The sequence below is a fragment of the Enterobacter sp. PL1 genome (assembly GCF_945957325.1).
Classification (GTDB): Bacteria; Pseudomonadota; Gammaproteobacteria; order Enterobacterales; family Enterobacteriaceae; genus Enterobacter; species Enterobacter roggenkampii.
Genome location: NZ_CAMFKT010000001.1, coordinates 170,125 through 366,638, shown reverse-complemented (window position 1 = coordinate 366,638; position 196,514 = coordinate 170,125). Strand labels below are relative to the sequence as shown.

185 protein-coding genes and 1 pseudogene (1 of these 186 running past the window's edge) are annotated in these 196,514 nt (G+C 57.0%); 107 read left to right on the top strand and 79 right to left on the bottom strand.

Going from position 1 to position 196,514, the window contains the following annotated elements; genetic code table 11:
• The first annotated feature begins 45 nt into the window (after positions 1–45).
• Together N6P30_RS01825 and N6P30_RS01820 are read left to right on the top strand one after the other, a co-directional pair.
• Positions 46–306 carry a bacteriocin immunity protein gene (locus N6P30_RS01825; RefSeq protein ID WP_023292465.1) on the top strand — a complete coding sequence of 87 codons (261 nt, stop codon included), beginning with the start codon at positions 46–48 and terminating at the stop codon, positions 304–306.
• 70 nt (positions 307–376) lie between these two features.
• The gene (locus N6P30_RS01820) at positions 377–625 is read left to right on the top strand and encodes a hypothetical protein (RefSeq protein ID WP_032676797.1); all 249 of its coding nucleotides are present in this window, start codon (positions 377–379) and stop codon (positions 623–625) included.
• Between the two features lie 52 nt (positions 626–677).
• On the opposite strand, the gene N6P30_RS01815 is transcribed toward N6P30_RS01820, so the two are convergent.
• Complete coding sequence (locus N6P30_RS01815; RefSeq protein WP_023292463.1) at positions 678–1,172, bottom strand: surface-adhesin E family protein; 495 nt, start codon at positions 1,170–1,172, stop codon at positions 678–680.
• Positions 1,169–1,792, bottom strand: coding sequence for a hypothetical protein (locus N6P30_RS01810; RefSeq protein WP_023292462.1), 624 nt, complete (start codon positions 1,790–1,792; stop codon positions 1,169–1,171). The genes N6P30_RS01815 and N6P30_RS01810 overlap by 4 nt, the downstream gene beginning before the upstream one ends.
• Before the next feature lie 200 nt (positions 1,793–1,992).
• On the opposite strand from N6P30_RS01810, the gene N6P30_RS01805 reads away from it, so the two are divergent.
• The 3 genes from N6P30_RS01805 to N6P30_RS01795 all read left to right on the top strand — a co-directional run bounded on the left by N6P30_RS01805 (position 1,993) and on the right by N6P30_RS01795 (position 5,269).
• Positions 1,993–2,268 (top strand): metal/formaldehyde-sensitive transcriptional repressor, encoded by a 276-nt coding sequence (locus N6P30_RS01805; RefSeq protein WP_021242544.1) that lies wholly within the window; start codon positions 1,993–1,995, stop codon positions 2,266–2,268.
• Positions 2,269–2,298: 30 nt separating this feature from the next.
• On the top strand, positions 2,299–3,417 hold the full coding sequence (locus N6P30_RS01800) for an S-(hydroxymethyl)glutathione dehydrogenase/class III alcohol dehydrogenase (RefSeq protein WP_021242543.1): 1,119 nt from the start codon (positions 2,299–2,301) through the stop codon (positions 3,415–3,417).
• Between the two features lie 160 nt (positions 3,418–3,577).
• Positions 3,578–5,269 carry a methyl-accepting chemotaxis protein gene (locus tag N6P30_RS01795; RefSeq protein WP_023292461.1) on the top strand — a complete coding sequence of 564 codons (1,692 nt, stop codon included), beginning with the start codon at positions 3,578–3,580 and terminating at the stop codon, positions 5,267–5,269.
• 118 nt (positions 5,270–5,387) lie between these two features.
• Here N6P30_RS01795 and N6P30_RS01790 read toward each other — a convergent pair whose 3' ends face one another.
• From N6P30_RS01790 to N6P30_RS01775, 4 genes are all read right to left on the bottom strand, one after another.
• On the bottom strand, positions 5,388–7,769 hold the full coding sequence (locus N6P30_RS01790; protein WP_023292460.1) for a glucose/quinate/shikimate family membrane-bound PQQ-dependent dehydrogenase: 2,382 nt from the start codon (positions 7,767–7,769) through the stop codon (positions 5,388–5,390).
• 250 nt (positions 7,770–8,019) lie between these two features.
• On the bottom strand, positions 8,020–8,943 hold the full coding sequence (locus N6P30_RS01785) for a LysR substrate-binding domain-containing protein (RefSeq protein WP_023292459.1): 924 nt from the start codon (positions 8,941–8,943) through the stop codon (positions 8,020–8,022).
• A 180-nt stretch (positions 8,944–9,123) separates the two neighbouring features.
• Entirely contained in the window at positions 9,124–10,008 is an 885-nt protein-coding gene (locus tag N6P30_RS01780) for an SDR family oxidoreductase (RefSeq protein WP_021242539.1), read from the bottom strand.
• A gap of 64 nt (positions 10,009–10,072) precedes the next feature.
• Positions 10,073–10,462 (bottom strand): YdeI family stress tolerance OB fold protein, encoded by a 390-nt coding sequence (locus N6P30_RS01775; RefSeq protein WP_008502282.1) that lies wholly within the window; start codon positions 10,460–10,462, stop codon positions 10,073–10,075.
• A 138-nt stretch (positions 10,463–10,600) separates the two neighbouring features.
• Between N6P30_RS01775 and N6P30_RS01770 the strand changes: the two genes are divergently transcribed.
• Genes N6P30_RS01770 through N6P30_RS01755 form a run of 4 tightly spaced genes read left to right on the top strand, consistent with a single transcriptional unit; the run spans position 10,601 to position 13,094 of the window.
• Positions 10,601–11,104 (top strand): hypothetical protein, encoded by a 504-nt coding sequence (locus N6P30_RS01770; protein WP_032664116.1) that lies wholly within the window; start codon positions 10,601–10,603, stop codon positions 11,102–11,104.
• 9 nt (positions 11,105–11,113) lie between these two features.
• The gene (locus tag N6P30_RS01765) at positions 11,114–11,560 is read left to right on the top strand and encodes a DUF421 domain-containing protein (RefSeq protein WP_023292457.1); all 447 of its coding nucleotides are present in this window, start codon (positions 11,114–11,116) and stop codon (positions 11,558–11,560) included.
• A gap of 11 nt (positions 11,561–11,571) precedes the next feature.
• Positions 11,572–12,090: a 2-oxo-tetronate isomerase gene (locus tag N6P30_RS01760; RefSeq protein ID WP_023292456.1), complete on the top strand. Its 519-nt coding sequence runs from the start codon at positions 11,572–11,574 to the stop codon at positions 12,088–12,090.
• Positions 12,091–12,107: 17 nt separating this feature from the next.
• Positions 12,108–13,094, top strand: a complete 987-nt coding sequence (locus N6P30_RS01755) for an SDR family oxidoreductase (RefSeq protein ID WP_023292455.1) — start codon at positions 12,108–12,110, stop codon at positions 13,092–13,094.
• On the opposite strand, the gene N6P30_RS01750 is transcribed toward N6P30_RS01755, so the two are convergent.
• The 8 genes from N6P30_RS01750 to N6P30_RS01715 all read right to left on the bottom strand — a co-directional run bounded on the left by N6P30_RS01750 (position 13,095) and on the right by N6P30_RS01715 (position 19,632).
• Positions 13,095–14,720 (bottom strand): alpha-amylase family protein, encoded by a 1,626-nt coding sequence (locus N6P30_RS01750; protein WP_023292454.1) that lies wholly within the window; start codon positions 14,718–14,720, stop codon positions 13,095–13,097.
• Positions 14,721–14,728: 8 nt separating this feature from the next.
• On the bottom strand, positions 14,729–15,739 hold the full coding sequence (gene cydB, locus N6P30_RS01745) for a cytochrome d ubiquinol oxidase subunit II (protein WP_023292453.1): 1,011 nt from the start codon (positions 15,737–15,739) through the stop codon (positions 14,729–14,731).
• On the bottom strand, positions 15,739–17,142 hold the full coding sequence (locus N6P30_RS01740; RefSeq protein ID WP_021242535.1) for a cytochrome ubiquinol oxidase subunit I: 1,404 nt from the start codon (positions 17,140–17,142) through the stop codon (positions 15,739–15,741). The genes cydB and N6P30_RS01740 overlap by 1 nt, the downstream gene beginning before the upstream one ends.
• A gap of 67 nt (positions 17,143–17,209) precedes the next feature.
• Positions 17,210–18,082, bottom strand: coding sequence for a manganese catalase family protein (locus N6P30_RS01735; RefSeq protein WP_008502274.1), 873 nt, complete (start codon positions 18,080–18,082; stop codon positions 17,210–17,212).
• Between the two features lie 17 nt (positions 18,083–18,099).
• Entirely contained in the window at positions 18,100–18,606 is a 507-nt protein-coding gene (locus N6P30_RS01730) for a ferritin-like domain-containing protein (protein ID WP_014883791.1), read from the bottom strand.
• 24 nt (positions 18,607–18,630) lie between these two features.
• A complete protein-coding gene (locus N6P30_RS01725; RefSeq protein ID WP_008502273.1) occupies positions 18,631–18,834 on the bottom strand; it encodes a hypothetical protein in 204 nt (67 codons plus the stop codon).
• 23 nt (positions 18,835–18,857) lie between these two features.
• Positions 18,858–19,352: a ferritin-like domain-containing protein gene (locus tag N6P30_RS01720; RefSeq protein ID WP_008502272.1), complete on the bottom strand. Its 495-nt coding sequence runs from the start codon at positions 19,350–19,352 to the stop codon at positions 18,858–18,860.
• Positions 19,353–19,446: 94 nt separating this feature from the next.
• Positions 19,447–19,632 carry a general stress protein gene (locus N6P30_RS01715; protein ID WP_004150795.1) on the bottom strand — a complete coding sequence of 62 codons (186 nt, stop codon included), beginning with the start codon at positions 19,630–19,632 and terminating at the stop codon, positions 19,447–19,449.
• 528 nt (positions 19,633–20,160) lie between these two features.
• Here N6P30_RS01715 and N6P30_RS01710 point away from each other — a divergent pair.
• Entirely contained in the window at positions 20,161–21,504 is a 1,344-nt protein-coding gene (locus N6P30_RS01710) for a VOC family protein (protein WP_023292451.1), read from the top strand.
• Between the two features lie 43 nt (positions 21,505–21,547).
• The gene (locus N6P30_RS01705) at positions 21,548–23,053 is read left to right on the top strand and encodes a carboxylesterase/lipase family protein (protein WP_032663536.1); all 1,506 of its coding nucleotides are present in this window, start codon (positions 21,548–21,550) and stop codon (positions 23,051–23,053) included.
• Here N6P30_RS01705 and N6P30_RS01700 read toward each other — a convergent pair.
• The gene (locus N6P30_RS01700; RefSeq protein ID WP_023292449.1) at positions 23,040–23,882 is read right to left on the bottom strand and encodes a LysR family transcriptional regulator; all 843 of its coding nucleotides are present in this window, start codon (positions 23,880–23,882) and stop codon (positions 23,040–23,042) included. The genes N6P30_RS01705 and N6P30_RS01700 overlap by 14 nt on opposite strands.
• A gap of 114 nt (positions 23,883–23,996) precedes the next feature.
• On the opposite strand from N6P30_RS01700, the gene N6P30_RS01695 reads away from it, so the two are divergent.
• The 4 genes from N6P30_RS01695 to rimL all read left to right on the top strand — a co-directional run bounded on the left by N6P30_RS01695 (position 23,997) and on the right by rimL (position 28,491).
• A complete protein-coding gene (locus tag N6P30_RS01695; RefSeq protein WP_023292448.1) occupies positions 23,997–25,166 on the top strand; it encodes a pyridoxal phosphate-dependent aminotransferase in 1,170 nt (389 codons plus the stop codon).
• 10 nt (positions 25,167–25,176) lie between these two features.
• Complete coding sequence (locus N6P30_RS01690; RefSeq protein ID WP_023292447.1) at positions 25,177–25,950, top strand: transporter substrate-binding domain-containing protein; 774 nt, start codon at positions 25,177–25,179, stop codon at positions 25,948–25,950.
• Positions 25,951–26,192: 242 nt separating this feature from the next.
• Complete coding sequence (locus N6P30_RS01685; protein ID WP_023292446.1) at positions 26,193–27,848, top strand: glucan biosynthesis protein D; 1,656 nt, start codon at positions 26,193–26,195, stop codon at positions 27,846–27,848.
• A gap of 103 nt (positions 27,849–27,951) precedes the next feature.
• Positions 27,952–28,491, top strand: coding sequence for a 50S ribosomal protein L7/L12-serine acetyltransferase (gene rimL / locus N6P30_RS01680; RefSeq protein ID WP_023292445.1), 540 nt, complete (start codon positions 27,952–27,954; stop codon positions 28,489–28,491).
• Here rimL and ydcK read toward each other — a convergent pair.
• Positions 28,486–29,466 carry a YdcK family protein gene (ydcK, locus tag N6P30_RS01675; RefSeq protein ID WP_023292444.1) on the bottom strand — a complete coding sequence of 327 codons (981 nt, stop codon included), beginning with the start codon at positions 29,464–29,466 and terminating at the stop codon, positions 28,486–28,488. The two genes, rimL and ydcK, sit on opposite strands and share 6 nt — an antisense overlap.
• A 122-nt stretch (positions 29,467–29,588) precedes the next feature.
• Here ydcK and tehA point away from each other — a divergent pair, with 122 nt between their 5' ends.
• Both tehA and tehB read left to right on the top strand, forming a co-directional pair.
• Positions 29,589–30,590, top strand: a complete 1,002-nt coding sequence (tehA, locus tag N6P30_RS01670) for a dicarboxylate transporter/tellurite-resistance protein TehA (RefSeq protein WP_008502262.1) — start codon at positions 29,589–29,591, stop codon at positions 30,588–30,590.
• Entirely contained in the window at positions 30,590–31,183 is a 594-nt protein-coding gene (tehB, locus tag N6P30_RS01665; RefSeq protein ID WP_008502261.1) for a tellurite resistance methyltransferase TehB, read from the top strand. Before tehA ends, tehB begins: the two co-directional genes overlap by 1 nt.
• Here the strand turns inward: tehB and pepT are convergent.
• Positions 31,180–32,409: a peptidase T gene (pepT, locus tag N6P30_RS01660; RefSeq protein WP_008502260.1), complete on the bottom strand. Its 1,230-nt coding sequence runs from the start codon at positions 32,407–32,409 to the stop codon at positions 31,180–31,182. The genes tehB and pepT overlap by 4 nt on opposite strands.
• A gap of 111 nt (positions 32,410–32,520) precedes the next feature.
• Here pepT and N6P30_RS01655 point away from each other — a divergent pair, with 111 nt between their 5' ends.
• Both N6P30_RS01655 and N6P30_RS01650 read left to right on the top strand, forming a co-directional pair.
• Positions 32,521–34,116, top strand: coding sequence for an ABC transporter substrate-binding protein (locus N6P30_RS01655; protein WP_023292443.1), 1,596 nt, complete (start codon positions 32,521–32,523; stop codon positions 34,114–34,116).
• Between the two features lie 135 nt (positions 34,117–34,251).
• Positions 34,252–34,926, top strand: a complete 675-nt coding sequence (locus N6P30_RS01650) for a DUF3313 domain-containing protein (RefSeq protein WP_008502258.1) — start codon at positions 34,252–34,254, stop codon at positions 34,924–34,926.
• A gap of 34 nt (positions 34,927–34,960) precedes the next feature.
• Here N6P30_RS01650 and N6P30_RS01645 read toward each other — a convergent pair whose 3' ends face one another.
• A complete protein-coding gene (locus N6P30_RS01645; RefSeq protein WP_008502257.1) occupies positions 34,961–35,857 on the bottom strand; it encodes a DMT family transporter in 897 nt (298 codons plus the stop codon).
• A 173-nt stretch (positions 35,858–36,030) separates the two neighbouring features.
• Between N6P30_RS01645 and N6P30_RS01640 the strand changes: the two genes are divergently transcribed.
• A complete protein-coding gene (locus tag N6P30_RS01640) occupies positions 36,031–36,903 on the top strand; it encodes a helix-turn-helix transcriptional regulator (RefSeq protein WP_023292442.1) in 873 nt (290 codons plus the stop codon).
• Here the strand turns inward: N6P30_RS01640 and N6P30_RS01635 are convergent.
• Positions 36,883–38,049, bottom strand: a complete 1,167-nt coding sequence (locus tag N6P30_RS01635) for a benzoate/H(+) symporter BenE family transporter (RefSeq protein WP_023292441.1) — start codon at positions 38,047–38,049, stop codon at positions 36,883–36,885. The genes N6P30_RS01640 and N6P30_RS01635 overlap by 21 nt on opposite strands.
• An 89-nt stretch (positions 38,050–38,138) precedes the next feature.
• Here N6P30_RS01635 and N6P30_RS01630 point away from each other — a divergent pair, with 89 nt between their 5' ends.
• Entirely contained in the window at positions 38,139–38,666 is a 528-nt protein-coding gene (locus N6P30_RS01630; RefSeq protein ID WP_023292440.1) for a helix-turn-helix domain-containing protein, read from the top strand.
• Between the two features lie 80 nt (positions 38,667–38,746).
• Complete coding sequence (locus N6P30_RS01625) at positions 38,747–40,711, top strand: peptidase U32 family protein (RefSeq protein ID WP_021242519.1); 1,965 nt, start codon at positions 38,747–38,749, stop codon at positions 40,709–40,711.
• Here the strand turns inward: N6P30_RS01625 and N6P30_RS01620 are convergent, their stop codons facing one another.
• The 3 genes from N6P30_RS01620 to ftrA all read right to left on the bottom strand — a co-directional run bounded on the left by N6P30_RS01620 (position 40,712) and on the right by ftrA (position 42,850).
• Positions 40,712–40,942, bottom strand: a complete 231-nt coding sequence (locus tag N6P30_RS01620; protein ID WP_008502251.1) for a DUF2554 family protein — start codon at positions 40,940–40,942, stop codon at positions 40,712–40,714. It abuts the gene before it with no gap.
• A 323-nt stretch (positions 40,943–41,265) separates the two neighbouring features.
• Positions 41,266–41,802, bottom strand: a complete 537-nt coding sequence (locus N6P30_RS01615) for a dihydrofolate reductase family protein (RefSeq protein WP_023292438.1) — start codon at positions 41,800–41,802, stop codon at positions 41,266–41,268.
• A 40-nt stretch (positions 41,803–41,842) separates the two neighbouring features.
• On the bottom strand, positions 41,843–42,850 hold the full coding sequence (gene ftrA, locus N6P30_RS01610) for a transcriptional regulator FtrA (protein ID WP_023292437.1): 1,008 nt from the start codon (positions 42,848–42,850) through the stop codon (positions 41,843–41,845).
• A 73-nt stretch (positions 42,851–42,923) separates the two neighbouring features.
• On the opposite strand from ftrA, the gene N6P30_RS01605 reads away from it, so the two are divergent.
• The 8 genes from N6P30_RS01605 (at position 42,924) to zinT (ending at position 50,940) form a co-directional block, all read left to right on the top strand.
• Positions 42,924–43,337: a rhodanese-like domain-containing protein gene (locus N6P30_RS01605; protein ID WP_008502248.1), complete on the top strand. Its 414-nt coding sequence runs from the start codon at positions 42,924–42,926 to the stop codon at positions 43,335–43,337.
• A 156-nt stretch (positions 43,338–43,493) separates the two neighbouring features.
• Positions 43,494–44,597, top strand: coding sequence for a cobalamin-independent methionine synthase II family protein (locus N6P30_RS01600; protein ID WP_023292436.1), 1,104 nt, complete (start codon positions 43,494–43,496; stop codon positions 44,595–44,597).
• Between the two features lie 200 nt (positions 44,598–44,797).
• Complete coding sequence (gene urtA, locus N6P30_RS01595; protein ID WP_008502246.1) at positions 44,798–46,069, top strand: urea ABC transporter substrate-binding protein; 1,272 nt, start codon at positions 44,798–44,800, stop codon at positions 46,067–46,069.
• Between the two features lie 24 nt (positions 46,070–46,093).
• Complete coding sequence (gene urtB, locus N6P30_RS01590; protein ID WP_023292435.1) at positions 46,094–47,668, top strand: urea ABC transporter permease subunit UrtB; 1,575 nt, start codon at positions 46,094–46,096, stop codon at positions 47,666–47,668.
• On the top strand, positions 47,668–48,741 hold the full coding sequence (gene urtC, locus N6P30_RS01585) for an urea ABC transporter permease subunit UrtC (RefSeq protein WP_023292434.1): 1,074 nt from the start codon (positions 47,668–47,670) through the stop codon (positions 48,739–48,741). Before urtB ends, urtC begins: the two co-directional genes overlap by 1 nt.
• Positions 48,741–49,538 carry an urea ABC transporter ATP-binding protein UrtD gene (urtD, locus tag N6P30_RS01580; RefSeq protein WP_023292433.1) on the top strand — a complete coding sequence of 266 codons (798 nt, stop codon included), beginning with the start codon at positions 48,741–48,743 and terminating at the stop codon, positions 49,536–49,538. The genes urtC and urtD overlap by 1 nt, the downstream gene beginning before the upstream one ends.
• A 9-nt stretch (positions 49,539–49,547) precedes the next feature.
• Positions 49,548–50,246, top strand: coding sequence for an urea ABC transporter ATP-binding subunit UrtE (gene urtE, locus N6P30_RS01575; RefSeq protein WP_023292432.1), 699 nt, complete (start codon positions 49,548–49,550; stop codon positions 50,244–50,246).
• A 52-nt stretch (positions 50,247–50,298) separates the two neighbouring features.
• Positions 50,299–50,940 carry a metal-binding protein ZinT gene (gene zinT / locus N6P30_RS01570; RefSeq protein WP_023292431.1) on the top strand — a complete coding sequence of 214 codons (642 nt, stop codon included), beginning with the start codon at positions 50,299–50,301 and terminating at the stop codon, positions 50,938–50,940.
• Positions 50,941–50,989: 49 nt separating this feature from the next.
• Here zinT and ydeE read toward each other — a convergent pair whose 3' ends face one another.
• Positions 50,990–52,183 carry an efflux MFS transporter YdeE gene (gene ydeE / locus N6P30_RS01565; protein WP_023292430.1) on the bottom strand — a complete coding sequence of 398 codons (1,194 nt, stop codon included), beginning with the start codon at positions 52,181–52,183 and terminating at the stop codon, positions 50,990–50,992.
• Between the two features lie 194 nt (positions 52,184–52,377).
• Between ydeE and eamA the strand changes: the two genes are divergently transcribed.
• On the top strand, positions 52,378–53,283 hold the full coding sequence (eamA, locus tag N6P30_RS01560) for an O-acetylserine/cysteine exporter (protein WP_023292429.1): 906 nt from the start codon (positions 52,378–52,380) through the stop codon (positions 53,281–53,283).
• Positions 53,284–53,315: 32 nt separating this feature from the next.
• On the opposite strand, the gene marB is transcribed toward eamA, so the two are convergent.
• The 3 genes from marB to marR are packed head-to-tail and all read right to left on the bottom strand — an operon-like array spanning position 53,316 to position 54,404.
• Positions 53,316–53,534, bottom strand: coding sequence for a multiple antibiotic resistance protein MarB (marB, locus tag N6P30_RS01555; protein ID WP_008502238.1), 219 nt, complete (start codon positions 53,532–53,534; stop codon positions 53,316–53,318).
• Positions 53,535–53,567: 33 nt separating this feature from the next.
• Positions 53,568–53,948 carry an MDR efflux pump AcrAB transcriptional activator MarA gene (marA, locus tag N6P30_RS01550; protein WP_008502237.1) on the bottom strand — a complete coding sequence of 127 codons (381 nt, stop codon included), beginning with the start codon at positions 53,946–53,948 and terminating at the stop codon, positions 53,568–53,570.
• 21 nt (positions 53,949–53,969) lie between these two features.
• Positions 53,970–54,404: a multiple antibiotic resistance transcriptional regulator MarR gene (marR, locus tag N6P30_RS01545; protein WP_008502236.1), complete on the bottom strand. Its 435-nt coding sequence runs from the start codon at positions 54,402–54,404 to the stop codon at positions 53,970–53,972.
• A 255-nt stretch (positions 54,405–54,659) separates the two neighbouring features.
• Here marR and N6P30_RS01540 point away from each other — a divergent pair, with 255 nt between their 5' ends.
• Positions 54,660–55,325, top strand: coding sequence for a MarC family NAAT transporter (locus N6P30_RS01540; protein WP_008502235.1), 666 nt, complete (start codon positions 54,660–54,662; stop codon positions 55,323–55,325).
• Positions 55,326–55,369: 44 nt separating this feature from the next.
• On the opposite strand, the gene N6P30_RS01535 is transcribed toward N6P30_RS01540, so the two are convergent.
• Positions 55,370–56,566, bottom strand: a complete 1,197-nt coding sequence (locus N6P30_RS01535) for a sugar transporter (protein WP_008503194.1) — start codon at positions 56,564–56,566, stop codon at positions 55,370–55,372.
• A 177-nt stretch (positions 56,567–56,743) separates the two neighbouring features.
• Here N6P30_RS01535 and N6P30_RS01530 point away from each other — a divergent pair, with 177 nt between their 5' ends.
• From N6P30_RS01530 to N6P30_RS01520, 3 genes are all read left to right on the top strand, one after another.
• A complete protein-coding gene (locus tag N6P30_RS01530) occupies positions 56,744–57,532 on the top strand; it encodes a PhzF family phenazine biosynthesis protein (protein WP_023292428.1) in 789 nt (262 codons plus the stop codon).
• Positions 57,533–57,560: 28 nt separating this feature from the next.
• Positions 57,561–58,352: a PhzF family phenazine biosynthesis protein gene (locus N6P30_RS01525; RefSeq protein ID WP_021242504.1), complete on the top strand. Its 792-nt coding sequence runs from the start codon at positions 57,561–57,563 to the stop codon at positions 58,350–58,352.
• A 92-nt stretch (positions 58,353–58,444) separates the two neighbouring features.
• Positions 58,445–58,927 carry a GNAT family N-acetyltransferase gene (locus N6P30_RS01520; protein WP_023292427.1) on the top strand — a complete coding sequence of 161 codons (483 nt, stop codon included), beginning with the start codon at positions 58,445–58,447 and terminating at the stop codon, positions 58,925–58,927.
• On the opposite strand, the gene ptrR is transcribed toward N6P30_RS01520, so the two are convergent.
• A complete protein-coding gene (gene ptrR, locus N6P30_RS01515; RefSeq protein ID WP_023292426.1) occupies positions 58,881–59,759 on the bottom strand; it encodes a putrescine utilization regulator PtrR in 879 nt (292 codons plus the stop codon). The genes N6P30_RS01520 and ptrR overlap by 47 nt on opposite strands.
• A gap of 98 nt (positions 59,760–59,857) precedes the next feature.
• Here ptrR and sad point away from each other — a divergent pair, with 98 nt between their 5' ends.
• The 9 genes from sad (at position 59,858) to N6P30_RS01470 (ending at position 70,227) form a co-directional block, all read left to right on the top strand.
• The gene (sad, locus tag N6P30_RS01510) at positions 59,858–61,246 is read left to right on the top strand and encodes a succinate-semialdehyde dehydrogenase (protein WP_023292425.1); all 1,389 of its coding nucleotides are present in this window, start codon (positions 59,858–59,860) and stop codon (positions 61,244–61,246) included.
• Between the two features lie 112 nt (positions 61,247–61,358).
• Complete coding sequence (locus N6P30_RS01505; protein WP_032663528.1) at positions 61,359–62,948, top strand: methyl-accepting chemotaxis protein; 1,590 nt, start codon at positions 61,359–61,361, stop codon at positions 62,946–62,948.
• A gap of 62 nt (positions 62,949–63,010) precedes the next feature.
• Entirely contained in the window at positions 63,011–63,937 is a 927-nt protein-coding gene (gene glsB, locus N6P30_RS01500) for a glutaminase B (RefSeq protein ID WP_008503201.1), read from the top strand.
• A complete protein-coding gene (locus N6P30_RS01495) occupies positions 63,937–64,293 on the top strand; it encodes a DUF4186 domain-containing protein (RefSeq protein WP_021242499.1) in 357 nt (118 codons plus the stop codon). Before glsB ends, N6P30_RS01495 begins: the two co-directional genes overlap by 1 nt.
• A 113-nt stretch (positions 64,294–64,406) precedes the next feature.
• Positions 64,407–65,855, top strand: coding sequence for a GGDEF domain-containing protein (locus tag N6P30_RS01490; RefSeq protein WP_021242498.1), 1,449 nt, complete (start codon positions 64,407–64,409; stop codon positions 65,853–65,855).
• Between the two features lie 110 nt (positions 65,856–65,965).
• Entirely contained in the window at positions 65,966–66,931 is a 966-nt protein-coding gene (locus N6P30_RS01485) for a sensor domain-containing diguanylate cyclase (RefSeq protein WP_021242497.1), read from the top strand.
• Between the two features lie 82 nt (positions 66,932–67,013).
• The gene (locus tag N6P30_RS01480; RefSeq protein WP_023292422.1) at positions 67,014–67,541 is read left to right on the top strand and encodes a GNAT family N-acetyltransferase; all 528 of its coding nucleotides are present in this window, start codon (positions 67,014–67,016) and stop codon (positions 67,539–67,541) included.
• Between the two features lie 119 nt (positions 67,542–67,660).
• On the top strand, positions 67,661–69,112 hold the full coding sequence (locus tag N6P30_RS01475; RefSeq protein WP_023292421.1) for a tagaturonate reductase: 1,452 nt from the start codon (positions 67,661–67,663) through the stop codon (positions 69,110–69,112).
• Positions 69,113–69,312: 200 nt separating this feature from the next.
• On the top strand, positions 69,313–70,227 hold the full coding sequence (locus N6P30_RS01470) for a bestrophin family protein (protein ID WP_023292420.1): 915 nt from the start codon (positions 69,313–69,315) through the stop codon (positions 70,225–70,227).
• Here N6P30_RS01470 and N6P30_RS01465 read toward each other — a convergent pair.
• Entirely contained in the window at positions 70,215–70,763 is a 549-nt protein-coding gene (locus N6P30_RS01465) for a GNAT family N-acetyltransferase (RefSeq protein ID WP_023292419.1), read from the bottom strand. The genes N6P30_RS01470 and N6P30_RS01465 overlap by 13 nt on opposite strands.
• A 289-nt stretch (positions 70,764–71,052) precedes the next feature.
• Here N6P30_RS01465 and N6P30_RS01460 point away from each other — a divergent pair, with 289 nt between their 5' ends.
• From N6P30_RS01460 to N6P30_RS01430, 7 genes are all read left to right on the top strand, one after another.
• Positions 71,053–71,640 (top strand): hypothetical protein, encoded by a 588-nt coding sequence (locus tag N6P30_RS01460; RefSeq protein ID WP_023292418.1) that lies wholly within the window; start codon positions 71,053–71,055, stop codon positions 71,638–71,640.
• 11 nt (positions 71,641–71,651) lie between these two features.
• Entirely contained in the window at positions 71,652–72,122 is a 471-nt protein-coding gene (locus N6P30_RS01455; RefSeq protein WP_023292417.1) for a GNAT family N-acetyltransferase, read from the top strand.
• A 12-nt stretch (positions 72,123–72,134) separates the two neighbouring features.
• Positions 72,135–72,575 (top strand): GNAT family N-acetyltransferase, encoded by a 441-nt coding sequence (locus N6P30_RS01450; RefSeq protein WP_021242490.1) that lies wholly within the window; start codon positions 72,135–72,137, stop codon positions 72,573–72,575.
• Between the two features lie 145 nt (positions 72,576–72,720).
• On the top strand, positions 72,721–73,716 hold the full coding sequence (locus N6P30_RS01445) for an alpha/beta fold hydrolase (RefSeq protein WP_023292416.1): 996 nt from the start codon (positions 72,721–72,723) through the stop codon (positions 73,714–73,716).
• Between the two features lie 44 nt (positions 73,717–73,760).
• Positions 73,761–74,501 carry a response regulator gene (locus N6P30_RS01440; RefSeq protein WP_023292415.1) on the top strand — a complete coding sequence of 247 codons (741 nt, stop codon included), beginning with the start codon at positions 73,761–73,763 and terminating at the stop codon, positions 74,499–74,501.
• Positions 74,498–75,796: an ATP-binding protein gene (locus N6P30_RS01435; RefSeq protein ID WP_023292414.1), complete on the top strand. Its 1,299-nt coding sequence runs from the start codon at positions 74,498–74,500 to the stop codon at positions 75,794–75,796. The genes N6P30_RS01440 and N6P30_RS01435 overlap by 4 nt, the downstream gene beginning before the upstream one ends.
• 140 nt (positions 75,797–75,936) lie before the next feature.
• The gene (locus tag N6P30_RS01430; RefSeq protein WP_023292413.1) at positions 75,937–77,127 is read left to right on the top strand and encodes a cytochrome c biogenesis protein/redoxin; all 1,191 of its coding nucleotides are present in this window, start codon (positions 75,937–75,939) and stop codon (positions 77,125–77,127) included.
• A gap of 5 nt (positions 77,128–77,132) precedes the next feature.
• Here N6P30_RS01430 and tam read toward each other — a convergent pair whose 3' ends face one another.
• Positions 77,133–77,891: a trans-aconitate 2-methyltransferase gene (tam, locus tag N6P30_RS01425; RefSeq protein WP_023292412.1), complete on the bottom strand. Its 759-nt coding sequence runs from the start codon at positions 77,889–77,891 to the stop codon at positions 77,133–77,135.
• Between the two features lie 438 nt (positions 77,892–78,329).
• Between tam and N6P30_RS01420 the strand changes: the two genes are divergently transcribed.
• On the top strand, positions 78,330–78,968 hold the full coding sequence (locus N6P30_RS01420) for an acyl-homoserine-lactone synthase (protein ID WP_023292411.1): 639 nt from the start codon (positions 78,330–78,332) through the stop codon (positions 78,966–78,968).
• Positions 78,969–78,982: 14 nt separating this feature from the next.
• Here the strand turns inward: N6P30_RS01420 and N6P30_RS01415 are convergent, their stop codons facing one another.
• The gene (locus N6P30_RS01415; RefSeq protein WP_008503218.1) at positions 78,983–79,675 is read right to left on the bottom strand and encodes a helix-turn-helix transcriptional regulator; all 693 of its coding nucleotides are present in this window, start codon (positions 79,673–79,675) and stop codon (positions 78,983–78,985) included.
• Positions 79,676–79,960: 285 nt separating this feature from the next.
• Positions 79,961–80,545: an NUDIX domain-containing protein gene (locus tag N6P30_RS01410; RefSeq protein WP_023292410.1), complete on the bottom strand. Its 585-nt coding sequence runs from the start codon at positions 80,543–80,545 to the stop codon at positions 79,961–79,963.
• An 86-nt stretch (positions 80,546–80,631) separates the two neighbouring features.
• Between N6P30_RS01410 and N6P30_RS01405 the strand changes: the two genes are divergently transcribed.
• Positions 80,632–81,405 carry a DeoR/GlpR family DNA-binding transcription regulator gene (locus tag N6P30_RS01405; RefSeq protein WP_023292409.1) on the top strand — a complete coding sequence of 258 codons (774 nt, stop codon included), beginning with the start codon at positions 80,632–80,634 and terminating at the stop codon, positions 81,403–81,405.
• A 60-nt stretch (positions 81,406–81,465) separates the two neighbouring features.
• Here the strand turns inward: N6P30_RS01405 and N6P30_RS01400 are convergent, their stop codons facing one another.
• Together N6P30_RS01400 and N6P30_RS01395 are read right to left on the bottom strand one after the other, a co-directional pair.
• Positions 81,466–81,837: a VOC family protein gene (locus tag N6P30_RS01400; protein WP_023292408.1), complete on the bottom strand. Its 372-nt coding sequence runs from the start codon at positions 81,835–81,837 to the stop codon at positions 81,466–81,468.
• A gap of 94 nt (positions 81,838–81,931) precedes the next feature.
• On the bottom strand, positions 81,932–82,375 hold the full coding sequence (locus N6P30_RS01395; protein ID WP_023292407.1) for a PACE efflux transporter: 444 nt from the start codon (positions 82,373–82,375) through the stop codon (positions 81,932–81,934).
• A gap of 402 nt (positions 82,376–82,777) precedes the next feature.
• Here N6P30_RS01395 and N6P30_RS01390 point away from each other — a divergent pair, with 402 nt between their 5' ends.
• From N6P30_RS01390 to N6P30_RS01360, 7 genes are all read left to right on the top strand, one after another.
• Entirely contained in the window at positions 82,778–84,049 is a 1,272-nt protein-coding gene (locus N6P30_RS01390; RefSeq protein ID WP_023292406.1) for an aldo/keto reductase, read from the top strand.
• A gap of 141 nt (positions 84,050–84,190) precedes the next feature.
• A complete protein-coding gene (locus tag N6P30_RS01385) occupies positions 84,191–84,763 on the top strand; it encodes an NAD(P)H-dependent oxidoreductase (RefSeq protein ID WP_023292405.1) in 573 nt (190 codons plus the stop codon).
• Between the two features lie 2 nt (positions 84,764–84,765).
• A complete protein-coding gene (locus tag N6P30_RS01380) occupies positions 84,766–85,785 on the top strand; it encodes an aldo/keto reductase (protein WP_023292404.1) in 1,020 nt (339 codons plus the stop codon).
• 38 nt (positions 85,786–85,823) lie between these two features.
• On the top strand, positions 85,824–86,201 hold the full coding sequence (locus N6P30_RS01375) for a DUF1330 domain-containing protein (RefSeq protein ID WP_023292403.1): 378 nt from the start codon (positions 85,824–85,826) through the stop codon (positions 86,199–86,201).
• Positions 86,202–86,237: 36 nt separating this feature from the next.
• Positions 86,238–86,843 (top strand): NAD(P)H-dependent oxidoreductase, encoded by a 606-nt coding sequence (locus N6P30_RS01370; RefSeq protein ID WP_023292402.1) that lies wholly within the window; start codon positions 86,238–86,240, stop codon positions 86,841–86,843.
• A gap of 40 nt (positions 86,844–86,883) precedes the next feature.
• Complete coding sequence (locus tag N6P30_RS01365) at positions 86,884–87,579, top strand: putative quinol monooxygenase (RefSeq protein WP_050488755.1); 696 nt, start codon at positions 86,884–86,886, stop codon at positions 87,577–87,579.
• A 15-nt stretch (positions 87,580–87,594) separates the two neighbouring features.
• Complete coding sequence (locus tag N6P30_RS01360) at positions 87,595–88,398, top strand: carboxymuconolactone decarboxylase family protein (protein ID WP_023292400.1); 804 nt, start codon at positions 87,595–87,597, stop codon at positions 88,396–88,398.
• Between the two features lie 396 nt (positions 88,399–88,794).
• Here the strand turns inward: N6P30_RS01360 and N6P30_RS01355 are convergent, their stop codons facing one another.
• Positions 88,795–89,238, bottom strand: a complete 444-nt coding sequence (locus N6P30_RS01355) for a hypothetical protein (RefSeq protein ID WP_023292399.1) — start codon at positions 89,236–89,238, stop codon at positions 88,795–88,797.
• Positions 89,225–91,534 carry an N-acetylmuramidase family protein gene (locus N6P30_RS01350; RefSeq protein ID WP_023292398.1) on the bottom strand — a complete coding sequence of 770 codons (2,310 nt, stop codon included), beginning with the start codon at positions 91,532–91,534 and terminating at the stop codon, positions 89,225–89,227. Before N6P30_RS01350 ends, N6P30_RS01355 begins: the two co-directional genes overlap by 14 nt.
• Before the next feature lie 318 nt (positions 91,535–91,852).
• On the opposite strand from N6P30_RS01350, the gene N6P30_RS01345 reads away from it, so the two are divergent.
• Positions 91,853–92,284, top strand: a complete 432-nt coding sequence (locus N6P30_RS01345) for a hypothetical protein (RefSeq protein WP_023292397.1) — start codon at positions 91,853–91,855, stop codon at positions 92,282–92,284.
• A 28-nt stretch (positions 92,285–92,312) separates the two neighbouring features.
• Here N6P30_RS01345 and yjjJ read toward each other — a convergent pair whose 3' ends face one another.
• From yjjJ to N6P30_RS01320, 5 genes are read right to left on the bottom strand one after another with little or no spacing between them, the layout of a single operon-like run.
• Positions 92,313–93,617 carry a type II toxin-antitoxin system HipA family toxin YjjJ gene (gene yjjJ, locus N6P30_RS01340; protein ID WP_023292396.1) on the bottom strand — a complete coding sequence of 435 codons (1,305 nt, stop codon included), beginning with the start codon at positions 93,615–93,617 and terminating at the stop codon, positions 92,313–92,315.
• A gap of 44 nt (positions 93,618–93,661) precedes the next feature.
• Positions 93,662–96,838 carry a Cu(+)/Ag(+) efflux RND transporter permease subunit SilA gene (gene silA, locus N6P30_RS01335; protein WP_023292395.1) on the bottom strand — a complete coding sequence of 1,059 codons (3,177 nt, stop codon included), beginning with the start codon at positions 96,836–96,838 and terminating at the stop codon, positions 93,662–93,664.
• Positions 96,839–96,848: 10 nt separating this feature from the next.
• Positions 96,849–98,096 carry an efflux RND transporter periplasmic adaptor subunit gene (locus tag N6P30_RS01330; RefSeq protein ID WP_023292394.1) on the bottom strand — a complete coding sequence of 416 codons (1,248 nt, stop codon included), beginning with the start codon at positions 98,094–98,096 and terminating at the stop codon, positions 96,849–96,851.
• A gap of 11 nt (positions 98,097–98,107) precedes the next feature.
• Positions 98,108–98,446: a cation efflux system protein CusF gene (gene cusF, locus N6P30_RS01325; RefSeq protein WP_008503519.1), complete on the bottom strand. Its 339-nt coding sequence runs from the start codon at positions 98,444–98,446 to the stop codon at positions 98,108–98,110.
• Positions 98,447–98,474: 28 nt separating this feature from the next.
• Positions 98,475–99,860, bottom strand: coding sequence for an efflux transporter outer membrane subunit (locus N6P30_RS01320; protein WP_023292393.1), 1,386 nt, complete (start codon positions 99,858–99,860; stop codon positions 98,475–98,477).
• 162 nt (positions 99,861–100,022) lie between these two features.
• Here N6P30_RS01320 and N6P30_RS01315 point away from each other — a divergent pair, with 162 nt between their 5' ends.
• Both N6P30_RS01315 and N6P30_RS01310 read left to right on the top strand, forming a co-directional pair.
• The gene (locus N6P30_RS01315; RefSeq protein ID WP_008503517.1) at positions 100,023–100,706 is read left to right on the top strand and encodes a copper/silver response regulator transcription factor; all 684 of its coding nucleotides are present in this window, start codon (positions 100,023–100,025) and stop codon (positions 100,704–100,706) included.
• Entirely contained in the window at positions 100,696–102,150 is a 1,455-nt protein-coding gene (locus tag N6P30_RS01310; RefSeq protein WP_023292392.1) for a Cu(+)/Ag(+) sensor histidine kinase, read from the top strand. Before N6P30_RS01315 ends, N6P30_RS01310 begins: the two co-directional genes overlap by 11 nt.
• A 3-nt stretch (positions 102,151–102,153) precedes the next feature.
• On the opposite strand, the gene N6P30_RS01305 is transcribed toward N6P30_RS01310, so the two are convergent.
• Positions 102,154–103,059 (bottom strand): LysR family transcriptional regulator, encoded by a 906-nt coding sequence (locus tag N6P30_RS01305; RefSeq protein WP_023292391.1) that lies wholly within the window; start codon positions 103,057–103,059, stop codon positions 102,154–102,156.
• A 117-nt stretch (positions 103,060–103,176) separates the two neighbouring features.
• On the opposite strand from N6P30_RS01305, the gene N6P30_RS01300 reads away from it, so the two are divergent.
• Positions 103,177–104,592 (top strand): MFS transporter, encoded by a 1,416-nt coding sequence (locus tag N6P30_RS01300; protein WP_023292390.1) that lies wholly within the window; start codon positions 103,177–103,179, stop codon positions 104,590–104,592.
• A gap of 46 nt (positions 104,593–104,638) precedes the next feature.
• On the opposite strand, the gene N6P30_RS01295 is transcribed toward N6P30_RS01300, so the two are convergent.
• From N6P30_RS01295 to N6P30_RS01285, 3 genes are read right to left on the bottom strand one after another with little or no spacing between them, the layout of a single operon-like run.
• Positions 104,639–105,634 (bottom strand): DUF2891 domain-containing protein, encoded by a 996-nt coding sequence (locus N6P30_RS01295; protein WP_023292389.1) that lies wholly within the window; start codon positions 105,632–105,634, stop codon positions 104,639–104,641.
• A 9-nt stretch (positions 105,635–105,643) separates the two neighbouring features.
• Positions 105,644–106,630: a DUF979 domain-containing protein gene (locus N6P30_RS01290; RefSeq protein ID WP_021240144.1), complete on the bottom strand. Its 987-nt coding sequence runs from the start codon at positions 106,628–106,630 to the stop codon at positions 105,644–105,646.
• A complete protein-coding gene (locus N6P30_RS01285) occupies positions 106,627–107,349 on the bottom strand; it encodes a DUF969 domain-containing protein (protein WP_021240145.1) in 723 nt (240 codons plus the stop codon). Before N6P30_RS01285 ends, N6P30_RS01290 begins: the two co-directional genes overlap by 4 nt.
• A gap of 200 nt (positions 107,350–107,549) precedes the next feature.
• On the opposite strand from N6P30_RS01285, the gene N6P30_RS01280 reads away from it, so the two are divergent.
• Positions 107,550–108,095: a winged helix DNA-binding protein gene (locus N6P30_RS01280; protein ID WP_021240146.1), complete on the top strand. Its 546-nt coding sequence runs from the start codon at positions 107,550–107,552 to the stop codon at positions 108,093–108,095.
• Here the strand turns inward: N6P30_RS01280 and glgX are convergent, their stop codons facing one another.
• From glgX to treZ, 3 genes are read right to left on the bottom strand one after another with little or no spacing between them, the layout of a single operon-like run.
• Entirely contained in the window at positions 108,096–110,171 is a 2,076-nt protein-coding gene (gene glgX / locus N6P30_RS01275) for a glycogen debranching protein GlgX (protein WP_023292388.1), read from the bottom strand.
• 15 nt (positions 110,172–110,186) lie between these two features.
• Entirely contained in the window at positions 110,187–112,655 is a 2,469-nt protein-coding gene (treY, locus tag N6P30_RS01270; RefSeq protein WP_023292387.1) for a malto-oligosyltrehalose synthase, read from the bottom strand.
• Entirely contained in the window at positions 112,652–114,439 is a 1,788-nt protein-coding gene (treZ, locus tag N6P30_RS01265; RefSeq protein WP_023292386.1) for a malto-oligosyltrehalose trehalohydrolase, read from the bottom strand. Before treZ ends, treY begins: the two co-directional genes overlap by 4 nt.
• A 132-nt stretch (positions 114,440–114,571) precedes the next feature.
• Between treZ and N6P30_RS01260 the strand changes: the two genes are divergently transcribed.
• From N6P30_RS01260 to N6P30_RS01245, 4 genes are all read left to right on the top strand, one after another.
• Positions 114,572–115,099 (top strand): GNAT family N-acetyltransferase, encoded by a 528-nt coding sequence (locus tag N6P30_RS01260; RefSeq protein WP_021240150.1) that lies wholly within the window; start codon positions 114,572–114,574, stop codon positions 115,097–115,099.
• Between the two features lie 99 nt (positions 115,100–115,198).
• Complete coding sequence (locus tag N6P30_RS01255) at positions 115,199–115,948, top strand: 5'-nucleotidase, lipoprotein e(P4) family (RefSeq protein WP_247608348.1); 750 nt, start codon at positions 115,199–115,201, stop codon at positions 115,946–115,948.
• Between the two features lie 141 nt (positions 115,949–116,089).
• Entirely contained in the window at positions 116,090–117,076 is a 987-nt protein-coding gene (locus N6P30_RS01250; RefSeq protein ID WP_008501663.1) for an MBL fold metallo-hydrolase, read from the top strand.
• Position 117,077: 1 nt separating this feature from the next.
• Entirely contained in the window at positions 117,078–117,989 is a 912-nt protein-coding gene (locus tag N6P30_RS01245; protein ID WP_032663498.1) for a LysR family transcriptional regulator, read from the top strand.
• Here N6P30_RS01245 and N6P30_RS01240 read toward each other — a convergent pair.
• Entirely contained in the window at positions 117,980–118,864 is an 885-nt protein-coding gene (locus tag N6P30_RS01240) for a LysR substrate-binding domain-containing protein (protein ID WP_008501665.1), read from the bottom strand. The two genes, N6P30_RS01245 and N6P30_RS01240, sit on opposite strands and share 10 nt — an antisense overlap.
• Before the next feature lie 113 nt (positions 118,865–118,977).
• Here N6P30_RS01240 and N6P30_RS01235 point away from each other — a divergent pair, with 113 nt between their 5' ends.
• Positions 118,978–120,468 (top strand): UbiD family decarboxylase, encoded by a 1,491-nt coding sequence (locus N6P30_RS01235; protein ID WP_260629923.1) that lies wholly within the window; start codon positions 118,978–118,980, stop codon positions 120,466–120,468.
• Between the two features lie 25 nt (positions 120,469–120,493).
• Here the strand turns inward: N6P30_RS01235 and N6P30_RS01230 are convergent, their stop codons facing one another.
• Genes N6P30_RS01230 through opgC form a run of 5 tightly spaced genes read right to left on the bottom strand, consistent with a single transcriptional unit; the run spans position 120,494 to position 124,600 of the window.
• Positions 120,494–120,919, bottom strand: coding sequence for an ATP-binding protein (locus N6P30_RS01230; RefSeq protein WP_023292381.1), 426 nt, complete (start codon positions 120,917–120,919; stop codon positions 120,494–120,496).
• On the bottom strand, positions 120,920–121,258 hold the full coding sequence (locus N6P30_RS01225) for an STAS domain-containing protein (protein ID WP_023292380.1): 339 nt from the start codon (positions 121,256–121,258) through the stop codon (positions 120,920–120,922).
• Entirely contained in the window at positions 121,248–122,462 is a 1,215-nt protein-coding gene (locus tag N6P30_RS01220; RefSeq protein WP_032663496.1) for a PP2C family protein-serine/threonine phosphatase, read from the bottom strand. The genes N6P30_RS01225 and N6P30_RS01220 overlap by 11 nt, the downstream gene beginning before the upstream one ends.
• A gap of 9 nt (positions 122,463–122,471) precedes the next feature.
• A complete protein-coding gene (locus N6P30_RS01215; protein ID WP_008501670.1) occupies positions 122,472–123,371 on the bottom strand; it encodes a hypothetical protein in 900 nt (299 codons plus the stop codon).
• Positions 123,372–123,382: 11 nt separating this feature from the next.
• Positions 123,383–124,600 carry an OpgC domain-containing protein gene (gene opgC, locus N6P30_RS01210; RefSeq protein WP_023292378.1) on the bottom strand — a complete coding sequence of 406 codons (1,218 nt, stop codon included), beginning with the start codon at positions 124,598–124,600 and terminating at the stop codon, positions 123,383–123,385.
• A gap of 281 nt (positions 124,601–124,881) precedes the next feature.
• On the opposite strand from opgC, the pseudogene N6P30_RS01205 reads away from it, so the two are divergent.
• The 9 genes and pseudogenes from N6P30_RS01205 (at position 124,882) to N6P30_RS01165 (ending at position 137,871) form a co-directional block, all read left to right on the top strand.
• Positions 124,882–126,680: pseudogene (locus tag N6P30_RS01205) on the top strand (glycosyltransferase).
• Complete coding sequence (locus N6P30_RS01200) at positions 126,677–127,996, top strand: DUF3131 domain-containing protein (protein ID WP_023292377.1); 1,320 nt, start codon at positions 126,677–126,679, stop codon at positions 127,994–127,996. The pseudogene N6P30_RS01205 and the gene N6P30_RS01200 overlap by 4 nt, the downstream one beginning before the upstream one ends.
• On the top strand, positions 127,993–129,540 hold the full coding sequence (locus tag N6P30_RS01195; RefSeq protein ID WP_023292376.1) for a DUF3131 domain-containing protein: 1,548 nt from the start codon (positions 127,993–127,995) through the stop codon (positions 129,538–129,540). The genes N6P30_RS01200 and N6P30_RS01195 overlap by 4 nt, the downstream gene beginning before the upstream one ends.
• Positions 129,525–130,919, top strand: coding sequence for a DUF3131 domain-containing protein (locus N6P30_RS01190; RefSeq protein WP_023292375.1), 1,395 nt, complete (start codon positions 129,525–129,527; stop codon positions 130,917–130,919). The genes N6P30_RS01195 and N6P30_RS01190 overlap by 16 nt, the downstream gene beginning before the upstream one ends.
• Positions 130,916–131,341 carry a globin gene (locus N6P30_RS01185; RefSeq protein ID WP_008501676.1) on the top strand — a complete coding sequence of 142 codons (426 nt, stop codon included), beginning with the start codon at positions 130,916–130,918 and terminating at the stop codon, positions 131,339–131,341. The genes N6P30_RS01190 and N6P30_RS01185 overlap by 4 nt, the downstream gene beginning before the upstream one ends.
• 10 nt (positions 131,342–131,351) lie before the next feature.
• Entirely contained in the window at positions 131,352–134,018 is a 2,667-nt protein-coding gene (locus tag N6P30_RS01180; protein WP_023292374.1) for a response regulator, read from the top strand.
• On the top strand, positions 134,015–136,189 hold the full coding sequence (locus N6P30_RS01175; protein WP_023292373.1) for a glycoside hydrolase family 2 protein: 2,175 nt from the start codon (positions 134,015–134,017) through the stop codon (positions 136,187–136,189). The genes N6P30_RS01180 and N6P30_RS01175 overlap by 4 nt, the downstream gene beginning before the upstream one ends.
• Positions 136,190–136,283: 94 nt before the next feature.
• Entirely contained in the window at positions 136,284–136,571 is a 288-nt protein-coding gene (locus N6P30_RS01170) for a VF530 family DNA-binding protein (protein WP_023292372.1), read from the top strand.
• Positions 136,572–136,578: 7 nt separating this feature from the next.
• A complete protein-coding gene (locus N6P30_RS01165; protein ID WP_008501680.1) occupies positions 136,579–137,871 on the top strand; it encodes a glycoside hydrolase family 10 protein in 1,293 nt (430 codons plus the stop codon).
• A gap of 38 nt (positions 137,872–137,909) precedes the next feature.
• Here N6P30_RS01165 and dsbG read toward each other — a convergent pair whose 3' ends face one another.
• The 15 genes from dsbG to N6P30_RS01090 all read right to left on the bottom strand — a co-directional run bounded on the left by dsbG (position 137,910) and on the right by N6P30_RS01090 (position 155,663).
• Positions 137,910–138,668: a thiol:disulfide interchange protein DsbG gene (gene dsbG, locus N6P30_RS01160; protein ID WP_023292371.1), complete on the bottom strand. Its 759-nt coding sequence runs from the start codon at positions 138,666–138,668 to the stop codon at positions 137,910–137,912.
• Positions 138,669–138,709: 41 nt separating this feature from the next.
• Positions 138,710–139,321, bottom strand: coding sequence for a DsbA family protein (locus N6P30_RS01155; RefSeq protein WP_023292370.1), 612 nt, complete (start codon positions 139,319–139,321; stop codon positions 138,710–138,712).
• Positions 139,322–139,328: 7 nt separating this feature from the next.
• Entirely contained in the window at positions 139,329–141,353 is a 2,025-nt protein-coding gene (locus N6P30_RS01150) for a protein-disulfide reductase DsbD family protein (RefSeq protein ID WP_023292369.1), read from the bottom strand.
• Between the two features lie 48 nt (positions 141,354–141,401).
• Positions 141,402–141,773 carry a hypothetical protein gene (locus tag N6P30_RS01145; RefSeq protein WP_023292368.1) on the bottom strand — a complete coding sequence of 124 codons (372 nt, stop codon included), beginning with the start codon at positions 141,771–141,773 and terminating at the stop codon, positions 141,402–141,404.
• 87 nt (positions 141,774–141,860) lie between these two features.
• Positions 141,861–142,418: an RNA polymerase sigma factor gene (locus tag N6P30_RS01140; RefSeq protein WP_023292367.1), complete on the bottom strand. Its 558-nt coding sequence runs from the start codon at positions 142,416–142,418 to the stop codon at positions 141,861–141,863.
• A 5-nt stretch (positions 142,419–142,423) separates the two neighbouring features.
• Complete coding sequence (locus N6P30_RS01135; RefSeq protein ID WP_023292366.1) at positions 142,424–142,843, bottom strand: hypothetical protein; 420 nt, start codon at positions 142,841–142,843, stop codon at positions 142,424–142,426.
• Between the two features lie 234 nt (positions 142,844–143,077).
• Entirely contained in the window at positions 143,078–144,475 is a 1,398-nt protein-coding gene (locus N6P30_RS01130; RefSeq protein WP_154827328.1) for a hypothetical protein, read from the bottom strand.
• A gap of 202 nt (positions 144,476–144,677) precedes the next feature.
• Positions 144,678–146,228 carry a methyl-accepting chemotaxis protein gene (locus N6P30_RS01125; protein WP_023292362.1) on the bottom strand — a complete coding sequence of 517 codons (1,551 nt, stop codon included), beginning with the start codon at positions 146,226–146,228 and terminating at the stop codon, positions 144,678–144,680.
• A 98-nt stretch (positions 146,229–146,326) separates the two neighbouring features.
• Entirely contained in the window at positions 146,327–147,334 is a 1,008-nt protein-coding gene (locus N6P30_RS01120) for a LacI family DNA-binding transcriptional regulator (protein ID WP_023292361.1), read from the bottom strand.
• Positions 147,335–147,362: 28 nt separating this feature from the next.
• Positions 147,363–148,769 carry a sucrose-6-phosphate hydrolase gene (locus N6P30_RS01115; RefSeq protein ID WP_023292360.1) on the bottom strand — a complete coding sequence of 469 codons (1,407 nt, stop codon included), beginning with the start codon at positions 148,767–148,769 and terminating at the stop codon, positions 147,363–147,365.
• On the bottom strand, positions 148,769–150,139 hold the full coding sequence (locus N6P30_RS01110; RefSeq protein WP_008501693.1) for a sucrose-specific PTS transporter subunit IIBC: 1,371 nt from the start codon (positions 150,137–150,139) through the stop codon (positions 148,769–148,771). The genes N6P30_RS01115 and N6P30_RS01110 overlap by 1 nt, the downstream gene beginning before the upstream one ends.
• 66 nt (positions 150,140–150,205) lie before the next feature.
• A complete protein-coding gene (locus tag N6P30_RS01105; RefSeq protein WP_021240175.1) occupies positions 150,206–151,723 on the bottom strand; it encodes a carbohydrate porin in 1,518 nt (505 codons plus the stop codon).
• A 172-nt stretch (positions 151,724–151,895) separates the two neighbouring features.
• Positions 151,896–152,786: an aminoimidazole riboside kinase gene (locus N6P30_RS01100; protein ID WP_023292359.1), complete on the bottom strand. Its 891-nt coding sequence runs from the start codon at positions 152,784–152,786 to the stop codon at positions 151,896–151,898.
• An 88-nt stretch (positions 152,787–152,874) separates the two neighbouring features.
• Positions 152,875–154,086, bottom strand: coding sequence for a diguanylate phosphodiesterase (locus tag N6P30_RS01095; RefSeq protein ID WP_023292358.1), 1,212 nt, complete (start codon positions 154,084–154,086; stop codon positions 152,875–152,877).
• Between the two features lie 95 nt (positions 154,087–154,181).
• Positions 154,182–155,663: an alpha/beta hydrolase gene (locus tag N6P30_RS01090; RefSeq protein WP_023292357.1), complete on the bottom strand. Its 1,482-nt coding sequence runs from the start codon at positions 155,661–155,663 to the stop codon at positions 154,182–154,184.
• Between the two features lie 266 nt (positions 155,664–155,929).
• Here N6P30_RS01090 and N6P30_RS01085 point away from each other — a divergent pair, with 266 nt between their 5' ends.
• The 7 genes from N6P30_RS01085 to N6P30_RS01055 are packed head-to-tail and all read left to right on the top strand — an operon-like array spanning position 155,930 to position 162,763.
• Positions 155,930–156,784 carry a MurR/RpiR family transcriptional regulator gene (locus N6P30_RS01085; protein ID WP_023292356.1) on the top strand — a complete coding sequence of 285 codons (855 nt, stop codon included), beginning with the start codon at positions 155,930–155,932 and terminating at the stop codon, positions 156,782–156,784.
• A gap of 12 nt (positions 156,785–156,796) precedes the next feature.
• The gene (ddpX, locus tag N6P30_RS01080) at positions 156,797–157,372 is read left to right on the top strand and encodes a D-alanyl-D-alanine dipeptidase (protein ID WP_023292355.1); all 576 of its coding nucleotides are present in this window, start codon (positions 156,797–156,799) and stop codon (positions 157,370–157,372) included.
• Between the two features lie 15 nt (positions 157,373–157,387).
• Positions 157,388–158,920 (top strand): ABC transporter substrate-binding protein, encoded by a 1,533-nt coding sequence (locus tag N6P30_RS01075; RefSeq protein WP_023344193.1) that lies wholly within the window; start codon positions 157,388–157,390, stop codon positions 158,918–158,920.
• Positions 158,921–158,942: 22 nt separating this feature from the next.
• Entirely contained in the window at positions 158,943–159,965 is a 1,023-nt protein-coding gene (locus N6P30_RS01070) for an ABC transporter permease (RefSeq protein ID WP_008501701.1), read from the top strand.
• Positions 159,962–160,855: a D,D-dipeptide ABC transporter permease gene (gene ddpC / locus N6P30_RS01065; protein WP_008501703.1), complete on the top strand. Its 894-nt coding sequence runs from the start codon at positions 159,962–159,964 to the stop codon at positions 160,853–160,855. Before N6P30_RS01070 ends, ddpC begins: the two co-directional genes overlap by 4 nt.
• Positions 160,855–161,841, top strand: coding sequence for an ABC transporter ATP-binding protein (locus tag N6P30_RS01060; RefSeq protein WP_023292353.1), 987 nt, complete (start codon positions 160,855–160,857; stop codon positions 161,839–161,841). The genes ddpC and N6P30_RS01060 overlap by 1 nt, the downstream gene beginning before the upstream one ends.
• On the top strand, positions 161,834–162,763 hold the full coding sequence (locus tag N6P30_RS01055; RefSeq protein WP_023292352.1) for an ABC transporter ATP-binding protein: 930 nt from the start codon (positions 161,834–161,836) through the stop codon (positions 162,761–162,763). Before N6P30_RS01060 ends, N6P30_RS01055 begins: the two co-directional genes overlap by 8 nt.
• Here N6P30_RS01055 and N6P30_RS01050 read toward each other — a convergent pair.
• Entirely contained in the window at positions 162,760–163,509 is a 750-nt protein-coding gene (locus N6P30_RS01050) for an SDR family NAD(P)-dependent oxidoreductase (RefSeq protein WP_023292351.1), read from the bottom strand. The two genes, N6P30_RS01055 and N6P30_RS01050, sit on opposite strands and share 4 nt — an antisense overlap.
• 116 nt (positions 163,510–163,625) lie before the next feature.
• Between N6P30_RS01050 and N6P30_RS01045 the strand changes: the two genes are divergently transcribed.
• Positions 163,626–164,531 carry a LysR family transcriptional regulator gene (locus tag N6P30_RS01045; RefSeq protein WP_023292350.1) on the top strand — a complete coding sequence of 302 codons (906 nt, stop codon included), beginning with the start codon at positions 163,626–163,628 and terminating at the stop codon, positions 164,529–164,531.
• A gap of 23 nt (positions 164,532–164,554) precedes the next feature.
• On the opposite strand, the gene N6P30_RS01040 is transcribed toward N6P30_RS01045, so the two are convergent.
• Entirely contained in the window at positions 164,555–164,983 is a 429-nt protein-coding gene (locus N6P30_RS01040) for an OsmC family protein (RefSeq protein ID WP_008501708.1), read from the bottom strand.
• A gap of 115 nt (positions 164,984–165,098) precedes the next feature.
• Between N6P30_RS01040 and N6P30_RS01035 the strand changes: the two genes are divergently transcribed.
• Positions 165,099–166,058 carry a hypothetical protein gene (locus N6P30_RS01035; protein ID WP_023292349.1) on the top strand — a complete coding sequence of 320 codons (960 nt, stop codon included), beginning with the start codon at positions 165,099–165,101 and terminating at the stop codon, positions 166,056–166,058.
• Between the two features lie 19 nt (positions 166,059–166,077).
• Here the strand turns inward: N6P30_RS01035 and N6P30_RS01030 are convergent, their stop codons facing one another.
• Positions 166,078–166,953, bottom strand: coding sequence for a LysR family transcriptional regulator (locus tag N6P30_RS01030; protein WP_021240185.1), 876 nt, complete (start codon positions 166,951–166,953; stop codon positions 166,078–166,080).
• Between the two features lie 110 nt (positions 166,954–167,063).
• Here N6P30_RS01030 and N6P30_RS01025 point away from each other — a divergent pair, with 110 nt between their 5' ends.
• The 12 genes from N6P30_RS01025 to N6P30_RS00970 all read left to right on the top strand — a co-directional run bounded on the left by N6P30_RS01025 (position 167,064) and on the right by N6P30_RS00970 (position 181,421).
• A complete protein-coding gene (locus N6P30_RS01025; RefSeq protein ID WP_023292348.1) occupies positions 167,064–167,915 on the top strand; it encodes a Vmh family MBL fold metallo-hydrolase in 852 nt (283 codons plus the stop codon).
• Between the two features lie 232 nt (positions 167,916–168,147).
• On the top strand, positions 168,148–168,363 hold the full coding sequence (bdm, locus tag N6P30_RS01020; RefSeq protein ID WP_008501713.1) for a biofilm-dependent modulation protein: 216 nt from the start codon (positions 168,148–168,150) through the stop codon (positions 168,361–168,363).
• Positions 168,364–168,458: 95 nt separating this feature from the next.
• The gene (gene sra, locus N6P30_RS01015; RefSeq protein ID WP_008501714.1) at positions 168,459–168,596 is read left to right on the top strand and encodes a stationary-phase-induced ribosome-associated protein; all 138 of its coding nucleotides are present in this window, start codon (positions 168,459–168,461) and stop codon (positions 168,594–168,596) included.
• A 176-nt stretch (positions 168,597–168,772) separates the two neighbouring features.
• Entirely contained in the window at positions 168,773–170,470 is a 1,698-nt protein-coding gene (locus N6P30_RS01010; RefSeq protein ID WP_008501715.1) for an NAD-dependent malic enzyme, read from the top strand.
• A gap of 769 nt (positions 170,471–171,239) precedes the next feature.
• Positions 171,240–172,949, top strand: a complete 1,710-nt coding sequence (locus N6P30_RS01005; protein ID WP_023292347.1) for an ABC-F family ATP-binding cassette domain-containing protein — start codon at positions 171,240–171,242, stop codon at positions 172,947–172,949.
• A gap of 197 nt (positions 172,950–173,146) precedes the next feature.
• Positions 173,147–174,157 (top strand): alcohol dehydrogenase AdhP, encoded by a 1,011-nt coding sequence (gene adhP / locus N6P30_RS01000; protein WP_008501719.1) that lies wholly within the window; start codon positions 173,147–173,149, stop codon positions 174,155–174,157.
• Between the two features lie 149 nt (positions 174,158–174,306).
• On the top strand, positions 174,307–175,926 hold the full coding sequence (locus tag N6P30_RS00995; protein ID WP_023292346.1) for a TIGR04028 family ABC transporter substrate-binding protein: 1,620 nt from the start codon (positions 174,307–174,309) through the stop codon (positions 175,924–175,926).
• A gap of 10 nt (positions 175,927–175,936) precedes the next feature.
• Complete coding sequence (locus N6P30_RS00990; RefSeq protein ID WP_023292345.1) at positions 175,937–176,881, top strand: ABC transporter permease; 945 nt, start codon at positions 175,937–175,939, stop codon at positions 176,879–176,881.
• The gene (locus tag N6P30_RS00985; RefSeq protein ID WP_023292344.1) at positions 176,878–177,729 is read left to right on the top strand and encodes an ABC transporter permease; all 852 of its coding nucleotides are present in this window, start codon (positions 176,878–176,880) and stop codon (positions 177,727–177,729) included. Before N6P30_RS00990 ends, N6P30_RS00985 begins: the two co-directional genes overlap by 4 nt.
• Positions 177,726–179,333: a dipeptide ABC transporter ATP-binding protein gene (locus tag N6P30_RS00980; protein WP_023292343.1), complete on the top strand. Its 1,608-nt coding sequence runs from the start codon at positions 177,726–177,728 to the stop codon at positions 179,331–179,333. Before N6P30_RS00985 ends, N6P30_RS00980 begins: the two co-directional genes overlap by 4 nt.
• Positions 179,330–180,319 carry a putative FMN-dependent luciferase-like monooxygenase gene (locus N6P30_RS00975; protein ID WP_023292342.1) on the top strand — a complete coding sequence of 330 codons (990 nt, stop codon included), beginning with the start codon at positions 179,330–179,332 and terminating at the stop codon, positions 180,317–180,319. The genes N6P30_RS00980 and N6P30_RS00975 overlap by 4 nt, the downstream gene beginning before the upstream one ends.
• 10 nt (positions 180,320–180,329) lie before the next feature.
• Positions 180,330–181,421, top strand: coding sequence for an alkylhydroperoxidase domain protein (locus N6P30_RS00970; RefSeq protein ID WP_023292341.1), 1,092 nt, complete (start codon positions 180,330–180,332; stop codon positions 181,419–181,421).
• Positions 181,422–181,427: 6 nt separating this feature from the next.
• Here N6P30_RS00970 and araJ read toward each other — a convergent pair whose 3' ends face one another.
• The 3 genes from araJ to N6P30_RS00955 form a co-directional block, all read right to left on the bottom strand.
• The gene (gene araJ, locus N6P30_RS00965) at positions 181,428–182,603 is read right to left on the bottom strand and encodes an MFS transporter AraJ (protein WP_023292340.1); all 1,176 of its coding nucleotides are present in this window, start codon (positions 182,601–182,603) and stop codon (positions 181,428–181,430) included.
• 189 nt (positions 182,604–182,792) lie between these two features.
• A complete protein-coding gene (locus N6P30_RS00960; RefSeq protein WP_023292339.1) occupies positions 182,793–183,299 on the bottom strand; it encodes a YbjP/YqhG family protein in 507 nt (168 codons plus the stop codon).
• Positions 183,299–183,667, bottom strand: coding sequence for a hypothetical protein (locus N6P30_RS00955; protein ID WP_021240196.1), 369 nt, complete (start codon positions 183,665–183,667; stop codon positions 183,299–183,301). The genes N6P30_RS00960 and N6P30_RS00955 overlap by 1 nt, the downstream gene beginning before the upstream one ends.
• A 252-nt stretch (positions 183,668–183,919) precedes the next feature.
• Here N6P30_RS00955 and ppk2 point away from each other — a divergent pair, with 252 nt between their 5' ends.
• The gene (gene ppk2 / locus N6P30_RS00950; RefSeq protein WP_008501727.1) at positions 183,920–184,738 is read left to right on the top strand and encodes a polyphosphate kinase 2; all 819 of its coding nucleotides are present in this window, start codon (positions 183,920–183,922) and stop codon (positions 184,736–184,738) included.
• 58 nt (positions 184,739–184,796) lie between these two features.
• Here ppk2 and fdnI read toward each other — a convergent pair whose 3' ends face one another.
• The 3 genes from fdnI to fdnG are packed head-to-tail and all read right to left on the bottom strand — an operon-like array spanning position 184,797 to position 189,389.
• Positions 184,797–185,453, bottom strand: a complete 657-nt coding sequence (gene fdnI / locus N6P30_RS00945) for a formate dehydrogenase-N subunit gamma (RefSeq protein WP_023292338.1) — start codon at positions 185,451–185,453, stop codon at positions 184,797–184,799.
• Positions 185,446–186,330: a formate dehydrogenase subunit beta gene (gene fdxH, locus N6P30_RS00940; protein WP_023292337.1), complete on the bottom strand. Its 885-nt coding sequence runs from the start codon at positions 186,328–186,330 to the stop codon at positions 185,446–185,448. Before fdxH ends, fdnI begins: the two co-directional genes overlap by 8 nt.
• An 11-nt stretch (positions 186,331–186,341) precedes the next feature.
• Positions 186,342–189,389, bottom strand: coding sequence for a formate dehydrogenase-N subunit alpha (gene fdnG, locus N6P30_RS00935; protein ID WP_154827327.1), 3,048 nt, complete (start codon positions 189,387–189,389; stop codon positions 186,342–186,344).
• A 220-nt stretch (positions 189,390–189,609) separates the two neighbouring features.
• On the opposite strand from fdnG, the gene yddG reads away from it, so the two are divergent.
• Complete coding sequence (yddG, locus tag N6P30_RS00930; RefSeq protein ID WP_023292335.1) at positions 189,610–190,488, top strand: aromatic amino acid DMT transporter YddG; 879 nt, start codon at positions 189,610–189,612, stop codon at positions 190,486–190,488.
• Positions 190,489–191,117: 629 nt separating this feature from the next.
• On the top strand, positions 191,118–192,191 hold the full coding sequence (gene ompC, locus N6P30_RS00925) for a porin OmpC (RefSeq protein WP_023292334.1): 1,074 nt from the start codon (positions 191,118–191,120) through the stop codon (positions 192,189–192,191).
• Between the two features lie 56 nt (positions 192,192–192,247).
• Here ompC and N6P30_RS00920 read toward each other — a convergent pair whose 3' ends face one another.
• Positions 192,248–193,180: a LysR substrate-binding domain-containing protein gene (locus N6P30_RS00920; protein WP_023292333.1), complete on the bottom strand. Its 933-nt coding sequence runs from the start codon at positions 193,178–193,180 to the stop codon at positions 192,248–192,250.
• Positions 193,181–193,350: 170 nt separating this feature from the next.
• On the opposite strand from N6P30_RS00920, the gene N6P30_RS00915 reads away from it, so the two are divergent.
• The 4 genes in view from N6P30_RS00915 to N6P30_RS00900 are tightly spaced (at most 8 nt apart) and all read left to right on the top strand, a layout consistent with a single transcriptional unit that may run on beyond the window.
• On the top strand, positions 193,351–194,301 hold the full coding sequence (locus N6P30_RS00915) for a branched-chain amino acid ABC transporter permease (RefSeq protein WP_032663474.1): 951 nt from the start codon (positions 193,351–193,353) through the stop codon (positions 194,299–194,301).
• 8 nt (positions 194,302–194,309) lie between these two features.
• Complete coding sequence (locus tag N6P30_RS00910; protein ID WP_023292331.1) at positions 194,310–195,416, top strand: branched-chain amino acid ABC transporter permease; 1,107 nt, start codon at positions 194,310–194,312, stop codon at positions 195,414–195,416.
• Positions 195,413–196,180 carry an ABC transporter ATP-binding protein gene (locus tag N6P30_RS00905; RefSeq protein WP_023292330.1) on the top strand — a complete coding sequence of 256 codons (768 nt, stop codon included), beginning with the start codon at positions 195,413–195,415 and terminating at the stop codon, positions 196,178–196,180. The genes N6P30_RS00910 and N6P30_RS00905 overlap by 4 nt, the downstream gene beginning before the upstream one ends.
• Positions 196,173–196,514: the 5' end (the start) of an ABC transporter ATP-binding protein gene (locus N6P30_RS00900; RefSeq protein ID WP_023292329.1), read on the top strand. The gene runs 378 nt beyond the window's last position; the window shows 342 of its 720 coding nt (coding positions 1–342); it begins with the start codon at positions 196,173–196,175; its stop codon lies beyond the right edge, outside the window. Before N6P30_RS00905 ends, N6P30_RS00900 begins: the two co-directional genes overlap by 8 nt.

The window sequence follows — 196,514 nt, the reverse complement described above, 5'->3', positions numbered from 1 at the left end:
CTAAGCGCCATGTTGAAATTCATAAAAAGGAGTGAGGTACCAGGTATGGACCATAAAAAAAGAATCACTGATTATTCTGAAACTGAGTTTTTAGAGTTTGTTCGCGGAATTTTTAATCCAGCAAACTCTTCTGAAAGTAAAGACGTTGAGAATGTGCTTTATTTTGAGGAGATAACAGAATATCCAGAGGGTTCTGACCTTATTTTTTACCCTTCAAAAACTCGTGAAGATACCCCTGAGGGGGTTGTAAAAGAAATCAAAGAATGGCGAGCAGCAAATGGTAAACCCGGGTTTAGACCGGAATAATAGCTAACTCATAATTTACAATAATTCCTCAGGCGCAATGTATATGCATTGCGCAGGGGTAAGCGCATCCATGAAAAAGGAGCTATTTTATGGCTTTGACAAGAAATTCATTAGCTATGCTGCTGTAGGGGCTGCCACGCCGTTTTCGACGCCTGATGATGCTTTTTTTGTCCGCTTTTCCCAAACCCTTTCGACCGGCGCGGATACCCAGATGCTGACCAAAGGTACCAGTAAACCTTCTGTGTATATGGGTTACGGTTGGCGTGACTGGTACAGTCGGGAACTGAAATTGGTCCAGCAATTTAATACTGTATTGTGAACCGTAACATAGAGATGCAGAGCGTATGCTCTGCGTCTCTGCCTTGCCTGTATTAATCTAATAATGGTTTTCTATTATCTTTCGCTGGCTCTGGCTTGAGTTTTTCAACGGGAATACTGCACATGCTTTCCGCTATTATCCCAAAAAGAGAGTCTTTCGGGTAACTTTCCCATTGTCCCACATCCTGTGTCACATGTACGACATCACCTTCCGCGAACGGTTTGGAAAAATAGGTTCGCGCCATAATAGCACGCTGGTTTTTGTCGCAATTAATCACGTCGATTGCCCGGGAACTCGCTATGTAGACGGGAGGATTTTTTATAATGAGTGTCTTCTCGGCGTAGTTATTGATGAAATAAAAGCGGCGTAAGCGGTCGTTACCCTGATAAGTTGAAATCACCCGAAGATCGATATACGAAGCAATTTTCTTATCTTCAAGGATTTTTATGACGCCTGCCGGTGGCTTGGGGGTAGACTGGGGCTGGGGTTTACTTGTCCCGGTACAACCTGTCAGCATAAGTAATACCAGCCATGTTAGCTTTTTCATTTCGCATCCCCTGCGGATAAATCAGGTCGTAATGTCGTCAGCATGTCAGGCGTTACATTTCCCTGAACGGTACAGAGCAATAATGTCCCGTCTTTGCTTTTGCTGAGCATTAACAGCTTTTCGGTACTTTCTTTTGCCGGAGCAATACCTGACACCGCCTGCGCGTTGTCTTCCCACTCACTCGTTGGGTTGATTTTAATCATCGTCTGAGAAACATAATCATCTCCCGCCTTTTTCCAGGACAAATGATCAAGTCTGGACATCACTTCTTCTTGTGACTCTTTGAAAATGAGTCCCCAGTAATAGTACTTACCGTAATTGATTTCATCGAGATTGCTGGTTTGCAGGTAATATCCCGATACCGTCAGATTTAATTCATGCAGCGGTTGAGCAAACCAGATGGTGCGATTGCCGTCTTCAGGGGCTTTGAACCAGGCCTGCGAATGCTTGTTAAGCGTTAAGGGGGCTACGCGGCTGAGTTTGGCTCGCTGATGATAAATCTCGTTGAAAAAGGTTGAGTCGCAGCGGGTCAACGTTTGTGTCAACGTGCTGGCGTGAACCGCGGGTGTGGCTACAGCCATACCTGCTATGAGCCCAATGGAGGAGATGAGTTTACGCATGTAATATCCCTATATTAAAAAAAGACCCTGTTTTTATCGGCTTATCAGGATGAGACTTTACGCTTTTTTATTTTGCTTCGTTATCTGGCGTATTTAATGCCTCCCCCGAGTTTTGTACAAAACCTCAACCCTCTCATCTTTAGGTTTACACAGCGGTAACAAAATAGGTACCATACCCCCCTATAGTATCAGGAGGGCGTATGCCGCATTCACCCGAAGATAAAAAACGTATTCTTACCCGCGTCCGTCGCATTCGGGGTCAGGTTGATGCCCTTGAACGCGCGCTGGAGTCGGGCGACCCCTGTCTGGCCATCCTGCAGCAAATTGCCGCCGTGCGCGGGGCTGCCAATGGCCTGATGGGCGAAATGGTTGAAATTCACCTCAAAGATGAGCTGGTAGCGGGGGAAACCACGCCGGATCAGCGTGCCGTTCGCATGGCGGAAGTCGGCCATTTACTGCGCTCTTATCTAAAATAAATCCACATACCTGACAAGAAGGGAAGACATATGAAATCTCGCGCTGCAGTTGCATTTGGCCCCGGCCAGCCGCTCAAAATCGTTGAAATTGACGTGGCACCGCCGAAGAAAGGCGAAGTGCTGATCAAAATCACCCATACCGGCGTATGTCATACCGATGCGTTTACGCTCTCGGGCGACGACCCGGAAGGCGTCTTCCCGGCGGTGCTCGGCCATGAAGGCGGCGGGATTGTAGTAGAAGTGGGCGAGGGCGTGACCAGCCTGAAGCCGGGCGATCACGTGATCCCGCTGTACACTGCGGAATGCGGCGAGTGTAAGTTCTGTAAATCCGGCAAAACTAACCTCTGCCAGGCGGTGCGCGCCACTCAGGGGAAAGGGCTGATGCCCGACGGGACGACCCGTTTCTCCTACAACGGCGAGCCGGTTTATCACTACATGGGCACCAGCACCTTCAGCGAATACACCGTTTGCGCGGAGATCTCGCTGGCGAAGGTGAACCCGCAGGCGCCGCTGGATAAAGTCTGCCTGCTGGGCTGCGGCGTGACCACCGGTATTGGCGCGGTGCATAACACCGCAAAAGTCAAAGAGGGCGATACCGTGGCGGTGTTCGGTCTCGGCGGCATTGGTCTGGCGGTGATCCAGGGCGCGGTGCAGGCGAAGGCCGGCCGTATCATCGCGGTCGATACCAACCCGGAGAAATTCAGGCTGGCCGGTGAAATGGGCGCGACCGATTTTGTGAACCCGAAAGATCACGAGAAGCCGATTCAGGACGTCATCGTTGAGATGACCGACGGCGGCGTGGACTTCAGCTTCGAGTGTATCGGCAACGTCAACGTGATGCGTTCCGCGCTGGAGTGCTGCCACAAAGGCTGGGGCGAGAGCATCATCATTGGCGTGGCCGGTGCGGGTCAGGAGATTAAAACCCGTCCATTCCAGCTGGTCACCGGGCGCGTATGGCGCGGTTCCGCGTTTGGCGGCGTGAAGGGCCGTACCCAGCTTCCGGGTATGGTTGAAGATGCGATGGTCGGCAAGATTCAGCTCGATCCGTTCATTACCCACCGCTTACCGCTGGAGCAGATCAACGAGGCGTTTGATCTGATGCACGAAGGAAAATCCATCCGTACCGTTATCCATTTCGGCGACAAGTAACTCTTCTGCCAGCGGTTTTTCGCCGCTGGCATTTCTTTAATAATCTTCTCTAAAGTGTGACCAGTGCGGCGTTTTTAGCCGTAATCTAAATCTCTGCCGTGCCGATGACTATTTAACAGGCGTGTTTTTACGCATCTTACCTACAAGAGAGTCGACGGTCATGGACAACACTACTTCGATGCTGGCGCAGCGCAAGCTGGGCTTCTTGCATCACATCAGGCTGGTTCCGCTGTTTTCCTCCATTCTCGGTGGCATTATTCTTCTGTTTGCCTTGAGCTCTGGTCTGGCAGGGTATTTCCTGCTGCAGGCCGATAACGATCAGCAGGATGTCACATCCGAAATTCAGGTGCGTATGGGGCTGTCGAACAGCTCAAACCATCTGCGAACCGCGCGTATCAATCTGATCCACGCCGGTGCGGCAAGCCGTATCGCAGAGATGGATGCGATGAAGCAGAACATCAGCGAGGCGGAAACGCGCATTAAGCAGTCCCAGGAGAGCTTTACCGCCTACATGAATCGCGCCGTGCGTACCGCCGAGGGCGCAGCGCTGGATGCGGAGCTTAAGACCCGGTATGACGCCTATATCGCGGGCATGCAGCCGATGGTCAAATTCGCCAAAAACGGCATGTTCGAGGCGATCATCAACCACGAAAACGAAACGGCGCGTCCGCTGGACGACGCGTACAACGCCGTACTGCTGAAGGCGATTAAGATCCGTACCGACCGTGCCAATGCGCTGACGGCGCAGGCGCACAGCCGCACGCAGCTGGGCCTGATGTTTATGGTGGGCGCGTTTGCGCTGGCGCTGGTGCTGACGGCGATGACCTTTGTCGTGCTGCGCCGCACGGTAATCAATCCGCTGCAGCGGGCAGCGAAACGTATCGAGAATATCGCTAAGGGCGACCTGACGATGCCGGACGACGTGGCCGGGCGCAGCGAAATTGGCCGCCTGACGCGGGATCTGCAAACCATGCAGCACTCGCTTGAAAAAACGGTCGGCACCGTGCGTCAGGGGGCGGAGGAGATTTACCGCGGCACCAGCGAGATCTCTGCCGGTAACACCGATCTCTCTTCCCGCACCGAGCAGCAGGCTGCCGCCATCGAGCAGACCGCCGCCAGCATGGAACAGCTTACTGCGACGGTGAAACAGAACGCCGATAACGCCCATCATGCCAGCAAGCTGGCGGAAGATGCCTCCGGGAAAGCCACCCGCGGCGGCCAGATGGTCTCCGGCGTGGTGAAAACCATGGGCAATATCTCCAGCAGCTCGAAGAAGATCTCTGAAATCACCGCCGTGATTAACAGCATTGCCTTCCAGACCAATATCCTGGCGCTTAACGCGGCGGTAGAAGCGGCGCGGGCGGGTGAACAGGGGCGCGGATTTGCCGTGGTGGCCAGTGAAGTGCGCACCCTGGCAAGCCGCAGTGCGAATGCCGCAAAAGAGATCGAAAGCCTGATCAACGAATCGGTTTCGCTGATCGATCAGGGGTCCGGTGAAGTTGTTGCCGCCGGTAACACCATGAATGAGATCGTCGAAGCGGTGAAGCGCGTCACCGACATCATGCTGGAGATTGCCGCGGCGTCCGATGAGCAGAGTCGCGGTATCGTCCAGGTGAGCCAGGCGATTTCGGAGATGGATAAAGTGACCCAGCAGAACGCCTCGCTGGTGGAAGAAGCCTCCGCGGCGGCGGCGTCTCTGGAAGAACAGGGCGCGCGTCTGACCGAGGCGGTTGGGGCGTTTCGTCTGAGCGGTGCGAAGCCGAACCGCGCGGTGACGGCTGCACCGGTGGCGCAGAACGTACCGTTGCGCCCGGCGGCGACGGTTTCCGGGGATAACTGGGAGACGTTCTGAGTCGCGTGTTTTGTCGGGTGGCGGCTTCGCCTTACCCGACCTACTTGTATTTGTAGGCCCGCGTAAGCGAAGCGCCACCGGGCAAAAAAAGGGACCAAAAGGTCCCTTTTTTCATCGGTTATTTCTTATCAGGTAACGCGTACGCGATAACGTAATCACCGCGATCCGGCGACTGGCGGGCACCACCGGCGTTAATGATGATGTACTGCTTACCGGTTTTCGGCGACACGTAGGTCATCGGGCCGGACTGGCTGCCGACCGGCAGGCGGTCTTTCCAGATCTCTTTCCCGGTGGCGGTATCAAACGCGCGCAGGTAGAAATCCTGGGTGCCGGCAAAGAACAGCAGGCCGGACTGGGTCGAGAGCGATGCCCCAAGCGTCGGCATGCCGATTGGGATTGGCATGTGCATGCGAATGCCCAGCGGGCCGGTATCTTCCACCGTACCAACAGGAACCTGCCACACCAGCTTGCCGGTTTTCAGGTCAACGGCCGACATGGTGCCAAACGGCGGCTTCTGGCACGGAATGCCCAGCGGCGACAGGAAGCGTTCACGCATCGCACCGAAGGGCGTGCCGTCCATCGGGACAATCCCCATCTCGATGCCGCTGGCATTTTTCGCCACGTTCGCGCGCGGCACCATATAGTTTGCCAGACCCAGGCGCATATCGTTGACGAACATCAGGCTGTTGTTCGGGTCAACGGAGACGCTGCCCCAGTTCATCCCGCCGAGTGAGCCCGGGAACTGCAGGGAACGATCGAGACCAGGCGGGGTAAAGACGCCCTGATGACGCATCTCTTTAAACTGAATGCGGCACAGCAGCAGGTCGACTGGCGTCGCGCCCCACATGTCGGACTCGGTCAGCGTCTGGTTGCCAATCATCGGCATGCCTACGGAGTACGGCTGGGTTGGGGAGTAGCGTTCACCTTCAACGTTACCCGCCGGGACAGGGCGTTCCTCGACCTTCGCCACCGGCTTGCCGGTTTCACGGTTAAGCATGAAGATCATGCCCTGCTTGCTGGTCTGCACCAGCACAGGCGTGGTGCCGCCCTTGCCGTCAGGCAGGTCGTACAGCAGCGGCTGGGAAGGCAGGTCAAAGTCCCACAGGTCATGGTGGGTGGTCTGGAAATGCCAGCGGACCTGGCCGGTGGCCGCGTCGACGGCGACGATGGAGGAACTGTACTTATCGTCCAGCGCGGTACGCTCGCCCGCCCAGAAGTCTGGCGTGGCGTTGCCGGTTGGCAGGTAGATCAGGTTAAGTTTGGCGTCGTAGGACATCGCAGACCAGACGTTCGGCGTACCGCGGGTGTAGGTCTGGCCTTCCGGCGGCAGGCCGGTCAGGTTCGGATTACCTGGATCCCACGCCCAGGCCAGCTTACCGGTGTGAACGTCGTAGGCGCGAACCACGCCCGGCGGCTCGCCGGTCGAGTAGTTATCCGCGACGCGACCGCCGACGACAACAACGTTCCCGGCCACCAGCGGCGTGGAGGTCTGCTGATAATATCCCGGCTTGATCTCACCCATGCCGACGCTCAGATCCACGGTGCCATGGTCGCCAAAGTCGTCGCAGACCTTGCCGTTATCCGCGTTAATGGCAATCAGACGGGCATCGGTGGTGGGCAGGAACAGGCGGCGAGGGCATGCCGCTGGCGATGTTCCGATCTGTGACGCTGTCACGTTTGCATGATCTTCAAAGTAGCCCAGACCGCGGCAGCGCTGCCAGTTCGGCGCGGTGGCTTTCGAATCATAACGCCATTTTTCTTTACCGGAATCCACGTCCAGCGCCAGCACTTTACTGTACGGCGTACAGACATACAGCGTGTCGCCAACCTGCAGCGGCGTGTTCTGATCTTCCGCACCCGAGCCGTTGCTCTGCGGAATATCGCCGGTGTGCGCAACCCACGCGACTTTCAGCGAGCTGACGTTTTGCTTGTTAATCTGGTCCAGCGCGGCGAAGCGGTCGCCGTGGGTGGTGTTGCCCCAGTGCTCCCAGTTCTTTTGCTGCTCGCCGGGTGCGACGGGTTTCACCGGCACGGGCTCGTTCGCTGCCACAAGGGTTTGCGGCTTAAACATCCAGCCGAGGCTGACCAGCATGGCCACCGCGAGCAGCGCCGCGACGCCAAAAGCGGGGGCTTTGTTCGGTGCAGTGTGGTTTGCCGCACGCAGGAAGGGCCAGACGATGGCGCACAGGAACGCCAGCACGGCAAAGGTAAACAGGCGGGAGAAGAGCGGCCAGAAATCCCAGCCCGCATCGCTTACCGCCCAGAACAGCGAGGCAATAAACGCGATGCCGTAAAGCAGGATCCCGCTGGTGCGGTTGAGGAAAATCAGGATCGCGGCAATCACCATTGCCACGCCCATTATCAGGAAGTAACTACTCCCGCCTACGGTGGCGAGCTTAAAGCCCAACCCGCCGACCGCCAGACCGATGAGCATCATCAGTCCGGCAAGAAGCCACTGCAGAATACGCGGTATTCCACGTGGCGCGCTGCCAAATGCCATTTCTCTCTCCTTTAGATCCCACCGCCGTGTCGGGTATGTACCAGTTGGGTAATAAATGCGGTGGGATTGATGATTAGTACGGGTGAATTCGTTTATATCAAACTGTTTGTGAACCATTTGGTGAATTCACGGCTATGATAAAACTGTTAAATTGTTTTACGCAATTGTTAATGAATCATTTCGCATTATTTGATTAACGCGCAGGTCTGTTCCCTCGCCCCTTTAGGGGAGAGGGTTAGGGTGAGGGGTATTAAACCGGCATCGATTTACGGATGGCGCTCAGCAGCGTCTGCGCGCCCGTGGAAAGCGGGGTATCTACCCGGGCCAAAATGCCGATAGGTTCACCGGCGCCGGGGGCCGTTACCGGGAGAGCGGTCAGCGTGCCCTGGCGCAAATCATCTTTTACCGCGCCGGAGGGAACGAACCAGACGTAGTCATAGTCGAGGGTGAGCTGGCGTGAAAGCGAGGCCGAAAGCGTTTCGATACACCCTGAGGGCAGCGTACACCCCTGCATTTGCAGCAAGGTTTCGGCGGTCTGACGTGGGACGGTCCCTTTCGGGCACACCACCACCGGCCACTCCATGACGCGGCTTAACGTCACCGTGTCCTGCAGCAGCGGATGATCGGGACGAACCACCAGCTTCAGGGACTCCAGGAACAGCAGCTCGTAATTGAGACCGCCCATCAGTTCAGGGTCGGACATGCGGCCAATCCCGATATCCAGCTCGCCCGATTTCAGCCCCGCGAGCAGCATGGTGTTATTCATGGTGGCAACCTGGATCGTGGTATGCCGTTGCTGCTTGTGGAACTGGCCAATCACCGGCGGAAGAATGCCCAGCGCGGCGGTGGGCAGTGCCCCGACGCGGACGACCTCGCTGGTGTGTTCTTCTTTTCGATGCAGCGACTGGCCTGCCGTATTGAGCGCATCCAGCACTTTGACGGCGTGCGTAAGGAACTGTTCGCCCACGATGGTAAGCTGCGCCCCCAGCCGACCCCGGTCAAAAAGACGGGCGCCGGTCAGCTGTTCAAGCTCGTTGAGGGTTTTCGAGAGCGCAGGCTGGCTCAGGTTAAGAGTTTCAGCCGCACGCCCCAGCGTTCCCTGTTGAGCGACGGCCACAAATGTATGCAAATGGCGCAAGCGTATGCGCTGACTGAACAGACCATTTTTTTCCATAGGCGATGTTAAAAACAGAGCGATGCGGTTGACAAGCTAAGTTGTTTAATTTTGATAACTTGATAGCAAAATATTTTTAACATTTGATCTGTTTGAGTTACAACATGTTTTTCGGCAGGGGAAGAAAAGTGAACATCCTTGTTCATTTATTGCTCACTGCAGAGAGGGAGGGTTAAGGGGTCAGATCACGCCGTCACCGCCGTCAGAACACCATACCTGGCCGGAGGTAAATGAACATTCATCCGAGGCCAGCGTGACGTACAGCGGGGCAATCTCGACGGGCTGACCCGGACGTCCCAGCGGGGTATCGCCGCCAAACTCCTTCACTTTTTCCATCGGCTGGCCACCGCTGGATTGCAGCACCGTCCAGTAAGGGCCAGGGGCGACCGCGTTGACGCGAATGCCTTTCGGACCCAGCTGCTTGGCTAAGGATTTGGTAAATACCGCCAGGCAGGCTTTGGTCTGGGCGTAGTCCAGCAGCACCGGGCTCGGCTTCACGGCCTGAACGGAGGAGGTATTAATGATAACGGACGAGGCTTTCAGGTGGCGCAGCGCCGCCTTCGTGATCCAGAAGGGGGCATAGACGTTGGTTTTAAACGTCGCGTCAAAATCTTCGGTGGTCAGCTCTTCAAGGGATTCACGGAACTGCTGACGACCGGCGTTATTGACCAGAATATCCAGCCCGCCCAGCTTCGAGACGGCTTCTTCGACCAGATTCTGGCAGAAGGTTTCGTCCCGAACGTCCCCCGGCAGCGCGACGGCGTTCCGGCCTTCGGCTTTGATCAGGTCGATGACCTCCGCGGCGTCTTTTTCCTCTTCAGGCAGGTAGTTAATGGCCACGTCTGCGCCTTCACGGGCATAGGCGATGGCCACTGCGCGACCGATACCCGAGTCACCGCCGGTGATCAGCGCTTTTTTACCGGCCAGGCGGCCATGCCCTTTGTAGCTAGTTTCCCCGTGGTCGGGTACAGGTTGCATTTCGGATGCCAGTCCCGGTGGCGTCTGTGGCTGTTCCGGGAACGGGGGTTGCGGGTAAGCGTTCGTACGTTGTTGGGTATCACTCATAGCTGACTCCTTAAGCCAAGGGGTGAGATTTGATGGATAACTGCAGCGTTAACGCTTCGCTGAATTATTTCTGCAAACGATCGACACGGACGACGGCAGGAGATGATTTTTTATCAAGCGAACCGTTGATGCTGATCATCTGGTCGGGTTTTACCGTTCTGCCATCGAAGACTGCCTGGGGAATAATAACGTCGATTTTTCCGGTTTTATCCTGAAATACAAACTTATCGCCGCTACCGTCAATAAGATTACCGCGTAATGAAATGGTCGCACCGTCGTGCAGTTGTTTTGCCTGATCGATGGTCATAATACGCGCGTCATCGGTTCCGCGATATCCGCTATCCAGCGCGTGGGGCGGCGGCGGGGCTTCACCTTTTTGTAACCCGCCGTTATTATCTGCCCATGCGGCCGGAACCAGAAATATCAAAAAAGCGGAAATAAGCGATAATTTCATCGGATATCCTTCATTTTGGGTGTCTTGACTTATTAAGTATTGTTGCTATTCCTTTATGTGGCAAATGTGATAAGTCCTAAAAACATTCGCGTTAGAAATCAAAATTATCGGATAATAAGCGAAACGGTGACGATGGCCATGAAGCGTGAAAATGAAAAGTTACCCGGGATTGAGGAAAGATATCGCTTGCTGACGTTTGAATACGCGTTTCGTCAGGTGGGGTTTATCGTTCTGTTAGGTATTATCGTTGCCGCCATTGCCGGTCTGTTTTCAAGCGGAATAGTCAGCGATACGGTAAAAACAAATTCCGCCAAGTCGCTGACCATAAACTATGAGCGCTTCGGGCGGCGGGAGACGGAGACACGGATGCAGCTTGCGTTTCCGGTGAAAACGGAGGGGGCCTATACCCTCAGCGTCACCAGCGAGAGTAGCGATGCGTATGATCCAGGCAGCGTCTGGCCCCAGCCGGACGCCATGTTCAGCCACGGAAAAAGCCTCTATTTTGTTTATCACAACCTGAAAAAGACGGACAACTTTTCGGTATTACTCTTTACCACACCGTCCCGGGCCGGTAAATGGAACTCGGTCATCCGCGTAAACAACGAGCCGGAGATCACCCTCTGGCAATTTATTTACCCGTAGGAGGCTGATATGGATATGGTCTTTCGTGCGCTGGCTATTTATTTGTTCCTCGTGGTGGTATTTAAAGTGGCCGGGCGACGCGCGCTGCTGCAGATGACCAGCTTTGATCTCATTCTTCTCCTGATAATTAGTGAAGCCACGCAGCAGGCGCTTCTGGGGCAGGATTTTTCCGTCACCGGCGCGATGATTACGATTACCACCCTGGTGGTAGTGGATATTATTTTTGGCCTTATGAAAAAGTATTTTTCCCCGGTAGAGAATATTCTGGACGGCACGCCCGTGATTCTGGTGGAAAACGGCGTTCCCCTGGCGGATAAACTCAAAAAGGTCGATGTCTCTTGCGATGATATTCTGGTTTTCGCGCGTCAGAATAATGGCATTACCGAAATAAGCCAAATTAAATATGCCATACTTGAGCGCAATGGACATATTTCAATCATTCCTTTCGAGAAATAAGAGGCGGCAAGATGAGCAATCTTTTGCACGATAACCATTACACCGTCGGTGAGCTGACAAAAAAACTGGCGAGCAAGTTAACCGATGCCGGTCTGCGCTTAACCACGGCGGAATCCTGCACCGGGGGAAAGCTCTCGGTGGCGCTCTGCGCTGAAGAGAACACGGCCGATTTTTATGATGTCGGGCTGGTAGTGTTCAGCGATGCCGCGAAAGCGCGGATCCTCGGCGTGCGTCCTGAAACGCTGGCGCGCTATACCGCCGTCAGCGAACAGACGGTGACCGAGATGGCCGCCAGCATCCGCGACATTGCCCAGGCGGATATCAGCATCGCCATCAGCGGATACGCTGGCCCGGAAGGGGGCGACGACGGCACGGCGGCGGGGACGGTCTGTTTTGCGTGGAACATACGTGGCGAGACGAAAACCCGTACCGTGCTTTTCTCCGGAGACTGTCAGGACGTGGTGGAAAAAGCGGTGCATTTTTCGCTGGCAGAGCTGGTAACAGCATTGTCGGACGGAAATAACGGTTGAGTTCACGTGGAGGTTCTATGGCTGTCATAGTGATTACCGGTGGGACGGCGGGCGTGGGAAAAGCCACGGCGCTGCGCTTCGCAAAAGCAGGTTACGATGTGGGCCTCATCGCCCGTGATGAAGCCAGCCTGCACTCCACCCAGGAAGAGTTGCGCCGCTTCGGCGTAAATGCGCACGCCATGCAGGCGGACGTCGCCGACAGTCAGGCGGTGGTGGATGCGGCTAACGAGATTGAGTATCGCCTCGGCGCGATTGATGTCTGGGTTAACAATGCCATGGGGGCCGTGCTGGCGCCGTTTCGCACCCTTACGCCGGACGAGTTTCGTCGCGTGACTGAGGTGACGTACCTCGGCTACGTGAACGGTACCCGCGCGGCGCTCGAGCTTATGGTTCCGCGCGACAGGGGGGTGATTATCCAGGTAGGGTCCGCGCTGGCCTACCGTTCCATTCCCCTGCAGTCCGCCTACTGCGGGGCCAAAGCGGCGATCCGCGGGTTTACCGACGCGGTACGTACCGAGTTGATGCATGAGAACAGCCGGGTTCAGCTTTCGATGGTGCAGATGCCGGGGCTCAACACGCCGCAGTTTGAATGGGCAAGGAACAAGTTCGCGTGGGCGATGCGTCCGGTACCGCCGGTGTTCGAGCCTGAAGTCGCCGCCAGCGCCATCTTCAGGGTGGCGCAAAAGCCGGTGCGCGAGCTGTGGGTAGGCAGCAGCACCATTCAGTCGATTGTCGGGCAGTTCCTCTTCCCGGGTTTTCTGGACAGGCTGATGGTGAAGAAAGCCTGGGAAGGTCAGATGACAGACGATCTGAACGCGCCGGACCGCCGGGATTATCTCGACCAGCCGGTTAACGACCTGCACAAAATCCATGGTCGCTTCACTGACGAAGCGAAAACCCGCGCGTCGTCCGTGACCTCCGGTATGCCGGGCAAAGTGGCGTTAGGGGCCCTTGCGGTGGCGGGTATTGTGTTGACGCGTTTGATAATCCGCCGGAAACCGTAATCAGCGCAGCGCGCTGCGGTGCGTCCAGAACCAGCGATAGCCGTAGCCGCCAAGGCTGAGCTCGACGGTTTTACCGCAAACCAGCGCGTCATCGTAGCGTTTGTCCGCGAGACAGGCGGTCCAGGTCGTGTTGCGGATCCCCTTCACGGTGAACTGCACCGGCTGCTCACTGAAGTTAACAAAGGTCAGGATGCTGCGTTCTTCGGTCTCGTAATAGATCCCCAGCACCGCGTCACTATCGATCGTAAGGAGCCGAAAGGGCGCAACGGCAATTTCGGGGAACTCCGAGCGGGTATTGGCGATATCAATGATGCGGTGCAGGAGCGAGTTGCGGTGGAGCAGCGAATCAGCGACGTTGATTTTTTGATAGCGGTATGGACCGCGGTCAATAATCGGCGCGATAAATTTTTCCGGGTCGGCTGCCGAAAAACCGCCGCCTTGCGATCCTGCCCACTGCATGGGGGTGCGCACGGCGTAGCGCTCTTCCAGATCGAGGTCATCCCCCATGCCGATCTCATCGCCATAGCGCATCACCGGAACGCCGGGCAGGGAAAAGAGTACCGCGTGGCAGAACGCCAGCCGCTTCAGATCGCCGTTCAACATCGGCGCCAGGCGGCGGCGGATCCCGCGCTGGTAGACGTTCATCTCGTCGTCAGGGGCGAAGGTATCGAGGACAAACTGTTTGTCTTTCTGGCTGATGCCCTCCAGATCCAGCTCGTCGTGATTGCGCAGCCAGTTGGCAAAACAGCATGAATCGGGCGGCACGATCATTTTCTTCACCGCGTTGCGCAGCGGACGGGCGCTTTTGCGGGCCAGGCTGACGTAAAAATACTTGTTGAGCCAGAAATTGAGCACCAGATTCAGGCGGTCATTATTGCCAAAGTAGTCCTGATAGGCCTCCACCTCGACGTCCACTTCACCCAGCAGGATCGCGTCCGGATTATGCTCCTCAATCAGACGGCGCATATGTTCGAGGATCCACAGGCCCTTTTTTTCATCACCGTTTCCCGCCTGCGTGGTCAGGTGGGAGGCGGCATCCAGGCGGAACCCCGACACGCCCAGCTTGAGCCAGAAGAGGATGATGTTCTCGATCTCTTTCAGCACCGCGGGCGAGGTCAGGTTCAGGTCCGGTTCGTGGCGATAGAACATGTGCCGGTAGTATTGTCCCGCTTCGTCGTCCCAGGTCCAGATGCTCTCCTCCACGCCGGGAAACATGGGGGGCGTATCGTCGTCGTCACTATCTGACCAGAGGTAGTAATCCCGATAGGGTGACGCCGGGTTACGGCGGGCCTGCTGGAACCAGGGATGCGCGTCAGAGGTGTGCTGGATCAGCAGTTCAATAATGACCTGCATGCCCAGCTCGCGGGCCTGTTCAATAAAGGCGATGATATCGGCCAGCTTTCCGAAGCGTGGATCCACCTGGAGATGGTCGCTGACGTCATAGCCTTCATCGAGAAAGGGCGTGAGGTAAAACGGGGTGATCCAGATAACCGTCGCCCCCATGCGGCGAATGTACCGCAGCTTGGCCGTTATCCCGGCGATGTCCCCGCAGCCATCGCCGTTCAAATCATAAAAGAGTGCGGTATCAATCTGGTAAATAATGGCCCGTGTATGCCAGTCCGTCATAGCGTGCCTCAGTGATAGCCTTCAGTATCCGAAACCTTGCCCCGGAACACGTAGTAGCTCCAGGCGGTGTACACTAGGATCACCGGAATAATCAGTAACGTCCCGACCAGCATAAACAGCTGGCTGGCAGGCGGGGCCGCGGCCTCCCACAGAGTGATACGCGGCGGAATAATGTTCGGCCAGAGGCTGATACCCAGACCGCTGAACCCGAGGAAGATCAGCCCCAGCGTCAGCAGGAAAGGGCGCGCGTGGCTGGCCGGGTTGCGCGTCAGGCGCCAGATCAGCACGCTGAAGATCCCGACCAGCAGCGGAACCGGCAGGAACCAGAAGAAGTTGGGCAGGGTAAACCAGCGGTCGGCGACGTACTGCCAGCCGAGCGGCGTCCAGACGCTGACTACCGCGATAACCACCATCAGCGCCAGCAGCACGTGGCGGGTCAGTTCGCGCATGCGTTGTTGCAGCGCGCCTTCGCTTTTCATAATGAGCCAGGTGGTGCCCAGCAGCGTATAGGCGACGACCAGACCGATGCCGCAGAAGAGGTTGAAGGGGGTGAGCCAGTCCAGCGCCGAGCCGACAAAACGTCGACCCTCCACGTCAAAGCCGTTGATCACGGCACCCACCACCACGCCCTGGCTAAAGGTGGCGAGCAGAGAGCCACCTGCAAAGGAGTAGTCCCAGAATTTGCGGTGTGAAGGGGTGGCTTTGAAGCGGAACTCAAAGGCAACGCCGCGAAAGATGAGGCCGATCAGCATCGCGGTGAGGGGGATGGTCAGCGCATCAATGATCACCGCATAGGCCAGCGGAAACGCGCCGAACAGCCCCGCGCCGCCGAGCACCAGCCAGGTCTCGTTGCCGTCCCAGACGGGCGCCACGCTGTTGACCATCACATCGCGCTCTTTGGCATCGCCCACGAAGTTAAACAGCAGGCCAATCCCCAGATCGAAGCCGTCCATAATGATATACATCAGCGTGGCAAACACGATGATGGCAAACCAAATCACTGAGATATCGACGCCCATCAGATTCTCTCCTCTTCCGGAACAGACTCCGCGGCTGACAGCGGACGGGCAGGCGTGCCCGAGGTGTTTGACGTCAGCGTATCAACGGGCTGAGGACCTTTCTTAATCAGCCGGATGAGATAAACATAGCCCACGCCAAATACGGATGAGTAGACGACGAAGAACGCCAGCAGGCTAATGCTCATCTGCAGGGTGCTGTGCAGCGATACCGCGTCGATGGTGCGCAGGTAGCCATAGACAACCCACGGCTGACGGCCTACTTCGGTGGTCACCCAGCCGGCAAGCAGCGCGACCAGCCCCGCAGGCCCCATGCAGAGGGCAAACCACTGGAACGGACGCGAGTGGTAAAGTCGATGGCGATAGCGTAGCCAGAGGCTGAGCAGACCGAGGGTAATCATCAGCAGACCCATCCCCACCATAATGCGGAACGACCAGAAAACGATGGTCGAGTTGGGTCGATCCTCTTTCGGGAAGTCTTTCAGGGCCGGGACCTGTTTATCCAGGCTGTGCGTCAGAATCAGGCTGCCGAGCGCGGGGATCTCCAGGCCGTATTTGGTGCGCTCTTCCTCCATATCCGGCAGGCCAAACAGCAGCAGCGGGGTGGCTTCGCCGGGCGGATTTTCCCAGTGACCCTCAATAGCGGCGATTTTGGCTGGCTGATGCTCAAGCGTGTTCAGGCCGTGCATATCGCCCACCACCGCCTGGATAGGGGCAACCAGCAGCGCCATCCACATCGCCATCGAAAACATGGTGCGAACGGCGGGCGTATCGTTACCGCGCAGCAGATGCCAGGCGGCCGACGCGCCGACAAACAGCGCGCTGCTCAGGAACGCGGCGATAGCCATATGAATAAGACGGTACGGGAAGGAGGGGTTAAAGACGATTGCCAGCCAGTCCTGCGGGATAACCTGCCCGTTTTCGATAGTGAAACCCTGCGGCGTATGCATCCAGCTGTTGGAGGCGAGGATCCAGAAGGTCGACATCAGCGTGCCGAGCGCCACCATGCAGGTCGAAAAGAAGTGCAGCCCCGGGCCGACCTTGTTCCAGCCGAACATCATGACGCCGAGGAATCCGGCCTCCAGGAAGAAGGCGGTTAATACCTCGTAGGTCAGAAGCGGGCCGGTAATGCTGCCCGCGAACTGGGAGAACCCGCTCCAGTTGGTGCCAAACTGGTACGCCATCACCAGCCCGGAAACGACGCCCATGCCGAAGTTAACGGCAAATATCTTTAGCCAGAAGTGGTACAACGATCGCCAGACGTCGTTTTTGGTGCGCAGCCACATGCCCTCCAGCACCACCAGGTAGCTGGCGAGACCGATGGTGATCGCAGGAAACAGGATGTGGAACGAGACGGTAAAAGCGAACTGAATTCTGGCCAGATGAAACGCATCGAGTTCGAACATGGTCCGTACCTCTGAGACGATGGGGCACGCGAATTGCCGGGCAGGTCAGGCCTGCCCGGCAAACCGATTACGGTTTAGTCTTACCGGCACCCAGCTCGGCACCGGTCAGCGGGTCGGAATGTGGATCGGACTTCGTGCGGGCAGACATCGCCTTAACCAGGGTTGCCTGCTCGGTTGTGAGCGTCACGCTGGCACTGCCATCGCCGCCATCCACCGCAGGCTGGGGGGACTCAACGTAATCGAAATGTTTATCGCTGTTCCAGCTTCCGCGAACCTCTCCACCTTCAGACATATTGTAGTACTTGTTGGTGAATTCCTCGATTGGCGGCAGTTTTCCCGGCGGGAAATTATTACGGATGGACTGCAGCGCCTTCTCAAAGGAGAGCTGATGCGCCGCCTCACGCGTCATCAGAAACGCCAGGGCATCTTTAACGCCGGGATCGTCAGTCACGTTGATCAGCCGTTCATAGATGATTTTGGCTCTGGCCTCGGCCGCCACGTTCGAACGCAGATCCGCCGTCGGCTCGCCAATGGTGTCGACGTAGGCCGCCGTCCAGGGTACGCCCGCTGAGTTAGTTAGCGGGGTTCCGCCGCCGTAGAGCAGGGAGGTGATGTGGCTGTCATTCCCGTTTTCGGTCATGGAGCGATACAGCTCGGCCTCATTTTCCACCCCTTCCGCCAGCGCGCCCTTGGCACCTTTATTCAGCATACCGACCAGGGTACCGATGATTTCGAGGTGGCTTAACTCCTCGGTCGCGATATCCATCAGCATGTCTTTACGGCCCGGATCGTCATCGCTCAACCCTTGCGTAAAGTAGCGGCAGGCGGCGGCCAGTTCACCCTGCGGTCCGCCAAATTGTTCCAGTAAAAGGTTGGCCAGGCCGGGATTCGGTTCGGCGACGCGAACCGTGTATTGCAGCTGTTTGACGTGTCGAAACATGCTCACTCTCCTGTGGGTTATTTTTTCGCTTCGACACCCGACGCGTCTGAACGCAGCAGGAACTGTTCCGTCGTTTGCGGGATATGACGAATCAGCCAGTCGGCCATTTCGCGCTCTTCGGCGAGGATCGTCTCAATAGCGGGTATCGAGGCGGTGTCACCCGCTTTTTTGGCCGCCGCCAGCAGGGAGGTATAGCAGGCGATTTCAAACTGTTCGAAAACATAGCCGCTGATCGAGCCCTTCACGATTTCGTCAGAAGGGAACATGCCGCCGATGGATTGTCCCAGCGCCGCCATTTTGCTCATCGAGTCTTTTAAGACCGAACGAGAAATATCATTACGGTCGAGGATTTCCTCCAGCAATGTGATTTGCCGTTTTGTCTCATTAATATGTTGCTCAATTCTGGCGCGAACATCAGGATAATTATCGATACGGCTGGCCATGGATTCCAGCATAGATTCGGCTTGCTTTTCCATTGCATGGGCATCGCGTAGCCAGTCATGGTAGTGTTCTACGTGATTCATCATTGTATCCTCATTAGGGTTCGCTTATTTGGTCTCACTTTCAGCAGCCTGATCGGCGCGTGCGGCACTGTAGCCAGATAAATGGCCGACAATATTGGCATAAATACTGATGATAATAACCCATAGCACGCTGTTCTTCCACCAGATGACGGAAGGGATGGCGAGAATGAACCATATTATCGCTGCCGCTAAATGGCACCGTTTAATAGTCCTGGGACTGATGCTCATTTTATTTAACCTGTATTATCGCGTCATTTCTGCGCTTTTTGGTTAATATTGCCAACGGCCAGGTCGGTGAGTTTAAGGTCGGTCTCTTTCTCTTCTTCCAGCGTTTCGGCAAGAAGCTTAACGGCTTTTTTATAGCCGAGCTGTTCTGCCAGAGTGGCAAGGGTACCGTAGCTGGCTATTTCGTAATGCTCCACTTTTTGCGCAGCGGCAATTAATGCGGCATCACGGACTTCATTTTTTTCCGTGCTTTCGATGACTTCATTAGCTTCTTCAATTAAGCCTTCCATTGCGACGCATTTCATGCGCTTGAGCTTGATGCCGTCTTCCTGTTCCACGATCTGGTCGATACGTTCGATCTGACCTTGCGTCTCTTCAAGGTGTGCGGTAAAGGCGGCGCTCAGTTTCTCGCTGGAGGCGGCGCGGGCAAGTTTGCTTAACGCTCGGGTAAGCTGCTTTTCTGCGCTGTAGGTATCCGACAGAAGATGAATAAATACATCCTCTACACTTTTCATATTCATAATTATTACGCTCCGGTAAAATAAAGAAAGGGTACTGCGAGCTTTTCAGCCCGCAGCATGCTCTCTGGTTTTATTAAAAGAGTACTAAATAAGATCAGGAGTTATCAGATTTACGGCCTCCGCCGTGACTGTTCTGTCCCCCTTTCTTACCCGCTTCAGATGCGCGTTGCGGATCGTTTTTAAAATTACCACCGCTGTGCTGGCCACCTTTACGTCCAGCTTCTGATGCTTTTTCACGGTCTTCAGCGAAATTACCGGAACCACCACGATGCTCTGCCATATTAAACCTCATAGTCATATATTGGTTATGTCAGTACGATACGAAAATATTCCGTATCACTCGTCGTTCGAGTAATAACTCTAGTCGCTGTGTGAGATCCGTCAAATGCGTTTTGCTATTTGCGGTTGCGTTATTTTTAAATATTTGTAAATTTGCGCTTCGCTTGCGTTGGAAATATGGATAGACAGGAAGGACTTGTAAACAACTGTTCAGATTATTCCTAACTTTGAGCTAAAAATTTGAAAGCTGAGGATAAAAATAATGACGCACTCAAATTGGTTGATTTGCAGCCAGGGGAAAATAAAAAATACTCCTTTATAGCTAGAAAGCGAAACCATAAATAATTATAAGGAAAATCCTGGATAAAAAGCGCCAGGCGCGAAAGGGCGGTTTCGTTAAGGCTTGTTCAGAGGCCAGTCGCACACGGTTTGACCACTGTCGTCTTAAGATCACAAATCAGAAATCTTTCCCCCCGGAAGGAACGGGTTTCTCTACACTCCAGGTAATATTCACTGGAGGCATGACATCATGGCGAACACCATCACGGCTGATGACATTCGGGAACACTTTTCGCAGGCTATGTCGGCGATGTACCAGCAGGAAGTTCCGCAGTACGGCACCTTGCTTGAACTGGTAGCGGACGTAAACCTGGCGGTGCTGGAAAATGATCCACTATTACATGAACAACTGGCAAACGCCGATGAGCTTGCGCGTCTGAACGTCGAGCGTCACGGGGCAATCCGCGTCGGCAGTGCGCAGGAACTTTCAACCCTGCGCCGTATGTTTGCCATTATGGGGATGTACCCGGTCAGCTATTACGATCTCTCCCAGGCGGGGGTGCCGGTCCACTCAACGGCATTTCGGCCGATTGATGATGCGGCGCTGTGCCGTAATCCGTTCCGCATCTTTACTTCGCTGCTGCGCCTTGAGCTGATTGAAAACGTCGCGCTGCGCGAACGTGCGGCGGAAATTCTGTCTCACCGAAACATCTTCACCCCGCGCTGTCTGGCGCTTCTCGATCTGTATGAATCGGAAGGGCAGTTTACCGTCGAGCAGGCGCAGGAGTTTGTGCAGGAAGCGCTGGAAACCTTCCGCTGGCACCGCCATGCGACGGTCGATCAGGAGACCTATCTCGCGCTGCATAACGAGCACCGGCTGATCGCCGATGTGGTCTGCTTCCCGGGCTGTCATATTAACCACCTGACGCCGCGCACGCTGGATATTGACCGGGTGCAGGAGCTGATGCCGAAGTACGGTATTGAGCCGAAAATTTTGATTGAAGGGCCGCCGCGTCGCGAGGTGCCCGTCCTGCTGCGTCAAACCAGTTTCAAGGCACTGGAAGAGCCGGTGCTGTTTGCCGGTGAACACAAAGGCACCCACACCGCGCGCTTCGGTGAGATTGAGCAGCGCGGCGTGGCGCTGACCCCGAAAGGCCGGGAACTGTACGATAGCCTCCTTGCCCAGGCCGGTACAGGCAAAGATAACCTGACGCACCAGCTGCATCTGCAGGAGATCTTTAGCGCCTTCCCTGACAGCGAACTGTTAATGCGCCGTCAGGAGCTGGCGTATTTCCGCTACCGTCTGACGCCAGCGGGTGAAGCGCATCGCCATGCGTTCCGGCCGGGCGACGATCCGCAGCCGCTGATCGAGCGCGGATGGGTCGTCGCACAGCCGATCACCTACGAAGATTTCCTCCCGGTCAGCGCCGCGGGGATTTTCCAGTCCAATCTCGGGAATGAAACCCAGGCCCGCAGCCACGGTAACCCCAGCCGCGATGCGTTTGAAGCGGCCCTCGGCTGCCCGGTGTATGACGAATTTACCCTCTATGAGGAGGCTGAAACGCGCAGCAAACAGCGTTGCGGTTTGCTCTGAAAGCGTTACTCTGCTGGGGTGTGATGGAAAAAATAAGGTCGTTATGCAAAATCCTTCCGCCCCTGTGGTTGAAACGCGCCAGGGCGCACTGTCTGGTTTAACCGATGAAAATGTCCACGTCTGGTGCGGTATTCCTTATGCCGCACCGCCCGTTGGCGAATGGCGCTGGCGCTCCCCGCGGCATCCTGAGCCGTGGGATGGCGTTCGCAAGGCTACCGCTTTTTCGGCCTCAAGCTGGCAAAGCAGCGAATATTGCCAGGAGCTGGGCGGGGGCGATCCCGGTCAGTTCTCGGAAGACTGCCTCTATCTGAACGTCTGGTCTCCCACAGAGCGCGCCGGGCCGCTTCCGGTTATGGTCTGGCTGCACGGCGGCGGCTTTACCATCGGTGCGGGTGGCTTACCGCCCTATAACGGCAAAGCGCTGGCCACGCGCGGCGTGGTTGTGGTGACGATCAACTACCGTCTCGGTCATCTTGGCTTTTTTGCCCATCCCGCGCTGGAAGGCGAGGAAGAACGCGTGGTGCATAATTTTGCCCTGCTGGATCAGATCGCCGCCCTCGAATGGGTAAGGGACAATATCGCCGCATTTGGTGGCGACCCCACTAACGTGACCCTGTTTGGCGAATCCGCGGGCGCGCGCAGCGTGCTCTCTCTGCTGGCCTCTCCGCTTGCAGAAGGATTGTTCCATAAGGCGATTGTGCAAAGCGGGTACACCTTGCCGGACACGCCGAGAGAGCAGGCGTTGCAAAAAGGGGAGGCGCTGGCCGCCCATTTTGGCCTGGAACAGGCGACAGCCGAACAACTGCGCGCCATTCCGCCGGAGGCGTTCTGGCCGCTCACCGCGCCGCTGAACATTGCTCCGGCCCCCATCGTCGGGGATTGCGTTCTGCCTGAAGCGATGCTGGACGTCTTTTTCGCCGCTCGCCAGCACCCCGTGCCGGTAATGATCGGCTCGAACAGCGATGAGGCCAGCGTGATGGCGGTGTTTGGCATCGATCTCGCCGGGCAAATCCAGAAGCTTCGCCGGGAGCGACGCTTCGGGCTGGGGCTGATTAAGCTGCTCTATCCGGGCGTCAAAGGCGATGAGGAGCTGGGCAGGCAGGTGTGCCGCGACATGGCGTTCACCACGATGGGCTACGTCGTGATGCAGGCGCAGCAGCGCGTCGGCGGATTGTGCTGGCGTTACTGGTTTGACTATGTCGCGGAAGCGGAACATGCCACCTATATCAACGGCGCGTGGCACGGCAATGAAGTGCCTTACGTCTTTGATACCCTCGGCCAGGTGGAGCCTTCACGCCAGTATGTCAACGAACGGGATGTGCAGTTTGCTGCTCAGGTGGCCGATTACTGGGTGAGCTTTGCGCGAGACGCAGGACCTCGCGAGATCCTGCCCGGGCCGACGCACTGGCCCGCATGCCGTAAAGGGCGGGACGTTTTATTACGCATCGGCGTGAATAAACATGCAGGTTTCAGGCTTGAAAACCGCTTTATGCGCGCCCGGATGAGCCTCTTCAAACGGGTGATGAAGCACCACGTCAGCCTCGATTAAGCAAACAGGCGCGAAACGCCGCCAGCCCATTTTCCTCCCCTGGCGTTTCGCGCAGCACCAGCCGGTAGCTCGCGCCGGTTTTTATGCTGGTTTCATAAGGCCGCATCAGTCTTCCCGCGCGGACATCTTCGGCCACCAGCGTTTCGTCGGCAATGGCGACGCCCAGCCCCTGAATGGCGGCCGTGATGGCGAGATCCATCGTGTCGAAGTGTTGATTTTTGTGCATGGCAAAGCCCGGACCTTCCTGTTTCGTCAGCCACAGCGACCAGTCTGTCTTATCCCTTGTCGGGTGCAGGAACGTCAGCGATCCCAGCGCTGCACCCGCCCGCACCGGGCTTATCACCGGGGTGAGCGCCTCTTCGAACAGCAGGTCGCCTGCGCTGATGTGCGTGCCGAACACGATGGCCGCGTCGTAAGATTCGGTTTTGAAATTGACGTTATGATCGGTGGTGGTGGTCAGGGCGATCTGCAGATCCGGCTGCTCACGCTCCACCTCCAGCAGGCGCGGCACCAGCCAGCGCATGGCGCAGGTGGGCGCCTTGAGCCTGATCACGGTTTGCTGGCTGCGGGCCTGGTCGGCCACGGTCAGCAAGTGTTCGAACGCAGACTGCAGTTCCGGGAGCAGGGCGCAGCCCTGTGAAGAGAGGCGCAGGCCGCGCGCGTGGCGTTCAAAAAGCGGAAAGCCAAACCAGGCCTCGAGGGAGGCTATCTTGCGGCTCACGGCCCCCTGCGTCAGACAAAGCTCTGCGGCAGCATGGGTGAGATTCAGGTGACGCGCGGTGACTAAAAATGCGTCGATGGCATTGAGCGGGAGCGAACGGCGCGACATGAAAACACCTCAGCTATGCGTTTTTCTCATGGCTATTATGACAACAATTCGATTGTCCCGACAACAGAGATGTTGTTTGAATAGTTATGCAATGTCCATGAGAAGGGAAAGAGGATGACTTTACAAACGCCTGTGCAAACGCGCTCCAAACTGCCCGATGTGGGCACCACGATCTTTACCGTTATCGGCCAGCTCTCGGCGCAGCATAACGCGATAAACCTTTCTCAGGGCGCACCGAATTTTTCCTGCGACCCGAAGCTTGTTGCGGGCGTCACCCGCGCGATGGAGGCAGGGCATAACCAGTACGCGTCGATGACCGGCCTGCAGACGCTCAAAGAGCGCATTGCCGATAAAATTGCCACGCTTTACGGCACGCAGTATGACCCGGGCCGCGAGGTGCTGGTGACCGCCAGCGCCAGCGAAGGGCTCTACTCGGCAATCAGCGGGCTGGTGCATCCGGGCGATGAGGTGATCTACTTTGAGCCCTCCTTTGACAGCTACGCGCCGATTGTCCGCCTGCAGGGGGCAACGCCGGTTGCCATCAGGCTCACCGTGCCGGATTTTGCCGTCAACTGGGACGAGGTTCGCGCCGCGATCACCCCGCGCACGCGCATGATTATCATCAATACGCCGCACAACCCGAGCGGTCAGGTCTTCTCCGCCGACGATCTGCAGCAGCTGGCGGCGCTGACCCGCAATACTGACATCATTATTTTGTCTGACGAAGTGTACGAACACGTGGTGTTTGACGGTGAGCCGCACCACGGGATGGCTACGCACCCGCAGCTGGCGGAGCGTAGCGTGATTATTTCTTCTTTCGGAAAAACCTATCACGTCACCGGCTGGCGCGTGGGTTACTGTGTTGCACCGGCGGTACTGATGGACGAGATTTGTAAAGTCCATCAATTTTTAATGTTCTCTGCCGATACGCCAATGCAGCACGCGTTTGCTGAACATATGGTCGACCCGCAAACCTGGCTGTCGCTGTCGGCGTTTTACCAGCGCAAGCGCGATCTGCTGCAGAGTCTGCTGTCCGATTCGCCGTTTACGCTGCTGCCAAGCGCCGGCTCGTTCTTCATGCTGGCGGACTACAGCCAGTTCAGCGACGAGCGCGACAGCGAGCTGGTGAAACGGCTGATCGTTGAGTACGGTGTTGCCACCATTCCGCTGTCGGCGTTTTATGCGGACGGCACGGATAATAAATTGATTCGTCTCTCTTTTGCGAAAGATGAGGCGACGTTACGGGCAGGTGCCCAGGCCCTGTGTCGGGTTAAACCACGCTAAGGAGTTTGAGATGAAATTACGCGCGCTAGTTGTCGGCATGGGATTGCTGTGTACCTTTTCCTCCTTCGCAGCGTCCGAGCTGCGTTACGGTCTGGAAGCCGAATATCCGCCGTTTGAAAGCCGCAATGCGGCAGGCGAACTGGAAGGGTTTGACGTTGAGCTGGGGAATGCCATCTGTAAAGCGGCAGCGCTGAAATGCAGCTGGGTGGAAACCTCGTTTGATGCGCTGATCCCGGGGCTGGTGGCGAAGAAATTCGACGCCATCAATTCGGCGATGAATATCACCGATCAGCGCCGCAAGAGCATTGATTTTACCCAGCCGATCTACCGTATTCCGTCGCAGCTGGTCGGCAAGGCCGGGACGGCGGTCGAGGCGACGCCTGAAGGGCTGAAGGGGAAAACCATCGGCGTGCTGCAGGGCTCCATTCAGGAAACCTATGCCAAAGAGCACTGGGAAAAGCAGGGTGTCACCGTGGTGTCGTATAAAGATCAGAATATGGCCTGGGGCGATCTGCTGAATGGCCGTATCGACGCCTCGCTGGTCATGTCCGCGGCCGGGCAGGCAGGTTTCCTCAGCAAGCCGCAGGGAAAAGGGTTTGGCTTCATCGGCAAACCGGTGTCTGACGACACCATCCTCGGCAGCGGGATCGGTTTTGGGTTGCGTAAAGGTGACGAGGCCACCAAAAAGCAGCTTGATGCCGCAATTGATAAGGTACGTGCCGACGGCACGATCGCCAAACTCGCTGATAAGTACTTCCCGGGTATCGATGTCAGCGTAAAATAACCGCCTCATTGGCCCCGTCAGCTGATGTCCTGACGGGGCATTTTTATACACATTTTCCAGGCTTTCTTTACACCACTTTCGGGCCGTTCTGGTCGACAGAAAATATTTCTCACTTTGTTCATATAATCACCGGCCAACAATTGGATTCTTAACCATTTTTGTTTAGGCTGTGCGTTCTTTCTTGCCGTCATTTCGCCGAGCGCGGAACACATTCACACGACCATAAGGACGTTTTTCCAGGCATGAATCGCAGACGTTTTCTAAAAGGCTCGCTGGCAGTGGCAGCCCTGAGCGGCACATCCGGCCTTGCTTCCCTGTTTTCCAAAGCGGCATACGCTGCCGACTCTGACATTGCTGACGGCCAGAGCCGTCGTTTTGACTTCTCCGTACTGCAATCCATGGCGCATGACCTGGCGAAAACCCCGTGGGGTGGCGCGCCGCGTCCGCTGCCGGAGACGCTGGCAACCATGACGCCGCAGGCGTACAACGCCATTCGCTACGACGAAAAGCAGTCTCTGTGGAACAACATTGAAGGACGTCAGCTGGACGTGCAGTTCTTCCACATGGGAATGGGGTTCCGCCGCCGCGTGCGGATGTTCTCGCTGGACCAGTCAACCGCTATGGCGCGCGAGATCCACTTCCGTCCTGAGCTGTTCAGCTACGGTGAAACGGGCGTGGATACCAAACAGCTGGAAGGGCAAAGCGATCTCGGCTTTGCGGGCTTCCGCGCGTTTAAGGCGCCGGAGCTGGCGCGTCGCGATATCGTCTCTTTCCTGGGGGCCAGCTATTTCCGCGCGGTGGACGACACCTACCAGTACGGCCTTTCCGCCCGCGGTCTGGCGGTAGACACCTTTACCGACACGCCGGAAGAGTTCCCGGACTTTACCGCCTTCTGGTTTGAAACCGTCAAGCCCGGCGACACCACCTTTACCGTCTATACGCTGCTGGATAGCCCGAGCATCACCGGCGCCTATAAGTTCGTGATCCACTGCGAGAAGAGCCAGGTGATCATGGAGGTGGAAAACCACCTCTATGCGCGTAAGGACATCAAGCAGCTCGGCATCGCGCCGATGACCAGCATGTTCAGCTGCGGCAATAACGAACGCCGCATGTGCGACACCATTCACCCGCAAATTCACGACTCCGACCGCCTGGCGATGTGGCGCGGCAACGGGGAGTGGATTTGTCGTCCGCTGAACAACCCGCAGAAGCTGCAGTTCAACGCCTATATGGATAAAAACCCGAAAGGGTTCGGGCTGCTGCAGCTCGATCGCGATTTCTCGCACTATCAGGACGTGATGGGGTGGTACAACAAGCGCCCAAGCCTGTGGGTGGAACCGCGTAACGACTGGGGTAAAGGCGCGGTTGGCCTGATGGAGATCCCGACCACCGGCGAAACGCTGGATAACGTGGTCTGCTTCTGGCAGCCGGAAAAAGCGGTAAAAGCGGGCGACGAGCTGGACTTCAAATATCGTCTCTACTGGAGCGCGATGCCGCCGGTGCGCTCCCCGCTGGCGAACGTTTATGCGACCCGCACCGGCATGGGCGGCTTCCCGGAAGGCTGGGCTCCAGGGGAAAACTACCCGAAAGTGTGGGCCCGTCGCTTTGCGATTGACTTCGTCGGTGGCGACCTGAAGGCCGCTGCGCCAAAAGGCATCGAGCCGGTGATTACGCTCTCCAGCGGTGAAGCGAAGCAGGTAGAGATCCTCTACGTTGAGCCGTTTGACGGCTATCGCATTCTGTTTGACTGGTACCCGACGTCGGATTCGACGGAGCCGGTGGATATGCGCCTGTTCCTGCGCTGTCAGGGCGACGCCATCAGTGAAACCTGGCTGTACCAGTATTTCCCACCGGCGCCGGATAAACGTCAGTACGTTGACGACAGGGTAATGCGTTAACCCTTGTGGGATTGTGCCGGGTGGCGGCTTCGCCTTACCCGGCCTACAGTTTCGAAACGTAGGCCGGGTAAGCGCTAGCGCCACCCGGCAATTGAGAGGCACCATGTCTTCAGAAATCATCCCCGTCACCCAGGATATCGAACTTCGCGCCGTCGAAGAGCGCTACACCGCCGACCTGCACAATCTCGTTGTTAAAAACAGAGCCTTTCTGCAAACCGCCTTTGACTGGGCGCAGCACGCGATCAGCGAAGAGGACACCCGCCGCAACGTGCAGAGCAACCAGATGCTGCATCAGCGCGGCTACGCTAAAATGTTTTTGATTTTCAAGGATGATGCGTTAGTTGGCGTCCTGTCGTTCAACACCATTGAACCGACCAACAAAGCCGGCTACATCGGCTACTGGCTGGATGAAGCCCACCAGGGGCAGGGCATCCTCTCTCAGTCACTGCAGGCGTTTATGCGCTACTACGCTGAACGCGGTGAGATCCGCCGTTTTGTGATCAAGTGTCGGGTGGCGAATCAGCACAGCAACAGCGTTGCCGTGCGCAACGGTTTTACGCTGGAAGGGTGCCTGCGGGAAGCGGAATACCTGAATGGCCGCTTTGACGACGTGAATATCTACGGCAGGATTTATACCCTATAACGCACCCAGCAGCGGCGTGCGGGTGATGCGCTGGTCGCCGTTTATCACTTTTTCGCCGCGCAGATGAATGCTCTCGCCAGCAAACGCTTCTATGACCGCATCGTCGGTGATTTCAACCCGATGCTCGATAAGCACATCCCCGCTGATTCGCGCGCGCCCCTGGATCACCACTTTATCATCCAGCATGATCGGCCCGCCGCGCAGCCATGCCTGACCGCCAATCAGGACGTGATGCTTGATGACGCAGTTGCCTTCAACCACGGCATTCTCCGCAATCTGCGAGCTGTAGCGCACCGTCGGGATGGCATCGTCGTCGAAACCGGCTATCACGCGGGCGTTGCCGTAGACTTTCGCGCAGTCGCACACCCAGACGTTGTTGAGTTCGTTACCCTCCAGGATCGCGTTGTCGAAGACTTCGGCCCGGTGTTCAACGAAGGCAAAATTAACCATCGCCTCGCCGTAGATTTGCGCCTGGTGCACAATGCGCGACTGGCTCACCGTCGCCTTATCGTAGATTTGGAGGATCTGTTCATGATCAGGCGTCAGCCCTTTGGCGGCAATGACCACGCTGTGATGCAGCACGCGCGCGTCGCCGTAGATATGGCACTCGCCCCGTACGCAGGATTGCTGAATAGTGACGTTGTCACTTATTCGCGCCCCGTGGCTGACCTCCGCGCCGTCCACCCAGCAGCTGTCGTTGATATGCGCGTCATGGCTAATGATGCATGGAAGGGTAAGACGCGCGTTGCCGGATACGGTTGCCCCGGCGAACACCACGCTGTTTTCATCGTAGATCCAGCAGTCGCCGTCCTGCGCGAGGGCGCGCTCATCGTCAATCCAGCCGCCTCTCGTGCCGACCGTCACGTCGTTAAAGTCCGCCGTGGCGATGATCTGCCGCAGCGTAGCGGCGTGGGTGGTTTCGCCGTTTTTCCATTGCCAGAGGCGGGTTTCATCGCTGAGCCGGTACTTTTTCATCGTTTGATCTCTGGTTAGCATCTCAACTAAACGTAGCAAATTTTCGGCTTTTCGTTTTGCTGGCATCCGCTGCAGAAACCGCTTAAAATGGCATTTAAAATACATTTTAAAAATTAAAATTAATGAATAAATTTAACAAACCCCAACAGGTACTTAACCTGCCCGCAGGGTATTTTGGCATGGTGCTTGGCATCATCGGGATGGGTTTCGCCTGGCGATACGCCAGCACCCTCTGGCCAGTGACGCGTTGGCCGGGTGAGGGCCTCGTAGCCCTTGCGGTGATATGCTGGTTTCTTTTAACGGTCGCGTTTGTGACGCGTGCGATCCGTTTCCCCCGCAGCGTGCTGGCAGAGATGCGACACCCGGTGATGAGCAGTTTTGTCAGCCTTTTCCCGGCCACCACGATGCTGGTCGCCATCGGCTTTGTCCCCTGGTTTCGCGCGGTGTCACTGGCATTGTTTGGCATTGGCGTGGTGGTGCAGCTTGCATACTCCGCCTGGCAAAGCGCCGGGTTATGGCGCGGGAAACATCCGCAAGAGGCGACCACGCCTGGATTATATCTGCCTACGGTGGCGAATAATTTTATTAGCGCGATGGCATGTGGTGCCCTGGGCTTCAACGATGCAGGGTTAGTCTTCCTTGGCGCGGGCGTCTTTTCCTGGCTCAGCCTGGAACCGGTTATTCTTCAGCGTCTTCGTAGTGCAGGAGAACTGCCCTCCGCACTGCGTACTTCATTGGGTATTCAACTGGCGCCCGCGCTGGTGGCATGTAGCGCCTGGTTCAGCGTAAATGGCGGTCAGGCGGATACGTTTGCGAAAATGCTGTTCGGCTATGGCCTGCTGCAGCTGCTATTTATGCTCCGCCTGATGCCATGGTATTTGTCCCAGCCGTTCAATGCCTCATTCTGGAGTTTTTCCTTTGGCGTATCGGCCCTGGCAACCACGGGTCTGCATCTGGGACAAAGCAGTCCGACGGGCTTTTTTCACGCCATTGCCGTGCCGCTGTTTATCTTCACCAACGCGATTATTGGGTGGCTGTTGGTGCGTACATTGATTCTGCTGCTTCAGGGCAAACTTCTGGTTCGTGCTGATAAAGCGCAGCTTATGCAATCCGAGGAACAATAATGACCGTCGATGAGAATTACTTCACTGAGAAATATGGCTTAACGCGTACCCATTCAGAAGTGCTGTACAGCGCGGAGATCGTGAAGCCCGGTAAAACGCTGGATCTGGGCTGCGGCAACGGCCGTAACAGCCTTTATCTTGCAGCCAACGGCTACGATGTCACCGCGTGGGACAAGAACCCGATGAGCATCGACAATATCGAGCGCATCAAGGCGGAAGAAGGGATCGCTAATCTGCATACCGCGATTAAGGATCTGAACAACCTGAGCTTTGACGGCCAGTACGATTTTATTCTCTCTACCGTGGTGCTGATGTTCCTGGAGGCAAAAACCATCCCGGGCCTTATCGCCAATATGCAGCGCTGCACGACGCCGGGCGGTTACAATCTGATCGTTGCCGCCATGGATACGGCAGACTACCCCTGCACGGTCGGCTTCCCGTTTGCGTTCAGGAGCGGTGAGCTGAGCAACTACTATGAAGGCTGGCAGTTGCTCAAATACAACGAAGACGTTGGCGAACTGCACCGCACCGATGAACACGGCAACCGCATTAAGCTGCGCTTTGCCACGATGCTGGCACGAAAGCCCGCTTAACGGGCGGCCAGCAGGCAGATCTGCAGGGCTGTCTTATAAGACGCCTCAAACGACGACAGCGGCAGGAATTCAAACTTCGAGTGGAAGTTATGCGCCCCGGTGAAGAAGTTCGGGGTGAGTAGCCCTTTAGCCGAGAGCGCCGCGCCGTCGGTGCCGCCGCGCATCGGCGTCGGTTTCGGCGTGATGCCGAGCGATTCCATCGCCTCGAACATCAGATCGATGGCGCGTCGGTCTTCGCCAATCGCATTGCTGATATTGCTGTAGGTATCTTCAATGCGATAGTCCACTTTGGCCGTCGGATATTGGGCGGCAATCAGCGCGGCCACGTCGGCAATCTGCTGCTTGCGCGCGGCAAAGCGCTCCTTGTCAAAGTCGCGGATATTGGCCTTAAGAACGGCCTCGTTCTGTCCGGCCTGAATGCCGTTAAACCAGATATAGCCTTCACGTCCCTCGGTGCACTCGGGCGTTTGCTGGCGGTCAAAATGGCTGATGTAATCAGTCGCCATCAGCAGGGGATTCACCAGCACGCCTTTGGCGGACATCGGGTGCGCCGTCACGCCGGTAAAACGGATTTCCGCGGCTGCCGCATTAAAGTTCTCGTAAACAATCTCACCCAGCTCGCAGCAGTCAATGGTCCAGGCAAAGTCGACGTCGAAGCGCTTAAGATCCAGCGCCTTGGCACCGTTCAGGCCGATCTCTTCGTCAGGCACAAACGCCACGACGATATCGCCATGCTGGTGTTCCGCCGTCAGGTTTTCCAGCACCGTCATGACCACCGTGACCGCCGATTTATTATCGGCGCCCAATACGCTGGTTCCGTCGCTGAAAATAATCTCCTCGTTCGGATAAGCCAGAATTTCAGGGTGCTCCTCTACCCGTAGCCAGATGTCTTTCTCTTTATTCAGACAGAGATCTTCACCGGTAAACGTTAATATTTGTGGATGAATATCCGGTGAAAGTCCCACGTCGACGGTATCAATATGGGTAATAAAGCCGATGCGCGGCGCACCGGGCACGTTGCCTTTTTTTACCGCCGTTACCGTGGCAAATTCATCAATCACAATATCGTCTAACCCCAGCTGTGCCAGCTCCTGCGCCAGCTCGCGCGCCATGTCGTGCTGGCCCGGCGTTGAGGGCAGAGTTTTGACTCTGGGATCGCTCTGGCTGGTGATCGCGAGATAGCGGAAAAAACGGTGCGTTAATTGTCTGGAAAGCGTCGAGCCCATAGTGATTTGTTCCTTATTTATTTTTCGGGTGTTTGCCACTTCACTTTAATGTTATTTATGAAATGGCAAAAGAATTAATTAGCCGTCGAATTAAAAAGACAGGAATAAATGATGACAAGCAAACTCACAACTATTGCGCTGGCGCTTGCGGCGCTCACGGTCAGTTCCGCCGTCGCCGCGAAAACGCTGGTGTATTGTTCCGAAGGATCGCCGGAAAACTTTAATCCTCAGCTTTACACCTCGGGAACCAGCGTCGACGCCAGCGCCGTGCCGGTCTATAACCGTCTGGTCGATTTCAAACCCGGCACCACGGAGCTGGTGCCGAGCCTGGCGGAGCGCTGGGAGGTGAGCGACGACGGCAAGGTTTACACCTTCCATCTGCGTCAGGGCGTGAAGTTCCAGAGCAATAAATCCTTCACGCCAACCCGCGACTTTAACGCCGACGACGTGATTTTCTCGTTTATGCGCCAGAAAGACGTGAATCATCCCTACCATAATGTCTCTAACGGCAGCTACTCCAACTTCGAAAGCCTGGAGTTCGGCAGCCTGATAACCGCCATTGATAAAGTCGATGACCACACCGTGCGCTTTACCCTGGCGCACCCGGAAGCGCCGTTTGTCGCCGATCTGGCCTGGTATTTTGCCTCAATCCTTTCGGCGGAGTATGCCGACGCGATGCTGAAAGCGGGCACGCCGGAGAAGGTGGATATGGAGCCCATCGGCACCGGGCCGTTTAAGCTGGCGCAGTATCAGAAGGATTCCCGGATCCTGTTCACGGCGTTTGCCGACTACTGGCAGGGGAAATCGAAGCTGGACCGACTGGTGTTTAGCATCACCCCGGATGCCTCCGTGCGTTTTGCCAAAATTGAGAAGAACGAATGTCAGGTGATGCCGTTCCCGAACCCGGCCGATCTGCCGCGCATGAAGGCCAATAAAGATATCAACCTGATGAGCAAAGCCGGACTGAATACCGGCTTCCTGGCGTTCAACACGCAGAAGCCGCCGCTGGATAACGTGAAGGTCCGTCAGGCGCTGGCGATGGCCATCAACAAACCGGCCATTATTGACGCGGTGTTCCACGGTACCGGAACGGTGGCAAAGAACCTGCTGCCGCCTGGCGTCTGGAGCGCCGACAGCGAGCTTAAGGATTACGACTACGATCCTGAAAAAGCCAAAGCGCTGCTGAAAGAGGCCGGCTTTGCCAGCGGCGTCAGCATCGATTTATGGGCGATGCCGGTCCAGCGTCCCTATAACCCGAATGCGAAACGCATGGCGGAGATGATTCAGGCGGACTGGGCGAAAATTGGCGTACAGACCAAAATCGTTACCTACGAGTGGGGCGAATACCTTAAGCGTGTGAAGGGCGGGGAACATCAGGCTGCGCTGATGGGCTGGACGACCGCAACGGGCGATCCTGACAACTTCTTTGGTCCGCTGTTTACCTGCACCTCGGCAAACGGTGGATCAAATTCGGCGAAATGGTGCTATAAGCCGTTTGATAAGATCGTTGCTGAAGCCAAATCGATAACCGATCATGATAAACGGGTGGCGCTGTATAAACAGGCTCAGCAGATGATGCATGACCAGATGCCTGCGGTGATGATTGCGCATTCAACGATTTTCGAACCGGTGCGCAAGGAGGTGAAGGGCTATGAAATCGATCCGTTTGGCAAACATCTGTTCTGGCAAGTGGATATAAATCAGTAATTTTTCACTGCCCGGCATGCGTCCGGGCAATCTTTTTGCAATTTGTGCTCCCGGCATCATTTTTTGTCACAACAAACCCGCCAGACTTTTGCTATAACTTCAAATGCATACTTGCAGATAACATGGAAAACTATCATGCGTACTCAAACTTTTTTTAAAGTTGCAGTGCTTACTGGTCTGTTGGCGTTGGCGGGCTGTTCTTCAAAAGTCGCCGCTCCGGAACAATACTCCGGCTTTTTAAAAGATTATTCAGGCTTGCAGCAAACGACCTCGGCGACGGGAAAACCAACGCTGCGTTGGGTCGATCCTTCGTATAACGAAGCCAATTACGACAGCATTCTCTGGACGCCAATTACCTATTATCCAACGCCAAAACCCACCACGCAAATTGGGCAAAAAACGCTTGATGAGTTGTTGAATTACACCAATAACAAAATGAAAACGGCGATTGGTACGCGTAAGCCAGTTGTCACCACGCCGGGTAAACACAGCCTGATTTTCCGTGGCGCGATTACCGGGGTGAGTTCGCAGAAAGAGGGGCTGCAGTTCTATGAAGTGGTGCCTGTGGCGCTGGTGGTTGCCGGGACGCAGATGGCAACCGGACACCGCACCATGGATACGCATCTCTTCTTTGAAGGTGAGCTGATCGATGCGGCCACCAACAAACCGGTTATGAAGGTGGTACGTAAAGGCGAAGGTAAAGAGCTGAATAACGAAAACACACCAATGACCTTTGCGACGCTGAAGCAGGTTGTTGATGACATGGCGACGGACGCCACCATGTTTGATGTGAAAAAGACCGCGAAATAAAATAAAACGGCCTGCGTAATGCAGGCCTTTTTATTTATGCCATTCGTAAGCGTCTGAACCAGGTTTCCGGTTTGGTAAACATCACCATATTTCCTCCCAGAATCAGCACTAATCCCACGATACCGTTGACATGCCAGACGTAGCCTTCATACACCGTGGAGATGGAGAGCGCCACCAGCGGGAAGAGCAGCGTGCTGTAGGCCGCTTTGCCCGGGCCAATACGTCCCACCAGCGTGAAGTAGGCGCCAAAAGCAATCACCGAGCCAAACAGGGCCAGATACACCAGCGCGCCGAGATAGCTCACCGTCCATTCCGGTACAAAGCTATCGCCTCTGAACAGCGCAATGCAGCCCATCACCAGCGTGCCATAGAGCATCGCCCAGGCGTTGGTGGTCATGGTTTCCAGGCCTCTGCGCTGATGGCGCATGCTGATCATATTGCCCAGCGAGAAGCCGTAGGTACCCAGTGCGGAAAGCCCAATACCGGTCAGGAGTGACGCGCTCCAGCCGCTGGCCAGCAGATCGTCCCAGAAGAGGGTGACAATCCCGACCAGCCCCAGCGCCGCCGCCGTCCAGAAACGCGCGGGCGGGCGCTGGCCGAAGAAAATAAAGCTGTTAATGGCGTTATAGAGTACCGCCATGGAGAAGATCACCGACTCCAGCCCGGTATTGATATGTGCCGCTGCCGTGTAAAAACACCAGAAGTTAAAGCAGAAAACACAGCATCCCTGAAGCAGGCAAAAAAGATGATCCCGAAGCGCCAGCGTGCGCAGGCGACGCAGGGCGAGTAACACCACCATCATGGTGAGGCTGGCGACGGCGAAGCGCCAGAAAATGGACACCGGCGCCGCGACGGGGCCCTGCTGCAGGAAAATCGCAATCCAGGTGGTTCCCCAGATAATGACCACGAGTCCGTATAATAATGCGTTCATAGTTGTCTCTTCTTAAACCGCGGAAGCCCGCAGTATGACGCTGAGATGCGTAACGGGCTTTCACCCGCTTGCGGCAGACTTGCAAAATCTTGCGCTTTTTTCTTCTGGAGGGACTGGCAACGGGCGACAACTCTTCTTAGACTGATATTCCGATTCTTCACGCGCTAACGGTTATGTCTCACGCTTACGATACCTTTGAAACGCTTTGCCAACAGAATGCAGTCCTGCGGGAAACCGTCTCGCTGAATTCGGGTATTCAGCTGGCCGCGTGGTACAACAAGCACGACACGATCACCGTAAAGAGCAACCATCATACCCTCAGCCTGTACGTGGCGGACGGCTACGAAAGCTATCAAAAAACGCCAGGAGGCTGGAAGAACGGCGGGGGGCCGGACCGTTTCTGCCTGATGCCCAAAGAGAGCGAATCGACGTGGGATATCCGCGATGACCTGTCGTTTGTGCATCTCTACTGCACCGATGAACACCTGCGCGACGTGGGAGAAAAAATCTGGGATAAGCGGCCGCTTTCGCTGACCCTGGACGAGCGTATTTTTGGCAGCGACCCGAAGATCACCACGCTGTATCGCCAGTTTTTACTGGGCTGTGACTGGCAGCAGCACGCCAACCAGCTCACCCTGAGCACGGCCTCCACGCTGCTGCTGACCCATCTGCTGCAAAACTACTCAAACGTGCAGTGGAAGCTGCCGGTCGTCACCGGCGGGTTATCGCCGTTTGTTCTGCGCAACGTGCTGGCCTTTATCGAAGAGAACCTGGGGCAGCCCCTGACGCTGGCCGAGCTGGCGGCGCAGGCTGCCCTCAGCGAATACCATTTTGCTCGCATGTTCCGCCAGTCGACGGGGCTGGCACCGCATCAGTACGTGATGCACAGGCGTATGGTCAAAGCGAAAGAGCTGGTGCAGCATACCTCCATGCCACTGACGGACATTGCGCTGGCCTGCGGGTTTAACTCCGCCAGCCACTTCAGCAACCGCTTTCGCAGCGCGACGGGCATGACGCCGTCGCAGCTACGCGCGGCGAGCGCGTGAAAACAGGGCGTAACATACCCCGCCCAGCACCAGCCCCCAGAACGCCGAACCGATGCCCAGGATCGTGACGCCGCTTGCGGTCGTCAGAAACGTGACGATGGCCGCGTCGCGCTCCGCTTCGTGACTCAGCGCCTGGTATAAACTCCCGCTGATGGTGCCCAGCAGCGCCAGACCGGCGAGCGTCTGGATCCAGCTGAGCGGCAGGGCGGCCATCAGCCCGGTAATAGAGCCACCGAAAATTCCCGCCAGCATATAAAACCCGCCGGCTGCGATGGCTGCCAGCCAGCGTTTATCCGCGTCCGGATGTGCATCCGGGCTTTGACAAATGGCGGCGGTAATGGCCGCAATGCAGATAGAAAAGACGCCAAACGGAGAAAACAGCAGCGCCAGTCCACCCGTCACGATGATGAGCGGTGAGGCCGCCAGCGGGTAGCCGGAGGCTTTCATGGTGGCGAAACCCGGCGCATTTTGCGAGGCCATGGTCACGAGGAAGAAGGGCAAGCCAATACTCACCAGGCTGGTGAAGGTGAAGGCGGGCGCAATAAATTCGGGTTTCACCAGTGAAAGGGTGAACTTATCCGTGACAACGTCACCACCGGCCCAGGCCACGATACCGCCCACCAGAAGCGTGACCACGATGGCATAGCGCGGCGACAGCGCTTTTGCGATCAGCCATGCCGCAATCATGCTGCCGCACAGCAGAAAGTGCCCCTCAAGATGCGCAAACGCGTGCAGGCCAAACTGCAGCAGTACCCCGGCGAGCATGGCGGCAGCAAGCGAATGGGGGATCAACGTCATCAGACGGGCGAAAAGCCCGGTGATGCCGCAGAGCAAAATTAGCGCGTTGGCAAAGATGAACACGCCGATGGTTTCCGCCAGCGTGACGCCGTGCAGGCTGGTGGCGAGCAGCGCCGCGCCGGGCGTCGACCAGGCGGTCAGCACGGGCGCTTTGTACCACCAGGAAAGCACCAGCGTGCTGACGCCCATCCCAATCCCCAGCGCGGTCACCCAGCCTGCGATCTGCTGCGCGCTGGCGCCAGCCGCGGCGGCGGCCTGCCAGATGATGGCGGCCGAGCTGGCGTAACCCACCAGAACGGCGACAAATCCAGCCAGTACGACCGGAACAAGATGAGAGGAAAGGCGCATGAAAACTCCGTTGTGCGTTATAACGTCCGGAGTAAGGTAACACTGTGCGTTATAGCGTACAAGTGGTATGCTCGTCGTCAGGAGGAAATATGGACATCACACAACACCTTGCAGCAACACTGAAAACATTACGCCAGGCACGGGGCTGGAGCCTGTCGAAGCTGGCTGACGAAACCGGCGTATCAAAGGCCATGCTCGGGCAAATCGAGCGAAATGAATCCAGCCCCACGGTGTCGACGCTGTGGAAAATTGCCACGGGACTGAACGTGCCGTTTTCCGCCTTCATCACGCCGGAGGCGGACCGGCAGGCGGTGTTTGACCCGCAGCAGCAGGCGATGGTCGTCAAGCCGCTCTTTCCGTGGGACGAGGCGCTCCGGTTTGATTATTTCTCCATTACCCTGGCCCCCGGCGCCCTGAGTGAATCCACGCCGCATGAGGCGGGGGTGATTGAACATGTGGTGGTGGTCAGCGGCGAGCTGGAGATGAAGCTCGAGGGCAATTGGAAGACGATTTCAGCCGATTCGGGCGTCCGTTTTGCCGGCGATAAACCGCACGCCTACCGCAACAGCAGCGACCGGACGGTGCATTTTCACTCCCTCATTCATTATCCCCGCTGAGGCTACGCAAAACTGTTTCGCTGACGCAGACTTCTGACTACAATAGCCGCCATTTTGACCATAACGGATAACGACGAAGTATGCGCCTGCAATCCCATCATCTTGAACTTTTAAGCCCGGCCCGTGACGCCGCCATTGCCCGTGAAGCGATCCTTCATGGCGCAGACGCCGTCTACATTGGCGGCCCGGGCTTCGGTGCCCGCCATAACGCCAGCAACAGCCTGAGCGATATTGCTGAACTGGTGCCGTTCGCCCACCGTTTCGGGGCGAAGGTGTTCGTCACCCTGAACACCATTCTTCATGATGATGAGCTGGAGCCTGCGCAACGTCTGATTACCGATCTCTATCAGGCCGGGGTGGATGCCCTGATCGTTCAGGATATGGGCGTGCTGGAGCTGGATATTCCGCCCATTGAGCTGCACGCCAGTACCCAGTGTGATATCCGCACGGTAGAGAAGGCGAAGTTCCTCTCCGACGTCGGCTTTTCGCAGATCGTTCTGGCCCGCGAGCTGAACCTGAATCAAATCCGCGATATTCACCAGGCGACAGACGCGACGATTGAATTCTTCATCCACGGCGCGCTGTGCGTCGCCTATTCCGGCCAGTGCAACATTTCCCACGCGCAGACGGGCCGCAGCGCCAACCGCGGGGACTGCTCTCAGGCCTGCCGTCTGCCGTATACCCTGAAAGACGATCAGGGCCGCGTGGTGGCATTTGAAAAACACCTGCTCTCGATGAAGGATAACGACCAGACCGCCAATCTGGGCGCGCTGATCGACGCGGGCGTGCGTTCCTTCAAGATTGAAGGGCGCTATAAAGATATGAGCTACGTGAAGAATATCACCGCGCACTATCGCCAGATGCTGGACGCCATCATCGAAGATCGCGGTGACCTGGCGCGCGCGTCGGCTGGCCGTACCGAGCATTTCTTTATTCCGTCGACGGACAAAACGTTCCACCGCGGCAGCACGGACTATTTCGTGAATGCCCGTAAAGGGGATATCGGTGCGTTTGACTCACCGAAGTTTATCGGTTTGCCGGTGGGGGAAGTGCTGAAAGTGGCGAAAGATCACCTTGATGTTGCGGTGACGGAGCCGCTGGCGAACGGCGATGGCCTTAACGTGATGATTAAGCGTGAGGTTGTGGGCTTCCGCGCCAACACGGTGGAGAAAACCGGTGAGAACCGCTACCGCGTATGGCCGAATGAAATGCCGGCCGATCTCTACAAGGCGCGGCCGAACGCGGCGCTTAACCGTAACCTCGATCATAACTGGCAGCAGGCGCTGCTGAAAACCTCCAGCGAGCGTCGTATCGCGGTGGATATTGAACTGGGCGGCTGGGAAGAGCAGCTGATTCTGACCATGACCTGTGAAGACGGCATCAGCGTAACGCATACGCTTGATGGCCTGTTCGAGGTGGCAAACAACGCGGAGAAAGCGCTCAACAGCCTGAAGGATGGCGTCGCAAAGCTGGGGCAGACGATTTACTACGCCCGCAACGTTGAGGTCAATCTGCCGGATGCCCTGTTTGTGCCGAACAGTTTGCTCAACCAGTTCCGACGTGAAACCGCCGAGATGCTGGATGACGCGCGCCTGGCGAACTACCCGCGCGCTAGCCGTAAAGCGGAAACCGTTCCTGCGCCCGTCTACCCGGATACGCATTTATCCTTCCTCGCCAACGTCTACAACCATAAAGCGCGTGAATTCTATCATCGCCACGGCGTGCAGCTGATCGACGCGGCTTATGAGGCGCATGAAGAGAAGGGCGATGTGCCGGTGATGATCACCAAGCACTGCCTTCGTTTCGCGTTTAACCTGTGTCCTAAGCAGGCGAAAGGCAACATCAAGAGCTGGAAGGCCACGCCTATGCAGCTCGTAAACGGTGACGAAGTGCTGACCCTCAAATTTGACTGCCGTCCGTGCGAAATGCATGTGATTGGCAAGATGAAAAACCACATCTTCAAAATGCCGCAGCCCGGCAGTATTGTGGCGTCCGTCAGCCCGGACGATTTGATGAAAACCCTGCCAAAACGCAAGGGCAGCTAACTACCGAACGTGCGTGTCCGGTTTGCGCGATTTCTGCCACAGGTGGTGTTCGCGCAAACCCTCCGCCGACTCCTCCGCCGCGCTTCGCAATTCATCGCTATCGGCTTCATGACGCAGCTGATGATCCACATTCTTTACCCACAGATATTCATGTCCTTTGTGCCCGGCCATAAGCTGGCCTGAAAAGAGGGCACAGATAAGCATCACGAGAGATAAACCTTTTTTAACCATGAGGTCACCGCGGAATAACATTGCGGCTTAATGATGCCGATTATTTATTATGGTTATTATTCAAAAGTTCAAATTAGCGCAAAGGGAATGTCAAAGAGTATGATTTCAGGCGCGCTGCATCTCATCAGAGATCATTACCAGTGCGGGTTAAAAAGGCTGTTTAACCTTCGTTAAGACAACGAATGTTAGGTTGTATGGGATCCGCAGCCCGGCCATGGAGTGTCGGGACGTAGAGACCAAAATACAAATCTATCCATGCAAGCATTTACCGCCATTTTTTGGCGGTTTTTTTTGCGCATAACGTAGCGGTGTTGGCCGTGGGGTTATGGCATCACCCGATAGTGCGACTGCACCAGACCCGAGGGGAAGCAGCGGCTGGAGACCAGCGTCAAATCGATATCCCCGGGAAGGGCGCCAAACAGCGATTTTCCCGAACCGAGCAGGACAGGAACGGTTGCGATCACCATATCGGCCACCAGCCCTTCTCGCAGGAACGACTGTATGACTTGCCCACCATCAAGATAGACGCGACGGGCGTTCTGCCTCGCCAGATCGTCGAGCACCTCCTTTGGCGTGCGGCTGGAAAACTGTACTTTCTCCCTCAGCGCGTCGGGTACGGGCGTGTCGGCCAGCTGTCGGGAGAGCACCAGCACGGGCCGGTCATAAGGCCATGTCTCAAAGGTCCGCACCTTCTCATAGCTCCCCCGGCCCATCACGATCCAGTCTTTGTCCGCGATGAACGCCGTGTAGCCATGATCCTCATTCGGGTCATCGCGCTGCAGCAGCCAGTCGATATCATCATTGTGTCGGGCGATGTAGCCATCAAGACTGGTTGCGATAAAAACGTGTGTGGTGACCATCAGGTTCTCCGTATTCCAGCAAAACCAAAAGACTGACGCCTCAGCGGGCAGTACCGGCATGAGAAAATTGTTTACGGTACTGGGCCGGGGAAATCGCGAACTGCTGGCGAAAATGATGACGCAGCGTCGATGCCTGACCAAACCCGGTCTGTTCCGCGATGCTGTCGATGCTTAAACGACTGCTTTCCAGATAATCTTTCGCCCGCAGCAGGCGCTCATTGAGTAACCAGCGGGCAGGCGTCGTTCCCGTTGCCGCTTCGAAGCGACGCAGAAACGTGCGCTGACTCATACCGACACGACGCGCCAGCGAGTCGACGCTGTGCGGCTCGGTAAGATGCGTGTGCAGAAAATCAAACAGCTGACCGAGGCGCTGGCTTTCCCGCAGCTGCGCCACCGGGCGGCTCAGCTGTTGCGGCTGAGATCCATCCCGGTGAGGGGGAATGACAAGCCGCCTCGCCACGCTGTTGGCGGTTTCCATCCCGAAATCCCGACGCACGACGTGCAGACAGAGATCGATCCCCGCCGCGCTGCCTGCGGAAGTCAGGATCTCGCCTTCGTCCTGGTAGAGCACATCCTCGACCACGTCGATGTCAGGGTAGCGGGCTTTAAGCGTCTCAATGTAGCGCCAGTGCGTCGTGGCTTTGCGTCCGTTGAGCAGACCGGAGGCGGCCAGCACAAATACGCCCGAGCAGATGGAGAGCAGCTGACAGCCCCGCGCGCTGGCTTGACGTAATGCGTTGCAGAGCGCGTCCGGGACCGGCGAGTCCACCCCCCGCCAGCCCGGTACCACGATCAGATCGGCAGACGCAAGCAGGGAGAGATCGCCATCGGTAATGATGCGGATCCCGCCTGTCGCCCGAAGCTCACCGTCATCAACGCTTGCCACAGCAAAACGATACCAGTCGTCACCCAGCTCGGGCCGCGGCAGGCCGAAGATTTCCACCGCCACCCCAAACTCAAAGGTACACAGACCGTCATACGCCAGCACCACCACCTTCGGGCGGGCAATCTGTCTTAACGTTGTCATCTTTTTGCTGTTTTCTGGCATAAGCGAGCGCATTCATGAGCTGAATTTGTGGATAGAGTAGTGTTAACACAAACGCCAAAGATGAGGAAGGATCATGAGCTATGTTACTGAATTTCCGGCTGCCGAACCGCAGGAAGCCGTTACCCATTTTCTGCGTCGCCTGAGCGTCGAAACCGACTGCGCCGATGTGCATCATGCCATCACGCATAATGAGCAGGACTTTGTTTTGCTGCACGTGGTGGGGAGCCCGGAGCAGTTTGCCCGTCGCCATGTGCCGGGCGCTCTGCATATGCCGTGGAGCCAGATGACCGCTGAGCGCATGGCCCAATGGCCTGAAGGGACGCTGTTTGTCGTCTACTGCGCAGGGCCGCACTGTAACGGCGCGGACAGGGCGGCGCTGAAGCTGGCGCGTCTCGGGCTGCCGGTCAAAATCATGCTCGGCGGCATCACCGGCTGGGAAGATGAACGCTACGCGTTTGCCAGCGAGGCGTCCGTCGCCGCGCTGTGAAGATGAATTTTTTTCAACACCCGTGAAATTTTCTCGTTTGCCGGCACCGGTGAGGTATGACATTGTTTTTGGACATTTAGACATCCAGAAGTCTAAAGCTTCAAGTAATGAATTATCACTGCGGGCAATTATCGCCGGCAGACTGAGGAGATTGCCATGCAACGACACCACGCCCCGTACCGCGCCGACGTAGTCGGCAGTTTTTTACGCCCGGATGCCATCAAGCAGGCTCGCCTGAAATTTGCCAGCGGCGAGATTGATGCCGGGCAGCTTCGCGCGGTGGAGGACGAGGCCATTCGCCACGTCGTCGAGCAGCAGTGTGCGTGCGGCCTGCATGTGGTTACCGACGGTGAGTTTCGTCGTGCCTGGTGGCACTTCGACTTCTTCGACGGACTGCAGGGCGTTGAGCGTTACGATTCGCAGCAGGGCATCCAGTTTAACGGCGTGCAAACCAAAGCCCACGGCGTGCGCGTCACCGGCAAGCTGGGCTTTGGCGAGCACCCGATGCTGGACGATTTCCGCTATCTGAAAAGCATCAGCGGTAACGTCCAGCCAAAAATGACCATTCCGAGCCCAAGCGTGCTCCATTTCCGCGGCGGTCGCAAAGACATTGATGCGACCGTGTATCCTGACCTTGACGTCTATTTCGATGACCTGGCGACGACGTGGCGCGATGCCATCCGGGCCTTCTACGACGCGGGCTGCCGTTATCTGCAGCTGGATGACACCGTCTGGGCCTATCTCTGTTCGGACGACCAGCGCCGTCAGATCCGCGAGCGCGGCGACGACGCCGATGAGCTGGCGCGCATCTATGCCCGCGTGCTGAACAAGGCGCTGGAGGGCAAGCCGGACGATCTGACCATCGGACTGCACGTCTGTCGCGGCAATTTCCGTTCCACCTGGATTTCCGAAGGCGGCTACGAGCCGGTAGCGGAAGTGCTGTTCGGAACGGTTAACGTGGACGCCTTCTTCCTCGAATATGATAACGACCGCAGCGGGGATTTCGCGCCCCTGCGCTTTGTTCGCCCGGGCAAACAGCAGGTGGTGTTGGGTCTTATCACTACAAAAAACGGCGAGCTGGAGAATCCGGAGGGAATTAAAGCCCGTCTTGAGGAGGCGGCGAAATACGTGGCGAAAGAGCAGATTTGCCTTAGCCCGCAGTGCGGCTTTGCCTCGACCGAAGAGGGCAACAGCCTGAGCGAAGCCCAGCAGTGGGACAAAGTCCGGCTGGTCACGCAGATCGCCAGCGAAGTCTGGTAACCCCGTTATACGGCGCTGCATTATAAAAGTGCAGCGCTGTACCATTCTGAGTCGTTCTCTTTACATCCGGCGTTCCCCTCCCAGAAATAGCGCTTTCTCCATTCTGGCACTCTTTTTGCTCCTGCTTCGCTGACACTTTTTTTCCGCGTCCACGCCGTACCGGACGTTTTCGCACAGCGTTCTTTTTCAGGAGTGAAAATATGCAGCGTCGTACCTTATTAAAAGCTTTTGCGTTATCCGCGTCCGTCGTGGCGATGGGGATGAGTTTTGGCGCGCAGGCGGCCGATACCATCAAGGTGGGGATCATGCATTCGCTGTCCGGCACCATGGCCATCTCCGAAACCCCGCTGAAAGACGTCGCGCTGATGACCATCGATGAGATCAACGCCAAAGGCGGCGTGCTGGGCAAGAAGCTGGAGCCGGTGGTGGTGGATCCGGCCTCAAACTGGCCGCTGTTTGCCGAGAAGGCGCGTCAGCTGCTGAGCCAGGATAAAGTGGCGGTGGTATTCGGCTGCTGGACGTCGGTGTCGCGCAAATCCGTACTGCCGGTCTTTGAGGAGCTGAACGGCCTGCTGTTCTATCCGGTGCAGTATGAAGGCGAAGAGATGTCGCCAAACGTCTTCTATACCGGCGCGGCGCCGAACCAGCAGGCCATCCCGGCGGTGGAATACCTGATGAGTGAAGACGGCGGCGCGGCGAAGCGCTTCTTCCTGCTGGGCACCGATTACGTTTACCCGCGCACCACCAATAAGATCCTGCGCGCGTTCCTGCATTCGAAAGGGGTGGAGGATAAGGACATCGAAGAGGTTTATACCCCGTTTGGCCATAGCGACTACCAGACCATCGTCGCCAACATCAAAAAATTCTCCGCGGGCGGCAAAACTGCCGTGGTGTCGACCATCAACGGCGACTCCAACGTGCCGTTCTACAAAGAGCTGGCTAACCAGGGGCTGAAGGCGACGGACGTGCCGGTGGTGGCGTTCTCCGTGGGTGAAGAAGAGCTGCGCGGGATCGACACCAAACCGCTGGTGGGTAACCTGGCAGCCTGGAACTACTTTGAGTCCGTGGATAACCCGACTAACCAGGCGTTTGTAGCGGATTACAAAGCCTATGCGAAGGCGCACAAGCTGCCGAACGCCGATACCGTCGTAACTAACGATCCGATGGAAGCCACCTACGTAGGTATTCACATGTGGGCGCAGGCGGTGGAAAAAGCGGGCACTACCGATGTGGACAAAGTGCGTGCGGCGATGGCTGGTCAGTCCTTTAAGGCGCCGTCAGGCTTTACGCTCACCATGGATGCCACCAACCATCATCTGCATAAGCCGGTCATGATCGGTGAAATCGAAGGCAACGGTCAGTTCAACGTGGTCTGGCAGACGGAGCAGCCGGTACGCGCCCAGCCGTGGAGCCCGTTCATCGCCGGGAATGATAAAAAACCCGACCAGCCGATGAAAACCGCCAGCAACTAAGCCATCACCGCAGGGAGAAACGTCATGAACGCCATGCGCCTGTTCATCGCTCTTGTATGGCTTTCCGGACTGCTGCCAGGGATGGTGCAGGCATCGGATGCCGATCGTTTTGTTGCCGCCAGCCGCAGCCAGCAGGCGGATTTGTTGACGCAGTGGGCCGCCGCGCCGGATGCGTCACGACTGCCGCTCCTTGAGGCGCTACAAAAGGAAAATCTCTACGTCGATACGCAAAAGCATGCCTTTGCACAACGCGATGGCAACGTCATCCCGCTGGGGGAGAGTCAGACGGCAGAGGGCCCAACCAAAGCCGTGCGCCTGACGAACCGGCTGCGTGTGCTGGCTGCAACCGCTATCGCCACGCATCAGCTGGTGAGTGACAGTGTCACCGAAAGGCGGGCGGCGGCGCGTCAGCTGCAGCGCGATGCCCAGCCCGGGATGCTCGCTTTTCTGGAAAAGCGTGTGAACGATGAGACGGACGCCGTGGCGCGTCAGGCGCTGCTGCTGGCGGTCGCGAATCTCCAGCTGGCCAGCCCGCAGCCGGAAGTGCGCCGCAAGGCCGTCGAATTGTTAGGCCAGTCAGACGATCCGGACGTGCAGTCCAGGCTTACCCCGTTTACCCTGCCACAGACGGAGCCGGATAGCGCGGTGCGCGCGGCCGCAGAAGAGAGTCTTAGCCAGATCCAGCACCGCCTGATGTGGGGCGACCTGCTGGGCCAGGCGTTTATGGGGCTGTCCCTTGGGTCGGTGCTGCTGCTGGCCGCGCTGGGGCTGGCTATCACCTACGGCCTGCTGGGGGTGATTAACATGGCCCACGGCGAGATGCTGATGCTGGGGGCATATGCCACCTGGATGGTGCAGCAGGCGATGGCCGGGCTTGCGCCCCAGTGGCTGGCGCTCTATCCCGTTATCGCCTTGCCGGTCGCGTTCTGCCTGACGGCGGGCATTGGAATGGTGCTGGAGCGCACGGTGATCCGTCATCTGTACGGTCGTCCGCTGGAAACGCTGCTGGCGACGTGGGGCATCAGCCTGATGCTTATCCAGCTGGTGCGCATGACCTTTGGCGCCCAGAACCTGGAGGTGGCGAACCCGGCATGGCTCTCCGGCGGGGTGCAGGTTTTTGCCAACCTGACGCTGCCGTGGAACCGCATCGTGGTGCTGGGCTTCGTGCTGCTGGTGCTGTTCTTTACCTGGCTCATTCTGAATAAAACCCGTCTGGGGCTTAAGGTGCGGGCGGTGACGCAAAACCGCAGCATGGCCGCCTGCTGCGGGGTACCGACAGGGCGCGTCGATATGCTGGCGTTCGGGCTTGGCTCCGGGATTGCGGGGTTAGGCGGCGTGGCGTTATCGCAGCTCGGTAACGTCGGGCCGGAGCTGGGCCAGGGCTATATCATCGACTCCTTCCTTGTGGTGGTGCTTGGAGGCGTAGGCCAGCTGGCAGGCAGCGTGGCCGCGGCGTTTGGGCTGGGGATCTTTAATAAAATCCTTGAACCACAGATGGGGGCGGTGCTGGGCAAGATCGTGATTCTGGTGGCGATCGTGCTGTTTATTCAGAAACGCCCCCAGGGACTGTTTGCGCTGAAAGGGAGGGTGATTGACTGATGAGCCAGCCGCTGACCTTAACGCTGGCGCGCAAAGCGCCACGCACCACGCAGATAGCGGGCAGCCTGCTGGTGGTGTGTTTGCTGATACTGCCGTTTTTCGCCTTACTGCCTGCGACGCATCCGCTGGCGCTGTCGACCTGGATGCTGACGCTGATTGGCAAGATCCTCTGCTATGCCATCGTGGCGGTGGCGCTGGATCTGGTGTGGGGCTACGCCGGCATGCTGTCCCTTGGGCACGGCCTCTTCTTCGCCCTGGGCGGCTATGCGATGGGCATGTACCTGATGCGCCAGGCGTCAGGTGACGGTCTGCCCGCGTTTATGTCGTTTCTCTCCTGGAGCGAGCTGCCCTGGTTCTGGTGGGGCACCCAGCACTTTGCCTGGGCGCTGGTGCTGATTGTGCTGGTGCCGGGCCTGCTGGCGCTGGTGTTTGGCTGGTTTGCCTTCCGCTCGAAGATCAAAGGGGTCTATTTCTCGATTATGACCCAGGCGCTGACCTATGCCGGGATGCTGCTGTTCTTTCGCAACGAAACCGGGTTTGGCGGCAATAACGGCTTTACCGGTTTTACCACGCTGCTCGGGTTTTCGGTAACGGAAACGACCACCCGCATCGCGCTGTTCCTGGCGACCGTGCTGTTGCTGCTTCTGGCCCTGGGCACCGGGTTTGCGCTGGCGAAAAGCAAGTTTGGCCGCATCCTGACCGCCGTGCGCGACGCCGAAAACCGCCTGACCTTTTGCGGCTACGATCCGCGCGGGTTCAAGCTGCTGGTGTGGACGCTTTCTGCCGTGCTGTGCGGTCTGGCGGGGGCGCTGTACGTCCCACAGGTCGGCATTATTAACCCCGGTGAAATGTCGCCGACGAACTCGATAGAGGCCGCCATCTGGGTGGCGCTGGGCGGGCGCGGCACGCTGGTGGGGCCGGTGATTGGCGCGGCGCTGGTGAACGGGGCGAAAAGTTTCTTCACCGTCGCGATGCCGGAGTACTGGCAGCTGTTTCTGGGGCTGATTTTTATCGCCGTCACGCTGTTCTTGCCGCGCGGCGTCTACGGTCTGTTGCGTAAGGGAGAGAAATGATGCAGCCAACGGAAGGATTATTTACCCGCCAGCTGCCCGGCGATCGCTACCGGGACCAGACTGACCCGGTGCTTCAGCTTGAATCCATTAACGTCAATTTTGATGGTTTTCAGGCCCTGACCGATCTCTCGCTGAATATCGGCGTGGGCGAGCTGCGCTGCGTGATTGGCCCCAACGGTGCGGGTAAAACCACGCTGATGGACGTCATCACCGGCAAAACGCGGCCAAAGAGCGGCAGGGCGATTTACGATCAGTCCATCGACCTGACCGCGCTGGAGCCTGCGGCCATCGCCCGCCAGGGCATCGGGCGTAAATTCCAGAAGCCCACGGTTTTTGAAGCGCTGACGGTGTGGGAAAACCTTGAGATCGCGATGAAAACCGATAAGTCCGTCTGGGCGAGCCTGCGGGCAAAACTCAACGGCGAGCAGCGTGACCGCATTGACGAGATGCTGGTTTTGCTGCGCCTTAGCGCGGAGCGCGACCGACGGGCCGGGCTGCTTTCCCACGGGCAGAAACAGTTCCTGGAGATCGGCATGCTGCTGGTGCAGGACCCGCATCTGCTGCTGCTGGATGAACCCGCCGCCGGAATGACCAACGCGGAAACGGAATACACCGCAGAGCTGTTCAAAACCCTGGCGGGCAAACACTCCCTGATGGTGGTGGAGCACGATATGGGCTTTGTTGAAACGATTGCCGACCACGTGACGGTGCTGCATCAGGGGCGGGTGTTGGCGGAAGGGTCACTTCGCGACGTGCAGGCCAACGAGCAGGTGATTGAGGTCTATCTGGGACGATAAGGAGAGGGAATGCTACAGGTCAACGAACTGAATCAGTATTACGGCGGCAGCCATATCCTGCGCGGCGTGAGCTTTGAGGCCATCACCGGCGAAGTCACCTGTCTGCTGGGGCGCAACGGCGTGGGGAAAACCACGCTGCTGAAGTGTCTGATGGGGCTGATCCCGGCGAAAACCGGGGAGGTCATCTGGCAGGGGAAAACGATTACCCACAGCAAACCGCACCAGCGGGTGCAGTCTGGCGTGGCGTATGTCCCGCAGGGACGCGAGATTTTTCCGCGCCTGACCGTGGAGGAGAACCTCCTGCTGGGGCTATCGCGGTTTTCCGCCCGCGAGGCGAAGCAGGTGCCGGAGGAGATCTGGCAGCTGTTCCCGGTGCTCAAAGAGATGAAGTACCGTCGCGGGGGCGATCTCTCGGGTGGTCAGCAGCAGCAGCTGGCGATTGGTCGCGCGCTGGCGAGTCGTCCGCGGCTGCTTATCCTGGATGAACCGACCGAAGGCATACAGCCTTCCGTTATTAAAGAGATCGGCCACGTGATCCGCACCCTGGCAAACAGAGGCGACATGGCGATCCTGCTTGTTGAGCAGTTTTACGACTTTGCCGCCGAGCTGGCCGACAGCTATTTGCTGATGTCCCGCGGCACCATTATTCAGCGCGGGCGGGGTGAAAATATGGAGCAGGAGGGCGTTCGCGGGCTGGTTGCGATCTGAAATGTTATAATATAACATCCTCATTCTTATAAAACAGAATGAGGGCGTTACTTTGGCTGCACATATTGGGAAATTTGCCATGACTCTGGGGGCGCTGCTGGTCAGCGGCCAGCTGTTTGCTCACTCGCACGGCCACCAGATGACCGAAGCAGAACAGAAAGCGGCGAACGGCGTGTTTGAGGATAAAGACGTGAAGGACAGAGCGCTGTCTGACTGGGACGGCACCTGGCAGTCGGTCTATCCGTTCCTGCTCGATGGTTCGCTGGATCCGGTCTTTAAGCAGAAAGCGCAGAAGGATAAAAGCGAATCCTTTGATGAGGTGAAAGCCTACTACCGCACGGGTTATGCGACGGACGTGGATGCCATCGGCATCGAAAATAACGTGATGGAGTTCCATCAGGGGAAAGCGGTCAGCCGCTGCCAGTATGATTACAGCGGCTACAAAATTCTGACCTACGCGTCAGGCAAGAAAGGCGTGCGCTATCTCTTTGAGTGCAAGGACGCCAGCAGCAAGGCGCCGAAGTTTGTCCAGTTCAGCGACCATACCATCGGACCGAAGGCCTCTTCGCACTTCCATATTTTCATGGGCAATACCTCCCACGAGGCGCTGCTGAAAGAGATGGATAACTGGCCGACCTATTATCCGAACGAGATGTATAAAGAGCAGGTGGTGGAGGAGATGTTGCACCACTAGGTTTTTGCTTTTGCCGGGTGGCGGCTTCGCCTTGCCCGGCCTACATTTGCTACGCCGCTTTGGGTGACTCGCACCATGCCTTCACGCTCATCCCGCGCAAAATCATCAGCCACGCCACAATAATCGCGGCCATCATAATCACAAACAGCGACCAGTGCGGCAGGTTGGTCAGGATGATACCGGTGATCATCGGGTTTGCCGCCGCGCCGAGCCAGCCCAGCGCCTGCGCGGAGAAATAGCTCGCCTTCATTCCCGGTGGCGCAATGTTGTCGATCAGCATGTATTCACCCGGGGCATAGATAATCTCACCCAGCGTAAAGATGGCGGCAGCGATGCCCCAGTAAACCAGGTTTTCCCCGGAGAGCATAAAGCCGCCCAGCCCCACGATAAAAAACAGGGTGGCGAGGGACATCAGCGGGCGGATATTGCTGGCTGAGATCTTACGGCCCAGCGCATATTGCAGCGTTACCACCACGGCGGCGTTGACGGGCAGCACCACGGCGACCACCTTTTCGGCGAAATCGCTGTCCGCATGTGCAGCGAGAACGTATTGCGAAATACAGCTCGCGAACGACCCGCCCACGTACGACGCCAGCAGGCCAGAGAGCGTGTACCAGAACAGCGCGCGGTCTTTCAGCAAGACCGACGGCTGCCACGGCGTCTTCTCCTCGGCGGTATCTAACGCCACGCTTTTCTGTACAAAGAAGTGGATAAAGCCCAGCGGCAGGGCGGCACAGAAGGCTGCCAGCCAGAACGGCAGCTGCAGGCTGTACATCACCAGCAGGGTGCCAATCGGCGGGCCGACCGTCCAGCCAATGTTCAGGAAGCTGTAGTTCAGGGAGAAGACCCGCGCCTTCTGGCTGGAGGTGAGCACGTCGGAGAACCAGGCTTTCAGCACCGTCGAAAAGACGGAGTAGGCGCAGTTGATCAGCGCAAAAAACAGCACCACCAGCGTGACGTTATTGACCAGCGGGATCGCCACAAATCCGGCGATAAACGCCACAATCGCGATCAGCATGTAGCGTTTTTTATCAAACTTATCGGCCAGAATGCCAAATCCCAGGCTGAACACCACGCCAATGGTCAGCGCCACGGTCAGGGCATAACCAATATTCTCGACGCTCATGCTGTAGACGCGCGTGAGATAGATGGTCATGAACGGCAGCGTTGCCCCCCGACCGATGGTTAACAACAATGACGATGCCAGCAGCGCTGCGGTTGAGCGCCTGAGAGATGGTTTCATATTCCTGCCCGACAGTTGCTTATGCTTTTATTCGATGTGTGTTAACAGGATTACCATGACATAAGGGGCTTGTATAGCACCCGATTTATCCCTAAGTGCTTCAGCTGCCTGCCAGAAATAATGATCTTCTCGTGACGCACTTTTTTCTGTTACCTTGAAGTGTTAACAAATTATTAATAATTCAGGGGCGGGATATGACGCGGAAAGACGGGCTGCTGGCACTGCTGGTGGTCGTAGTATGGGGGCTCAATTTTGTGGTCATTAAGCTGGGGCTGCACAACATGCCGCCGCTGATGCTGGCCGGCTTACGTTTTATGCTGGTCGCTTTCCCGGCCATCTTCTTTGTGGCGCGTCCAAAGATCCCCTTTAAACTGCTGCTGGGCTACGGTCTGACCATCAGCTTTGGCCAGTTCGCGTTTCTCTTTTGCGCCATCAAGTTCGGTATGCCGGCCGGTCTGGCCTCGCTGGTGTTACAGGCGCAGGCGTTCTTTACCATTATTCTCGGGGCGTTTGTGTTTGGCGAGCGCCTGCAGGGCAAACAGCTGGCGGGGATCACGCTGGCGGTGTTTGGCGTACTGGTGCTGATCGAGGCCAGCCTGAACGGACAGCACGTGGCGCTGCTCGGGTTTATGCTGACGCTGGCGGCGGGGCTGAGCTGGGCCTGCGGAAATATCTTCAACAAGCTGATCATGCAGCACGAGGCGCGCCCGGCGGTGATGTCGCTGGTGGTGTGGAGCGCACTGATCCCGGTTATCCCGTTTCTGCTGGCGTCGAGTATTCTGGACGGTCCGGCGGTGATGCTGAACAGTCTGGTCGACATCGATATGACCACGATCCTGTCTCTCGTCTATCTGGCCTTTGTCGCCACCATTGTGGGCTACGGGATCTGGGGATCGCTGCTGGGGCGTTATGAGACCTGGCGCGTCGCGCCGTTATCTCTGCTGGTGCCGGTGGTAGGGCTTGCCAGTGCGGCGATGTTGCTGGATGAAACGCTGAGCGCGCTGCAGCTGTTGGGTGCCGTGCTGATCATGGCCGGGCTGTACATTAACGTGTTTGGTCTGCGGGTTCGTCGGACGACGCGGGTAAACGAAAAGGCATAAAAAAAGCCCCGCGTCTGCGGGGCAAAAACGAATCAGAAGCCGTGCTGATTATAATAAGGCACGCCTAATTCGTCGGATTTGTCGCTACCAGCACCCATGTGGTTGAAATCATAGGGCGACTGGTCATGTGCGGACGGCAAAATCATCGTATCAGGATTATTTTGCTGCGTTGCACGAGGGGTTTGCTCCGCGAAGGTCTGGCTGGAGAACAGCACCAGCAAGGCGAGGGCGGCGGAGGCGATAACTTTCATGATTTCCTCGGTTACGTCTGTGACAGGCGATGATTAACTACAGTGTTTTAACGGATACAGGTATCGGGATTCGCCCGGCACGCTGGTGATTCGGTACTTATGAGGCGGCACGTCAAAATAGTTCTTGAACGTACGCGTCAGGGTTTGCTGCGATTCAAATCCGTAACGCTCCGCCAGATAAAGGATCGGCTCATTGCTTTCTTTCAGTTTCTGGGCAATCTCCGTCAGCTTGCGGCTGCGAATATATTGACCTAATGAATGGCCGGTCTCTTTTTTGAACATCCGTTGCAGGTGCCATTTGGAGTAACCTGAACGCTCTGACACTTTTTCAAGGGAGAGCGGCGATTCCAGGTTATCCTCGATCCAGTCCAAAATGCTATGAATGGTGATAGCGTCAGTATTGCGTCTGGACATCGTCATACCTCTTTTTTCTGTTTACGGCAGGATTTTCTTCAGCAAAAGCTCAAGGGTTGCCACTTCATCTGCCGTTAAGTTTTTTGTTAGTTCCTGATGCAGTGTTTGTCCTACTAATTGATGACATTGCTCGCACATGGCCGCGCCATCGCTGGTCAGCTTCACCAGTACGCCGCGTTTGTCATTCGGGTTAGGGCTTCGTTCTATCCATCCTTTGCAGACGAGACGATCGAGCATGCGGGTTAACGCACCCAGATCGACAGAGAGCACCTTTTTCAGCTCAACCGGCGTGATACACACTTCGCAGCGAATGGAACACAGCACTTTGAACTGTGTTGCGGTGATATCCAGCGGTGACAGATAGTCATTGAGCAGGCGATCTTTTTTCTGATTGACCATATGAATAAGACGACCCAGCGGAACAACGTCGTTAAAGATATCACTGGTGCTTTTCACAATGGTTGCCCTGGCAAGTAATTAGTCACGGCAGATATTATTGCTCAGGCAAGTATAAGTCAACTGAATGAATCAGCCGATGCCACGAATTGCTAAAACGTTTCATGAACTTTTTTTAAGGTGTTTCAAATCATAGAGATAACTTCCAGTTATCTTTTCAGAAGGAAAATAATCGTTACGTTGCGCCCATGGCTGAATGTCACACTTTCCCCCTATAATTGCTGTGTTAAATATGGATAAGGACGACAACGCACTATGTTGGATTTGATTAAAGCAATCAGCCTCGGGCTGGTGGTCTTGCTGCCGTTGGCTAACCCGTTAACGACGGTGGCGCTTTTCCTCGGGCTGGCAGGGAATATGAACAGCGCCGAGCGCAATCATCAGTCGATGATGGCCTCGGTGTATGTGTTTGCCATCATGATGGTGGCTTACTACGCCGGGCAACTGGTGATGAATACCTTCGGGATTTCCATCCCTGGCCTGCGCATCGCCGGGGGGCTGATCGTGGCCTTTATCGGTTTCCGCATGCTGTTCCCGGCGCAAAAAGCGCATGAGTCGCCGGAAGCGACCAGCAAATCGGAAGAGCTGGAAACCGAACCGAGCGCGAATATCGCCTTCGTGCCGATTGCCATGCCGAGCACGGCGGGGCCGGGGACCATCGCGATGATCATCAGCTCCGCGTCGACGGTGCGTGACAGCGCAACCTTCCCGGACTGGGTGCTGACGGTGGCACCGCCGCTGATTTTTGCGATTATCGGGATTATCGTGTGGGCATCGCTGCGCAGCTCCGGCGCCATCATGCGCTGGGTAGGCAAGGGCGGTATCGAGGCGATTTCCCGTCTGATGGGCTTCTTACTGGTCTGTATGGGCGTGCAGTTTATTATTAACGGCGTGCTGGAGATTATTAAGACCTATCATTAAGTTCATTGCCGGGTAAGCGCAGCGCCACCCGGCACAAACAAACCTCACCCGTGCTGCCCCTGTTCCTCCAGCGCCACCGGCCACTTACGGAAGATAAGCACGGACCAGATCAGCGCCATCAGCGCCGGAATGGCACCCAGATAGCCAATCGCCGACATCGACACGTGCAGGATGACCTGGTTACCCACCAGCGCACCCGCGCCAATCCCCAGATTGAAAATTCCCGAGAACAGCGACATGGCGACGTCCGTCGCATCCGGCGCCAGGGCCAGCACCTTCACCTGCATGCCCAGGCCAATAATCATGATCGCCACGCCCCAGAACAGGCTGAGGATCGCCAGATGGCTTTCACTGCCCGCGGCGGGCATCAGCAACAGCAGACAGGCCAGCAGCAGGCCGATAGCGCTGCTCACCAGCGATGAGGCATGCCGGTTACCCAGCTTGCCGAACAGCACGCTGCCAATAATCCCCGCGCCGCCGAGGATCAGCAGTAAGACGGTGGCAAAGTTGGCGCTAAAGCCTGCTACCACCTGCACAAACGGTTCAATGTAGCTATACGCCGTGTAATGGGCCGTTACCACGATGGCGGTCAGCAGGTAGATGCTCAGCAGCGCAGGGCGACGCATCAGCAGCGGCAGGCTTTTCAGCGAGCCGGAATGCTCGCTCGGCAGCGCGGGCAGCAGCTTAATCAGACACACCAGCGTCACCAGCGCGCCCATGCCGATGGCGAAGAAGGTCGTACGCCAGCCGAAGTATTGCCCCACGATGCGGCCAATCGGCAGGCCCAGCACCATCGCCAGTGCGGTACCGGTAGCAATCAGGCTTAGCGCCTGCGCGCGTTTACCCGCCGGTGCCAGGCGAATCGCCAGCGACGCGGTGATCGACCAGAACACCGCATGGGCAAAGGCGATACCGACGCGGCTGATGACCAGCACCGTAAAATTCCACGCCATAAACGACAGCACGTGGCTCGCGATGAACAAGACAAACAGACCGATCAGCAGCCTGCGCCGCTCTATCTGGCTGGTCAGCAGCATGAACGGCAGGGACATCAGCGCCACCACCCAGGCGTAAATGGTCAACATAATGCCCACCTGCGCCGTTTCCATCTGGAAACTGTCAGCGATGTCAGACAACAGCCCAACCGGCACAAATTCTGTGGTGTTAAAAATAAACGCGGCGATGGCCAGCGTGACCACGCGTAGCCACGCAACCCTGCGGGAAACTGTGTTCGTTGTCATAGGGATGTCGGAGATTCGTTGCTGAAAAGAAGAGGAGACGATCTTAAAACGTTGAATGGCGAAAACTCAACCATTATGTGACGCAGATCTCAATATTTACCTTATGAAAGCGGTAGCCGGGAGCGCTGTTTTCATTGAATATAAAAGAACAACACAATAAAAACAGGCGGTAAGACAATGCAGGAGATTGATTTTTATCTGGTCGATGCGTTCAGCAATACCACGTTTGGCGGCAACCCGGCCGCCGTTTGTCCGCTCAAGGAATGGTTACCCGATGAGACCTTGCTGAAAATGGCACAGCAGCATAATCAGTCGGAAACGGCCCTTTTCGTCTGCACTAAAGGAGGCATTGAGCTACGCTGGTTTACCACGCTTACCGAAGTCAATCTCTGCGGCCACGCCACCCTTGCCGCCGCGTACGTTCTGTTTAATGAACTGGATTATCCCGACTCGCGGATCCACTTTGATACCGCCTCTGGCCGCCTGACGGTCAGCCGGGAGGGGGAGTGGATGACGCTGGACTTCCCGGCATGTCCAACCCAAGAAGAGACGCCGCCGCCGGAGATGCTCTCGGCGCTCGGTATCCGTCATTACGTTGCAGCCCGCAAAGGGCGCGCCTGGCTGATCGTGCTGGATAATCGCCAGCAGGTTGAAGCACTCGCGCCACGCTTTTCGGCGATGACGCCGGGCGAGCATAAGGTGAGCGTGACGGCACGGGGTGAGGGGGAATACGATTTTGTCAGCCGCTTTTTCTCCCCCGGGGTATCCGTTCCGGAAGACCCGGTCACCGGCTCCGCGCACACGATGCTGATCCCATACTGGGGTGAACGGTTGGGGAAAACAGCCATGCTTGCCCGTCAGGTTTCCGCGCGCGGCGGCGACGTGCGCTGTGAGCTGAAAGGCTCGCGCGTGCTGATGAGCGGACAGGCTTCACTTTATCTGAAAGGCACAGTTTTTCTGCGCTAAATAACCCATAACAAGAGAGGAAGAGACAATGCAGGAAATTGATTTTTATCTGGTGGATGCCTTCAGCGACAAAACCTTTGGCGGCAACGCGGCAGCGGTATGTCCTCTGGAAGCGTGGCTGCCGGACGAGACGCTGCTCAAAATGGCGCAGCAGCATAACCAGTCTGAGACCGCCTTTTTTGTACGCACCGACGGTGGGTTTGAACTGCGCTGGTTTACCACGCTCGATGAAATTAACCTGTGCGGCCATGCTACGCTTGCCGCATCGCACGTTATTTTCGAATACCTTGACTATCCGCACACTGAAATTACCTTCACCACGCGCTTCGTGGGCGAGCTGACGGTTAAACGCAGCGGCGACTGGCTGACGCTGAACTTCCCCGCGTGGTCAACGGAGGTGGTCGAGAACCCACCTGCGCTGCTGTTTAGCGCCCTGGGCATCCCAGACGCAAAAGAGGTGCGCGTCGGACGTGATTACCTGGTGGTGCTGGAGAGCCAGCAGCAGGTGGAAGCGTTAACGCCGGATATTGGGGCGATGATCCCGCTGGATAAAATGGTCTGCGTGACGGCACCGGGCGAAAAATATGACTTCGTCAGCCGCTTCTTCTGCCCGGGGGAAGGGGTGCCGGAAGATCCGGTTACCGGATCCGCCCACAGCATGCTGATCCCATACTGGAGCGAAAAGCTGGGTAAAACGTCACTTTATGCCCACCAGGGGGCGCACCGTGGCGGGGATCTGCGCTGCGAAATGAAGGGCGACCGCGTGCTGATTGGCGGTCAGGCCACCCTGTATCTGAAAGGGAAAATCTTTTTGCGCTAACGGAGCGGTACGATAAGTTAATTGTATGAAGCACCCTGGCAGGCCTGCGCTATGTTGACATTTAGCCTCACAAAAAATGCAAGGAGCCTGCCATGTATTCCATTACCTCTGAATCTGCACGTCACCCGGACATTCTCAGCCTGATCGCGGCGCTGGACCGCTATCAGAGCGAACTCTATCCCGCCGAAAGCAATCATCTGATCGATCTGGCTGCGCTGCCGGAAACGTCGCTGATCCTGATGGTCATTCGCGACCAGCAGCTTCAGGCCGTTGGCTGTGGCGCCATCGTGCTCAACGGCGACGGTACGGGGGAGATGAAGCGGGTCTATATCGATCCGGCCCATCGTGGGCAGCACCTTGGGGAGACGCTATTGGCCGCCCTGGAAGATGAGGCCCTGAGCCGTCATTGCCATACGGTACGGCTGGAGACGGGCATCAAGCAGCGCGCCGCGGTGCGTCTTTATGAACAGTGCGGATACGATTTGCGTCCGGCGTTTCCCCCGTACGTTGACGATCCGCTCAGCCTGTTTATGGAGAAGGCGCTGGTTGAAGACGTTCGTTTAGCAGCGCTATAAAGGCCTCCAGCTGGCGGGTCATTGCCCCGCGTCGCCACACCAGCCAGGTGGTGAGCCAGCGCCAGTTTTCTGCCAGCGGCCAGGCTTCAACCTGATGATGCCCGGGCATACTCTCCAGCATCGAGCGCGGCATCAGCGCGATGCCCGCGCCCGCAATGACGCAGGCGAGCATGCCGTGATAGGACTCCATCTCGTGAATGCGGCCGGGCGCGGCGCGGTCAGCGTGAAACCAGCTCTCCAGGTGCCGGCGATAAGAGCAGTTGGCGCGAAAGGCATAAACGTCGCTGCCGCTCACCTGCGCGGCGCGTGAGATTTCCGCCTGCCCGGCAGGGGTGACCAGCATCATCTCTTCCCGATAGACCGGCATTCCTTCCAGCTCCGGGTGCGACAGTGGCCCGTCGACAAAGGCGGCGCTCAGGGTTCCCTCCAGTACGCCATCAATCATCGTCCCGGACGGCCCGGTTGAAAGGGCAAACTGAATGCGCGGATAGCGCTGGTTAAACTGTGCCAGCGTTTCAGGAATGCGCACGGCGGCGGTACTTTCCAGCGCGCCGAGGGCAAATAACCCCTGCGGCTCATCCCCCGCGACGACCATGCGCGCTTCATCCACCAGGGCGAGGATCTGCTTGCTGTAGCGCAAAAAGTTATGGCCAGCCGGGGATAAACGCAAACGCTGGTTCTCACGAATAAACAGCTCAACGCCAAGATCGGCTTCCAGCTGGCGGATGCGGGTCGTCAGGTTGGACGGCACGCGATGCACCCTCTGCGCCGCCTGGGTGATACTGCCCGTCAGCGCGACGGCGTTAAACATTTCAAGCTGGGTTAAATCCATAGCGTTCTCGTTTCGTGAATAAGGTGGTTAGTATTATTCATTTTTAAGAAATAGCAGAGTGAGCCACAATTAATCAACCGTAAAACGTGGAGAACACCATGACTTATTCCTCTGCAACACATGCCTTCTCTGTCAACCCGGCAACGGGTGAAACCCTCGCCGCGTATCCGTGGGCGACGTCGGAACAGGTTGACCGCGCGATTTCTCAGTCCGATGCGGGCTATCGCCTGTGGCGTCGCGAAAGCATCTTCCACCGGGCGCACAAGCTGCGCGATCTTGGCGCAGCGCTGCGTCATCGCGCTGAAGAGATGGCGCAGACGATCTCCCGTGAAATGGGCAAACCCATTCAGCAGGCGCGGGCCGAAGTGGCGAAATCCGCCGGCCTGTGCGACTGGTACGCCGAGCACGGCCCGGCGATGCTGCAGGCGGAACCGACGCTGGTCGAAAACCAGAATGCGGTCATTGAATTCCGTCCGCTGGGGCCGATCCTCGCGGTCATGCCGTGGAACTTCCCGCTCTGGCAGGTGCTGCGCGGCGCGGTGCCGATTCTGCTGGCAGGTAACAGCTATCTGCTCAAACACGCGCCCAACGTCCTCGGCTCGGCGGAGCTTATCGCGCAGATCTTTGCGGATGCCGGTTTCCCTGAAGGCGTGTTCGGCTGGGTAAACGCCACCAATGACGGCGTCAGCCAGGCGATTAACGATCGCCGTATTGCGGCGGTGACCGTCACCGGCAGCGTGCGTGCCGGGGCTGCCATTGGTGCTCAGGCGGGTGCCGCGCTGAAAAAATGTGTTCTTGAGCTGGGCGGCTCTGACCCGTTCATCGTCCTCAACGATGCCGACCTGGATCTTGCCGTAAAGGCGGCGGTAGCAGGCCGCTACCAGAATACCGGGCAGGTGTGCGCGGCGGCCAAACGCTTCATTGTGGAAGAGGGTATTGCGAAGACCTTTACCCAGCGCTTTGTCGACGCGGTTGCTGCGCTGAAGCTGGGCGCGCCGGACCAGGAAGAAAACTATATTGGCCCGATGGCGCGTTTTGACCTGCGCGATGAACTCCATCAGCAGGTGCAGGCGACGCTGGCGGAAGGTGCAACGCTGCTGCTGGGCGGTGAGAAAATCAGCGGTGAGGGGAATTATTATGCGCCAACCGTGCTGGCGAACGTCACCCCGTCGATGACGGCCTTCCGGCAGGAGCTGTTTGGTCCGGTCGCGGCCATTACGGTCGCGAAAGATGCGGATCACGCCCTGATGCTGGCCAACGACAGCGATTTTGGCCTGTCTGCCACGGTCTTTACCGCCAGTGATGCGCTGGCAGAAACCTTCTCCCGCGAGCTGGAGTGCGGCGGGGTGTTTATCAACGGCTTTAGCGCCAGCGATGCGCGCGTGGCCTTTGGCGGCGTGAAGAAAAGTGGCTTTGGCCGCGAACTTTCCCACTTTGGGTTGCACGAGTTCTGCAACGTGCAGACGGTGTGGAAGGATCGCGTGTAATCCCGCGATGTCGGCCCTCATCTCGAGGGCCGTTGTCATTAATCTGCAATGGTTCTGTCATTTTCATTTCGTAGACTCGCTCGCGTCTAACGCCTTGTAAATGAAGCTAATTATGAACCTAACGCAAATTTTTCGCCGTATTGCGCAGCGTCTCACTCCCCGTCACTTTGGCCTGCTGACAGGGATCTTTTGCATTATTGGCCTTTTCTCCGCGCTGCAGCTCTCCTCGTCATTCCTGCTTAATGCCTCCCTGAACGAAGCCCAGCGCAACGAGCAGCAAAACCTGCTGGCGTGGCAGCAGCAGAGCAAGCTGGATCTGGCCCGCGTCTCTCTGCTGGCGGCAAGCGATCTCCTTAACCGCTCCGGGGTCTGGTTTATGCAGGATAAAGAGACCGGATCCGACGGAAGCTGGCACAGCCTGATGAATGACGCGCAAAAGGCGCTGACGGTGTCTCAGCAGGCGTGGAAGGCCTGGCTGGCGCTGAATCCACCGAAAGACGACGCCCTGGTGAACAGCTATCAGCTCTTCTACGGCGCGATCAACGAGCAGGCGGAAGGTCTGGTCAAAACCAATACCATCGACGCTTTTTTTGCCGTCCCGGCGCAGGCTTTTCAGACTGATTTTAACGACAACTATGCGCGCTACCAGCAGGCAAGCGAGAAGCAGGCCATGCAGGGGCGTCAGAGCCTCATGGCGCAGCTCTCTGACCTGCAAACGTTATTCCTGTTTGCCCCGTTGCTGTTAGTCGCCATTGCCGCTGTCGTCTGGTTCGGTATGTCCCGATGGGTGATTACGCCGCTGCGTCGGCTCATCGCGCATATCAACCGGCTGGCAGCAGGGGATCTCTCCGGCACGCCGCCGAACGTCATGCGCTTCAACCGGGAGATAGGGCAGCTTAGCGACAGCATTGCCACGATGCAGCACGGCCTGCAGCAGCTGGTGACGCAGGTCAGCCACGCCACGGCTACCATGGTGGAGAACATTGATTCTCTGGCGCAGGGTAACCAGAAGCTGTATCAGCAGTCGGCACGTCAGGCGAAAGAGCTTGAGGATGTGACGGCGCATATTGCGGCGCTGGAAAGCCACGTGGAAGGGAATACCGGCTATGCCAGACTCGCCAGCTCCCGGGCCGATGAAGCACGCCAGGCAGCCGTGGGCGGCGACCAGATGATGTCGACCGTAAACGCGTCCATGCAGGCGATCGTCGACCGATCGTCTGAGATGCGCGGGATCGTGGCAATGATCGACAGCGTGGCGTTTCAGACGAACATCCTGGCGCTGAATGCCGCCATTGAGGCCGCCCATGCCGGAAATCAGGGGCGCGGGTTTGCCGTCGTCGCCCGGGAGGTTGGACTGCTGGCCCGAAAGAGCAGCCACTCGACGCAGACCATTCAGGAGCTGATCAACCGTTCACTGCAGGGTATCGAAGACGGTTCCCGTGCCGTCACCCTGATGGAAGAGAATTTGCAGCAGGTCACCGGTCTGGTGGGCAATTTGAGCAGTTTGCTGAATGAGATCTCCACCGCCACACTCAGTCAGGGAGAGCGTATTCACCTGATGACGCGTCAGCTTCAGGCGCTGAACCAGGTCTCCCGTCAGACGGACCTGCTGGTCTCTGACGCCTCGGAGGCCTCTGAGCGGCTGCAAAAGCAATCCGATCTTTTATTGCAGGCCGTTTCGCGTTTTCGTCTTAGCGCCTGACGCAATACATAAGCCTCTGTTATACTCGCAGCCCGTTTTAGCCTGAGGGCAAGGAGCAAAGTGTGGCTGCGGTCATCCATAATGAGATGTTGGACGAGATTCTGGCGCAGGTTCGTCCGTTAATTGGAAAGGGGAAGGTTGCCGACTATATTCCGGCCCTTGCCTCGGTCAGCGGGAATAAGCTGGGTATTGCTATCTGCACCATCGACGGACAGCGATTCCAGGCAGGGGATGCAACAGAACGTTTTTCCATTCAGTCCATTTCGAAAGTGCTCAGTCTGGTTGCGGCGATGCGCCAGTATGAAGAAGACGAAATCTGGCAGCGCGTGGGTAAAGATCCGTCCGGCCAGCCTTTTAACTCGCTGCTTCAGCTTGAAATCGAGCAGGGTAAACCGCGAAATCCCTTTATCAACGCCGGGGCGCTGGTGGTCTGCGATATGCTGCAGAGCCGCCTCAGCGCGCCGCGTCAGCGAATGCTGGAGATAGTACGCCAGCTCTCGGGGGTTGACGACATTGCCTACGATCCGGTGGTGGCCCGCTCGGAGTTCGAACACTCTGCCCGTAACGCGGCCATCGCGTGGCTGATGAAATCCTTCGGCAACTTCCATAACGACGTGGCGACCGTCCTGCAAAACTATTTCCACTACTGCGCCCTGAAAATGAGCTGCGTTGAGCTGGCTCAGACGTTCCTGTTCCTTGCGCATCAGGGGCACGCGCCGCACCTCGACCAGGAGGTGGTTTCTCCTCTCCAGGCGCGCCAGGTCAACGCGCTGATGGCAACCAGCGGGATGTATCAAAACGCGGGCGAGTTTGCCTGGCGCGTTGGTCTCCCGGCCAAGTCGGGCGTGGGCGGCGGAGTGGTGGCGATTGTACCGCATGAAATGGCGATTGCGGTCTGGAGCCCCGAGCTGGATGAAACGGGAAATTCCCTTGCCGGTGTCGCGGTTCTGGAGAAACTGACCCAGCGTATGGGACGTTCCGTTTACTGATGTCTGACCTGGATCCCCTTTTTTCCCGTCTGGCGCGATCGACGTTTCGCTCGCGCTTCCGCTTAGGCGATAAGGAACGGCAGTATTGCTGGGACAAAGGCCCCGATACCATTGATCAGCATGCCGCTGATTTTGTCGAAAAGCGCCTTGCCCCTGCACAACCCGCGAATGACGGCAAACAGACGCCCATGCGCGGTCACCCGGTATTTATCGCCCAGCATGCCACCGCCACCTGTTGCCGGGGCTGTCTGGCGAAATGGCATAATATTCCTCACGGTGTTCAGCTCACCGCGCAGCAGCAGCAGTATATCGTCAGCGTGATTCACCACTGGCTGGTGCTCCAGATGAACGCCTAAATTTGACGAGTTATGATCCCGTTATATTTGTGTTATAGATTCATCCTAAGTGAGCGCCGATCGTGCTGACGACCGCAATAACTGCCATAAGCTTTCATATGGAATGAAATTTAATGCGTTCTGCTCTTACCGCTTTCAGGCCGTTCCAGCCTGACACGCCGCTGCGAAATGCATCGACGATCTTTATCCTCACCACTTTGTTCTATTTTGTGGGTGCGGAATTACGTCTCGTGGAGGCCTTGTCGCTGTTCTGGCCCCTCAACGGCGTGATGGCAGGGATCTTTGCCCGCTATGTTTTTCTGAATCGCCTGCATTACTACGCGGTATCCTATGTCGCCATGCTGATGTATGACGCGGTGACGACCAACTGGGGGATAGCCTCCGTGGTGATCAACCTGTCTAACATGGTCTTTATCGTCGTGGTCGCCGTGCTGATTCAGCGTGACAGGCGGCTGATGAAGAAAACCCCCGATCCGCTTAACGCATTACGCCTGTTCAACTACTGCCTGATTGCCGCATTGCTGTGCGCACTGCTCGGCGCGGTGGGGTCGGTCGGGATTGACAGCCACACCTTCTGGCCGCTCTTTGCCGACTGGTTTAGCGAGCAGTTCTCAACCGGCGTGCTTGTTGTGCCGTGTATGCTCACGATAGGCATGCCCGTGCGCGAATTCAGGTTACGTCTGGAGCAGCTGTTACCGGTTATTGCGCTGATCGTCTCGGTGGTCGCATCAGTCGTGATTGGCGGCGCGGGGAGCCTCTCTTTTCCACTGCCTGCGCTTATCTGGTGTGCGGTACGCTACCCATTGCCTGTGACCTGCTTGCTGACGTTTGTCACGGGCGCCATTGAAATTATTCTGGTCGCCAACTCGGTGATTAATATTGCCGTGGCGACACCGCTGACCACCCCAATGATGTTTTCTGCCCGGCTGGGTATTGCCACGATGGCGATCTGTCCGGTGCTGGTCTCCGTCAGCATGGCAGCCATTAATTCCCTGATCCGTCAGGTTTCCCTGCGGGCGGATTATGACTTTTTAACGCAGGTTTATTCGCGTTCCGGGCTTTATGAGGCGTTAAAACACGAAGAGACGCACCGCCATTCGCGTTTCCTGACCGTTATGCTGCTGGATATCGATTACTTCAAAAGCATCAACGATAACTACGGCCACGAGTGTGGCGACCGCGTGCTGGCGTCATTCGCCCGGCAGGTTCAGCAGGTGGTCGGTGAAGACGGGATGGTCGCGCGTATGGGCGGGGAAGAGTTCGCGGTGGTGGTCAACTCTGGCGACGCTCGACACGGTTATGAACTGGCGGAACGTATCAGAACTACCGTCGCTAACCATCCTTTTACATGGCGTCAGCAAACGCTCTCTCTGACGGTCAGTATTGGCCTTGGAAGCGGGAAGGCGGAGGCATGGCAGTTGACCGAGGTATTCAACAAGCTCATGACCGAAGCGGACGATCACCTCTATCGTTCAAAAAAAGCGGGTCGAAATCGTACCAGCGCCCGGGTCGCGGACGAGCATATTACTGCCGCCACCGGGCATGAAACAGAGCTGCGTTAATCGTCATAAGGCATTGACGTGAATAGCAAGTGGCTTAACAGACTGTCAGAACACTGACAATGTCACTGTTTAAGCTACGCTTTGAGTAACGCTTTACGTCAGGAGACATTATGAAAGCACCTGCAACCCCTGAAAATGAAACAGACAGACTGAACTCGCTGCGCGAATCAGGTCTGCTTGAGATCGACAGTTCCCCGGCGTTTGACCGGCTTACGCGTCTGGCGAAGCGCTTCTTCCAGGTGCCGCTGGCAATGGTCAACCTCATTGATGAGCACTCGCTGATCGTGAAGTCGGCCGATGGCAAGGCGCCTGATACCGTTCCGCGTAATATCTCGTTTTGTGGCCATACGATCCTCACCGAAGCACCGCTGGTGGTAGGGGATATGCTGCAGGACGATCGTTTTGCGGATAATCCGCTGGTGGCGGGTGAACCTCGCGTGCGTTTTTATGCGGGCTTCCCGCTGCGCCTGCGTGACGGCGCCAGCGTGGGCTCGCTGTGTCTGATTGATTACGCCCCCCGTGAGTTCTCGGCGGCCGATCTTGCCGTGCTGGGAGACCTGGGCGCGCTGGCAGAAGATGAGTTTGCCGCCATCAGCGCGGCGACCACGGATGAGTTAACCGGCTTATTCAACCGCCGGGGCTTTAATCAGCTGGTGCGGTTTACGCTTTCGGTTGCCCGACGCCGGGCGGAGCCGCTGACGCTCGGCTGGCTGGATTTGGATCGCTTTAAGGAGATTAACGATCGCTACGGGCATGAAGAGGGCGATAAGGCGCTGAAAGTTATGGCGCAGCTGATGCGCAGCGCTTTCCGTGAGGCCGATATGCTGGTGCGTTTTGGCGGGGACGAGTTCGCGGTGCTGTTCGCGGATACCGACGAGCAGGGCGCTTGGATAGCCATGCAGTATCTCGCCGAGCAGGTGGAAAGCTATAACGCCCGCAAGCTTCACCCGTGGTCGCTACACTTCTCATGGGGGCTCAGTGAATTCGATCATAACGGCAACGACCTGCAACAGTGGTTAAAAGATGCCGATGAAAAGATGTATGCCATGAAGCAGCAGCGCCAGCGCGCCCGGTGACATAATAAAAGCCTATGTCCGAACCGCTTGCGTTAATAAGTTGTTAAACCCAAAGTGAGCGTATTCAACGTAAGGAAAAACAATGAATACCTCACTGCAAATCAAAACCCTCACCCGGGAAGAGATCCTCATCCATCTTGATGCGCTGGCCGGGATCCTCGAAAACTGCGTAAACGGCGGGGCATCCGTCAGCTTTATGCTCCCTTTTAGCCTCGACAAGGCCCGTACTTTCTGGCGCGGTATTGCCGAAAGCGTCGCGCGAGGCGAGCGGCTGGTGCTTGCCTGCGTCGATGCGCAGGACGGGGTCATTGGAACGGTGCAGCTGATCGCAGACCAGCCGGAAAACCAGCCGCACCGGGCGGATGTGGCGAAGCTGCTGGTGCATGAAAAAGCGCGTCGAAAAGGGGCCGCAATGGCGTTAATGGAAGCGCTGGAGGCTGAGGCCCGGGCCAGAGACATTTCTGTGCTGGTGCTCGATACCTCCACCGGCAGCGGGGCCGAGACCTTCTACCAGCGTGCTGGCTGGCAAAAGGTTGGTGAGATCCCGCGCTATGCCCTGATGCCGGACGGTGCCATGACGTCCACGTCCGTGTTTTATAAGTTCTTATAATTTTTCTGCACAACTACGCGACGTATTGATCAAAACAGGGTTTCTGGTCGTTAAGTTTTGATAAGTTATCGTACCAATATTATCAGGCTGTATGACTAATCATAAAAGGAACCCCCCTTGTGAACACGCTCAACCGTCGTGATTTTCCCGGTGCGCACTATCCAGAACGCATCATTCAGTTTGGTGAAGGCAATTTCCTGCGTGCGTTTGTCGACTGGCAGATTGACCTGTTAAACGAACATACCGATCTTAACGCTGGCGTGGTAATCGTACGCCCGATTCAGAGCGACTTCCCGCCGTCGTTAAGCACCCAGGATGGGTTGTACACCACGATCGTTCGTGGCCTGAATGAGCAGGGCGAGGCGGTGAGCGAGGCCCGGCTGATCCGCTCCGTTAATCGGGAAATCAGCGTCTATGACGACTATGGCGCATTTCTGAAACTGGCTCACAATCCCGATATGCGGTTTGTATTCTCGAACACCACCGAAGCGGGTATCAGCTACCACGCGGGTGACAGCGTCGACGATGCCCCTGCGGTGAGCTATCCGGCGAAGCTGACGCGTCTGCTGTTTGAGCGCTTTAGCCACTTCAACGGTGCGGCTGACAAGGGCTGGATCATCATTCCCTGCGAGCTGATTGACTACAACGGTGACGCACTGCGCGAACTCGTCTTGCGCTATGCGCAGGAGTGGGCGCTGCCTGCCGCCTTTATTCAGTGGCTCAACGACGCCAACAGCTTCTGCTCGACGCTGGTTGACCGTATCGTGACAGGCTATCCCCGCGATGAAGCGGCCGCACTGGAGGCTGAACTGGATTATCACGATGGGTTCCTCGACACGGCCGAACATTTTTATCTGTTTGTGATTCAGGGACCGGCATCTCTTTCGCACGAACTTCGTCTGGATAAGTACCCGTTAAACGTGCTGATTGTCGATGACATCAGGCCCTACAAAGAACGCAAGGTGGCCATTCTGAACGGCGCGCACACGGCGCTGGTGCCGGTCGCCTTCCAGGCCGGGCTGGATACGGTAGGCGAGGCGATGAATGATGCCGAGGTCTGCGCGTTCGTCGAAAAAGCAATTTATCAGGAGATCATTCCGGTCCTCGATTTGCCGCGTAACGAGCTGGAATCGTTCGCCAGTGCGGTGACAGGACGTTTTCGTAATCCCTACATCAGACACCAGCTGCTCTCCATCGCGCTTAACGGTATGACCAAATACCGCACCCGCATCCTGCCGCAGCTGCTGGCAGGGCAGAAGGCGACGGGGCAATTACCGGCTCGCCTGACGTTTGCTCTGGCCGCATTGATCGCGTTTTATCGCGCGGAGCGTAACGGGGAGAGCTATCCGGTGCAGGATGATGCACGCTGGCTGGAACGTTATCAGCAGCTGTGGGCGCAGCACCGCAATCGGCAGCTTAGCACCCGTGAACTGGTGCAGTCGGTGCTCAGCGCACGCGAACACTGGGAGCAGGACTTGACGCAGGTAAGCGGTCTTGTCGACCAGGTCACGCTGGATCTGGATGCCATTCTGCTTAAGGGCATGCGCGCCGCGGTTAAACCGCTTTGCTAATGCATTCACCCGGCTTCGGCCGGGTTTGAATAGGCCCCATTTAGTTACAACATACTATGTGCTTTGTTTTTAAAAAGCACATGCAGCACCGTGCGAATTTCGCTAATCAGGGGAGAAAATGCAATGTCCCGTTAACAAGCTTGCAACGGTGACGGGGATCACGTTTAATAGCCTCGCTCTTTTCTTGCCTGAAACTCACTATGATCGTTCGTCCTAAACAGCACTGGCTACAACTGATTTTTGTCTGGCACGGTTCGGTACTTCCCAAGATCTATACCCGATTGCTGCTCAACTTCCTGCTCTCTATCGCCGTTATCCTGATGTTACCGTGGTATACCTCGCTCGGTATCAAATTTACCGTGGCGCCATTCAGCATTCTCGGCGTGGCGATCGCTATCTTTCTGGGTTTCAGAAACAACGCCTGTTATTCACGCTACGTTGAGGCGAGGCTGCTCTGGGGGCAGTTGATGATAGCGGCACGCTCGCTGTTTCGCGAGGTAAAAAACACCTTACCCGACGATAAGCACCTCGGCGAATTTGTCCGTCTGCAAATTGCTTTCGCCAACTGTCTGCGCATGACCCTGCGCCGGGAACTGAATGCTGAGCAGCTCTCTCGTTATCTTGCTGCGGAGGATTTACGTAAAGTCATGGACGCCAACTCACCGGCGAACCGTATTTTGCTGATCATGGGGGAGTGGCTGGCCGTGCGGCGGCGAAACGGGCAACTCTCAGACATTCTGTTCCATAGCCTGAACAACCGTCTGAACGACATGTCTATCGTCCTTTCCGGCTGCGAGCGCATTGCGACCACGCCGGTGCCGTTTGCCTACACGCTGATTTTGCACCGCACGGTATATCTGTTCTGCATTATGCTGCCGTTCGCACTGGTTGTGGACCTGCACTACATGACGCCCTTTGTCTCTGCGCTGATTTCTTATACCTTTATTTCGCTGGACACCCTGGCGGAAGAGCTGGAAGACCCGTTTGGCACGGAAGATAACGACCTGCCGCTGGACGCCATCTGCAACATGATGGAACGCGATCTGCTGCAGATGAATGATGAAGAGAACATTCCGGACAGGCTGATGCCGGATAAGCACTATCAGCTGACCTGACGGGCGTTCCACTCGTCGCGGGTGATCTCCCACAGCTCGGAGTCCAGCATCCCGCTGACGTAGGCTTTCTTCTCCGTTCTGATAAGCCGCATGCCGCTACTGTCCGAAATACGACGGGAGCGGCTGTTGGCGGCGGCCTTCGGGGCCCGCAAAACGGATTTGTTTAGCGTGTTGAACCAGTAATCCGTCGCGGCAATGCTGGCTTCGCGCATATATCCGTGCCCCTGAAATTCCGGCGCGAGCCAGAACCCGCGGTTGTTATCCTCGACGTCGTACAGGCAAATAATGCCCATCAATTCATCCGGCACCTCACGTCGCCGGATGCTCCAGAACCAGGCAATCCCTTTCGCCATATCCGGCAGCGCCACGTTGTTGACATAGTTTTCCGCGCCGTTATCCGGGTAGGGCCAGGGGACGGAAGAGACCATATAACGGACGATCTCCCAGCGCGGATAAAGCGTTTGTATCTGGGCGGCATCTTCGGCAACCAGCGGTTTCAGCAGTAAACGTTCTGTCGTGAGCGTCGGTATCGTCATGCGCGGATCTCCCTTTTTAGGCGTTATGCTTTTGTTTGCGTTCTGGTATTTTCATCTATGTGACGTTCTGGCAACAAAAAAATCAAGGCTCTTATCCGCGCGGGCCTTATCCGAAACGCTTTCCAACCGGGCCGGTTCAGGTAGAACTCACTCGACAACTTGGGCAAGTGGTAACAAGTGCCGCAGCATTGGCAGGAAGTGCGGTGAGCGGCGTTATTGCAGCGCCCAGTAACTTACCACGGACCGGTAAATACATTATCGGTACCATTCAGTCACTGGCGGTATTCTGATGAAGTTTTTGAGTTTGTTAACCGGACGGGTTTTCCAGGATCTCCTGCAACATGGTAAAGATATAGAGGAGGCTATTGCTCGTCGTGATACCCGCCTTCTGGATAATTCCACTCCCGAGCTGGAACGGTATTTTTCGCGCCCCCTCAGCGAGCTTCCGCGTCAAAATCCTTACCCGGTAGCTATGCTGTTACCTTTGTTTTTAGTGGCGTTTGCGCTAAACCTTTTGCCTTTTCTCAGCACGTTGCAGGGTTTGTCACCTTTACATCATGCATTGAGCTTTTTCTTACCATCATTGACGATGACAGGCGCGCTCATTGTGACAAGCGTACTCCTGGCTCGTGGAAAGACGTCGGGATTGTCGGGCTTTATGGCGTTGTTCATCATCCTGCTGATAACGACCCTCGTTCAGGTTCTACATGTCATGCTTTCTCATGATGGAAGCCTCTGGCCACACGTCATTGCATCTTTCGCGCTGTTACTTTGTCGGGTGGTGATGAACGGCAGCGGCTTTGTTCTGTTTACGCTCTATTGTCGTACTCAGCGTCTTGCCAGATTGGCACGGGAAATGCGGCTAAAAAGCCGTTAAAGGGGGAGGTTATGACATTACGAAAAGCCACGCCACAGGAAGCCGAAACACTCTGGAATATACGCAATCAGGCGATTCGTCACGGCTGTACAACCAGTTACGACGCTGAGGTCATTGCGCGCTGGACGCCCGATCTGATGCCCGAACGCTATCGGCAAATGGTCATTGAATACCCTTTTTACGTGGTTGAAGATGAAAAGGGCGATGTTGCGGCAACCGGCTACCTCGATCTGGATACCCATTGCCTGGAGGCGATTTTCACCTTGCCCGCAGCCTCCGGCAAAGGCATGGCGACCCAGATTATCGAGGCCCTCAAACATGAGGCCCGTAGCCGGGGGATAACCCGCCTGACGCTTGATGCAACGCCTAACGCCCAGTCGTTTTATCAGAAGCTGGGGTTTGTGACGCTGCGCGAAAACTATCATCACTCGCGTATGGCGGGGGCTGATTTACGCTGTTTTGAAATGGCGATTACTCTGTAATGTGAGGAAAACATGGCTGTTACGGTACGACCTCTATGCAAAGACGACTATTCCCAATGGCGACCGCTGTGGGACGGCTATACCCATTTTTATGATTGCTACCTCGAGGAATCCGTCACCGCAGCGACGTGGGAAAGGGCGCTCTCAGCGCATTCATCGATGTTCTGCCGGGTCGTGGAGAAGGACGAAAAGATCATCGGTTTCGCAATGTGTGTTCTGCACGAAGGCACCTGGTCAACCGCGCCCATCTGCTACCTGGAAGATCTGTTTGTTGATGCTGCCGAACGCGGGGCGGGGGCCGGTAAGGCGCTCATTGACGCTCTGATTGAGGAAGGCAAGCGCGAAGGGTGGTCGAAACTGTACTGGGTCACCCGGGAGAACAACCCGGCGCGTAAACTTTATGACAAATATGGTGAAGCTGACGACTACGTCCGCTACCGTCTCTCCCTCTAAGACTTCAAGGCCTGTGTTTGTATCACACTGTATCAGCGTCCCGGATACATACACAGGCTTGCAATAAACCCGCTTTCGCACATATCCGCTATACATTGAGGTGTTGTGATATCCCCGTGAATTGTACTCAACCGGAGATACCAACATGTTCAGCAAACTTGCTTACTCAACCCTCGCACTGACCGTTTCGCTTGGCACCGTGATGTCCTGTCAGGCGGAAGCCACCGGCACGAATTTCGCGGCCGCCTTTGATCATCCCCAGCAAATTAACGCTGGCGATCTGAACGTCGGTTATGTCGACATTGGCCCGAAAGACGGTCAGCCGGTTATTTTATTGCACGGCTGGCCCTACGATATTCACAGCTACGCCGAGGTTGCACCGGCTCTGGCGGCAAAAGGTTACCGGGTCATTGTGCCGTCTCTGCGCGGCTACGGTACCACGCGCTTCCTGTCAGCAAACACACCGCGCAACGGCCAGCCCTCGGCGATGGCGAAAGATATCGTTAATCTGATGGATGCCCTGAATATCAGGCATGCGGTATTTGCAGGCTATGACTGGGGCGCCCGGACGGCGGATATCGTCGCTGCGCTGTGGCCAGAGCGCGTAAAATCACTGGTGTCGGTGAGCGGGTATCTCATTAGCAGCCAGCAGATTGGCAAACAGCCGCTGCCGCCAAAAGCAGAGCAGCAGTGGTGGTATCAATTCTATTTTGCGACAGAGCGCGGTGCGGAAGGCTATGCCAAAAACACGCATGACTTTGCGCGCTTAATCTGGTCGCAGGCCTCGCCTGACTGGAAATTCAGCGACGCGGTCTTTAACGCCAGCGCCAAATCCCTCGATAACCCGGACCACGTCGCGGTGACGCTCAGTAACTATCGTTGGCGTTTAGGGCTGGAAAAAGGCGAGCGCAAATACGACCGCTACGAGCAAAAACTGGCCACGCTACCGAATATCACCGTACCAACGATCACCATCGAAGGCGGCAACAACGGCGCGCCGCATCCGGCACCGCAGGCCTATGCAGCTAAATTTACCGGCAAATATGAGCACCGCACCTTCGGCGCAACCGTGGGGCACAATCCGCCTCAGGAAGATCCGCAGGATTTCGTTAAGGCGGTTATCGACGCGGACAAGCTGTGAAATGTGCTATTTTCAGTACGTTACCCTTCGGTCTGGAGAGTTCGGTGGAACATATTGACCACATCCTTGTCGTCGATGACGACAGGGATATTCGTGAACTGATTGCCGATTATCTCATTAAGTCCGGTTATCGCGCCTCCGGCGCGGCGAACGGCAAAGAGATGCGTGCCGTGCTGGATAAACAGCATATTGATCTGGTAGTGCTGGATATCATGATGCCCGGTGACGACGGCCTTACGCTGTGTCGAGAGCTGCGCGTCGGGAAGTATAAAGATTTGCCCATTCTGATGCTGACCGCGCGCAACGAGGAGACGGACAGAATCCTGGGGCTGGAGATGGGGGCGGATGATTACGTCGTGAAGCCGTTTGTCGCGCGTGAACTGCTGGCGCGCATTAAAGCGATTTTACGGCGTTTTCGCGCGATACCGCCCAATTTACAGGTAACGGAAGCAGGGCGGCTGGTGATGTTCGGTGAATGGCAGCTCGATACCGTCGCTCGCCACTTAATCGACCCGGAAGGGGTGATCGTCGCGCTCAGCGGAGCGGAGTATCGTCTGCTGCGCGTTTTCCTTGACCATCCGCAGCGCGTGCTGACCCGAGACCAATTGCTCAACCTGACGCAGGGGCGAGACGCCGAGCTGTTTGAACGCTCAATCGACCTGCTGGTTAGCCGGGTTCGCCAGCGTCTCAATGAAGATGCCCGCACGCCCGCCTATATCAAAACCGTGCGCAGCGAAGGCTACGTCTTTACGATGCCGGTGACCATCAAAGAGGTTAACGAATGACGATCTGGCCGCGCTCGCTGCTGGCCCGTTTGCTGCTCGTCGTGCTGGCCGGTCTGCTGCTGGCTAACGCCCTGAGCCTGACGCTGGTCATGGTTGAACGCATGCACAGCGCCCGCACGGTGATGCTCGGTAATCTGGAAAACGATGTCGCAACCAGCGTCGCCATTTTAGACCGCTTACCGGCCAGCGAACGCGCCGCCTGGCTGCCGCGGCTTGAACGAGGTAACTATCGTTATATCCTGGGCACAGGGGAACCCGGCGCAGCGCCGACGGATAAGCGTTCGCAGGACGCCATCAGAACCTTAAAAGCGACGCTGGCCGCGCATTACCCGCTTCGCTTTACCGCCGTTCCTGGCGCCATTTCACATATTCAGGCCCACCTTACGTTACGCGATGGCGCGCCGCTGACCATTGACCTGATCCCACGCATGCCGCCCGTCGCCAGTTGGCTCCCGGTCGTCCTCATCCTGCAGCTGCTCGTACTGGCTGTCTGCGCCTGGATCGCCGTGCGGCAGGTGGTACGGCCTTTTTCACACTTTACCCGCGCGGTGGATGCGCTGGATCCGGCGGCCAGCACGCCTATGACGGAAAAAGGGCCGCTTGAGGTGCAGCGGGCAGCGCATGCCTTCAACGCCATGCAGGCGCGCATTCAGTCTTATCTCCGGGAACGCGCGCAGATCCTGGCCTCGATTTCTCACGATCTCCAGACGCCCATTACCCGCATGAAGCTGCGCGTCGAAATGGCCGGAGAGCCTGAACTTCGCGACAAGCTCCTGAACGACCTTGATAACATGTCTCGTCTGGTGCGGGAGGGCATTGCGTATGCCCGGTCATCGGAATCACTGGAGGAGACGTCACTGAAGCTGGAGCTGAACGCCTGGATCAACAGCATCGCCTGCGATTATCAGGACATCGGTAAAAACGTGCACTTTCAGGCAAGCGAAACCCGCTTGCCCATCGTCACGCGGCCGCAGGCGCTTCGCCGGGTGATGACCAACCTGCTGGATAACGCCCTCAAATTCGGCGAGCGTGCTGCGATTGCGATAGACGTTTCGTCGGACAGCGAGGTCATTATTCACATTATGGACGACGGACCGGGAATACCCGAAGCCGAGCTGGAGGCGGTTCTGCAGCCGTTTTATCGGGTTGAAACCTCGCGTAACCGCGATACCGGCGGGACAGGACTCGGCCTGGCGATTGCCGCGCAGCTGACCGCACAGCTGGAAGGAAAACTCAGGCTGGCGAACCGCGCCGGGGGCGGACTGGATGTCGCCATTACGCTACCGCGTCGTTAGTGAAATTGTACGGCTTTGTATCTCCCGGCCTGGGCGATACAGAGCCAGACAAAACCCACGCGTTTACACATACCCTGAACACATCCGCACGATGAAATAGCCTCACTGCAGTGTCGCAGGACATGTCATGTGAGGTCACTATGTTTCTGGTAATCGCTTTTCTGGGCGGGATGATAAGCCTGCTCAGCCCATGTACGCTCCCGGTTATTCCACTCCTGTTCGCCGGTTTCCAGGGGCAGCGTCGGCATATTCTGGCCCTGCTTGCGGGGATGATCGTGATGTTCACCCTGGTGGCAATGGTCGTCACCGTCGCCAGCGAGTGGATAACAGAGGCAACCATTGTCGGGCGCTGGATCGCGCTCGTCATTCTGGCCACCGCCGCGCTGGCCTTGATTTTCCCGTCTTTCGCCCAGCGTATTGCGGGACCGGCCGTCAGCGCGGGAAATGTTCTCAACAGCCGCAGCGGGCAAACGCGCGGAATGGCATCGGCTTTTCTGGCTGGGCTAGCGGTTGGGCTGCTCTGGTCTCCCTGCGCCGGGCCTATTCTGGGCGCGATTTTCAGCATTAATATTGCGGGGCATTCGGCCATCGCCACAGGCGCACTGCTTGCCGCCTATGGCAGCGGATGCGCGCTGATGCTGGGTCTACTCGTGTTCGGTGGACGCTCGCTGATGGCACCACTGAGAGCAAAATCGGCGCTAATGGCGAAGCTGCGTCAGGGGGCGGGGGTGGCGATGTTAGCCGCGGTCGTCCTGAACGCGACGGGGATGACTTCGCGGCTGAAAGGGGCAAACGGCGTCGCGGACCGTCTTGAGACGGCGCTCTTGAATCTGGCGAAACCTGCCACCGCGCCGGTGAAGCTCCAGCCGGTAGTCATGACAGAGCCCAGCAGCCAGCTGCCTTCGCTAAGCGGTGGAACAGGGTGGATAAACGGTGACCCTGTCACGTCTGAATCGTTACGGGGAAAGGTTGTACTGATTGATTTCTGGACGTGGGACTGCATTAATTGCCAGCATACGCTCCCCCATGTGCGGGAGTGGGCCACAAAGTACCAGCCGCAAGGTCTGGTGGTGATTGGCGTTCACACCCCGGAATATCCCTGGGAGAAACCGCTGTCGTCGGTTAAAAATGCGGTGAATAAATGGCAACTGCCGTATCGGGTGGTGACGGATAACAACTATCAAATCTGGAATGCGTTCGGCAATCTGTACTGGCCAGCACATTACTATTTTGATGCCAAAGGGCAGCTGCGCTATACCGCCTTTGGCGAAGGTGACTATGAGCAACAGGAAAAGGTTATCCAGCAGCTGCTCAAAGAAGCCCGCTCATAATCGGATCAGGGCTGGCGTTGAGCCACGATAAACAACCTTGGAAAAGCCAGCAGTATCTGCCCGTTTTCCTGGAGCGGATACTGCTCTTCCAGCAGTTCATGGTAGCGTTTCAGGAACCGTTTCTGCTCGCTCTCGTTCAGTTCCTGAAGCCAGGGGCGCAGGCCGGTGGCGCTTACCCAGTCAATAATCGCCTGATGAGAGCTCATTTTGTGATAATAGGTTGTCCGCCAGATATCCACGTCACAGCCAGCTTCCGACAGAATATCGTAATAAGCGTGTACGCCCGGCAGCGGTTCGCGGCCACGATCTGGGTAGTCTTGCTCCAGCGCCACTTCACGCATCGCCACATGGGTGGGTTCCAGCCAGTTATCAGGCATCTGGACCGCCAGCACGCCATTTAGCTTAAGCAGGGAGACTAGATTCGGCAGGAGATCGTAATGGTCCGGAATCCATTGCAGCGACGCGTTGGCATAAATCAGGCTCAGCGGCTGGCCGGGCGTGTACTGACGAATATCGGCCTCTACAAAATGGCAATCGGGTAAGGCGGCGCGTGCTTCCTCGAGCATGGCAGGGGAGTTATCGACCCCGGTGATGTGAGCAGAAGGCCAGCGATGCTTCAGCAGCGCGGTGCTGTTTCCCGGTCCGCAGCCCAAATCCGCGATGGTAGCGGCCTCATCCAGAGGAACTCTGGCGAGCAGTTCTGCGGCCGGACGCGTTCTTTCTGCGCCAAATTGCAGGTAAAGAGAAGGGTTCCAGTCGGCCATTATCAATTCTCCGTTTTGCATGTTTCTGCAAGAATAGCACAGGCAGATGCCTGCAAAGCGGTATTGGCGAGGGTGTTTGGCCAGAAGAAGCCAGCAGAGTCAGAAAATGAGGAGAGGTGCAAAAAATAATAAAACGGAAATATTACCCCTTAAAAGATTAAGGGGCAATACATTTATTGTAATTATTTTATGATTATTGTTTTTTAATATTTTATCGGCAAAGTGCTTCTTATGCTCTGTACCCGAAACTTTAAATATTAGATAATCATCGATGGGTATATCCCTGGTGTTTCGTAGGTCTTTGACCTCCTGGCCGCTTAGTTTTGCGAGAACTTCGTGGTCAGGTACTTTTTAAGTATAGGGAATATGCAGCACAATGAAAGCTGTCCTAAAAGACAGGTGATAATAGTTTCAGGTGTTATTATCAGGAACAAGAGCATGAATTCTGTCATTGAATTTTTTTTACACGACTACGATGATTTACCCCCAGCATTAGCGCGCGAACTTTACCGACTCCGGAGAAAAACGTTTCGGGACCGACTCGACTGGAAAGTGGAATGCGTCGAAGGTATGGAGAAGGATCAATTTGATTCCCATAACACGACATATTTACTGGGTATGTATGATGGACAACTGTTATGCGGCGCACGATTTATTAACGCAACGCAGCCCACGATGATAAGCGAAATTTTTCATAATTATTTCGACAACCCCATTATTTTTCCCGCAGATGTTCCTTGTTGTGAAGTGAGCCGTTTATTTTTAGATAAAGAAATACGAGATTCCGCAAGTCTGCATGGCGTGCCCGCCAGTAAAGCATTGTTTCTTGCAATGAATATTTATTGCATGAAGAAAAAATATCATGGAATGTATGCTGTAGCCAGTCGTGGAATGTACGCCATATTTCGCCATGCGAACTGGAAAGTTGAAGTTATACAGCGTGGTGTTTCTGAAAAAGGCGAGGTCATTTACTATATTTATATGCCCGCCAGCACCAGCATTATTGAAGACATTATTAGCAAAGACAAATCCAGTCACTGGCTTCGCGAAATGCTCGAGCACTTACGCCATTTATAACCAGTGGCTGAGGCTCAGTCCTCCAGTAACCGGAGTTCCGTTCCAAGTTTTATTGCGTGCCTTGCATTATTCACGCCGAGCTTTTTCATGATGTTGCCCATATGGAATTTAACGGTGCGCTCAGCAATAGACAATATAACAGAAATTTCTGCGTACGTTTTTCCGGCGCTGACCCATTTAAGGATTTGGCGCTCACGTGGCGACAGGAAAACATTCTTTTTCTGCTGATGCTGACTATACAGATTGAGTGTCTTCTGGTGTAACTGAACAAGGAAACGTAGAAAATGCGGCCGATATTTTTCAATGTCAATCCCAGAATGCTTAGGACTGATGACGGATAAGACAACAAGATTATTCAAATAGTCATGCAGAGGAAACGTCTGTCCCTGATAAATATCATACTGGACACTTTCGTCGAAAATACGCGTCAGGTTATAACCATCTGACAGGACAACATCACTTTCCCAGAAAAAATCTTCCACACAGCGCAAAGCCCGAATGATAACAGGGTCAATGAACTGATATTTTTTTTCAAGGTAGATAGTAAACCACTCTGGACTGTTATTGATTATCCTCATCTGTGAGGGATCTTTCTTGTTCATAATGGCGTAGGCGAAGACGATCCCTTTGAAGTCCTCAAAAAACGCGTCCAGCTCACTCTGAATTTGCGTATTGATCGTTAAGTCGTTGTAATATGTATCCTTCACGTGAGTTGCTGCCTCCTGTACGAGTGGAGGAGCAAGTATAATATGCTTCGTTATCTGTAGCGAGTCGCATTTTAATCCAGTCAACAGATAAGACAGGCTGCCTCAACTGGCAGCCTCGTGAACGTTTGGGATTTTTGAATGGTAAATGCAGATGACTTAGGGAATTGTTGATGTTTTTATCGAATTTCGAAATCGTTCACTAATTATAGTAGGCTGCAAGATTTAGGAGGTTTTACGCTTTTCCCCAGGTTCATACAAATTGAAATCAGGATTTAAACCAGTAGGTTACAGAATGCCTTTCAGGGCAATATGATAAAGCAGCATGATGGTTTTACCGTCGACAATCCTGCCGGTTTCAATGCGGCGTAATGCCTCTTCAAGCGTCATTTCCAGCACGTCGATATCTTCTCCCTCAGCCTTGATCCCGCCGCCGGCGCCGGTTCTGTCTTTCGGCTGATACTCGGCAAGATAAAAATAGAGTTTTTCCGTGACAGAGCCCGGGCTCATATAGGCTTCAAAGATTTTCTCTACGCGCGTAACGTGGAATCCGGTCTCTTCTTCCGCTTCTGCTTTGATGCGGCTTTCAGGATCCATGTTGTCCAGCAATCCCGCCGCCGCTTCAATTAAATCGTCCTCATGGCCGTTAATAAAAACAGGGAAGCGGAACTGGCGCGTCAGGATGACCGTCTTTTTCTCACGGTTGTAGAGAAGAATCGTCGCGCCGTTGCCACGGTCATAGACTTCCCGCTGTTGCCGCTGCCATTCGCCATCACGGCGCTGCAGGTCGAAGGTGTATTTTTTAAGGATGTACCAGTTATCTGACAGGGTTTCACTGTTAATGATGCGCACATCTGCACGTTTTGATTGCACGATTGTTCCTCCTTACGTAGAGTAATACTCATAAACAGCAACATCATGCACTTTCAAGGTAAAACATGCAACATCAGGAAAACAGGATGCTCACTCGTCAGCGAAAACAATTGATCCTTGAAAAGCTGGGTGCCGAAGGTCAGGTCCAGTCAAAAGCGCTCAGCATTCTTTTCGACGTCTCTGAAGATACTATCCGGCGCGATCTCCGCGAGCTGGCGGCAGAAGGGCGTTTGCAGCGTGTTCACGGCGGCGCACTACCGTCATCTTCCGCAATTGCTCCGTTTGCCGAACGGCAATCCGTGAAGATGGATGCAAAAAAAAGGGTGGCCCGGAAAGGGGCCCAGCTGATTTCATCAGGCCAGGTGGTGATTATCGACGGTGGCACGACAACCTCGGAGCTGATTACCTTTTTCCCGCCTGACTTGCGCATCACCGTGGTGACGCACAGCCCGAGTATTGCTCTGGGGCTTGTTGATCATCCTGCCATTGAGGTGATTTTGATCGGCGGACGGTTGTATAAACACTCGATTGTTGCGGTCGGCGCGGCGGCCATCGAAGGCATAGAGAATATTCATGCAGATCTGTTCTTTATGGGCGTGACCGGTATTCATCCGGATGCGGGGCTGACAACCGGCGATTTCGAAGAGGCATGCATCAAACGTGCATTTTCCGGCAGAGCCGCGGAAACGGTCGTTCTGGCGTCTCCGGAAAAGATCAACACCGCGTCGTCGTTTGTGATTGGCGATGTATCATCAGTGAATAGCATCATCGTTGAAGACGGTACAGATAAGGAGTGGATCCGCGCGGTATCGGAAAAGGGGGTATCCGTCGTGCTGGCCTCAGATCGTGACAGCCTCTGACAGCCAGCGACTGGCTGTCAGGATTTAGCTTCTAAAATGTTCTCAAGCGAAATATTTGGGCTACCGACTTTCCGGCGCATGGCATACGGCTTCAATGTTATGACCATCAGGCGAGATGACAAAAGCGGCATAGTAATTTTCACCATAGGAACGTAGCCCCGGCTCACCGTTATCACGTCCGCCAGCGCCCAGCGCGGCATGGTAAAAATCATCTACCTGCTGACGGGTCTTGGCCACAAACGCCAGATGCAGAGGCGCCGGTTTGTCATTTGTCTGGAAAAGGCAAAGCGAAACGTCGCCAGAGCTCATCTCAACACCATAACCCGGCGCGCCTTCATCGATGAGTTCAACACCAAGCGGACGAAGCGCCTCGAGGAAGAAGGTTTTACTTTTTTCATAATCGCTGACGCCAAATTTCACATGATCAAACATTATCGACTCCTTGAAAGCGATAGAGAAATGAAGAGTATAGAAGGTGACAGGAGTCGAATATGAGCACAGGTGCGTCTATGTGACAGATATCTCGTTACATAGCAGACTGTTTCCGTCCAACAAATGTCCAGCGCAGGTAATCGTAAACCCAGTTAAACAGCATCGTGTACGGCAGGAAAAACAGTACCAAACCAATCTCAACAAAAAATGCCTCCGTCATCGTTAAATGCAGCATCACCATGGCCACAGGAATTAACGTGATGATAAGTCCGGCTTCGAAACAGGCCGCATGGAGCGCGCGGACGAGGAACGTTCTTTCAAACTGGTATTTTTTCTGAAGAGCGTCAAAGAATTTGTTAAACACAAAATTCCAGGCCGTGGCGGTAAGCGCGGATATCACGGACAACGAGCCAGACTGGAGTACCGACACGTTCATCAGCCAGGCAAGCGACAGCGCGATGATAATGTTGGCCGTGACTTCAAAAATGACCGCGTGGAAAATCCTTTCTCTAAAGCTTTTATCTAATTCAATTTCCATAAGTTTACGGCAGCAGTGGGCAAAGCCTGAAGTATATCAAACGTCTTTCAACCATGTGTAAACGTAGACGTTGGGTCGTGCGGGGCCTCGACACAAATCATGCCTGAAAAGGTGGCTTCACATGCGGTCAATCATGACCGCAGAAATGCAGATTTTGCCTCCACTTACGTTAGTGCGCATAATGTATATTATGTTAAATGACATCTGATAGCTAATCACGAGCCGATACATCAATCTGTTATTAATTCTGCCCACCCTCTCGCTTCTCGTCTTTCACTGTCGATAACGACGATTTGTGAAAAAAACTCAAAACACTATTCGATGGCGCATGCTGGTTCCCTTCATGTCAGTGCAATACCCTGTCACATACAGAATTGCTGGCAATAAAAGAAGGAACACAGAATGAAGTATGTGAATCTGGGTCGTAGCGGTTTGCAAGTCTCCCGTCTTTGCCTCGGTTGTATGAGCTATGGTGAACCTGAACGCCTGCCTCAACCCTGGTCCCTGGATGAAAAAGCATCACGACCGCTCATCCGTCAGGCGCTTGAAGCGGGCATTAATTTTTTTGATACCGCGAATATCTACTCGGGCGGAAGTTCTGAAGAGATCACAGGAAAAGCGCTGAAAGAAATGGCCAGACGCGACGAGATCGTTGTGGCGACAAAGACCTTCTTTCCGTGGCGCAACTCACCCAATACCGGGTTTCTTTCCCGCAAGGCCATTTTTCAGTCTATTGACGATAGCCTGATGCGCTTAGGTATGGATTATGTGGATCTCTTTCAGATTCACCGCTTTGACCACTCCACGCCTGTTGAAGAGACCATGGAGACTCTGCATGACCTCGTTAAATCAGGAAAAGTACGTTACATCGGCGCATCATCTATGGAAGCCTGGCGCTTTGCAAAAATGCAGCATACTGCAGAGCGTAACGGCTGGACCCGATTTATTACGATGCAACCGCAATACAACCTGCTTTACCGGGAAGAAGAGCGCGAGATGCTGCCCCTGTGTGAAGACCAGGGCGTTGGAGTGATCCCCTGGAGTCCGATGGCGCGCGGCAGGCTTACGCGCGACTGGAGTGTCACGTCCCGACGAACGCAAAACGATGCCTTTGCATTAAAAATGTACGAGAACGCAGCCCTTCTGGATAAGCCCGTTATTGATGTTGTTGCCAGCATTGCTGAAAAGCACCATGTGCCAAGAGCCCATGTTGCACTTGCCTGGTTGCTATCAAAAACGGTCATCACAGCCCCGATGTTTGGCTGGGGCTGGCATCACGAAGCCGGGATCCATTTGTTACGGCTTATGTTATCGGGCGCATTTGATAAATATCCCCACCTGCAGGTAATCAGTGGCCACTGGGGGGAGATGCTGCCCTTCTGGCTGCAGCGTCTTGATGACAGCCTTCCACTGGCTGCAACGGGTCTGTCACGCACGCTAACGAGAACCTTCCAGGAGCACGTTTACGTTACCCCGTCAGGTATGCTGACGCTGCCGCACTTCCAGTTTATCTACGCGTTAATGGGGGCAGAAAGGATCCTGTTCTCCGCTGATTATCCCTATCAGACCCTGGACGGTGTAAAAACATTTATCGACTGTCTGCCGGTCAATAAGGCTGAAAAAGAGGCCATCGCGTTTCGCAATGCAGAACGTTTACTGGGCATCACAGCGTAGTTCACGGGTTCATGATGACCGGGAACAGTCGACCATTATTAGTTTTTGCCTAAAAGTGAATGAGCCTTTACTGCGCTAAAAAAAATAATGGTGTAACTCTATACTGGGTTAAAAATCCACCAGCCTCTTTAACTTATTGAAATGAAAAATATCCTTGTTATTTCAGGTCATCCTGAGCTGAACCATTCTGTCGCCAACGCCACTATCCTTGACGAAGTGGCGACCGCCTTTCCCGAGGCTGAAATTCGTCGTCTGGACTGGCTCTATCCGGACGGAAAATTCAATATCGCTGCGGAGCAGGAAAGCCTGCTCAGGGCCGATGTGATTGTCTGGCAGTTTCCTTTTTCATGGTATGGGCTGCCCGGGTTAATGAAACAATGGCTGGACGAGGTCTTTGTCCACGGCTTCGCGCATGGCTCAACGGCGAAACTGGGCGGTAAAAAGCTGATCCTCTCCTTCACTACAGGGGCGCCGCAGGTGCTCTATACCGCTGACGGTTTCTTTGGCCATGCCATAGAAGAGTATCTTATTCCATTCGAGACCACGGCAAGGCTGTGCAATCTTGAGCTGCTGGCGCCGGTTTATACCTGCGGTATCAGCTATGCCGACCGGGATGCCGACAAAATCGCGCAGCAAAAAACGCTTGCCCGGGAACACGCTTCAGGGCTTGTCGAGCTGCTCAATTCCGTCGTGAATAATCCAGAGGGAGAATAACGATGCAGTATACCCGGCTCGGTAAAAGTGACTTACTGGTCTCCCGCATCTGTATGGGATGTATGGGATTTGGCGACCCGTTAACGGGCCAGCATCGCTGGACGCTGGACGAAACAGCAAGCCGGGACATCATCCGCTACGGTCTCGAAAAGGGTATCAATTTTTACGATACCGCCATCGCCTATCAGAACGGCTCCAGCGAGCGATACGTTGGCCGGGCGCTGCGGGAGATGGCAAAACGCGAGGACGTGGTGCTGGCCACCAAGTTTCTGCCGCGAACCGCCGCGCAAATTGCCGCGGGGATCGGCGGAAAAGAGGCAATAGCCCGATCGCTCGATCAGAGCCTGCAGAATCTGGGGATGGACTACATCGACCTCTACATTTACCACATCTGGGATTACAACACGCCAGTTATCGAGGTGCTTGAAGCGCTGCATGCCGCCGTTACTGCGGGCAAAGTGCGCGCTATTGGTATTTCCAATTGCTATGCCTGGCAGCTTGCGAAAGCGAACGCCCTTGCCGAACGCGAAGGGCTGACGCCCTTTGTTTCCGTGCAAAGCCACTACAACCTGATTATGCGTGAAGATGAACGAGAGCTCTTCGGTCTGTGCGCTGAGGATGATATCGCCATGACCCCCTATAGCGCGCTTGCCAGCGGCCGTCTCGCCCGGAAAGAAGGCCACACGCGGCGAGCCACCGAGGATGCCTATGCCCGCGGAAAATATGACAGCACGGCTGAACAGGATCGGATCATTATCGAGCGCGTCGCCGAGCTTGCTGAACGACAGAGGGTGTCCATGACGGAAATCTCACTCGCCTGGCTGCTGACAAAAGTCACGTCACCTGTCGTAGGGGCCACAAAAAAAGATCACGTCGATGGCGCGGTAAACGCCGTAAATCTTCAACTGAGCCCGGAGGAAATCCGGTTTCTGGAAGAAACCTACCAGCCGCATGTTCTGACGGGGATCATGGGGCAAAACACGCCGCAAACGAAAGACGCCAGGCAGGTCTGGACGCGGTAGTCCTTATTCACTTTCATGAAAGCTTATGAGGAGGAAGGATGATTTTTAAAACAGTGGTAGCCACTCTTTTCACCCTCTCAGGGCTCGCGTCAGCCCTGGCAGCAACGCCTGCTTATTACATCGCAGAGTTTCAGGCGACCGATCTTGACGCTATCAAACCGTACAGCGCTCAGGTTGAATCCACCTTCAGACCTTTTGGTGGACGGTTCATCGTCAGAGGAGGTGAACCCGATGTTAAAGAAGGGTTTGGAGCACAGGGCAGACTGGTTGTAATCAAGTTTGAGAGTCTCAAAAATGCCCAGGACTGGTATAGCTCGGCCGCGTACCAGAAGATCATTCCTATCCGACACCGTGCCGGCAATTCGCGAACCTATATCGTAGAAGGATTGCCAGAACTGGCTCCTGTTACACCATAACGTTTTACAATCCTGTTAAGACAAAGGAGGTTTATGATGGTGTTACTTCAGCGCAGAGCAGCAGCATTGTTTTTGTTTGCCTTTATCTTCCTCATGCCCATTAGTCATGCTCATAGCCGTGAAAAGACCGACATTAAAACGCTCGTTATCGTCTCTCCCCCTTATCCGGAACGCTCAGTTCTGACAAAAGGGCTGCAGGAAGCCGCTGAGAGTCTGGAAGGCGTGACGGTTCGCAACCTTGAGACGCTGTATGGCTATGACACACGACGGATTAATGGCGACGCGGAGCGAAAAATGATGCGTGAACACAGTCGTGTCGTTTTTATCTTCCCGACACACTGGTTCAATATTACGCCGATGATGAAGGCCTGGTTGAATGAAACCTGGGGGAGTGTCGGACCCGGTTTGTGGCAGGGAAAGGAGATGCTTGTAGTCAGTACGGCTGCGGGGGGACGCTCTACTTACGGGCCGGACGGCAGGATCGGGGTATCGCTCGCGGATGTGTTTTTACCGATGAAGGCAAGCGCCCTGCACGCAGGTATGACGTGGCTTCCTCCCCTTGTCTTTGAGAGCGCCAGCAGCGATCGGTTACCTTCTTACCAACACCAACTTATAGAACGTCTTAAACAGCCATTTCAGTAAAAGGATCATCGTGAAAAAGACTCTTATGTTTTTAATTTGCATGCTGATAAGCAGCCCTGTCTTTGCAACAAAACTGGACGCGCCGGATAAGGTAGTGATGAATATCTTTGAGCTTGGCGTCAGGCACGATCGGGACAAAGATTTTGCAGACGTAGCCAGACAGACGATTTCCGCTTCGGTTGATCATGAAGCAGGTACGCTGGCGATGTACGCCCTGCACCGCAGCGACAATCCACATAAGGCATTCATGGTCGAACTCTATGAAAACGAGAGTGCTTACCGCAAACATCTAAATGCTGAACCATACAAGGCATTCGCTGCCCGGGCACCTGACATTATCGATTGGAAAAATAAAATCACTCTGGAGCCCCAATTTCTGGGGGACAAACACATCATACCGAATGAGCGAACCATTAATAATCTGGTGATCGTCGAGGTAAAGCCTGAATTTCAGACCGAATTTAAAAACATCGTCATGCCTGAAATGGCTGAGTCACTCAAAGTAGAGAAAGGCGTGTTAGCCATGTATTCCGCTACAGACTCACAGACTCCGAACCGCTGGTATTTCTATGAGATTTACGCCAGTGAGGAAGCGTATCAACTGCACCGACAAACGCCACACTTCCGTGACTATCTCAGGCAAACGGCGCATATGAGCACCAGTAAGGACGCTATCCCGGTAAAACCGGTATTTCTTCGTAACAAAGGCGGAATCAAACAGGATCCGCACCGTTGACCAGTGAGGATTGACATGAAAAGCGTAATTGCAGCGGCGGCCATGTCGCTTGTTATTTCTGATTTTGCTAATGCTGAGGAAACAAGAGGTAATGCTATGATGAAAATTGAACCTTCAGCGATTTCTGAAGCTGATATTCGTTCTGTCTCACCGGCTCTTGCGCGCTTTGGTCGAGAAGCTATTGCTGAAGATCTGTGGACACGCGATGCCCTCTCGCCCAGGGATCGTAGTATGGTGACCGTCTCCATGCTAATTGCCAGAAACCAGCCTGGCGACCTTAAGCACTATATAGACATTGCCCTTGATAATGGCGTTACGCCAGCGGAATTGTCAGAAATCATTACCCATCTGGCGTTCTACTCAGGTTGGCCAAATGCCATGTCAGCCGTCAGCGTGACCAAAGCAGTATTTGAAACTCGTGGCGTCACGGGAGATGCACTTCCTGAAGCTTCTCCGGACCTGCTTCCTCTCAATCAGGAAGCAGAAAAGCAGCGTTCAGAGACAGTGGAGAAAAATGTTGGCCCAATATCTCCGGGCCTGGTTAAATTCACTGCAGATCCACTGTTCCTGGATCTCTGGCAAAGACCCGCGCTGAAACCCCGCGACAGAAGCCTGATTACGGTCAGCGCGTTAATTGCATCCGGACAGAGCGCGCAGATTGGCTATCACCTCAATAGAGCAATGGATAATGGACTTTCTGTTGAGGAAGCTGGTGAGATCGTTACCCAGGCCGCCTTCTATGCTGGCTGGCCAAACGCATTTACCGCTGCTCCGGTTGTGGGAGAGGTGCTAAACAATCGATCATCGAGTAAAAGGTAATATTACTGAACACTAAAACCTGACGTACATAATAAAATTAGAACGAACAGTTCATGAACTAACAGACGTAACATCGAGTGATTTCTGGACAGAGTTTAACACAGTTATGAACCAAAACTGAGTTCATAACTGTGAGTACGCGCAGTGATTAGATTCATAGTATGGCGGGTATAAATGGCCGGAATTGGGGGCGTAAAGAAGATATAACGGCGCTTCGCCAGTCAGTATTGAAATTCAGGAGTATCTTCGGCACAACAAAAGGGCAATTAATTGCCCTTTTTAATCATGTTGCAACAATTTCTAAATTATTGCCGAAATTGCGCCACAGTCATGAGACTTATCAAAACCAGAGGTGCTTTTGACATATTCAGTATTATGCCCACCTAAAAGAAGTATCTACTCACAACCAAGAACTGAGTCCTTATCACAGGTCAATTTTGCCGACAAATCACTGAGGCGATCAATGCCAACGGACTTACAATCGTAAACAGATTCCTTCTTGCTATTCAGGTTCGTAACACTAACCCCACGACTTTCATTCTCATTCTCATAATTACTAAATATCGTGTATTTATACCCTGCATTTACAAACGACACATTGAAGTAATCAGTTTGAAATCGTGAATAATGATTGTATTTAAATTCTAAATGTTCATTGCCTTTCGACTCATAGTTAAATTCATTTTTGTGGTCTTTCAATAAGGTGTACCGAAGTACACCGTCGTTTTCTTCTAGTTTGATTGTTCCTTTTGCAGTGTCGCACACAAAATATTCATCATTCGCAAACGATGAACCACACAGAAACATTGCTGCTAACGCAAGTAATTTATAATGACGCATTGTAATTTCTCTCCATTTTCAAATCATAACCCTTCTGTCTTGGTCCATTATATCTTTTTGCAAATGAAAGCCAGTCTTTAGTCCTAATTGAATGCAATAAAACTCTATCAGCCTTAATGAAGCTAACGAATGCTTTTAATTGATTTTTTTCAGACTTACTTAATGCCAAAACGAAATCCTCAGGGCTGGCGTAGCCTGCCGTGGCGAAGTTCGACGCCAAAATCTGAAACTTACCCCAGGATGCTGATTTCAAAGCAGCTTTTTGGTCTAAGGCATACGCTTTGACTAGTTTTGTATACTGTACTGATGTTGCGCCATATCCACCCGCAACAGAGTTTGATATATCTTCGAAATGATCATATTTCCCATTTGTATATTTATGAAAGTGATGTCTTTCAAATAATATCGCAGGAACATAATCATCGTTATCTTCAAACTTAAAATAGGAGCCATAAGAACCTGTTTCTGTTTTTGCTACAGCTTTAATTGCTGCAACTTCGCATCCCAACTCTTTTGCAGCCTCTTCATAATCAGTATCATCAATTCTGTCTTCATTATAGAAATTAATAAATTCTATAGGCGTTAATTCCCCATTAACAGGAGTCTTGGGAAACTCTGCACTTCGTAATATTTCCAGAAACTCAAGCGGATGAAAATGCCATACTGAGCGCTGACTGGCGAACGGCGGAACCTTATCCATCCAGCGCGTTGCATCCAGAAATCCCCCGTTGGCCATCTTCACAACAGGACTTTCATCCCTGACCTTAAATACCGATGACCAGCGTGTATCATCGCGCGTACTGTGCCAGTCGCTGTCGTGTTTCACTATTAGTCGCCGCGCATATTCAGGGATATTCATTTGGTTGGTATGCAGTGCACGAAACAAATACTGGTCATGTGATTTATCGGGATACGGGCCAGGCGATCTTCTGGTTTCAGCGTTGTGGATCAGGCTGTCATAAAACATTTTTGCCTGAGCGAACTGAGGTCCTTTTTCACCGTCAAAGTGCGAACTGATGCTTTTCAAGGCGTCAATCAGCCATCGTTCGTCCAGCGTGCGGGTAAAATCGGTTGTGTGTTCATCCTCAATACAGTGAAAGTTTAGCCCCGCTAAATCATGCTGGCTTAGCTGTTCCACATCGTCCTCGTGTATCCACGTATGCGGGCGGATCTGAAAGTATGTGATTCCGGTTTTATCCGTAAACGGGTACGTGGCATCACGAGGGATAATTTTTCCGGCATCGGCACGGGTAATGGCGCTCATCTGCTCAAAGGTACTTTCCTCGCCCTCCCCGCATCTAAGGTACAGTGGGCGTTTCAGCTTCAGCTTAATGAACTGTTTACCCGTTTTAATCCCCTTTACGTTTGCCACCACATCCGGGACATGCTCATCGAGGCTCAGCAACTCGATATGGGCTTTATAGTCCGTTGTAATAATCTGAGGAAAGTTATCTTCGTCAGCCAGATCCTGAACGCCGAGGAATCCGACCGCATCCCCTGCTTTCACCATCACTTTCAGCGGCACAGGCGGCACCACCACATCATCTAACACGCCGTGATTCAGCGCACTGTGCATCCAGTCGGGCAGACACACGTAACATTCGCCGTCAGGCTCCAGAAATTCCGGGCGCATCGAGACCCAGAAAAGTTCTCCGGCGGGTTTACCGTCCTGAAGACGCTGCACCAGAGCAAACGGCTCCGGACGTTGTTCCAGTAAAAACGATTTCTGTTGCAGTACGGCAAGCGTGTCACCCTGTACGAGCGTTCTGGCGTGGCCGTGTTTGTTTTCCAGAACGTCCGGCGCGATTTCGCGGCTGTCATCGTAGCGGGAATGTTTACGCATCCCCACGCCGTGGCCTGTCTGCGTGACCCGGTAAAGTGAGCGTTTCGGAAATTCTGACAATGGCGCGATGTGCATGTAAAGCTGGTACAGCGTCAGCCAGGAGGATTCATCCTGCTCGTCAGGCTTGTACACTGATTTAACCAGCACAAAGGTGCCGGACTGGCGCAGGGGGCGTTCCTGGCAACACTCGATAACCGCGTAATCGCGGTTAACCCGCCATGCCACCACCTCACCGTCCATCATGAACTGAAGCGGAACAGATTTTTCTGGTGAATCAGGATCCAGCACCGTGGCCGGGGACGATGACATCCCGACATGAATTCCCCCATGCCAGTAACGATTTGTGCCAAGTAACCACCAACCGTGGGCATTTTTTCGAATGTCGGTCAGCAATTCGTCATAGTTCTTATACTCCCGTCCGTCGGCCTTCCGTACCGGGTAACATATATTCATTGTCTTTCCTTAAGTGAAATCCCTAAGACCGCAATAATCGCAGGGATTTAAAAAGAAGAGGAGTGAAAGTTATGCAAATTTTATTACTGAGATAATTCACTGTTGCGGCAGGTACGGTATCGATTGTCTCGTTTACCGTTCTACTTCAAGTTGGACACGCTTTCGCACTGAACTTTGTCATCGGAAACCTCAATTCGTAGTTCACATTACAATCTTTGAAAGAAAAGTTCATGAACTGAGATCTGATAAATAGTGCGTTTTATGAGCGGTAATTTACATTTTCAATTGAAAAAAATATCTTTAAATACAGTACGCTACATGCTTTATAATGATGATTTTGATTATGTACATCCCCTAAACCCAGGATTGGGCTATGGCGTACTCGCCGTACTCGGTCAGCCAGCCGAATGCGTATTCGTGTGGGTTGTGCTGGTCGCCCTGCTTTTCGCTGGCATCAACGGCGTGACGATGTTCATGATCGGCAAAGGCAGCATGCGCGCCGTACGGATACACCTTGCGCTGGCGGTGATTAGCCTGGTATTAACGGCAGCCTATTTGCTGGCCGCGCTGATCGGTAGCCCTTTTCCGGGCGTCAGTCTGACTGCGGCACTGGTGAGTATCGTCATGTTATTGCTTAGTGGTAGCGCTATCCTCTCCACAGCCTTTTATAAGATGCTGCTATTTACTCTGCATAATCGCGCCTGGCGCAAGCTGATCAGACAGACTCGCGATGCACATATGCCACGCTAAGCCTGCCCCTCGTAAACATCCCGCCCCATTATCCCAGACGCGATATCCTTGACCTCGCCTCGTCCAGATGGCTGCGCAATGCGGCAAGACATGGCGCAAAATTGGCAGAAAAGCGGCCGCAACTGCTGGCCAGCGTATAAAAGCGCTCGGCCAGTGCCAGTGCTTCATGCCAGGTTTCTCCCGCGATCGCGTCAATAAGCGTAGCCGGACGCAGCGTATTCACCAGTGCGCCTCCTGATTTCGGGGCAAATCCCATGGGCAGCATGTCATAGGCAGGAGCAAGATCGTAAGGCCGTCCATGGGAACTGATAAACGACAGATTACCGTGGTGCATGTCGGTATTGCCGATCAGCATACCAAACGCCCAAAGCCTTGACGTGCTGGCGACCGCATCCTGGTGAATACAGCCCTGCTTTGCCAGCTCATTCACCAGTACCGGCCAGGATTCTCTTGCCCTGCCGACAAACTCCGCCTCGAGCGCACGTAAAGAAAAGAGTCCCTTACGACCAAGGGGTCCCGTACGGTCGAACCGCGGGATCTCAAGGAAGCGCTGTCCGCCAAAATCAAACACCTCGGTTTCGACGCCAAGCACGCTTAACGCAAGATGTTCTGCTAACAAAAGGTCTCGCCAGCGTTCGCTTACAGGGTTATCGTCCGGTGCCGTGAATTTCACAATGACGTGGCCACGTTCTGTATAAGTACAGAACTTCGGCTGTTCACCCCCAGCAGAGGAGCCCGGTACTTCGCCCGCGCTCACGGCCTGCGCCAGCGACGGGTATGCGGTTGCGCGGTCCACCGCAACAGGCGACGGCATCTCTACAAAATGATTCCTCGCCTGTTCTCCGATTAACAGGTTCCCCACCGCATCGTGTCCATGAGCGAGCAAAGCCCTGATAACGTCAGTATCACTCCAGTTATCTGGATTTGGCGGCAGGCCCAGCTCGGATGAAAATCGCGAGGCGTACGCGCGGCCAAGATATCCCTGAGGCCGCATGTCAAACAACCACCACGGCAACCCATCGCTATGGAGGCACACATTGTCCGTTTGCGCCATTACAAAACCGTCTGGATAAACCGGAATGAGTTTACCCAGCGATTTAACCTGACCCTCTTCCGTGATGCGGTAGACAGGAGCCGAACTGAATCCTCGATGTGTATCCCGCAGCACATAGTGAATAGATGGACCGGAGCCAATGCGAACAACCTCATCGCCAAGCGCTTTAATCGATCGTGAAACGGTAGGCTGACTAATACCCATAATATCAGTCAGTTGCCTTACCGATATCGGGCCTTGTCTCAGCAATTGTCGTAGTGTTTCGGATCGATTAATCATGGTTTTGAATAGCTTTATGAATAGGTTATTGAATAGCTAATTTATCAGGTATTGATTCCCCTGTCATCTTCACCAACGGCTGTCTCTGGTTTATGCCTGCGCAACCAAATTAACTTATACGCCGCAGGAATAATAAACAGTGACAGCAGCGGTGCCGTGATCATCCCGCCGATCATGGGCGCCGCTATCCGGCTCATGACTTCTGAGCCTGCCCCGGTCCCCCAGAGAATGGGCAGCAGACCGGCAATAATCACCGCGACGGTCATCGCCTTTGGCCGCACGCGCAGCACGGCGCCCTGATAAAGGGCGTCATCAAGCCCCTGTTCAGTGAACGTTTCGCGCTGGGACAGCGCCGGATGTGCTTCAACGGCATGACGCAAATACATCAGCATGACCACTCCAAACTCTGCTGCCACCCCGGCCAGGGCGATAAACCCGGTGCCGGTTGCCACGGACATATGGAAGCCCTGCCAGTACAGGAACCATATCCCGCCGACCAGCGCGAACGGCAGGCTCATCAGGATCAACAGGGCCTCATCCACGCGACGGAACGCCAGATAGAGCAGAACGAAAATGATCATCAGCGTCATCGGCACCATCAGCTTCAGTTTCTTGTTGGCGTGCTCAAGCAGTTCAAACTGCCCGGAGAATGACACGCTGGTACCCGGCCTGAGCTTCACGTTCTGGCTGATGGCCGTCTTAATGTCGTTCACCACCGACACCATATCCCTGCCGCGGGCATCGATATAAATCCAGCTCGCAGGCCGGGCATTCTCCGTTTTCAGCATCGTGGGGCCTGAAACAACGTTGATATCCGCCACATCACCCAGCGTAATCTGCTGTTTCATTGGCGTCAGGATCGGCATCTGCTTCAACGCGCTCGGGCTATTCCGGTAGTCCTGAGGGTAACGAATATTAATCGGATAGCGGGCCACGCCTTCCACCGTTTCACCCACCGTCGCACCGCCGATGGCCGAGGAGACGAACAGCTGCACGTCGCCCACCGTCATTCCATAGCGGGAGGCTTTCTCCCGGTTGATATCGACATCGATGTAGCGCCCGCCTTCCAGACGTTCTGCCAGGGCAGACACCACGCCCGGCACCGTTTTGGCTACCGCTTCAATGCTTTGCGCCGTGGCGTCGATATCAGCCAGAACGGTACCAGACACCTTGATGCCAATCGGGCTTTTAATCCCGGTCGACAGCATATCAATGCGGTTGCGAATGGGCGGAACCCAGAGATTCGCCAGACCGGGCAAACGAACGGTCTTATCAAGCTCCTCAACGATCTTGTCAATCGTCATCCCGGGACGCCACCGATCCTCAGGCTTAAGCTGAATGGTGGTTTCCACCATTTCGAGCGGCGCGGAATCCGTTGCCGTTTCGGCTTTGCCGGTCTTGCCGAAGACAGAGGCCACTTCAGGGACGGTTTTTATTAACTTGTCCGTGGTCTGTAAGAGCGCGGCCGCTTCTGCCGGAGAGACGCCGGGCAACGTTGACGGCATATACAGCAGATCGCCCTCATTAATCTTCGGCAGGAACTCGCCGCCCACCTGGCTCAGGGGCCAGATCACCGTGAAGATGGATAAGGCCGCAACCAGCAGGGTTGTTTTGGGCCAGTTGAGCACCCGAATCAGCAGCGGATGATAGGCGTTAATCAGCAGCCTGTTCAGCGGGTTACGGCTCTCGGCGGGGATTTTACCCCGGATCCAGAATCCCATCAGAATGGGGATCACGATGATGGCCAGCGCGGCCGCCCCTGCCATGGCGTACGTTTTGGTGAAGGCCAGCGGACCAAACAGCCGCCCTTCCTGCCCCTCAAGGGTAAAGATGGGAATGAAGGATAAAGTGATGATCAGCAAGCTGATAAACAGCGCCGGTCCAACCTCTACAGAGGCGTTGGTAATCACCTTCCAGCGGGTGGCGTTATCAATCTGCTCTCCCGGGTGCTGGTGATCCCACTCTTCCAGCCGCTTATGCGCGTTCTCAATCATCACGATGGCGGCATCCACCATCGCGCCGACGGCGATGGCAATGCCTCCCAGCGACATAATATTGGCGTTCAGCCCCTGGAAATGCATGACGATAAAGGCAATACACAGGCCAAGCGGCAGAGAGATAATCGCCACCAGCGCCGAGCGAATGTGCCAGAGGAACAGCGCACAGACGATGGCCACCACGATAAACTCTTCGAGAAGTTTGCTGCTCAGGTTATCAATGGCCCGGTCGATGAGCTGGCTGCGATCGTAGGTGGTCACAATCTCAACGCCTTCCGGCAGGCTGGCCTTCAGCGTCTCCAGCTTGTCTTTTACCGCCGTAATGACCTCGCGCGCGTTTTTACCCGAACGCAGGATCACCACGCCGCCCGCCACTTCACCCTGCCCGTTCAGCTCGGCAATACCGCGGCGCATTTCCGGCCCCGTTTGCACGCGGGCAACATCACGCAGGTAAATCGGCACACCGTTCTCACCGGTTTTCAGGACGATGTGATTGAAATCATCGATGGTCTGCAGATAGCCGCTGGCCCGCACCATATATTCCGCTTCCGCGATTTCTACGGACGATCCCCCCGCTTCCTGATTAGACGATTCAAGGGACTGCTTAACTTCCGGCAGGCTGACGCCGAACTGCGCCAGCTTTAACGGGTCAACCTGAATCTGATACTGCTTCACCACGCCGCCGACGGAGGCCACCTTGGCCACGTTCGGGATTGTTTTCAGCTCAAATTTCAGGAACCAGTCCTGCAATGATCGCAGCTCGGCGAGATCGTGTTTTCCGCTGCGGTCCACCAGCGCATACTCAAATATCCAGCCTACGCCCGTGGCGTCCGGGCCGATTTCGGAACTCACCCCGGCGGGGAGTTTGCCCTGAACCTGATTCAGGTACTCCAGCACGCGCGAGCGGGCCCAGTACAGATCGGTCCCGTCTTCAAAAATAACGTACACATACGAATCACCAAACTGTGAAAAACCGCGCACGGTCTTCGCGCCAGGAACCGACAGCATGGTGGTGGTGAGTGGATAGGTCACCTGGTTTTCAACAATCTGCGGGGCCTGGCCGGGATAGCTTGTTTTGATAATCACCTGAACGTCAGACAGATCGGGCAAGGCATCGACCGGGGTGTTGATGATGGTCCATGTCCCCCAGACGCTGAGAAACAGCGCACCCATCATCACCAGGAAACGGTTGGCAACCGAACGCCGGATAATCCATTCAATCATCATCGTCTCCTTAATGGCCTGAATGCGCGTCGTCAGCGGCTTCAGCGTGGCGCATGCGCTCCAGCGCGCCGGTAATATTGGCCTCCGAGTCAATCAGAAACAGACCGCTGACCACCACCGACTCCCCCTCTTCCAGTCCGGTACCAATGCCGGACTGCTGCTGTGATTCATGCAGAACGTGGATCCTTTTCGGTACAAACTTCCCGTTCGCATCAACGGTAATAACGCGCTGTTCTTTCCCGGTATCGATAACGGCCTGAGACGGAATGAGCAACATTTCCTGACTTTGGGTATTCAGCTTCAGGTAGGCATTCATGCCCGGTTTCAGCAGTTCATCCTTGTTGGAGACCTGCAGGCGCACCTGCAGCGTACGGGTGGTTTGATCCACGCTCGGCAGAAGACGCCATTTTTCAACCGGGAAGGATTTATCCGGATAAGCCGGTACCGAAACAGTAAACTGCGAGGTATCTTTCAGCAGATAAGCAATGGATTCAGGGACCGCCGCGCCGATCCAGACCGGATCCATCCCCTGAATCTGCGCCACCACCTTATCTTTGGAAATATTCATTCCGGTGCGCAGGTCAAAGGCCGTGATCACCCCGTCAATGGGCGCCTTGATGGTAAACCGGGTCTGGATAGTACGGGTCGCACGCAGCCGCTGAATATCGTCATCCGGCATACCCGCCAGGCGCAGACGCTCCAGAACGCCTTTTATCTGCGTGGGCGTTCCGCCGGTACCGGAGAGCAAGAGGAACTCGCTCTGCGCTTCGACCCAGTCCGGAATGGTGATATCAACCAGCGGCGTGCCTTTTTTCACCTTATCGCCAATCGTCAGCGGGTACACTTTTTCAACGAACCCTTCCGCACGCGCCTGCACAATGACAAACTGATAGTCGTTATAGCTGACGTTGGCCGGGATCGTCTGGGCATAATTCAGCTTTCCGCGCGTCACTTTTTGCGTTTTTAATCCCAGGTTCTGAACCTGGGTCGGATCGATACGGATACCGTCACTGTTTTTATCATTCTCATCGGCATATTTCGACACCAGATCCATATCCATAAACGGTGATTTACCGGGCTTGTCGAATTTCACGTCGGGCTTCATCGGGTCATACCAGAAAAGGACCTTTCTTTCCGCAACGCTATTTGCTGTTTTTTCAGATGAATAAAGTGTCTGCCATGCCGTCACGGATATCAGCCCTCCGGCAATAAGGCTGCTGACTATCATGGCAGCATATTTTATTTTTAATGAGGCCATGCCGTTTCTCGCTATTTAATGCTCTTTAGTAAAGAGAGATTGCCCTGCTGAACAAACGAGAAATTCACGTGGCTGCCGACTTTTAAGGCAGTAATACTCGCGTCGGCCTGCATAAAAGTAAAACGCATGGTCATCGCGGGCCAGCCAATTTCCGGGATGGCTTCGTGAGAAATCGTTACTTTTTTGTTCGTGAGATCAATATCCTTCACAATGCCGGTCCCGGTGATAACCTGCTCTGAGGCACCTTCGCTGGCGGCGCTCATCTCCGCGTGCTGATGAACCTCAGCCTGAAGACCGGCAGAAAACATAATGATTGCACCAAATACGACGGCGTTAAGTGAATTGCGCATGTTTAATATCCTTTTTAATTAAGTGAGGTTATTCGGCCCAACCGCCGCCCAGCGCGGTGAAGAGGTTAATTTCATTAACCTGCCGGGCATAAATAAGGTCGAGAATATTTTGCTGCGTGGAAAACAGCGACCGTTCCGCGTCTAATACTTCGATATAGCTCACCGCGCCGCTGGTATATAATCCTCTGGCCCGCTGCAGGGTAATATTTAGCGAATCAAGATACCGTCCTTGCGCAGCAAGCTGCTGGTTGAGGCTGTCCCGCAGCGCGAGCGCGTCGGCAACCTGCCTGAAGGCAGCCTGTATTTTTTGTTCGTAATTCACAACCGACTGCTGCTGACGAATTTCAGCCAGCTTCAGGTTGGCCTTATTCCTGCCCGCATTAAAAATCGGAAGCTCAATTTTGGGGATGAAATTCCACATCCCACTGCCCGCGGTAAACAGGCTGGATAATTCCGTACTGCCTGTTGAAAGCCCGCTGGTCAGGGAAATAGACGGGAAAAAAGCGGCACGCGCGGCGCCGATATTCGCATCGGCCGCGTTAAGCTGATACTCCGCCTCCATAATATCCGGGCGCTGCAGCAGTATCGCTGAAGAAAGATGGGGCGGGAGTTTTACCGGCGCAATATCGCGGGCGCTCATTCCGCTGTCGCCCGGCAATCCGCGATAGGTGCCGAGGAGCAGCTGCAGAGCATTGTTGGCCTGCGCCAGCTCCCCCTCTCGTTTGGCAATCTCTGCCTGCGTGCTTTCGATCTGTCCCCGGGCCTGTTCCAGCGCCAGCACGTTGGTGCTGCCCGTCACCAGCTGCTGCTCAACGAACGCATAAGACTGCCGGTAATTTTTCAGCGTTTCCCGCGCGATGCGCAGCTGTTTATACGCCAGCTGCTGGTTGAAATAGCTCTGCGACACGTTAGAGACAAGCAGAATATGCACCGCGCGACGGGCCTCTTCGCTGGCGAAATAGTTTTGTCGGTCGGCCTCGCTCAGGTTCTTCAGCTTGCCGAAAAAGTCGAGTTCATAGCTAAGCGCAAGACCGGCGTCGTACTGCCGTGAGGTCGGTTTGTCACTTTTTAGCCCGCCGCTGTACGTGATACCCGCAGAACCATTCAACTGCGGATAACGATCCGCCTCCGTCACGTTGAACTGCGCCCGGGCCTCTTCAATCTTCAGGGCGGCCATTTTGATATCGCGGTTGTTTTTCAGGGCTTCTGTAATCAATCCAGCTATCTGAGGGTCGACGAAGAAGTTGCGCCAGCCGGTGTCCTGATACCCGGCCGCCGCGGGCGTCAGTCCGTTGCGCGAGAGCGAAAACTGCCGGGGTACCGGTGATGCCGGGCGCGGGTAGTCAGGCGCCAGCGAGACGCAGCCTGCCAGGATAAATACCGTAGTGATGCTGAGTCGTTTTAACAGGAACATAGCGGTTCAAATCAAGTCCAGAGGATTTTTAGGGCTAATCTACTGAACGCATCCTGTTTGACCGGTGACGGGATAATGACAATGTTGTCATTTATGGCGTAAGTCATTGTTAACGATCGCGGGCTCACTAGAATGTCATCAGCAGCCAGTCTGGGGAGCAAGATGAAAATACTGATCGTTGAAGACGAAATGAAAACCGGGGAATACCTCAGCAAAGGGCTGACGGAAGCGGGGTTTGTCGTGGACCATGCGGATAATGGCCTGACCGGGTACCACCTCGCCATGACCGCGGAATATGACCTGCTGATTCTGGATATCATGCTGCCCGACGTGAACGGCTGGGATATCGTCCGCATGCTTCGCTCTGCCGGCAAAGGAATGCCCATCCTGTTGCTCACGGCCCTCGGGACGATAGAGCACCGGGTTAAAGGGCTTGAGCTGGGCGCGGATGATTATCTGATTAAGCCTTTCGCCTTTGCGGAACTGCTCGCCCGGGTCAGGACGCTGCTAAGACGCGGAAATACGGTGATCGCGGAAAGCCAGCTTCAGGCGGCTGACCTGACGGTTGACCTTGTGTCGAGGAAGGTCAGCCGGGCGGGCAATCGCATCCTGTTAACCAGCAAGGAGTTCAGCCTGCTGGAGTTTTTCATGCGTCATCAGGGCGAGGTGCTGCCCCGCTCCCTGATTGCCTCCCAGGTGTGGGACATGAACTTTGACAGCGACACGAACGCAATAGATGTGGCGGTAAAGCGCCTGCGCGCAAAGATCGATAACGATTTTGAACCCAAGCTGATCCAGACGGTACGCGGCGTAGGCTATATGCTGGAGGTGCCGGATGCCCGTTAAGCCCCTCCGACGCCCGTTCTCGCTTGCGCTGCGGCTGACCTTTTTTATCAGCCTCTCCACCATACTGGCCTTCTTCGCCTTTACCTGGTTTATGCTGCACTCCGTTGAGAAGCACTTTGCCGAGCAGGATATCAGCGACTTACAGCAGATTAGCAGCGCAATTCATCGCATCCTCCAGTCTCCGGCCGATCCCGACCAAAAGAAAATCAGCAAGCTCAAAGAGTCGGTCGCCAGCTACCGCAACGTGGCCGTCCTGCTTCTGGATCCGCAGGGCAATACCCTGTTCAGCTCGGCGCAAGGCGCGGCACTGCGCCCGGCGATGAACACAGCGAACTTTAGCGAACACCGTCAGGCACAGGATGTGTTTCTCTGGACGGTAGAAGACCCGGTCAACCCTATGCATGCCGGGTCCGACATGAAAATGGAAACGTACCGGATTATCGCCTCCTCAGGCAGGACAACGCTGCAGGGCAAAACCCAGGACTACGTCATGCTGATCGGGCTCTCAATTAATTTTCATCTCCACTACCTTGAGGCGCTGAAGAAGAATCTTTTTGCCATTGCCGCGGCAATCAGCCTGCTGATTGTGCTGGTGATTCGTATCGCGGTGCGTCAGGGACACTTGCCCCTGCGTAACGTCAGCACCGCCATTAAAAATATCACCTCCGAAAATCTGGATGCGCGACTGGAGCCGTCCCGCGTGCCCGTTGAGCTGGAACAGCTGGTGATCTCCTTCAACCATATGATTGGGAAAATTGAAGATGTCTTTACCCGGCAGGCGAATTTTTCCGCCGACATCGCGCATGAAATCAGGACGCCCATCACCAACCTGGTGACGCAAACGGAAATTGCGTTGAGTCAGAACCGCTCCCAGAAAGAGCTGGAAGATGTCCTCTACTCCAGCCTGGAAGAGTACAACCGGATGACCCGCATGGTCAGCGACATGCTGTTCCTGGCGCAGGCGGATAATAATCAGCTCATCCCGGATCGGGTGATGTTTGATTTAAGCGCCGAGGTGATGAAAGTCTTCGATTTCTTCGAAGCCTGGGCGGAAGAACGCCACGTCTCGCTGAAATTTAACGGGATGCCCTGCCTGATAGAAGGCGATCCGCAGATGTTCAGAAGAGCAATCAATAATCTGCTCTCCAACGCCCTGCGCTATACGCCGGAAGGGAAAACGGTAACGGTCTCCATCAGAAAACGGGATAACGACGTTGAGCTGGTAACAGAAAACCCCGGCACGCCGATCCCGCAGGCGCATCTGCCAAAGCTGTTTGACCGTTTTTATCGCGTCGATCCGTCCAGGCAGCGTAAGGGCGAAGGCAGCGGGATTGGGCTTGCCATCGTGAAGTCCATCGTCACCGCGCACCACGGAAAAGTCCGCGTGGAATCGGATGCGGTGTCGACGCGCTTCATCCTCACGGTGCCGGGGAAAGTACTCTGAGCGTCAGCAAACCGCGCGGCACACTTCAAGGACCTTTTCCCTGAGCCAGCGATGCGCCGGATCCCGTTCCATGCGCGGATGCCACATCTGGGATACCGTAATAGTGCGGGTCTTAAAGGGCAGTTCAAAGACGTGCACGCGCTCGGTCATCGCCTGATTAAGGAGGTACAACGCCGGTACCATAGCAATCAGGTCGGAGGCCAGCGCTACGGATAACGCCGTCGGGAATCCAGGCACCACGCTGGCGATCTTTCGTTTCATCCCCCGCTCCGCCAGCGCGTCGTCCACAGACCCGTGTAACGCCCCATCAGGCGACGCCACCACATGGCCCCAGCCAACATAATCGTCAAGGCTGACCTCAGGCTGTGAAGACAGCGGATGTCCCTTGCGCACCGCGCCAACAAACCGATCCTGAAAGAGCCTTTGCAGCCGTATTTCAGGCCCCATGTTGCTCTGCACGCCGATCTCCAGGTCGACAAGCCCCTCCCGTAAATAGCGCGACGTTTTTTCAGGTTTGGGAGCGAAGCGGATGCAGACCCCGGGCGCAACGCTCGCCACCGCGGCTATGAGCATAGGTCCAAACGCCACGACAAAACCGTCGTTGGCCCGAATAGTGAACAGCCGTTCAAGGCTTTCCACCTTCAGCGTGTCGGTGGAGGGCTGCAGCACCGCCCTCGCCTCGTGCACGGCGCATCTGGCGCGGTCCCGGGTGGCTTCGGCCCAGGGCGTCAGCACCATATGACGCCCGGCCCGCACCAGAATAGGATCGCCGGTCACCTCCCGCAGCCGGCTCAGGGTGCGGCTCATGGCGGAGGTGCTCAGGTTTAAACGTCGCGCCGCGCCCGCCACGCTGGCTTCGGCCAGCAAAACGTCGAGCGCAACCAGAAGGTTAAAGTCAGGATCGGACACGATGGCTCCTCAGATAAGGCGTTATATGCAACGATTAAGTGCAAATGCTGCGTCTTCCGCCCTGTATAGCGCATGATTATAGTTTCGTCATCACTATTCTTATCCGGAGTAACGACGATGACGCTATTTACCAACCAGCCCGGCGATGAAGATTTACCCGGGCATGAACGCGCCCGGGTCCTGGCCGCCGTCATGACCACCACGCTGATGGGCGTCTTTGACGGCACCATGATCAACATCGCGCTCCCCTCCATGGCTAGAGCGATGCAGGTCCCCGCGAACGTTGCGGTCTGGTTCGCTAACGGTTATCTGCTGTCAGCGGCGATGACGCTGGCTATTTTCGCCGCGCTGGCGGCCCGCGTGGGCTATCGCCCGGTCTTTCTGAGCGGGCTTGCCACCTTTACGCTCACCTCGCTCGGCTGCGCGCTGGCAACAACGCCGGAAATGTTAACCGGGATGCGAATTCTGCAGGGCATCGGCGGGGCGGCGACCCTGAGTATTGCTCCGGCGATCCTGCGGTCCGTTTTTCCGGGCCGACTGCTGGGCCGTATTCTGGGGCTGCACGCCCTGCTTATCGCCTCCAGCACGGCGATCGCCCCAGTACTCGGTGGAACAATACTGGACGTCCTGAGCTGGCAGTGGCTTTTCGCCATTAACCTCATTCCGGGCAGCATCGCCCTGCTGCTGGCATGGCGGGCCTTGCCGCGGGAATCGGTTGCTGACAGACCGCCCTTTGATGCGCCGGGCGCCGTGCTCTCCGCCGTCCTGTTAGGTTCCGCGATCATGCTGGCCGACAGCCTTCAGCACGTGGCGCAACACATTAGTCTGCAGGCCGTCTGCTGGAGCGTTCTCGCGCTGGTTAGCGCCCTCGCCTTTACCTGGCGGATTCGGCGCGCGCAACATCCGTTACTGCCGCCGGTGATGTTCAAAAACGGGCGCTTCACCCTCGCCGCGCTGACCTCGCTGGCCTCGTTTGTCAGCCAGGGGATCACGTTTGTCGCGCTGCCGTTCCTGTTTCAGAGCGTATATGGCTACAGCCCTGTAGTGTCCGCGCTGCTGTTCACCCCGTGGCCGATTGGCATCGTGCTGATCGCGCCGCACGCGGGTCGCTGGGCGGATACGATCTCCGCGCCGCTGATCTCGACCCTCGGGCTTATCGTCTTTGTCGGCGGGCTGGTCCTGCTGGCCACGTTGCCGGACAATCCTTCCGCCTGGAATATCTGCCTGCGTAGCCTGGTCTGCGGGATGGGGTTTGGCTGCTTCCAGAGTCCCAATAATCGGGAAATGCTCGCTAACGTGGCGCGGGAACATGCCAGCTATGCCTCCGGCGTGTTGTCGATCGTCAGAACATTCGGCCAGTGTCTCGGCGCCGCCGTGGTGGGGGTTCTGCTGGGAGCGGCGGCAGGATGGGACCATCAACATGCTATCCAGGTTGCACTGTGGCTAGCCGTCATCGCCTCGACGGGTTCGGTGGTATTTAGCCTGAGCAGGCTGCGCACTGCGCGGTCTACAGGCAAGCGTTGCACAATGTAGGCCGGGTAAGCGCAGCGCCACCCGGCAAGAAAGACGGCGCGTTTGTTTACTCCAGCGCCAGCAGCGCAAAGCTCGCCAGCCAGTGCCCGCCGCTGTAGTGGCTGCCAACCACATGCCCGACGCTGGCGGCCAGATGTTTCGTCACCGCCTCGCGCAATGCCGGTTGCGCCGGGTGGCTGGCAGGAAGCGCTTTCGCTATGTGCTTCATACACCACGCGCGGCTAAGGTTTAACCCGTCCAGATGGGCAATTTTCGGGTCGGTACGATCGCTCACTTCCGCCGGGTTCATGAGTGTCGTAACGGCGCCCACCTCCGGCAGAAACGCGTCAAACCAGGCCGGGAAGCCCTCCGACACCTTGCTCATCAGCAGTGCCTCCGTCAGCGCGCCGGAAATATATTCGTCTCCGCCGGGCTCATAATGAGCCGGATAGCGCGTGTCGGCGAGATAAAACCGCTCAGCCGCCGCCAGAATTGCCTGCTCAAGCGCCTTGTCGCCCACTGCGCGACCATAATCCAGCGCCAGCGCGAGGGCAAACGCGGTGTTGTAGTGCGTCCCGACGCGGATCGGATAGGTGAGCTTACCGAGGTAATCCAACAGCCGGTTGCGAATATCCTGGGTGAGCGGCGCCAGCGTCTGGTACCAGCCTGCGGACTGCGGCAGCGACGACTGTTTCAGCTCCTGGGCCAGCGCCAGCAGCCAGCCGTAGCCATACGGCCGCTCAAACGAGGCGCGGAACGGTGCGGTGAAATAGGCCAGCTCCTTCGCCACGTTCTCTTCGGTCAGGTGCTCGTCAAAAAGCGCGACGATCGCGTCCCGGCACGGTAATTCTGGATAGAGGCGCACGCAGCGCAGCAGCAGCCAGTAACCGTGCACCGCCGAGTGCCAGTCAAAACAGCCGTAGAAAATGGGATGCAGCTCGCGCGGCGGCAGCACGTCACCATCATCATTCAGCAGGTGCATGATGTGGTTCGGGTATTCCTGGCGCAAATAGATCAAAGGCATGCGGGCAAACGCGTCGGCCTGATGTTGCGTTAATTCCATGACAGCTCCTTAGCGAAACACGAGGAAATACATTAAAAACACGTTCACCACCAGCAGGGTTAACGCGGTCGGGATCTGTATCTTGATCACCTGATATTTGTCTTTCAGCTCCAGCAGCGCGGCGGGAACGATATTGAAGTTCGCGGCCATCGGCGTCATCAGCGTGCCGCAGTAGCCTGCGTACATGCCAATCGCCAGCAGCGGCGCCGGGTTGCCGTGATGCACGTTGATCAGAAACGGCAAGGCGATCCCCGCGCTCAGCACCGGGAAGGCCGCAAAGGCGTTACCCATTATCATGGTAAACAGCGCCATCCCCACGCAGTAAATCACCACCAGCATGAAGCGGTTATCCGGGTTCACAAACAGGCTCACCACCTTCTGCACCGAGTCACCCGTGTTGGCCACCACGAACACGCCGCCAAGCATGGCCAGCATCTGCGGCAGGATCACCGCCCAGCCGATGGTATCGACAAGACGGCGGGACTGACGAACGGCATGGAGCGGCGTGCCTTTGGTCAGCCACCAGCCGGTGAGGATCGCCGCGACGCAGGCCACGCACAGCGCCGCCAGGGTGAGCTGTTTCTGATCGAGCAGAAACACGCCGCCGACCGAAACGCCCTTCAGGAATAACGTGCCCAGCACCGTCACCACCGGGATCATCAGCGCCGGCAGGAACAGCCAGTTTTTAAGCCGATTTGACGACGCGACGCGCTCCTCCTCGGTGGACATTTTATAGTGCCCTTTCCCGACGAGACCAAACCCCGCCAGCAGCGCGATAACGATAACGCCGCCGCCAATGATCCGGTACGCCAGCGATTTCCCCAGCTCCTGAACCATCAGATCGCCAAACAGGAAGATCCCGCCAAACAAGAACCAGAACAGCGCGGTAGTAAAGCGCTTCGGGTTGGCGCGATCGCGCAGGGTCATGACAACCAGCAGCATTACGACAAAGCCGATCAGGTAGTACACGCGGTTAATGGTGATAAGCGTCATCATTGCGCGGCCTCCTGCGTACCCTGCTCTGCCCGCCAGGCCATCACGTCGCGACGGATGCTCGCATCGAGGCGCAGCAGGCGCGTCATATGAATAATCAATGCCGCAATGGCGGTCGGAATGGCCCACAGGCCGATATGCAGCGGTTCAATGCCCGGAATACCGTTCTCTTTCAGGAACGCGTCGATCAGCAGCACCGCCCCGAAGGCAATAAAGATATCTTCCCCAAAGAAGACCGCGATGTTGTCGCACGCGGCGGCGTGGGCTTTGATTTTGTCGCGAATATGCTGCGGCAGTTCGCCGTATTCGTTCAGCGCCGCCCCTTCGGCCATCGGTGCCAGCAGCGGGCGCACCGTCTGGGCATGGCCGCCCAGCGACATCAGTCCCAGCGCGGCGGTGCCTTCACGTGCGACAAAGTAAAGCATCAGAATACGCGCCGAGGTGGCGCTGGCGATCTTCGCCACCCAGGCCTGGGCGCGCTCCTTAAGCCCGTAATATTCCAGTAGACCAATCACGGGCAGGATCAGGATGAAGGTGGCCAGCGATCGGCTATTGACGAACTTCTCGCCAAAGGTCTCCAGCAGCATGCCGAAATCCATGCCGACCAGCAGACCCGTCGCCAGCCCCGCCACCACGACCACCAGCAGCGGGTTGAAGCGCAGTGCAAAACCAATAACCACGATCGGTATCCCGATCAGCGGCAGCAGCGTAGTACCGTCCATAACGTTTACCCTATCGAAAGTGAGCGTTGCGCGCCGACGGCTATTTTTTTAATTTGCGGCGAGCGATGTTGTGTTTTGTTGGCAGGCTTCGCAAAACCTGCGCTAAAAAGCTATATCTGAACCTCAAAAACATGTAAACAAATTATCAATAAAATGTTCTTATTTTATCGATGAGTTTACATTTCTGGCTAAGGAACGTTATGACCTCAGAAAAGAGTGCTTCACCCGATCGCGACGATATCAACGAGGGCCGGATCGTCTCTTCCCGCCATCTGGTATCCGAGCGCTGCGCGGAGTTATCAGAGCTGGAATATGCGCTGATCATGACCGGCAACGCCTTTAACAAATGGATGGTGCGCTGCATGACGGCTGCCGGCGAGCCCGATATGGGCGCCTTTGACGTTTCGCTGCTGCATCACGTGAACCACCGCGACCGCAAGAAAAAGCTGGCCGATATCTGCTTCGTCCTCAACGTGGAAGACACCCACGTGGTAACCTATGCGCTGAAAAAGCTGGTCAAAGCAGGCTACGTGACGAGCGAGAAAGCGGGCAAAGAGCTCTTTTTCTCTACAACGGAGGAAGGGAAAGCGCTGTGCATGAAATACCGGGACGTGCGGGAGGCGTGTCTGATTGCGATCCACGCGGAGAGCGGCATTGCCGGGAAGTCGATTGGCGAGACCGCGCAGCTGTTACGCACGATCTCCTCCCTGTATGACACCGCCGCACGGGCGGCGGCGTCACTGTAACTAAGGACGGCGGAACAGCGTAATGCTCCGTCCGGCAAGCGCGTACTCAACGGTTTCGGTGATCGCTGTCCCGGTGACGGCATCATCCGCCGTAGACAGCTCCAGCACCCATCCCCCTTCGCCAAACTGCGGGATCTGGAACGGCACGGTGCCTTCAAACGGATTGAACAGCATCAGCACGTCGTGCCAGATGCCGTCCTCCTGCTGAAGATCCGGCCTGCTGATGGAGACCCCGAGCGTTGAGCCTTCATCCCACTGCTCGGCCTGCTGCGGACCGCCTCCGGCATTGAACCAGCGGATCTCCAGCCCGTCACGCCAGCTTTCACGGCGCAGCAGCGGCTGTTGCGCGCGAAGGGCAATGAGACGACGGGTAAACTCGCGCAGCGCGGCGTCGTTTTCGGAGAGCCCCTTCCAGTCGATCCACGAGATCTCACTGTCCTGGCAGTAGCCGTTGTTGTTCCCCTTCTGCGTGCGGCCAAACTCGTCCCCCGCCAGCAGCATCGGCGTGCCGTGGGAAAACAGCAGCGTGGTCAGGAAATTACGCTTTTGCCGCTCCCGGGTAGCGATGATGTCCGGGTTCTCGGTTGGCCCTTCCTCGCCGTAGTTGTACGAGCGGTTATCGTTATGCCCGTCGTTATTGTCCTCGCCGTTGTCGGCGTTGTGCTTCTCGTTGTACGACACCAGGTCATTCAGCGTAAAGCCGTCGTGGGCGGTGATAAAGTTGACGCTGGCCCACGGGCGACGCCCACGCAGATCGTACAGATCGCCGGAGCCGAGAAGCCGCGCGGCAAAGTCCGTGGAGACGTTGTCCCCCTTCCAGTACTCGCGAACGGTGTCGCGGTATTTGTCGTTCCACTCCCCCCAGCCCGGCGGGAATCCGCCCACCTGATAGCCGCCGGGGCCAATATCCCAGGGTTCACCAATCAGCTTCAGTCGGGATAAGACCGGATCCTGGGTCATGGCGTCGAAAAAACCGCCGCGCGGGTCAAACCCTTCGGGCTCGCGGCCCAGGATCGTCCCGAGGTCGAAACGAAAACCGTCTATGTGCATTGATTCCGCCCAGTAGCGCAGGGAATCCATCACCATCTGCAACACGCGCGGGTGCGAGGTGTTGACCGTGTTTCCCGTCCCGGTGTCGTTGATGTAGTACCGGTGCTGGTCGGGCAGCGTGCGGTAATAGCTGTAGTTATCAATCCCCTTAAACGAGAGCGTCGGGCCAAGCTCGTTCCCTTCCGCCGTGTGGTTGTACACCACGTCCAGAATGACCTCGATGCCCGCGTCATGATAGGCGCGCACCATATCGCGAAAGCCCTGGATCCCCGCCGGGCCGTAGTAGCGCGACGCCGGAGCAAAAAAGCCCAGCGTGTTATAGCCCCAGAAGTTCTTCAGGCCGCGGTCGAGCAGGTGCTGGTCGTCCGGGAACCAGTGAACCGGCAGCAGCTCCACCGAGGTAATGCCCAGGCTTTTGATGTAGTCGACCGAGGCTTTGTGCCCCATCCCCTCAAACGTCCCGCGCAGCTCGGGCGGAATGGCCGGGTTCATCTGGGTAAACCCTTTCACGTGGCTCTCATAGACAACGGTATGCGGCCAAGGGACGTTCGGCCGGTTGTTGTCCTGCCAGTCAAAGGCGTTCGGGTCGATAACCCTGCATTTCGGCGTAAACGGCGCGCTGTCGCGGGTATCAAAGCTCAAATCCAGCTCGTCATGCCCCAGCTCATAGCCGAAATGGGCGTCGTTCCAGTCGATGTCACCCACCAGTTCGCGAGCGTACGGGTCGATAAGCAGCTTATGCGGGTTAAAGCGATGACCATTTTCCGGGTCGTAGGGGCCGTAGACGCGATAACCATACAGCGCGCCCGGCTTCAGGTCAGGCACATAGCCGTGCCAGATCTCATGGGTATACTCCGGCAGCTCCAGTCGGGCGATTTCCGTTTTCCCGGACGGGTCAAACAGACAGAGCTCCACTCGTTCAGCGTGCGCGGAGAACAGCGCGAAGTTAACGCCCTTCCCGTCATAATTCGCCCCCAACTGCTGGCCATGACCGGCCCGAATTTCAAACGTTGTATCCTTTGCCATTTTCGTTCTCCACGATTATTCGCAGGTAAGCAGAACCAGTACACATCCCTTTTCTGACGTTAAATCCAGCGTCTTTTGCAGAATGCGGCTCTCACCGCTGAACAGATCCCGATAGCGCTTCCCGGCCAGTTCGTCGGGTATCGCCACCGTGGTATTGACCCACAGCTGATGATTATCCGTGATGCCAAAAACCAGACGCGGCACGGCGACAATCAGCGCCTCCTCGTCCTTAACGCGCGCATAAACAATCAGGTTCTCCTCCCGCTCGCCGGTGACCTTAAGCGGCAGCCAGTCGCCGTAGCGGAAAAGCGCGTCGTAGTGCGGTCGAAGCCGCAGCAGCGTGGCGGTAACAAACTGTTTGACCCGTCCGTCCCGCCAGCAGGCCGGGTTGTCAAACACCCCGGCATCCGCCGCGCTGAGGTGTTGCACCAGGGCCGGAAAGTCAGGCTCGCGTCGGTTATCCGGGTCGACCAGGCTGAAGTTAAGCGCCTCGCTGCCCTGATAAATATCCGGCACGCCGGGCGCCGTCAGCTTGATCGCCGTCTGGCTGAGGCTGTTCATCAGCCCGGCGCGAATAAAGGGCTGCATCGCCTCGCTGAAATCGTGCAGGAACGGGGTGTTGTTCGGCGAAAGCAGGTGCCGCGCGTAGCTCAACACCACGCTCTCATAGCTCTCGTTGCTGTCAATCCAGTCGGTGCGCTGTTTCGCCTCGCGCAGCGCTTTTTCGAGGAAGCCGAGGAACCGCGTTTCGAGTGCTTTAAGCCCTTCAGCGTCATCCGGTGACAGCGTGGCGGGCCAGACGCCCGCCAGCGCCTGGTAGATCATCCACGTATCGGCGGCGTTCGGCGCGGTGCCGTCGTTGAGAAAACGCACCTGGGTCTGGTTCATCTGCCGCCAGCGGGCCAGATTTTCCCCCCAGCGTTCCGGGGCTTCCGTCAGGGTGTAAAGGCGCGCCCGGGCATCTTCTCCGCGCTTGGTATCGTGCGTGGAGGTGCCCAGCAGCGCGTCGGGCTGACGGGCCAGACGAATGCGCATCTCCTGGTGGAAGCGGGATAAGGAAAACGCGCGCGGCGTCGGGTCGGCACCCACTTCATTGAGCGCAAGCTCAAGGTTGTGGCGAAAGAACAGCGTGTCTTCAACGGACTTCGCCATCAGCGGCCCGGTCAGCTGCTGGAAGCGGGTCCTGAACAGCGCGGCGCTCTCGCGGCATGCGTTCGGCAGGTCGCCGGTAAGAATGCGTACGATCAGGCTGAGCGCCGCTTCAGACGTCTCCACGCTGGCAACCACGCGGTTGAGCAGCGCCACGTCCGGCGGGGTTAACCCCTCGCGAGTGCCGTAGGTGCGGTAGACCGGAAACGCAATAAGCAGTTCGCGCAGCGCGTGGCGGATTTCCTCGCGCGGCAGCGCAACCTCATTGCGGCGGGCCAGATCCTCAGCAAGGTTTAGCAGCGTGGTGAATTCACCCTCGAAATTGCGATCGGTCATCAGGCCTTTGGCATCGCGCAGCTCCGCGTGGCGATCGACCGTCACGCCGAGCGTTTCGTCGTGGATTTTCTCCAGACGCGACAGGCTATCATCATCGACCAGCACTTCCGCCAGCGAGGCGATAAACTCGTAGCCGGTGGTACCGGATACCGGCCAGTCAGCGGGGAGCTGTTCCCCTTTGGCGAGAATCTTTTCGACCGTGATGTAGCAGTCGGGCCCGGCGGCCTGCCGCAGGCGCTGCAGATAGCCCAGCGGATCCGCCAGGCCGTCGACATGGTCAATGCGCAGGCCGTCCACCACGCCAGCGTGGACCAGCTCAAGGATCAGCCGGTGCGTATCGTCGAAGACCGCATCATCCTCAACCCGGACGCCGACCAGCCCGGTGATCTCAAAGAAGCGCCGCCATGAGAGCTGCTTCGGCGCCTCCCGCCAGGACATCAGCCGCCAGCTTTGCGCCTCGTGCAGCCCGGCAATGCTTTTCTCCTCGCTGTACGTGCCCGGGTTAAGCGGATACTCGGCGTCGTAGTAAACCAGTGCGGCCTCTTCCGTGACAGGGTCACGTTTTAGCGTGATGGCTCCCTTCTCCAGCTCCGCCTCAAAGGTGTCGCCGAGAAACGGCAGCGTCAGCGGCCTCGACCAGTCAATGTCAAAATAGTGCGCGTAGCGGCTTTGCTGGCCGTATTCAATCACGTCCCGCCACCAGAGGTTTTCCAGCGAGGTGGACATATGGTTCGGGACAATGTCCAGAATCAACCCCATACCGGCCTGCTTAAGCGCCGCGGCCATGCGGTCAAAGCCTTCTCGTCCGCCAATCGCGGGGTCGATTTCATTCGGGTTGGTCACGTCATAGCCGTGGGTAGACCCCGTCGTGGCAGTGAACACGGGCGACGCGTAAAGGTGGCTGATGCGGAGGTCCTTCAAATACGGCACCAGCGCCACAACGCGGTCGAAGGTCATGCCGTTACGGAACTGAATACGGTACGTGGCGGAAGGGATCATAACGATGCTTCTCCATCAGCAAAGCGAACGACAATACCGTTCGGGGGTAAAACGTCGTTGAGCTCCGGCCAGGCGAAGCGCGTCTCCCCCGCGAGCGCGGGCAGGTCGACGGGCTTCGTTCCAATATTCAGCGCCAGAGAAAGCGTGCCTGACGGGAAGCGCCAGCTCACCGCCACCATGCCGGGCGCGGTCTTGAGCACATGGCCCTCAACGGCGCCGCCCGGATGCAGAAGCGGAACGATATAGCGATGGCGCAGCGTCAACAGATGGCGCGTATAGCGCAGCCACGTTTTGCCCTCGTCGGTGGCGATTTTGTTCCAGTCGAGCTTTGAGCGGATAAACGTGTTCACGTCGTTCGGGTCCGGGACGGTTTCATCGTGCCCGGCATGGCCGCTAAACTCTTTCGCGCGCCCTTCCCGCACCGCCTTTGCCAGTTCGCCGTGAAAGTCGGTGAAGAACAGGAACGGATGCGTTTCACCAAACTCCTCGCCCATAAACAGCAGCGGGATATGGGGGGAAAGCAGTAGCGCGGCAAGCAGCACCCTCGTTTTATCAGCCCCCGCGAGGGAGATAAGCCGCTCGCCCTGGGCGCGATTGCCGGTCTGATCGTGGTTTTGGATGAAATCGACGAAGAACTGCGGCGGCTGCGTGCGGCACTCCACGCCGCGGGATTCGCCGGTTTGCAGCGAAATCTCGCCCTGGTAGACAAACCCTTCCGCCAGCGCCCGGGCGAACTTTTTCTCCGGCTCAAAGGCAAAATCCTGGTAGTAGGCGTGCGTCTCACCGGTGGCAAATACGTGGGCGGCGTTGTGGAAGTCATCGTTCCACTCGCCGGTGAACAGCGGCGCGTTGCCCTGTTCATCGCGCGGATGCAGGAAAATCACGTTGCGGCTGTCTTCCGTGGTCAGGTGAACGTGACGATGCGGAATGGCCTCGCGAATTTTTGCGGCAATCTCCTCGAGAATATGCGTGTCCGAGCCGTCTTTAATCTGGTCGATGGCATCAAACCGCAGGCCATCCAGGCGGTATTCCGTCAGCCAGAAGAGCGGCGCGTCGGTCATGTACTGTCTCACCGGCTCGCGCTCGTAGGCGATGCCGTTGCCCCAGGGCGTCATCCGCTGTGCATCGAAAAACGCGGGCGACAGCAGAGGCAGATAGTTCCCCTCCGGGCCGAAGTGGTTGAGCACGATATCCAGCACCACGGAAAGCCCCAGCCCGTGCGCGGCGTCGATAAACGCGTGGAAATCCTCCGGCGTGCCGTACGCAGAGTGCGGGGCATACAGCAGCACCCCGTCGTACCCCCAGCCGCGGGAACCGCCAAACTGGGAGACGGGCATGACTTCAAGTTGGGTAATCCCCAGCTCCGCCAGATACGGCAGCTTGTCGATCGCCGCCCGGAAGGTGCCCTCCGGGGTAAACGTGCCGATGTGCAGTTCGTAAATGATCGTCTCTTCCCACAGCCGCCCTGCCCAGTCGCGGTTGACCGGCTGGTAACGTCGGGGATCGATCACCACCGAGGGTCCGTTAACGTCGCCCTTTTGCGCCCGCGAGGCGGGATCGGGCACCGCCGTGCCGTCCTGAAGAACAAACTGATATTCTGCACCGTGCCTGACGCCGGGGACGTCCGCCTGAAACCAGCCGTCGCCGGTTGCCGTCATCGGCACGTCGGTGGCGGCAAGACGTAGCGTAAGTTCTTTCTGTCCTTCTGCCCAGACGCGAAAACGTACAACGTCATCGGAAATAAACTCAGCACCCCACTGCTTTTGAAATGTCCTGAATTCCATTCATTGTCCTCGAATGACCCACATTTTACGCGGAACGAAGTACAAGCTTAGTTCAGGATTAAAAGTGCGTGAGCTCAGCGGATTTAACCGCTTCGTCTATTCTTTATGAAATAACTCACTAACGGGAATACTATGCAGATTCGAAAAGGACTCAATACCGACTTCGCACGCCTTGAATGCTGTGACTTTTCTTTCACCATTAGCCACATTGCCCGGGAGCCGTTTATCCACTGTGATTTGCATATTGAAGCCGTGGCAGAGCCGTGGATAAAAACCTACGAACTCGACATTCAAACGCTTGAAAATCACTGCGTTAATCCGGACGCCATATTTCTTGTCGCGGAAACGGACGACGGTGAAATAGCCGGATTTATTACCGCGTCAGTCGGCTGGAATAAATTTATTTCAGTAGATTATATTGCCGTTGAGCGCTCCAAACGCAGAACCGGCGCCGCGCATAAATTAATGGCCGCCGCGCACGTGTGGGCCCGCAGCGTAAACGCGCCGGGATTACGGCTTGAAACACAAAATGTGAACGTCTCTGCCTGCCTGTTTTACCGTCACTACGGATTTACCCTGGGCGGATACGATCGTTATCTCTACAACGCCCTACCGGAAAAAGACGAGGTCGCTCTGTTCTGGTATTACATGCTGGTCTAGCGGAAACACATTGCCACATCACGGTCATATTTCTGTCACTGAATTTCATTACGCTTTCGGGATTTTAACCACGGTGTTGAGGAAAGAAGTGTGAATTCAATGGCTAAGGCATTACTGCTGGCATTACCGGTTTTGAGTGCAACGGCAGCGGCGACGGCCGCGGAGCACGACCTGTGTGAACCGAAAGCGTACGAAATGGCGCTGCGCTATCAGCAGAAATCGGCAGAGATTATGGCCCTTCAGCTGCAAACCTATCGGTTTGCCACCGAGCGTTTTAACGAAAAGTTAAAGGATCTGAAAACGCCCGAAAATTACGCCGTGGTAATGGACCTGGATGAAACGGTACTGGATAACACCCCTCTGCTGGTGCGCGACATGGAGCAGTGTCACGACTATACGAAATGGGACACCTGGAGCGACTGGGAAAAACAGGGAAAACCCGGCTTAATTCCGGGGGCGAAAGCGTTTCTTGACCACGTGAATCAAAGCAAGGTCCGCATCTACTATGTCTCGGATCGTATGCAGGAAAACAAAGCCGACACGCTGAAGACGTTAAACGCTCTCGGCCTGCCGCAGGTATCTGACGAAAGCGTGCTGCTGGATACGGTCAGCAAGGAAGAGCGCCGTCAGAGCATCCTCAAAAAGCAGCAGATCGTGATGCTGTTCGGCGACAGCCTGCCGGATTTCGCCGTGCAGTTTAAAAACAAAAAGCCGAGCGAACAGCAGCGTGAACTGGTTGAGGCCAGCGCGGACCACTTCGGCAACGACTGGATTGTGCTGCCTAATGCCGCTTATGGCTCATGGTCCAAAGCCACGCCGGACAGCTGGAACGCACCGCTGAAAAAATAATGTCTACGGGCCGGGAAAGCTATCGCGCGCCTTCCCGGCCCTTCGGTTTCCTATCCATCCCGTTTATAGGTCCTATCATTTCTGGGCAGGTTCTTATAATTTTACGGAGCAGTAAGATGAGCACTTTCAAAGGAGACTCGTATGCTTACCGTGAAAAAACTTGCTCTTTCCACGCTGATTTCCAGTTCACTGCTTTTCTACCCTGCGCTCCAGGCCTCTGCTGAAACGCCGCAGCACGTCGTTAAACAACCGGCGGGCGGTTACAGCGTGCAGGTCGGCGACGTGCTTGTCACCTCGTTTACCGACGGGACCGTCGCGCAGGATCTGCACAAGCTGCTGCGCCGGACAACGCCGCAAAACATTGATGCGCTGCTCGCAAAAAACTTTCAGACCAACCCGGCTGAGGTCTCCATCAACGCTTTTCTGATTGCGATACCCGGACATAAAATCCTGGTGGATACCGGCTCGGGCCAGCTCTTTGGTCCTGATACCGGCGGACGTCTGGTTGAGAGCCTCGCCACGCAGGGGATAAAGCCCGAGGACATCACTGAAGTCCTGCTGACCCACGCCCACTCCGATCATGCGGGCGGCCTGGTGAAAGACGGCAAGGTAGTGTTCAGCAACGCGCGCGTTTTCGTTGGCAAACCGGACATCGACTTTTTCTTTAACGACGACAATCAGAAGAAAACCGGCTACGGCAAGAACTACTTCGATGTCGCGCAGAAGACCTTAAAACCCTACCTTGACGCGGGGAAAGTGGTGCCGTTTAGCGGCACATCGGAGATTCTTCCGGGGCTTACCGGCACGGTTCATCCCGGACACACGCCGGGTTCAGCCTTCTACACCCTGACAAGCAAAGGCGAGAAGATCACCTTTGTCGGCGACATCATTCACGCCGCGGCGGTCCAGTTTCCGCAGCCTGCGGTGACCATCACCTACGATGAAGATGAGAACAAAGCGGCAAGCGTACGCGAGCATGCGTTCGCTGACTTTGTGAAAAATAAAGACCTCATTGCCGCGCCCCATCTGCCTTTCCCGGGCATCGGCTATGTGACGAAAGGCGAGAAAGGCGGCTATGCCTGGGTCCCTGTGACCTATACCAACCGGGACGCCAGCAGCGCGAAATAAGATGACGCGGATATCTGACATGGACATAGACCTGCTCCTGACGCTGGACGCCCTGCTTCAGGACAGGAACATCACCCATGCGGCCGCGCGGCTGGGCATCAGCCAGCCCGCGTTGTCCGCTCGTCTCGCGCGTCTGCGCACGCTGTTTGGCGAACCGCTGTTTATCCCCTCCCCGCATGGACGCGGGGTGTTACCCACGCCGCGCGCGGAAGCGCTCAGGCCGCAGGTGACAGGCGTGCTGCGCGGCATCAGCGCGATGTTTGCGCCCACCGCGTTTGACGCGCAAACCAGCAGCCGGACCTTTGTCATCGCGCTGCATGAAAACCCGGCGCTGATGCTCGGCACCGCGCTGCTTAACCAGGTGGGTACCGATGCTCCCGGTATTCGCCTGCGCTTCGCCCTGCCCGAGATGGCTGACCTGCCGCAGCAGCTGGAGAACGGCGATGTGGATCTCTACATCGGCGTGAGCGCGGGCGCTCATGACGGCTGGGTGAGGCGCAAACTCCTCGACGACGCGTTTGCCACCGCCCAGCGTAAAGGCCATCCGCGCGGAACGGGTGCGTTAGATCTGGAAAGCTACTGCGCGCTTTCCCATCTGGTGGTGTCGTCGGCGGGCGATCCGTTTACTGGATTTGTCGACCAAACTCTTGCCGGGCTGGGCTATCAGCGACACGTCGCCATGTCCACCCAGAGCTACGCCATGGCGCCGCCGCTGGTTGCCGGTACCGACCTGGTCTGTACCCTGCCGGAACGGATGCTGCGACGGTTCGCCAGCACGCTGGATATTTTTCCACCGCCGCTGCCGCTCCAGCCGATTACCATCAACATGTACTGGCACCCGAAAAACAGCCAGGATCCGGCGAATGCCTGGCTGCGCGAGCAGCTCCTGCGGGCCGCCGGACGTCAGGTGTGATCGAGGGTAACCAGAAACTTTTTAAGCACTTCTGAGCGTATAATCCGGTGGCAAACCAGGGTGAGTTCGCTCTCCCGCAGCCGGTCGAGGATGTCCACGTAGACGACGTTCTCGACGCTCACCGCCTTTGCCGACGCGGGAAGCAGCGCCAGCCCAAACCCTGCCGAAACCAGGCTGATGACCGTGGGCACGTCGGTCGCGTTTTGCACCACGTCCGGCTGAAAGCCCGCCCCGCTGCAGGCGTCATAGAAGTACTGCTCCAGCCCCATTCCCTCCGGGTCGCGCAGGGAGATCCATTTTTCGTCTTTCACCGACGAAAGCGTCAGCGCGGCGGACCCGGCCAGCGGATGCTGACGATACAGCGCCAGCACCGTTTTCTCCGAGGCGAACGGGCGGCTTTGCAGATCGTCCGGCAGCGACGGCAGCGGCGCGCGGATGATGGCCACATCCAGCTGGTTGCTCTGCACGGCGGCGTAGAGCGTCTGCACGTTTCCCGTCATCAGCGACATGGTAATGGCGGGCCAGCGGCTGTGCATCTGGCGCAGCGCGGCGGGCAGCCTGCCGTCAAACATCGCGCTCGACACGCACCCGAGGTTTAACACACCCTGCTCGCCCCGTGCCGTTTGTCTGGCGTCCAGCACCGCCTGTTCGGTCAGCGAGATGGCAAGCCGGGCTTTCACGAGAAATGCTTCGCCCGCGGGCGTCAGGGTCAAGCGGCGGTTCGCCCGGCTGAAAAGCGTGACGCCTAAACGTTCTTCCAGGGCCTTTATCTGCTGACTCAGCGCCGGCTGCGCCATGTTCAGACGCTCCGCGGCCCGGTGCATATGGAGCTCTTCGGCCACGACGATGAAGTGGCGCATCTGGCGAAACTGCACGAGACGACCCCCTGAATTGATATGAATTTACTTATCAATTTAACAGTAATGATGCAATTGATGCTATTGGTCATTGCCATAAAAATGGAGGTATTCAACCGAGGGAGGAAAATATGGAAAACCAGATTAACGATCTCCGCAGCGCCATCGCCTTACTGCAGCGCCACGAAGGGCAGTACATTGAAACCGATCGTCCGGTCGATCCCAATGCGGAGCTGGCGGGCGTCTACCGCCATATCGGCGCAGGCGGCACGGTCAAACGTCCAACCCGCACGGGCCCGGCCATGATGTTCAACAGCATTAAGGGCTATCCGCACTCCCGCATCCTGGTGGGCATGCACGCCAGCCGCGAGCGCGCGGCGCTGCTGTTGGGCTGTGAGCCTTCGGAACTGGCAAAGCACGTCGGCCAGGCAGTCAAAAAGCCGGTTGCGCCGGTTGTCGTCCCGGCCTCGCAGGCCCCCTGTCAGGAGCAGGTCTTCTACGCTGACGATCCTGACTTCGACCTTCGCAAGCTGCTTCCGGCCCCGACCAACACGCCGATTGATGCGGGTCCGTTCTTCTGTCTGGGGCTGGTGCTGGCAAGCGATCCGGAAGACAGCTCGCTGACGGATGTCACCATCCACCGCCTCTGCGTTCAGGAGCGCGACGAGCTTTCCATGTTCCTTGCCGCCGGGCGCCATATCGAAGTCTTCCGCAAAAAAGCGGAGGATGCCGGAAAACCGCTGCCGGTGACGATCAACATGGGTCTCGACCCCGCCATCTACATCGGCGCGTGCTTTGAGGCCCCTACCACGCCGTTTGGCTACAACGAGCTGGGCGTCGCCGGGGCGCTGCGCCAGCAGCCGGTTGAGCTGGTACAGGGCGTGGCGGTCAAAGAGAAAGCCATCGCGCGGGCGGAGATCATCATCGAAGGTGAACTGCTGCCGGGCGTGCGCGTGAGAGAGGATCAGCATACCAATACCGGCTACGCGATGCCGGAGTTCCCGGGCTACTGCGGCGAGGCGAATCCCTCCCTGCCGGTGATCAAAGTGAAAGCCGTGACCATGCGAAACCACGCGATCCTGCAAACGCTGGTGGGACCGGGGGAAGAACATACCACGCTGGCCGGACTGCCGACCGAGGCCAGCATCCGCAATGCCGTAGAGGAGGCTATTCCGGGCTTCCTGCAAAACGTCTATGCCCATACCGCGGGCGGCGGCAAGTTCCTCGGGATATTGCAGGTGAAAAAACGCCAGCCGTCAGACGAAGGACGTCAGGGCCAGGCGGCACTCATCGCCTTAGCCACCTATTCGGAGCTGAAGAACATTATTCTGGTCGACGAAGACGTGGATATCTTCGACAGCGACGACATCCTGTGGGCGATGACCACCCGCATGCAGGGCGATGTGAGCATCACAAATATTCCGGGGATCCGCGGCCACCAGCTGGATCCGTCCCAGTCGCCGGATTACAGCACCTCGATTCGCGGCAACGGCATTTCCTGCAAGACGATCTTCGACTGCACGGTGCCGTGGGCGCTGAAGGACCGCTTCGAACGGGCGCCGTTTATGGAGGTTGACCCACGCCCGTGGGCGCCAGAACTGTTTGCTGACAACACGAAATAGAAACAGCACGCGTATGGCCCGCAGGTCATACGCTGATTTTCTTTTCAAGCGTGGCAATATTTTCACCCGCCGCTCGCTCCACCGAGAAACGATCGACGCTCAGCAAAATGAGCATCAGCCCCCTGCCGCTCTCCAGCAGCGGCGAGATTTCACAAAAACGATCTCGCCTGGCGGCCTCAAGCCGCGCCAGCGGGAACGCGTCGCCCGCGTCGGTAAAAACAATGCAGACGTCGCTGTCGCGGATATCGAAGCGTACGCTGAATATGCGCGAGGCATCCTCATGCAGCGCGTGCCGGATGATATTCGTCGCCACCTCACAGACGGCGAGATCGAGCGCGAAACGCCACTCATCATCTACGGGAAGCGCGCTCAGCCGCGCTTCCAGCCAGCCGGCCAGCGGCGTCAGGGAACCGAGCACCGCCGGAAATTCTGCCTGCACCGGCGTCTGCATCTACTGCCCCAGCTGCGCAAGCGCGCTGCTTTTGTCCGGATAGATGCGGAATATGCGGTCCATGCGGGTCAGGGTGAACATGTTCATGATCCCGGGGTTCAGGGAGCACAGCGCCATGTCGCCTTTCCCGTTCATCAGCTTAAACAACGACACCAGCATTCCCAGCCCGCTGCTGTCGATAAAATCCACTTTGCTGAAGTCGACAATCAAAGCCTTGCGATCGTCGCCAATTTCTTCCGTCACGGACGCTTTAAACGTCGCGGCAACGGAGGCATCCAGCCGCCGGACTGCGGGCGTGAGGATGTTGGCATGCGGTAGTCGTTCAGTGTTAATAATCATTCTGTTCTCCCTGACGCTCGATCACGAGCAGTGAAACGTCATCGGTTAAGGCGGTCGGTTCATCACGATTTGCGTTGCGCCAGCCGGTCAGGTGGTCACCGAACCGCGCCAGGAGCAGGTCAACCGGAAGTCGGGCATGGTCATGAAGCCAGCGTTCGAGACGCTGCGGGCCAAACTGCTCGCCGCTGACGTTCTCACACTCCGTAATACCGTCACTGAATAAGCATAAGCGATCCCCCGGATTGAGGGTAAACGCGACGTCCTCCCAGCTGAGGTCAGGCATCAGCCCGACCGGCGGGCCGCCATTGCCCACGGACGTGACGGCGCTGTCTGCGTTCACAATGACGGGAGTTGGATGCCCGGCCTGACACAACACCCCTCGTCCGCTCTCGGGGTCGATCACCCCGTAGATAATGGTGAAATAGCTGGTAATGTCGCTCTCTTCACTGCAAAAGCGGCTGTTCAGGATTCCGATCACCTCCGCAGGCGACTGAATGCCGCCCTGATCGGTAAACAAAAAACGGTCTACCACCCGGCCATGTAAGAACTGACGCGCCACCGCGAGGGACATCATCGCGGCCCCCACGCCGTGACCGGACACATCCACGCAATAGAACCCAATGTGAGAATCGAGTGGAAAAATATTGAACACATCGCCTGAGACCCACGCAGACGGCATGAAAAGCCAGTCGGAAAAGTAGTTCCCAAAGCGTAAGCGGTGCGAAGGCAGCACGGAGTGCTGAACGCGCGCCGCGAGTTCAAGATCCTGTTCAATCTGATGCAACGCTTCACTCAGGCGCTTGTTGTGCGCCGCGAGGGTCGCTTCCAGCGTTAAAATACGGACCCCGGCGTGCAGACGCGCCCGCAGTTCATCCTGCTCGACCGGCTTGCTTAAAAAATCATCGGCTCCGGCATCAAAGCCCTGCGTTAAATCCCCGGCATTTTCGCGTGCCGTGAGCAGAATGACATAGACGTAGTGGCCAAACTGACGGTTGCGGATGGTCTGACAGAGCGTGAGTCCGTCCATTTCCGGCATGTCCCAGTCGCTTATCACCATGCTGATCGGCTGGCTGGACAGTGTTTCCAGCGCGGCGACGCCATTTTCCGCCTCGCTCACGATATACCCCCACTGGGTGAGCATTCGGGAGAGTAACCGACGATAAATCAGCGAATCTTCAACGATTAACACGTGCAGCGCCGACATACATCCCTCCTAAAGCGGTAAGAACCAGATGAGGCTCACGGTCCCTTCCCTGAATTTTGCATTCCCGTTGCCGTGCCCCGGATAGCGCGTTCCCGCATAGTTCGCGTACTGGATGGAGAACGAACCCGGCGTATAGCCGGCATAACCGAAGCTGTAGCTGTAATCGCCGTTCCAGGGCTGCTGCTGGCTGCTGTCCGGGAACCAGAATGCCGTCGCGCGAACGAAGAAATGTTGTTTGAAGGTGTAGCCGCAGCCGCCGAGCATGACGTTTTTATTTTTGCGGATGTCATCGCTGCTGAGGTCGTAGTAGCGCGGCACCCAGCTGTACCCGACCTGGCAAATGATGGAATCCCCTTTATTAATCAGGAGCGTGTTTTCGACCGGTTTCGGTAGCGAAAACTTGTAGGCCAGCGTGAAGGCGCCCTGTTCGAAATAGGTGTGTCGTCGGCTGCCCGATGTCCAGAAATGGTTATCGCCGTAGTTGCTGTAAACCAGACTGACGGTGTTGGCGTGCCAGTCATCGTAGCCGAAGCTGTAGCGAAAATCGGCGGTGTAGCGGCTGGTGTCTCTGACCGGCAGTCGGGACGTAATGTTGGCAAACCAGAAGCTGTAGGGGGAATACTGAAGGCTGAGATTCAGCGTCTGGTTAATCTTTTTCTTTTCCGTGGCGGTGTCTGAACTGTTAGGAATGCTCATCCACTGCTCTTTCAGTCCCGAGCTAAAGCTCAGCGCACCTGAGAATTTCTTGTCGTTACCCGAGAACAGGCGCCCCCAGCGGCTGGTAAAGACGCCAGCCTGAACAGGTTCACCGTTCTTGTCGCGCAGGGATTCATTTTCACTGCTTTTCGCCGCCTCTGCGGCGGGGATCGCGGCGAGCAGCACGCCCGCCAGAAGCCATTTTTCGCGCATAACCGCCATCCTTAGTTAGGTATCCAGCGTGCGCCGACGTCGTATTTTGCCATCAGCCACAAAATACCCAGTGCCGCCGCATGCACTAACGTGTTCTCTATCCAGGCATGTCGCCATAAGTCGAAGGTGATGAACTGGCTCACCAGCAGCACCACGTACACATGCAAAATAAAGGTATAAAGCGAGTGCTGGCCGAGCGGGATCAGGAACCATCCCAGCAGGCGATTGAGCGGCGTCCAGCAATACGTCAGCACCAGGTAGACGGTGACCATCAGGGCAATATCGTTTAACACCCTCACCGGGCCCAGCCCGTTCTTCGCCGCCCAGGTTTGATAAAACGAATTGAAGCTGTCAGGCGGGATGACGTGCATCAGCAGCGCGGGCGGCATAAACGGGTTGGTATGGTTCTGGGCGACAAATCCCAGCACCAGCGACACCATGACCAGCGCCACTACCACCCCTTTCCCCGGAGGCGTCCGGGCGAAAGAGAGCAGTTCGGCTTTATACCAGCCGCTGGCCATCCCCAGCACAAAGATGAACTGCCAGGCGAGCAGTGGGAAGGCAAATTCGAACTCCGACGGCGTCAGCCGAAGCGGCCACCGCTGCCACAGGCTGTACACCAGCAGCGACAGCCCCAGCAGCCACCAGACTTTCCCTTTCTGCAACATCCCTAAAAAAAGGGGGCTAAAGAGCAGCAAAAAGATATACAGCCCCAGAATCTGCGTCTGATGGGGGCCGATCTGCAAATAGAGAATAATGTTGAACCAGGTCTCTTTAATTTGCGGCGTAACCGGATAAAGCGACCAGCTTTCACCCGAAAAACGGTCGGTAAAATGGGTGACCTCGAAAACATTAATATGTGGGATATAGGCCAGAAGAATAAACGACACTATGATAATGATATTTACACGATATATTTTCCATGCCCTGAGATAAAGCCCCCAGGAAACCGTGAGCAAAACCACTTTTTGCAGACGCGCGCGGTTCAGCATGCCAAGCATAAACCCCGAGAGAATAACAAAACCTTCTGCGCCGGTTGTTAACCCAAAACGCTCCCAGGAGAATATATTAAATACCGACATCACCTCCGTATGCGCCACGACCATCATGACGAGGGCAATGCCGCGCATAAAGTCGATTCTCAGGTCCCGGGCACCTGCAACGGCATACCGCCATGCTGTTGATTTAGCGTCATCTTCTTGCGCTACCGACGGCGCAACATGGCTCATAGGGTGTCCTTTGCCTGAAAACGAAAATTAAGGTCTAAATAAAGTAGATAGCCTAAAGGAATAATAACCGCAATTTATCGACGACCGATGAAACATCATTAAGCAGAATTTAAGCTGAATTAACCACCGCTAAATATTAATAAAAACGTGGCTGGACACTTTTATTCGGCGTTCTACACTTATCTTAAATCTTGTTTAATCGCTATTTTCTTTCGCTTTTGGGCAACTGTCTGCGCAGCAGAATGGGTCTGCATTTTCACGGAATCAGGAACGCCGGAACTATGGATTTTTATTTTTCCCGTTTTGAACATCGTCGTCCTCCGGAACCGTTAACAACACCGCGCTGGGTCATGTTCACCTGGCAGGTGTTAGCGGTCGCGGCGCTTATTCTGGGTGCCAATTATATTTACTGGCGCTGGACCGCCTCCCTGAATACTGACGCATTATGGTATGCCATTCCGCTGGTCCTTGCCGAAACCCTGGCGTGGATTGGCACCGTGCTGTTTACCATCAATTTATGGAAAGAACAGGATCCTCCTCAGAGTCCGCCGCCCGGCGAAATTAACGAATGCCTGTCGCCTGAGGAGGCCGTAGAGCCCCGTCCCGTCAAGGTGGATCTGTTCATTGCCACCTACTCCGAAGACACCGAGCTGGTCAGGCTGTCCATTCGCGACGCCCTGAAGATGGCGTACCCGTTCCCGATTGACTACCGCATCCACGTGCTTGATGATGGCCGCCGCCCGGAGATGAAAGCCGTTTGCGAAGAAGAAGGCGTTAACTATATCACTCGCCAGACCAACATCGGCTTTAAGGCCGGCAACCTGCGCAACGGCCTTGAGCAAACCGACGGCGATTTTATTGTTATCTGCGACGCCGATACCCGCGTATTTCCCACCCTGCTCAGCCATACGCTGGGTTATTTTCGCGATCCGGACGTGGCCTGGGTACAGACGCCGCAGTGGTTCTTCGATCTTCCGGAAGGAGAAAACCTGTCGCGCTGGGGCCAGCGAAAAGCCGGAAAAGTGGGCTACGGTCTGGGCTGGCTGATTCAAAAGTGTGTTGGCCCGATCACGATTGGCCGCGACCCGTTTTTTAACGATCCGCGCATGTTCTATGACGTGATCCTGCGGCGGCGCAACTGGGCGAACGCGGCTTTCTGCTGCGGCGCAGCGTCCATTCACCGTCGCGAGGCGGTCATGCAGGCCGCGCTAAGAAGCTATGTCTGGTCCGTCGAAGAGGAGATCCATCGTCATACGCGCGACATTCGCGATGAGGAGACCCGGGACGCGCTGCAGAATGCAATGCGTCCGCACGTGGCGTTTGACACCGAGCTTACCCCCTACAAATTCCACGTCTCGGAAGATATTTACACTTCGGTGCTGCTGCACGGTGACGCCGCACGACGCTGGCGCTCGGTTATGCATCCGCGGGTTGAGTCGAAGATGCTCTCTCCGCAGGATATGCTCACCTGGATGATCCAGCGCTTTAAGTACGCCGCCGGTTCGCTGGATATTTTGTTTCATGACAACATCTTCAGCCGTCGCCGCTTCAGGCTCTCTCTGCCCCAGACGCTGATGTATGCCACCACCTTCTGGTCTTACATGGCCTGCGTGTGGAACACGGTGTTTTTGATTTCGCCCATTATCTATCTGTTTACCGGCATTCCGCCGGTGTCCGCCTGGTCGACGCCGTTCTATCTCCACTTTCTCCCTTTTTTTATCTTCTCTGAACTGGCGTTTATGTTCGGCACCTGGGGGATCTCGGCCTGGGACGGCAGGGCCTCATACCTTTCCTTCTTTTCCATGAACCTGCGCGCGCTCAATACGGTGCTGCGGGGCGAGCAGATCAAATTTCACGTCACGCCAAAAGAGCGGCAGACGGGCCGTTTTCTCTACCTGGTGAAGCCGCGACCCTCGCAGGGCTTATCTGGGGCGGTATTCAGGTGGCGCGTGGACAGGTGGACGACCCCTCCGGCTACGTCATCAATATTTTCTGGGGAGGGGTGAACATCGCCGCCATGCTGCCGCTGATTTTCGCGGCCATGTGGACGCCCGCTGAAGAGGACGAGGTCACTCAATGAGGATACGTGATGCCCTGCTGCCCGCGCGCAGCTACCTCACCATTTTGCTCGGCTTCCTGATCGGCTTTGCCATTGTGGTCTGGGTGGAGAAACAGATGCCCACGCGCGTGGAAAGCAGCGGCGGCATCGCGCTCAGTAAAGACTTCCCGCCGCTGCCCACAACACGGGCGCTGACCTATGACGAAGCCATCTGGGCGCGGGTCGCCTGGCAATACTACGTGAATAATACCCAGCCAAACGGCCTGGCGAACGCCAGCGACGGTGAGCCCTGGCTGAGCCTCTGGAGCGTGGGAAGCTACCTCTTTGCGACCGCTGCCGCAGAGCAGCTCAATATCATTTCCGCCGATGAGTTTGACGAGAGGGTCAGCACCGCCGTGTTCACGCTGGGGCAACTGCCGCTCAATGACAAAGGTCTCCCCGCCGCCTATTACCATGCGGACACGCTCAAGATCCTCGGCAAACCTGACGCCTCCGCAATCGGTCTGAGCCGGCTGCTGACGGCATTACAGACCCTGCTGTGGCGCTATCCCCAGCACGCGGCGGCCATCCGCGATTTGTTGAGCGTGTGGCGCACCGCGGCGCTGATTGAAAATAACACCCAAAGCCAGGCTGCGGTGCCGCTCCACCACTGGACGCTGGCCGACGATGAACAGCGGGACACTTTTGGCTACCGTCTCTATGCCAGCCATACGCTGCGCCTGATTGACAGCGCGGCAGGACTCGCGGTGACCAACCCGCCTGAAGGGCAAAAGATGATCGATCTGGATGGCGTAATGGTGCCCGATGAAGGGCTTCGCACGCCCTGGGGCAAGCAAACCTCGCTGATCAGTCTCCCCTATCTGTTAACCGGTCTTGAGCTGGGCTTTGATGCGCAGAGCGCTGAAATTGCGTGGCGGATTATGCAGATCCAGCAGCGGCGCCACGGCCTGCGCGCGCCAAAACCCCCCGTCAGCACGGATTATGCCGAACCCGCGCCGGATTACGTTAACGATCTGCCGGACAGGCAGCCGGTACAGGCGCGTAACCTGCGCGACGAGGTGCCGGAGAAAGTGGCGATGACCTCCACCCGCACCGCGTTTGCCTGGTATGCCCTGTTCCGCAACAGCTGGAGCGAAGCGCTGCGCCAGCAGGTTCTGCCGCTTCAGGTGCCGGGTAAAGGCTGGCAGCGCGGGTTAAATCTCAACAACAGCGTCAATGCCGTCGTGGACGCCGATACCAATGCCATTGTGCTGGAAAGTCTGTCTTACATCGCGCATGGCCAGATGCTCTGTCTGGCCTGCCTCTACACATCCCCCTCAGCAGGAGCAACGCCATGAAGCCACGATCCCCGATCCTTTTCCACCTGCTCACGGGAATAACGATCTGCTGGCTGGCGCTATCGACCGTGCGTGCGGACACCGAGCTGCCTGCATCAGGTTACTCCCCGCGCAGCGGCGAGCTGACGGCCCGGGAGATGACCATCGCCAAAAACGCCTGGCAGTATTTCGTCACCAACTATCAGCCCTCGACGGGCCTGGTGAATGCGGTCAACAAATATCCCTCCACCACCATGTGGGACAGCGCCTCCTATCTGGCCGCCCTGACGGCGGCGCGCGAGCTCGGGATCATTGATAAAGCGGAATTTGACCGCCGGATGCTGAAGTTTCTCGCCACGTTAAACACCCTGGTACTGTTCCGCAACGAGCTGCCCAACAAGGCCTATAACACCATCAGCGGCCAGAAGGTGGACTACACCAACAAGCCCGGCGAAATTGGCTTCTCGGCGCTGGATATCGGGCGAATGCTGGTCTGGCTGAAAATCATCAAGGAGCGTTACCCGGAATACGGCAACAGCATTGATAACGTGGTGCTCGGCTGGGATTTCAGCCACGCGATCGACCCCTGCGGCACGCTGTACGGAGCCTATCTGGAGAACGGCCAGCCGAAGTACGTTCAGGAAGGTCGACTGGGCTATGAAGAGTACGGCGCGGCCGGTTTCCAGCTGTGGGGGTTTAATACCTGCAAAGCCAGCCGTCCGCAGCCTTACGAGCTGGCCGAGATCTACTGCGTGCTGGTCCCGTACGATACGCGCGACCCGCGCAACACGTCGCAGCATAACTACGTGGTGACGGAATCCTACCTGCTCTACGGGCTGGAGTTCGGCTTTGATAAACCGACCGACCGGGATAACGCCCCGCGCGACTACTCCCTGACGTGGATGAAAAACTTTGCCGACCGCGTTTATCAGGCTCAGGAGAACCGCTATACCATTACCGGCGTCCTGACCGCGCGCTCCGAGCACCAGCTCGATAAGGCGCCTTACTTCGTCTATGACACCGTCTTCAGCGACGGGTACAACTGGAACACCATTACCGATAAAGGCCAGTTCGTCCCTAACGCTGCCGCGATTTCGCTGAAGGCGGCGCTGGGCATGTGGGTGCTGTGGAACTCCCCCTATACCGACCGCCTGCTGAACACCATTGAGAATGCCAACGAAGAGGGAAAAGGCTACTACGAAGGGCTGTATGAAAACGGCGACGGGCCGATCAAAGAGTTCACCGCGAACAATAACGGCATCATGCTGGAGGCCCTGTTGTTCAAAAAAGAGGGGAAACTGCTGGCCTTCAACACCGACAACCCGAAGAGCAAGGATTTTGCCCCGTCTCTGTGGGATCGAAAGCTGCTCGATCAGTTTGAAGAGAACAACGCGCTGCGCAGCCGCCCGTTCCTTGCCAGCACCCCGGCCGTAAAAAGCTGGTGCGACCGGACCGGCGTCACGCAGCGTACCAAACCCGCCTGCCAGGCCTGTCAGTGCGCGTCATGCAGCGTGGACGAGCCCGTTAAACTGCCTCCGGTGACTGCGCAATGCTTAAAACCATAGCCAGAGGTCTTGCGGGATTACTCCTTGCAGGCGCGATCGTCTTTGCGCTGTTTGCCCATCAGGGCGCAGGCTGGCGCTGGCTCATCAGTGGCGGCTGGCACTCCAGCGCGCGTATTGCCGCCCTGACGCCGGAAGAGCAGACGTGGGCGGCGATCGCCTGGCGCTATTTCGTCAATAATACCCAGCCGCAAACCGGGCTGGTCAACGGCAGCGACAAACAGCCCCGCGTCACGCTCTGGCAAATGGGCGATACGCTTATCGCCCTGCTGGCGGCCAAAGAGCTGGGGTTGATTGAGGAGGCCGAGTATGACGCTCGCCTGACGCGGCTGATGGGCACCCTCAACCGCCTGATGCTGACCGAGGCCCGGACGCCCGGGCGACTCTATTCCAGCCAGACGGCGACGCCGATCGACTTTAGCGGCAAGCCCGTTAAAAATGGCTGGTCCGCGCGCGATATGGCGCGTCTGATGCTCGCCCTGCGCCTCACCGCAGAGCGGGAACCGCAGTACAGCGAATACCTCGATAAAATCATCCTGCGCTGGAATTTCTGTCCGGTCATCGACGGCGAAGGCGAACTGTGGTCATCTTCCCTGCAAAACGGCCAGCCGGTGGTGCGCGAGGAGCTGCGCCTGGGCGAGAGCGAATATGCCGCAACGGCGTTTCAGCTGTGGGGGTTTTCCCCGGAGAAAGCGTTTACGCCCCCGGCGCACCACGTCATCATCGCCCAACGGCGTCTGGCTGTTGATGCCCGGGATCCGCGCACCACGTGGCAGCCCTCCCTGATCACCACCCTTCCCTATATGCTGCCGGGCCTGGAGTTTGGCTGGGAGCCCGAAGGCGTTGCGGTCGATCGGCAAAAGCACCTGCGCAAGCAGGCCGAAAACGTCTGGCTGAGCCAGAAGACCCGCTGGGAGACCGATAAAATCCTGACGGCCAGGGCAGATTTCTCGCTCTCTCAGGCGCCCTGGCATATCCAGGATACGGTCTGGGGAAATGGCTATGCCTGGAACTCTGTCGGCGACGATGGCCGGGACTACACCCGTTTCGCGCAGGTATCGACCAAGGCGGTCTTTGCCCTGTGGGCCCTGTGGGACACCCCGTACACCGACGTGCTGATGGCGGTGACAAAGCATCTTAACGATCCGCAAAAAGGCTGGTACGAAGGCCGCCAGGAAGCCACGGGCGATACTAACGCAGCGCTCACCCTTTCCACCAATGCCACGGTGCTGGAAGCCCTGTTCTTTAAACACAACGCGGGCCCCCTGTTTGACGCCCGCCGGGCTAAAAAAGAGAGCTACTTTACGCGCCGTGTGGCAGATGACTATACGCCCGTCGGGCACTGTCTACCGGGCGAAAACGCAGTAAGGAGGACGCCGTGAAATTTTACCGCGATCTGTTTGAATCCAGTCTGAACCGCGTCTTTCCGGATAATGATAAAACGGCGTTTTTTCAGACGTTCTATGACGCCTTCGTCCATATGTCACCCGAGACGGAGCAGCATTTTTCTCGCCTGCCGGATAGCGAGGGTCAGCAGACTCTGTTTAAGAGTTTCTTCGCCATGCTTGCGGTAGACGGCGCGTTAATCGTGCCTGATTTCCTCGAGCGCCTGGCGCGGGAGCAAAGCGACGACGGTCTCCACCTCCCGCCGCGTTTTTTCGCCCTGTGGCGCGAAGCGATGTTGAACACCGTGAGCCTGCGCGATCCGCAGTGCGACGATGAGATCCTGACGGCCTGGGCCATGGCGATCGCGCCCGGGCTGGAATACCTGCGCCGACAGGCAGAACTGCACTACCGCGCGTAGGAGGATCACGATGAGCGCATTCACGTACGATCTTAACGCGCTGCCGGCCGCCGTCATGATTTATGACGCCGAGGAACGCCTGCAGGCCTGGAATCACAACGTGGCCCTTTTTTATCCGGTCATCACCCCGTGGCTGAAGGTGGGCACAACGCTGGCGTCGCTGGCGGAACGCTTTATCGACGCCGTTTACAACGTCGACCCTGGCCTTCGCCAGACGCTGCGCGAGTCGATCGTGCGCAACTGTCGGCAGGATAAACACTGCGAAGTGCGGCAGGCAGGCCAGCGGCGGATCTTCGTCCAGCACCAGCGCCTTGCGGACGGCGGCATTGTCAGCCTGCACAGCGATGTCACGGAGCTGGATGAAGCGCAGCGGGCGCGTCATCAGCTGCATGACGATTTTCTGCTGACGGCAGAATCCATCCATATCGGGATCTGGGACTGGCAGGTGTCTGGCGACACGCTCCAGGTCAACGATACCCTGCTTGCCATGCTGGGCCAGTCGCGCACCCAGTGGCGATATCCGGTGCGTTTTCTGCTCAATCAGGTCCACGAGAACGATCGCGCTGCGCTGCGCAAGGCGCTGCACGCGTCGAAGCAGGATCATCGTCCGGTCTTTGAATGTGAAATTCGCGTGCATCACCCTACCGAAGGTCTGCGCTGGATGCTGCTCTCCGGCCAGGTGGTCACGCTCTCCATTGAGGGAAACGCCGAGCGCGTGATTGGCACGCTGCAGGATATTACGCGCCGCAAGGAGGCTGAAATTCAGGCGTTCGCCTCGGCCATTGAGGCACAAAAAGCCAATGAGGCAAAAAGCGCGTTCCTGGCGAATATGAGCCATGAAATTCGCACCCCCATGAACGGCATTATCGGCATGACCCAGCTGTGCCTCGATACCTCTCTCAGTGCCGATCAGCGCGATTACCTGACGCTGGTGATGAGTTCTGCCCAGTCTTTGCTGCATATCATCAACGACATTCTCGACTTTTCCCGTATCGAAGCCGGCAAAGTGGAGCTGGAGGCGGAGCCCGTCCCGGTCCGCCCCTTCATTCAGTCGCTCATTCGCCCCCACATGCCGGGGGCGAGCGAAAAAGGCATTGAGCTGCTGGTCGATATTGCGCCCGACGTTCCCGACGTGCTGCTGGTCGACGGCGCGCGGCTGCGCCAGATCCTGACCAATCTGCTGGGTAACGCGCTGAAATTTACCCATCAGGGGGAAGTTATCCTGATTGTTGAGCCCGACGATAGCGCGGATCGATGGCGTTTCCGGGTGTGCGACAGCGGCATTGGCATACCGGCAGATAAGCAGAAAGCCATTTTTGAAGCCTTCAGCCAGGCGGATAACTCAACCACCCGACGCTATGGCGGTACGGGGCTCGGGCTAACCATCTCAGCGCGACTGGTCGCGGCGATGGGCGGCGAATTAACGGTCTCCAGCGAGCCGGGGAAAGGCAGCGAATTTTCCTTCGTGCTACCGCTTGCGACCCAGGCGCCCGGCCCGGAGGAACGCCGGCATAGCCATCGCTTTAACGGGGAACCCGTGCTGGTGGTTGATGATAACGCGACCAACCTGCGGCTATTGGCCGCCATGCTTAGCCAGATGGGGTTGAAACCCACCTGCGTTAATAATGCCAGCGAGGCCATCAACCGGGTTAAAACCGGAACGGCATGGCCCCTGATCCTGCTGGACGCGCAGATGCCGGATATGGACGGCGTGTCGCTGGCCCTCGAACTTTCGGTGCTGCCGCAAGTTGCTGAGAGCCACATCATCATGCTGAGCTCCATGAGCCGACATTTTGATATCAATATGCTGAAGCGGATCGGTATCCAGAACTACCTGCACAAACCTATCGCCCAGAATGAATTGCATCAGGCGATTGCCGCGGCGTTTGAACGTGCGCCAAAGACGGTGTGTGAAAGCGCGCCCGCGCCCACCGTCGCGCCGGACACGGCCGGGCTCAGGGTCCTGCTTGCGGAAGATAATCTGGTCAACCAGAAGGTCGCCGCGCGCCTGCTTGAGCGGCTCGGGCACACCTGTCAGATCGTCGATAATGGCGTCGCACTGCTGGAACGCTGGCGCGCGGGCGTGTGGGACGTTTTGCTGATCGATCTTCAGATGCCAGAGATGGACGGTGAAACCGCCATTCGCCTGCTGCGTGAAGAAGAACGCGCCCGGCCCGGACCGGCGCAGCCCACCGTCGCCATGACGGCACACGCCATGCAGGGGGATAAAGAGCGCTGTCTTCAGATGGGTTTCGACGGCTACATTGCCAAACCCATCAGCCAGGAGCGTCTCGCTGAGGAGATTGCTCGCGTGCTCCCGCGCCACGATGACCCTTCCGCCTTCCCGGATGAAGCACGCCTTCTGAAGCAGTGCGCTGACGACCCTGCTCTGGTCCAGGAGCTGCTGGCCCTGTTTGGCGAAGGGCTGGAGGAGGCCATGAAGGCCATCACCCTGGCTATCGACAGCGACGATCGTGAAGCGCTGCGCCGCGCCGCCCACAAGCTGCGAGGAGAAGCCGTCACGCTGGATTTCGGGCGACTCGCCCGTCAGCTGCAGGCGCTGGAGAGCGAGGCGCACACGCTGGAAGGGCAACAGCTTGCGGCGCTAAACCAGCAGCTTCAAAAGGAATCGCTGCGCCTGATGGCGTGGCTCAACGCGCGCGGGGTAAACGCATGATGACTCGCAACTGCGCGCTGCTCGTTGCCCTGTTGACCACCCATACGGTGGCGAACGCTGCGCCGGTCAGCTGGTCTCTGGCCGGAGAATGGCAGGTTCAGGATGCCAATGACAGCGCACATCCTGCCGCATCAGGCTGGCGCCCGCTTCAGGTCCCCGCCAACTGGTACAGCGCCGGGTACGATCATCAGGGCGCGCTGTGGTACAAGCACGCGTTTTCCCTGCCCGTGCAGCCGCCCGACGTAATGAGCACCCTGGTGTTTGACGGCGTCGATTACCTGGCCGAGGTCACCCTGAACGGCCAGCCGCTGGGCCAGCATGAGGGCTATTTTCAGCGCTTTTCGCTGGATGCCGGTCAAGCGTTACAACGTCACAACCGACTGGTGGTCAGGGTGGACAGCCCTTACGAAGATCCCACTAAGGTCTGGCCGCTGCATAAAACGGTCATGAAGGGGATACTTAACCAGCATGACACGCGTCCCGGCGGGGCCTGGTCGCCGCAAGGACAGGACGCCAACTCGGGCGGCATCTGGGCACCGGTGAGGCTGCATCTTAGCCGGGGCGCTACCCTTGATGAGACCATCCTGCGACCAGACTGGTCACAGGGTCTGATGCACCCCGCGCTGAAAGCAGATATTCGCTATCGCGCGCTCGGTCAGGGCCCGGCGACCGTGCGGCTCACCGCCACGCCCGCCAACTTCAGCGGCAGGCGCTATCAGGCTGACTTTCCGGTTACCCTCGAAAGCGGCGCCCATTCCGTGCAGGTGACGCTGCCCATGCCGAAGGCAAAACTGTGGTGGCCCGTCGGCACGGGGAAACCGCACCTGTATACCATTCGCGTGGCATTGCGGGATGAAAACGGCCTGATGGATACGGCGGTCACCCGAACAGGGCTGCGCAAGATCGTCGAGCAGCCCGACAATAAGGGCTGGCTCATTAACGACAAACGCCTTTTCATTAAGGGCAGTAATTACATCGGATCCCCCTGGCTCAGCACCATGACGCGAGAAAAATACCGTCGCGATCTTCGTCTGGTGGAAGCCATGAACGCCAACGCCATACGCGTGCACGGACACGTTGCCGGACGTGCGTTGTATGACGTGGCCGATGAGATGGGCATGATGATCTGGCAGGATGTTCCGCTGCAGTGGGGCTACAACAACAGTGCGGCTTTCACGGAAAATGCGGTTCGACAGACGCGGGAGATGATCGAACAGTTCGGTAATTCCCCCGCCATCATCGTCTGGGGCGGGCATAACGAACCGCCGTGGAACTCGCCGTGGATGGAAAAACGCTTCCCGGACTGGAATAAAGATCTGAATCGCGCGCTCACGCAAAAGGTGGCGGATACGCTTGCCGAAGATACCTCGCGCATCGTGCACCGCTTCTCCGCCGTTGAGGAGCATTACTGGGCGGGCTGGTACTTTGGTACCGTACGCGACCTGCTTGCTCCGGCCAAAACGGGGATCATCACCGAGTTCGGCGCGCAGGCGCTTCCCCGCTTATCGACGCTAAAAACCATCATCCCGGCGGCGTCGCTCTGGCCCAAAACGACCGCCGCTGACGATCCCGGCTGGACCGTCTGGAAATACCATAATTTTCAGCCCTTCCAGACCTTTAAGTTTGCCGGTATTTCGCGTGGGGACAACATTCAGGCGATGATCCGCAATACTCAGGCGTACCAGTCGCAGCTGGTGGCCACGGCGGCAGAGAGCTACCGTCGACAGCGCTACCAGCCGGTGACGGCCCTGTTCCACTTCATGTTTGTGGAAACCTGGCCCTCCATCAACTGGGGCGTGGTGGACTACCTGCGTAAGCCTAAAGCCGGGTTTTACGCCTTAAAACGCGCCTACCAGCCTGTTTTGCCGTCCATTGAACCCGTCACGGCGCAGTGGCAATCCGGGGCGGCGGCGACCGTGCGTCTGTGGGCCATCAACGATACCTGGAAACCGTGCCGCGAATGCCGTCTGAGCTGGCGCATCACCCAGCGCGATATGGTGCTGGCAAAAGGCACGACGACAACGACGATCGCAGCAGACTCGGGAACGATGGTAAAAGCGGTCACGGCCACGCCCGTGGGCCAGGACGACGTGTCGATTCGGTTTACGATTGAAAACAGCGCGGGAAAAATTGTCGGCGAAAATCAGCGCACGGAGTCCGTCATAAAGTAAGCGAGGGGAAAAGGAAAATTGCCGCTTCCCCTGCTTTCTTGTACCCTTTCAGCGTTTACCCCAATCCCCTGAAAATCGAGACATCCGGACGCCTATGACTGCACATATTTCCAAAGATCCTTTGCATGGCGTAACGCTGGAGATGATGGTCAACGCCCTGGTGGCGAAATATGGCTGGAGCGAGTTGGGTGACCGCATCAAAATTAACTGTTTCAGAAAAGACCCCAGCGTTAAATCGAGCCTGAAATTTCTGCGCCGCACCCCGTGGGCGCGCGCGGAGGTTGAAGCCCTGTATCTGGACTCTCTCAGCGATGAGGGAAATACAGAGCAGGCGGCGCCCGCCTTTAATCCCTGGGCCAACAGCAGGATTATCAAGAGCTAATACGCAAATGACGCGACACGTAAAACGGATTGGTGCGCTGGCTGCCTGCGCGCTTTTACTTGTAAGCTGCTCCTCAAAACCACCCAAATCGCTGGTTACCCCTCTTCCTACCGTCAGTAAACCGACGCCGCAGGCAAACGCTCCGATGCGCGGCATCTGGCTGGCGACCGTCTCGCGTCTCGACTGGCCGCCGGTGGCCTCGGTGAATGGCCGCAGCGCGGACCAGCGCATCGCGATGCAAAAGCAGGCGCTGATCGCAAAGCTCGACAACCTTAAGCAGCTCGGCATCAACACGGTATTTTTTCAGGTGAAGCCGGACAGCACGGCGCTCTGGTCATCCAAAATTTTACCATGGTCAGATATGCTGACCGGCAACATCGGTGAGTATCCGGGATACGATCCGCTGCAGTTTATGCTCGATGAAGCGCACAAGCGCGGCCTGAAGGTCCATGCCTGGTTTAACCCCTATCGCGTGTCGACCAACACCAAACCGTCCACCATCGCCGCCCTGAACCGGACGTCATACCAGACGCCGTCCAGCGTTTATGTCCAGCACCCGGAATGGGTCCGCATCTCGGGTGACCGCTTTGTGCTCGACCCGGGCATTCCGGAGGTGCGCGACTGGATAACCAAAGTGGTGACCGAAGTGGTGGCGAACTACCCGGTAGACGGCGTGCAGTTTGATGATTACTTCTATGCCGAATCGCCGGGATCCGCGCTCAATGACGCGCAGAGCTGGCGGCAGTACGGCCAGGGGTTTGCCTCAAAAGCCGACTGGCGAAGACACAATACGCAGCAGCTGATTGTCCAGGTCTCCCGCGCGATCAAGCAGACAAAACCCAACGTGGAGTTTGGCGTCAGCCCGGCGGGCGTGTGGCGCAACCGCTCCTTTGACCCGGCAGGCTCCGACACCCGCGGTGCCGCGGCCTATGATGAATCCTACGCCGATACGCGTCAGTGGGTGCAGCAGGGCCTGCTGGACTACATCGCGCCGCAGATTTACTGGCCCTTCTCCCGGGATGCCGCACGCTACGACGTGCTGACCAGATGGTGGGCCGACGTGGTGAAGCCGACCCACACTCGCCTGTATATTGGTATTGCGTTCTACAAGGTTGGCGAGCCGTCGAAAAAAGAGCCGGACTGGACGGTTCAGGGCGGCGTGCCGGAGCTGAAAAAGCAGCTCGATCTCAACGATTCGCTGCCCAACGTCAACGGCACCATCCTGTTCCGGGAAGATTACCTGAACCAGCCGCAGACCCAGCAGGCGGTAAACTATCTCCGTGGACGCTGGGGTAGCTAAGTCACGAGCAGGCAGAAACGCCCGTTTCTGCCGGTTTTTTACGGCTTCGGCCCGAACATCGCCTCGAGCTGCTGCGCATCCGGCATCCCCACCACCTGCTGCAGCTCGTTTTCCGCATTCAGATAGTAAATTGCGGGCGTGGCGTTAGCGCCCAGGCTGTCCATCAGCGCCTGATTTTTCTGTAGGATCGCAACCGTTTCGCGGGAAGCCTCGCCTTCAGGCTTGGGCAGTTTTTTGCCGCCGGAAAGCTCGTATTCGCGCCAGGCCGAAACCGGATCTTTCGCATTCAGTATGGCGGCGGCGTTGCGCCCGCTGTTGGGGTTGAGGAACGCCACCAGCAGCGTATTGAGCTGCACCTTACCGGCCTTGACCCAAGGCTGCGCCTCGGACCAGAACTGCTTGCAGTACGGACAGAACGGATCGGCAAAGACAAAGACCTTGCGCGGGGCGCTATCCGCCCCTTCCTTCAGGGGATGCGCCGCGTTGAGGTTCTTCCACATCTCGCGTCCCATCGGGGCGTAGATCTCTTTCTGGAAGTAGCCCTCGCTGAGGTTCTTCCCTTTGTCATCATAAAGATAACCTGAGATCACGTGCTTGCCGTCCGGCGTGAGAAAGAGCGTCACGCCCATATCCTGATACTGCCCCAGCCAGGCTGGCGCCCCGCCCGGCGCATCCAGCTTCTTGATGATGTTGATCTGCTGCTGCTCGCTGAACTGCTTCACCACATCCGGTATGGCTTCAGCCGCCTGTACCAGCCCTGACGTCGCCAGCGCCGAAAGTAACAGTAATTTTTTCATTTCCCTCTCCGGTTTATCGGGGGCATTACGCCCCCTTCAGGTTAGCGGTTTTTCAGTGCTTCACTGACCATTTCGTCGAATTGTTCGAACGGCACCCAGCCGGGAAGCAGCCCCTCGCCGATAAGCGTGGCGGGCGTGCCCTGGATCCCCATTTTTTCCGCCACAATGAGGCTGCGCCTGATCGTCAGAAAACTCTCCTCGTCCGGCGTCGTCACGCTCACGCCCGCCCGCTTTTGCGCCTCCTGAATGCTGGCGTCATCGTGGTACCCCTTTTTCGCCATCAGGGTGTGGTTCAGCTTCATAAACTGCTCAGGATGCGCACGCCAGACGGTTAACGCGTCTCGTGCGGCGGTCAGCGAACTTTCCGAGCGGAAAGGTAAAAACTTAAAGACCACCGCCACGTCCGGATGTTTTTCGACAATCTTCTCCAGGTACGGATCGAATTTTTTACAGTACGGGCAGTTGTAGTCGGTAAACACCACCAGGGTGAGCTTTGGGTTTTTCGCGCCGATGCGCGGGGAGTTTGGATCGTTAAACAGGAAATCAGCGATCGTCTTCTGCGCGCGCTGCTCCTGGTCCGGCGTCAGCGGCTGCGCGGCGAATACCTGAAGCGGGGCCAGCAGGAGCAGAAGCGTAATAAGGAATTTTTTCATGACACAGTTAGCCTTTTGCGTTGTTCAGGGTGGTGACCAGGGTGCGCTTGTCCAGCAGCGGCGAGAGGATCTCGCCATCAGGCAGGCCGGGGCCATACACCGCGTTAAACGGAATGGCGTAGCGGTTTCGCTTCGCCAGAAAATCCGCGATAAACGCGGACGGCTGGCTCCAGTCCCCTCGCAGGGCCACCACGTCCGGCTGGCGCAGCGCGGCAATCACGTCCGGCTGACTGAGTACGCGGTGCTCGTTAACTTTGCACGTCACGCACCAGTCCGCGGAGATATCCACAAACACCCGTTTCCCCTGCGCCAGCGCGTTCTCGATAGTCTCTTCACTGAGCGGCTGCCACGGGATAGTCTGCGCAACGCTTTGTGCCGGAGCGTCAGGCGGCGCGTTAAGCAGACCGCGCACCTGATACCCGCCGAACGCCGACAGCGCGATGACCACCACCCAGAAAAGCGGCGAAGATTTTTGCCCCTTTAGCGCAAACAGCACCAGCGCGACGGCAGTCAGCCCCAGAATCACGATCTGGCTGACCGCCTCGCCCAGATGCACGCTCAACAGCGTCGCCAGCCAGAGGCTAGAGGCCAGCATCATCAGGCCGAGGATGACCCTGAGCGTGTTCATCCAGCGGCCGGGTTTGGGCAGCAGCATGGCCGTTTTCGGCACCAGGGCAACGAACAGCCACGGCAGGCTCATGCCCACGCCGAGCATCAGGAAGATCAGCCACAGGGCGTGCAGCGGCGCGCCAAGGGCAAAGGCGACCGCCGTACCGAGGAACGGCGCGGAGCACGGCGTCGCCAGCAGCGTGGCGAACATCCCTTCGCAGAAGCTGCCGCCGATCCCCGCTCCCCCTGCCGTCGCCAGCCGTCCGGCGGCAGAAGAAGGCAGCAGCATTTCAAACGTTCCAAACAGATTCAGCGCAAAGAGGAAGGTCACGGCGACCATCAGGCCGATAAACCACGGGTTCTGGAACTGAATGCCCCACCCCAGCGACGCTCCGGCCAGCTTCAGCGCGGTGACCATCCCGGCCAGCAGGATAAAGGAGGTGAGGATCCCGGCGCTGGTGGCGAGGAAGCGCAGCCGGATGGCACGCCTGTCCGATCCCGCCTGCAGGATGCTGTTAAGCTTCATGCCCATTACCGGCAGCACGCAGGGCATCAGGTTGAGGATCAGCCCGCCTAATAGCGCAAAGAGCACCATTTTTCCCGTCCCGTCCGGTGCGGAGGTCTCTTCGGGCGTTGGCCCAACGGTCATGGTGGTTTGCTGCGCCCGATCGCCGTTGGTCAGCACAAACGACAGCCTTTTACCTGCCAGCGAGGCGGGCTTATCGCCCCATTCGTCGGTCACGGGCACCGTCACCCGAAGCGCAGTGCCGTCGTGTTTAATGACCGGCTCGCCGGGCAGAATATCGCCCTCCAGCGGGTCAAAGTAGATACCCGGATTATCCCATTTTCCGTCCGTCGTCCCCGTCACAACCAGGTTACCGTCAGAAAGCCAGGCGGAAAGATCCGACGACACACCTGATGAGTCCGGCACGGCGCGCATCGCCTGTTCGAAGGCGCTGCGGAAATCCTGATCCACCGGCTGGGTAAAATCGAGATGCAGCGGGTAGTCCGTCAGCAGACACACGTTGCTGCACGTGGAGAGCGTGAGCGTCCCGTCGAGCGTGTCGCCCTTCACCCCGTCGAGAACGATCGGGATAGTGACCTTATCGTGATAGCCCTGCGTGGTCATGCCGGAGATATCGAAACGCGACGGTACCGGCCAGGACCAGCTTTCCGTTACGCCGTCCGGCCAGCTGATTTTCGGGGCCACGCCGCCCTCGCCCGGCGATCGCCAGTAGGTTTTCCAGCCGGGCTTTAGCTCAACGGTGAGCAGGCCTTTAACGAGCGTTTGCTCCCTCTCCGCCTGAAAGCGGATGCGGGCGTGATCGTTTTGTGGGGAGACCAGCCAGCCGGTGTCCGCCGCATGGACAATGCCGATGCAGGACAGCCACAGGAAGACGAATCCCCTGAAGAGGTTAACCATGTTGTACTCCGTGAACAGTGAAAAATTATCGTGTGGTGACGATGTTTTTCATTCACGGAAAACGCAGTTTTTAATGTGTATTCGGGGAGGTGGTGCCTGAACGGGCTGTTCCGCGGGAGCCAGTGCCCGCCCTTGCGTCAACAGCTGCAGCAGCGCGAAGAAGATAATAATGGCCGGTAACGCACCGTCGAAGAACAGCGGCTGGGCGCAAAGCAGCGAGTGCGCGCCGAGCTGACACGGCGACGGGCCGGGTTGTTCAGTGTTGCTGGTTTGAGCCGGGGCATCTGTACTCAGCGAAATCTGCGGATCCAGTCCCTGTAAAAAATGGTTGAGCATCACCGCACGCTGCACGAGGCAAAGCGCCATCGCGAGACAGGTGATAATCAAAAGCCATTTTCCGAGGAGCTGACGGTTGCGCATAACATTCCAGAGTGACAAGACGCCCCGATCATAAACGATAGTGATGAATCTACAAGTGCCGGAAGTGTAAGGTTTTGTCTGCCGCCGCTATTCGCCCGTCAGCGCGTCATAGACGTCCCGCAGCCGCGTGCGCAGAAACAGCACCGCCTTGTGCTTGCGGGATAACAGCGCCTGTTCGCTGGCGCCGGTCTCCTCTGCCAGCATTTTAATGCTGTAGCCGTGGAGCTCGGTCTTTTCAAACGCCTCCCGCTGCGGCGGCGGGAGTTCTGACAGCGCCTGGCCCAGCTCTTCCCACAGCAGCGTCTTGAGGTACTCCTCCTCCGGCGTGTGCGGTACGCCGAACAGGGTTTCGGCCAGCTCGTCTTCCGGAAAACCCTCGTCTTCGCCCGTAAAATAGCCGGAGAGGGACACCTCACGCTTTTTGCGCGCCCGGTCGGTCATCTCGTTACGCGCCGCGCGGAACAGCCAGGCGGCAACGTTTTCGACCGGCTGCTCCACTTTCATCAGCTGATACGTCACTTCCTGCAAAATGTCGTCGGCATCATCGCGCACGGACGTCCGTCCGCGAATGAAGGCTTTCAGCCGGGCGCGGCAGGCATTGAGCGCCGACATCAGCATGGATCCGCCCGCCTCCCCGGCTTTCATCTCGCTCACTCCGCGTCCGGCGCTTTTGGCGTAGCGTCATCGCGCTTATCGTCACGATGGCCGTGCCAGCCGCAGTGACCGCGTCCGTGGCGACCAAACCCTTCGCGACGCTGCTGAATAAACGCCTCACGCTGTTCGGGCGTCATGTTCATCCAGCGCTCGTGCATGCGGCGGTGCGCGCCAAACATCCCGGGGCGGAAACCTAAGCCGCCAAACAGAATGCGGCTCAGCACCAGAATGCCCAGCGCCTGCCAGAATCCAATGGCCTTCACGCCCAGGATGGCCGGGAGCAAGGCGTTCCACAGGGACATCACCAGCAGGCCGAGCACGATGAAAATCACCGCGCCGATGACTAAGCCCTTGCCCATACGGTGGCGACCGAATCCGCGCCCGTGACCTCTGCCGTGCAGTTCAAAATCTCTCATGGTGTTTACCTCGTTTGCAGTAATTGATTATGGCGTGTGATGAGGTAGACGGATGAGGGAGGGAAATATTGCTGGGGTGAAGGAAAATTTTTGTGCTGACACTTTTGGACTCATAGCGGTAACGGCTGGCGGGTGCTACGAGTCGCTTGCAGGCAAATCATCGCGTACGAAGAATTCGCTTAACAAAAACGGACATATTACTGATTGCAGACAAGAAGGTTGGGCAAAAATAATTTAGCACTCCTGCCGTTGCAAGCTAAACGTATTCTGGAAGCCATTATTAATTGCAATCCCTTCAATTTTATCATTGGGAATACCAAGCTTCACCATTAAAGCTAATATTGCTAGCACTTCTGTTATCTCCTTAAATTTATATATGACATCACGAGACTCAGAAAATAAAGGCTGATGAATAATCTGATTGCGAGACCTGCATATTTCACTTATGATAATCTTATTAAGATTCAAACTTCCAACCATAGGTTGAGGAAAGCTATTAATAAAATGATGAATGCAACTCTCTGTATTGTGTTTGGTTTTGTTAGCTCTTTTAATAGCACGAGAAAAATCACTAATCGAAGCACCGGGGAACCGTTTAGCTAAAAAACGCTTTCCAGTTTTAAGTGTTTCAGTTAACACTTCTTCATCAACGTAAGATGATTTTTTCATTGTCATTGTTTCTATTAATCTGTAGAACCCTAAAAATTTTTCTTCATTACTATCCACCATAGTATATGAAACATATTTTTTTAATAGTTCTTTTACATCTTTGCGCTCGGAATCATAATAATGGTCCCAGACAATTAATGGAAAGTGGTTTTCTGAATAATCACGATAAATAGTTGAAAACGGCATGAAAACGCCGTTCCTTAGTTTATTTATTTTTTCATATTTTTCAGCGAGATAAAATTGAGCCGTATTACGTTCCCAAAGATCATTTCCGATTTCAACTTGCGAGATATTTAATGAAGAACCAATCAAAAACCTCAGGAACATGTATAAATCAGTATATTGTTCGATGAGTTCATCAAGGTGAACGCTTTTTTCGAAGGTTATCGTTATATGTGGATTGACAGACATGCCCACCGTATGCAAACCCTCTATGCCACCAGATGTATAGGAGTAATAAAGACCCAGACGACCTAATCCTTTTAAGTTTTTTTCAAATTCAATGCAATCACCCTCGACTGGAAGGTGGTTTATCAAACCACAAGTTAAAATACGGTCCAATTTTTGTGTAAAACCGGACCATTTCTTAATTTTCTCTCCATAAATACTAATGCTTTTAAAACGATCATTCAAATGCAGACCATTTTTACCATAAAGAAACCCTTGTGCTGAATATGAATAGTCATTAAAGACTCTGTCTCGCTCAACTCTTAAATGATAAGTTTCATTCAAAGTCAATCCGAACAACAAAAAGTTATTAGCATTAGATTTAAAGACTATGTTTTTTAATGAAAACATGGTTGTGTAATTTTTCTGTAACGTTCCATTAAAATCCATTATTGTTATTGATATATTGTTTTTTTCAATCATCAGCACAGCGACATAATATTCGTCACCTAATCTTACAGTACCCTTATGGGACTCAACCACTTCACCTGTATAATAATTAACATCACCTGCCATACCCTATCCTTTTGAGTTTTGTAGTCATTCCAATCAATACATTTCTCTTCTGTAGTGTGCCTCCAACAGTGCACTTATTTATTTTATTATCTTTAGTATTATGTGCGCAATCTTTTCGCTACCTCTCCTCCCAATGAATGGAAAATCTTTTAGGTAGATCACGCAGCCACTAAAAGGCTCCCTGCGGAGCCCCCTCATTCAATCAAGCCTGCACCGGCAACCTAAAACTCGAAATACTCCGCGAAAGCTGCTGCGCCTGCTCTTCCAGCGAGGCCGCTGCCGCCGCGGACTGCTGCACCAGCGCGGCGTTCTGCTGCGTCACGCCGTCCATCTCGGTCACCGCCTGCCCGACCTGGCCGATCCCGCGGCTCTGCTCTTCAGAGGCGACGGAGATCTGCTCCATCAGCGTATTCACTTTGTTCACCGACGAAATGATCGAATCAATCACCTCGCCCGAGCGGCTGACCAGCTCCGCACCGTTTTTCACGCTGGAGACCGACTGCGCGATCAGGCTTTCGATGTCTTTCGCCGCCACCGCGCTTTTCTGCGCCAGGGTGCGCACTTCGCTGGCCACGACCGCAAAGCCGCGGCCCTGGGTACCGGCGCGCGCCGCTTCAACCGCCGCGTTCAGCGCCAGGATGTTGGTCTGGAAGGCGATGCTGTTAATCACGCTGGTGATGTCTTCAATACGCTTCGAGTTCGCCGCGATGGTATTCATCGTGTCGATGACTTCGCGGGTTACCGCTTCACCGGTGTGGGCATTTTTCACCGCGTCCTGCACCAGCTTCCCGGCCTGATACACATTATCGGTATTGTTCGCCACCGTCGCGCTCAGCTCTTCCATGCTCGCTGCCGTCTGGGTCAACGCCGAAGCCTGCTGCTCGGTGCGTGACGCCAGGTCGATATTCCCGGAGGCAATCTCCTGGGCGGCGTGCGTCACGGTATGACTCGCATCGCGCACCTGGGCGATGGTCGCCAGCAGCGCCTGACGCATCTGCTCCATCGAGCCCATTAGATGGTCGATTTCGTTGCCTGTACTCCCCTTCACCGGCACCGGAATGTCCAGCTTGCCTGCCGCAATCTGGCTGCAGTGCTCGCGCGCCAGGTTGATCGGCGCAAAGACAAAGCGCTTCATCAGCAGGCTAACGGCGATAATCACCACCACAAACAGGCTGGCGATAGCAGCAACGATCGCCAGGCCGGAGACGAAGCTACTGCTCGCATCTTCGTTCAGGCTTTTGGCGTATTTCTGGTGGACGGAAAGCACCTGGTCGAGAACGATCTCGTACTGGCGGTCGAGGCGGGAGACTTCCGGGATGAGCGCGTTAAATTTGGCGACATCGTGCGCCTCGGCGGCATCGATCAGCGGCGCCAGCCCCTGGTTGCGGTAGTTCTGCCAGGCGTCCTGATAGGCAGTGACCAGCGACGCTTCATCGCTCAGGCGCGGCGACGCCATAAAGGCTGCAAAGGCGTGGTCCGCTTTGGTCAGCGCCTCTTTCACGGCGGTCAGCTTTGCAGCGCCGTCCGCCGCGTTGCCCGCTTCCACCATCTTAACATACTCCATCACCCGCACGCGCAGCGTACGGCTGTGGTTGATGGGGTCAATAATGGACAGCACAACCTGGATCTCTTTGTTGACGTTATCCAGGGAATTATTACTTTTAATGATGATGCCAACGCTGGTGACGGTGCTGATAACAAAGAAGAAAAGCAGCGAGAACAGGACAATCAGGGACGACTTTTTCAACGACATAAACCAATACCTCAAGGAGAATTATTCCTTATGGTTATCGGCCATTCCAAAACTTAAATTAATTAAAGTTATTGATGTATCGGTCCGGGCTATATTGCTCACTTATAGCGCCGCTGCAGGGTGGCCGCCAGCTTGCGTTGCAACGGTTCCGGGGTCTCGCCCTCAATCAGTTTGCTAATCAAATCAAAGCAGTGCCACGCCAGCTGGCGGTTATCCTGGCGGATGGTATCCACCGGGATCGTCAGGGAATCGTAGAGATAGTGATCGTCAAAACTGGCTAACCTGATATCGCTTTGCAGCAGGTTATGCTGGCCCATATAGCGCAGCACCCCTTCCAGCAGCCCGCAGGCGGCGGCGAAGAGCGCTTTCGGCGGACGCCCCAGGCGGGCGCAGAGTTCAGCAAACATCTCGTATCCGGAGCTCGGGTGATAGTTGCCGTGAATGATCCACTCGGGGCTCAGCGCCACGCCGGCCTCTCGCAGGCCTTGCTTAAAGCCTTCAAGACGATCGCGCGTCGGGGATAAACGGGGCTGGCCGCCGAGGAAGTAGAATTCATCCGGATGCTGGCGCGCAATATCCGCCACCAGTTCGGTCGTCGGGGTGATGGAATCGGTGATCACCAGCGGCAGCGCGCTGTCGTTGATATGACGGTCAAACAGAACCACCGGCAGCTGCTCGCTCAGCTTATGGTAGTCCGCGTCGTTGAGCATGCTGGAGGCCACAATCAGCCCGTCCACCTGACGCGCCACCATGTTGTTCACCACCACCGTCTCCTGCCCCGGGTTTTCATCGCTGCAGGAGATCAGCAGCTGCACGCCCGCCTCGCGGCACAGCGTTTCCAGCTCGTGAGAAAAGACGGCAAAACCGTAGTTGGTGATCTCCGGGACCACCAGACCAATGGTGTGGCTGCGGTTATCGCGCAGCGACCGGGCGTGAATGCTGGGCTGATAGTGGCGCTCTTTTGCAATTGCCAGCACGCGCTCGCGCGTCTCTTCCGCCACGCGAAGCTCTTTGCTGCGGCCGTTCAGGACCAGGCTGGCGGTGGCTTTTGACACCCCCGCCAGCTCCGCGATGTCTTTAATGGTGACGCGTTTTGTTTTTCTCACAACGACTTAGATCCGGCTGCCAAAACCCTCATTCTATCATGCAGGCGCGCAGCGACCAGTAGCGTAATGTGATATCGGACGCACCTTCGAATCGCACGCGGGCCGGATGGTCAGGAAAATAGCGGCTGCTCATCACCCCTTCGCCGTGGTTAATGAAGATTTCGACGCTGGAGCGGTCGCACAGGACGCGCAAATGACGGACGTCGCCCTGCCAGTAGCGGGTTAGCGTTTCACCGGTTTTCAGGCTCGCGCGTTCCAGGCGCACGCCCTGCTCATCGAGCGTGAGGCGCAGCGCGCCGCCAAAATCGACATTCACCTGCGATGCGCTCAGCTCAAACTCCAGACGCGTCGCGTCAAGTTCGGGCGCGTCGCTGGCGCGCCCCTGCCAGTGCTGCTCATCTTCACGCAGCGCCGCCAGCTCGCGCGCCGGGGTCTGCCAGAGCCGGCCGTCGCGGAAGCGCAATTCTCGCGGGCAGGTCATCTGGTGCATCCAGCCGTGCGCCCGCGTGGGCTGAAGCATCTCTTCCCCGTCCGGTACGCCCATCCAGCCAATCAGGATGCGGCGTCCATCTTCCGCAAGCGTGGTTTGCGGGGCGTAGAATTCAAAGCCCGCGTCCAGCTCGTGCAGCTCGCCGTGATCGAACGTCGCGCGGGCATAGTCAAACGCCCCGCTCATCCAGGTGGCCGGATAGGTATTGAGGTAGCGATGCGGCTCGCGCGCCAGCCCCTGCGGGCAGCAGATCAGGACGTGCGTCCCGTCGAGGGCAAACAGGTCCGGACACTCCCACATATAGCCCGCGTCCGTCAGGCCGTTAACCCCGTGACCGGCGATCTCCCCGCAGGATGTCCAGGCGTGCAAATCGGCTGATTTAAACAGCAGCACCTTGCCGCGCTTCTGCACATCCTGCGCGCCGAGCACCATGTACCACATCCCCTCGAGCTGCCACACCTTCGGGTCGCGCACGTGGCCGGTGTAGCCTTCCGGCAGCGCCAGCACCGGCCCCAGCTTCGTAAAGGTTCCGTCCGGCTGTTCCACGGCCAGGCACTGCCAGGCGGTGCGGCTGCCGTCATCGAACTTGACGTTGCCGGTGTAGCACAGGGTCAGTACGCCCTCGTTATTCACGGCGCTACCGGAGTAGCAGCCGTTGCGGTCATACGCCTCGTCGGGCATCAGCGCCAGCGGCTCATGCTGCCAGTGCACCAGGTCCGCAGAACTCCAGTGCCCCCAGCACTTAAAGCGATGCTCGCAGTCCAGCGGGTTCCACTGATAGAACAGGTGATAGCGGCCAGCAAACCAGATAAACCCGTTCGGGTCGTTCATCAGCCCCGTCACCGGCGCGGCGTGCCATTGCGGATAATGGCTGTCCGCCAGCGCCCGCGGCTGACCTGTCATAACGGCCTGCAGGATCGCAGGCCAGCGGGAAGGTAACGTCATTATTCAGAGTCCGTTTTATATTTCAGCAGCAGTGAGACGGTAAACGCCACGCCGAAGGCAATCACCATGCCGATAATATAGTTCAGCAGCGAGCTGGCCTGCACGATGGCCATGCCAGGAATGGCGGTCAGCCCGACGGCGGTCATGTACACGTGCACGGAGACCACCCAGGCCCCGCCCACCGCACCGCCGATTAGCGCGGCGATAAACGGCTTAACGAAGCGCAGGTTGATACCAAAAATGGCCGCTTCGGTGATGCCCAGCATTGCAGAGAACGCCGACGGCAGGGTAATGGCTTTGATTTTGGCATCTTTGGTTTTGAACCACACCGCCAGACAGGCGCCACCCTGCGCCACGTTCGCCATGGCCCAGATCGGCAGCAGGAAGTTAACGCCAATCGACGGATTCCCCAGCAGCCCGGCTTCAATCGCGTGGAAGCTGTGATGAATACCGGTGATCACAATCACCGAGTAAAGTCCGCCGAACAGCAGCCCGGCGAGCCAGCCCGCGTGGGCGATCAGCGTGCTCAGAATAAAGGAGATACCGTCCCCCAGAGCGCGCCCCGCCGGGCCGATAATCAGCAAGGCGATAAAGCCGGAGATAACCACGGTGAGGAACGGCGTCAGGATCAGGTCTAACGCATCCGGGATCGCGCGGCGCAGGTTTTTTTCCACGATGCTCATGAACCAGACGGCCAGCAATACCGGGAATACCGTGCCCTGATAGCCAATCATCGCGATCTCAAGGCCGAAGAAGTTCATGGTGTGGAAGCCCGACGCCACGCCCCAGGCGTTGGTCAGCGCCGGGTGGGTCAGAATCCCGCCCAGCGTCGCGCCGAGGTACGGGTTACCGCCAAATTCGCGCGCGGCGGTAAAGCCAATCAGAATAGGCAGAATGATAAACGCCGCCGAGCTGCACATGTCCAGCATGATGTAGAGGGCGTTATCCGCATTGACCCAGCCGTAGGTTTTCACCATGCCGAGCAGGCCCATCAGCAGACCGGACGCCACAATCGCGGGAATGATCGGCACAAAGATGTTGGAGAGTAAGCGGGCAATGCGCTGGAACGGGTTCAGCTTGCGCGCCGCCAGATCCGCGGCTTCCGATTTGCTGGATTCGCTAATTCCCGCCGCCTGAATAAATGCGGCGTACACCTTGTTGACCACGCCCGTGCCAAAAATCACCTGCATCTGCCCGGCGTTACGGAAGCAGCCTTTCACGCCGTCAACCTTGCCGATGGCCTGCTGATCCGCCAGCGCGTCATCAACCAGCACCAGACGAAGACGCGTTGCGCAGTGCGCCGCGCTGGCGATGTTTTCCTTGCCACCGAGCAGCGGAATAAGCTCGCGGGCGATTTGATTAAAATCCATAGATACCTCTGCCTGACTTCTTTTTATGATGTGCGAAACGCTCCCGCCAGGCGGGAGCGTGATGGGTTAAAACCAGGTTTCCATCTGGACCCCAAAGTTCCATTCCCCGCCGGCGTTGAAGCCGCTGCTGCCAAAGGCATCATCGCTGGCGTAATTATCCAGTTTGCTGCTCCAGTCCATCCAGGTGGCAAACAGGCGCAGTTCAGGACGGCTGAAGAAATCGCCGATTTTGCTCGCTTTTAACGTCGGCGCAAAGGTCAGCTTGTAGAAACTGCCGTTCACGGCGTTGCGGTCCTTATAGCCCTCCGGGTTTAAATCCATGTACTGGTAGCTTCCCTCAAACGCGAGCGCGAAATTCTGGGTGACCTCTTTGATCAGGCGGGTGTTGAGCGTTACCCACTCATAGCTATCGCCCTTGACGTAGCGATCTTTACTGCTCTGTGCCAGAACGGCGGGCGCAACGCTCCAGCCACCGCCGATCGGCGTGACACCGTAACTTGCGAAGCGCCAGGTATCCGCCTCAGACAGCAGCGCGCCGTCGGAGCCGATGCTTTTCACCTCCGCACCCAGCCCGTGACCATACAGCAGCGCCGTTTTGGCGGTCCCTTCACGCAGGCCGTAGAAGCTCTCATTATGCAAGCCTACCAGGGCATGAACGCCGTGATTGGCGGCATCCGTTTTAATCAGATCGCCGTTAGTGTCTTTACGGTCGTCGTTATCCTTCGCCCGCAGGCCGCTCACCATCAGCTGGAACGGGCCGGCGAAGTGGTTCATGCTGAGGATATAGTTCTGAACGTTGTTGTCGGTCTGCTCCACGCTGCCGAAGTTGCGGCCGTAAATGGAGAAGTTGCTGCGGAGCGAATCGTTCCACTTCACGTCGTAAACGCCGCCGCCGGTACCGGCCAGGAACACCACGTCGGAATCCAGCCAGTGGATGTCAAAGTTGTCGCGGTCGAAGCGTTTACCCGCCCAGAAGGTGCTGCCCTTCAGCGCGCCGGTAAAATCAGGCAGGTTACCCAGCTCCGCGAAGGCCTGACGAATATTGAGGTCGCTGGTATCGGCAGACCAGTCGTTATAGGTTCTCTGACCGTCGGCCAGCATCGCCTTGAAGCGCGTGGTCGCCCCGTTATCCAGGGTTTGCTTGTGCTCCAGGTTCAGCTCGACGTAGGTGTCGGCTTCGTTACCCAGACGCCCTACCGCACCGCCGGTTTCCCCGGCTGGGGTCAGGTAAGGACCGCTTTTGCTGCTGGAGGCGGCATCGTTCATCAGCAGGCCAGAGCGGGCATAGCCGTGGAACTCAAACCCGCCGGTCTGATCCGCCTTCTTCTCCAGCGCGGTGGTGCGCTGCGCCACCTCCTGGGTTGTCGTTTGCGCCTGCTGCTGAGCGGCAACCAGCTGCTGCGTTTTTTGTTCTGCTGCCGCAGCGCGCTTCTCGGCCACCTGCGCGCGCGTTTCCGCGTCCTGAAGGCGCTGCTCCATCGCGGCAAGACGCGCTTCAATACTGGACATATCCGTCTGGGCAAAAACAGAGGTACTGCCGGCCAGCATGCCTATCATCACGGCAAGTCTGCGTTTTTTATACATTTTGTCGCATCCCTAAAAGAAGTCATTAAACGTGCTAAATTGCTAAACCGGTTTAGGTTGCTGATACTAAACCTGTGAATTTTGGATCGGCAATCTTTTTTGCTAAACCGATTTAGTAAGTGTGATCGAGGCGACAATTCAGGCCGCCGGATGGCGGCCAGGAGAGGAGAAATTACAGGTCGTGCTGCCAGGGCAACGCGGTCATCGCCCCTTTGGCGGTGGTGGCCAGCGCGCCGCAGCGCTGGGCGAGCGCGATAACCGGCGTCAGGTCCTGTCCGGCGGCCAGCCCGTAGAGCAGCCCCGCCACAAAGGCATCGCCCGCACCGGTCGTATCGACGCACTGCACAAGCGTTGCCGGATAGTGTTTTACGCTACCTTCATGCCACGCGGTTACGCCCGCTTTTCCCTGGGTAACCAGCACCAGACGCGCCGGGCAGCGCTGCATCAGCACCTCCAGACCGACGTTGACCTCCGCGCTGCCGGTGAAAAAGGCCAGCTCTTCTAGCGAAAGTTTCACCACGTCGGCGCTTTGCAGGGCCTGCTCCAGGCAGCCATGCAGTGCGTTCTCATCCGGCCAGAGGTCCGGGCGAATATTGGGGTCGAAGCTGACGTAACCGCCTGCCTCACGAATGGCGGCCATCGCCTGAAACGTCGCAGTCCGGCTCGGCTCGGCGCTTAAGGCGATGGAGCAGACGTGCAGCCACTCCCCGGCGCTGAACGTCGGCAGGTCGTCGGGTTCGAGAAACAGATCGGCGCTCGGGCGCACCATGAAGGTAAACGAGCGCTCGCCGTGGTCGTCGAGATCGACCACCACCGTTGAGGTGCGGTGCGCCGGGTCAAGGCGCATCCACGTCACGTCAACCCGCTCGTCAGCGAGCGTTTTCGCCATAAAGCGCCCGAAAGGATCGTCGCCAACCCTGCCGATAAAGGCGCTCTGGCCGCCCAGCCGGGCAATACCGACCGCGACGTTCGCCGGCGCGCCGCCGGGACACTGCAGTAATCGACCTTCTCCATCCGGCAGCAAATCCACTACCGCATCGCCAAGTACCCAGATTTTCTTCATGTGATCCTCGTAGCTAAACCATGTTAAACCGTTTTAGCTATTTAAGCACAGGCCGAGCAAAGGGGAAATAACGGGAGGGAAAATTGGCTTACCGCACCAGATGCGGCCAGTGGATATCGCCGACGCCATTAAGCTGCGGCCGGGCAAAGAGGAATCCCTGAAAGCGGCGGATCCCGGCCGATTCGAGCCAGCACCACTCCTCGATTTTCTCGATGCCTTCGGCCACCAGGGTGATTTCAAGATCGGAGCAGCAGCTGATGATGGAGCGCACAATCGCCTGTTTTGGGCCGCTCAGGTGGATGTTGCTGACAATCTCACGGTCAATTTTAATTTTGTCCGGCTGGAAGCGGGTCAGCAGCGAAAGCCCGGCATAGCCCGAGCCAAAATCATCGATCGCCAGGCCAATCCCCTCGCCGCGAAGCTGCTTGATGGCGCTGTTAAACTGGTTGAGCCCGGAAATCATCTCGTTTTCAGTGACTTCAATGACCACCTGCTCCGGCTGAAGGCCATGTTTTTTAATCTGATCGACCAGAAATTCCACCGCGCCTGGGACATTCACCAGCGACATGGGCAGCAGGTTTACCGCGATTTTATGGCTGCCAATGCCCAGCTTTTCCGCCAGCGCAAAGGCATAGGCTTTCGTCTGGAGATCGACTTCGTAGACGTTGTCCGGATTGACGGTGCTGAAGAAATGCTCCGGGCTGCCGCCGTCGTTGCCGCGGATAAGTGCCTCAAGGGAGCTGATCTTCCCTTCCGAGGGCTCGACAATAGGCTGCAGCGCAAACTGGCAGGTTTGTCCGGCAATCAGGCCCAGGTGTTCGCCAAAGGGTAGCGTTTCGGTCGAGAGCGTCCATTTGTCCGCGGTGTAGCGTGCCCCCGACGGGGCCGGACGTTTACCGGTTATAAAGGTCTGAATAAATTTGAACACCCGATCGTCGGAGGTCAGATAGCTGTCCAGCTTGCTGTAGCGCAGCACCGACTGCAGCACCTCTTTTGGCGACTGCGTTTGCAGGTCGAACAGCAGCATACCGACGTTTTCGAAGCGTCTGCGCGGACCATAGTCCCGCAGCAGTTCTACTACCCCGCTGTGCCGCTTGTCCTCGCGGATTTTATGGAACAGTTTGACCACACTCTCTTCCGACCCTTCGAGGATCTGCAGAACGTCGTTGCCTTTAGCAAGGAGGACGCCGGTAATGTCCAGTTTTACGTTGCGGCCCCTGGCGCGCTCCACCAGCTCCCGCAGTTCGGTGGACGGGCGGGATAAATTCAAGTGGCTTCGGTAGATCAGCGTCGTCAGCACAAAAAGGGGTTCCAGTGATAAAGAGAGGTGCCTTGAAGCTACTATGTAACATACTTAATCAATGCGACCTAACATATTCACGCCACAAGGGAACATTACTTTTTCTGGTCCCCGATCCGGCTGTTAATCCTCTCCTGCATATAGTCGTAGAACGGGTTCGAGGTGACCCGCATAAGCGCCTCTTTCCCGACGCTCAGTACGGACGTTTCTCCCCACATCGCAATCGTCCCCAGGCTGATGCCATATCGGTTTTTCACGCGTGGTTCACGACCATAGAGATCGTCATCCGGCGGGAACGGCACCGCAACGTGCGACAGGGAATAAACATCCTGCGGCCAGGACTGGGCAAGCGGCACCACCGTCTCCTGCGTTCTGCCTGCCGGGGTTATTTTCGCCACCGTCGAGAAACTGTGCTCGCCGGCATTGGTGATAATCGTGACGCTGTAACGCCTCTGCGCGACCGGCAGCAGCGCCGTGGTGGCCGTCCAGGACGACGGTTTAAAGAGCGGACGGAAGCTCGCCGCCTGGTTGATATCAAACACTACCAGCTCGCTGCCGTTTGCCGGAAGCTGGTCAAACAGGCCGCTGACCACCGCGCGGGTGCTAACCGTGGAGTCCATCACCGACTGGAACGCCAGCACCGGCGGCAAATTCGCCAGCCTGTTTTCCCGCGCCTCACGGCCAATCTGCTCCTGCAGGGCCTTCGTCAGCAGCCACGACTGGCGGGCGGCGTTCACCGGGAACGAGTTGTATTTATACGGATTATATTCCGGGGAGATATTCAGCCAGGCCGCTTTGGCAAACGGCGGCAACAGCGCAGGTAGCCCGGCGAATCCGGCGAACCGCGCAAAGGACGTCACGCCGATCATCGGTGAGAGCAGGATCATCTGCTGAGGCTTACGCAGCGCAGGGTCTTCCAGCGCATCGAGGGCATACTTCATCGCCAGCGCCCCGCCGTTGGAGTAGCCCACCAGATGCAGCGGCACGTTATTCCCCGTCAGGCGCGTGGCTTCCCGCACGGCAAGCCGCGTCGCCGCGAGCCACATTTCCCAGTCCACGTCCGTCAGCGCACCGGGCGCGGTGCCGTGTCCGGGAAGACGCGGGACCACGGCCACAAAGCCGCGCTGTTGATAGTTCACGGCAAGGTGCCTGACGCTGTAAGGCGAGTCGGTCAGGCCGTGCAGCAGCACCACCGCGCCGCGGGGCTTCCCGGCGGGCATCAGCACAAAGGAGCGGTTGGCATCGGGGGCAAACTGGCCGGGCCACACCAGGCTCTGGCGGTAGTAGCGGTTTAACGGCGTTTGTTCCTCGCCCGCTGTTTTCGCCGTCACCGCGTTATCCAGATCGGTGAAAATCGCCTTTTCACGGGCGAGGTACCCGGCGAAATCGGCGTTATCCAGCTCGCGCACGGACATCTCATCTGCCCGCCAGGTGTGCCACGGGTGCAGTTCCGGCCCCTGCTGCGAGAGATAGACCCGCACCGCCAGCAGGACGACCAGTACGATCCCCACGACCATCCCTGTTTTCTTTGCAAGCGCCAGCAGGCGCACGCTGACTCGCCAGGGCCAATTCGCCATGCCGGGATCCCTTTTATGTTCACTGTTTTTCTATCTTATCAAAAATGTGAACGGGCTGACGTATTCACCAAATTCATCCCTGCCAGGTCAGCCAGTGCACCAAAAGTGAACTACGCTGCACAAATGTTGATCATTGGTTAACCAAATATTGCATGAAGTTTATTGCGCAGCGGGTTTTCGCCCTTCTGTGAACATGGCACGCGTCATGCATTGTTAACCCGGTAACACATATTCAGCTTTTGACAGCCTGTTAACAGCGAGGCGGTATGACGACGAAACCCGAGATGTTAAGACGTATCGAGGCGACCTTCAGCCAGCTCACGCCCAGCGAAAAGCGGGTCGGAAGCTGGCTGCTGGCGCACGCCGCGCAAATCCCGTTTGAAACGGCGGAGAGCGTCGGGCTGGCGAGCGGGACCAGCGGGATCACCGTCGGACGCTTCCTGCGCAAGCTGGGATATCGCAACCTGGAAGATGCCAAAAAGAGCCTGCGCGATCCGTACCAGCCCTGGGGCATGAACGAGCGCCTCGACTCCTGGCAGCAGCAGCGCCCCCTGCCCAACCGCCTTCAGCACGCCCTGTCGCTGGAAGTGGATGCCATCACGCAGGTGTATCAGCTGGCGCAAACGGACGCCTTCCGCCAGGTGGTACACCATCTGGCCCACGCGGACGCGGTCTTTGTGCTGGGGATCCAGTCCACGCGCGGGATCGCCAACGCCTTCTTCAGCCACCTTGAATACCTCCGCCCGCGGGTGAGCTATGCCGAAGGCGCTTCCGGCAGCTGGGTGGAATCCCTTAACTCCGGGTTTGCGCACCCTTATGTCGTGCTGACCGATACGCGCACCTACTCCACGATGGCCCGCCAGTACTGCCGCGTCGCGAGCGAGAAAGGCATTCCGCTGGCCTTAATCACCGACATCTGGTGCCCGTGGGCGCGGGATTACCCGATGGATTTACTGCAGGTGAAAACCGATACCGGTCATTTCTGGGATTCACTTGCCCCCGTGAGCTGTCTGTTCAACCTGCTGCTGTCGGGCGTGGTGGAAGCGCTGGGCGATGCGCTCCCGGCGCGCCTGGCGGTAAACCGACAATTACAACAAGAGTTTGGTCAATTCGAACGCTAAAGGAGCGGAGCTATGCCCGTAGAGAGTGAACTGATTGATGTGGCGAAGACGTTCCCCACGCTGCATATCGATCTGAAGTACGCCACCGCCGACAACATCACAGGCCGCCCGATCTATCAGGAGGCGCTGTGCCTGCTGCATACCGATGCCGCTACCGCGCTGGCAAAAGCCATCAGCATTGCCACGCTGGCCGGGCTGAAGCTGGTGGTTTACGACGCCTATCGGCCGCAGCAGGCGCAGGCCCAGCTGTGGGAGGCCTGCCCGAACCCGGAATATGTGGTCGACGTGGCGATTGGCTCCAACCACAGTCGCGGCACGGCCATCGACGTGACCCTGATGGACGAGCATAACGCCGTGCTGGATATGGGCGCCGGTTTTGACGAAATGCATGACCGCTCGCATCCGTATCACCCTTCCGTGCCGCCTCACGCCCAGCGCAACCGTCTGCTGTTGAACGCCATCATGTTCGGCGGCGGTTTTGTCGGGATCGGCAGCGAATGGTGGCACTTCGAACTGCCGAATGCCGCCAGCTACCCGCTGCTTGAGGACCGTTTTGCCTGTTTTCCCCTGACGCACACCTCTCTTTGAACCTGGAGCACTGCCATGAAAACATCGCTTCTCTCGACCGTCATTGCCGCCACGCTGGCCCTGAGCGCCCCGCTGGCGCTGGCTGCCGTCCCGAAAGACATGCTGGTCATCGGTAAAGCCGCCGACCCGCAAACGCTCGACCCGGCCATCACCATTGATAACAACGACTGGACCGTCACCTATCCGTCCTACCAGCGTCTGGTCAAGTACAAGCCCGGCTCTACCGAGGTGGAGGGCGATCTGTCGACGGGCTGGAAAGCCTCCGACGACCAGAAAGAGTGGACCTTCACCCTGGCGGATAACGCCAAATTCTCCGACGGCACGCCGGTCACCGCCGAGGCGGTCAAACTCTCCTTTGAACGCCTGCTGAAGCTCAGCCAGGGGCCGTCTGAGGCCTTCCCGAAAGATCTGAAAGTGGAGGCCGTTGATGAGCACACGGTGAAATTCACCCTCAGCCAGCCGTTCGCGCCTTTCCTCTACACCCTGGCGAACGACGGCGCCTCCATCATTAACCCGACGGTGCTGAAGGCCAATGCCGCGGACGACGCGCGCGGCTTTCTGGCGCAAAACACCGCCGGCTCCGGGCCGTTTATGTTGAAGAGCTGGCAGAAAGGCCAGCAGCTGGTGCTGGTGCCTAACCCGCACTGGTCGGGCGACAAGCCGCACTTCAAGCGCGTCTCGGTGAAAATTATCGGTGAGAGCGCGTCGCGCCGTCTGCAGCTTTCTCGCGGCGATCTGGACATTGCCGACTCCCTGCCGGTCGATCAGCTGGCGGCCCTGAAGCAGGAAGGCAAAGTCGCCGTCGCCGAATACCCGTCTCTGCGCGTGACCTACCTCTACCTCAACAACAGCAAAGCGCCGCTCAATCAGGTGGATTTACGCCGCGCGGTCTCCTGGGCGACGGACTATGAGGGGATGGTGAAAGGCATTCTGAGCGGCAACGGCAAGCAGATGCGCGGCCCGATCCCGGAAGGCATGTGGGGCTTTGACGCCACGGCCATGCAGTACAGCTTCGACGAAGCCAAAGCTAAAGCAGCCCTGGAGAAGGTCAAAGACAAGCCCGCCAGCCTGACCTTCCTCTACTCGGACAACGATCCAAACTGGGAGCCTATCGCCCTTTCGACTCAGGCCAGCCTCGGCAAGATCGGCATTAACGTCAAGCTGGAGAAACTGGCCAACGCCACCATGCGCGACCGCGTCGGCAAAGGCGATTACGACATCGCCATCGGCAACTGGAGCCCGGATTTTGCCGACCCGTACATGTTTATGAACTACTGGTTCGAATCGGACAAGAAAGGTCTGCCGGGCAACCGTTCGTTCTATGAGAACAAAGAGGTCGATTCCCTGCTGCAGGCCGCGCTGAAAACCACGGACCAGGCGGAACGCACCAAAGATTACCAGCAGGCGCAAAAGGTGGTCATCGACGAGGCGGCCTACGTTTATCTGTTCCAGAAGAACTACCAGCTGGCGATGAACAAAGAGGTCAAAGGCTTCACCTTTAATCCGATGCTCGAGCAGGTGTTTAACATCGCCACCATGAGCAAGTAACCGTTTCGCCGGGGGAAAGTGTATGACGTTCTGGAGCATCGTGCGCCAGCGCTGCTGGGGGTTACTCCTGGTGGTGGCCGGTGTCTGTATTATCACTTTTATTATTTCGCACCTGATCCCCGGCGATCCGGCCCGTCTGCTGGCCGGCGACCGCGCCAGCGACGACATCGTGCAGAACATTCGCCAGCAGCTGGGGCTGGATCAGCCGCTCTACGTTCAGTTTGGCCGCTACGTGGACGCCCTGGCCCACGGTGATTTAGGCACCTCCATCCGTACCGGACGCCCGGTTGCGGAAGACCTGAAGGCCTTTTTCCCCGCCACGCTGGAGCTGGCCTTTTGTTCCCTCCTGCTGGCGCTGGTCATCGGCGTGCCGCTGGGAATTTTATCGGCGGTGTACCGCAACCGCTGGCTGGATCACCTGGTGCGTTTGATGGCGATGACCGGGATCTCCACCCCGGCCTTCTGGCTTGGGCTGGGCGTCATTGTGCTGTTCTACGGGCACCTGCAAATCCTGCCGGGCGGCGGCAGGCTGGACGACTGGCTCGATCCGCCGACGCACGTCACCGGCTTTTATCTGCTGGACGCGCTGCTGGAAGGCAACGGCGAGGTCTTTTTCAATGCGCTGCAGCACCTGATTTTACCCTCGCTGACGCTGGCATTTGTGCATCTCGGCATCGTGGCGCGTCAGGTCCGTTCCGCGATGCTGGAGCAGCTTAGCGAAGACTACATCCGCACGGCCCGCGCCAGCGGCCTGCCCGGCTGGTATATCGTCCTGCGCTACGCCCTGCCGAATGCGATGATCCCGTCGATTACCGTGCTCGGGCTGGCGCTGGGGGATCTGCTGTACGGGGCCGTGCTGACCGAAACCGTCTTTGCCTGGCCGGGCATGGGTGCCTGGGTGGTGACGTCCATTCAGGCGCTCGATTTCCCCGCCGTGATGGGTTTTGCGGTCGTTGTTTCGCTGGCCTACGTGCTGGTTAATCTGGTGGTCGATCTGCTTTACCTGTGGATTGACCCGCGAATCGGGCGCGGAGGTGCCGAATGATGTTAACGCAGGAAACGCCCGTCCCGGTGAAAACCGCCAGACAACGCATCAACTGGGCAAAGCTGTTCTGGATGCTGCGCCAAAGTCCGCTCACGATGGTTGGCGGCGTCATTATGCTGGTGATGCTTTTCATTATGGTGGCCGCACCGTGGATCGTGCCGCACGACCCGAACGCGCTGGATCTGACCGCGCGCCTGCAGGCGCCGTCCGCGCAGCACTGGTTTGGTACCGACGAGGTGGGCCGCGATCTGTTCAGCCGCGTGCTGGCGGGCAGCCAGCAGTCCATTACCGCCGGGCTGGCGGTGGTGGTAATTGCGGGCGGCATCGGTTCGCTGCTGGGCTGTCTGTCCGGCGTGCTGGGCGGGCGCGGCGACGCCGTCATCATGCGGGTGATGGACATTATGCTCTCGATACCTTCCCTGGTGCTGACCATGGCGCTGGCCGCCGCGCTCGGGCCAAGCCTGTTTAACGCCATGCTGGCGATTGCGATTGTCCGCATTCCGTTTTACGTCCGCCTGGCGCGCGGCCAAACCCTGGTGGTGCGCCAGTTTACCTACGTGCAGGCGGCCCGCACCTTTGGCGCATCCCGCTGGCATGTGATCCGCTGGCATATCCTGCGCAACGCCCTGCCGCCGCTGATTGTGCAGGCGTCGCTGGACATCGGCAGCGCCATCCTGATGGCCGCCACGCTGGGGTTTATTGGCCTGGGCGCGCAGCAGCCGACCGCCGAATGGGGCGCAATGGTGGCCGTCGGCCGTAACTACGTTCTGGACCAGTGGTGGTACTGCGCGTTTCCCGGAGCGGCGATTTTGATTACCGCCGTGGGCTTTAACCTGTTTGGGGATGGCATCCGCGATCTGCTGGATCCGAAGTCAGGAGGTAAACAGTGATGACCGATCCGGTTCTCAAGATTGAAGACCTGCATCTGAGCTTCCCGATTTTCCGCGGCGAGGTCCACGCGCTGAACCACGTCTCGCTGGAGATCGGCAGGGGTGAAATTGTCGGCGTGGTGGGCGAATCCGGTTCGGGTAAATCCGTGACCGCCATGCTCGCCATGCGTCTGCTGCCGGAAGGCAGCTACCGCATTCATCATGGTCAGGTGAAATTACTCGGCGAAAATGTCCTGACGGCGTCCGAGAAACAGCTTCGCCAGTGGCGCGGCGCAAAGGTCGCGATGATTTTTCAGGAGCCCATGACCGCCCTCAACCCGACGCGGCGGATTGGCAAACAGATGGTCGAGGTGATCCGCCAGCATCAACCGCTTTCCCGGCGTGAGGCGCAGCAGAAGGCGATTACCCTGCTGGAAGAGATGCAAATCCCGGACGCGAAAGCGGTCATGGCGCGCTATCCGTTTGAACTCTCCGGCGGCATGCGCCAGCGGGTGATGATCGCCCTTGCCTTCTCCTGCGAGCCGGAGCTGATCGTCGCCGACGAACCAACCACGGCGCTGGACGTCACCGTTCAGCTGCAGGTGCTGCGCCTGCTGAAGCACAAGGCGCGGGCCAGCGGCACCTCGGTGCTGTTTATCAGCCACGATATGGCCGTGGTGTCACAGCTCTGCGACAGAGTGTATGTAATGTATGCGGGCAGCGTGATCGAGAGCGGCACCACGCAAACGCTGATCCACCAGCCCGTGCATCCCTACTCTATTGGTCTGCTGCAGTGCGCGCCGGAAAACGGCCAGCCGCGCGCCCCGCTTCCCGCCATCCCCGGCACGGTGCCCAACCTCAGCCAGCTTCCGCAGGGATGCGCATTCCGCGAGCGCTGCTTTGCCGCCGGGGCGAAATGCAGCGAAACGCCGCACCTAGCGCCCACTGGCGCAGAGGGCCAACAGGCCGCCTGCTGGTATCCACAACGGGAGAAAGCCCATGTCTGATGTACTGCTGGAACTGGATAGCGTGCACGTGAACTTTGCGGCGCGCAAAAACTGGCTGGGCCGCGTGACGGAACGGGTCCATGCGCTCAACGGGCTCGACCTTGAGATCCGTCGGGGAGAAACGCTTGGCATTGTCGGGGAATCCGGCTGTGGGAAAAGCACGCTCGCCCAGCTGCTGATGGGCATGCTTAAGCCCAGCACCGGCGCCTGCCAGCGGGCGCACCACGCGGGCGGCATGCAGATGGTGTTTCAGGATCCGCTCTCCTCGCTTGACCCGCGCCTGCCGGTCTGGCGAATCATCACCGAGCCGGTGTGGGTGCAAAAGCGCAGCAGCGAGCGCGACCGCCGCCAGCAGGCTGAAAACCTGGCGCTGCAGGTGGGTATTCGCCCGGAATATCTCGACAGGCTTCCGCACGCCTTCTCCGGCGGGCAGCGCCAGCGCATTGCCATCGCCCGGGCGCTCTCGTCCGATCCGGATATCATCGTGCTCGATGAACCCACCAGCGCGCTGGATATTTCCGTGCAGGCGCAGATCCTCAACCTGCTGGTGACGCTACAACAGCAGCGTAATCTGACCTACGTGTTGATCTCGCATAACGTCTCGGTGGTCCGGCACATGAGCGACCGCGTGGCGGTGATGTACCTTGGGCAGATTCTGGAGCTGGGCAGCGCCGCGCAGGTGCTTGGCGAGCCGCGCCATCCTTACACCCGCCTGCTGCTCGATTCGGTTCCGCGCACCGGTGAACCGCTGGATGAAACGCTGGCCTTACGCAAAACGGAGCTTCCCGGCAACCGCCGTCTGCCCGAAGGCTGTTTTTTCCGCGACCGATGCCCGATGGCCGCGCAGGGGTGCGAGCGTCCTCAGCCGTTACAGCCCTCTCGCGAGGGCCGTGACGTCCGCTGCTGGCGCAGTCTGGGTTAGATTTGCGCCATGCCGCCGTCCACGAACAGCTCGGTGGCGTTAATAAAGCTGGCCGCATCGGAGGCCAGAAACGCCACCGCTTTACCCACCTCACCCGGCGCGCCTAAACGGCCGAGCGGTACCTGAGCGGCCAGCGCGTCGTACAGCCCCTGGCGGTGTTCTTCCGGCACGAGGTCGCCGAGGCCAGGCGTTTTGATCGGGCCCGGGCTCACCACGTTGACGCGGATCCCGCGGCCCTGCAAATCCAGCGCCCAGGAGCGGGCAAAGTTGCGCACGGCGGCCTTGCTGGCGCTGTAGACGCTAAAGTTTGCCGTCCCCTTAATGGACACCGTCGAGCCGGTCAGAATAATCGACGATCCGGCGGAGAGCAGCGGCAGCGCCTTCTGTACCGTGAACAGCACCCCGCGAACGTTAGTGCCGAAAATCCGGTCAAACTGCTCTTCGGTAATCGCGCCCAGCGGCAGCATATCGCCGCCACCCGCATTGGCGAACAGAATATCGAGGCGGCCTTCTTCTTTGGCTATCCGGGCATAGACCTCGTCCAGGTCCGCCAGTTTTGACACGTCAGCGCGAATGCCCACTGCCGTTGAAGCGATTTCAGCCACCGCCGCGTCCAGCTCGACCTGACGACGTCCGGTGATGTACACCTTCGCGCCCTGTGCCGCCAGCTCCTGCGCCGTGGCAAGACCGATGCCGGTGCTGCCGCCGGTGACCAGTGCGATTTTTCCTGAGAGAGTCGTGTTCATGTCATTTACCTTTTGTTGGGTTTGCGTTGGACAAACTTTAGCCCTTGCGGGATTAGTGAAAAACCAGCAAAAATGAAAATGACTATTCACATACAGGAATAATAAGAGGGAGTCTCATGGATCAGCTCATGGCGATGCGCGCCTTTACCCGGGTGGTGGAAACCGGCAGCTTTACCCGCGCGGCGGACTCGCTGAACATGCCGATCGCCACGCTGAGCAAGCTGGTGAAATCGCTTGAGACGCATCTGGAGATACGCCTCCTGCACCGGACGACTCGCCGGGTAGTCGCGACGCCGGAAGGGATGGAATACTATGAAAAAGCGCTCAGGGTCTTGATAGATATCGAAGATATCGACACCGCGTTTCGCGTTTCCCGCGCGACGCCCAAAGGGCATTTGCGGGTTGACGTGGGCGGCTCCACCGCCCGGGACGTGCTCATCCCCCTGCTGCCGGATTTTATGCAGCGCTACCCGGATATCCGCATCGACCTTGGCGTGGCCGATCGTCCGGTGGATCTGATCAGCGGTAACGTAGACTGCGTGATCCGCGGCGGCCCGCTGGACGATTCGACCCTTATCGCTCGCCATATTGGTAACGCCGAAATGGTGACCTGCGCGACGCCGGGCTACCTGAAAAACCATGGCGTTCCAGCCTATCCACAGGAGCTGTGCAACGGCCACAAGCTCATAAGCTACCTCTCGCCCGTCACCGGGCGGGCGTTTCCCTTTCGCTTCAGACGGCATGGCGAGGCGATGGAAATCAATATCCCCCATTATCTCGGCATAAATGAAAGTAATGCCCACCTGGCGGCGGCCGTGGCAGGATTGGGGATCGTGCAGACGTTTGAGTATTCGGCAAAGCCGTATTTACAGGCGGGAACGCTGGCACCGATCCTGGGCGACTGGCGCCCTGCCGCCTATCCGTTTCATGTGGTTTACCCGCAGAACCGGCATTTGACGCACAGGCTGAAGGTATTTATCGCCTGGCTGGCGGAGGTGTTTCCCGCCGCGCTGAAGGGATAGCCGGGCGCCAGCCCGGCTGAGGCTTAGTTGAGCGTATAGTCCAGCGTAATTTCGGCTTTCAGTAGCTGCGAAACCGGACAGCCCGCTTTGGCTTTCTGAATAATACCGTCGAACTGCTGAGGGGCGATGCCGGGAACGGTCACCTTGCTCTTCAGGGCAACCTTGGTGATGGCAAAACCGCCGTCCGTTTTATCGAGGGAGACATCCGCGGTGGTATCAATGGCGTCGGCGGTATAGCCCGCTTCGCCGAGCATCAGCGACAGCGCCATCGAGAAGCAGGCCGCATGTGCCGCGCCGATCAGCTCTTCGGGGTTGGTCCCCTTTTCACCCTCAAAACGGGTATTAAAGCCATAAGGCTGTTGATTGAGAACGCCGCTCTCGGTGGAAACCGTTCCTTTACCGCGCTTAATGTCGCCAGACCAGTGTGCCGAACCGTGCTTATGAATAGTCATTCTTGCTCTCCTTTTGGCTTACAAAGGGTTAAGTATAGACTACGCATCTGACTGCCCCTGGAACACAGACAATTCCGGGACTTACACCTGCTGTACCGACAAAAAGGATAAACCTATGGCGCTAAAAATCAGGATGGCCGTTGCGATCGCTACCCTCGCTCTATCGTTGTCTTTGCAGGCGAAAACGCCCGAGAACTTTATCTATACCAGCTCCGGCGAGCTCGACGCGGCGTTCCCGCTCGTTGTGCGAAGCGATATCGGCGGCGTACAGATCGTCTACAACTGGCGCGCGCTTGAGCCTGAGAAGGATCGCTACGATTTCTCGCGCATTGAACGGGATCTCGCGCGTCTTAAGGCTGCCAGGAAAAAGCTCTTCATCCAGATTCAGGACCGTTTCTTTGAGGCGGACGCCCGCTACGTGCCGGACTATCTGATGCACGATAAGCAATATGGTGGCGGGATTGCGCCGCAGTTCGATAACCCCGGCGAAGGCAAGCCGGTCGGTTCAGGCTGGGTGGCGCGTCAGTGGGATCCCGCGGTGCGCCAGCGCTACCAGGCGCTGCTGGCCGCCCTTGCGAAACGCTTTGATGGCGAGGTATATGGCGTAAACCTGCCTGAAACCGCCATCGATCTTGACGAAAAAAATCCGCCCGCCGGATTTACCTGCGACAGCTATTTTGCGGGAGAAATGGAAAACCTGGCCTTTGCGCGCAAGGCTTTTCAGAAATCACACGTGGTGCAATACGTGAACTTCTGGCCGTGCGAATGGGATAATGACCACAACTACATGGGGCGTCTTTTTGCGTATGCCAGCGCCAACAGTGTCGGCCTCGGTGGGCCGGACATTGTTCCCAACCGCAAGGCGCATATGAAGAATGCCTATCCTTTCTTCCATAAAAATAAACAGACGCTGCCGCTTATCGCCATGGCGGTTCAGGAACCGACCCTGACCTATAAGAACCCTGAGACCGGCAAGCCCTTCACCAAAGCAGAATTTGATCGGTTCGCGGAAAATTATCTCGGGGCGGATATTATTTTCTGGAGCACGGCCTCCCCCTGGCTAAAGGCTAAGTAAACGACGGCAAACGCCGCGCTCATGCCAGATAGCGGGCCAGCTCATCAAGGAACGCCCGCAGCGCGGCAGGCTGGTATTCCCGGGACTGATAAATGCCATGGATGGCCAGCGGCTTCGGCTCCAGCGCCTCCAGTACCGGCACCAGCCATCCCTGCTCCAGCGCGGCACGCGCTTCACGCTCCGGCAGCATGGCGATACCGCAGTGCTTAATCGCCGCGTCCATCAGCAGCGAAGAGATGCTGGCGCTCAGGTTGCCGCTGACGGCCACGCTCAGGCTTTCGCCCTCCGGCGTCAGGAAGTGCCAGGACTGTCCGGCGAAAAAGCTGTAGTGCAGGCAGTTATGCTGCGCGAGTTCTTCGGGGCTGCCGGGCGTACCGTGCTGCGCCAGATAGTCCGGCGAGGCGCAAAGGACCGAGCGACACTCCCCCAGCCGACGGGCAATCATGCCGGGTTCAGGGTTATCGGTAATGCGTACGGCAACATCAATGCGCTCTCCCACCAGGCTGACCGGATGGTTGTTCACATCCAGTTCGATGCGCAGCTGCGGGTAGCGCGAGAGCAGACCGGGCAGGACCGGCGCAATCAGGTGCATGGCGGTAAAGTGCGCGCAGGCCACCCGCAGGGTGCCAGACGGGAGATCTTTTTCCGACTGGCCTTCAATTTCCTGCGAGATCTGCGAGAGCGTCCGCGTTTTTTGCAGCACCTTTTCGCCTGCCGCGGTCAGCGTCAGCTTGCGCGTGGAGCGGTTTACCAGCCGCGTGCCCGCCCATTTCTCCATCTGTTCAAGGTAGCGGCTCACCATTGGGCGGGAAATACCCAGCGCCCGGGCCGCCGCGCTCAAACTTCCCAGCTCGCATATGCGGTTGTAAACCTGAGCGGCAATCACGCGATCCATATCAACTCCATCTGCTCGATTTATGAAACTAAGCATGTCTTGTTTCAGGAATTCTGGCAAATGCGAATTTCCGTACAATAGAGATATTCCTGAACAACAGAGACAACAGCATGAAATTCACTCACCTTGCCCTGCTTTCCACCCTTTTCACGCCGGCTGTTTTTGCCGCGCCGTTAAGCATTGATACCTATAACCCGCAGGAGAAAGGCATTTTCGCGGTCTCCTCCACGCTGGTCTCCGGCCCGAAAGAAGCGGTGCTGTTTGACGCGCAGTTCAGCGTGAAGGATGGCGAAGCGCTGGTAGAGAAAATTCGTCAAAGCGGTAAGACCCTGAACAAGATTGTGATCACCTCCGGCGATCCGGATTTCTATTTTGGCCTGCAGCCGCTGGTAAAAGCCTTCCCGAACGCCAAAGTGGTGGCCACGCAGCACGTGGTTGATCACATCAAGGCTACCAAAGACGCCAAGCTCGCCTTCTGGGGTCCGCAGATGAAAGACGGCGCGCCAACGGAGCTGGTCGTCCCGCAGGTTCTCGCCTCCACCACGTTTATGGTTGACGGGGAGAAGATCGACATCGAACAGCCTGACAGCTATGCGGCATATGTATGGATCCCGTCCGCAAAGACCATCCTCGGCGGCACTGGCGTAGCCTGGGGGATACACGTCTGGACGGCGGACACCCAGACAGCGGAAAGCCGTAAGCAGTGGCAGGAAACGCTGGTGAACATGGCGGCGCACAAACCCGAGCGCGTGATCCCGGGTCACTATCTGGGTACCCCGCCAGCCGGGACGGGTGCGATTGATTTTACCCGTGACTATCTCCAGCGCTTTGAAAAGGCCTTGTCCGTTCATAAAGATTCTGCGGGCGTCATCAGCACCCTGAAAAAACAGTATCCGAATCTGGCTGAAGAGAGCTCGCTGGAATTAAGCGCTAAGGTGAATACCGGCGAAATGAAGTGGTAATTTAAACGCTGCTCCTGCTATTTTTTCGAGATAGCAGGAGCACCGTCATAATATTCTCTCAGCGCCACGTCGATTTACCCCTGCATTTCAAAAGCACACAAAAGCATACACTTATGTCATTTTTATTTCTAAGATGAATCTGAGCCACAACCGGGAAAATATTTGCCATTCTGTTTGTGAATTAAATTTTTTGCGAGCCGTACCATTAAACAGACAACGACACGGAGGCAGCATGTTTACTTATTACCCGGCAAATACCGCAGCAGCACAACCTGAACTCGTTAACGCGATTGCACAGGGTCTTCACGCCGAGCACGGTGCTGTGACTGAAGATGACATTTTGATGGAACTGACCAGGTGGGTAGAATCCACAGATAATGACATCCTCAGTGACATCTACCAGCAGACCATTAACTACGTCGTCAGCGGGCAAAACGCACCCTTGTAAAAACCTGCTAAGCTGGATCTGCAACCTAAGGGGTTACATTTCGTTTGCGTAAGCAAACTGGTCCTTAAAACTATCAACAGGATTGAGGAGTTAATATGAAATCGAACCGTCAGGCACGCCATATTCTGGGACTGAACTACAAGCTTTCTAATCAGCGCAAAGTGGTGATTGAAGGCGACCACGAAACCCAAGTCACTCACGCCACCGGCAGAAAACGCCACGCGGGCAAGTAAGTTCCAGACTGAGATCCAGAACACCATCGGTAATCCCGGTGGTGTTTTTGTTTATGTGTTGCGGTAATTAATATTTAGCTCCTTTATAATACCGCCGGACCGCACCCCATCGCACAGGCCAGAAAGATGACAAACAGCAGTGTCAGGGACGGATCTTCAAAAAAAGAGTGAGTGACATGGACAACAAACTGAAAAAACATCGTTCCTTATACATCCCATACGCCGGACCGGTTTTACTCGAATTCCCCCTGCTCAACAAAGGCAGCGCCTTCAGCATGGAAGAGCGCAGCAGCTTTAACCTGCTGGGTCTACTGCCCGAAGTGGTTGAAACCATTGAAGAACAGGCAGAGCGCGCGTGGATCCAGTATCAGGGTTTCAAAACTGAAATCGACAAACACATCTACCTGCGCAACATTCAGGACACCAACGAAACCCTCTTCTATCGCCTGGTACAAAACCATCTTGAAGAGATGATGCCGGTGATCTACACCCCGACGGTGGGTGCCGCCTGCGAGCGTTTCTCAGAGATCTACCGTCGCTCCCGCGGGGTATTCATCTCTTATCAGAACCGTCACAACATGGACGATATTCTGCAGAACGTGCCGAACCACAATATCAAAGTAATTGTGGTGACCGACGGCGAACGTATTCTTGGCCTCGGCGACCAGGGCATTGGCGGGATGGGGATCCCCATCGGTAAGCTCTCACTCTACACCGCCTGCGGCGGCATCAGCCCGGCGTATACCCTGCCGGTGGTGCTAGACGTCGGCACCAACAACCAGCAGCTGCTCAACGACCCGCTCTATATGGGCTGGCGCCATCCGCGTATTACCGACGACGAGTACTATCAGTTTGTCGACGACTTCATTCAGGCCGTGAAGCACCGCTGGCCGGACGTGCTGCTGCAGTTCGAAGACTTCGCGCAGAAAAACGCGATGCCGCTGCTGAACCGCTATCGCGATGAGATCTGCTCCTTTAACGACGATATCCAGGGCACCGCGGCCGTGACGGTGGGTACGCTCATCGCCGCCAGCCGTGCGGCGGGAAGCCAGCTGAGCTACCAGAAAATCGTCTTCCTGGGCGCAGGCTCCGCGGGCTGCGGTATTGCCGAGCAGATTATCGCCCAGACGCAGCGCGAAGGGTTAAGCGAAGAGCTGGCCCGCTCCCGCGTCTTTATGGTGGACCGTTTCGGCCTGCTGACCGACGGCATGCCGAACCTGCTGCCGTTCCAGACCAAGCTGGTGCAGAAACGCGAAAACCTGAAAAACTGGGATACCGACAACGAAGTCCTTTCCCTGCTGGACGTGGTGCGCAACGTGAAGCCGGATATTCTGATCGGCGTTTCCGGGCAAACCGGTCTCTTCACCGAAGAGATTATTCGCGAGATGCACAAGCACTGCGAGCGCCCTATCGTGATGCCGCTGTCTAACCCGACGTCCCGCGTGGAGGCGACGCCACAAGACATCATCGCCTGGACCGAAGGTAACGCGCTGGTTGCCACCGGCAGCCCGTTCGATCCGGTGGTGTGGAAGGATAAAACCTATCCGATTGCCCAGTGCAACAACTCTTACATCTTCCCGGGCATTGGTTTGGGCGTTATCGCCTCCGGCGCGTCCCGCATCACCGATGAAATGCTGATGTCGGCGAGCGAGACCCTGGCGGGCCACTCGCCGCTGGTCAACGACGGCGAAGGTCTGGTTCTGCCCGAGCTGAAGGACATTCACAAGGTGTCGCGCGCTATCGCGTTTGCAGTGGGTAAAATGGCGCAGCAGCAGGGCGTGGCGGTGAAAACCTCTGCCGACGCGCTGCAGCAGGCCATCGACGACAACTTCTGGAAGCCTGAATACCGCAGCTATCGCCGTACGTCGATTTGATCCGCTTTGACCGTTCCCTCTCCCAGTGGGAGACGCGGTGCGGCCCAATCGCCCGGTGGCGCTTCGCTTACCGGGCCTACGGGGGCTCTCCCTGTGGGCTCAGGAATCCCAGTAATTTTTACCGGATGCGATGAATGTTGCTTCAGGAAAATGAATGACTTACAGCGACGCCCTGGTCCGGCTGTAAATCGCCGAAGCGTTTCCGTAAGGCCGGGGCGAGGCGCAGGGATGCGCCGAGAGGGCGTGGCCTGCAGGGATGCAGGCTCATGCCCGACCCGATAGCCTGAAGGAATAAGCTGAGGGCACCGCGAAGCGGCGATTTACCGCCGGGAGCCCGGGTCGCCAGGGTGGTGGCGACTGAGCCACCCTGGCACGTTCACCGGTCACATCGCTAAAGAGTAGCAAGGAACATAAAGTGAACGTAATGACCACCAGAGCCGTATGTTCCCCTCACCCTAACCCTCTCCCATAGGAGAGGGAATTACATTCGTCCCCCCCCTAGCCAAACCCCTTTTCCCCCGCTACACTCCTTTCATCCATTAACCCACTGAATATATAAGGAGGCCAATTATGCTGTATCGTGAAATTTTCAATGTTTCACATACATTTGGTGATCGCACCCGCTCAAGCGCTATCGGTATCGTGCTGCGATAACTTCGGCTTGAGCGAAGACACCAACCCCTGAAATCCCTTCTCTCGGGCTTACTGAGTTATCGTCAGCGATGTTTGACGAGGCATAAACATGCCTGTAACTCTTGGGTAAGCAACAATGAGCACTTTACTCACTGCACAATCTTTACGCGTTGATACGGCGTTTGGCACGCTCTTCGACTCACTCTCCTTTACGCTGAAAAAAGGCGACCGCATTGGCCTGCTGGGCGATAACGGCTGCGGCAAAAGTACGCTGCTGAAGGTGCTGGACGGCACGGATTCACCTGCTGCCGGAACGGTAGCGCTGGCCGGGCATTGCCTGATGGCGCGCGTGGAGCAACATCTCCCGGACGCTATTTTACCGCTCACCATGCTGGATGCCGTACTCGCACAGCTGCCTTTTGCTGAGCGCGATAGCCTGCGCTGGAAAGCCGAAACGCTGCTGGCAGGCATGGGCTTTACGCCGCAGGATATGGCGCTGCACTCCGCCACGCTGAGCGGCGGGCAGCATACCCGCCTGCTGCTGGCCCGGGCGCTGATTCACGAGCCGGACCTGCTCCTGCTGGATGAACCCAGCAACCACCTTGACCTGCCGACCATGCTCTGGCTGGAGCACTTTTTACAGACCTGGTCGGGCAGCTTTGTGCTGGTCTCGCATGACAGACAGCTGCTGGATGCCGTCACCAACGGCAGCTGGATCCTGCGCGATAAAACGCTGCACTACTTTGCCCTTCCCTGCACGGCGGCACGTCAGGCGCTGGAAGCCAAAGATGAGACCGACGCGCAGCGCCACAAGGCGGAGCAAAAGGAGATCGACCGCGTGACCGCCAGCGCCAAACGTCTGGCGACCTGGGGTAAGGTTTACGATAACGAAGACCTGGCCCGCAAAGCCAAACAGATGGAAAAACAGGTCGAACGGCTCAAAGAGAGCCAGACCGCGCTCACGGCGGGCAGCCCGTGGACGTTAACCCTGCGCGGCGACGCGCTGCGGGCTGACCGTCTGCTGGAGATGGAAAACCTCGGCGTCCCGCCCGCGCCTGGGCTACCGCCGCTGTTTAACATCGAAACGGCGCGGCTGAAAAGCGGCGATCGCGTGGCGATTGTCGGTCGTAACGGCTGCGGTAAATCGTCGTTGATGAAGCTTATCTGGCGACATTTTTCCGATGAACCGGCGGACAGTGGGCTGAAAATCCATCCGCGCGTCTCGCCGGGCTACTACGACCAGACGCTGCATCAGCTGCCGGATGACGCCACGCTGCTCGACGCGCTGGAGCCTTTTGCACCGGATCCGCAGAACCGCAAAATGGCGCTCATCAGCGCCGGGTTCCCGTGGTCCCGCCATGGGCAGAAAGTCAGCACGCTCAGCGGCGGCGAACGCTCGCGCCTGCTGTTCGTGGGCCTGACGCTTGCCCGCTACAGCCTGCTGATGCTGGATGAGCCCACTAACCACCTGGACATGGAAGGCAAAGAGGCGCTGGCGCACACCCTTCAACAGTTCGAAGGCGGCGTGCTGCTGGTCAGCCATGACCGTCAGTTAATTAGCCAAAGCTGCAACCGTTTCTGGCTAATTGAGGACGGTACGCTGAGCGAATGGCACGATGCAGAAGCGGTGTTTGAGCGGCTGCGTGAACGCGCGGGGCTGGTGACAGCCACTGCGCCCGCTGTCGCCGCGACGGCTCACCCCTCGCCGCATGACGATCTGCTTGAGCGGCTGATCGCGCTGGAAACGCTGCTGGAAGACGATCTGGCGCGCAAGCCGAAGCATCAAAAGCCGCAACTCCAGGCACAATGGCGTAAAGAGATAGAGGAGATAGAAGCCCAGCTGTAAGTCTGCGCCCGGCGAGCGCCTCGCCGGGCCAGCATTTTCCCCCCTTAATTATTAGAGGATCGCCGTATTCTTAATCTGAAATCGAATCAAATGATGACATTATGTTGCCGCAGCCTTGCATTACCAGGCTAATGTATTAATCCTTAAGGGGTATTACACCTGCTATGCAGATTCTTATCATGAACAAGGAGATACACATGAAGGCTGCTGTTGTCACTCAGGACCACCAGGTCAACGTCACCGAAAAAACCTTACGCCCGCTTAAGCATGGGGAAGCCCTGCTGAAGATGGAGTGCTGTGGCGTATGCCATACCGATCTTCACGTGAAGAACGGTGATTTTGGCGACAAGACCGGGGTTATCCTGGGCCATGAAGGAATTGGTATCGTGAAAGAAGTCGGCCCTGGCGTGAAGTCGCTGAAAGTCGGCGACCGCGCAAGCGTGGCCTGGTTCTTTGAAGGCTGCGGCCACTGCGAATACTGTAATTCCGGCAACGAAACCCTGTGCCGTGACGTGAAAAACGCCGGTTACTCCGTCGACGGCGGCATGGCGGAAGAGTGCATCGTCACCGCGGATTACGCGGTAAAAGTGCCGGACGGTCTGGATTCGGCGGCGGCCAGCAGCATTACCTGCGCTGGCGTGACCACCTACAAAGCGGTGAAGGTGTCGGGTATTAAGCCGGGCCAGTGGATTGCGATTTACGGTCTGGGCGGGCTGGGCAACCTCGCGCTGCAGTACGCCAAAAACGTCTTTAACGCCAAAGTCATCGCCCTTGACGTGAACGACGAACAGCTGAAGCTGGCGGCCAGCATGGGCGCGGACCTCACCATCAACTCCCGCAGCGAAGATGCCGCTAAAATTGTGCAGGAAAAAACTGGCGGCGCGCATGCCGCAGTCGTCACTGCCGTCGCAAAAGCAGCATTCAACTCCGCCGTTGATGCCGTGCGTGCCGGTGGCCGCGTGGTCGCGGTTGGCCTGCCGCCGGAAGCGATGAGCCTCGATATTCCGCGCCTGGTGCTGGACGGCATTCAGGTGGTGGGTTCGCTGGTTGGCACCCGCCAGGACCTGCAGGAAGCGTTCCAGTTCGCCGCTGAAGGTAAAGTGGTGCCGAAAGTGACGATGCGTCCTATTGAGGACATCAACGCCATCTTTAAAGAGATGGAACAGGGCCAGATCCGTGGCCGTATGGTGATCGACTTACGTTCGTAATCGTTCACCGTTCATCACCGCTCCTCTCCGGGGCGGTTTTTTTATAGCCATTTTCCGGCAATCCTTATCTTAATTCCTTTGTTCCCTTGTTTTCCCCCGCGCCCGATGATGAATCCGACGCTAACAAGAAGATAACAAAGGAATTCACCATGCAAACCCCATTTCGTCTGCCGCTGCTGACGGTGCTCATTCTGACGACCACCGCAGCCTGGTCCGCTGATGCGCCGGTCAAAGGCGGTACGCTGATTTATCTGGAGCAACAGGCGCACACTAACCTCTACCCGCCCGCCGGCGGCTTCTACCCGAACGGCGGCATCCTGAACCAAATCACCGACAAGCTGACCTGGCAGAACCCAAAGACGCTGCGGGTCGAACCGTGGGTGGCCGAAAGCTGGACCACCAACGCCGATAAAACCGAATACACCTTCAAAATTCGCCCGGGCATCACCTTCTCCGACGGCACGCCGCTGGACGCCAACGCCGTAGCAAAAAACTTTGATACCTACGGCTTAGGCAACAAGGCGCAGCGCCTGCCGGTGTCAGAAGTGATCAATAACTACGATCGCAGCGAAGTGGTCGACCCGCTGACCGTGAAGTTCTACTTCAAAAAACCGTCGCCGGGATTCCTGCAGGGCACCGCCACGATTGGCTCGGGTCTGGTCTCGCTCAGCACGCTGAAGCGCAACTTTGAAGAGCTGGGTGACGCCCGGCATATCATTGGCTCTGGCCCGTTTGTGGTGAAGGACGAGAAGCTGGGTCGCGAAGTGACGCTGGAAGCGCGTAAGGACTACCAGTGGGGGCCAAAAAATCTGGCGCAACAGGGGCCAGCCAATCTTGATGGCATCAAGTTTATCGTGACTCAGGAAGACAGCGTGCGCGTCGGCGCCCTGCTGGCCGGTCAGGCCGACTTTATTCGCCAGGTGCAGGCGTATGACGAAAAGCAGGCGACCGATCAGGGCTATAAAATCTACGCCGCCCCAACGCGCGGGGTGAACGACAGCATCAGCTTCCGCCCGGATAACCCGCTGGTCTCCGATATTCGCGTGCGCCAGGCGCTGCTACATGCCACCAATGCAAAACAGGTGGTTGAGACCCTCTTCTCGGCTAACTATCCGCAGGCGAAGTCGGTGATTGCCGATTCCGCCGCTGGCTTTGTCGATCTCAGCGACAAATTGTCCTTTGACCCGGCTAAAGCTAACCAGCTGCTGGACGAGGCGGGCTGGAAAGCGGGCAGCGACGGGATCCGCGCCAAAGACGGCCAGCGGCTGGCGCTGACGGTGTATGAATCCCTGCCGCAGCCGCAAAACAAAGAGGTGCTGCAGCTGGTTGCCCAGCAGTGGCGTCAGGTGGGCGTGGCGCTGAGCGTGAAAGCCGGTGACGCAGGCAGCCGCACGCTGGATAACCTTGATCCGCTGAAGACCCCGTTAACCGTCTCCGAAGTGGGCCGCGCCGATCCTGACGTGGTAAAAAGCATGTTCTACCCCGCTAACCGCGACGCGCTGCTGCAAAAAGGCGGCTCCAGCGACAAGGTCAAAAGCTTCCGTGACGACAACCTGAATGCGCTGCTGGTAAATATCTCCTCAGAGGTCGATCCGCAAAAACGCCTGCAGCTGACCGGCGATGCCCAGCGCTACCTGCTGGATAACGCCTACGTCATTCCGATTTTCGAGGAACCGCAGGTCTTTGCCGGTGCGCCATGGCTGAAAGGCGTGAATTTTGAAGCGGTCGGCCGCCCGTCGTTCTACGGCGCGTGGCTTGAGAAACACTGAGGAGCTGACGATGCGCCACGCACTTCTTCAACGCTTTGGGCACGGGCTGCTGGTGCTGTGGGCCGCCTTTACCCTCTCGTTCGTGTTGCTCCAGGTGCTGCCGGGCGACGCGGTGCTGATTAAATTTCAGAACCCGGACCTGGGCTTAAGCCCGGCGCAAATCGAGGAGATGCGCGTGGCCTACGGTGCGGACAGCCCGCTGTGGCAGCAATACGGCCACACGCTGCTGGCGATGCTGCGAGGAGATTTCGGCTACTCGTTACAGGCAGGCGTACCGGTCAGCGAGCTGATTGCCAGCAATCTGCCGGATACCCTGAGCCTCGCCCTGCCCGCCTTTTTACTAGCGGTTCTGCTGGCGTTTGCGCTGGCCTTTGCGTCGCGTCTGCCGGGTCTGCGCTGGCTAAGTAATAATCTCCAGTCGCTGCCGGTCCTGTTTATCTCCTTACCGACGTTCTGGCTGGGGATTGCCCTCATCCAGCTCTTTTCTTTCCAGCTGCGGCTGATCCCGGTGATTAACCCGACGCCGCTGCAGGGGTTGATCCTGCCAATCGTCACCGTCGCGATCCCGATCTCCGCCCCGCTGGCGCAAATCCTGATGCGCAGCCTGGACCAGGTGGCAACGCAGCCGTTTGTCGCCGTCGCCCGGGCCAAAGGGCTGAGTGAAACCGCCGTCCTGTGGCGTCACGTCACCCGCAACGCCCTGCTACCGGTCCTGAACATTGCCGGGCTGCTGCTGGGCGAGTTGATTGCCGGGGCGCTGATCACCGAAACCGTTTTTGGCCGCAGCGGGCTCGGCCAGCTGACCCAGCAGGCGGTGAATAACCAGGACATCGCCGTGCTTCAGGCGGTGGTGATGATTTCCGCCCTCGGCTTTGTCCTGATCAATCTGCTGGTGGACCTGCTGATGCCGCTGCTGGATCCCCGTCTGCAAACCGTTACCGGAGGTGCATCATGAGCCTGGTCGATTACGCTGCCGCGGCGCGAAAACGCGTTCCCGGCTGGCAGGGCGTCACGTGGCAGCCGGGACTGTGGCTGGCGTGGGCGGTGATTATTCTCGCGGTTTTTGCCGCCGTGGCGCCCGGCCTGTTAACCCACTACAGCCCGATTGAGGGCATCGCCGGAGCGCAACGTCTGGCGCCGCAGGCGGGCCACTGGCTCGGCACCGATCAGCTTGGCCGCGATGTTTACACCCGTATTGTGTACGGTGCGTCCCACTCCCTGAGCGCGGCGCTCGCTGCCGTCACGATGGGGCTGGTGGTGGGCACCGGTCTCGGGGTGATCGCCGGGGCGTTCGCAGGACGCGTCGAGTCTTTCCTGATGCGTTTTGTCGACGTGCTGTTGTCCATTCCGTCTCTGCTGCTCTCGCTGACGGTCATTATTCTGCTCGGGTTTGGCACCGTTAACGCCGCCATTGCCGTCGGCGTGGCTTCCATTGCCAGCTTCGCCCGCCTCGCGCGCGGTGAAGTGGTGCGCATCCGCCATACGGATTATGTCGAGGCGGCGTTCGGCAGCGGCGGGACGTTCCTGGCGGTGCTGTGGCGACACATCCTGCCCAACGCCTTAACCGCCGTCCTTGCCTTTGCCACGCTGCAGTTTGGTCAGGCCATTCTGGCCCTCTCCACGCTGAGCTTTCTCGGCTACGGCACCCCGCCGCCCGTACCGGAATGGGGCTTATTGATCGCCGAAGGGCGTAACTATCTCTCTACCGCCTGGTGGTTAACCACCCTCCCCGGCGTGGTCGTCATCGCCGTCGTGCTTGCCACCAACCGTATCAGCCAGCAGTTCAGCGGAGGCCTGAAATGACCGTACTCTCGGTAGAAAACCTGACCATCAGCTACCGTACCGCGCGCCGGTGGCGCGAGGTGGTGCATAACGTCAGCTTCACCCTCCGGCGGGGGGAAATGCTGGCATTTGTCGGTGAATCTGGCTCAGGTAAAACAACCACGGCACAGGCGATCATTGGCCTGCTGGCGGATAACGCCCGACGCGATGCCGGGAAAATCGTGCTCAACGGCGAGGAGATTAGCCGGTGGTCAGCGAAGCGTCTCGATACCCTTCGCGGGGCGAGAATCAGCCTGGTTCCGCAGGATCCGGGTAATTCACTCAATCCGGTGAAAACGATCGGCACCCAGGTCGGGGAAATTATTCAGCTGCACCAGAAGGTGACTCACGCCCAACGCGACGAGCAGGTGCTCGCCCTGCTGAAAAAGGTCGGCCTGAGCCACCCCGAACAGCGCATGACGCAGTATCCGCATCAGCTCTCCGGCGGGATGAAACAGCGCGTGCTGATTGCCATCGCCATTGCCCTGAGCCCGGACGTCATCATTGCCGATGAGCCCACCAGCGCGCTGGACGTGACGGTGCAAAAACGCATTCTCGACCTGCTGGATATCCTGCGCCGGGAATCGGGTACTGCCGTTCTGTTTGTCACCCACGATCTGGCCCTGGCAGCCCAGCGCGCGGACAGGCTGCTGGTGTTTCGCAACGGCGAGGTTCAGGAGCACGGCGACACCGCCGATATCGTCCGCACGCCGCAGCACGCCTACACCCGTCAGCTGCTGAGCGATCTTCAGGGCCAGCGCCTGACCATCGCCCCGGTAGCGGGCCTTCCGCTGGCGTCACCGGCCATTCGCGCCCGCGCCATCAGCAAACGGTTCTCGCTGGGTAAAGGTCATCAGCTTCAGGCGCTGGATCGGGTGACGTTTGACGTCAGGCGCGGCAGCACGCACGCGCTGGTCGGTGAATCCGGCTCCGGGAAAACCACCCTCGCCCGTATTTTGCTGGGTTTTGAACAGGCGGATAACGGGCAGGTCATTATTGATGACATTGATGCCACCGCGCTCAGCCGCGAGGCCCGCCGTCAGCTGCGCCAGAAGATCCAGTTTGTTTACCAGAACCCGTTCGCCTCTCTCGACCCGCGTCAGACGCTGTTCGAGATCATCGAAGAGCCCCTGAAGAACTTTTCTCGCCTCGCCAAGGCGGAGCGAAAGGTACGGGTGGAGACCGTGGCGCAGCGGGTTGCCCTGCCCGTCGAACTCCTGAGCCGCACCGCCAGAGAGCTTTCAGGCGGGCAGCGCCAGCGCGTAGCCGTCGCCCGGGCGCTGATCCTGGAGCCGACCATTCTGGTGCTGGACGAAGCCACCTCCGCGCTGGACGTCACCGTCCAGGCGCAGATCCTGGCGCTGCTTCAGCAGCTGCAGCAGCAGCTGGGATTAACCTACCTGTTCATCACGCACGATCTCTCTACCGTTCGCCGGATCGCCCACAGCGTCACGGTGCTGCGCAGCGGTCAGGTGGTCGAACACGGTGACGTCGAGACCTTATTCACGTCACCGCAGAACGACTATACCCGCGAGCTGATTGCCGCCATTCCCCATTTTTCACCCGCTACGGAGGAGTTCGCATGACGCGAAAACGCCTGGGATTTTTCACCCGCCTGCTTGACGACGCCACGCCGAAAGAGCGCTATCGACTGGCTACAGAACAGATCCGCCACGCTGAACGCCACGGTTTTGACAGCGCCTGGATTGCCCAGCACCACTTCCACGAAAGTGAAGGCGGCCTGCCGTCGCCGCTGCTGTTTCTGGCCCACGTGGCGGCGCATACCGAAACCATCCGCCTGGGCACGGCCATCATCACCCTGCCGATGGAAAACCCGCTCCGCGTGGCGGAAGATGCGGCGGTGCTGGATTTACTCGCCGATGGACGTCTCGAAGTCGGCTTTGGTTCGGGCGGCACGCCGACCTCTTTCCTGCCGTTCGGACTGACGTTTGAACAGCGCGGCGCGGCCTTTGCCGACCATTTACATGTGATCCAGAGCGCCTGGCGCGGGGATTCGCTTACCCATCCGGATAACCACCTCTACCCGCCAGCGCCACAGCTGGCTGACAGGATCTGGATTGCCACCTTTTCCGTCGACGGCGCCGTTCGCGCCGCGCGGGCCGGACACGGTTTGATGCTCTCCCGCACGCAGCCGCGTCCGGCAGACCAGTTGGATCTCGCGCTCGACGCGATCCAGAACCCGATTGTGGATGCCTACCTTGAGGCCCTGCCCGCCGGTATCGCACCGCGTATTCTGGCCTCCCGTACGGCATTCGTCGCCGACAGCGATGACTATGCGCTGAAGGTTGCGACGCCGGGTCTCACCAGACAGGCCCAGCAGCATCGCGCTGCCGGACACGCGGTTAAAGGTGACACCGTCACCGATTTTCGTCGCCAGTTCGACGCCCACATCGGTTCGCCCGAGACGGTGCTGCGTTCGCTGCAGGCCGATTCCGTTCTCCGGCGCGCCACGGACATCTCATTCCAGGTCCATTCGGTCGAGCCCACCCATCGCGACACGCTGCGCTCCATCGAACTGATCGCCGAACATATTGCCCCCCATATCCATTGAGGAGATACCTATGTCATTAAGTCACGACATTCTCGCCGAGCTGGCGGAAATCAAACCCGGTTCCCCTCTGGCAGAGGCGCGCGCCACGCGGGACGCCGCCACGCGCCACGCCCAGGGCAGCTACGAAATCTTATTTACCCAGCAGGATAGCGATTTTGCGCTGGACGAGCGCTTCGCCGTCGCGGCAAAAGTTGCCAGGTGGCACAACGCGGAGGCGCTGGCCGCGCACTATGCGGGGTTTGGCCTGGCAGACCCGACCTCAGACCGTCTGACCCCGGCGCTCAATTTCGCGCGCCTGCTGACCTTCTCCCCCGTCGAAGCCACGCCGACATCGTTAAGGGCGCTGACCCAGGCGGGATGGAGCAAGGAAGGCATCGTGACCCTGGCGCAGCTTATCGCCTTTGTCAGCTTCCAGAGCCGACTGATTGCCGGGCTGCGGCTGCTGAACGACAGGCCCGTCGCCAAAAGCGATGCGCCGGTGGCGGCGGGCGTCTGGCACACGAACGCCACCACGGCCACCGGGAAGGCGGCTCCCGTCGCCTTCACCCAGCAGGAGCTGGGCTGGGAGCCGTGGATCGCCGCCAAACCGCTGGCGGATTTTCGTGATGACGAGGTTGCGATCCTGGCGAAGTTTGGCCACACCGATTCCGACTATTTCCGCCTGCTGGGGCGCAACCTGCCGGTGCTTGAACAGCGCACGCTAACGGATAAAGGGATTTTTTATACGCCGGGGGGGTTGCCGCGCGCCGAGCGCGAGCTGGCCGCAACGGTCGCCAGTAAAATCAACGGCTGCATCTACTGCGCATCTGTCCATGCGCGGAAAGCCAGCCAGCTGTCTAAGGATGACGCGGCGGTAGAGGCCCTGCTGGCCGTGCGTCCGGGACAGTCCCTGAGCGAGGGGCAGTCTGCGCGCTGGCAGGCGGAGATTAATTTTGCGGCAGCACTGTCGGTTACCCCGCCTGCCGCCACGCCGCTGCACCTTGCCGCGCTGGAAAAAGAGGGGCTGGACACCTTAGCCCAGCTTGATCTGGTGCAGTCCGCCGCGTTCTTCGCCTGGGCCAACCGCCTGATGCTGACCCTGGGCGAGCCCTGGCTTGCCTGACTTCCATCAGGCTAGCGCACGCGCGTTAGCCTGAGCCTGCCTGGCACGCAGGTAACCGTAGATCAGTAATGCACTCATGGCCGAGAACGAGAGTAACGCCGCAGGCAGCGTGACGTAGCGCCAGCTAAAGCCGAGGGTAATCATCATCCCGCCAAAGTACGCCCCGATCGCACTGCCGAGATTAAACGCCATCTGCCCTCCGGCCGCCCCAAGCATCTCGCCGCCCTTTGCATTTTGCAGAAGCAAAATTTGCAGCGGCGCAGAGAGCGCGAACAGACCGGCGCAGCAGATAAAGCCCATCACCAGCGAGGCCGTTTTCAGTTCACCGCAGGCAAAAAGCAGCAGCAGCGAGGCAACAATCACCATGTCGGTGGTGGCCGCAATACGCAGCGGACTAAAACGCCCCGAAAGCTTACCGCTCAACAGATTGCCCAACACCATGCCAAGGCCCATCAGCATCATGATGATCGTCATCATCCCTTCGGAAAAGCCAGAAACGTTGACCATAAACGGCTTAACGAAGCTGAACCACGCGAACACACCGGCGTTACCAAACATGGTGGCGGCAAAAATCAGCCAGGGCTCCGGTTTCTTCAGGAACTGGAACTGCTCGGTCAGTTTAATTTCTGATTTGTCATGAATGTCCGGCACCCAGATCAGCACCGAGAGGATCACCAGCGCATCGAACAGGGCTATCAGGAAAAAGGTATAACGCCAGCTGAACTGGTGCCCCAGCCAGGTGCCGAGCGGCACACCCACCAGGTTGGCGACGGTCATTCCGGCGATCATCCCGGCCACCGCGACCGTCACCTTCCCGGGCGGCGCAATTTTAGACAGAATAATCGCCCCAACGCCAAAAATGGCGCCGTGCGGAAAACCGGAAATCAGCCGCCCCAGCGCCAGCCAGAAATATGACGTAGAAAACGTAAACAGGGCGTTGCCAACAGCGCACATCGCCACCAGAAACAGCAGCGTGGTTTTTAACGAGAACTTGCCTGAGAAGAGCGCCACAATCGGGGCGCCAATCACCACGCCGAAGGCATAAAACGAGATCATATTCCCGGCGGAGGGAATCGAAATACCGGTATCATGCGCCAGCTCGGTTAACACGCCCATGATGCCAAATTCAGCCATGCCCAGGCCAAATGTGCCAAGCGCCAACGAAAATATTGTCTTTTTCATACCTCAACCACGGGTTAATCACTCGCAGCGGGCATTATTAAATAATCTTGTATGGTGAGCCAGTTCAAATCAGATGGCTGACAGGTTAATCCATTGATTCAGGGGTTTTCTCCAACTGCTACGCGGTGGGATTGGCAAACAAAAAGCCCCGGCAGGCGTCAGGGCTTTAAAGGGTTTAAGGTCTGGCTTTTACGGTGTGCTTTCTGCCGCCGCTTTAGCGCGTGTAATCGCGCCAGCATTGAAAATTGGGTGCTCGTGATTGTTCGTTACGTCACGAACGCGGTAGATTTTCCATGCATCATCTTCACGACGGAGAAATACCTCAAGATGGATGCTTCTCCCGTTACCCGCCCCTTCAATAACCTGGACTGCTTCACCGTTTAAAAATGGTCTGGCGTTTTCCACTCGTAACGCAGGTATCCATTCACGGGAGTAATCTTGGGTATACGTAAAATAGTCAGACTCTATTAACTCTTGTTCAGAGATTTCCTGAATAGCATTGATACGAGCAATAGTATCAGCAGAAATATATTTGTGCAGTTCATCGGCAGGATAAGGCCTGGCTTCATCGCTGCCGAATACGGAAAGATAGGATTTATAAAATGATTCAGTAGCGTCTTGTGCGCTACGTTCTTGATTGGCAGCCGAACTACATCCCACCAGCAACATAACGAATGATAACAATATCCTTTTCATCAATGCATCCTGTAAATTTTAAAGGATGGTTGCATTTTGCGGTATCCAGGCCCCGGATACATACTTTTTTGAACGAAATCAGAAATCCATTGTGTACCGTCATACATAGTCATGTGACCTATGCCATTTCCACCAGGGTATGGCTGTATCACGGCCACATCACCAGCAATTAACGTTGAACCGGGCGGCAGCTCACTGAATCCAGCACGTAATAATTCAACCCCATAATCTTTTGCATAATCTGTGTTCGCTACCTTAACACCGCCAGCCAGAATGGCAAGGCGGGTAAACTTAGCACATTCACTATGAGAGCGCCCCAGAGCGTGTGAACGGAGATACGAAACCGCAGCGTCTTTATTCCAACTCATTCTTAGTTCCTTTGAGTAAATAAGAATGAAATTATCACATTAACCACATATAGAGTGTGTTATTAAATGTGCTGATTTTATTGCATCTGCATAGGGAAACAGGTGCTTAGCACCTTCGTTAATACCTCTGTATCTGCTTAAAAAAGTGTCGAGACATTAATTACCTAAAAACAATACGCATAATATCAGGTGGATTACACTTCATAGTGCGGCCTCGCTTTTTCCGCACCGGACAACCTGAGGATGACAATCATGGGAAGCAAAAAGAAAACCCCTGTCGCTGTTGATGTCGTATCGAATGCACCGCTTAAGACCAAAGAGTATGAAAAAGAGCTCCGCCGCCTGCACGTCGAACTGGTTAAGCTCCAGCAGTGGGTCGTCGCCAAAGGGTTAAAAGTGTGTATTGTTTTTGAAGGACGCGACGGTGCCGGCAAAGGCGGCACCATTAAAGCGATCACCGAGCGCGTCAGCCCGCGCGTGTTTCGCGTTGTTGCGCTCCCTGCTCCGACTGAAAAGGAAAAAAGCCAGCTCTACTTCCAGCGCTATGTGCCCCACCTGCCTTCGGCGGGTGAAATCGTGATCTTCGATCGCAGCTGGTATAACCGCGCGGGCGTGGAACGAGTGATGGGGTTCTGCACGGAAGAACAGGCGGAGAAATTTTTAGACGGCGCGCCGGTTATGGAAAAAGCGATGGTCGATGCCGGCATTATCCTGCTGAAGTACTGGCTGGAGGTAACGCCGAAAGAGCAGGAGCGCCGCCTGCGCGACCGTATTAACGATGGGCGTAAGATCTGGAAGCTGTCGCCGATGGATATTAAGTCTTTTAACCTGTGGGATGAGTATACCCTTGCGCGCGACGCCATGTTTGAAGCCACCGATACCGCCTGGGCGCCGTGGTTTGTGGCGCGTTCAGAGGATAAAAAACGTGTGCGCCTGAATATTATTTCGCATCTGCTTTCGCAGATCCCGTATAAAGAAATTCACGTCGACAAGGTGGATTTACCGAAGCGCAAAATCGGCAAGGTCAAACCCACGAAATACCCGTTCCGGTATGTGGAAGAGCGGTTCTGATTTGAAGAGTAGGCCCGCGCAAGCGCAGCGCCGCCGGGCAAAGCCGACGGCGCAGGTCTTACTTCATCCCTTCCGTACTTTCCTGTTTCGCTTCCAGTCGTTCCACGTCACGATACCAGCGCGGGTGGTGTTTCTGCGCCCAGCGGCGGCTCACCTTCCCTTCAATCATGCCTTTAATCGATCCTTTCACCCAGAACGCCATATACATATGGATCAGGATGGCGTGAATCAGAATGATGGCCGACGTCGCGTGGATCAGCAGCGCGTAGCGAATCACCTGTATCGGGAAGTAGTGTGCAAAATACGGACGCCAGATCATCACCCCGGTCACCAGCAGCACAAAAATCATGCTCATGATGGTCCAGAACATCATCTTCTGCCCGGCGTTGTATTTCCCCACCTTCGCGACTTTGTGCTCGTTACCCTTCAGGACTTCAACAATCCCTCTCACCCACGGGATATCCTGCTTGTCGGGAATATTGTGATGGACGAAGCGCACGAACATAAACATCAGCACCACGAAAATCAGCACGCCGAAGAACGGGTGCAGAATGCGCCCCATCTGCGGCGTACCGAAGGTTTCGGTCAGCCACTGCAGCGTCGGGAAGAAGAACGAAATTCCCGATACCGCCACCAGGAAGAAGCAGATCACTACCGTCCAGTGACAGGCGCGATCGACAAATTTGGTGCGCACTATCATTTTCGACTTACTCATGATGCTCCTCCTCGTCGTCATCCACCTCTTTGTTTGGCCCGATACCAATGTAGTGATAGATCAGCCCGGCAAAGGTGGCGATAAAGCCCGCCGCGGAGAGCGGTTTAAGCGCCCCTTTCCACAGGTTGATGGAGGTATCGATCGCCGGATCCTTCGGCAGATTGTGGTACAGCTCCGGCTGGTCGCTATGGTGCAGCACATACATGACGTGCGTGCCGCCCACGCCCTGCGGGTTGTAAACGCCCGCTTTGTCGTAGCCCCGCGCTTTGAGCTTATCGACGCGTTCCTGCGCCACGTCCAGCATCTCTTTTTTGGTGCCGAAGTGAATGGCGCCGGTTGGACAGGTCTTCACGCAGGCAGGCTCCTGCCCGACGCTGACGCGGTCCACGCACAGGGTGCATTTGTATACCCGGTTATCCTCTTTATTGAGGCGCGGGATATTAAACGGACAGCCCGCGATGCAGTACCCGCAGCCGATGCAGTTGTCCTGCTGGAAATCGACGATCCCGTTGGCATACTGAATAATTGCCCCGGCAGACGGGCACGCCTTCAGGCAGCCCGGATCTTCACAGTGCATGCAGCCGTCTTTGCGGATCAGCCACTCCAGCTTGCCGTTCTGGTCGGTTTCGCTAAAGCGCATCACCGTCCAGGATTTGGCGCTCAGATCCGCCGGATTGTCGTAGACCCCAACGCAGTGCCCCACCTCGTCGCGAATATCGTTCCACTCCGAACAGGCCACCTGACAGGCCTTACAGCCCACGCAGGAGGAGACGTCGATAAGCTTGGCGACCTCTGCCTTGTAGTCCCGCGCGCGAGGCGCGGGAGTGATCGGGTTGGTCGCGGAGCGTTTAATTATGTCTTGTGTTTCCATCGCCATTTAATCGCTCCTTACGCTTTCTCGATGTTGACCAGAAACGCTTTATACTCCGGCGTTTGCGAGTTGGAATCGCCGACGTTTGGCGTCAGGGTATTGGCGATGTAGCCTTTCTGCGCCACCCCTTCAAAGCCCCAGTGCAGCGGGATACCGACGGTTTCCACCTGCTGGCCGTGCACGTTCAGCGACTGCAGGCGGCGGGTGACCACCGCCACCGCGCGGATAAAGCCGCGCTTGCTGCTCACCTTCACGCGGTCGCCGTTGGCGATGCCTTTGGCTTTCGCCAGCGTTTCGCTTATCTCCACAAACTGTTCCGGCTGCGCGATGGCGTTAAGCCGCGCGTGCTTGGTCCAGGTGTGGAAATGCTCGGTCAGGCGGTAGGTCGTCCCTACGTACGGGAACTTGTCCTTTTTGCCCAGGCGCAGCACGTCGTCTTCGTAGATCCGCACCACCGGGCTGGAGACCACGTTCGGGTGCAGCGGGTTGGTGCCGAGCGGCGTTTCCATCGGCTCGTAGTGTTCCGGGAACGGCCCTTCCGCCAGCTTGTTGAGGGCGAACAGGCGCCCCAGCCCTTCCGGCTGCATGATAAACGGCCCGGTGTTGCTGCCCGGCGCGGCGGTGCTGTAGTCCGGGATGTCGTTCCCCGTCCATTTCGCCCCGTTCCACTGGATCAGCATGCGCTTCGGATCCCACGGCTTGCCGTTCACGTCGGCGGACGCACGGTTGTACAGCACGCGACGGTTCAGCGGCCATGCCCAAGCCCAGCCCAGCGTGTTGCCCAGGCCTGACGGGTCAGCGTTGTCGCGGTTGGCCATCTGGTTACCCTGCTCCGTCCAGCTGCCGGTGTAGATCCAGCAGGACGATGCCGTGGTACCGTCGTCACGCAGCAGCGCGAAGCTGTTCAGCAGCTGGCCTTTCTTCGCCACCAGATTGCCGTTTGCGTCGTAGAGATCCGCCAGCGCCACGCCGTTGTTCTCTTTCGCGACCTCTTCGGATTCAGGACGATCCGGCTGCTTGTAGTGCCAGCTCATCTTCAGCAGCGGCTCAGCGCCTTTGCCGCCTTCAGTGCGGTACATTTCGCGCAGGCGGTGGTAAATCCCGGCCAGGATTTCGCCGTCGTTTCGCGCTTCGCCCGGGGCGTCCTGGCCTTTCCAGTGCCACTGCAGCCAGCGGCCGGAGTTGGCAATAGAGCCGTCCTCTTCCGCAAAGCAGGTGGACGGCAGGCGGAACACTTCGGTCTGAATCGAGGCCGGATCGACATCGTTCGATTCCCCGTGGTTCTGCCAGAAGGTGGAGGTCTCGGTCACCAGCGGATCGATAACCACCATGTACTTCAGCTTGCTCAGGCTGCGAACGACTTTGTTTTTGTCCGGGAAGGAGGCCACCGGGTTGAAGCCCTGGCAGATATACCCCGTGACGTCGCCCTTATCCATCATGTTGAAATACTTGATGACGTCATAAGCCTGATCCCACTTCGGCAGCCACTCAAAGCCCCAGTCGTTCTCTTTCTGCGCCGCATCGCCGTAGAAGGATTTCATCAGGCTGACGTAGAACTTCGGATAGTTGCTCCAGTAGTTCACCTGATCCGGCAGCGTCGCTTTTGGCGTATTGGCCTCAAGATATGCTTGCAGATCGGCCTGCTTTTCAGACGGCAGCGTCAGGTAGCCCGGCAGGCTGGTGGAGAGCAGACCGAGATCGGTCAGGCCCTGAATGTTTGAGTGGCCGCGCAGCGCGTTCACGCCGCCCCCCGCCATGCCCATGTTGCCGAGCAGCAGCTGGATCATCGCCATGGTACGGATGTTCTGCGCGCCCACGGTGTGCTGCGTCCAGCCCAGCGCGTACAGGAACGTGGTGGTTCTGTCGGCGGCGCTGGTGGAAGCCAGCACTTCACACACCTTCAGGAAGTCCGCTTTCGGCGTGCCGCAGATGTTCTCCACGACGTCCGGCGTATAGCGGGAGACGTGCTGCTTCAGCAGGTTCCACACGCAGCGCGGATGCGTGAGCGTTTCATCGCGCATCGCATAGCCGTTTTCATCGAACTGATAGTTCCAGGACGTTTTATCGTACTGGCGTTTTTCGGCGTCATAGCCGCTAAACAGCCCGTCTTCGAAGGCAAAATCATCCCGCACCAGCAGGTTCGCGTTGGTGTAGTGCTTAACGTATTCCGCGTTAATTTTGTTGTTTTCGATCAGGTACAGCAGCACGCCGGACAGGAACGTAATGTCCGTACCGGAGCGGATCGGCGCATAGATATCGGCCACCGATGCCGTACGCGTAAAGCGCGGATCGACGACGATAAGCGTCGCATCGTTGTTGTTTTTCGCTTCCATCGCCCAGCGGAACCCCACCGGATGGGCTTCAGCGGCGTTACCGCCCATCACCACCACGACGTTCGCGTTTTTGATATCAACCCAGTGGTTGGTCATCGCACCGCGACCAAATGTTGGAGCAAGACTTGCTACCGTTGGTCCGTGTCAGACGCGCGCCTGGTTGTCTACCGCCAGCATGCCGAGCGAGCGCACAAATTTTTGCGTCAGCATGCCGGTTTCATTACTGGCCGCCGAGGCGCATAGCATGCCGGTGGAAAGCCAGCGGTTGACCGTCACGCCCTGCGCGTTCTTTTCAATAAAGTTGGCGTCGCGGTCGGCTTTCATCAATTTCGCAATACGGGAGAAGGCCTCATCCCAGGAGATACGCTGCCATTTGTCGGAGCCCGGCGCGCGGTATTCGGGGTAGCGCAGGCGGTTTTCGCTGTGGACGTAGTCCAGCAGCCCCGCCCCTTTCGGGCATAACGCCCCGCGGCTCACCGGATGATCCGGATCCCCTTCAATGTGATAAATCGCTTCTCTGGCGTTCTTCGCGCCATCGCCCAGGCTATACATTAAAAGCCCACAACCCACGGAGCAGTATGTGCAGGTGTTACGGATCTCTTTGGCGCGCAGCAGTTTATAGTTGCGTGCCTGAGCCAGCGCCATTTTGGGAGCAAATCCCAGCATTGCGGCTGTTGTTCCGGCCATACCGCCCGCGCAGATTTTAAAAAATTGTCTGCGGCTGACGTCCATTGCTGTCCTCGTTATCTGAAAAGACTTCGCGCCGCAAACTAACAGCAAAGCCCCTGATTTTTTTGCGTCAAATCAAGGTCATCAGCCTTCCCCCCCTTAATAGTCACCTCCGCAACGTTTCATTACCCCTTTTTGATTAACGGCTTAAGAGAATAATTCACGACAGCGACAGGCGTAATGCGATACATTTTTCCTTTAATTTTTATTGTGATGGCGAGTAATGGACAGAAAGAGAGCAACGCTTATTGGGCTGGCGGCAATACTGTTATGGAGCACCATGGTCGGCCTTATTCGCAGCGTGAGTGAGGGACTGGGCCCTGTTGGCGGTGCCGCGATGATCTACACCCTCAGCGGATTACTGTGTCTGGTGACGGTAGGATTTCCTGATATCCGACGGTTTTCTCCCCGCTATCTTATTGCCGGCAGCGTTTTATTTGTCAGTTACGAAATATGTCTGGCGCTGTCGCTGGGCTATGCCGCAACGCGATCGCAGGCGATTGAAGTGGGCATGGTCAATTACCTTTGGCCGAGCCTGACGATCGTATTTGCGATTTTGTTCAACGGGCAAAAGTCTACCCTGTGGGTGATCCCCGGCTTGCTCATTTCGCTGCTGGGCGTGTGCTGGGTATTGGGCGGCGAAGAAGGATTACACCTTGAGGAAATAACCCGGAATGTCGTTTCCAGCCCTCTGAGCTATGCGCTGGCGTTTGCCGGGGCCTTTATCTGGGCCGCCTATTGCACCGTCACCAGCAAATTTGCGAAAGGGCAAAACGGCATCACCCTGTTTGTTTTGCTGACCGCGCTGAGTCTGTGGGTGAAATATGCCCTGAGCGATCAGCCCGACATGGTGTTCACGCTTCCGGTAGTCGTGAAGCTGGTTATGTGCGGTATCGCGCTTGGGTTTGGTTACGCCGCCTGGAATATTGGCATCCTGCACGGTAACGTCACGGTTCTGGCTGCCGTATCCTATTTTACCCCCGTGCTTTCTGCCGCGCTTGCCGCCGCGGTGCTAAGCTCCCCCCTTTCATTCTCGTTCTGGCAAGGCGCGCTGATGGTCTGCGCCGGGTCGTTGCTCTGCTGGTATGCCACACGAAAATAACGCTGCTCGACTGGCCGGGGGAATTTCAACCCGGCAACATAATTAACATAAATTTAAAATGTGATCAGACATCAGAATATTTATCATGATATTAGAGCGTCTGTTTAAGTTCGGTTTATATTGAACGCCTTCTGTAAAGGCACCTGAAGCGAGTTGACACAAACTGACAATCCAATGAAATTAGTGAGTGATGAATATTAACGCCCTGGATAGCATTGCGTGCAATAATTCAGCTCTGACAGTTTTATGATAATATGCGGAATAGACGCTGTAAAATTAAAACAACCCATTGTTTTTAAAGAAAAGTAGCAATACCACCCTCATTAAACCCTCGGAAATTGCGAAATTTAACGCGATAAACAAAAACCATCAGAAATTATAGTAAAAGCAATAATCCCACTGACTAAATAACTATTAATCGTATAAATTCCGACCATATTGTTTGAATGATCGCCTTCTCACACGATCGAGATCACACTAATTGAAATTATCTCTAATATTTTGAAACTTATTATTGAAATAAGACTACGAGATTTTTAAGAATAGCATGCCATTGACGAACAGCCTCGTTTAGAAATCGTTCAAAGTGGTTCAGGAAATACCGAAAAAAATTATAAGGAACATTTAAGATGAAACTTAAATTAGTTGCAGTGGCAGTCACTTCCATGCTGGCAGCAGGCGTTGTTAACGCTGCCGAAATTTACAACAAAGACGGTAACAAACTGGATCTGTACGGTAAAGTGACAGGTCTGCACTATTTCTCTGATGATACAAACAACGACGGCGACAAAACCTACGTTCGTCTGGGCTTCAAAGGCGAAACGCAAATCAACGACCAAATGACCGGTTACGGCCAGTGGGAATATGAGTTCAAGGGCAACCGCTCTGAAGCTCAGGGTTCTGACGGTAACAAAACGCGTCTGGCGTTTGCAGGTCTGAAATTCAATGAGTTCGGTTCTTTCGACTACGGTCGTAACTACGGTGTTGCTTACGACGTCGGCGCATGGACTGACGTTCTGCCAGAGTTCGGTGGCGATACCTGGACCCAGACCGATGGCTTTATGACTGGCCGTACCACCGGCGTGGCAACCTACCGTAACACCGACTTCTTTGGCCTGGTTGATGGTCTGAACTTTGCAGCGCAGTACCAGGGTAAAAACGACCGTACCGATATCACCGAATCCAACGGTGACGGCTGGGGTCTGTCTTCCAGCTATGAGTTCGACGGATTTGCTGCGAGTGCGGCCTACGCGAAATCTGACCGTACTGACCGTCAGGTTCGTGCTGCAAGCAACCTGAATGCAGGTGGCGAAAATGCAGAAGTATGGGCCGCAGGCCTGAAGTACGATGCGAACAACATCTACCTGGCAACCACTTACTCTGAAACCCGCAACATGACAGCATTCGGTAACGGTCACGTGGCGAACAAAGCACAGAACTTCGAAGTTGTGGCTCTGTACCAGTTCGACTTCGGTCTGCGTCCATCCATCGCTTACCTGAAATCCAAAGGTAAAGACATCGGTTCTTACGGCGACCAGGATCTGGTTGAATACGTTGACGTTGGCGCGAGCTACTACTTCAACAAAAACATGTCCACCTACGTTGATTATAAAATCAACCTTGTTGATGACAGCAAGTTCACCAAAGATGCTAAAGTGGCTACCGACAACATCGTTGCTGTAGGTCTGACCTACCAGTTCTAAGATCTGTCAGGGCAAAAGGCCGGCGATTATCGCTGGCCTTTTTCTATTTAGGGCGCTTATTCATGGCCCGCTGCCCGTCGCAGCCAGTTTTGCAGCAGCTTGCCGTCCTCGGTCATCTCTGAATCTGAGCGCACGCAGAGGTAGTAGTCGCGTCCGTCATCAATCGGTAGGTCAAAGATCTTCACCAGCTCGCCGCTCTCAAGATACGGTGCAATCAGCGGCTCCCGCATCAGCGCACACCCCAGACCCGCCTGCACGCCCGCCAGCGTCAGCAGACCGTCCTCAAACATTGGACCGCCACGGCGAACGGGACGCTTCACCCCCTGCTGTACAAACCACTGCGCCCACGTCGTGCGCTCCTCATCGTGCAGCAGCGGCATCTGCAGCAGTTGCTCAGGCGTGTCGATATGGCCGTGAATGCGCAAAAACGCGCGGCTGCACACCGGCACCATCTGTCCGGAAATCAGCTTTTCACTCTGATAGCCCGCCCACTGGCCGTTGCCAAAACGAATCGACATATCCGACGCGTCGCTCAGATAGTTACGATGGTTGGCATACACCACGTTAATCTCGGTCTGCGGGTTGGCGCGCATAAACGCAGGCAAGCGCGGGATAAACCACCCCATACCAAAAAGCGGGATCAGGCTGATGGTGACCTGACGCGTTTGCGCCTGCTCCGCCAGGTGCTCCGTCGCCTGGCGCAGCACGTTAAACGCCGCACGGATCGAGCGGTAATATTCCCGCCCGTGCTGGCTCAGCACCAGTCTGCGCCCCTGACGCTCCGTCAGCGGCATTTGCAGGTACCCTTCGAGCACCCTGAGCTGATGGCTGACGGCCGACGGAGAAATGTCCAGCTCCTGCGCGGCCAGCGTGACGCTGCCCAGCCGGGCAATGGCCTCAAAGGCACGCACAGCCCGAAGCGGCGGATCGTTTGCAAGGCGACTTTCTGCATACGCAGGCAGGCCAACCAATTGTTCTGTTTTATTCATATGTTGATTTCTTTAGGCTTTTCACCCAAAAACAGGTCTTCATTATATTTATATAAATCATAAAGATAGAACAATATCTATTTATCATAAGAAATAATAGATGTGTATTTTACAATTTTATTCATTTATTGGATGGTAGCCGCAGAACGAGCACTTTGCGGGTACAGACGTTGGATACACTCATACAACAACTGATCAACGGTGTGATGCTGGGAAGCATCTACGCGCTGATCGCGCTGGGCTATACCATGGTGTATGGCATTTTGCGCATTATTAACTTTGCTCACGGCGATATTCTGATGGTCGGCGCGCTCACCACGCTCTCCGCCAGTAATGCCCTGAATACCACTTTTCCGCATATGCCGCAGCTGTTGCAGCTCGGCGTTGCCCTGATGATTGCCATGGCCGTCTGCGCCCTGCTGGCGATGGCCGTGGAACGCTTTGCCTACCGTCGACTGCGCAACGCCCCGCGCCTCGCGCCGCTGATCTCGGGTATCGGCGTTTCGGTCCTGCTGCAAACCGTGGCGATGATTATCTGGACGCGCAACCCGCTGATGTTCCCGCAGATCCTGCCGATGGACCCTATCGCCGTCACGTCCGGCAGCGAAGCGCATCCTCCTGCCATCGTCACCGTCACCGGTATCGTCACCGTTGTCCTGGCGCTGGCGGTGATGACCGGGCTCTGGCTGCTGGTGGAATACACCCGTCTGGGGCGCGGCATGCGCGCCGTGGCGGAAAACCCGCGCGTGGCCACGCTGATGGGGGTTAACCCAAACGCCATCATCACCCTGACGTTTGCGATTGGCGGGGCGTTTGCCGCGCTGGCAGGCGTGATGATGGCCAGCAACTACGGTAACGCCAGCTTCTCGATGGGCTTTTTGCCCGGGATCAAGGCCTTTACCGCCGCCGTGCTGGGGGGCATTGGCAACATTCGGGGCGCCATGATTGGCGGCATTCTGCTCGGCATTATCGAAGCGCTGGGCGCAGGCTACCTGGGTGAACTGACCCACGGCGTATTTGGCAGCAACTATCAGGATGTCTTTGCCTTTATGGTGCTGATCCTGGTGCTGGTCTTCCGTCCGGCTGGCCTGCTGGGCGAGCGCGTGGCGAACAGGGCGTAAGGAATTCCATGACAACACTTCAACTCCAGACCCCGGCGACGACGCGCAAATTCTGGTCAGGCATGAGCCTGTTCTGCCTCGCGCTGCTGATTGCGCCCGTGGTGGCCACGCAGCTTGGCGGCAACTACTGGGTGCGCGTCATCGACTTCGCCCTGCTCTACATCATGCTGGCGCTCGGGCTTAACATTGTGGTGGGCTATACCGGCCTGCTGGACATGGGCTTTATCGCCTTTTACGCGGTCGGCGCCTACCTCGCGGCACTGATGGCCTCCCCGCACCTGCTGGAGGTGTTTCCGATCCTCGGCGTCTGGTTCCCGGACGGGCTGCACACCTCGTATCTGCTCATTATCCCGCTGGCCGCCCTCGTGGCGGCCGTCTGCGGGATTTTACTCGGTGCGCCCACGCTGAAGCTGCGCGGGGACTACCTGGCGATAGTGACCCTCGGCTTTGGCGAAATTATCCGCATCCTGATGCGTAACCTCGACCGTCCGGTAAACATTACCAACGGCGCAAAGGGCATTACCGGGGTGGATACGCTGAACCTGTTCGGCCTGAAGTTCAGCGGCGTATACCACTGGTTTGGTTTCAAAGTACCCGCTCTGTGGCTGTGGTACTACCTGCTGATGCTGGTGATTATCACGATCGTCTTCGTCTGCCTGCGCCTGCAGCATTCCCGTATCGGCCGCGCCTGGCACGCCATCCGCGAGGATGAAGATGTGGCGCGCGCGATGGGCATCAACGTGCGTAACTATAAGCTGCTCGCCTTTGCGATGGGCGCTTCCTTTGGCGGCGTAGCGGGTGCGCTTTTCGGCGCGTTTCAGGGCTTTGTCTCCCCGGAATCCTTCACCTTACAGGAATCGATTGCCGTACTGGCGATGGTGGTGCTGGGCGGTATGGGGCACATTCCGGGCGTGATCCTGGGCGCGGTACTGCTTACCGCCCTGCCGGAACTGCTGCGCAGCCAGGCAGCGCCGGTGCAGCAGGCGCTGTTCGGTACGGTGCTGATTGATCCTGAAGTGTTGCGACAGCTGTTTTACGGTCTGGCACTGGTGCTGGTGATGCTGGTGCGCCCGTCCGGCATCTGGCCGGTACGCCACAAGGAGGTGAAGGCATGAGTCTGTTAACCGTACGCAACATGTCAAAACGCTTCGGCGGGCTGACTGCCGTGGATGACGTTTCGATTACCGTGAACAGAGGCGAGATCTACGGGCTGATCGGCCCCAACGGCGCGGGAAAAACCACCTGCTTTAACCTGATCACCGGGCTTTATCCGGCGGACAGCGGCGAATTTTCGATTGCCGATAAGCCCTACTTCCCGAAGCAGATAGAGAAAGTGACCGCCGCCGGGATTGCCCGCACCTTCCAGAACGTGCGCCTCTTCAACGAGATGTCGGTGCTGGAAAACGTGATGGTGGGCCGCCACGTGCGCACCCGTAACGGCCTGTGGGCCGCGCTGAGCCGCCACAAACGCGCCCGCGAGGAAGAGAAGCAGACCCGCGAGCTGGCCTGGCACTGGCTGGACTATACCGGCATTGCGCAGTTCGCCCACTATCGCGCCTGCGACCTGGCCTATGGCCATCAGCGTCGGCTTGAAATCGCCCGCGCGCTGGCAACGGATCCGCTGCTGCTGGCGCTGGACGAACCCGCCGCCGGGATGAACGCGGCGGAAAAAGTGGCGCTCGGCGAACTACTTACGCGTATCCGCGATGACGGCAAAACCCTGCTGATGATTGAGCATGACGTCAAGCTGGTGATGGGCATCTGCGATCGCCTGACGGTGCTCGATTACGGCAAAACGCTCGCCACCGGCATGCCGGAAAGCGTGCGGCGCGACCCGGCAGTGATCGCCGCCTGGCTTGGAGGTCACGCTCATGTCTGAATTACTGAAGGTGGAACGTCTGGACGTGCATTACGGCGGCATTCAGGCCGTACGCGATGTCTCCTTTACCCTGCGCGAGGGCGAACAGGCTACGCTGATCGGCGCTAACGGCGCGGGGAAAAGCTCCACCGTGCGCGCCATTACCGGGCTGGAAAGCTTTAGCGGCAGCATTGTCTTCAGCGGTAAAGCGGTACGTAAACAGAGCCCGGAGACCCTGCTTCGCGACGGACTGGTGATGGTCCCGGAGGGCCGCGGGATCTTCTCCCGCATGACGGTGCTGGAAAACCTGCAGATGGGCGCCTGGCTCAGGCGTGACACTGTCACCGTCAGGGGC

Coding starts and splice junctions, on each gene's coding strand:
- glgX (WP_023292388.1), bottom strand. CDS start 110,171: ATGGCAAAGGATACAACGTTTGAAATTCGGGCCGGTCATGGCCAGCAG.
- N6P30_RS01540 (WP_008502235.1), top strand. CDS start 54,660: ATGTTGGATTTGATTAAAGCAATCAGCCTCGGGCTGGTGGTCTTGCTG.
- N6P30_RS01525 (WP_021242504.1), top strand. CDS start 57,561: ATGCAGGAAATTGATTTTTATCTGGTGGATGCCTTCAGCGACAAAACC.
- N6P30_RS01370 (WP_023292402.1), top strand. CDS start 86,238: ATGGTGTTACTTCAGCGCAGAGCAGCAGCATTGTTTTTGTTTGCCTTT.
- N6P30_RS01155 (WP_023292370.1), bottom strand. CDS start 139,321: ATGAAAAAATTCCTTATTACGCTTCTGCTCCTGCTGGCCCCGCTTCAG.
- cydB (WP_023292453.1), bottom strand. CDS start 15,739: ATGGGCGTCGATATCTCAGTGATTTGGTTTGCCATCATCGTGTTTGCC.
- N6P30_RS01730 (WP_014883791.1), bottom strand. CDS start 18,606: ATGAATCACGTAGAACACTACCATGACTGGCTACGCGATGCCCATGCA.
- silA (WP_023292395.1), bottom strand. CDS start 96,838: ATGATTGAATGGATTATCCGGCGTTCGGTTGCCAACCGTTTCCTGGTG.
- sad (WP_023292425.1), top strand. CDS start 59,858: ATGACTTATTCCTCTGCAACACATGCCTTCTCTGTCAACCCGGCAACG.
- N6P30_RS01320 (WP_023292393.1), bottom strand. CDS start 99,860: ATGTTCCTGTTAAAACGACTCAGCATCACTACGGTATTTATCCTGGCA.
- N6P30_RS01445 (WP_023292416.1), top strand. CDS start 72,721: ATGTTCAGCAAACTTGCTTACTCAACCCTCGCACTGACCGTTTCGCTT.
- N6P30_RS01785 (WP_023292459.1), bottom strand. CDS start 8,943: ATGGAAAAAAATGGTCTGTTCAGTCAGCGCATACGCTTGCGCCATTTG.
- urtB (WP_023292435.1), top strand. CDS start 46,094: ATGAACGCCATGCGCCTGTTCATCGCTCTTGTATGGCTTTCCGGACTG.
- N6P30_RS01055 (WP_023292352.1), top strand. CDS start 161,834: ATGTCTGATGTACTGCTGGAACTGGATAGCGTGCACGTGAACTTTGCG.
- marA (WP_008502237.1), bottom strand. CDS start 53,948: ATGTCCAGACGCAATACTGACGCTATCACCATTCATAGCATTTTGGAC.
- N6P30_RS01235 (WP_260629923.1), top strand. CDS start 118,978: ATGGAAAACCAGATTAACGATCTCCGCAGCGCCATCGCCTTACTGCAG.
- N6P30_RS01600 (WP_023292436.1), top strand. CDS start 43,494: ATGCAACGACACCACGCCCCGTACCGCGCCGACGTAGTCGGCAGTTTT.
- N6P30_RS01260 (WP_021240150.1), top strand. CDS start 114,572: ATGCAGATTCGAAAAGGACTCAATACCGACTTCGCACGCCTTGAATGC.
- N6P30_RS01740 (WP_021242535.1), bottom strand. CDS start 17,142: ATGTTCGAACTCGATGCGTTTCATCTGGCCAGAATTCAGTTCGCTTTT.
- sra (WP_008501714.1), top strand. CDS start 168,459: ATGAAATCGAACCGTCAGGCACGCCATATTCTGGGACTGAACTACAAG.
- N6P30_RS01295 (WP_023292389.1), bottom strand. CDS start 105,634: ATGGAATTAACGCAACATCAGGCCGACGCGTTTGCCCGCATGCCTTTG.
- N6P30_RS01220 (WP_032663496.1), bottom strand. CDS start 122,462: ATGTCGGCGCTGCACGTGTTAATCGTTGAAGATTCGCTGATTTATCGT.
- N6P30_RS01060 (WP_023292353.1), top strand. CDS start 160,855: ATGACCGATCCGGTTCTCAAGATTGAAGACCTGCATCTGAGCTTCCCG.
- ddpX (WP_023292355.1), top strand. CDS start 156,797: ATGCCCGTAGAGAGTGAACTGATTGATGTGGCGAAGACGTTCCCCACG.
- N6P30_RS01825 (WP_023292465.1), top strand. CDS start 46: ATGGACCATAAAAAAAGAATCACTGATTATTCTGAAACTGAGTTTTTA.
- N6P30_RS00905 (WP_023292330.1), top strand. CDS start 195,413: ATGAGTCTGTTAACCGTACGCAACATGTCAAAACGCTTCGGCGGGCTG.
- N6P30_RS01695 (WP_023292448.1), top strand. CDS start 23,997: ATGACTTTACAAACGCCTGTGCAAACGCGCTCCAAACTGCCCGATGTG.
- N6P30_RS01200 (WP_023292377.1), top strand. CDS start 126,677: ATGAGGATACGTGATGCCCTGCTGCCCGCGCGCAGCTACCTCACCATT.
- N6P30_RS01715 (WP_004150795.1), bottom strand. CDS start 19,632: ATGGCAGAGCATCGTGGTGGTTCCGGTAATTTCGCTGAAGACCGTGAA.
- N6P30_RS01435 (WP_023292414.1), top strand. CDS start 74,498: ATGACGATCTGGCCGCGCTCGCTGCTGGCCCGTTTGCTGCTCGTCGTG.
- N6P30_RS01760 (WP_023292456.1), top strand. CDS start 11,572: ATGAGCAATCTTTTGCACGATAACCATTACACCGTCGGTGAGCTGACA.
- N6P30_RS01115 (WP_023292360.1), bottom strand. CDS start 148,769: ATGACGTTACCTTCCCGCTGGCCTGCGATCCTGCAGGCCGTTATGACA.
- N6P30_RS01820 (WP_032676797.1), top strand. CDS start 377: ATGAAAAAGGAGCTATTTTATGGCTTTGACAAGAAATTCATTAGCTAT.
- N6P30_RS01180 (WP_023292374.1), top strand. CDS start 131,352: ATGAGCGCATTCACGTACGATCTTAACGCGCTGCCGGCCGCCGTCATG.
- N6P30_RS01455 (WP_023292417.1), top strand. CDS start 71,652: ATGACATTACGAAAAGCCACGCCACAGGAAGCCGAAACACTCTGGAAT.
- opgC (WP_023292378.1), bottom strand. CDS start 124,600: ATGAGCCATGTTGCGCCGTCGGTAGCGCAAGAAGATGACGCTAAATCA.
- N6P30_RS01315 (WP_008503517.1), top strand. CDS start 100,023: ATGAAAATACTGATCGTTGAAGACGAAATGAAAACCGGGGAATACCTC.
- N6P30_RS01130 (WP_154827328.1), bottom strand. CDS start 144,475: ATGGCAGGTGATGTTAATTATTATACAGGTGAAGTGGTTGAGTCCCAT.
- N6P30_RS01750 (WP_023292454.1), bottom strand. CDS start 14,720: ATGACGGACTGGCATACACGGGCCATTATTTACCAGATTGATACCGCA.
- N6P30_RS01360 (WP_023292400.1), top strand. CDS start 87,595: ATGAAAAGCGTAATTGCAGCGGCGGCCATGTCGCTTGTTATTTCTGAT.
- N6P30_RS01735 (WP_008502274.1), bottom strand. CDS start 18,082: ATGTTTCGACACGTCAAACAGCTGCAATACACGGTTCGCGTCGCCGAA.
- N6P30_RS01280 (WP_021240146.1), top strand. CDS start 107,550: ATGACCTCAGAAAAGAGTGCTTCACCCGATCGCGACGATATCAACGAG.
- N6P30_RS01255 (WP_247608348.1), top strand. CDS start 115,199: ATGGCTAAGGCATTACTGCTGGCATTACCGGTTTTGAGTGCAACGGCA.
- N6P30_RS01705 (WP_032663536.1), top strand. CDS start 21,548: ATGCAAAATCCTTCCGCCCCTGTGGTTGAAACGCGCCAGGGCGCACTG.
- N6P30_RS01230 (WP_023292381.1), bottom strand. CDS start 120,919: ATGCAGACGCCGGTGCAGGCAGAATTTCCGGCGGTGCTCGGTTCCCTG.
- N6P30_RS01380 (WP_023292404.1), top strand. CDS start 84,766: ATGCAGTATACCCGGCTCGGTAAAAGTGACTTACTGGTCTCCCGCATC.
- pepT (WP_008502260.1), bottom strand. CDS start 32,409: ATGGGCTCGACGCTTTCCAGACAATTAACGCACCGTTTTTTCCGCTAT.
- N6P30_RS01105 (WP_021240175.1), bottom strand. CDS start 151,723: ATGTATAAAAAACGCAGACTTGCCGTGATGATAGGCATGCTGGCCGGC.
- N6P30_RS00920 (WP_023292333.1), bottom strand. CDS start 193,180: ATGAATAAAACAGAACAATTGGTTGGCCTGCCTGCGTATGCAGAAAGT.
- N6P30_RS01150 (WP_023292369.1), bottom strand. CDS start 141,353: ATGGTTAACCTCTTCAGGGGATTCGTCTTCCTGTGGCTGTCCTGCATC.
- ppk2 (WP_008501727.1), top strand. CDS start 183,920: ATGGGAAGCAAAAAGAAAACCCCTGTCGCTGTTGATGTCGTATCGAAT.
- marB (WP_008502238.1), bottom strand. CDS start 53,534: ATGAAAGTTATCGCCTCCGCCGCCCTCGCCTTGCTGGTGCTGTTCTCC.
- N6P30_RS01630 (WP_023292440.1), top strand. CDS start 38,139: ATGGACATCACACAACACCTTGCAGCAACACTGAAAACATTACGCCAG.
- ydeE (WP_023292430.1), bottom strand. CDS start 52,183: ATGAAACCATCTCTCAGGCGCTCAACCGCAGCGCTGCTGGCATCGTCA.
- N6P30_RS01215 (WP_008501670.1), bottom strand. CDS start 123,371: ATGCGCGAAAAATGGCTTCTGGCGGGCGTGCTGCTCGCCGCGATCCCC.
- N6P30_RS01690 (WP_023292447.1), top strand. CDS start 25,177: ATGAAATTACGCGCGCTAGTTGTCGGCATGGGATTGCTGTGTACCTTT.
- N6P30_RS01465 (WP_023292419.1), bottom strand. CDS start 70,763: ATGACGATACCGACGCTCACGACAGAACGTTTACTGCTGAAACCGCTG.
- N6P30_RS01310 (WP_023292392.1), top strand. CDS start 100,696: ATGCCCGTTAAGCCCCTCCGACGCCCGTTCTCGCTTGCGCTGCGGCTG.
- N6P30_RS01110 (WP_008501693.1), bottom strand. CDS start 150,139: ATGGATTTTAATCAAATCGCCCGCGAGCTTATTCCGCTGCTCGGTGGC.
- N6P30_RS01030 (WP_021240185.1), bottom strand. CDS start 166,953: ATGGATCGCGTGATTGCCGCTCAGGTTTACAACCGCATATGCGAGCTG.
- N6P30_RS01430 (WP_023292413.1), top strand. CDS start 75,937: ATGTTTCTGGTAATCGCTTTTCTGGGCGGGATGATAAGCCTGCTCAGC.
- N6P30_RS01405 (WP_023292409.1), top strand. CDS start 80,632: ATGCTCACTCGTCAGCGAAAACAATTGATCCTTGAAAAGCTGGGTGCC.
- dsbG (WP_023292371.1), bottom strand. CDS start 138,668: ATGAAAAAATTACTGTTACTTTCGGCGCTGGCGACGTCAGGGCTGGTA.
- N6P30_RS01165 (WP_008501680.1), top strand. CDS start 136,579: ATGACGCGACACGTAAAACGGATTGGTGCGCTGGCTGCCTGCGCGCTT.
- N6P30_RS00960 (WP_023292339.1), bottom strand. CDS start 183,299: ATGAAAAGGATATTGTTATCATTCGTTATGTTGCTGGTGGGATGTAGT.
- araJ (WP_023292340.1), bottom strand. CDS start 182,603: ATGAAAAAGACAATATTTTCGTTGGCGCTTGGCACATTTGGCCTGGGC.
- N6P30_RS00970 (WP_023292341.1), top strand. CDS start 180,330: ATGTCATTAAGTCACGACATTCTCGCCGAGCTGGCGGAAATCAAACCC.
- N6P30_RS01135 (WP_023292366.1), bottom strand. CDS start 142,843: ATGAGAGATTTTGAACTGCACGGCAGAGGTCACGGGCGCGGATTCGGT.
- N6P30_RS00975 (WP_023292342.1), top strand. CDS start 179,330: ATGACGCGAAAACGCCTGGGATTTTTCACCCGCCTGCTTGACGACGCC.
- N6P30_RS01720 (WP_008502272.1), bottom strand. CDS start 19,352: ATGAATATGAAAAGTGTAGAGGATGTATTTATTCATCTTCTGTCGGAT.
- N6P30_RS01770 (WP_032664116.1), top strand. CDS start 10,601: ATGAAGCGTGAAAATGAAAAGTTACCCGGGATTGAGGAAAGATATCGC.
- N6P30_RS01035 (WP_023292349.1), top strand. CDS start 165,099: ATGGCGCTAAAAATCAGGATGGCCGTTGCGATCGCTACCCTCGCTCTA.
- ftrA (WP_023292437.1), bottom strand. CDS start 42,850: ATGCCAGAAAACAGCAAAAAGATGACAACGTTAAGACAGATTGCCCGC.
- N6P30_RS00955 (WP_021240196.1), bottom strand. CDS start 183,667: ATGAGTTGGAATAAAGACGCTGCGGTTTCGTATCTCCGTTCACACGCT.
- N6P30_RS01485 (WP_021242497.1), top strand. CDS start 65,966: ATGAAAGCACCTGCAACCCCTGAAAATGAAACAGACAGACTGAACTCG.
- N6P30_RS01010 (WP_008501715.1), top strand. CDS start 168,773: ATGGACAACAAACTGAAAAAACATCGTTCCTTATACATCCCATACGCC.
- eamA (WP_023292429.1), top strand. CDS start 52,378: ATGACGCGGAAAGACGGGCTGCTGGCACTGCTGGTGGTCGTAGTATGG.
- N6P30_RS01145 (WP_023292368.1), bottom strand. CDS start 141,773: ATGCGCAACCGTCAGCTCCTCGGAAAATGGCTTTTGATTATCACCTGT.
- N6P30_RS01795 (WP_023292461.1), top strand. CDS start 3,578: ATGGACAACACTACTTCGATGCTGGCGCAGCGCAAGCTGGGCTTCTTG.
- N6P30_RS01140 (WP_023292367.1), bottom strand. CDS start 142,418: ATGAAAGCCGGGGAGGCGGGCGGATCCATGCTGATGTCGGCGCTCAAT.
- N6P30_RS00995 (WP_023292346.1), top strand. CDS start 174,307: ATGCAAACCCCATTTCGTCTGCCGCTGCTGACGGTGCTCATTCTGACG.
- N6P30_RS01775 (WP_008502282.1), bottom strand. CDS start 10,462: ATGAAATTATCGCTTATTTCCGCTTTTTTGATATTTCTGGTTCCGGCC.
- N6P30_RS01635 (WP_023292441.1), bottom strand. CDS start 38,049: ATGCGCCTTTCCTCTCATCTTGTTCCGGTCGTACTGGCTGGATTTGTC.
- N6P30_RS01800 (WP_021242543.1), top strand. CDS start 2,299: ATGAAATCTCGCGCTGCAGTTGCATTTGGCCCCGGCCAGCCGCTCAAA.
- tam (WP_023292412.1), bottom strand. CDS start 77,891: ATGGCCGACTGGAACCCTTCTCTTTACCTGCAATTTGGCGCAGAAAGA.
- N6P30_RS01355 (WP_023292399.1), bottom strand. CDS start 89,238: ATGCGTCATTATAAATTACTTGCGTTAGCAGCAATGTTTCTGTGTGGT.
- N6P30_RS01365 (WP_050488755.1), top strand. CDS start 86,884: ATGCTGATAAGCAGCCCTGTCTTTGCAACAAAACTGGACGCGCCGGAT.
- N6P30_RS01005 (WP_023292347.1), top strand. CDS start 171,240: ATGAGCACTTTACTCACTGCACAATCTTTACGCGTTGATACGGCGTTT.
- N6P30_RS01330 (WP_023292394.1), bottom strand. CDS start 98,096: ATGGCCTCATTAAAAATAAAATATGCTGCCATGATAGTCAGCAGCCTT.
- N6P30_RS01625 (WP_021242519.1), top strand. CDS start 38,747: ATGCGCCTGCAATCCCATCATCTTGAACTTTTAAGCCCGGCCCGTGAC.
- ompC (WP_023292334.1), top strand. CDS start 191,118: ATGAAACTTAAATTAGTTGCAGTGGCAGTCACTTCCATGCTGGCAGCA.
- N6P30_RS01390 (WP_023292406.1), top strand. CDS start 82,778: ATGAAGTATGTGAATCTGGGTCGTAGCGGTTTGCAAGTCTCCCGTCTT.
- N6P30_RS01805 (WP_021242544.1), top strand. CDS start 1,993: ATGCCGCATTCACCCGAAGATAAAAAACGTATTCTTACCCGCGTCCGT.
- N6P30_RS01620 (WP_008502251.1), bottom strand. CDS start 40,942: ATGGTTAAAAAAGGTTTATCTCTCGTGATGCTTATCTGTGCCCTCTTT.
- N6P30_RS01195 (WP_023292376.1), top strand. CDS start 127,993: ATGAAGCCACGATCCCCGATCCTTTTCCACCTGCTCACGGGAATAACG.
- yddG (WP_023292335.1), top strand. CDS start 189,610: ATGGACAGAAAGAGAGCAACGCTTATTGGGCTGGCGGCAATACTGTTA.
- N6P30_RS01790 (WP_023292460.1), bottom strand. CDS start 7,769: ATGGCATTTGGCAGCGCGCCACGTGGAATACCGCGTATTCTGCAGTGG.
- yjjJ (WP_023292396.1), bottom strand. CDS start 93,617: ATGATTAATCGATCCGAAACACTACGACAATTGCTGAGACAAGGCCCG.
- N6P30_RS01345 (WP_023292397.1), top strand. CDS start 91,853: ATGCTTTATAATGATGATTTTGATTATGTACATCCCCTAAACCCAGGA.
- N6P30_RS01045 (WP_023292350.1), top strand. CDS start 163,626: ATGGATCAGCTCATGGCGATGCGCGCCTTTACCCGGGTGGTGGAAACC.
- ddpC (WP_008501703.1), top strand. CDS start 159,962: ATGATGTTAACGCAGGAAACGCCCGTCCCGGTGAAAACCGCCAGACAA.
- N6P30_RS00985 (WP_023292344.1), top strand. CDS start 176,878: ATGAGCCTGGTCGATTACGCTGCCGCGGCGCGAAAACGCGTTCCCGGC.
- N6P30_RS01495 (WP_021242499.1), top strand. CDS start 63,937: ATGTCTGACCTGGATCCCCTTTTTTCCCGTCTGGCGCGATCGACGTTT.
- N6P30_RS01700 (WP_023292449.1), bottom strand. CDS start 23,882: ATGTCGCGCCGTTCGCTCCCGCTCAATGCCATCGACGCATTTTTAGTC.
- N6P30_RS01460 (WP_023292418.1), top strand. CDS start 71,053: ATGAAGTTTTTGAGTTTGTTAACCGGACGGGTTTTCCAGGATCTCCTG.
- N6P30_RS01710 (WP_023292451.1), top strand. CDS start 20,161: ATGGCGAACACCATCACGGCTGATGACATTCGGGAACACTTTTCGCAG.
- N6P30_RS01385 (WP_023292405.1), top strand. CDS start 84,191: ATGAAAAATATCCTTGTTATTTCAGGTCATCCTGAGCTGAACCATTCT.
- N6P30_RS01400 (WP_023292408.1), bottom strand. CDS start 81,837: ATGTTTGATCATGTGAAATTTGGCGTCAGCGATTATGAAAAAAGTAAA.
- N6P30_RS01520 (WP_023292427.1), top strand. CDS start 58,445: ATGTATTCCATTACCTCTGAATCTGCACGTCACCCGGACATTCTCAGC.
- N6P30_RS01765 (WP_023292457.1), top strand. CDS start 11,114: ATGGATATGGTCTTTCGTGCGCTGGCTATTTATTTGTTCCTCGTGGTG.
- N6P30_RS01535 (WP_008503194.1), bottom strand. CDS start 56,566: ATGACAACGAACACAGTTTCCCGCAGGGTTGCGTGGCTACGCGTGGTC.
- N6P30_RS01375 (WP_023292403.1), top strand. CDS start 85,824: ATGATTTTTAAAACAGTGGTAGCCACTCTTTTCACCCTCTCAGGGCTC.
- ptrR (WP_023292426.1), bottom strand. CDS start 59,759: ATGGATTTAACCCAGCTTGAAATGTTTAACGCCGTCGCGCTGACGGGC.
- N6P30_RS01815 (WP_023292463.1), bottom strand. CDS start 1,172: ATGAAAAAGCTAACATGGCTGGTATTACTTATGCTGACAGGTTGTACC.
- N6P30_RS01025 (WP_023292348.1), top strand. CDS start 167,064: ATGAAATTCACTCACCTTGCCCTGCTTTCCACCCTTTTCACGCCGGCT.
- adhP (WP_008501719.1), top strand. CDS start 173,147: ATGAAGGCTGCTGTTGTCACTCAGGACCACCAGGTCAACGTCACCGAA.
- N6P30_RS00910 (WP_023292331.1), top strand. CDS start 194,310: ATGACAACACTTCAACTCCAGACCCCGGCGACGACGCGCAAATTCTGG.
- N6P30_RS01040 (WP_008501708.1), bottom strand. CDS start 164,983: ATGACTATTCATAAGCACGGTTCGGCACACTGGTCTGGCGACATTAAG.
- N6P30_RS01190 (WP_023292375.1), top strand. CDS start 129,525: ATGCTTAAAACCATAGCCAGAGGTCTTGCGGGATTACTCCTTGCAGGC.
- N6P30_RS01350 (WP_023292398.1), bottom strand. CDS start 91,534: ATGAATATATGTTACCCGGTACGGAAGGCCGACGGACGGGAGTATAAG.
- N6P30_RS01075 (WP_023344193.1), top strand. CDS start 157,388: ATGAAAACATCGCTTCTCTCGACCGTCATTGCCGCCACGCTGGCCCTG.
- N6P30_RS01725 (WP_008502273.1), bottom strand. CDS start 18,834: ATGAGCATCAGTCCCAGGACTATTAAACGGTGCCATTTAGCGGCAGCG.
- urtD (WP_023292433.1), top strand. CDS start 48,741: ATGCAGCCAACGGAAGGATTATTTACCCGCCAGCTGCCCGGCGATCGC.
- N6P30_RS01640 (WP_023292442.1), top strand. CDS start 36,031: ATGTCTCACGCTTACGATACCTTTGAAACGCTTTGCCAACAGAATGCA.
- N6P30_RS01755 (WP_023292455.1), top strand. CDS start 12,108: ATGGCTGTCATAGTGATTACCGGTGGGACGGCGGGCGTGGGAAAAGCC.
- N6P30_RS01650 (WP_008502258.1), top strand. CDS start 34,252: ATGCGTACTCAAACTTTTTTTAAAGTTGCAGTGCTTACTGGTCTGTTG.
- N6P30_RS01090 (WP_023292357.1), bottom strand. CDS start 155,663: ATGGCGAATTGGCCCTGGCGAGTCAGCGTGCGCCTGCTGGCGCTTGCA.
- ydcK (WP_023292444.1), bottom strand. CDS start 29,466: ATGAAAAAGTACCGGCTCAGCGATGAAACCCGCCTCTGGCAATGGAAA.
- N6P30_RS01505 (WP_032663528.1), top strand. CDS start 61,359: ATGAACCTAACGCAAATTTTTCGCCGTATTGCGCAGCGTCTCACTCCC.
- N6P30_RS01780 (WP_021242539.1), bottom strand. CDS start 10,008: ATGAGTGATACCCAACAACGTACGAACGCTTACCCGCAACCCCCGTTC.
- N6P30_RS01175 (WP_023292373.1), top strand. CDS start 134,015: ATGATGACTCGCAACTGCGCGCTGCTCGTTGCCCTGTTGACCACCCAT.
- rimL (WP_023292445.1), top strand. CDS start 27,952: ATGTCTTCAGAAATCATCCCCGTCACCCAGGATATCGAACTTCGCGCC.
- bdm (WP_008501713.1), top strand. CDS start 168,148: ATGTTTACTTATTACCCGGCAAATACCGCAGCAGCACAACCTGAACTC.
- N6P30_RS01285 (WP_021240145.1), bottom strand. CDS start 107,349: ATGGACGGTACTACGCTGCTGCCGCTGATCGGGATACCGATCGTGGTT.
- N6P30_RS01290 (WP_021240144.1), bottom strand. CDS start 106,630: ATGATGACGCTTATCACCATTAACCGCGTGTACTACCTGATCGGCTTT.
- N6P30_RS00980 (WP_023292343.1), top strand. CDS start 177,726: ATGACCGTACTCTCGGTAGAAAACCTGACCATCAGCTACCGTACCGCG.
- N6P30_RS01245 (WP_032663498.1), top strand. CDS start 117,078: ATGACGCGGATATCTGACATGGACATAGACCTGCTCCTGACGCTGGAC.
- N6P30_RS01615 (WP_023292438.1), bottom strand. CDS start 41,802: ATGGTCACCACACACGTTTTTATCGCAACCAGTCTTGATGGCTACATC.
- N6P30_RS01125 (WP_023292362.1), bottom strand. CDS start 146,228: ATGTCGTTGAAAAAGTCGTCCCTGATTGTCCTGTTCTCGCTGCTTTTC.
- N6P30_RS01810 (WP_023292462.1), bottom strand. CDS start 1,792: ATGCGTAAACTCATCTCCTCCATTGGGCTCATAGCAGGTATGGCTGTA.
- N6P30_RS01225 (WP_023292380.1), bottom strand. CDS start 121,258: ATGATTATTAACACTGAACGACTACCGCATGCCAACATCCTCACGCCC.
- N6P30_RS01655 (WP_023292443.1), top strand. CDS start 32,521: ATGACAAGCAAACTCACAACTATTGCGCTGGCGCTTGCGGCGCTCACG.
- N6P30_RS01070 (WP_008501701.1), top strand. CDS start 158,943: ATGACGTTCTGGAGCATCGTGCGCCAGCGCTGCTGGGGGTTACTCCTG.
- N6P30_RS01420 (WP_023292411.1), top strand. CDS start 78,330: ATGAATTCTGTCATTGAATTTTTTTTACACGACTACGATGATTTACCC.
- fdnI (WP_023292338.1), bottom strand. CDS start 185,453: ATGAGTAAGTCGAAAATGATAGTGCGCACCAAATTTGTCGATCGCGCC.
- urtA (WP_008502246.1), top strand. CDS start 44,798: ATGCAGCGTCGTACCTTATTAAAAGCTTTTGCGTTATCCGCGTCCGTC.
- N6P30_RS01050 (WP_023292351.1), bottom strand. CDS start 163,509: ATGAACACGACTCTCTCAGGAAAAATCGCACTGGTCACCGGCGGCAGC.
- N6P30_RS01605 (WP_008502248.1), top strand. CDS start 42,924: ATGAGCTATGTTACTGAATTTCCGGCTGCCGAACCGCAGGAAGCCGTT.
- N6P30_RS01100 (WP_023292359.1), bottom strand. CDS start 152,786: ATGAAGAAAATCTGGGTACTTGGCGATGCGGTAGTGGATTTGCTGCCG.
- N6P30_RS01470 (WP_023292420.1), top strand. CDS start 69,313: ATGATCGTTCGTCCTAAACAGCACTGGCTACAACTGATTTTTGTCTGG.
- fdxH (WP_023292337.1), bottom strand. CDS start 186,330: ATGGCGATGGAAACACAAGACATAATTAAACGCTCCGCGACCAACCCG.
- treY (WP_023292387.1), bottom strand. CDS start 112,655: ATGATCCCTTCCGCCACGTACCGTATTCAGTTCCGTAACGGCATGACC.
- cusF (WP_008503519.1), bottom strand. CDS start 98,446: ATGCGCAATTCACTTAACGCCGTCGTATTTGGTGCAATCATTATGTTT.
- N6P30_RS01480 (WP_023292422.1), top strand. CDS start 67,014: ATGAATACCTCACTGCAAATCAAAACCCTCACCCGGGAAGAGATCCTC.
- N6P30_RS01250 (WP_008501663.1), top strand. CDS start 116,090: ATGCTTACCGTGAAAAAACTTGCTCTTTCCACGCTGATTTCCAGTTCA.
- urtC (WP_023292434.1), top strand. CDS start 47,668: ATGAGCCAGCCGCTGACCTTAACGCTGGCGCGCAAAGCGCCACGCACC.
- tehB (WP_008502261.1), top strand. CDS start 30,590: ATGACCGTCGATGAGAATTACTTCACTGAGAAATATGGCTTAACGCGT.
- N6P30_RS01685 (WP_023292446.1), top strand. CDS start 26,193: ATGAATCGCAGACGTTTTCTAAAAGGCTCGCTGGCAGTGGCAGCCCTG.
- tehA (WP_008502262.1), top strand. CDS start 29,589: ATGAATAAATTTAACAAACCCCAACAGGTACTTAACCTGCCCGCAGGG.
- urtE (WP_023292432.1), top strand. CDS start 49,548: ATGCTACAGGTCAACGAACTGAATCAGTATTACGGCGGCAGCCATATC.
- N6P30_RS01490 (WP_021242498.1), top strand. CDS start 64,407: ATGCGTTCTGCTCTTACCGCTTTCAGGCCGTTCCAGCCTGACACGCCG.
- N6P30_RS01300 (WP_023292390.1), top strand. CDS start 103,177: ATGACGCTATTTACCAACCAGCCCGGCGATGAAGATTTACCCGGGCAT.
- N6P30_RS01395 (WP_023292407.1), bottom strand. CDS start 82,375: ATGGAAATTGAATTAGATAAAAGCTTTAGAGAAAGGATTTTCCACGCG.
- N6P30_RS01450 (WP_021242490.1), top strand. CDS start 72,135: ATGGCTGTTACGGTACGACCTCTATGCAAAGACGACTATTCCCAATGG.
- N6P30_RS01085 (WP_023292356.1), top strand. CDS start 155,930: ATGACGACGAAACCCGAGATGTTAAGACGTATCGAGGCGACCTTCAGC.
- N6P30_RS00990 (WP_023292345.1), top strand. CDS start 175,937: ATGCGCCACGCACTTCTTCAACGCTTTGGGCACGGGCTGCTGGTGCTG.
- N6P30_RS01530 (WP_023292428.1), top strand. CDS start 56,744: ATGCAGGAGATTGATTTTTATCTGGTCGATGCGTTCAGCAATACCACG.
- N6P30_RS01645 (WP_008502257.1), bottom strand. CDS start 35,857: ATGAACGCATTATTATACGGACTCGTGGTCATTATCTGGGGAACCACC.
- treZ (WP_023292386.1), bottom strand. CDS start 114,439: ATGGAATTCAGGACATTTCAAAAGCAGTGGGGTGCTGAGTTTATTTCC.
- N6P30_RS01170 (WP_023292372.1), top strand. CDS start 136,284: ATGACTGCACATATTTCCAAAGATCCTTTGCATGGCGTAACGCTGGAG.